The sequence below is a fragment of the Shimia fortis genome (assembly GCF_040225985.1).
Taxonomy (GTDB): Bacteria; Pseudomonadota; Alphaproteobacteria; order Rhodobacterales; family Rhodobacteraceae; genus Shimia.
Map to the genome: position 1 here is coordinate 287539 of NZ_JBBPEU010000001.1, position 230686 is coordinate 518224.

The 230686-nt window shown below is 57.1% G+C and carries 207 protein-coding genes, 2 tRNA genes and 1 riboswitch (2 of these 210 running past the window's edge); of the genes, 106 read left to right on the plus strand and 103 right to left on the minus strand.

The genetic code is table 11. The annotated features are described in order from the left end of the window. Together WNE31_RS01280 and WNE31_RS01285 are read left to right on the plus strand one after the other, a co-directional pair. On the plus strand, positions 1-445 hold the 3' portion of the coding sequence (locus WNE31_RS01280; protein WP_349977772.1) for a D-amino acid aminotransferase. 467 nt of this gene lie to the left of the window's left edge; the window shows 445 of its 912 coding nt (coding positions 468-912); its start codon lies off the left edge, out of view; the stop codon is at positions 443-445. Then, positions 442-1155 (plus strand): sulfotransferase-like domain-containing protein, encoded by a 714-nt coding sequence (locus tag WNE31_RS01285; protein WP_349977773.1) that lies wholly within the window; start codon positions 442-444, stop codon positions 1153-1155. The genes WNE31_RS01280 and WNE31_RS01285 overlap by 4 nt, the downstream gene beginning before the upstream one ends. A 73-nt stretch (positions 1156-1228) precedes the next feature. Here WNE31_RS01285 and WNE31_RS01290 read toward each other — a convergent pair whose 3' ends face one another. Both WNE31_RS01290 and WNE31_RS01295 read right to left on the minus strand, forming a co-directional pair. Then, on the minus strand, positions 1229-1510 hold the full coding sequence (locus WNE31_RS01290; protein ID WP_349977774.1) for an SCP2 sterol-binding domain-containing protein: 282 nt from the start codon (positions 1508-1510) through the stop codon (positions 1229-1231). A gap of 138 nt (positions 1511-1648) precedes the next feature. Further along, positions 1649-2875, minus strand: a complete 1227-nt coding sequence (locus WNE31_RS01295) for an argininosuccinate synthase (protein ID WP_349977775.1) — start codon at positions 2873-2875, stop codon at positions 1649-1651. Positions 2876-3013: 138 nt separating this feature from the next. On the opposite strand from WNE31_RS01295, the gene WNE31_RS01300 reads away from it, so the two are divergent. After that, positions 3014-3736, plus strand: a complete 723-nt coding sequence (locus WNE31_RS01300) for a hypothetical protein (RefSeq protein ID WP_349977776.1) — start codon at positions 3014-3016, stop codon at positions 3734-3736. Between the two features lie 4 nt (positions 3737-3740). Here the strand turns inward: WNE31_RS01300 and WNE31_RS01305 are convergent, their stop codons facing one another. Next, entirely contained in the window at positions 3741-4061 is a 321-nt protein-coding gene (locus WNE31_RS01305) for an Hpt domain-containing protein (protein ID WP_349977777.1), read from the minus strand. A 153-nt stretch (positions 4062-4214) separates the two neighbouring features. On the opposite strand from WNE31_RS01305, the gene WNE31_RS01310 reads away from it, so the two are divergent. Continuing rightward, on the plus strand, positions 4215-5489 hold the full coding sequence (locus WNE31_RS01310; protein ID WP_349977778.1) for a PP2C family protein-serine/threonine phosphatase: 1275 nt from the start codon (positions 4215-4217) through the stop codon (positions 5487-5489). Here the strand turns inward: WNE31_RS01310 and WNE31_RS01315 are convergent. Next, positions 5486-5923, minus strand: coding sequence for an NUDIX hydrolase (locus WNE31_RS01315; protein WP_349977779.1), 438 nt, complete (start codon positions 5921-5923; stop codon positions 5486-5488). The two genes, WNE31_RS01310 and WNE31_RS01315, sit on opposite strands and share 4 nt — an antisense overlap. Before the next feature lie 77 nt (positions 5924-6000). Here WNE31_RS01315 and hslO point away from each other — a divergent pair, with 77 nt between their 5' ends. The 6 genes from hslO (at position 6001) to WNE31_RS01345 (ending at position 12596) form a co-directional block, all read left to right on the plus strand. Continuing rightward, a complete protein-coding gene (hslO, locus tag WNE31_RS01320) occupies positions 6001-6993 on the plus strand; it encodes an Hsp33 family molecular chaperone HslO (protein WP_349977780.1) in 993 nt (330 codons plus the stop codon). Then, positions 6986-7582 (plus strand): CoA pyrophosphatase, encoded by a 597-nt coding sequence (locus WNE31_RS01325; protein WP_349977781.1) that lies wholly within the window; start codon positions 6986-6988, stop codon positions 7580-7582. Before hslO ends, WNE31_RS01325 begins: the two co-directional genes overlap by 8 nt. Further along, positions 7579-8733, plus strand: a complete 1155-nt coding sequence (locus WNE31_RS01330; RefSeq protein WP_349977782.1) for a CCA tRNA nucleotidyltransferase — start codon at positions 7579-7581, stop codon at positions 8731-8733. Before WNE31_RS01325 ends, WNE31_RS01330 begins: the two co-directional genes overlap by 4 nt. 171 nt (positions 8734-8904) lie before the next feature. Then, positions 8905-10746: an ABC transporter ATP-binding protein gene (locus WNE31_RS01335; RefSeq protein ID WP_349977783.1), complete on the plus strand. Its 1842-nt coding sequence runs from the start codon at positions 8905-8907 to the stop codon at positions 10744-10746. A gap of 39 nt (positions 10747-10785) precedes the next feature. Next, positions 10786-12003 (plus strand): class I SAM-dependent RNA methyltransferase, encoded by a 1218-nt coding sequence (locus WNE31_RS01340; protein ID WP_349977784.1) that lies wholly within the window; start codon positions 10786-10788, stop codon positions 12001-12003. Between the two features lie 98 nt (positions 12004-12101). After that, positions 12102-12596, plus strand: coding sequence for a L,D-transpeptidase family protein (locus WNE31_RS01345; RefSeq protein WP_349977785.1), 495 nt, complete (start codon positions 12102-12104; stop codon positions 12594-12596). Between the two features lie 3 nt (positions 12597-12599). Here WNE31_RS01345 and dalA read toward each other — a convergent pair whose 3' ends face one another. Further along, complete coding sequence (dalA, locus tag WNE31_RS01350) at positions 12600-13175, minus strand: divisome-associated lipoprotein DalA (protein ID WP_349977786.1); 576 nt, start codon at positions 13173-13175, stop codon at positions 12600-12602. A gap of 167 nt (positions 13176-13342) precedes the next feature. Between dalA and WNE31_RS01355 the strand changes: the two genes are divergently transcribed. Together WNE31_RS01355 and WNE31_RS01360 are read left to right on the plus strand one after the other, a co-directional pair. Further along, positions 13343-13939 (plus strand): L,D-transpeptidase, encoded by a 597-nt coding sequence (locus WNE31_RS01355; protein ID WP_349977787.1) that lies wholly within the window; start codon positions 13343-13345, stop codon positions 13937-13939. A 145-nt stretch (positions 13940-14084) separates the two neighbouring features. Further along, complete coding sequence (locus WNE31_RS01360) at positions 14085-14264, plus strand: hypothetical protein (RefSeq protein ID WP_349977788.1); 180 nt, start codon at positions 14085-14087, stop codon at positions 14262-14264. Between the two features lie 79 nt (positions 14265-14343). On the opposite strand, the gene hemH is transcribed toward WNE31_RS01360, so the two are convergent. Together hemH and WNE31_RS01370 are read right to left on the minus strand one after the other, a co-directional pair. Further along, positions 14344-15402, minus strand: coding sequence for a ferrochelatase (hemH, locus tag WNE31_RS01365; protein ID WP_349977789.1), 1059 nt, complete (start codon positions 15400-15402; stop codon positions 14344-14346). A gap of 50 nt (positions 15403-15452) precedes the next feature. Further along, positions 15453-16271 carry a methyltransferase domain-containing protein gene (locus WNE31_RS01370; protein ID WP_349977790.1) on the minus strand — a complete coding sequence of 273 codons (819 nt, stop codon included), beginning with the start codon at positions 16269-16271 and terminating at the stop codon, positions 15453-15455. A 17-nt stretch (positions 16272-16288) separates the two neighbouring features. Here WNE31_RS01370 and WNE31_RS01375 point away from each other — a divergent pair, with 17 nt between their 5' ends. The 4 genes from WNE31_RS01375 to WNE31_RS01390 are packed head-to-tail and all read left to right on the plus strand — an operon-like array spanning position 16289 to position 18582. Then, positions 16289-17017, plus strand: coding sequence for a ComF family protein (locus tag WNE31_RS01375; RefSeq protein WP_349977791.1), 729 nt, complete (start codon positions 16289-16291; stop codon positions 17015-17017). A gap of 36 nt (positions 17018-17053) precedes the next feature. Beyond that, the gene (gene grxC / locus WNE31_RS01380; RefSeq protein ID WP_349977792.1) at positions 17054-17311 is read left to right on the plus strand and encodes a glutaredoxin 3; all 258 of its coding nucleotides are present in this window, start codon (positions 17054-17056) and stop codon (positions 17309-17311) included. 3 nt (positions 17312-17314) lie between these two features. Continuing rightward, the gene (locus WNE31_RS01385) at positions 17315-18148 is read left to right on the plus strand and encodes a carbon-nitrogen hydrolase family protein (protein WP_349977793.1); all 834 of its coding nucleotides are present in this window, start codon (positions 17315-17317) and stop codon (positions 18146-18148) included. Next, positions 18145-18582, plus strand: a complete 438-nt coding sequence (locus tag WNE31_RS01390) for a MarR family winged helix-turn-helix transcriptional regulator (RefSeq protein ID WP_349977794.1) — start codon at positions 18145-18147, stop codon at positions 18580-18582. Before WNE31_RS01385 ends, WNE31_RS01390 begins: the two co-directional genes overlap by 4 nt. 10 nt (positions 18583-18592) lie before the next feature. Here WNE31_RS01390 and ubiG read toward each other — a convergent pair whose 3' ends face one another. Continuing rightward, entirely contained in the window at positions 18593-19339 is a 747-nt protein-coding gene (ubiG, locus tag WNE31_RS01395) for a bifunctional 2-polyprenyl-6-hydroxyphenol methylase/3-demethylubiquinol 3-O-methyltransferase UbiG (RefSeq protein WP_349977795.1), read from the minus strand. A gap of 49 nt (positions 19340-19388) precedes the next feature. Here ubiG and pip point away from each other — a divergent pair, with 49 nt between their 5' ends. The 9 genes from pip to infB all read left to right on the plus strand — a co-directional run bounded on the left by pip (position 19389) and on the right by infB (position 31537). Beyond that, positions 19389-20360 carry a prolyl aminopeptidase gene (gene pip, locus WNE31_RS01400; protein ID WP_349977796.1) on the plus strand — a complete coding sequence of 324 codons (972 nt, stop codon included), beginning with the start codon at positions 19389-19391 and terminating at the stop codon, positions 20358-20360. Positions 20361-20527: 167 nt separating this feature from the next. Further along, a complete protein-coding gene (locus WNE31_RS01405) occupies positions 20528-21526 on the plus strand; it encodes an ABC transporter permease (RefSeq protein WP_349977797.1) in 999 nt (332 codons plus the stop codon). Further along, the gene (locus WNE31_RS01410) at positions 21523-22722 is read left to right on the plus strand and encodes an ABC transporter permease (RefSeq protein ID WP_349977798.1); all 1200 of its coding nucleotides are present in this window, start codon (positions 21523-21525) and stop codon (positions 22720-22722) included. The genes WNE31_RS01405 and WNE31_RS01410 overlap by 4 nt, the downstream gene beginning before the upstream one ends. A 12-nt stretch (positions 22723-22734) precedes the next feature. Continuing rightward, positions 22735-24381 carry an ABC transporter ATP-binding protein gene (locus WNE31_RS01415; RefSeq protein ID WP_349977799.1) on the plus strand — a complete coding sequence of 549 codons (1647 nt, stop codon included), beginning with the start codon at positions 22735-22737 and terminating at the stop codon, positions 24379-24381. A gap of 72 nt (positions 24382-24453) precedes the next feature. Next, positions 24454-25998, plus strand: coding sequence for an ABC transporter substrate-binding protein (locus WNE31_RS01420; protein ID WP_349977800.1), 1545 nt, complete (start codon positions 24454-24456; stop codon positions 25996-25998). Positions 25999-26184: 186 nt separating this feature from the next. Next, complete coding sequence (gene rimP, locus WNE31_RS01425; protein WP_349977801.1) at positions 26185-26766, plus strand: ribosome maturation factor RimP; 582 nt, start codon at positions 26185-26187, stop codon at positions 26764-26766. Between the two features lie 3 nt (positions 26767-26769). After that, on the plus strand, positions 26770-28386 hold the full coding sequence (gene nusA, locus WNE31_RS01430; protein WP_349977802.1) for a transcription termination factor NusA: 1617 nt from the start codon (positions 26770-26772) through the stop codon (positions 28384-28386). Positions 28387-28409: 23 nt separating this feature from the next. Beyond that, complete coding sequence (locus WNE31_RS01435) at positions 28410-29042, plus strand: RNA-binding protein (RefSeq protein ID WP_463407408.1); 633 nt, start codon at positions 28410-28412, stop codon at positions 29040-29042. Next, on the plus strand, positions 29039-31537 hold the full coding sequence (gene infB, locus WNE31_RS01440) for a translation initiation factor IF-2 (protein WP_349977803.1): 2499 nt from the start codon (positions 29039-29041) through the stop codon (positions 31535-31537). The genes WNE31_RS01435 and infB overlap by 4 nt, the downstream gene beginning before the upstream one ends. Positions 31538-31916: 379 nt before the next feature. Here the strand turns inward: infB and mutT are convergent, their stop codons facing one another. From mutT to WNE31_RS01455, 3 genes are read right to left on the minus strand one after another with little or no spacing between them, the layout of a single operon-like run. Beyond that, positions 31917-32315, minus strand: a complete 399-nt coding sequence (gene mutT / locus WNE31_RS01445) for an 8-oxo-dGTP diphosphatase MutT (protein ID WP_349977804.1) — start codon at positions 32313-32315, stop codon at positions 31917-31919. Continuing rightward, a complete protein-coding gene (gene argJ / locus WNE31_RS01450; RefSeq protein WP_349977805.1) occupies positions 32315-33544 on the minus strand; it encodes a bifunctional glutamate N-acetyltransferase/amino-acid acetyltransferase ArgJ in 1230 nt (409 codons plus the stop codon). Before argJ ends, mutT begins: the two co-directional genes overlap by 1 nt. Before the next feature lie 4 nt (positions 33545-33548). Continuing rightward, on the minus strand, positions 33549-34400 hold the full coding sequence (locus tag WNE31_RS01455; protein ID WP_349977806.1) for a peptidylprolyl isomerase: 852 nt from the start codon (positions 34398-34400) through the stop codon (positions 33549-33551). A gap of 172 nt (positions 34401-34572) precedes the next feature. Between WNE31_RS01455 and secA the strand changes: the two genes are divergently transcribed. The 3 genes from secA to WNE31_RS01470 all read left to right on the plus strand — a co-directional run bounded on the left by secA (position 34573) and on the right by WNE31_RS01470 (position 39949). After that, positions 34573-37269 (plus strand): preprotein translocase subunit SecA, encoded by a 2697-nt coding sequence (gene secA / locus WNE31_RS01460; RefSeq protein WP_349977807.1) that lies wholly within the window; start codon positions 34573-34575, stop codon positions 37267-37269. Between the two features lie 96 nt (positions 37270-37365). Next, entirely contained in the window at positions 37366-38373 is a 1008-nt protein-coding gene (locus tag WNE31_RS01465; RefSeq protein WP_349977808.1) for a translocase, read from the plus strand. Positions 38374-38392: 19 nt separating this feature from the next. Further along, on the plus strand, positions 38393-39949 hold the full coding sequence (locus tag WNE31_RS01470) for a phosphate ABC transporter substrate-binding/OmpA family protein (protein ID WP_349977809.1): 1557 nt from the start codon (positions 38393-38395) through the stop codon (positions 39947-39949). On the opposite strand, the gene radC is transcribed toward WNE31_RS01470, so the two are convergent. Continuing rightward, positions 39946-40707 (minus strand): RadC family protein, encoded by a 762-nt coding sequence (gene radC, locus WNE31_RS01475; protein WP_349977810.1) that lies wholly within the window; start codon positions 40705-40707, stop codon positions 39946-39948. The genes WNE31_RS01470 and radC overlap by 4 nt on opposite strands. 160 nt (positions 40708-40867) lie before the next feature. On the opposite strand from radC, the gene WNE31_RS01480 reads away from it, so the two are divergent. Continuing rightward, positions 40868-41707, plus strand: a complete 840-nt coding sequence (locus tag WNE31_RS01480; RefSeq protein ID WP_349977811.1) for an amino acid ABC transporter substrate-binding protein — start codon at positions 40868-40870, stop codon at positions 41705-41707. A 60-nt stretch (positions 41708-41767) separates the two neighbouring features. On the opposite strand, the gene dnaJ is transcribed toward WNE31_RS01480, so the two are convergent. Both dnaJ and dnaK read right to left on the minus strand, forming a co-directional pair. Continuing rightward, complete coding sequence (dnaJ, locus tag WNE31_RS01485) at positions 41768-42907, minus strand: molecular chaperone DnaJ (protein ID WP_349977812.1); 1140 nt, start codon at positions 42905-42907, stop codon at positions 41768-41770. A gap of 80 nt (positions 42908-42987) precedes the next feature. Continuing rightward, a complete protein-coding gene (gene dnaK, locus WNE31_RS01490) occupies positions 42988-44901 on the minus strand; it encodes a molecular chaperone DnaK (RefSeq protein WP_349977813.1) in 1914 nt (637 codons plus the stop codon). Positions 44902-45108: 207 nt separating this feature from the next. On the opposite strand from dnaK, the gene WNE31_RS01495 reads away from it, so the two are divergent. Beyond that, the gene (locus WNE31_RS01495) at positions 45109-45714 is read left to right on the plus strand and encodes an alpha-ketoglutarate-dependent dioxygenase AlkB family protein (protein ID WP_349977814.1); all 606 of its coding nucleotides are present in this window, start codon (positions 45109-45111) and stop codon (positions 45712-45714) included. A 6-nt stretch (positions 45715-45720) separates the two neighbouring features. Here the strand turns inward: WNE31_RS01495 and WNE31_RS01500 are convergent, their stop codons facing one another. Together WNE31_RS01500 and WNE31_RS01505 are read right to left on the minus strand one after the other, a co-directional pair. After that, positions 45721-46338 carry a hypothetical protein gene (locus tag WNE31_RS01500; protein ID WP_349977815.1) on the minus strand — a complete coding sequence of 206 codons (618 nt, stop codon included), beginning with the start codon at positions 46336-46338 and terminating at the stop codon, positions 45721-45723. Further along, complete coding sequence (locus tag WNE31_RS01505) at positions 46335-47156, minus strand: ABC transporter permease (protein ID WP_349977816.1); 822 nt, start codon at positions 47154-47156, stop codon at positions 46335-46337. The genes WNE31_RS01500 and WNE31_RS01505 overlap by 4 nt, the downstream gene beginning before the upstream one ends. A gap of 117 nt (positions 47157-47273) precedes the next feature. Between WNE31_RS01505 and cysQ the strand changes: the two genes are divergently transcribed. Genes cysQ through WNE31_RS01525 form a run of 4 tightly spaced genes read left to right on the plus strand, consistent with a single transcriptional unit; the run spans position 47274 to position 51160 of the window. Further along, on the plus strand, positions 47274-48071 hold the full coding sequence (gene cysQ, locus WNE31_RS01510; protein ID WP_349977817.1) for a 3'(2'),5'-bisphosphate nucleotidase CysQ: 798 nt from the start codon (positions 47274-47276) through the stop codon (positions 48069-48071). After that, the gene (locus WNE31_RS01515) at positions 48071-48871 is read left to right on the plus strand and encodes a 3-deoxy-manno-octulosonate cytidylyltransferase (protein ID WP_349977818.1); all 801 of its coding nucleotides are present in this window, start codon (positions 48071-48073) and stop codon (positions 48869-48871) included. Before cysQ ends, WNE31_RS01515 begins: the two co-directional genes overlap by 1 nt. Then, entirely contained in the window at positions 48868-50109 is a 1242-nt protein-coding gene (locus tag WNE31_RS01520) for a glycosyltransferase family 2 protein (protein WP_349977819.1), read from the plus strand. The genes WNE31_RS01515 and WNE31_RS01520 overlap by 4 nt, the downstream gene beginning before the upstream one ends. Continuing rightward, complete coding sequence (locus WNE31_RS01525) at positions 50102-51160, plus strand: NAD-dependent epimerase/dehydratase family protein (protein ID WP_349977820.1); 1059 nt, start codon at positions 50102-50104, stop codon at positions 51158-51160. The genes WNE31_RS01520 and WNE31_RS01525 overlap by 8 nt, the downstream gene beginning before the upstream one ends. 7 nt (positions 51161-51167) lie before the next feature. On the opposite strand, the gene WNE31_RS01530 is transcribed toward WNE31_RS01525, so the two are convergent. Further along, positions 51168-53075, minus strand: coding sequence for a polysaccharide biosynthesis protein (locus WNE31_RS01530; protein WP_349978243.1), 1908 nt, complete (start codon positions 53073-53075; stop codon positions 51168-51170). Between WNE31_RS01530 and WNE31_RS01535 the strand changes: the two genes are divergently transcribed. From WNE31_RS01535 to WNE31_RS01565, 7 genes are all read left to right on the plus strand, one after another. Beyond that, complete coding sequence (locus WNE31_RS01535) at positions 53069-54505, plus strand: polysaccharide biosynthesis/export family protein (protein ID WP_349977821.1); 1437 nt, start codon at positions 53069-53071, stop codon at positions 54503-54505. The two genes, WNE31_RS01530 and WNE31_RS01535, sit on opposite strands and share 7 nt — an antisense overlap. A gap of 157 nt (positions 54506-54662) precedes the next feature. Then, a complete protein-coding gene (gene galU, locus WNE31_RS01540; protein WP_349977822.1) occupies positions 54663-55556 on the plus strand; it encodes a UTP--glucose-1-phosphate uridylyltransferase GalU in 894 nt (297 codons plus the stop codon). An 18-nt stretch (positions 55557-55574) separates the two neighbouring features. Next, positions 55575-56561 carry a UDP-glucose 4-epimerase GalE gene (gene galE / locus WNE31_RS01545; RefSeq protein WP_349977823.1) on the plus strand — a complete coding sequence of 329 codons (987 nt, stop codon included), beginning with the start codon at positions 55575-55577 and terminating at the stop codon, positions 56559-56561. A 37-nt stretch (positions 56562-56598) separates the two neighbouring features. Then, positions 56599-57798, plus strand: a complete 1200-nt coding sequence (locus WNE31_RS01550) for a glycosyltransferase family 4 protein (RefSeq protein WP_349977824.1) — start codon at positions 56599-56601, stop codon at positions 57796-57798. A gap of 52 nt (positions 57799-57850) precedes the next feature. Next, the gene (locus WNE31_RS01555) at positions 57851-58861 is read left to right on the plus strand and encodes a glycosyltransferase family 2 protein (protein WP_349977825.1); all 1011 of its coding nucleotides are present in this window, start codon (positions 57851-57853) and stop codon (positions 58859-58861) included. Beyond that, positions 58858-60555 (plus strand): DUF5927 domain-containing protein, encoded by a 1698-nt coding sequence (locus WNE31_RS01560; protein ID WP_349977826.1) that lies wholly within the window; start codon positions 58858-58860, stop codon positions 60553-60555. Before WNE31_RS01555 ends, WNE31_RS01560 begins: the two co-directional genes overlap by 4 nt. A gap of 5 nt (positions 60556-60560) precedes the next feature. Beyond that, positions 60561-61988, plus strand: a complete 1428-nt coding sequence (locus tag WNE31_RS01565) for a sulfotransferase family 2 domain-containing protein (RefSeq protein ID WP_349977827.1) — start codon at positions 60561-60563, stop codon at positions 61986-61988. A gap of 13 nt (positions 61989-62001) precedes the next feature. Here the strand turns inward: WNE31_RS01565 and WNE31_RS01570 are convergent, their stop codons facing one another. From WNE31_RS01570 to WNE31_RS01610, 9 genes are all read right to left on the minus strand, one after another. Beyond that, a complete protein-coding gene (locus WNE31_RS01570; RefSeq protein WP_349977828.1) occupies positions 62002-62466 on the minus strand; it encodes a PTS sugar transporter subunit IIA in 465 nt (154 codons plus the stop codon). 42 nt (positions 62467-62508) lie between these two features. Then, positions 62509-63078, minus strand: coding sequence for a ribosome hibernation-promoting factor, HPF/YfiA family (gene hpf / locus WNE31_RS01575; RefSeq protein WP_349977829.1), 570 nt, complete (start codon positions 63076-63078; stop codon positions 62509-62511). A 249-nt stretch (positions 63079-63327) separates the two neighbouring features. Continuing rightward, on the minus strand, positions 63328-64086 hold the full coding sequence (lptB, locus tag WNE31_RS01580; RefSeq protein ID WP_349977830.1) for an LPS export ABC transporter ATP-binding protein: 759 nt from the start codon (positions 64084-64086) through the stop codon (positions 63328-63330). Continuing rightward, entirely contained in the window at positions 64086-64574 is a 489-nt protein-coding gene (gene lptA / locus WNE31_RS01585) for a lipopolysaccharide transport periplasmic protein LptA (protein WP_349977831.1), read from the minus strand. Before lptA ends, lptB begins: the two co-directional genes overlap by 1 nt. A gap of 14 nt (positions 64575-64588) precedes the next feature. After that, complete coding sequence (gene lptC, locus WNE31_RS01590; RefSeq protein ID WP_349977832.1) at positions 64589-65200, minus strand: LPS export ABC transporter periplasmic protein LptC; 612 nt, start codon at positions 65198-65200, stop codon at positions 64589-64591. Continuing rightward, positions 65201-66169 carry a KpsF/GutQ family sugar-phosphate isomerase gene (locus WNE31_RS01595; RefSeq protein WP_349977833.1) on the minus strand — a complete coding sequence of 323 codons (969 nt, stop codon included), beginning with the start codon at positions 66167-66169 and terminating at the stop codon, positions 65201-65203. Further along, positions 66169-66780, minus strand: coding sequence for a ribonuclease D (locus WNE31_RS01600; RefSeq protein ID WP_349978244.1), 612 nt, complete (start codon positions 66778-66780; stop codon positions 66169-66171). The genes WNE31_RS01595 and WNE31_RS01600 overlap by 1 nt, the downstream gene beginning before the upstream one ends. Before the next feature lie 71 nt (positions 66781-66851). Beyond that, entirely contained in the window at positions 66852-67529 is a 678-nt protein-coding gene (locus WNE31_RS01605) for an ABC transporter ATP-binding protein (RefSeq protein ID WP_349977834.1), read from the minus strand. Next, positions 67526-68590 carry a KpsE/RkpR family capsule polysaccharide export protein gene (locus WNE31_RS01610; protein ID WP_349978245.1) on the minus strand — a complete coding sequence of 355 codons (1065 nt, stop codon included), beginning with the start codon at positions 68588-68590 and terminating at the stop codon, positions 67526-67528. Before WNE31_RS01610 ends, WNE31_RS01605 begins: the two co-directional genes overlap by 4 nt. Before the next feature lie 300 nt (positions 68591-68890). On the opposite strand from WNE31_RS01610, the gene WNE31_RS01615 reads away from it, so the two are divergent. The 4 genes from WNE31_RS01615 to WNE31_RS01630 all read left to right on the plus strand — a co-directional run bounded on the left by WNE31_RS01615 (position 68891) and on the right by WNE31_RS01630 (position 74461). Continuing rightward, positions 68891-69682 (plus strand): ABC transporter permease, encoded by a 792-nt coding sequence (locus tag WNE31_RS01615; protein WP_349977835.1) that lies wholly within the window; start codon positions 68891-68893, stop codon positions 69680-69682. Between the two features lie 89 nt (positions 69683-69771). Beyond that, positions 69772-72009 carry a glycoside hydrolase family 99-like domain-containing protein gene (locus WNE31_RS01620; RefSeq protein WP_349977836.1) on the plus strand — a complete coding sequence of 746 codons (2238 nt, stop codon included), beginning with the start codon at positions 69772-69774 and terminating at the stop codon, positions 72007-72009. Then, positions 72010-73068: an ATP-binding protein gene (locus WNE31_RS01625; protein WP_349977837.1), complete on the plus strand. Its 1059-nt coding sequence runs from the start codon at positions 72010-72012 to the stop codon at positions 73066-73068. It abuts the gene before it with no gap. Positions 73069-73114: 46 nt separating this feature from the next. Beyond that, complete coding sequence (locus tag WNE31_RS01630) at positions 73115-74461, plus strand: calcium-binding protein (protein ID WP_349977838.1); 1347 nt, start codon at positions 73115-73117, stop codon at positions 74459-74461. Between the two features lie 12 nt (positions 74462-74473). Here WNE31_RS01630 and WNE31_RS01635 read toward each other — a convergent pair whose 3' ends face one another. Further along, entirely contained in the window at positions 74474-75967 is a 1494-nt protein-coding gene (locus WNE31_RS01635) for a calcium-binding protein (RefSeq protein WP_349977839.1), read from the minus strand. Between the two features lie 123 nt (positions 75968-76090). Beyond that, positions 76091-77548: a mannose-1-phosphate guanylyltransferase/mannose-6-phosphate isomerase gene (locus WNE31_RS01640; RefSeq protein ID WP_349978246.1), complete on the minus strand. Its 1458-nt coding sequence runs from the start codon at positions 77546-77548 to the stop codon at positions 76091-76093. 235 nt (positions 77549-77783) lie between these two features. On the opposite strand from WNE31_RS01640, the gene WNE31_RS01645 reads away from it, so the two are divergent. After that, positions 77784-79103, plus strand: a complete 1320-nt coding sequence (locus tag WNE31_RS01645) for a UDP-glucose dehydrogenase family protein (protein WP_349977840.1) — start codon at positions 77784-77786, stop codon at positions 79101-79103. A gap of 2 nt (positions 79104-79105) precedes the next feature. On the opposite strand, the gene WNE31_RS01650 is transcribed toward WNE31_RS01645, so the two are convergent. From WNE31_RS01650 to WNE31_RS01720, 15 genes are all read right to left on the minus strand, one after another. After that, positions 79106-79315, minus strand: a complete 210-nt coding sequence (locus WNE31_RS01650) for a hypothetical protein (RefSeq protein ID WP_349977841.1) — start codon at positions 79313-79315, stop codon at positions 79106-79108. After that, positions 79312-79626, minus strand: a complete 315-nt coding sequence (locus tag WNE31_RS01655; RefSeq protein WP_349977842.1) for a hypothetical protein — start codon at positions 79624-79626, stop codon at positions 79312-79314. Before WNE31_RS01655 ends, WNE31_RS01650 begins: the two co-directional genes overlap by 4 nt. Before the next feature lie 10 nt (positions 79627-79636). Further along, positions 79637-80995, minus strand: a complete 1359-nt coding sequence (locus tag WNE31_RS01660; protein WP_349977843.1) for a DUF2793 domain-containing protein — start codon at positions 80993-80995, stop codon at positions 79637-79639. Positions 80996-81091: 96 nt separating this feature from the next. Beyond that, positions 81092-82048, minus strand: coding sequence for a glycosyltransferase family 2 protein (locus tag WNE31_RS01665; RefSeq protein ID WP_349977844.1), 957 nt, complete (start codon positions 82046-82048; stop codon positions 81092-81094). A gap of 177 nt (positions 82049-82225) precedes the next feature. Further along, positions 82226-83023, minus strand: coding sequence for a sulfotransferase (locus tag WNE31_RS01670; protein WP_349977845.1), 798 nt, complete (start codon positions 83021-83023; stop codon positions 82226-82228). Positions 83024-83097: 74 nt separating this feature from the next. Continuing rightward, complete coding sequence (locus WNE31_RS01675; protein ID WP_349977846.1) at positions 83098-84105, minus strand: hypothetical protein; 1008 nt, start codon at positions 84103-84105, stop codon at positions 83098-83100. Between the two features lie 59 nt (positions 84106-84164). Then, entirely contained in the window at positions 84165-84704 is a 540-nt protein-coding gene (locus tag WNE31_RS01680) for a GNAT family N-acetyltransferase (protein ID WP_349977847.1), read from the minus strand. A 71-nt stretch (positions 84705-84775) separates the two neighbouring features. Beyond that, a complete protein-coding gene (locus WNE31_RS01685) occupies positions 84776-90535 on the minus strand; it encodes a glycosyltransferase 61 family protein (RefSeq protein WP_349977848.1) in 5760 nt (1919 codons plus the stop codon). Between the two features lie 21 nt (positions 90536-90556). Continuing rightward, a complete protein-coding gene (locus WNE31_RS01690; RefSeq protein ID WP_349977849.1) occupies positions 90557-91672 on the minus strand; it encodes a DegT/DnrJ/EryC1/StrS family aminotransferase in 1116 nt (371 codons plus the stop codon). Between the two features lie 20 nt (positions 91673-91692). Beyond that, complete coding sequence (locus WNE31_RS01695) at positions 91693-92112, minus strand: sugar 3,4-ketoisomerase (RefSeq protein WP_349977850.1); 420 nt, start codon at positions 92110-92112, stop codon at positions 91693-91695. A 608-nt stretch (positions 92113-92720) separates the two neighbouring features. Continuing rightward, complete coding sequence (gene rfbA, locus WNE31_RS01700; RefSeq protein ID WP_349977851.1) at positions 92721-93596, minus strand: glucose-1-phosphate thymidylyltransferase RfbA; 876 nt, start codon at positions 93594-93596, stop codon at positions 92721-92723. 415 nt (positions 93597-94011) lie between these two features. Continuing rightward, positions 94012-94866, minus strand: a complete 855-nt coding sequence (rfbD, locus tag WNE31_RS01705) for a dTDP-4-dehydrorhamnose reductase (protein ID WP_349977852.1) — start codon at positions 94864-94866, stop codon at positions 94012-94014. Beyond that, positions 94863-95912 (minus strand): dTDP-glucose 4,6-dehydratase, encoded by a 1050-nt coding sequence (rfbB, locus tag WNE31_RS01710; protein WP_349977853.1) that lies wholly within the window; start codon positions 95910-95912, stop codon positions 94863-94865. The genes rfbD and rfbB overlap by 4 nt, the downstream gene beginning before the upstream one ends. 3 nt (positions 95913-95915) lie before the next feature. Next, entirely contained in the window at positions 95916-96479 is a 564-nt protein-coding gene (gene rfbC, locus WNE31_RS01715) for a dTDP-4-dehydrorhamnose 3,5-epimerase (RefSeq protein WP_349977854.1), read from the minus strand. Next, entirely contained in the window at positions 96440-96847 is a 408-nt protein-coding gene (locus WNE31_RS01720; protein WP_349977855.1) for a hypothetical protein, read from the minus strand. Before WNE31_RS01720 ends, rfbC begins: the two co-directional genes overlap by 40 nt. A 114-nt stretch (positions 96848-96961) precedes the next feature. Between WNE31_RS01720 and WNE31_RS01725 the strand changes: the two genes are divergently transcribed. Then, the gene (locus WNE31_RS01725; RefSeq protein WP_349977856.1) at positions 96962-97348 is read left to right on the plus strand and encodes a hypothetical protein; all 387 of its coding nucleotides are present in this window, start codon (positions 96962-96964) and stop codon (positions 97346-97348) included. A 135-nt stretch (positions 97349-97483) separates the two neighbouring features. After that, on the plus strand, positions 97484-98386 hold the full coding sequence (locus WNE31_RS01730; RefSeq protein WP_349977857.1) for a hypothetical protein: 903 nt from the start codon (positions 97484-97486) through the stop codon (positions 98384-98386). A 3-nt stretch (positions 98387-98389) separates the two neighbouring features. Here the strand turns inward: WNE31_RS01730 and WNE31_RS01735 are convergent, their stop codons facing one another. From WNE31_RS01735 to WNE31_RS01745, 3 genes are all read right to left on the minus strand, one after another. After that, a complete protein-coding gene (locus WNE31_RS01735) occupies positions 98390-99373 on the minus strand; it encodes an SUMF1/EgtB/PvdO family nonheme iron enzyme (RefSeq protein ID WP_349977858.1) in 984 nt (327 codons plus the stop codon). Continuing rightward, entirely contained in the window at positions 99370-101070 is a 1701-nt protein-coding gene (locus WNE31_RS01740; protein ID WP_349977859.1) for a hypothetical protein, read from the minus strand. The genes WNE31_RS01735 and WNE31_RS01740 overlap by 4 nt, the downstream gene beginning before the upstream one ends. Positions 101071-101147: 77 nt before the next feature. Continuing rightward, positions 101148-102191, minus strand: a complete 1044-nt coding sequence (locus WNE31_RS01745; protein WP_349977860.1) for an NAD-dependent epimerase/dehydratase family protein — start codon at positions 102189-102191, stop codon at positions 101148-101150. A gap of 208 nt (positions 102192-102399) precedes the next feature. Here WNE31_RS01745 and WNE31_RS01750 point away from each other — a divergent pair, with 208 nt between their 5' ends. Further along, entirely contained in the window at positions 102400-103836 is a 1437-nt protein-coding gene (locus tag WNE31_RS01750; RefSeq protein WP_349977861.1) for a UbiA family prenyltransferase, read from the plus strand. Between the two features lie 98 nt (positions 103837-103934). Then, a complete protein-coding gene (locus WNE31_RS01755) occupies positions 103935-104657 on the plus strand; it encodes a hypothetical protein (RefSeq protein ID WP_349977862.1) in 723 nt (240 codons plus the stop codon). A 264-nt stretch (positions 104658-104921) separates the two neighbouring features. Here WNE31_RS01755 and WNE31_RS01760 read toward each other — a convergent pair. Next, positions 104922-105008, minus strand: a tRNA-Leu gene (locus WNE31_RS01760). Positions 105009-105229: 221 nt separating this feature from the next. On the opposite strand from WNE31_RS01760, the gene WNE31_RS01765 reads away from it, so the two are divergent. Next, complete coding sequence (locus tag WNE31_RS01765) at positions 105230-106210, plus strand: complex I NDUFA9 subunit family protein (RefSeq protein WP_349977863.1); 981 nt, start codon at positions 105230-105232, stop codon at positions 106208-106210. A 12-nt stretch (positions 106211-106222) separates the two neighbouring features. Here the strand turns inward: WNE31_RS01765 and WNE31_RS01770 are convergent, their stop codons facing one another. Beyond that, positions 106223-107065, minus strand: a complete 843-nt coding sequence (locus WNE31_RS01770; RefSeq protein WP_349977864.1) for an undecaprenyl-diphosphate phosphatase — start codon at positions 107063-107065, stop codon at positions 106223-106225. 222 nt (positions 107066-107287) lie between these two features. On the opposite strand from WNE31_RS01770, the gene WNE31_RS01775 reads away from it, so the two are divergent. From WNE31_RS01775 to WNE31_RS01800, 6 genes are all read left to right on the plus strand, one after another. Next, positions 107288-108721, plus strand: coding sequence for an NAD(P)-dependent oxidoreductase (locus WNE31_RS01775; RefSeq protein WP_349977865.1), 1434 nt, complete (start codon positions 107288-107290; stop codon positions 108719-108721). 97 nt (positions 108722-108818) lie between these two features. Further along, positions 108819-113357, plus strand: coding sequence for a glutamate synthase large subunit (gene gltB / locus WNE31_RS01780; RefSeq protein ID WP_349977866.1), 4539 nt, complete (start codon positions 108819-108821; stop codon positions 113355-113357). Between the two features lie 167 nt (positions 113358-113524). Beyond that, entirely contained in the window at positions 113525-114280 is a 756-nt protein-coding gene (mtgA, locus tag WNE31_RS01785) for a monofunctional biosynthetic peptidoglycan transglycosylase (RefSeq protein ID WP_349977867.1), read from the plus strand. A gap of 56 nt (positions 114281-114336) precedes the next feature. Then, positions 114337-115002 carry an FtsZ-binding protein FzlA gene (gene fzlA / locus WNE31_RS01790; RefSeq protein ID WP_349977868.1) on the plus strand — a complete coding sequence of 222 codons (666 nt, stop codon included), beginning with the start codon at positions 114337-114339 and terminating at the stop codon, positions 115000-115002. An 87-nt stretch (positions 115003-115089) separates the two neighbouring features. Beyond that, entirely contained in the window at positions 115090-116127 is a 1038-nt protein-coding gene (gene queG, locus WNE31_RS01795; RefSeq protein WP_349977869.1) for a tRNA epoxyqueuosine(34) reductase QueG, read from the plus strand. A 109-nt stretch (positions 116128-116236) separates the two neighbouring features. Next, a complete protein-coding gene (locus WNE31_RS01800; RefSeq protein WP_349977870.1) occupies positions 116237-118246 on the plus strand; it encodes a hydantoinase/oxoprolinase family protein in 2010 nt (669 codons plus the stop codon). Between the two features lie 32 nt (positions 118247-118278). Here the strand turns inward: WNE31_RS01800 and msrA are convergent, their stop codons facing one another. Further along, on the minus strand, positions 118279-118779 hold the full coding sequence (msrA, locus tag WNE31_RS01805; RefSeq protein WP_349977871.1) for a peptide-methionine (S)-S-oxide reductase MsrA: 501 nt from the start codon (positions 118777-118779) through the stop codon (positions 118279-118281). A 1-nt stretch (position 118780) separates the two neighbouring features. Next, positions 118781-119227: a peptide-methionine (R)-S-oxide reductase MsrB gene (gene msrB, locus WNE31_RS01810; RefSeq protein ID WP_349977872.1), complete on the minus strand. Its 447-nt coding sequence runs from the start codon at positions 119225-119227 to the stop codon at positions 118781-118783. Between the two features lie 136 nt (positions 119228-119363). Between msrB and WNE31_RS01815 the strand changes: the two genes are divergently transcribed. Further along, positions 119364-119894: a glutathione peroxidase gene (locus WNE31_RS01815; protein WP_349977873.1), complete on the plus strand. Its 531-nt coding sequence runs from the start codon at positions 119364-119366 to the stop codon at positions 119892-119894. 60 nt (positions 119895-119954) lie between these two features. Here the strand turns inward: WNE31_RS01815 and WNE31_RS01820 are convergent, their stop codons facing one another. Genes WNE31_RS01820 through WNE31_RS01830 form a run of 3 tightly spaced genes read right to left on the minus strand, consistent with a single transcriptional unit; the run spans position 119955 to position 122040 of the window. Next, positions 119955-120374: a thioredoxin family protein gene (locus WNE31_RS01820; RefSeq protein WP_349977874.1), complete on the minus strand. Its 420-nt coding sequence runs from the start codon at positions 120372-120374 to the stop codon at positions 119955-119957. Positions 120375-120392: 18 nt separating this feature from the next. Then, positions 120393-121106: a cytochrome c biogenesis CcdA family protein gene (locus tag WNE31_RS01825; protein ID WP_349977875.1), complete on the minus strand. Its 714-nt coding sequence runs from the start codon at positions 121104-121106 to the stop codon at positions 120393-120395. A gap of 58 nt (positions 121107-121164) precedes the next feature. Next, entirely contained in the window at positions 121165-122040 is an 876-nt protein-coding gene (locus WNE31_RS01830; protein WP_349977876.1) for a DMT family transporter, read from the minus strand. Positions 122041-122155: 115 nt separating this feature from the next. Between WNE31_RS01830 and WNE31_RS01835 the strand changes: the two genes are divergently transcribed. Next, entirely contained in the window at positions 122156-123370 is a 1215-nt protein-coding gene (locus tag WNE31_RS01835) for an MFS transporter (protein ID WP_349977877.1), read from the plus strand. A gap of 165 nt (positions 123371-123535) precedes the next feature. Here WNE31_RS01835 and WNE31_RS01840 read toward each other — a convergent pair whose 3' ends face one another. The 3 genes from WNE31_RS01840 to ade form a co-directional block, all read right to left on the minus strand. After that, entirely contained in the window at positions 123536-123823 is a 288-nt protein-coding gene (locus WNE31_RS01840; protein ID WP_349977878.1) for an HU family DNA-binding protein, read from the minus strand. 189 nt (positions 123824-124012) lie between these two features. Next, entirely contained in the window at positions 124013-125494 is a 1482-nt protein-coding gene (locus WNE31_RS01845) for an AMP nucleosidase (RefSeq protein WP_349977879.1), read from the minus strand. After that, entirely contained in the window at positions 125491-127299 is a 1809-nt protein-coding gene (ade, locus tag WNE31_RS01850; protein WP_349977880.1) for an adenine deaminase, read from the minus strand. The genes WNE31_RS01845 and ade overlap by 4 nt, the downstream gene beginning before the upstream one ends. Before the next feature lie 73 nt (positions 127300-127372). On the opposite strand from ade, the gene WNE31_RS01855 reads away from it, so the two are divergent. Beyond that, positions 127373-127795, plus strand: coding sequence for a VOC family protein (locus tag WNE31_RS01855; RefSeq protein ID WP_349977881.1), 423 nt, complete (start codon positions 127373-127375; stop codon positions 127793-127795). Between the two features lie 140 nt (positions 127796-127935). Continuing rightward, on the plus strand, positions 127936-128691 hold the full coding sequence (locus tag WNE31_RS01860) for a class II aldolase and adducin N-terminal domain-containing protein (protein WP_349977882.1): 756 nt from the start codon (positions 127936-127938) through the stop codon (positions 128689-128691). A gap of 52 nt (positions 128692-128743) precedes the next feature. Here WNE31_RS01860 and WNE31_RS01865 read toward each other — a convergent pair whose 3' ends face one another. Further along, entirely contained in the window at positions 128744-129691 is a 948-nt protein-coding gene (locus tag WNE31_RS01865) for a GlxA family transcriptional regulator (RefSeq protein WP_349977883.1), read from the minus strand. A 77-nt stretch (positions 129692-129768) separates the two neighbouring features. Here WNE31_RS01865 and WNE31_RS01870 point away from each other — a divergent pair, with 77 nt between their 5' ends. The 6 genes from WNE31_RS01870 (at position 129769) to WNE31_RS01895 (ending at position 135866) form a co-directional block, all read left to right on the plus strand. After that, positions 129769-130932 carry an acyl-CoA dehydrogenase family protein gene (locus WNE31_RS01870; protein WP_349977884.1) on the plus strand — a complete coding sequence of 388 codons (1164 nt, stop codon included), beginning with the start codon at positions 129769-129771 and terminating at the stop codon, positions 130930-130932. 3 nt (positions 130933-130935) lie between these two features. Beyond that, a complete protein-coding gene (locus tag WNE31_RS01875) occupies positions 130936-131265 on the plus strand; it encodes an Rdx family protein (RefSeq protein ID WP_349977885.1) in 330 nt (109 codons plus the stop codon). 398 nt (positions 131266-131663) lie between these two features. After that, positions 131664-133694 (plus strand): acetate--CoA ligase family protein, encoded by a 2031-nt coding sequence (locus WNE31_RS01880; RefSeq protein ID WP_349977886.1) that lies wholly within the window; start codon positions 131664-131666, stop codon positions 133692-133694. Positions 133695-133698: 4 nt separating this feature from the next. Next, on the plus strand, positions 133699-134484 hold the full coding sequence (locus WNE31_RS01885) for a carnitinyl-CoA dehydratase (protein ID WP_349977887.1): 786 nt from the start codon (positions 133699-133701) through the stop codon (positions 134482-134484). Then, the gene (locus WNE31_RS01890; RefSeq protein WP_349977888.1) at positions 134481-134906 is read left to right on the plus strand and encodes a DUF1810 domain-containing protein; all 426 of its coding nucleotides are present in this window, start codon (positions 134481-134483) and stop codon (positions 134904-134906) included. The genes WNE31_RS01885 and WNE31_RS01890 overlap by 4 nt, the downstream gene beginning before the upstream one ends. Before the next feature lie 102 nt (positions 134907-135008). Then, positions 135009-135866, plus strand: coding sequence for an SDR family oxidoreductase (locus WNE31_RS01895; protein ID WP_349977889.1), 858 nt, complete (start codon positions 135009-135011; stop codon positions 135864-135866). 35 nt (positions 135867-135901) lie between these two features. Here the strand turns inward: WNE31_RS01895 and dxs are convergent, their stop codons facing one another. The 6 genes from dxs to WNE31_RS01925 are packed head-to-tail and all read right to left on the minus strand — an operon-like array spanning position 135902 to position 141154. Beyond that, the gene (gene dxs, locus WNE31_RS01900) at positions 135902-137830 is read right to left on the minus strand and encodes a 1-deoxy-D-xylulose-5-phosphate synthase (RefSeq protein ID WP_349977890.1); all 1929 of its coding nucleotides are present in this window, start codon (positions 137828-137830) and stop codon (positions 135902-135904) included. Positions 137831-137855: 25 nt separating this feature from the next. Beyond that, positions 137856-138725, minus strand: a complete 870-nt coding sequence (locus WNE31_RS01905; protein ID WP_349977891.1) for a polyprenyl synthetase family protein — start codon at positions 138723-138725, stop codon at positions 137856-137858. A gap of 4 nt (positions 138726-138729) precedes the next feature. Beyond that, a complete protein-coding gene (locus WNE31_RS01910) occupies positions 138730-138972 on the minus strand; it encodes an exodeoxyribonuclease VII small subunit (protein WP_349977892.1) in 243 nt (80 codons plus the stop codon). Then, complete coding sequence (locus WNE31_RS01915; RefSeq protein ID WP_349977893.1) at positions 138969-139904, minus strand: histone deacetylase family protein; 936 nt, start codon at positions 139902-139904, stop codon at positions 138969-138971. The genes WNE31_RS01910 and WNE31_RS01915 overlap by 4 nt, the downstream gene beginning before the upstream one ends. A gap of 54 nt (positions 139905-139958) precedes the next feature. Further along, positions 139959-140660, minus strand: coding sequence for a response regulator (locus WNE31_RS01920; RefSeq protein ID WP_349977894.1), 702 nt, complete (start codon positions 140658-140660; stop codon positions 139959-139961). Further along, entirely contained in the window at positions 140657-141154 is a 498-nt protein-coding gene (locus WNE31_RS01925) for a MarR family winged helix-turn-helix transcriptional regulator (RefSeq protein ID WP_349977895.1), read from the minus strand. Before WNE31_RS01925 ends, WNE31_RS01920 begins: the two co-directional genes overlap by 4 nt. Positions 141155-141324: 170 nt before the next feature. On the opposite strand from WNE31_RS01925, the gene WNE31_RS01930 reads away from it, so the two are divergent. Further along, the gene (locus WNE31_RS01930; protein WP_349978247.1) at positions 141325-142194 is read left to right on the plus strand and encodes a branched-chain amino acid aminotransferase; all 870 of its coding nucleotides are present in this window, start codon (positions 141325-141327) and stop codon (positions 142192-142194) included. Positions 142195-142314: 120 nt separating this feature from the next. Here WNE31_RS01930 and WNE31_RS01935 read toward each other — a convergent pair whose 3' ends face one another. Continuing rightward, the gene (locus WNE31_RS01935) at positions 142315-143235 is read right to left on the minus strand and encodes a DMT family transporter (RefSeq protein WP_349977896.1); all 921 of its coding nucleotides are present in this window, start codon (positions 143233-143235) and stop codon (positions 142315-142317) included. Between the two features lie 118 nt (positions 143236-143353). Here WNE31_RS01935 and WNE31_RS01940 point away from each other — a divergent pair, with 118 nt between their 5' ends. Next, a complete protein-coding gene (locus tag WNE31_RS01940) occupies positions 143354-144856 on the plus strand; it encodes a malonate--CoA ligase (RefSeq protein ID WP_349977897.1) in 1503 nt (500 codons plus the stop codon). A 6-nt stretch (positions 144857-144862) separates the two neighbouring features. Here the strand turns inward: WNE31_RS01940 and WNE31_RS01945 are convergent, their stop codons facing one another. Genes WNE31_RS01945 through WNE31_RS01955 form a run of 3 tightly spaced genes read right to left on the minus strand, consistent with a single transcriptional unit; the run spans position 144863 to position 147105 of the window. Next, complete coding sequence (locus WNE31_RS01945; protein ID WP_349977898.1) at positions 144863-145627, minus strand: MaoC family dehydratase; 765 nt, start codon at positions 145625-145627, stop codon at positions 144863-144865. Positions 145628-145630: 3 nt separating this feature from the next. After that, positions 145631-146839 (minus strand): beta-ketoacyl-[acyl-carrier-protein] synthase family protein, encoded by a 1209-nt coding sequence (locus tag WNE31_RS01950; RefSeq protein ID WP_349977900.1) that lies wholly within the window; start codon positions 146837-146839, stop codon positions 145631-145633. 5 nt (positions 146840-146844) lie between these two features. Further along, positions 146845-147105, minus strand: a complete 261-nt coding sequence (locus tag WNE31_RS01955) for an acyl carrier protein (RefSeq protein ID WP_349977902.1) — start codon at positions 147103-147105, stop codon at positions 146845-146847. 66 nt (positions 147106-147171) lie between these two features. Between WNE31_RS01955 and WNE31_RS01960 the strand changes: the two genes are divergently transcribed. Further along, positions 147172-147873, plus strand: a complete 702-nt coding sequence (locus tag WNE31_RS01960) for a lysophospholipid acyltransferase family protein (protein ID WP_349977903.1) — start codon at positions 147172-147174, stop codon at positions 147871-147873. A gap of 6 nt (positions 147874-147879) precedes the next feature. On the opposite strand, the gene WNE31_RS01965 is transcribed toward WNE31_RS01960, so the two are convergent. Both WNE31_RS01965 and aroC read right to left on the minus strand, forming a co-directional pair. Then, the gene (locus WNE31_RS01965; protein WP_349977904.1) at positions 147880-148821 is read right to left on the minus strand and encodes an AEC family transporter; all 942 of its coding nucleotides are present in this window, start codon (positions 148819-148821) and stop codon (positions 147880-147882) included. A gap of 19 nt (positions 148822-148840) precedes the next feature. Beyond that, on the minus strand, positions 148841-149944 hold the full coding sequence (gene aroC, locus WNE31_RS01970; protein ID WP_349977905.1) for a chorismate synthase: 1104 nt from the start codon (positions 149942-149944) through the stop codon (positions 148841-148843). Positions 149945-150134: 190 nt separating this feature from the next. After that, positions 150135-150244: riboswitch (TPP riboswitch) on the plus strand. 37 nt (positions 150245-150281) lie between these two features. Between aroC and thiB the strand changes: the two genes are divergently transcribed. From thiB to WNE31_RS01985, 3 genes are read left to right on the plus strand one after another with little or no spacing between them, the layout of a single operon-like run. Then, a complete protein-coding gene (gene thiB / locus WNE31_RS01975; RefSeq protein WP_349977906.1) occupies positions 150282-151259 on the plus strand; it encodes a thiamine ABC transporter substrate binding subunit in 978 nt (325 codons plus the stop codon). Beyond that, positions 151235-152788: a thiamine/thiamine pyrophosphate ABC transporter permease ThiP gene (locus WNE31_RS01980; protein WP_349977907.1), complete on the plus strand. Its 1554-nt coding sequence runs from the start codon at positions 151235-151237 to the stop codon at positions 152786-152788. The genes thiB and WNE31_RS01980 overlap by 25 nt, the downstream gene beginning before the upstream one ends. Beyond that, complete coding sequence (locus WNE31_RS01985; RefSeq protein ID WP_349977908.1) at positions 152775-153467, plus strand: thiamine ABC transporter ATP-binding protein; 693 nt, start codon at positions 152775-152777, stop codon at positions 153465-153467. Before WNE31_RS01980 ends, WNE31_RS01985 begins: the two co-directional genes overlap by 14 nt. Here WNE31_RS01985 and WNE31_RS01990 read toward each other — a convergent pair. The 5 genes from WNE31_RS01990 to WNE31_RS02010 all read right to left on the minus strand — a co-directional run bounded on the left by WNE31_RS01990 (position 153464) and on the right by WNE31_RS02010 (position 159124). Next, entirely contained in the window at positions 153464-154630 is a 1167-nt protein-coding gene (locus WNE31_RS01990) for a DegT/DnrJ/EryC1/StrS family aminotransferase (protein ID WP_349977909.1), read from the minus strand. The genes WNE31_RS01985 and WNE31_RS01990 overlap by 4 nt on opposite strands. After that, a complete protein-coding gene (locus tag WNE31_RS01995; RefSeq protein WP_349977910.1) occupies positions 154627-155559 on the minus strand; it encodes a GDP-L-fucose synthase family protein in 933 nt (310 codons plus the stop codon). The genes WNE31_RS01990 and WNE31_RS01995 overlap by 4 nt, the downstream gene beginning before the upstream one ends. A 5-nt stretch (positions 155560-155564) precedes the next feature. Beyond that, positions 155565-156683, minus strand: coding sequence for a GDP-mannose 4,6-dehydratase (gene gmd, locus WNE31_RS02000; protein WP_349977912.1), 1119 nt, complete (start codon positions 156681-156683; stop codon positions 155565-155567). Positions 156684-156793: 110 nt separating this feature from the next. Beyond that, entirely contained in the window at positions 156794-158113 is a 1320-nt protein-coding gene (locus WNE31_RS02005) for an MFS transporter (protein WP_349977914.1), read from the minus strand. 60 nt (positions 158114-158173) lie between these two features. After that, on the minus strand, positions 158174-159124 hold the full coding sequence (locus tag WNE31_RS02010; RefSeq protein ID WP_349977915.1) for a GlxA family transcriptional regulator: 951 nt from the start codon (positions 159122-159124) through the stop codon (positions 158174-158176). A gap of 119 nt (positions 159125-159243) precedes the next feature. On the opposite strand from WNE31_RS02010, the gene WNE31_RS02015 reads away from it, so the two are divergent. The 4 genes from WNE31_RS02015 to WNE31_RS02030 are packed head-to-tail and all read left to right on the plus strand — an operon-like array spanning position 159244 to position 163732. After that, entirely contained in the window at positions 159244-159954 is a 711-nt protein-coding gene (locus WNE31_RS02015; protein ID WP_349977916.1) for a GntR family transcriptional regulator, read from the plus strand. A gap of 18 nt (positions 159955-159972) precedes the next feature. Beyond that, entirely contained in the window at positions 159973-160893 is a 921-nt protein-coding gene (locus WNE31_RS02020) for a dihydrodipicolinate synthase family protein (protein ID WP_349977918.1), read from the plus strand. 2 nt (positions 160894-160895) lie between these two features. After that, positions 160896-162395, plus strand: coding sequence for an aldehyde dehydrogenase (locus WNE31_RS02025; RefSeq protein ID WP_349977919.1), 1500 nt, complete (start codon positions 160896-160898; stop codon positions 162393-162395). Further along, entirely contained in the window at positions 162392-163732 is a 1341-nt protein-coding gene (locus WNE31_RS02030) for an NAD(P)/FAD-dependent oxidoreductase (RefSeq protein WP_349977920.1), read from the plus strand. Before WNE31_RS02025 ends, WNE31_RS02030 begins: the two co-directional genes overlap by 4 nt. A 45-nt stretch (positions 163733-163777) precedes the next feature. Here WNE31_RS02030 and WNE31_RS02035 read toward each other — a convergent pair whose 3' ends face one another. Further along, complete coding sequence (locus tag WNE31_RS02035; RefSeq protein WP_349977921.1) at positions 163778-165331, minus strand: trimethylamine methyltransferase family protein; 1554 nt, start codon at positions 165329-165331, stop codon at positions 163778-163780. 207 nt (positions 165332-165538) lie between these two features. Here WNE31_RS02035 and WNE31_RS02040 point away from each other — a divergent pair, with 207 nt between their 5' ends. Continuing rightward, complete coding sequence (locus WNE31_RS02040; protein WP_349977922.1) at positions 165539-167239, plus strand: cyclic peptide export ABC transporter; 1701 nt, start codon at positions 165539-165541, stop codon at positions 167237-167239. Next, positions 167239-167997 (plus strand): hypothetical protein, encoded by a 759-nt coding sequence (locus tag WNE31_RS02045; RefSeq protein WP_349977923.1) that lies wholly within the window; start codon positions 167239-167241, stop codon positions 167995-167997. The genes WNE31_RS02040 and WNE31_RS02045 overlap by 1 nt, the downstream gene beginning before the upstream one ends. Here the strand turns inward: WNE31_RS02045 and WNE31_RS02050 are convergent. The 11 genes from WNE31_RS02050 to WNE31_RS02100 form a co-directional block, all read right to left on the minus strand. Then, positions 167982-168593, minus strand: coding sequence for a CDP-alcohol phosphatidyltransferase family protein (locus tag WNE31_RS02050; protein WP_349977924.1), 612 nt, complete (start codon positions 168591-168593; stop codon positions 167982-167984). The two genes, WNE31_RS02045 and WNE31_RS02050, sit on opposite strands and share 16 nt — an antisense overlap. 16 nt (positions 168594-168609) lie before the next feature. After that, positions 168610-170145, minus strand: a complete 1536-nt coding sequence (locus WNE31_RS02055) for a xylulokinase (RefSeq protein WP_349977925.1) — start codon at positions 170143-170145, stop codon at positions 168610-168612. 99 nt (positions 170146-170244) lie between these two features. Next, complete coding sequence (locus WNE31_RS02060; RefSeq protein ID WP_349977927.1) at positions 170245-171345, minus strand: glycosyltransferase family 4 protein; 1101 nt, start codon at positions 171343-171345, stop codon at positions 170245-170247. 103 nt (positions 171346-171448) lie between these two features. Further along, positions 171449-172546 (minus strand): LptF/LptG family permease, encoded by a 1098-nt coding sequence (locus WNE31_RS02065; protein WP_349977928.1) that lies wholly within the window; start codon positions 172544-172546, stop codon positions 171449-171451. A gap of 43 nt (positions 172547-172589) precedes the next feature. Beyond that, a complete protein-coding gene (locus tag WNE31_RS02070) occupies positions 172590-173714 on the minus strand; it encodes an LptF/LptG family permease (protein WP_349977930.1) in 1125 nt (374 codons plus the stop codon). 42 nt (positions 173715-173756) lie between these two features. Beyond that, on the minus strand, positions 173757-174638 hold the full coding sequence (locus tag WNE31_RS02075; protein WP_349977931.1) for a phosphatidate cytidylyltransferase: 882 nt from the start codon (positions 174636-174638) through the stop codon (positions 173757-173759). Continuing rightward, positions 174635-175429, minus strand: coding sequence for an SDR family oxidoreductase (locus WNE31_RS02080; protein ID WP_349977933.1), 795 nt, complete (start codon positions 175427-175429; stop codon positions 174635-174637). Before WNE31_RS02080 ends, WNE31_RS02075 begins: the two co-directional genes overlap by 4 nt. Beyond that, on the minus strand, positions 175429-176547 hold the full coding sequence (locus WNE31_RS02085) for an inositol-3-phosphate synthase (protein ID WP_349977934.1): 1119 nt from the start codon (positions 176545-176547) through the stop codon (positions 175429-175431). The genes WNE31_RS02080 and WNE31_RS02085 overlap by 1 nt, the downstream gene beginning before the upstream one ends. Beyond that, positions 176544-177167 carry a DUF4833 domain-containing protein gene (locus WNE31_RS02090; RefSeq protein WP_349977935.1) on the minus strand — a complete coding sequence of 208 codons (624 nt, stop codon included), beginning with the start codon at positions 177165-177167 and terminating at the stop codon, positions 176544-176546. Before WNE31_RS02090 ends, WNE31_RS02085 begins: the two co-directional genes overlap by 4 nt. Before the next feature lie 3 nt (positions 177168-177170). Then, a complete protein-coding gene (locus tag WNE31_RS02095) occupies positions 177171-178397 on the minus strand; it encodes an aminotransferase class I/II-fold pyridoxal phosphate-dependent enzyme (protein ID WP_349977937.1) in 1227 nt (408 codons plus the stop codon). Between the two features lie 131 nt (positions 178398-178528). Then, on the minus strand, positions 178529-179020 hold the full coding sequence (locus tag WNE31_RS02100; RefSeq protein ID WP_349977938.1) for a class I SAM-dependent methyltransferase: 492 nt from the start codon (positions 179018-179020) through the stop codon (positions 178529-178531). A 228-nt stretch (positions 179021-179248) separates the two neighbouring features. Here WNE31_RS02100 and WNE31_RS02105 point away from each other — a divergent pair, with 228 nt between their 5' ends. The 4 genes from WNE31_RS02105 to WNE31_RS02120 are packed head-to-tail and all read left to right on the plus strand — an operon-like array spanning position 179249 to position 185093. Next, complete coding sequence (locus WNE31_RS02105; protein ID WP_349977939.1) at positions 179249-181021, plus strand: ABC transporter ATP-binding protein; 1773 nt, start codon at positions 179249-179251, stop codon at positions 181019-181021. Beyond that, complete coding sequence (locus WNE31_RS02110) at positions 181014-182912, plus strand: ABC transporter substrate-binding protein (protein WP_349977940.1); 1899 nt, start codon at positions 181014-181016, stop codon at positions 182910-182912. The genes WNE31_RS02105 and WNE31_RS02110 overlap by 8 nt, the downstream gene beginning before the upstream one ends. Before the next feature lie 4 nt (positions 182913-182916). Then, positions 182917-183945 carry an ABC transporter permease gene (locus WNE31_RS02115; protein WP_349977941.1) on the plus strand — a complete coding sequence of 343 codons (1029 nt, stop codon included), beginning with the start codon at positions 182917-182919 and terminating at the stop codon, positions 183943-183945. Next, positions 183942-185093 (plus strand): ABC transporter permease, encoded by a 1152-nt coding sequence (locus WNE31_RS02120; RefSeq protein ID WP_349977942.1) that lies wholly within the window; start codon positions 183942-183944, stop codon positions 185091-185093. Before WNE31_RS02115 ends, WNE31_RS02120 begins: the two co-directional genes overlap by 4 nt. 254 nt (positions 185094-185347) lie before the next feature. On the opposite strand, the gene WNE31_RS02125 is transcribed toward WNE31_RS02120, so the two are convergent. Then, the gene (locus WNE31_RS02125) at positions 185348-187750 is read right to left on the minus strand and encodes a mechanosensitive ion channel family protein (protein WP_349977944.1); all 2403 of its coding nucleotides are present in this window, start codon (positions 187748-187750) and stop codon (positions 185348-185350) included. Between the two features lie 198 nt (positions 187751-187948). Between WNE31_RS02125 and WNE31_RS02130 the strand changes: the two genes are divergently transcribed. Genes WNE31_RS02130 through WNE31_RS02165 form a run of 8 tightly spaced genes read left to right on the plus strand, consistent with a single transcriptional unit; the run spans position 187949 to position 195742 of the window. Beyond that, on the plus strand, positions 187949-189226 hold the full coding sequence (locus tag WNE31_RS02130) for a nucleotide sugar dehydrogenase (RefSeq protein ID WP_349977945.1): 1278 nt from the start codon (positions 187949-187951) through the stop codon (positions 189224-189226). 60 nt (positions 189227-189286) lie between these two features. Then, a complete protein-coding gene (locus WNE31_RS02135; RefSeq protein ID WP_349977946.1) occupies positions 189287-190477 on the plus strand; it encodes a glycosyltransferase family protein in 1191 nt (396 codons plus the stop codon). Continuing rightward, positions 190474-191709: a glycosyltransferase family 4 protein gene (locus WNE31_RS02140; protein ID WP_349977947.1), complete on the plus strand. Its 1236-nt coding sequence runs from the start codon at positions 190474-190476 to the stop codon at positions 191707-191709. The genes WNE31_RS02135 and WNE31_RS02140 overlap by 4 nt, the downstream gene beginning before the upstream one ends. A 2-nt stretch (positions 191710-191711) precedes the next feature. Then, positions 191712-192791 carry a glycosyltransferase family 4 protein gene (locus WNE31_RS02145; RefSeq protein ID WP_349977948.1) on the plus strand — a complete coding sequence of 360 codons (1080 nt, stop codon included), beginning with the start codon at positions 191712-191714 and terminating at the stop codon, positions 192789-192791. Further along, positions 192788-193375, plus strand: coding sequence for a histidine phosphatase family protein (locus tag WNE31_RS02150; RefSeq protein ID WP_349977949.1), 588 nt, complete (start codon positions 192788-192790; stop codon positions 193373-193375). Before WNE31_RS02145 ends, WNE31_RS02150 begins: the two co-directional genes overlap by 4 nt. Continuing rightward, positions 193372-194511 carry a glycosyltransferase family protein gene (locus WNE31_RS02155; RefSeq protein ID WP_349977950.1) on the plus strand — a complete coding sequence of 380 codons (1140 nt, stop codon included), beginning with the start codon at positions 193372-193374 and terminating at the stop codon, positions 194509-194511. The genes WNE31_RS02150 and WNE31_RS02155 overlap by 4 nt, the downstream gene beginning before the upstream one ends. Continuing rightward, positions 194508-195269 (plus strand): polysaccharide deacetylase family protein, encoded by a 762-nt coding sequence (locus tag WNE31_RS02160; protein ID WP_349977951.1) that lies wholly within the window; start codon positions 194508-194510, stop codon positions 195267-195269. The genes WNE31_RS02155 and WNE31_RS02160 overlap by 4 nt, the downstream gene beginning before the upstream one ends. Then, entirely contained in the window at positions 195266-195742 is a 477-nt protein-coding gene (locus WNE31_RS02165) for a class I SAM-dependent methyltransferase (protein ID WP_349977953.1), read from the plus strand. Before WNE31_RS02160 ends, WNE31_RS02165 begins: the two co-directional genes overlap by 4 nt. Here WNE31_RS02165 and WNE31_RS02170 read toward each other — a convergent pair whose 3' ends face one another. From WNE31_RS02170 to WNE31_RS02195, 6 genes are all read right to left on the minus strand, one after another. Beyond that, positions 195743-197398: a U32 family peptidase gene (locus WNE31_RS02170; RefSeq protein WP_349977954.1), complete on the minus strand. Its 1656-nt coding sequence runs from the start codon at positions 197396-197398 to the stop codon at positions 195743-195745. Positions 197399-197471: 73 nt separating this feature from the next. After that, complete coding sequence (locus tag WNE31_RS02175; protein WP_349977956.1) at positions 197472-198551, minus strand: DUF1513 domain-containing protein; 1080 nt, start codon at positions 198549-198551, stop codon at positions 197472-197474. A 1-nt stretch (position 198552) separates the two neighbouring features. After that, positions 198553-199569, minus strand: coding sequence for an imelysin family protein (locus WNE31_RS02180; RefSeq protein ID WP_349977957.1), 1017 nt, complete (start codon positions 199567-199569; stop codon positions 198553-198555). Beyond that, positions 199569-201098, minus strand: coding sequence for a di-heme oxidoreductase family protein (locus tag WNE31_RS02185; RefSeq protein ID WP_349977958.1), 1530 nt, complete (start codon positions 201096-201098; stop codon positions 199569-199571). The genes WNE31_RS02180 and WNE31_RS02185 overlap by 1 nt, the downstream gene beginning before the upstream one ends. A gap of 60 nt (positions 201099-201158) precedes the next feature. Continuing rightward, positions 201159-202178, minus strand: a complete 1020-nt coding sequence (locus WNE31_RS02190; protein WP_349977960.1) for a hypothetical protein — start codon at positions 202176-202178, stop codon at positions 201159-201161. Between the two features lie 71 nt (positions 202179-202249). After that, a complete protein-coding gene (locus tag WNE31_RS02195; protein ID WP_349977962.1) occupies positions 202250-203515 on the minus strand; it encodes an imelysin family protein in 1266 nt (421 codons plus the stop codon). A gap of 227 nt (positions 203516-203742) precedes the next feature. Here WNE31_RS02195 and WNE31_RS02200 point away from each other — a divergent pair, with 227 nt between their 5' ends. The 8 genes from WNE31_RS02200 (at position 203743) to WNE31_RS02235 (ending at position 213437) form a co-directional block, all read left to right on the plus strand. Next, a complete protein-coding gene (locus tag WNE31_RS02200; protein ID WP_349977963.1) occupies positions 203743-205833 on the plus strand; it encodes an FAD-dependent oxidoreductase in 2091 nt (696 codons plus the stop codon). Between the two features lie 12 nt (positions 205834-205845). Then, positions 205846-207021, plus strand: coding sequence for an acetyl-CoA C-acyltransferase (locus WNE31_RS02205; protein ID WP_349977964.1), 1176 nt, complete (start codon positions 205846-205848; stop codon positions 207019-207021). 10 nt (positions 207022-207031) lie between these two features. Next, positions 207032-208228 carry an acyl-CoA dehydrogenase family protein gene (locus tag WNE31_RS02210; RefSeq protein ID WP_349977965.1) on the plus strand — a complete coding sequence of 399 codons (1197 nt, stop codon included), beginning with the start codon at positions 207032-207034 and terminating at the stop codon, positions 208226-208228. Between the two features lie 13 nt (positions 208229-208241). Further along, entirely contained in the window at positions 208242-209327 is a 1086-nt protein-coding gene (locus WNE31_RS02215; RefSeq protein WP_349977967.1) for an acyl-CoA dehydrogenase family protein, read from the plus strand. Continuing rightward, entirely contained in the window at positions 209324-209743 is a 420-nt protein-coding gene (locus WNE31_RS02220; RefSeq protein ID WP_349977969.1) for a PaaI family thioesterase, read from the plus strand. Before WNE31_RS02215 ends, WNE31_RS02220 begins: the two co-directional genes overlap by 4 nt. Further along, positions 209740-210519: an oxepin-CoA hydrolase, alternative type gene (locus WNE31_RS02225; RefSeq protein WP_349977970.1), complete on the plus strand. Its 780-nt coding sequence runs from the start codon at positions 209740-209742 to the stop codon at positions 210517-210519. The genes WNE31_RS02220 and WNE31_RS02225 overlap by 4 nt, the downstream gene beginning before the upstream one ends. 26 nt (positions 210520-210545) lie before the next feature. Continuing rightward, on the plus strand, positions 210546-212045 hold the full coding sequence (locus WNE31_RS02230; protein WP_349977972.1) for a class I adenylate-forming enzyme family protein: 1500 nt from the start codon (positions 210546-210548) through the stop codon (positions 212043-212045). Positions 212046-212195: 150 nt separating this feature from the next. Further along, the gene (locus WNE31_RS02235; RefSeq protein WP_349977974.1) at positions 212196-213437 is read left to right on the plus strand and encodes a serine hydrolase domain-containing protein; all 1242 of its coding nucleotides are present in this window, start codon (positions 212196-212198) and stop codon (positions 213435-213437) included. A 19-nt stretch (positions 213438-213456) separates the two neighbouring features. On the opposite strand, the gene WNE31_RS02240 is transcribed toward WNE31_RS02235, so the two are convergent. Genes WNE31_RS02240 through WNE31_RS02250 form a run of 3 tightly spaced genes read right to left on the minus strand, consistent with a single transcriptional unit; the run spans position 213457 to position 215481 of the window. Continuing rightward, complete coding sequence (locus tag WNE31_RS02240) at positions 213457-214260, minus strand: metal ABC transporter permease (RefSeq protein ID WP_349977975.1); 804 nt, start codon at positions 214258-214260, stop codon at positions 213457-213459. Further along, positions 214253-215008: a metal ABC transporter ATP-binding protein gene (locus WNE31_RS02245; RefSeq protein ID WP_349977976.1), complete on the minus strand. Its 756-nt coding sequence runs from the start codon at positions 215006-215008 to the stop codon at positions 214253-214255. Before WNE31_RS02245 ends, WNE31_RS02240 begins: the two co-directional genes overlap by 8 nt. Then, positions 215005-215481, minus strand: a complete 477-nt coding sequence (locus WNE31_RS02250) for a Fur family transcriptional regulator (protein WP_349977977.1) — start codon at positions 215479-215481, stop codon at positions 215005-215007. The genes WNE31_RS02245 and WNE31_RS02250 overlap by 4 nt, the downstream gene beginning before the upstream one ends. Before the next feature lie 91 nt (positions 215482-215572). Here WNE31_RS02250 and WNE31_RS02255 point away from each other — a divergent pair, with 91 nt between their 5' ends. After that, the gene (locus WNE31_RS02255) at positions 215573-216655 is read left to right on the plus strand and encodes a zinc ABC transporter substrate-binding protein (RefSeq protein ID WP_349977978.1); all 1083 of its coding nucleotides are present in this window, start codon (positions 215573-215575) and stop codon (positions 216653-216655) included. On the opposite strand, the gene WNE31_RS02260 is transcribed toward WNE31_RS02255, so the two are convergent. The 6 genes from WNE31_RS02260 to WNE31_RS02285 all read right to left on the minus strand — a co-directional run bounded on the left by WNE31_RS02260 (position 216645) and on the right by WNE31_RS02285 (position 223262). Beyond that, entirely contained in the window at positions 216645-217127 is a 483-nt protein-coding gene (locus WNE31_RS02260) for a DUF2165 family protein (RefSeq protein ID WP_349977979.1), read from the minus strand. The two genes, WNE31_RS02255 and WNE31_RS02260, sit on opposite strands and share 11 nt — an antisense overlap. 77 nt (positions 217128-217204) lie before the next feature. Then, a complete protein-coding gene (locus WNE31_RS02265; RefSeq protein ID WP_349977980.1) occupies positions 217205-218866 on the minus strand; it encodes an ABC transporter substrate-binding protein in 1662 nt (553 codons plus the stop codon). A gap of 84 nt (positions 218867-218950) precedes the next feature. Further along, complete coding sequence (locus WNE31_RS02270) at positions 218951-219835, minus strand: TauD/TfdA dioxygenase family protein (RefSeq protein WP_349977981.1); 885 nt, start codon at positions 219833-219835, stop codon at positions 218951-218953. 10 nt (positions 219836-219845) lie between these two features. Next, complete coding sequence (locus WNE31_RS02275) at positions 219846-221255, minus strand: FAD-binding oxidoreductase (RefSeq protein ID WP_349977982.1); 1410 nt, start codon at positions 221253-221255, stop codon at positions 219846-219848. Further along, positions 221248-222468, minus strand: a complete 1221-nt coding sequence (locus WNE31_RS02280; RefSeq protein WP_349977983.1) for an amidohydrolase family protein — start codon at positions 222466-222468, stop codon at positions 221248-221250. The genes WNE31_RS02275 and WNE31_RS02280 overlap by 8 nt, the downstream gene beginning before the upstream one ends. Further along, positions 222465-223262, minus strand: coding sequence for a creatininase family protein (locus WNE31_RS02285; protein ID WP_349977985.1), 798 nt, complete (start codon positions 223260-223262; stop codon positions 222465-222467). Before WNE31_RS02285 ends, WNE31_RS02280 begins: the two co-directional genes overlap by 4 nt. Before the next feature lie 287 nt (positions 223263-223549). Between WNE31_RS02285 and WNE31_RS02290 the strand changes: the two genes are divergently transcribed. From WNE31_RS02290 to WNE31_RS02305, 4 genes are all read left to right on the plus strand, one after another. Then, complete coding sequence (locus WNE31_RS02290) at positions 223550-224557, plus strand: glycosyltransferase family 2 protein (RefSeq protein ID WP_349977987.1); 1008 nt, start codon at positions 223550-223552, stop codon at positions 224555-224557. Between the two features lie 47 nt (positions 224558-224604). Next, a complete protein-coding gene (locus tag WNE31_RS02295; protein WP_349977988.1) occupies positions 224605-226845 on the plus strand; it encodes a glycosyltransferase family 2 protein in 2241 nt (746 codons plus the stop codon). 109 nt (positions 226846-226954) lie between these two features. Next, positions 226955-227953, plus strand: coding sequence for a hypothetical protein (locus WNE31_RS02300; protein WP_349977989.1), 999 nt, complete (start codon positions 226955-226957; stop codon positions 227951-227953). A 10-nt stretch (positions 227954-227963) separates the two neighbouring features. Then, positions 227964-228887: a phosphoadenosine phosphosulfate reductase gene (locus tag WNE31_RS02305; protein ID WP_349977990.1), complete on the plus strand. Its 924-nt coding sequence runs from the start codon at positions 227964-227966 to the stop codon at positions 228885-228887. On the opposite strand, the gene WNE31_RS02310 is transcribed toward WNE31_RS02305, so the two are convergent. Then, complete coding sequence (locus WNE31_RS02310) at positions 228884-229903, minus strand: LacI family DNA-binding transcriptional regulator (RefSeq protein WP_349977991.1); 1020 nt, start codon at positions 229901-229903, stop codon at positions 228884-228886. The two genes, WNE31_RS02305 and WNE31_RS02310, sit on opposite strands and share 4 nt — an antisense overlap. A gap of 132 nt (positions 229904-230035) precedes the next feature. Here WNE31_RS02310 and WNE31_RS02315 point away from each other — a divergent pair. Continuing rightward, positions 230036-230112 (plus strand) — tRNA-Arg (locus WNE31_RS02315). A gap of 106 nt (positions 230113-230218) precedes the next feature. Next, positions 230219-230686, plus strand: the 5' portion of a protein-coding gene (locus tag WNE31_RS02320) for a LamB/YcsF family protein (RefSeq protein WP_349977992.1). It continues 294 nt past the right edge of the window; the window shows 468 of its 762 coding nt (coding positions 1-468); it begins with the start codon at positions 230219-230221; its stop codon lies off the right edge, out of view.

Here is a 230686-nt window from a genome sequence, read left to right on the forward strand (position 1 = left end):
GCTGCCCATGACACAGGATCCCAAGCTCAATTCCCATTCCAAACTCAATTGCATCCTTGCCTGTATCGCTGCAGAAAAGGCCGGCGCGGACGAGGCTTTGATGCTGGACGTGAACGGGTTCGTGAACACAACCAACGCCTGCAACTTCTTTATCGTGCGCAAGGGTGAGGTTTGGACCTCGACAGGGGACTACTGCATGAACGGCATTACCCGCCAAAAGGTGATCAACGTCTGCCGCGCCGATGGCATTCCGGTGTTTGAACGCAACTATTCTCTGGTCGATACCTACGGCGCGGACGAGGCGTTTCTGACAGGCACATTCGGCGCACAAACCCCCGTGGGTCAGATTGACGGCCGCCAGATAGGGACAGGCAAGATGGGCCCGGTGACGAAACGCATTCGCGCCCTTTATACAGATCTCGTTGAACAGGACGCCCAGAAATGAAGATCGCCATGTGGAGCGGTCCGCGCAACCTGTCGACCGCGATGATGTACAGCTTTGGCAACCGCGCCGATTGTGCCGTGGTGGATGAACCCTTCTATGCCGCTTATCTGGCGATGACCGGTCTCGACCATCCGATGCGCGAAGACATCCTTGCCTCGCAATCGCGAGATCCGGTCAAGGTCGCAAAGTACTTGACAGGCTCTAATCCAGCGGAAAAGCCAAATTTCTATCAGAAACACATGACCCAGCATATGATCGACGGCGTACCGCGTGACTGGATGCGCGATGTGGTCAATGTCTTCCTGATCCGCCATCCGGCCCGCGTGATTGCCTCTTATGCGGCCAAGCGCGAAAACCCTGTGCTGGATGACATCGGGTTTCGCCAACAGGCCGATCTGTTTGATCTAGTCAAAAGCTGGGGGCAGACGCCCGTGGTGATCGACAGCCACGATATCCGCGACGACCCCGAGGGCATGTTGCGCAAACTTTGCGATGCCATCGGTCTTGATTTCACGCCCGAGATGCTGACTTGGCCCACAGGCGGTCACGCCGATGACGGCGTTTGGGCCGCGCACTGGTACGGTGCCGTGTGGAACTCAACCGGCTTTGCGGGGGCAGAGGGCCCCTTGCCCAACGTACCGGAGGAGCTGCAACCGGTGCTGGATCAGGCGCTGCCGTTTTACGAGAAGATGAAGGCCGAGAAAATCTGACGAAGGAAGGGGCCCCGCCCCGACTGGCCCTCTCGGACCAATTCACTCCGTAGTTCTTGAGAAGAGATGAAGGTTAACCCAACAGTTTCCCCAGCTTCATCGCAACGCCCATGTCGCCCGACACCTTCAGCTTGCCCATCATGACGCCGGTCATCGGGTTCAGTTTGCCGGTCAGCAGTTTCACCAGATTGTCCTGCGAAATCTTGATGGTGCAATCGGTGTCCTGATCGGTGGTTGTGGCTTGGTTGTCCGCCAGCACTACGACGCCATCATCGCCGCAATCGAATTTCAGCGAGCCTTCGAACGACTTGCTGCTAAGTTCTTTTTGAATACCGTCTGCGATGTCCTGAAGCATCTCGCTCTCCAAAAATGAAACGACCTGCCTATGGGGTAGGCAGGCCGCAGGATTGGATCAACAGTGACGTTGCAGGAGCTTTCGCGGTTTGTACAAATTGGTCAGCTACCCCGAAAAATTTGGTACAAACCGGTCAGATTAGCCCCCGATGCGCTTGTTGCGCATCGCGATCAGCTTCAGGCGCAGGGCTTGCAACTGGATAAACCCTGCAGCGTCTTTCTGATCGTAAGCGCCCGCATCGTCCTCAAAGGTCACGTGCTCTTCCGAGTACAGCGAATGCTCGGACCAGCGGCCAACGGTGGTTGCCAGACCCTTGTAAAGCTTGACGCGGACGGTGCCGGTTACATGCTCTTGCGACAGGTCGATGGCCGCTTGCAGCATCTCGCGCTCGGGCGAATACCAGAAGCCGTTGTAGATCAGTTCGGCGTATTTCGGCATCAGTTCGTCTTTGAGATGCATCGCGCCACGATCCATGGTGATCGATTCAATTCCACGATGTGCCTCAAGCAGGATGGTGCCGCCGGGGGTTTCATAGATGCCGCGCGACTTCATACCGACAAAGCGCCCTTCGACCAGATCAAGACGACCGATACCGTGCTTGCGGCCGTACTCATTCAACTCGGTCAAGATGGTTGCCGGCGACATTGCAGTACCGTTGATAGCAACGGGATCGCCTTTTTCAAAAGCGATTTCAATGTATTCTGGGGAATCCGGCGCATCCTCGGGGTGAACGGTGCGCTGGAACACATAGTCAGGGGCCTGAACGGCGGGATCTTCCAGAACCTTGCCCTCGGACGAAGTGTGCAACAGGTTTGCATCAACCGAGAACGGCGCTTCCCCGCGTTTATCCTTGGCGATCGGAATCTGGTTCTTCTCGGCAAAGTCGATAAGTTTGGTGCGCGAGGTCAGGTCCCATTCACGCCATGGGGCGATCACTTTGATATCGGGGTTCAGTGCGTAAGCCGCAAGCTCGAACCGCACCTGGTCGTTGCCTTTGCCGGTCGCGCCATGCGCTACAGCATCGGCGCCGGTTTCTTCCGCGATTTCAATCAGGCGCTTGGAGATCAGCGGACGCGCAATCGACGTGCCCAGCAGGTACAGGCCCTCGTAAACTGCATTGGCGCGGAACATCGGAAACACGAAATCGCGCACGAATTCTTCGCGAACATCTTCAATATAGATGTTTTCGGGCTTGATCCCCAGAAGCTCGGCTTTCTTACGGGCGGGCTCGAGCTCTTCACCCTGACCAAGGTCAGCGGTAAAGGTCACGACTTCGCAGCCATACTCGGTTTGCAGCCATTTCAGGATGATCGAGGTATCAAGGCCGCCGGAATAGGCCAGCACTACTTTCTTGGGCGCGGACATGTCATCTTTCCTTTAATCGGATATCGAGGGCGCGATAGCGGGTTTTGGCAGGCAGGGCAAGATGTGCGGCGTCCGGGGCTTGCAAAGCGATGCGAAAAGGCGGCTTAAATTAACAAAGCAGCGCGACAGGAGAGGTGCATGAGCGGTATCAAGATTTTCAACCATTCTGTTCGGATGGTGTTGGGCAATTCCACGCAGGCAATAAAGGTGTCTCTGCCGATGCTCGCGGTCATGGTGGCGGCCTTCATCTTCGGCGATGGCGCAAGCGGGTCCGCTGGGTTTGAGGCCGAAGACATCGCGGATTATTCAGGGTCAGATATTGTGTTCAGTTTCCTTTCGGGGCTTGCCGGGCTTTGGGCTATTGTCGCCTGGCACCGGTTCATTTTGCTCGAGGAATATCCGGCCAGTTTCCCCGCGTTTCACGGCGGTCAGATTTTGGCGTATTTCGTGAATTCGATCCTCATCAGTCTTATCATCGGTATTCCGCTTGCGATTGGCGTTGCACTGGTGTCGCTGGTTTTGCCGGTTTTGGCTGCGGTCATCGCACTGGCCGCGCTGCCGGTCGCCGTATGGGTGTTCTATCGTCTTTCGCCCATGCTCGCAGCGTCGGCGATCGGAAACAGCATTTCAATCAAGGATGCTTGGGAAGCAACCCATGACATTTCGGGTGCGGCTGTCATTGCGGCTCTTTTGACGTTTGCGGCGGGTATGGGGCTTCAACTGGCTGGGGTTCTTGTGTTTTCCATCGTTCCGTTTGTTGGCTTTCTCGGTCTTATCGCTGCGAATTGGGCAACCACCCTAATCTTTGCAAGCCTGATCACAACGATCTACGGAATAGCGGTGGAAAACCGTAGCGTCTGAGGGGTCATGACTCTAATCCATTCACGAACTCCAATTTGGAATTCGAGTAGGCTTTCAGCACGGCAGGAACGTCAACCGATCCTGCCTCACCCTGTGCGCAAGCCGTTTCACCGGCCTGGCACCGGCTGGCCAATTCGGAAAACCCAAGGTTCAGGGCGCACCCCTTCAAGAAATGAAGGTCCTCGCGCAGGGTTTTTCGATCTGGCGTGTCGCGCAGTTTGGCCAGAACCTGTTCAACCTCTTCTAAAAAGATGTCGACAATTTCGTCAAACCCCTCTTGTCCGATTTCATTGCGAAGCTCATCGACGCGTGCCCAGTTGATCATGGTGACCTCCTTCCTGCGTGCAACGAACCATGATTTGGTTAACAAACAGATTTCTTTTCCACTCACATCCCAACAAGTTTGAACTTCAGTAAATCTTAAGTGACGCTGGTATATTGCTAAGGGCAACCGCGTAAAAGTGATCTTGGGTTTGTTGTGTTCGAAGCTGCTTCGCCTGTGCAGGATGATGATGTCGCCACAACTGGGGCGATCCGGCGTGTTCTTCTTGTCGATGACAGCCGTCTTCAGCGGCGCATTCTTTCTGCGTCGCTCGTGTCTGATGGGTATGAAGTTGTCGAGGCAGGGTCTGGAGAAGAGGCGCTTGATCTTTGTAAAGAGTATCCACCCGACCTGGTTTTAAGTGACTGGATTATGCCGGGCATGGATGGATTGGAGTTCTGTCAGGCCTTCCGGCAATTGGAAAGCGACAAATATGGCTACTTCATCCTACTCACTTCCAAGAGCGAAAAGGCCGAGGTCGCCAAGGGATTGGAAGGCGGGGCTGACGATTTTCTGACCAAACCCGTCAATGCGCATGAATTGCGGGCAAGAATCGGAGCGGGCGAGCGGATCGTACGCATGCAGCGCGAACTGACCGAGAAAAACCGCATGATCTCGGACACTCTGGATGAGTTGCAGAGACTGTATGACTCTCTTGATCACGACCTGAAAGAAGCGAAAAAGCTGCAACAATCTCTGGTGCGTGACAGGTTCAAGGATTTTGGAACCGGTGTTGCCGCGCTTGTCCTGCAATCAAGTGGTCATGTCGGGGGCGATCTTGTGGGGCATTTCCGCATTTCTGACAGTCGGATCGGGCTTTATTCGATTGATGTGTCGGGCCATGGCATCAGTTCCGCGTTGATGACGGCGCGTTTGGCGGGGTTTCTGTCTTCGAACTCTCCCGAGCAGAACGTGGCACTGAGGATGCTTCCCGACGGGCGGCAAGGCTATCACCCGCCCGAACACGTGCTTCAACAGCTCAACCAGATCATCCTAGGCGAAATGGAGACGGAGCATTACTTCACGATGCTTTTGGCCATTGTGGATTTGCAAACGGGTGACATTGAAATGACCCAGGCCGGTCATCCTCATCCGGTTGTCCTGCGCAACGACGGGAGCATTGAAGAGGTCGGTCCCGGCGGATTGCCCGTCGGGCTGATTGATGGGGCAGAGTTCACGCCGTTTTCTGTACGTCTTGATCCGGGAGACAGGATCCTGATTTTGTCAGATGGCGTTACAGAATGCCCTGATCAGGATGGCAAGATGCTCGGGGAGGATGGGTTGGAACAGCTGCTTCGGCAGCTGCCGTCCAATGATGTAAACGAAACTCTGAACAGCCTGATTTACAAGCTTGAGTCATTTGCAGGCGGTGCTGGGTTTCCCGATGACGTTTCGGGGATCTTGTTCGAATTCCGTGGGCCTTGGCTTTAACGCAGGAATGTTTCAACAAAGTGGCGATCCCCAGAACTCGCCAACAGTCGCGCGGCTTCTGCTGCGGGCATCCAGACGGCGGTGTGAAGTGGCTCGATCGGCGGCCCTAACCGCCGCGCTGGGCGCGCCAGAAAGATATGGCACAGCTTTTCGGCCCAAAGGTCGTATTCGGGCATGTAGGTAAACCGCCGATAGGCCCCGATTTTGCGCGCCTGGCAAATGGTCCAACCGGTTTCCTCGTAAACTTCACGGTACAGCGCGATAAGTGGAGACTCTCCGGGATCAATGCCGCCCCCGGGCAGTTGAAACTCAGGCTCCGGTTCCGATTGATGGGTCAGCAGCATGTCTGCGCCGTGCAGCAAAATGGCATATGCACCCGGTCTCAGACTGTAATTTACCTCTGGTTTCGGCGGCATCCCAAAACGACGTATCATGCGCTGCCCTCTTTTTGTTTGGGTTGCTGCCCTTATATAGTCGGGATATGGCAAGGGAAGGCCTTTAGGAAAACCCCATGACACTAGGAAACAAAATTGCTTGGGACGACACCGTGTTGCCGTTCCAACTGGACAAATCTGATATTCGCGGGCGCGTCGCGCGTCTGGACGGTGTGCTGGACGGCGTGCTGAAACAGCATGACTATCCGCCTGCCGTTGAAGCGCTTGTTGCTGAAATGACCCTGCTGACCGCTTTGATCGGGCAGTCGATCAAGCTGCGCTGGAAACTGTCGTTGCAGGTCCAGTCGAAAGGGCCGGTGCGCATGATCGCGACCGATTACTATGGCCCAACCGAAGAAGGGCAACCCGCCCGCATTCGTGCCTATGCCAGCTTTGACGAAGATCGGCTGACCGACGGTGCGCCCTATGACCAGATAGGCGAAGGATATTTTGCGATCCTGATGGATCAGGGCAATGACATGACACCCTATCAGGGTATCGCCCCTCTGGCTGGCGCGTCTTTGAAAGAGGCGGCCGAAACCTATTTTGCGCAGTCTGAACAACTTGCCACCCGGTTTGCATTGCGGTTTGGCAAGTCCACCGAACCCGGTGTCGCCGAACACTGGCGCGCTGGTGGCATTATGTTGCAGCACATGCCCAAGGCATCGCCCCACGTCACCGGAGAAGGTGGCAGTGGCGAAGAGGGGCTCCTGAGCGCCGTGGATGTTCTTGGTGAAGACGAGGGCGAGAACTGGAACCGTGCGAATATCCTGCTGGACTCAGTTGAAGATCTCGAGATGATTGGCCCGTCGGTGTCGCCGACTGACTTGTTGATCCGTCTGTTCCACGAAGAGCAGCCGCGGGTCTACGATGCACAGCCAGTCAAGTTCGGATGTACTTGCTCTGAAGAGCGTGTGCGTCAGAGTCTTTCGATCTATTCCGCGAAAGATATCGAAACCATGACGACACCCGAAGGCCGAGTGACCGCCGATTGCCAGTTCTGCGGTGCACATTATGACCTTGATCCGGCGACTGTAGGTTTTGAAGCCAAAGAGGTTGGCAGTGAGTGATCCTTTAGCCCCGCTTCTACGATCTTTGGAGCGCGAAAGCGGGGCGTCTTCGGATTTTGATCTGAACCCAGATGTGGTTCTGCCAGCTGGCCGCAAACTTCGGCCGGCGGGGGTGCTGGTGCCGATTCAGGTGGTGGCAGATGTTCCGCATGTGATCCTGACCAAACGTGCCTCGCACCTGAAACACCATCCGGGGCAAATCGCCTTTCCGGGTGGCAAGCAGGATGAGGGTGATGCGGATGTGGTTGCGGCCGCTTTGCGAGAGGCCGATGAAGAAATCGGACTACCGCCCGGAATTGTTGAAGTGCTGGGCACGCTCCCGACGCATGAAACCGTGACCAGTTTTATCGTGACACCAGTTGTCGCGCGGGTAAATGAACCTTTTGAAATCGTGCCAGAGCCGGGTGAGGTGGAAGAGGTTTTCCGCGTACCTCTTGCCCACGTTGCCAACGCTGCACGCTTTTCTGTGCAGTCCCGTCGTTGGCGCGGCATGCGGCGTCATTATTATACGGTGCCCTTCGGTCCCTATTACATTTGGGGCGCAACCGCGCGAATCCTGAGGGGTCTTGCCGAAAGGATGGCTCAATGACAATGGTTTCTGGCGCCTGGTTAGCCAATCCGCAAACGCAGGCTGTTTGTGCGATGCTTACCGACGCCGGCTATCAGGCATTGTTTGTAGGCGGTTGTGTGCGAAATGCGCTGATTGGAACGCCAGTCAACGACATAGACATCGCGACCGATGCCTTGCCGGAAACGGTGGTAGACTTGGCCAGAAAGGCAGGGCTGCATCCTATTCCTACAGGTATTGATCATGGTACGATTACCGTTGTTTCGGATCACATACCCCATGAAATCACAACTTTCCGCAAGGATGTCGAAACTGATGGGCGTCGCGCTGTCGTCGCCTTTTCATCCGATGTGAACGACGATGCGCATCGGCGTGATTTTACCATGAACGCGATCTATGCGCATCCCGATGGTACTATTGTTGACCCGTTGAACGGGATGGCCGACCTTGGCGCGCGCCGCGTGCGGTTCATTGATGATGCCGACCTACGCATTCGCGAGGACTTCTTGCGAATATTGCGGTTCTTCCGGTTCCACGCATGGTACGGAGATCCTGAGTCAGGCATGGATGCCGACGCCCTTGCTGCCATAGCAGAAAATTGCGGGGGGTTAGAAACCCTTTCGAAAGAGCGGGTGGGTGCGGAAATGCTCAAGCTTCTAACCGCGCCTGATCCTGCGCCGTCCGTGGCCGTTATGCGTGGCACCGGGGTTTTGAACGTTGTATTGCCCGGTGCAGATGATCGGGCGCTGGGCCCATTGGTGTATTGGGAAGAACAGGCCTGCAAAGCCCCCGACGCTATCCGTCGCCTCTCCGCGCTGGGCGGAACAGAGGTAGATCAAGCTTTGCGGCTTTCGAAAAAGCAGTCAAAGCTGTTGGCATTGCTGTCACAGGCAATCGGTTCAATGCTTCCCTTGCATGAAGTTGCGTATCGTCACGGCGAAGATGTCGCTTGGTCTGTTGGCCTTTTGCGCGCAGCAGTTCTTGAGATGCCGGTTGATCCAAAGCTTGAAGAAGACATCGCTTTAGGTGTTATTGCTGTCTTCCCCGTAAGGCCCTCGGATTTGCAGCCAGAGTTACAGGGGCCAGCCTTGGGCGCGCGGTTGCGACAGCTGGAAAATGAATGGATTGCCTCACGGTTTTCGCTGACGCGGAAGGCTCTTCTGGCTTTGTGATGTCGCGGGATTGACTTGTTGGGTCCCGCGACCAATGCTCGGCTTACCAATCCAACGGACAACCAGTGTCTTGTGGATGTTGGCCCAAACAAACCGAATGATTCACTATGGCACGTCATTGAAGAATTCCGTCTTCAATCCATTTTGCCTTTCCGGATATGGAAGCTTCTTATGTTCAAGTATTTTGAAAACCTCGTTGATCCTTATGTTGATTATCCGCGCGCGGATGTGCCTCCGCAAACCCTGTTTCGGTTCCTGGCTGACTATGCGCGCCCTTTTCGCAAGCTGTTCGTCTGGGCCACGCTGCTTTCGGTTCTGGTCGCCGCCATAGAAATTGCCCTGATTGGCTATATGGGCCGGATTGTCGATTTACTGGCCGGCGACCCCGAAACAGTCTGGTCTGCGCATGGCGTCGAACTGATCATGGTGGCCTTGTTTATCCTCTTCCTGCGCCCAGCGGTTCAGGCAATCGACGTTCTGGTGTTGAACAATGCGATCCTTCCGAATTTTGGCACATTGATCCGATACCGTGCCCATAATCATGTTCTGCGGCAATCTGTTGGTTGGTTTGAAAACGATTTTGCGGGGCGGATCGCCAACCGGATCATGCAAACCCCTCCCGCGGCCGGCGAGGCGATTTTCCAAATATTCGATGCGATTGCTTTTTCCATCGCCTATTTCATCGGGGCCGCCATCCTTCTGTCGGACAGCGATCCGAGGCTGGTTCTGCCGATGTTGGGGTGGGTCTTTCTGTATGGCCTTCTGGTGCGCTGGACGATTTCAAGGGTTGGCCCCGCGTCGCAAAGGGCGTCTGACGCGCGCTCGCAAGTTACCGGTCGCGTAGTGGACGCCTACACCAATATCCACTCGGTCAAGCTTTTCGCCCATGACAATCGTGAGGTTGAATACGCCAAGGAAGCGGTCGAATACGCACGCGAAACGTTTCAGGCCGAGATGCGCATCTACACGGTCATGGATGTGGTCTTGGTCGCCCTGAACGGGTTGTTGATCGTCGCGGTGGTCGGTTGGGCGGTCTGGCTGTGGATGCTGGGCGAGGCGAGCGTCGGCATCGTTGCTGCAGCCACTGCCCTGACACTGCGTCTGAACGCAATGACAGGTTGGATAATGTGGGCATTGACCTCGTTTTTCCGCCAACTTGGCGTGGTGGCGGAGGGCATGGAAACGATTGCCCAGCCGATTGATTTGGTAGATGCGCCTGATGCAAAAGATCTCGCTCTCACCGAAGGTAAGATCGAGGTTCAATCCCTGTCGCATCACTATGGACGGGGATCCGGCGGACTAGATGCGATATCGATGACCATCCAGCCTGGGGAAAAGATCGGGCTTGTCGGGCGCTCTGGCGCCGGGAAATCGACATTGGTCAAGTTGTTACTGCGCTTTTACGATGCCGAATCCGGGCGTGTTCTGATCGACAGACAGGATATTTCACAGGTGACACAGGACTCCCTAAGAAACTGTATCGGGATGGTTCAGCAGGACAGTGCCCTGTTGCACAGGTCCGTGCGCGAAAATATTCTTTATGGGCGTCCGGAAGCCAGCGATGAAGACGTGATCGCGGCGGCGAAGAAGGCCGAGGCGCATGAGTTCATCCTTGGGCTGGAGGATGCCAAGGGCAACCGTGGTTATGACGCGCAAGTTGGTGAGCGCGGCGTAAAACTGTCTGGGGGGCAACGCCAACGTATCACGTTGGCCCGTGTGATTCTCAAGAACGCGCCGATCCTGCTTTTGGACGAAGCAACAAGTGCGTTGGATTCCGAAGTCGAGGCCGTGATTCAAGAGACACTCTATGGTATGATGGAAGGCAAGACAGTGATAGCCATTGCGCACCGCTTGTCCACGATTTCACGCATGGATCGCATTCTGGTTCTGGACGATGGACACATCGTCGAAGAAGGCACCCATGAGGCACTGTTGCAACAGGGCGGTCTCTATGCAGGCTTCTGGGAAAGACAGTCTGGTGGTTTCCTAAACGCGGATGAAGCTGCGGAATAAGGGCTTTTCCAAACGCCACCTACGCTATATGCGCAGAGTATGACCGAGATTCAGATTGAACGGCTTGGGCATCAGGGCGATGGAATCGCCCAAGGCCCGGTTTTTGCGCCCTTGACCCTGCCGGGTGAAACCGTTTCGGGAACCTTGGAGGGCACACGCCTGACAGATGTTCGCATCGTGTCGCCATCCGACGATCGGGTAAAACCCCCGTGCCGGCATTACAAAAGTTGCGGCGGTTGCCAGCTGCAACATGCCAGTGATGCATTTGTCGCGACCTGGAAGGTTGATGTGGTCAAACAGGCCCTTGCCGCGCAGGGTCTTGAAGCAGAGTTTCGTCCCATCGTCACGTCACCCCCGAAATCACGCCGCAGGGCGGTTTTTTCGGCGCGCCGCACCAAGAAAGGGGCGTTGGCTGGTTTCCACGCCCGAGCAAGCGACGTTGTGATTGAAATACCGAATTGTCAGTTACTTCATCCGGATGTGATGCCCGCTTTGGACGTTGCGCGCGCACTGGCCGAAATCGGAACCAGCCGGAAGGGCGAGATATCAGTGACGGCCACCTTGTCTGAGGGAGGCTTGGACATTGCCGTGTCCGGTGGCAAGCCGCTGGATGGGTCGTTATTCGACCTTTTGGCGCAGCAGACCGAGCGTTGGAAGCTAGCACGTTTGACATGGGGCGACGAAGTGGTGGCGATGTGCGCACCCGCCACCCAATCCTTTGGTGCGGCCAAGGTCGTGCCGCCTCCCGGCAGCTTTCTACAAGCGACCCACTCGGGCGAGGCTGCTTTGTTGGCCGCCGTGAAAGAAGCGGTTGGTGATCAAGGCAAATCTGGCGTTGATCTTTTTGCCGGATGCGGAACCTTTACCTTGCCGCTGGCAGAGGCTGCGCAGATGCACGCGGTTGAGGGCCTTCGCGATATGCTGACGGCGTTGGATGCAGGGTGGCGACATGCCGAGGGATTGAAGAAAATCACCACCGAGACCCGTGACTTGTTCCGATACCCGTTGATTGCCGAAGACCTGAAGTTCGATTTTGCTGTAATTGATCCCCCACGGGCCGGTGCCGAGGCGCAGACCGCAGAGCTGGCCAAGTCAAACATTCCAGTGATTGCTTTCGTGTCCTGTAATCCAGTGACCTTTGCAAGAGATGCGGTCTGTCTGGTCGGATCGGGCTATCGGCTCGACTGGGTGCAGGTTGTGGATCAGTTCCGCTGGTCGTCTCATATCGAGCTTGTTGCGCGGTTTTCCGCGGCCTGACCACCATTCCTCTGTTCACGATTGCGCGAAGCCCCCATCGGCGCTATCCGGCGGCGTGCTTTGCGTTTATGATATGCGCAAGAAACGAGGAAACGTCGATGCAGTTGATCAAGATTGCGGTGGCATTGCTGCTGGTGATCGGGCTTACGGCCTGTTCATCAAAATTCAAGACGTACAACGGCCCCGAAGTGACACGTGTCCTGATCTATAAGGAAAACAGGACGATGTACCTGATGCATCATGACAGCGTCCTGAAAAAATATGACGTTGGTTTGGGGTTTGCGCCAGTCGGGCACAAGAAGGTTGAGGGTGACGGAAAGACGCCGGAAGGCAACTATTTCATCGACCGCCGCAATCCCAACAGCGAATTCCACCTTTCGATTGGCATTTCCTATCCCAATTCTGCCGACCGCGCTTATGCGCATTCTCTGGGCAAAAGTCCGGGTGGAGACATTTTCATTCACGGACGCCCAAAGAAATACCAGAATGGCAAGCGTGACTGGACCGCCGGGTGCGTGGCCGTCACGGATAAAGAAATGGAAGATGTCTATGCGATGGTGCGCAACGGAACCCTGGTGTCGATTTACCCCTAGGGCTTAGCTCTGAACAGGGGCGGTAGTTTGGCCTGCGCTGATCGCGGTCGGGGCCGTGCTTTGTTGCTGGGGCGCGGCGCTGGGCGTGCCGGTAATCAGCGTCCACCAGATTTTGCCATTCTTTTCCTGGAACCATGCAAAGCCCATTTCCTGAGCGGCTGGATTCATCAGCACGGCTTTGGTGTCTTCCTGTTGAAGCCATGCTTCGAGGGTTTGCATCTCGGTTTCATAGGTTTCAGAAATCGTTTCCCCTAGGAAAAGGCCGGTATAGCCGACGCGTTGAACGCGCTGGATGGGCGATGACCCATCAGACCCAAAGTGCCAAGGGCGATTCTGAATGGACATGTCGCGCGAATGCGTGGCTGCAGCGGCGTTCAGCTGTGCATTGAACTGCAAGGCCGGGGCGCCAGCGGCACTACGCAGGGCATTGATCGAGTCGAGGACGCGAAATTGCACTTCGGATGTCCGGTTCGAAGATATCCGGTATTGTTTTGCGCTGTTTGATCCCCCGGTTCCCGAAGAATCACAGCCTGCGACAGCCAAGGTGGCAATCAATGCCAAAGCGATAAAGCGCGTCATAGTCTTTCCGTCCGTCGTATTACCGACAGACCTCTAACCTGCGTCACGTTGCTTTGAAAACCCACATCAGCGTGAGATTGCCAAATGACGGGTGTTTGATTTGCGACTGAGACATTCCGGCAATAATATATCGTTCAATCCGAAAACAGGTTGTTCCGAGGACTGACATGGCACACGACGAAAAATCTAAATTGGGTCGCCGGGCGTTTATGGCCGCCGGAGCTTCTTTTCTGGCCGCACCCGCATTGGCGCAAACCGAGTCAAGCACGACCGAAATTGAACGTGACCTCGACGAGATCGTGCCACGTAATATCTCGAGTTTCCGTGCGTTGGACTGGCGTCCTTATTTCGACAATACCCGAAACGGCGCGATCCTGGTGGATGTGACTTCGCGGGCGCTGCACTACTGGTCCGAAGATCAGTCGATCTACAAGCTCTATCCCTCTTCCGTGCCCTTGACCGAGGATCTCACGCGTCGCGGGCGTACAAAAGTTGTGCAAAAAGTCGAAGGGCCCAGTTGGCGCCCGACTCCTTCGATGAAAAAGCGGAACCCAGAATGGCCCGATTTCGTGGGGCCGGGGCCGGATAATCCGCTGGGAACGCACGCGCTCTACCTCAGCTGGACGTATTATCGTATTCATGGGACGCACGACACACGCAAAATCGGCCGCAGATCGTCGAACGGGTGCATCGGGCTTTACAACGAACATATTGCCGAACTGTTCAGCCTTACAAAGGTTGGCACGCAAGTGTTGCTAATTTGACGACATTCTGGCTTTCCCGAGGGGTAATTCTGAAAGATGGGTTTGCAAACAATGCCCATTGCTGTTTACACAGAGTTACGAGGTAAGTCTTGGGTGCTTGGCGTCGTCCTCAATTATGACGTCGAGCTATTATCTGGAGGATACTATGAAAAAACTCGTTCTCGCTGCTGCACTGACCGCCGCTGCTTCGACCGCATTCGCCGGTTCGATGGCTGAACCCGTTGTTGAGCCTGTCGTAATCGAAGAAGAAGCTGGTTCGTCGGCACAAGGCGTATGGGTTCCGCTGCTGCTGCTGGCAATCGTTGCCGCTGCTGCTGCTGCCTAATTCAGCCACAGCTTAAAATCGGAAAAGGCGGAGCAAACGCTCCGCCTTTTTCTTTTCCTTTAAGGTTTTTATGAAAGCCCTAGCCGATCCAGCCTTGCAGGTTTTCCTCGATGATCTGGGAAAGCGCAGCAATGTGTGACGGATGGTCGTTGAGACACGGAATATAAGTGAACTCTTCGCCGCCAGCCTCTTCAAAGCTCTCTTTGATCTCTTCGTTGATCTCTTCCAGTGTTTCAATACAGTCCGCGGAAAATGCGGGCGCGACCACGGCTATACGCTTTTTACCGTCTTCTTTAGCTAGGCGTGCGACTTCATCGACCGTGTAGGGTTGAAGCCACTCTTCGGGTCCGAACTGCGACTGGAAGGTTGTGGTAATTTCGGTATCTTCCCAGCCCAGCCGTTCTTTCAGAAGGCGCGTATTTTTCTGACAATGACAATGGTAAGGGTCGCCTTCTTTCAAATACCGGGTCGGCATCCCATGATATGACACAACCAGCATTTCAGGTCTGTTCTCAAGTTCGCCATAAGCTGCCTCGATCGAAGCCGCGAGTGATTCGATATATTGGGGGTGGCCAAAATACGCAGGCACGGTACGCACTGCCGGCTGCCACTTTTCCTTCATCAGAGCGCGGAAAAATTCATCATTTGCGGTTGCGGTCGTGGCGCCCGCGTATTGCGGGTAAAGTGGAAAGAACAGGATCTTCTCGCAGCCCGCTTTCACCATCTTGCGCACCTTGGATTCCGTGGACGGGTTTCCGTAGCGCATGCAGAAATCCACCATGACCATGTCACCAAAGCGGGTCTTCATTGTCTCGGTGATGGCGGCTGTCTGATCCTTGGTGATCAGCATCAGCGGGCTTTCATCCAGCTCGTGATTCCAGATCGACTTATACGCCTCGCCCGAGGAAAACGGGCGTTTGGTTAGGATGATCCCTTGCAAGATCGGTTGCCATTTCCAAGAGGGATAGTCGATCACCCGTTTGTCAGAAAGAAACTGGTTCAGATAACGCCGCATTGGCCAGTAAGTATAAGAATCCGGGGTGCCCAGATTTGCCAGCAACACCCCGATCTTACCGCGTGGAACGGCGGGGTGGTCTTTGGGGCTGTGTTCCGGGCGAGTGGCGTGTACTTGGTTCATTTTTCTTCCTGAAATTAACTTGACCTGACTTAGTGTCGGGCGCGTTCCTGTCAATCTTTGAGTGTGGTTTCCTGCGTTCCCAAAGCATCGGCAAGTCGCGTCACCGCAGATCCCGGGCGCAACGGTTTTGGTTGGCTTGCATCAGGTGCCCAACCGGTCAGAAAAATCAACTCGAACGTTGCCGGGATCCGGCCGTTCTCCATGAAGGTTTCCGTGTAAATGTCGACGGCGCGCATCAGCAGAGCACGCGATGTGAACCGCCGCAACCGGCCATCAAGGGCATTTGCCTCGCCCATGGCGCGCAGGTCGCGCATCAGGTGCCAAGGTGTCTCATAAGTGACCTTGAGTGGAAGCGTATCCGCCACAGGAAGGTTGAGCCCTGCGCGCTGCAACAGCGCTCCCAGATCCCGGATTTCGCCCATTTGCGCCACGCGGGGGGACAGCCCGCCCGAGACATCGGCTTCAGCCTGGGCCAAGGCGCTGCGCAGTTCATGCAGTGTCTGGCCGCCGAAACACACGCAAAGAAACAACCCATCATTCCGCAATGCGCGCCGACACTGAATGACCTGCCCTACCGGATCATTCGCCCAGTGCAGCGCCATGCAATGCAGAACCAGATCATAACCTTCGGCCTTGAGATCCAGAACATCTTTATCCGCCACGATATCGGCCTGGGGTGCGACGCGACGCCAAATCTCGGGAAATCCGGTCACGATCGCCACTTTGGTAAACGTTCTGTTAACTAAAGAGAGGCGATCCTGCACTTCCTCGAGCGCTGCTTCGTGAAGAAATAGACCGTTCACATGATCGGCGCGCGTTCGGTTTCGCTTCAATGCGTCCGTATCTGTCATCTTTGGGGCGTTTTGCATGTGCAGAAGATAGTGCGATGAGAAACAAGATACAAACAGCGATCCAGTTGATTTACCCGCCACGCTGTATCGAGTGCGGAGGTCTGGTCGAGAGTGACTTTGGGTTGTGCGGTCCGTGTTGGTGCGGCACCCCTTTCATTGGTGGCTTGGTCTGCGATCTTTGCGGCACGCCTCTACCAGGAACAGACGATGGGTCTCCTGTTTGCTGCGATGATTGTATGAAAACCGAACGCCCCTGGCAAAAGGGTCGCTCGGCTTTGCTCTATAAGGACAATGCGCGAAAATTAGTACTGGCGCTCAAACACGGTGATCGGCACGACATCGTACAGCCTGCTGCAAAATGGATGATGCAGGCGGCGCGCCCCCTTTTGCGACCCAACATCATCGTTGTACCTGTACCTTTGCATTATTTACGCCTGCTCAAGCGCCGCTATAACCAATCCGCCCTATTGGCACAGGCGTTAGCCCGTGTCCTTTCTATGCCCTGGTGTCCGGACGCGCTTCAGCGACCGCACACCAGGGGCAGTATGAGTGGGCTCGCCTTTGAAGAGCGCTATCGCAAGATGCAGGGCAGCTTCCGGCCCCACCCGAGACGGGCGCATTTTTTGGCTGAGCGGCCTGTTTTGCTGATTGATGACGTTATGACGTCTGGTGCCACTTTATCCGCCGCAACAGAGGCCTGTTTTCACGCAAAGGCCAAGGAAGTTCACATTCTGACACTGGCACGCGTTGCAAAGGATACATAAATCCCCCAGTAATGATGCGACCTGTTGGGGGAAACCATGAAACCAGTTCAAATCTACACCAGCCCGCTTTGTGGATTTTGTCATGCGGCAAAGCGGTTGCTGAACCAGAAAGGCGTCGAATTCACCGAGATTGACGTCTGGGCGAATCCCGATCGCAAACCCGAGATGATTGACCGTGCAAATGGCGGGCGCACTGTTCCGCAGATTTTTGTCGGCGAAACGCATGTTGGCGGTTGCGATGATCTGTACGAATTGGAGCGTGCCGGCAAACTTGACCCGCTTCTGGCTGTCTGACCGATGAAGACTGCGCTGCTGCAAATTACGTCGTCGGATAATCCCGAGGCCAATCTGACCAACTTGCGGGACCAATGCCGAGCGGCTGCCCGAAACGGGGCAGGCTTTGTTCTGACGCCCGAAGTCAGCAACTGTGTGTCTGGCAGCAGGAATCATCAGAACTCTGTTCTGCGGTTGGAAGCCGATGACAAAACGCTGTCTGCTTTGCAGGAAGACGCACGGTCCTTGGGGATTTGGCTGTTGATTGGATCTCTGGCTCTGAAAACAGAGGATGCAGATGGTCGGTTTGCCAACCGGTCCTTTCTGATCAATCCTGAAGGCCAGATCGCGGCGCGCTATGACAAGATCCACATGTTCGATGTGCAAGTAACGCCCGAGGAAACCTATCGCGAATCCGATGGATACCGGCCGGGCCAGAAGGCCGTTCTGGCTGAAACGCCTTTCGGCAAGATTGGCATGACGATTTGCTATGACATCCGGTTTCCTTATTTGCACCGAGCATTGGCAAAAGCCGGGGCCACTATTCTGACCGTGCCAGCGGCGTTTTCTTACGTGACGGGGGCCGCCCATTGGGAGGCGCTGTTGCGCGCGCGCGCGATTGAAACCGGGTGCTATGTGCTGGCGCCCGCGCAGACCGGAAAACACACCGCGTCCCGAGGGCCCGAGCGCAAGACCTATGGACACAGCATGGTGATTTCACCCTGGGGTGAGGTGTTGTGCGACGCAGGTACGGAAACCGGCATCTGCTATGTTGATCTGGACCCCGAAGCAGTGGCAAAAGCGCGGGGCAGAGTTCCGTCCCTGACCCATGACCAAAGGTTCGATGGCCCGCTATGAGTGACAATAACGCCTTGGCCATTGCCCTGTTCGGCGAAATCCTGACCGCTGAACAACTCGCCCGCGCGCGACTGAGCAAGGTGTTGCCGAAAGGGATGGAACTTTCGCACTTTTCGGTGCTCAATCATCTGGCACCTGCTGGTGCAGAACGTAGCCCGGCCCAACTGGCGAAGGCGTTCCATGTCACACGTGGGGCGATGACGAACACCTTGAACAAGCTTGAATTGGCGGGCTACATCCATATCCGCCCAGATTGGGATGACGCACGCCGCAAGATCGTGGGGATAAGCCCTGCAGGCCGACAGGCACGCGACGAGGCGCTTGCCAGCATTGCACCAATGATTTCAGAAATTGTGAGTGAACTGGGCGAAGCCCGTGTGCGAGCCGCCCTTCCAATCCTACGTGAATTGCGCGTGAAGCTGGATCAGGATTGAACCCGTCAGATCAGGCGGGTTTCGTACTGGCCGTGACGTAATTCACGCTGAGGTCGCGATCAGAAATAGACCATTGCCAGCTGATCGGGTTGAAGACGAATCCCTTGCGATCCACCGGTGTCAGGCCTGCTTTCTGAATCAACTCGAACAGTTCATCAGGCGTGATGAACTTTTGCCATTCATGCGTGCCCTTTGGCAGCCAGCGCATCACATATTCAGCGCCCACAATGGCCATCGCAAAGCTCTTGGGATTGCGGTTGATGGTCGAACAAATATGCAGTCCACCAGGTTTCAGGAGTTGTTGACAGGCGGTGAGATAGGAAAGCGGGTCGGCGACATGTTCGACCACTTCCATATTTAGCACGACATCAAACTGTTCACCTGCTGCGGCCATGGTCTCGGCAGTTGTATGTCGATAATCGATGTCGAGACCGGATTGTTGAGCGTGTACCTGCGCGACCGGAATATTCCCGCCGGCCGCATCTGCGCCAACAACCGTTGCGCCGAGGCGCGCCATGGGTTCGCTCAGCAACCCGCCGCCGCAACCGATGTCCAAAAGGCGAAGACCTTTAAACGGCAGTTCTGATTCGAGATCACACCCGAATTCCTCTGCAATTTGGCGGGTGATATAGTCGAGCCGGCAAGGATTCAGCATGTGAAGCGGCTTGAACTTTCCACTCGGATCCCACCATTCGGCGGCCATGGCCTCGAATTTGGCGACTTCAGAGGGGTCGACAGTGCTTTGAGACGCTTGCATTCTGATCTCCATATGCTCAATTGGGCCGCCTGAACTATATAGGTCAGACATGGACAAAAACTCGGGCCAAAAGCGCGCAGTGCATTACCTCTATCCTCCGGTCGAACCCTTTGACCAGCGGATGATCGACATGGGTGATGGTCACCGCATATACGTCGAGCAATCCGGACGGGCGGACGGCTTGCCTGTAGTCGTGGTGCATGGCGGACCCGGTGGTGGCAGCAGCCCTGCAATGCGTCGCTATTTCGATCCTTCTATCTATCGCATTGTTCTGTTTGATCAACGTGGATGTGGTCGTTCTACGCCCCATGCAACCGTCGAGAACAACACAACCTGGCATCTTGTGGCCGATATGGAACGGATCCGCACCGATTTGGGGATAGATGACTGGGTCGTGTTCGGGGGCAGTTGGGGGGCGACACTTGCGCTGGTCTATGCCCAGACCCACCCCAGCCGAACCGCATTTCTTGTTCTGCGAGGTGTCTTTCTGATGACACAGGCCGAGCTTGATTGGTTCTACGGCGGTGGCGCAGGCAAGTTCTGGCCCGAACCGTGGGAGCGGTTTGTTAAACTGATCCCTGACGCCGAAAGAGAGAACCTGATCGAAGCCTATCATAAACGGCTTTTTTCTGGGGATCGCGGAGAGGAAATCAAATACGCCCGTGCCTGGGCTTCGTGGGAAAATGCCCTAGCATCCATTCATTCAACTGGATCCGGAGGAGAGCCGCCAGCGGAATATGCCCGTGCCTTTTCGCGCTTGGAGAACCACTATTTCATAAATCACGGTTTCCTGGAAGTGGACCGGTATATTCTTGAGAATATGGACAAAATTTCTCATATCCCCGGCGTGGTGGTGCAGGGGCGCTATGATATGATTTGCCCTCCAAGTTCTGCTTATGAACTTTGCAAGCACTGGCCGCGCGCGCAATTGCGGATGGTGCGCAACGCAGGCCATGCGCTTTCTGAACCGGGGATTAGCGCGGAATTGGTGCGTGTAATGGATCAAATGTCCAAGGTTTAAGGCCAGTTTTTCGGCTGAATAGTGCCAAATCCCCCGAAACTTGTTCTTATGCCACTAAAAATGTTCCAAAAGCGAAATTTGAATGTCGGTTTCAGATTTTCAGGGTTTACAGACCCCTGATCGCCGTTAACCTGAAGACAAACAAGAAAAACAACAGGTGAGGACCATTGGCCTCTATTCTGAAAATCATTGCTCAGCGGCTTGCGCTGGGCGTTTTAACCTTGTTCGTCGTGTCGATCGTGATCTTCGCAGCGGTCAACCTTTTGCCGGGCGACTTTGCGCAACTCATCCTTGGGCAAGGGGCCACACCCGAAGCTGTCGAGGCGATCCGCAAAGATCTTGGCCTCGATCAGCCTCCGGTCACGCGCTATTTTCAATGGCTTGGCGGCGCCATCCAAGGCGACCTCGGAAACAGTTTTGCCCAAGCTAATTTTGCCAGCTTCGCCGGATCGGATGTTGGCACCGGTAAGGGAACCGTCGCCGCCCAGATTGCGCCGCGGTTCGAAAACACGATCTTCCTTGCGGGCGTTACGGCGATGATCGCGGTGCCAATCTCGATCACGCTGGGGGTGCTTGCCGCGCTTTACCGGAACTCGGCTTTCGACCGCAGCGCGAATATCCTGACCCTGTCCTCGATTTCTTCGCCCGAGTTCTTCTTGGCCTATATCCTGATCCTGTTCCTTGCGGTGTTGAACCCGATCCTGCCGTCCCTCTCCAATATATACGAAGGCATGGAGTTCAGCGAGCGGCTGACCCGGACCCTTCTGCCTGCCCTGACCCTGACCCTTGTGGTCACGGCACATATGATGCGGATGACGCGGGCCGCGATCATCAACCTGCTGGCCTCGCCCTACATCGAGATGGCCCGGTTGAAGGGCATCTCGCCAATGCGTGTAATCGTCCGCCATGCGCTGCCGAATGCCTTGGCGCCGATCATCAACGTGATTGCCCTGAACCTTGCCTATCTCATCACCGGTGTTGTCGTGGTTGAGGTTGTCTTTGTGTATCCCGGAATTGGTCAACTGTTCGTCGACAGCGTCAAAATCCGCGATATCCCTGTGGTTCAGGCCTGCTGTCTGATTTTCGCGGCGGCCTATATCCTGCTCAACCTCACGGCGGACATCCTTTCGATCATCTCCAACCCACGTCTGAGGCATCCGAAATGAATATCTTTGGTGTGATTGCGCTTTGGATCATTGCTATTGGCGTGGCGGGGTGGCTTTTCCGGTTTGCCGGGCAAAAAATCACCGGGAACAAACCGATGTTCCGTGACATGCCTTATGGCGTTGCATTCGGCTATGTGCTCGGGGCGGTTGTGTTGGTTTGGCTGGTCTGGGCTTATTCGCTTTCGCGGTCTGCAGATCCGGCTGTTGCGAACAAGTATTTCTTCCTAGGCAAAGCCGTTGAAGGTTTCATCCTGTTCGCAATCGCGGCCTGGATGTTCCGTATCTTCGGGCGTCATGTTGGAACAGCAGGGACGCGTAAGCTGTTCCGGTCCATGCCCCTTACCGCCAGTTTCGGTATCCTGACGATCCTGATATACGCCTTTGTGTCGATCTTCGCAGGAGTTCTGGCCCCTTACGGGCAAGAAGAGATTCTTGCGGCGGCCAATGTCGTGCCCGGCGGGAATCCTGCCATGGGCGGGAACCCGGATTACCCTTTGGGAACCGACCAGATTGGCCGCGATATTCTGTCGAGGCTGATTTACGGCGCACAGAACACGGTTGGCATCGCTTTTGCCACCACGGTTCTGGCGTTTCTCATTGGGGCGACGCTCGGGTTTCTCGCGGCAACCCTCGGCGGGTGGCTGGATCAGCTGCTGAGCCGTGCCGTTGATGTTCTGATGGCGATCCCGTCGCTCATTTTCGCCTTGTTGTTGATGACGATCGCTTCGGCTTGGGCCGGGTCTGAAAAGGGGCTGCTCACGTTCTACATGGTCATCATCATTGCCGTGATCGACTCAACTCGTGTGTTTCGCTTGGCGCGTGCCGTTGGCCTGAATATCGTTGTCATGGACTATATCGAGGCCGCCAAATTGCGCGGCGAAGGTATGGGGTACCTAATTTTCCGCGAAATCCTGCCGAATGCCACCGCGCCGCTTCTGGCCGAGTTTGGGCTGCGCTTCTGCTTTGTGTTCCTCACCATTGCGTCGCTGTCGTTCCTTGGTGTGGGGATCCAGCCGCCCCTGGCAGATTGGGGCACGATGGTGCGGGATTTGGCACAGTTCATTAATTTTGCCGCTTTTGCCCCGCAGGTTGCCAGTGCGCCGTTGCTGGCTGCGGGGGCCATCGCCCTGCTGACAGTTGCCGTCAATTTTGTGGTCGACTGGATGCTTCACAAGTCCTCTGGACTGAAAGAATGAGGAGACAGCGCAATGACTGAACAATTGCTGAAAGTGCGCGGTCTCAAGATCGAAGGGCGCAGCGACGAAACTTGGAACCAGATCGTGAATGGCGTCGATATCGATCTTAAAAAGGGCGAAGTTCTTGGTCTGATCGGCGAATCCGGTGCGGGTAAATCGACCGTTGGCCTTGCCTCAATGGGCTTTACGCGCGACGGGTGCCGTATTTCCGCAGGATCGGTTGAGTTCGACGGGATTGATCTGGTCAATGCATCCGCTGCGGTGAAGCGCAGTCTTCTTGGCAAACGTATCGCTTATGTCGCGCAATCCGCCGCCGCCTCGTTCAACCCGGCGCACAAGCTGATTGATCAGCACACCGAGGCGCCCACCCAGCACCACGTGATGTCCAAAGCGGAAAGCGAAGCGGACGGGATCGAGCTTTATCGCAAGCTGCGTTTGCCCAATCCGGAAGAAATTGGGTTCCGCTATCCACATCAGGTGTCAGGGGGTCAGCTTCAACGCGCTATGACAGCTATGGCCATGTCGACGCGTCCGGACCTGATTATCTTTGATGAGCCCACCACAGCCCTTGATGTGACAACACAGATTGAGGTTCTGGCGTCGATCCGCGAGATTGTGGAAGAGTTTGACACGGCAGCGATTTATATCACCCACGACCTTGCCGTGGTGGCGCAGATGGCCGACAAGATCAAAGTTCTGCTGAAAGGTGACGAGGTTGAAGAGGCCGACACGCGCACAATGCTGTCGGACCCCAAAGAGGACTATACCAAGTCGCTCTGGGCCGTACGCAGTTTCCAGAGACCGCAGAAACCTTATATCAGTGGCGGCCAAACACCTGTGGTTTCTGTTAAGAACGTTACGGCTGCCTATGGCAAGGTCCCCGTTCTGCATGATGTGAGCTTCGACATTCACGAGGCGCGCACGGTTGCGGTTGTCGGAGAATCCGGCTCGGGTAAATCCACGACGGCGCGCTGCATCACGGGCTTGTTGCCGCCAAAGCAGGGTCATATCGAATTTGATGGCGAGATGTTGCCGCTTGATTACCGCAAGCGCAACAAGATGCAATTGCGACAGGCGCAGATGATCTATCAGATGGCCGATACAGCACTGAATCCGCGCAAAACCATCGGCGAGTTGATCGGCAGGCCTGTCCAATTCTACATGGGATTAACGGGCAAGGAAAAACGCCGGCGTGTCGACCAGTTATTGGAAGAAATCGAACTAGACCCTTCGGTTTACTACAGCCGTTTGCCTTCTGAATTGTCCGGTGGTCAAAAACAAAGGATCGGCATTGCGCGCGCTTTGGCGGCCGAACCCAAGTTCATCATCTGCGACGAAGTCACATCCGCCCTTGATCAACTGGTTGCCGAAGGCATCCTGAAACTGCTTGCCAGGCTTCAGGACGAGCTGAACCTTTCCTACATGTTCATCACGCATGACCTTGCAACGGTGAAATCCATCGCGGACGAGGTCGTTGTGATGAAGGACGGGCGTGTGGTCGAACAAGGTGCAAAGGACGAAATGTTCAAACCGCCGCACCACCCCTACACAGACCTTCTGCTTAGTTCAGTGCCTGAAATGGATCCGGACTGGCTCACAAATCTTCTTAATGAACGCGGAGTTGATAACATCGGCGACGCGGCTGTTGATAAGATGTAAATCGAATCGCCCTTTCTTTCGGGCGTCACAACCATTCGGGAAAACCCGAAGTTAAAACATGGGAGATGACAAATGACGAGAATTAGCAGACGCGGCTTGCTTAAGACAGGTGCTGCCGCCGGTGTGCTGGCCATGACTGGCCTGCCGGCCGTAGCCATGCCGAAACGTGGTGGCAAACTGCGTGCGGGCCTGTCCGGCGCCAACACCTCGGATAGCTGGGATGGCCGTACCCACTCTGACCTGTTCATGATCGCCTCGGCACAGGGTTCGGTTTTTGACAGCCTGACGATGGTGGCAGCAGACGGATCGCTTCAAGGCGAGCTTGCCGAGAGCTGGGAAGCTACCCCGGACGCCAAAGTATGGACCTTCAACTTGCGCCAGGGCGTGACTTTCCACAATGGCAAGTCGTTCGGCGCTGACGACGTAATTGAGTCCTTGCAGTTGCACGTCGCTGAAGGGGCCAAATCGGCGGCGAAACCGATCGTGTCCGCCATCACCGAAATGAAGAAGATGGGCGACCATCAGGTTCAGTTCACCCTGGCTAACGGCAACGCGGACTTCCCCTATCTGATGTCGGACTATCACATCCTGATGTATCCGGCAGGTCAGATCGAAGAAGCGATTGCCAACGGCATTGGCACGGGCCTGTACCAAGTAACTTCGTTCGAGCCAGGCGTGCGTATGACCGCCAAGCGTTACGAAGGCCACTATAAAGGCGACGGTGCGGGTTTCTTTGACGAGATCGAATATATCGCGATCAACGACAATACCGCGCGCATGAATGCGTTGATGACTGGTCAGGTGGATGCGATCAACCGGATCGACTTTAAAACCGAAGCGTTGCTCAAGGCGAACCCGAATATTGCTATTCAGGAGGTGACGGGCAACCAGCACTATACCTTCCCGATGCTGTCCAAGACCGCGCCGTTCGATGACCTCAACGTGCGCCGTGCGCTGAAATACGGTGTGAATCGTCAGGAAATGGTCGACAAGATCCTGCTGGGCCACGGCCAAGTGGGCAACGATACACCGATCGGACCAGCCAACCAGTACTATGCCGGCGACATGGAGCAACTCGAGTACGATCCGGACAAGGCGGCTTTCTACATGAAGGAGGCCGGCCTGACCGAGTTGAATATCGATCTGTCTGCCTCCAACGCTGCGTTCGAAGGCGCGGTGGATGCGGCACAACTCTATCAGGCCTCGGCCAAGGGTGCAGGCATCAATATCAACGTGGTACAGGAACCGGCGGATGGCTACTGGTCAAACGTCTGGCTGAAAAAGCCTTGGTGCGCATGTTACTGGTCCGGCCGCGCGACCGAGGACTGGATGTTCTCAACCGCATACGAAGCCGGTGTGCCGTGGAACGATTCCCAGTGGGATCATCCGCGGTTCCAGGAACTGCTTTTGTCGGCGCGCGCCGAACTGGATTCGAACAAGCGTCGCGACCAGTATCGCGAGATGCAGGAAATCCTGCGAACAGATGGTGCCGTCATCGTGCCGATGTTCGCCAACTATGTTCAGGCGATCTCGACCAAGCTGGGTGTGCCGGAAACTGTTGGCAACCTCTGGCAGATGGACAACGCTCGCATGGCCGAGCGTTGGTGGTTCAGCTAAATCCAGGCTTGAAGTTCAAAGGAAACGCCCCGCAATCGCGGGGCGTTTTCAGATAGACCTTGCAGACTCGGAGTTTCCTGCGTATATCACCCCTCAACAGCGGTGCGCTGAGGGTAACGCCCACAACGCTCCATCGGAAATTTCGACGGGCCGCTGGCCCGTTTTTTTGTGTCTGGAACACGACTTATGAGTGACCTGATTGCCAAGACCGCGATTGATCGCAAATTGGCCGAGATTATTATTCCTGTCATTGAGGACATGGGATTCGAGCTTGTGCGCCTGCGCCTGCAAGGCGGTAATACGCACACGCTTCAAATCATGGCGGAACGCCCCGAGGGCGGGATCGAAGTTGACGAATGTGCTGAGATTTCGAACGCCATCAGCGCCGTACTTGATGTCGAGGATCCACTTGTGGATTCTTACGTCCTCGAGGTTGGTAGCCCGGGGATCGACCGGCCTTTGACTCGCCTCAATGACTTTGAGACTTTCGAAGGCTATGATGCCAAGATCGAGACGTCCGAACTGATTGATGGCCGCAAACGCTTCAAAGGCGTTCTGGCTGGCATCGAAGGTGAAGAAGTACTGATCAACATCGAGGACAAGGGCGAACCCGTTACCGTGGGTCTCCAGTTCGATTGGTTGGCAGATGCCAAGTTGGTGATGACCGACGAACTGATCAAGGAAATGCTGCGTCAGCGCAAAGCGGCGGGCACCATCAACGAAGACGATTTTGACGAGATCGAGACCGAAGGGTCCGAAGAGGAGTAAACCATGGCAATTACCTCTGCAAACCAGCTCGAGCTGTTGCAAACCGCCGAGGCCGTCGCGCGCGAGAAAATGATCGACCCGTCCCTCGTGGTTGAGGCGATGGAAGAGTCTTTGGCCCGCGCGGCCAAATCGCGTTATGGCGCCGAAATGGACATCCGCGTCAGCATCGACCGCAAGACCGGTAAGGCGACCTTTACCCGTGTTCGAACCGTCGTGGAAGATGAAGAGCTTGAAAATTATCAGGCCGAATTCACGGTTGAGCAAGCCAAGCAGTACATGGAAGATCCTGCCGTCGGTGATACCTTTGTGGAGGAAATCCCACCGGTCGAAATGGGCCGAATCGCGGCACAATCGGCGAAGCAGGTAATCCTGCAGAAGGTGCGCGAAGCCGAGCGTGATCGTCAGTTCGAAGAATTCAAGGACCGCGCCGGTACTATCATCAATGGCACTGTGAAGCGCGAAGAATACGGCAATGTGATCGTGGACGTCGGTCAGGGCGAAGCTGTCCTGCGCCGTAACGAAAAAATCGGCCGCGAAGCCTATCGCCCGAACGACCGTATCCGTGCCTATATCAAGGATGTGCGCCGCGAAACCCGTGGTCCGCAGATCTTCCTGTCGCGGACCGCGCCGGAATTCATGGCCGAACTCTTCAAAATGGAAGTGCCGGAGATTTATGACGGTATCATCGAAATCAAGGCTGTGGCCCGTGACCCCGGTTCGCGCGCTAAGATTGCCGTGATTTCCTATGACGGGTCGATTGATCCTGTAGGTGCCTGCGTTGGTATGCGTGGCAGCCGCGTTCAGGCGGTTGTAAACGAACTGCAGGGCGAAAAGATTGACATCATCCCGTGGAACGAAGATCAGCCGACCTTCCTTGTGAACGCGCTGCAGCCCGCAGAAGTCACCAAGGTTGTTCTTGATGAAGAAGCGGGCAAGATCGAAGTTGTCGTGCCTGATGAACAGCTTTCCTTGGCGATCGGTCGCCGCGGCCAGAACGTACGTCTGGCCTCGCAGCTTACCAACCTCGACATCGACATCATGACCGAGGCCGAGGAATCCGAGCGCCGTCAGAAAGAATTCGAAGTGCGCACCAAACTGTTCATGGAAACGCTGGATCTGGACGAGTTCTTTGCCCAGCTTCTGGTTTCCGAAGGCTTTACGAACCTTGAAGAGGTTGCCTATGTCGAACTGGACGAGCTTCTTGTGATTGACGGCGTCGATGAGGGCACCGCGGAAGAGTTGCAGGCGCGTGCCCGCGACTATCTGGAAGCCCAAGCTAAGGCAGCGCTTGATGCGGCCCGCGAAATGGGCGTTCAGGACAGCCTGGTTGAATTCGAGGGTCTCACACCGCAGATGATTGAGGCGCTGGCCAAAGATGGCGTGCTGAGCCTCGAAGACTTTGCAACCTGTGCTGACTGGGAGCTGGCCGGTGGGTGGACGACGGTCGATGGTGAACGCGTCAAGGATGACGGCATTCTCGAGCCCTTTGGCATGACGCTCGAAGAAGCTCAGGACATGGTCATGACTGCACGTATCGTTCTGGGCTGGGTTGATCCGGCCGAGCTTGAAGATGCCGAAGAGACCGACGGCGAAGAGATCGAAGAGGAGGCCGAGGCCTGATCGCAGGCCTCGGAGGCTTGCACATGGGACGTGGTGGACACTCCAAGGATCGCGCAGACGGTCCCGAGCGCAAATGCATTGCCACGGGTGAGGTGCAGCCGAAATTCGGCCTGATCCGCTTTGTGGTCGGGCCGGATAATCAAATTGTTCCGGATATCCTGGGCAAATTGCCCGGTCGTGGTATCTGGGTTTCAGCAGATCGCAGCGCTTTGGAAACAGCCTGCAAAAAGGGGCTTTTCGCGCGGTCTGCAAAACAACCGGTCAAGGTGCCGGACACTCTGGTCAACGAAGTCGAAAGCCAGATTGCCCGTCGCGTGGTCGACCTAATTAGCCTGGCGCGCAAGTCGGGCGAGGCCGTGGCCGGCTATGAGAAAGTCAAGGACTGGCTCGTCAAAGACTATGCCGAGGTGTTGATTCAGGCATCAGACGGATCGGGACGAGGAAAATCAAAGCTAAGCACGCCATATGGCGGCAGTTACATCGGCTGGTTGACGGCTGATGAATTGGGTTTGGCTTTTGGGAAACAAACTGTGATACATGGTGCGCTTGCGTCTGGCGGACTCACGCATCGTGTAGTAGAGGAAGCCCAAAGGTTAAAAGGCGTACGCGAAATTGGGGCGGCAGGGGCCGTCCAGAAGGGTAAGACAGCTAAATGAGCGATAACGACGGTAAAAAGACTCTGGGCCTGCGTGGATCGGGATCACGCCCTGGCAATGTGAAGCAAAGCTTTAGCCATGGCCGTACCAAGAATGTCGTGGTGGAAACCAAACGCAAGCGCGTAGTGGTACCAAAGCCTGGCGCGTCCAAGCCCGGAACCGCTACGGCGAAAGCGGGGGGTGATCCCTCGCGTCGTCCTGCCGGCATCTCCGACGCGGAAATGGAGCGTCGCCTGAAGGCGTTGCAGGCCGCGAAGGCCCGCGAAGCCGAAGAGGCCGCCAAGCGGGAAGCTGAAGAAAAGGCGCGCGAAGAAGAGCGCGTGCGTCGCCGCGCCGAGGCCGAAGCCAAAGAACGTGAGCAGCGTGAAGCCGAAGAGCGTGCGCGCCAGAAGGCTGAAGAAGAAGAGCGCAAGAAGCGTGAAACCGAAGAGGCCGCCAAGCGCGCCGCTGCAGAAGCGGCGGCGGCAGCAGCGCAGCCGAAGCAAGAGACACCTGCACGGGCTCCGGCCTCGAAGCCGGCACCGGCAGCCACACCTCGCAAACAAGATCGCGAGCGGGACCAGCGACAGAACCGCGGCAAAGGCCGCGACGATGGTCGTCGCTCTGGCAAGCTGACCCTGAGCCAAGCTACCGGTGGTGGTGGTGGCCGTCAAAAATCGCTTGCCGCGATGAAGCGGAAACAAGAACGCGCGCGCCAGAAAGCGATGGGCGGATCGGTTGAACGTGAAAAGGTTATCCGCGAAGTGCAACTTCCAGAAGCGATTGTCGTTTCCGAATTGGCCAACCGTATGGCCGAGCGTGTCGCGGATGTTGTGAAAGAGCTCATGAAAATGGGCATGATGGTCACGCAGAACCAGACAATCGACGCGGATACAGCGGAACTCATCATCGAAGAGTTCGGCCACAAAGTGGTGCGCGTTTCCGATGCAGACGTCGAAGATGTGATTGCAGATGTGGATGACGATGAGGGCGACCTGCAGCCGCGCCCGCCGGTCATCACCATTATGGGTCACGTTGACCACGGCAAAACTTCGCTGCTGGATGCGATCCGGGATGCCAAGGTTGTCGCCGGCGAGGCCGGTGGCATCACCCAGCATATCGGTGCATATCAGGTGACGACCGATGGCGGAACTGTGCTGAGTTTCCTCGACACCCCCGGTCACGCGGCCTTTACATCGATGCGTTCGCGCGGTGCGCAGGTTACGGACATTGTTGTTCTGGTTGTGGCGGCGGATGACTCGGTCATGCCGCAGACCGTCGAGGCGATCAACCACGCCAAAGCGGCCGAAGTGCCGATGATCGTTGCGATCAACAAGATCGATAGACCGGCCGCAGACCCTAACAAGGTGCGCGCTGAGCTACTGCAACACGAAGTGATCGTCGAGGCGATGTCGGGCGATGTGCAGGATGTTGAAGTGTCTGCTCTGACGGGCCAAGGCCTTGACGAGCTTCTGGACGCCATCGCGCTGCAGGCTGAAATTCTTGAATTGAAAGCCAACCCTGATCGTGCCGCACAAGGTGCTGTTATCGAAGCTCAACTCGATGTTGGTCGCGGGCCGGTCGCGACGGTTCTGGTTCAGAAGGGTACGCTCAAGCAGGGTGATATCTTTGTTGTGGGTGAGCAGTACGGTAAAGTCCGCGCCCTCATCAACGACAAGGGCGAACGTGTTACCGAAGCCGGGCCTTCGGTACCGGTTGAGGTCTTGGGCCTGAACGGCACACCAGAAGCAGGTGACGTGCTGAACGTGACTGAAACGGAAGCGCAGGCGCGCGAGATCGCCGAATATCGTGCACAGGCCGCGAAGGACAAGCGCGCCGCTGCAGGTGCTGCGACGACTTTGGAACAGCTGATGCAGAAGGCGAAAGAAGACGAAAACGTCGCCGAACTGCCGATCTTGGTCAAAGCCGACGTGCAGGGTTCTGCCGAAGCAATCGTGCAAGCCATGGAAAAAATCGGCAACGACGAAGTGCGCGTGCGCGTGCTTCACTCGGGTGTTGGTGCAATCACCGAAACCGATGTGGGCCTGGCCGAGGCCAGTGGCGCCCCGATCATGGGCTTTAACGTCCGTGCGAATGCCTCGGCTCGGAACTCGGCCAACCAGAAAGGTGTTGAGATTCGCTATTATTCCGTCATCTACGACTTAGTGGATGATGTGAAATCTGCGGCGTCCGGTTTGCTGAGTGCGGAAATTCGCGAGAACTTCATCGGGTATGCCGAAATCAAGGACGTCTTCAAAGTGTCCAACGTTGGCAAGGTTGCGGGTTGTCTTGTGACCGAAGGTGTTGCGCGCCGCTCTGCGGGTGTGCGCCTGTTGCGTGATAACGTCGTAATCCACGAAGGCACACTCAAGACGCTTAAGCGTTTCAAGGATGAGGTTGCCGAGGTTCAGTCTGGTCAGGAATGCGGTATGGCATTCGAGAACTATGATGATATCCGCCAAGGTGATGTGATCGAGATCTTCGAGCGCGAAGAAATCACGCGTACTCTGGACTGATCCTCAAGACCTATCCTAAAAAGCATCGGGGGACGCATAGCGTCCCCCGTTTTGTTCAGAGCCTTGATCTTTTCCTAAGCGGAGTTGATCGGCGTGCCTGCGTAGATCGTTTTTCCGACTTTGACAGCAATTTTTCCGTTTGGCAGTGAACGGACGAACGTTCCTTGTACAGAAACGCAGCTGCCTACGGTGATCGTCCTAAGCATGTCAAATCTCCCCAGTGATTGACTTGATTGGATCATAACGTAGTTACCAAACCGTAAAGCCCAAAAGGACGTCACAGTTCCTTCACGTTAACTAACATGTGCACGGCTGAGAAGGCTTTTTCATACACTTTTGGCACATTTTTTCGTCAATGTGTCCAAATTAGAAACAAACCCTAGAGCCAATCCCTCAAAATCGGAATGAGAGGAATGTCAGCCGGAGGCATCTCATAATCTCTGAGGTTTTCCGGACGCACCCATTTCAAAACCTGCCCCTCTTGTGAAGTTGGGATGCCCTCCCATTTCCGGCAGGCGAACAAGGGCATCAACAGGTGAAAATCCTCATAGCTGTGCGATGCAAAGGTCAGCGGCGCAAGGCAACTGGCCCATGTATCAATGCCGAGTTCTTCTTGAAGTTCGCGGATCAGGGCCACTTCCGGTGTTTCCCCGGGTTCGACCTTGCCGCCCGGAAACTCCCACATGCCGGCCATGGATTTGCCTTCAGGGCGTTGAGCCAAAAGAACACGCCCGTCGGCGTCGATTAGGGCAACGGCTGAGACCAGAACAGTTTTCATTATGATCGATAATCCGCATTAATAGAGATGTACCCATGTGTCAGATCGCAGGTCCATACGGTCGCTTTGCCGTCACCAAGCCCCAGATCCACAAGGATCTTCAGGTCTTGGTTTTTCATATAGGCGGCTCCGTCTTCTTCCCGATAACCTGACGCGACCCAGCCTTTTTCCGCCACAAGAACATCGCCAAAACGTATCGACAGAAGATCACGGTCCGCAGGGGCGCCGGATTTGCCCACCGCCATAACGACACGCCCCCAGTTCGGGTCTTCCCCCGCGATGGCAGTTTTAACCAAAGGCGAGTTTGCAATTGCGAGGGCGTGGGTGCGGGCAGCGGCATTCGAGGTGGCTCCCGTTACGGCGACCTCAACAAACTTTGTCGCGCCTTCCCCATCCTTGACAACCTGGTGAGCCAAGTCGAGCATGACTGAGTGCAACGCGTCGGTGAAAGGCCCAACGTGTTCGGTGATTTCAACACCGCTAGCCCCGGTTGCACCGAGCAAAAGCGTATCAGATGTCGATGTATCACTATCAACTGTGATGTTGTTGAAGGTCAGGTCGGTCAGACCGGACAGGATGGTTTGCAGCACTGGACGGGCAATTTTTGCGTCGGTGAAGATATAGACTAGCATCGTAGCCATATCCGGAGCGATCATGCCAGATCCTTTGGCAAAACCGGCGATCTTCACGGGCTTGCCGCCGATTTCGACAGTTTGGGTGGCGCCCTTGGGGAAGGTGTCTGTTGTCATGATGGCCTTGGCGGCATCTTCCATCGCGTCTGCACTGAGCGACTTTTTCAGTTCCCCGATTTTCGCAATGATGCGGTCGTGAGGAAGGCGTTCGCCTATCACGCCGGTCGAGCTGGTAAATACCCGTTCTGCCGCAACGCCGGTGATAGCCGAGACAGCACGACAAATGGCATCTACCGATTCTTCTCCGGCACGGCCCGTAAAGGCGTTCGAGTTGCCCGAATTCACAAGAATGGCTGCGCCCTGATCGCTTTCTCCGGAAACCTTAGCCTGACAATCCAGAACATTAGCAGAGCGCGTCGCCGATTTTGTGAATACCCCGGCAATCGTGGATCCAGGGGCCAGAAGAGCAAGCATCACATCCTTGCGGTTCTGGTATTTTACCCCGGCGTCGGTTGCCGCAAACGAGACACCTTCGATCACCGGAAGATCGGGAAAGCTGGCTGGGGCCAAGGGCGAAACATGGGTAATCTTGGCCATAGGGTCAGTCGTCCAACAGGGTTGCGTCTTTGATGACGGCCGGGTCAATGCCCTCGGCGCTCGTGCGGTCAATTTCGGATTTGGCGGTGAGCGAGTCGATAAAGGCATCCAGCTTGGCGCCTTGAATCTCGCCGATCAATTCGCCGCGAATGTCGTCGATCATAGGGACTTCTTGTTTGCGGGTTTCGTTAAGCTTGATCAGATGCCAGCCGAACTGTGTTTGAACGGGTTCTGAGACACCGCCAACTTCCATTTCGAAAACGGCAGTTTCAAATTCCGGCACCATCATTCCAGCGCCGAACCAACCAAGAGCGCCCCCCGACGGGCCCGAGGGTCCGGTGGAGTGTTCCTTTGCCATGTCTGCAAAGTCCGCGCCGTCGACGATTTTCTGTCGTAGATTCACAGCCTCTTCTTCCGAAGCAACGAGGATGTGGGCGGCGTTGTATTCGGTCGGGCCTTCAAAGCCTGAATATTTCGCATCATAGGCCGCTTGCACCTCAGCGTCGGTCGGCATGTTCGACAGGAACTTTTCAACGACCGAGTCCGCCAGGATAAGCCGACGCTCGCTTTGCAATGCTATCTCGAGCCGTTTGGGATCATCCCCTTCATGGGCTTGGGCCAGAACATTCTGTTGAATAATTTGGTCAAGAATTGCCGTGAACAGAACATCGTCCGGCATGGTCAGATATTGCTGTGGCAGTGCAGAACGAACCATGATCATCTGGCCAACGGTCACCGGTGTGCCGTTCACGGTGGCAACCACGGTTTCTGCGTCCACCGCATCCTTCGCGAGGGAGGGGCTGGTAAGTGCCAGCGTAACCGCCGTTGCACAGAGGAATTTGAGGTGTTTCAACATCGTTTTGTCCTTGCAGGGTGCCGCGTGGGTTGGCGGCGTTGACACTATTACTGGCGCCCCTTACATCGCTTTGGAGCGCAGGCAAATTGCCCGTTTCCCCGTTTGTATGAGCAGGGCGCGGTCTGGGCAAGCGGATGCCTCGCACGAATGTGTCAACGAAGGACAAAAACATATGCTGGGTCTCGGAAAACTTGCCACCAAAGTGTTCGGAACGCCGAACGATCGCAAGATAAAGGCAACCCGTCCGATCGTTGAAAAGATCAATGCGCTTGAGCCAGAGTTTCAGAAGCTTTCCGATGACGAGATCAAAGCCAAGACCGTTGAGTTGAGCGAACGCGCCAAAGGCGGTGAGAGCCTTGATGCGCTTTTACCCGAAGCCTTTGCCAACTGTCGCGAAGCGGCTGTGCGTTCTCTTGGACTTCGGGCGTTCGATACCCAGTTGATGGGCGGCATTTTCCTCCATCAGGGAAATATCTCGGAGATGAAAACAGGCGAGGGTAAAACCCTGGTCGCAACCTTCCCGGCCTATTTGAATGCCCTTACCGGCAAAGGTGTGCATATCGTCACTGTGAACGACTATCTCGCCAAACGTGACGCAGAATGGATGAGTCAGGTCTATGGCGCGCTGGGGATGACAACGGGCTGTGTCTACCCGCAGCAGCCTGATGAAGAAAAGCGCGCGGCGTACGCATCTGACATCACCTATTCGACCAACAACGAACTTGGGTTCGACTATTTGCGCGACAACATGAAAGGCGACCTTCGTGAGATGTATCAGCGCGATCATCACTTCGCCATCGTGGACGAGGTCGACTCGATCCTGATCGATGAAGCGCGGACTCCCCTGATTATCTCGGGTCCGGCGCAAGACCGCAGCGATCTATACGTCGCCATTGATGCGCTGATTCCCGAACTTCAGGAGGGTCACTACACGATCGAGGAAAAGTCGCGTCAGGTGACCTTTACTGATGAAGGTAACGACTTCCTCGAGGAAAACCTGCTAGCGCGTGGAATCTTGCCCGAAGGTCAGTCGCTCTATGATCCTGAGAGCACCACGATTGTGCACCACGTGAACCAAGGTTTGCGCGCGCACAAATTGTTCACCAAGGATAAAGACTATATCGTCCGTGATGGTAGCGTTGTGCTGATCGACGAATTCACGGGCCGGATGATGCCAGGGCGCCGTTTGTCCGAAGGTTTGCATCAGGCGATTGAAGCCAAAGAAGGGTGCAGCATCCAGCCCGAGAACGTGACGCTCGCGCAGGTCACCTTCCAGAACTACTTCCGTCTTTATGACAAACTGGCGGGCATGACCGGCACCGCGGCCACCGAAGCCGAGGAATTTCAGGAAATCTATGGTCTGGGTGTGGTTGAGGTGCCAACCAACAGACCGGTCGCCCGCCTCGACGAAGATGATGCCGTTTATCGGACCGCACGAGAAAAATACGAGGCGATTGTCGAAGAGATCAAGAAAGCCCACGAAAAGGGCCAGCCGATCCTCGTAGGTACCACGTCGATCGAAAAGTCCGAGTTGTTGAGCAACATGCTCCAACAAGCTGGCGTAAAGCACAACGTCCTGAACGCGCGCCAGCACGAGCAGGAAGCCCAGATCGTGGCGGATGCTGGTAAGCTCGGCGCCGTCACGATTGCAACAAACATGGCGGGCCGCGGCACCGACATCAAGCTGGGTGGGAACGTAGAATTCAAGATCATGGAAGCGATTGCCGCCGATCCCGACGGTGATCATGCCGCAATCCGCACCCGTATTGAAGAAGAGCACAAGGGCGACGAGCAGGCCGTGAAGGATGCTGGTGGTCTTTTTGTACTGGCCACGGAACGCCATGAAAGCCGTCGCATCGACAACCAGCTGCGTGGCCGCTCGGGCCGTCAGGGTGACCCGGGTCGGTCTTCGTTCTTCTTGTCCCTTGAAGATGACCTGATGCGCATCTTTGGGTCAGAGCGCCTCGATAAGGTGTTGTCGACACTAGGTATGAAAGAAGGCGAAGCCATCGTGCACCCTTGGGTCAACAAATCGCTTGAGCGGGCCCAGGCCAAGGTCGAAGGACGCAACTTTGACATCCGCAAACAGCTGCTGAAGTTCGACGATGTGATGAACGAGCAGCGCAAGGTGATCTTCAACCAGCGGCGCGATATCATGAAAGCCGAAGACCTTTCGGAGATCGCGCAGGACATGCGCCAAGAGGTGATCGCGGACCTTGTTGAACAGTACATGCCGCCCAAGACCTATGCAGACCAATGGGATACCGAGGGTCTTTATGCGGCTTGTATCGAGCGCCTGAATATTGATGTGCCGGTGATCGAATGGGCGCAGGAGGAAGGCGTCGATGACGACGTGATCGAGGAACGCCTTGAAGAAGCCACCGACAAGATGATGGCCGAAAAGGCCGAGGCGTTTGGCGCCGAATCCATGCGCATGATCGAAAAGCAGGTTCTTCTTCAAACGATCGATAGCAAGTGGCGTGAACACCTTCTGCGTCTCGAACACCTGCGCTCGGTCGTGAGTTTCCGTGGCTATGCGCAACGCGACCCGCTGAACGAATACAAGAACGAGTCCTTCCAGCTTTTTGAAAGCATGCTGGACAGCCTTCGTGAAGACGTCACCAAAACCTTGTGCTCGATCAAGCCCATGACCGAGGAAGAACAACAGCAGCTTGCCATGGAAATGCAGATGCGACAGGCCGAGCTTGAAAGGGCTGCTGCCGTACCCGCGCCAGAAGATCGGGCGGGACCTGCCATAGAGGGTTTTGTCGAAGATGATCCGTCAACTTGGGGCAATCCGGGCCGGAACGAGCCTTGCCCATGCGGGTCGGGCAAGAAATTCAAGCACTGCCATGGCCGACTGGTCTGACAGGTTCTGAACAGACAATCTCCAAAAGGGCGCCACAGCGGCGCCCTTTTTTCGTGTCAGACATAGTGCGGGGCAGTTCGAGTTTTGGAGTCTGGTATGTCTGAGAAGAAAAACATTTACAGAAGATACGCACTTGCCCTGGCAACGTTTTCCATCGCCATTTCGATTGGCTTCCTGATGCAAACGAAGGAGGCAAATTCTGCTGCGCGCGCAGGGACGGAACCTTCCCGAAAACTTTCTACGACAAACGCACCGAACGCCCTTACTGCGGCGCCTAGCACCACCAAGCCAGGTGCGCTGCCTAGTGTTCCCGAGGATTTCGCACATGAGGCCGAGTTGCTGCAAGAACCTGTGATTCTTCTGGTGTCACGTGATTTGCCTGTCGGCATGTTGCCTGCCGAAGAAGCGACGCCGCAATTGGGGTGTGATGCCGAACTCACTGCCGAAGCCGGTGCAGGCGCCATGGTTCTTCTGTCATTGTCTGCCCCGTGCCTGACTGGTGAAAAGGTGACTATACATCACGAGGCGTTGCGCTTTAGCGATGTTGTTAGCGCTGATGGGACTTTGCAGGTCAATATTCCCGCATTGTCCGAACACGCCGTGTTCGCCGTAGTTTTTGCCAATGGTGACGGTGAAACCGCTCAGGTATCGGTAAGCTCGGTGCCGTTTTATGATCGCGCAGCGGTCGTTTGGCGCGGGGAAAGCGGTCTGCAACTTCATGCCCGCGAATTTGGGGCGCCCTATGGCGGGGAAGGGCATGTTTGGGGCGGTGCGGCGCGCGATGTTGCCGCGGTGGCCGGAGGCGCGGGCGGGTTTTTGACGCGTCTTGGAAATGACCAGATCGCAGAGGGCTGGAATGCCGAGGTCTATACCTTCCCGACATTGACGACGAAACGCTATGGCGATGTTGCCTTGAGCATCGAAGCGGAAGTCAGCGCAACCAATTGCAATCGCGATATCTCGGCCACAACGATGCAGATTAGGGAAGGCGGGCGGTTGATGACGCAAGAAATCAATCTGTCCATTCCCGAATGCGATGCAAAAGGTGAATTTCTGGTGTTGAAAAACTTGTTGGAAGACCTGAAAATCGCACAGATACAATGACGGTGGCAAAGGCGATTTCATGACTCACCTGCGTGCGGCGGTTTTCGCCGCACTTTCCTTTTTCATAGGGGCTTTGCCCGGCCTTGCGCAGGATGTCACGCTGAGATCGCAGGACGGCAAAGTCGAAATTACAGGAACACTTCTTGGGTTCGACGGCGAGTTCTATCGCGTCGATACGATTTATGGCGAACTGACGGTGGATGGGTCGGGCGTGCAGTGTGACGGGCCGGGATGCCCAAGCCTGACGAATTATGTTGCTGATATCTCGATTTCTGGTGCTGCGAGAATGGGTGAAGTCCTCATGCCCGCCCTGATCGAAGCCTTCGCCTTGCGGAACAATTACATTGTCGAGCGGCACGCGACCGACCTGCAGCGTTTTGAATACCACCTCAGCGATGCAGAGGGCACCAAACTCGCACGTTTCTTTTTTCATGCCAGCAACTCGGACGAAGGGTTTGCCGATCTACTGGCTAACGAAGCCGATATTTCGATGTCCCTTCGAGAGATCCGCCCCGAGGAGGCCCGATTGGGTTACGAGGCCGGATTGGGCGACATGCGCGCCGCCAACCGCAGCCGCGTTCTTGCGCTGGACGGTATGGTGCCGGTCGTCGCGCCGGGAAATCCGGTCCGAGAGATCTCTCCTTCTGATCTGGCGCGCGTTTTTTCTGGTGACATCGACAACTGGCAAAGCCTTGGTGGACCTGATGCCAGCATTTCGCTGCACCTTTTTGAAATGCGCTCTGGTCTCGCGCAGGCTGTTGAAGACCAGCTCATGAAACCGGCCAAACTCAAGTTTGCTGAGGGTGTTCAGACATACGCCAACGCATTAGCTCTAACATCTGCCGTATCGCGCGACCCCTTCGGGATCGGAATCGCCAGCTATGCCGAGCTTGGAAATACGGTTCCCCTCACATTCACTGGTCCCTGTGGATTTTCCTTGTCGGTGTCCCGGCGCAATATCAAAACCGAGGATTATCCGCTAACGGCTCCGATGTTCCTTTATTTTCCGGCCCGCCGCTTGCCAAAAGTGGCAAGGGCCTTTCTTGCCTATACAAGAACGCCATCTGCCCAGATCGTCATTAGACGCGCTGGATTTGTTGATCAGGCACCGGAGGAGGTTCCGGTGAACTTGCAAGGGGATCGGTTTGTAAACGCGATCTCAGTGGCGGGCGCCGATGTCGAACTCGCCGAACTTCAACGTATGACGGAACGCCTGAACCCTTTGAAACGCTTGACAACGTCTTTCCGGTTTGAGGCCGGCAGGACCCAGCTTGATGCCCAGTCACGCTCAAACGTACAACAGTTTGCACGCGCATTGGAGGCGGGCGTTTATGACGGTCGGCAAGTCTTGTTTGTCGGCTTCAGCGATGGAAACGGCCCCGCACTTGGCAATAGAGAGATCGCACTCAAGCGTGCTGAGTCTGTGCGTCGGGCGGTTCTGGAGGCTGCTGAAACTATCAACCCGGATTTGCTATCCTTGGAAGTCGACGCGTTTGGTGAAGCTATGCCCATGGCGTGCGACGACAGCGCCTGGGGCCGCCAGGTGAACCGACGCGTGGAAATATGGGTGCGCTAAATGAAACCTTCGGCGCGCAAGCTGAGCTCTTGTGATTTGCCAATGATGAGATGGTCATGAAGCGTTATGCCCAGCGACCGCGCAGCAGTTTCTATCTGGTGAGTCATGTCGATATCGGATTTCGAGGGCGTCGGATCGCCCGATGGGTGGTTGTGAACAAGGATCAGGGCACTGGCGTTGAGTTCAAGGGCGCGCTTCAGCACCTCGCGCGGGTACACCGGCACGTGGTTCACCGTGCCTTGGGCTTGTTCTTCGTCGGCAATCAGAGTGTTCTTCGTATCGAGAAACAAAACGCGAAACTGCTCGGTATCGCGATGGGCCATTGTGGTGTGGCAATAGTCCAGCAAGGCATCCCAGCTTGAGAGAATACGCCGCTGCATAACGCGCGATTTTGCAAGACGGTGCGCGGCGGCCTCGACTATCTTGATTTCCATCACGACTGCATCGCCCGCCCCCTTAACCTCTTTCAGGCGTTGAGAGGAGGCCGACATCACGTCGTTGAAACTGCCAAATTTGTGGAGCAAGGCGTGCGCCAACGGTTTCATATCCTGTCGCGGGTGCGCGCGAAACAGGATCAATTCTAGCAACTCGTAATCGGGTATGGCTTTGGGCCCGCCATCAAGGAAACGCTGACGCAGCCGCTTTCGGTGATCTTTGATATAGGACGGTATCTTTCCGACCGGAAGAGGCGTCTCTTTCGCCTCTTCAGTGGCAAACAGCGGAAGTGGTAATTCCTGAAATGCGCTCCGGTCCTTCATACTCTAGATGTGACTCAACTCGGTAAAGCAATCGTTAACCGCAACCCGTCTCAAAGAACTCTGAACAGCGTAGCAGAACGGGCTGCTTTCAAATATTTCTTGTTGGTTTCGGCTATTGGTGTGAGGGTTAAGGTACCTATTAGTTTCATCAGGATGCAGCATGCGAAACCTTTTCCTTTTTAGCTTTGCGATTGCTCTGGCCGCGTTTCCCGCCACTGCCCAGACTCTCGACCGGATCAAGGCGACCAACCAGCTTAATATCGGCTATCGTATGGATGCGGCCCCCTTGTCGTATGAAATGGATGATGGCGAACCTGCCGGCTACGCGCCGCTTGTATGTGTGCAGGTGGCCCAGACCATGATCAACGAACTCAAAATGGGCAATTTGAGCGTGACCTTTTTGCCCGTAGATGCGGCGAACCGGTTTGACATGGTGTCGAACGGCAAAGTTGACCTTCTTTGTGGAGCCGCGACAATTACCCTATCCCGTCGTGAACAGGTGGATTTCTCGATCCCCATATTTGTCGACGGCACATCTCTGGTCCTGCAAAAGGACGAACCACAGAATCTGGCGGCACTTTCTGGCCGCAAATTGGGTGTCCGAGGTAGTACAACAACCGAAGAAGCGCTTCGAAATTCGCTCTCGCAATTGGGCGTTGAGGCCGAAATCATTACGTTCAACTCTCATGACGCCGGTATGGCCGCCATGGAGTCTCAAGAAATTGACGGTTATTTCGCGGATCAGTCGATACTGGCCGAGTTGTTCTTCACAAGTACCGCGCGTGAAAACATGAAAATGTCGAACGAGATTCTGACCATCGAGAAACAGGGCTTGGCATTGGCGCGCGGGGATACGGAATTTAGGTTGGTCGTGGATCGCGCGCTGTCGCAGTTGTACGCAAATGGTGAAATGCAGCGGATCTTCCAGAAGGCGTTTCCCAACGTGAACCCGGGTATTGCGATGGAAGCGATGTACCTTATCGCACCCACTGTCGAGTAATCAGAAATAAAAAATGGCGCGCCGAGTTTTGGCGCGCCATTTTTATATCTCCGCAGGGGTTCAACCCTTCATGCTATCCCAGAACGTCTTCACCGACTTGAAGAAGCTTTTGCTTTCGGGATGGTTGTCCTCGGATAGCTCCTCAAACTCCCTCAACAGCTCTTTTTGACGACTGGTCAGGTTCACGGGTGTTTCCACTGCCAGTTCAATGAACATATCCCCGGTGCCGCTGCCGCGCAGGGCCGGCATGCCTTTGCCACGCAGGCGCATCTGGCGGCCGGACTGGCTGCCTGACGGGATTTTCACACGGCTGCGTCCACCGTCGATCGTTGGCACCTCGATGTCACCACCCAGAGAGGCCGAGACCATCGAGACAGGTACCCGGCAGAACAAGTTGGGTCCGTCACGCTCGAACAGGTCATGCTGTGCCACATCAATAAAGATGTAGAGATCCCCGGTCGGGCCACCTCGCATACCCGCCTCGCCTTCGCCAGCAAGTCGAATGCGTGTGCCGGTTTCGACACCTGCCGGGATGTTGACCGAGAGTGCACGATCTTTCTCGACACGACCTTGACCTGAACAGGTTTTGCAGGGGTTCTTGATGATCTGGCCCATGCCGGAACAGGTGGGGCAGGTGCGCTCAACAGTGAAAAAGCCTTGTTGCGCGCGCACCTTTCCCATGCCGGAACAGGTGGGACAGGTGACGGGTTCGGCACCGCCTTCGGCTCCGGTGCCGTCGCAAGCGTCACATTGGACCGATGTCGGCACATTGATGGTCTTCTGGATCCCTGAGAAGGCTTCTTCAAGAGTCACGCGCAGGTTATAGCGCAGGTCTGCTCCGCGGGCTGCCCGTTGCCGACCACCGCCGCGCCCGCCCATGAAATCGCCGAATAGGTCGTCGAACACATCCGAAAATGCGCTGGAAAAATCACCCTGCCCGGGGTGTCCGCCACGTGGCCCACCGCCCATGCCACCTTCAAAGGCCTGATGGCCAAAGCGGTCATAAGCAGCTTTCTTTTCCGCGTCTTTCAGGATTTCGTAGGCTTCATTGGCTTCTTTGAACTGAGCCTCTGCCTCGGGATTATCCGCGTTGCGATCGGGATGGAGTTCCTTGGCCTTCTTGCGGTAGGCTTTTTTGATTTCGTCCGCGGAAGCCCCTTTGCTGACGCCAAGCACCTCGTAAAAGTCACGTTTTGCCATGGGTTACTCCTTTGGCCGGAAAGAAATCGGGCCGATCCGGCAACCGGACCGGCCCTTTCGTCGTTTCCGATAACGCGCGATTAGCGCTTGTCGTTGTCCAGATCTTCGAAGTCGGCGTCGACGATGTCGTCATCGCCTCCGTCCATGTCAGCCGCCGCAGGTTCGTCGGCGCCTTCTTCCTGGCTTGCCTTGTAGATGGCTTCACCAAGTTTCATAGCCGCTTCGGTCACGTTCTGGATGCCGCTTTTAATCTTGTCGGCCGTTGCGTCGTCTTTCTCAAGGTCGTCCTTGAGTGCCGCAATGGCCAGCTCAATCGCTTCGATCGTGGTCGGGTCAACCTTGTCCGAATGCTCTTCCATCGACTTTTCGGTCGAGTGGATCAGGCTTTCGGCCTGGTTTTTGGCTTCGATCAGTTCGCGACGTTCCTTGTCTGCCTCGGCGTTTTCCTCGGCGTCCTTGACCATCTTTTCGATGTCCTCATCCGAGAGACCGCCCGATGCCTGGATCGTGATCTTCTGTTCTTTGCCGGTGCCTTTGTCCATGGCGCCGACCGACACGATGCCGTTGGCGTCGATGTCGAAGGTCACTTCGATCTGGGGCATGCCGCGGGGTGCGGGAGGAATGTTCTCGAGGTTGAACTGGCCCAGCATCTTGTTGTCGGCTGCCATCTCGCGCTCACCCTGGAACACGCGGATGGTTACGGCGTTCTGGTTGTCTTCTGCAGTCGAAAAAATCTGCGACTTCTTGGTCGGGATCGTCGTGTTGCGGTCGATCAGGCGTGTGAACACACCACCCAGCGTTTCGATGCCAAGCGACAGCGGGGTTACGTCAAGCAGAACAACGTCTTTCACGTCGCCTTGCAGAACACCGGCCTGAATAGCAGCGCCCATGGCAACCACTTCATCCGGGTTCACGCCTTTGTGGGGCTCTTTGCCGAAGAACTTGGTCACTTCTTCGATCACCTTGGGCATGCGGGTCATACCACCGACAAGAACAACCTCGTCGATCTCATTCGCGGACATACCAGCGTCTTTCAGAGCAGCCTGACAGGGTTTCAGCGATGCCTTGATCAGGTCACCCACAAGCGATTCCAGCTTGGCACGGGTCAGCTTGATCACCATGTGCAGAGGGGTGCCCGAGGAGGGATCCATCGAGATGAACGGCTGGTTGATCTCGGTCTGCGACGACGAGGACAGTTCGATCTTGGCTTTCTCAGCAGCTTCTTTCAGACGCTGCAGGGCCATCTTGTCCTTGGTCAGGTCGACATTGTGCTCTTTCTGGAATTCGCCCGCCAAATAGTTGACGATGCGCATGTCAAAGTCTTCACCACCCAAGAAGGTGTCGCCGTTGGTCGATTTCACTTCGAACAGACCGTCGTCGATTTCAAGGATGGTCACGTCAAATGTACCGCCACCAAGGTCATAAACCGCGATGGTGTGGGTGTCTTCCTTGTCGAGACCATAGGCCAGTGCTGCGGCAGTCGGCTCGTTGATGATGCGCAGCACTTCCAGACCGGCGATCTTGCCCGCGTCTTTGGTGGCTTGACGCTGGGCGTCGTTGAAGTAGGCCGGCACGGTGATAACCGCTTGGGTCACTTCTTCGCCAAGATAGCTCTCGGCGGTTTCTTTCATTTTGCCGAGGATGAAGGCCGAGATTTGCGAGGGGCTGTATTTCTCGCCCTTGGCTTCGACCCATGCATCGCCGTTGCCGCCATTGATGACGTTGAACGGCATGTTCTTTTTGTCCTTGGCCAGATCCGCGTCGTCGAACCGGCGACCAATCAGGCGCTTGACGCCAAAGACAGTGTTTTCGGGGTTGGTGACGGCCTGGCGTTTTGCCGGCTGGCCTACAAGGCGCTCGTCATCGGTGAATGCGACGATCGAAGGGGTGGTGCGCGCACCTTCCGCGTTTTCGATCACTTTTGGCTGCGAGCCGTCCATAAGGGCGACACAGGAGTTCGTTGTACCGAGGTCGATACCGATCACTTTGCTCATTTTTGATCCCTTCTACATTAAGGCGATTTTCCGAGACCTGAACCCGTTATGGCATCCAAGCCCCGATCTCATTTGAAGCGGACATTTGCCCGCCACGCTTCGCAGCGTATATAGGGAGCAGGAAAACAGCCTGCAAGCATCAGATACTCGTGAAATGAGAAGAATCTGATGAATCTGACAGGCAACAAGCCGTGGTGCCCGTAACCAATGCCAGACTCGCTCAAAATCAAGGGATTTGAGGTATACCAAGGGTTTCTGAGCCCGGAAGAGCAAGAGTTGTTGGTGCAGGAAATTCGCGAGGTGGCTCGAAAGGCGCCCTTTTTTTCGCCCGTTACGCCATCGGGCAAACCCATGTCTGTCAGGATGACATCTGCCGGACGGTTGGGATGGGTCACAGACCGGCGCGGATACAGATATGAGGACCGCCATCCCGACGGCATGCCTTGGCCGTCGATACCCGCATCCGTCCTGAAAATCTGGAATGCGGTCGCCGCGTCCGAGCGCGCGCCTGATTGCTGTCTGGTGAATTTCTATGGCGAGACTGCCAAGATGGGGATGCATCAGGACAAGGATGAAATCCGGTTCGAGTGGCCGGTGGTGTCCATATCTCTTGGGGATGAAGCGTTGTTTCGCATGGGCAATCCCGAGCGCGGCGGCAAGACCGAGTCCATCTGGCTAAAGTCTGGCGATGTCGTGGTGATGGGCGGCGATGCGCGGTTGGCCCATCATGGGGTTGACCGTATCAGGTTCGGATCCTCCCGGTTGTTGACCCATGGAGGGCGGATCAATCTTACCTTGCGGGTAGTAGGATAAGGTCTGTCACCTCGCGACAAGCGCGCAACACCCCTTGTACCCGACCGTCTGCTCATTCGTCATGATATAGAGCGCGATGGACAACCCGAAGGTCCGGTCGCTCATGCCGTCGCTACACTGGGCGCTGCTGATGTTTGTAAAAACATCGCTTCCATATCCCGTGGCATAAAGACCCATGGTCCCGCTCATGCCTGCGTCTGGAGCTGCGACCCAAGTGATGTCGAATGCTTCTTCCTCGGCATCGAAGTGGCGGTGGGTCAAAACTTGTCTGTCGCCGTCGACGCCTACTGACCAAAACGGTTCGGTTCCGAAGCAGGCAAGAGGGATTTCGTCTTGAATCCAGTTGGTTTCTGATACGCGTTCTAGAAAGCGCAGCGAGACCCATCCGGTGGCCTCGGGCAGACCGATCATGGCCCATTTTCCGTTCGGACCCAGACCGACGACTTCGACGTTTTTGGCATCGGGGCCGAGTTCTCCGATCCTTTGAGCGTTGGCGTCCGGCGCGCTGCGAATATTCAGTGTATCATTTGCCGCAACGCCGGTGACGTCAAATAATGCTGGCAGCATGTCGGCCTTTGCCAGCGCGGGCAGGCACATGAAGACCAAGACCAATAGTCGTTTCATCGGCGTGCTCCCCAGCTGATCGAGGCCTGACGGCGGGTGTAGAATTCACCCATGAGGCCGATCATGACCAGAGCGAGCCCCACATAGAATGGATAATCGATACTGCTGTTGCGGGGGAAATAATTGATGAAAATGAAGCCGCGCGCCTGATCGATGCAATGAAATAATGGGTTCCAGTCAAACATGGCAAGCATGAAACCCGGCATCGAGTTGGCGACGAACATCTTGCCGGAGGCGATCATGTTGGCCCTTTGGTAAATCGTGCTCGCGATGCCCGAGAATGTCGGGAACCAGGGGCGCAGCGCGAGAAACACCAGCCCGACACCAGCACCTGTAAACCACGCAAGAAGAAGCATGGCGAAGGCCCCGATTGGATCATAAATCTCGATCGGCGTGATTGCGGCATGGTAGATAAACAGGATGGTGAAAAGAGAGATCACCTGAATGTAAAGGGTGCTGAGCGCGGCCGAGGCAATAGAAATGGCCGTGTTCATCGGTGCGTGTTTCATCATCGGGGATGAAAACCCTTCGGCGCCAGATACCGAGGCAACCGTTTTGGTGTGGGTAATGAACAGGAAGATGCCCGACATCACGTAGAGCAGAAAATCGCCGCGTAGTGCAGACCCGCGTAAACCAAGCACCGAGAACATCACATAGAACACCATGGTGAACATGAAGACCTGCAACATGTTCAAAAGTAGCGAAATCACGGCGTTGCCATGCGCCTTGCGAACACTGCGAACGATCGAATGATAGATCAGCTCCGCAATATTAAAGGCGCCTGTCAGCGAATTTTTTGGCACTGCGCGTTGAAACATGACCCTGCACCCAAGAATTGTTCCCTTATCGCAGGGAAATCTTGCTGTTTAGTTATGCACGCAGCATAAGGGGCGCGAGCCATCATTACAACAAATGCTCTCACCAGGAGAAATAAATTGAACTACGAAATCCTAGTCCCGGTTATGCGTCGCCTCGCCATCGAAGCCGGAGAAAAGATTATGCAAATCTACAACTCGGACGACTTTGATGTGAAAGTCAAATCCGACGATAGCCCGGTGACGGAAGCTGACGAAGCCGCAGACGCCATTATTGCGGCGGGCCTGACCAAGGAGTTCCCCGACGTGATGCTGGTAACCGAAGAGCAGGCCGACAGCCACGCCGCAAAAGGCGACACGTTCCTGATCGTGGACCCGCTGGATGGAACCAAGGAATTCATCCACCGTCGTGGTGATTTCACGGTGAATATTGCCTATGTGGAAAACGGTGTGCCCCAGCGCGGAGTGGTTTATGCGCCTGCCAAAAACCGGATGTTCTTCACCCAAGCAGATGGTCAGTCGGTCGAAGAAACCGGAGATTTTGCGCTGGATGTGACCGGCGACGTGACCCCGATCAACGTTGCCGACAGCGACAATGAAGCACTTTTGGTGGTGGCGTCGAAATCGCATCGTGACCAGGCCACGGACGACTACATAAACAAATACAACGTGAAAGACTCCAAAAGTGCAGGCTCGTCATTGAAGTTTTGCCTTGTCGCAACAGGAGAGGCTGATCTCTACCCCCGCGTTGGGCGCACCATGGAATGGGATACCGCCGCCGGTCACGCGGTCTTGCTGGGGGCTGGTGGCAATGTCGTCCGTTTCGATGACCACACCCCGCTGACCTATGGCAAGGAAGATTTCGCCAACCCGTTCTTCATTGCTTACGCCCCCAAGGTCGAGCTGAAAGAAGCCTGATGTCTGTTCTGATCGCCATTCCGGCGCGGTATGCGTCAACACGTTATCCGGGCAAGCCGCTCGCAACGCTGAAAGGTGCGACTGGCGAGGTTAAAAGCCTGATCCAGCGTTCCTATGAGGCCGCTTGTAAGGTGCAAGGTGTAGACCGTGTCGTTGTGGCGACAGATGATGAACGGATACGCGAGGCCTCCGAAGCTTTTGGGGCCGAGGTCGTCATGACATCCGAGAACTGCGCCAACGGCACAGAGAGATGTGCCGAGGCGTTCGACAATCTGGGCGGCGGATATGATATTGTCGTGAATCTTCAGGGGGATGCACCGCTGACGCCCGCCTGGTTTGTCGAGGATTTAATCGCAGGTCTGCGCGGTGATCCTATGGCCGAAGTGGCAACGCCGGTACTGCGTTGCGATGGCCGGGCATTGAACGGTTTTCTAGACGACCGCAAGGCAGGGCGCGTGGGCGGAACGACCGCAGTGTTCACCAAGGATCGACATGCGCTCTATTTCTCGAAAGAGGTTATTCCCTTCACCTCCGAAACATACGCGGGTGACGCCGAGACGCCCGTTTTTCATCATGTTGGAGTCTATGCTTATCGACCCTCTGCGCTGGGTGCCTACCCACGCTGGCAGGCTGGGCCGCTTGAATCCCTCGAAGGGTTGGAGCAGTTACGCTTCATGGAACATGGGCACAAGGTATTGTGCGTCGAGGTTGAAGCGAGGGGCCGACATTTCTGGGAACTGAACAATCCAGAAGATGTACCGCGGATCGAGGCCATGATGGCCGAGATGGGAACGCCATGACTCAACTGCCCGTCAGCGTGGTCATTGTCAGCCGGGGCCGCCCCGATGCATTGACCCGCTGTCTGACGGGCGTTTCGCAATTGTTCTACGACACTTTCGAGATCGTCGTGGTCGCGGATCAGGCCGGGTGTTTTACCGTACGCGCCCACGAAATCGGTGACCGTGTCAAACTGGTCGAATTTGACGAAGCGAACATATCGGCGGCCCGCAATCTTGGCATCGCCGAAGCTGCAGGGGATATTGTCGCCTTTCTGGATGATGATGCCGTACCCGAACCTACCTGGTTGGATCACCTTGTCGCCCCGTTCGCGCAGGAACCCGAACTGGTAGCGACAACCGGTTTTGTGCGCGGACGCAATGGTATTTCGTATCAATGGCGCGCGCGGTGTGTCGATCAGACAGGCAAAGCGACCGACCTCATGATAACGGGAAAAGAACCGGTCGTGCTGCGTCCGCAACTTGGCCGCACGCTCAAGACCGAAGGCACCAACATGGCGTTTCGTCGTACAGTGCTTGCCGAGATTGGCGGCTTTGATCCGGCTTTCAGATATTACCTTGATGAAACCGATGTTGATCTGCGGCTTGCCCGCCTGAACCATCCAGTGGCGGTGGTGCCTTTGGCTGAAGTGCATCACGGTTTCTATGCAAACGGGGTTCGACGATCAAACCGCGCGCCCAAGGATCTATTTGAGATTGGCGCGAGCATGGCTGTCTTTCTTCGTAAACACTGCCCCGAACAAGAGCATTCGCATATCTGGCAACACGAACAGGCTTCCCAGAAAAAGCGCTTGGTTGGGTTCATGGTATCGGGTCAGCTCGAACCGGGTGAAGTGGTCAGCTTGATGAAACGGTTGCGCCAAGGATATGCCGAAGGGCTGGATCGTATGATTGATGTCTTGCCTCCGATCCCGCGTGCCACAACCGGGATGCGTACATTCGAAAGACACGAAAATGCCGAGCCTGTCGTGCTGGCGGGCCGTATTTGGCAGCGAAAAAAGTTACGACAGAAGGCTGCGGACCTTTCCGCAAAAGGCCATAGGGTCAGCCTGTTTGTGTTTTCCCCGACGGCGTATTTCCACAGAGTCAGCTTTGAAAAGGCGGGGTTTTGGGAACAATCCGGTGGCCTGTTCGGCAAGTCAGAGCGTACCCAGCCCTGGTTTCGTCTGACCGCGTTTCGTCACCGGGTCAGAGAAGAAAAACAGCGGGTTGCGGTGCAGCGCGGACTGAATCATGAATGACAAAAAGAAAAACCGGAGCAGCCCAATGACAACCAGACGCACCGCACTTGTGACGGGGTCCGCAGGATTCATCGGATATCACATTTCAAAACTATTGCTGGAGCAAGGGTGGCAAGTGGTCGGTCTCGATGCTCTGAGCGATTATTACGACGTGACGCTGAAAGAGCGCCGTCATGCCATGCTGGAGCCTTACGAAGATTTCACGCCGGTCATCGGAAAGATCGAGACGCAGGGCTTGCTGATGGATATGTTCGAAAAGCATCGGTTTGATGCTGTCATTCATTTGGCTGCTCAGGCAGGTGTGCGTTACTCGATCGAGGCGCCACGCTCATATGTGGATGCGAACCTGATCGGGGTTTACGAGCTGCTCGAAGCAGCGCGGGCCCATCCCCCTGCGCACATGTTGATGGCGTCCACATCCTCTGTCTACGGAGCCAATACCGAGATGCCCTATGCGGAAACGCACAAGACGGACATGCAGATGTCGTTCTACGCAGCCACCAAAAAAGCCAATGAGGCGATGGCGCATTCCTATGCGCATCTTTACGATATTCCGATCACAATGTTCCGGTTTTTCACAGTCTATGGCCCTTGGGGGCGTCCGGATATGGCGCTGTTCAAGTTCACCAAGGCTATTCTGAATGGTGACCCTATCGACATTTACAACAACGGTAACATGCGTCGTGATTTCACTTATATTGACGATCTTGTAGCCGGAATTGCAAAGCTGGTTGATGTTGCGCCGCCATTGATGGCTGCGCGTTCAGGCACCGCCTCAGAGGTTGATTCGTTAAGTGCAGTGGCGCCGTGGCGTGTAGTGAATATCGGCAACGGCGCACCCGTCCCCCTGATGGATTTTGTTGCGGCAATCGAGAACGCAATAGGTATCGAGGCGAAAAAGAACTTCTTACCCATGCAGCCAGGAGATGTGCCCGCGACATGGGCTGAGGCACGGCTATTGCAGACTCTGACAGGGTCCAGACCGCAAACGTCGGTTCAAGATGGGGTTGAGAAGTTTGTTCAGTGGTATCGTGAGTACTATGGAGCTTAGAGCCCAGTCAGGAGACTTCGGCCTTTTCAATCGGGACACTATTGCTGCCGACAGACTCGACCCACCTTTGCAAGATATTGGTCGCCAAATCCGAGTCACGATCATCAATGGCACGCCGCAGATCCTGAAGCGCATTTGCCATTTCAAGTTCAGACAGGTGTTTCTCCTGTGCCCGCAGAATCTTGGGATGCGGCGTGGTCAGCATGTCACTGCCAATAAGCAACTCTTCATGCATTTTTTCACCATCGCGCAGACCTGTGAATTGAATCTCGATATCACCATCTGGGTTTTGCGGATTCTTCACGGTCAGGCCGGCATTCTCAATCATCTTGCGAGCCACCTCCGCGATCCGGACAGGTTTACCCATATCGAGCACAAAGACATCTCCACCGCGAGAGAATGTCCCGGCGAGCAAGACAAGTCGCACTGCTTCCGAAGTGGTCATGAAGAACCGCGTGACATCCTTGTGAGTCACGGTCACCGGCCCGCCCTGCCTGATCTGTTCATCAAAAAGTGGAATGACCGAGCCGGACGATCCCAGCACATTTCCAAAGCGGACCATTGAGTATCGTGTTGTCGTGCTGCGCGTCGCGAGATCCTGAACAACAAGTTCGGCCAACCTTTTGGATGATCCCATTATACTTGTCGGACGCACTGCTTTATCCGTCGAAACCAGAATGAACCGCTCTACGTCAGCCTTGCGAGCCGCATCAGCAACGACCCGTGTACCCAGAACATTGTTGCGAAGTCCTTCAAGCGAGTTGTCTTCCACCATGGGAAGGTGTTTGTAAGCCGCGGCATGGAAAATCACGTCAATGTTGTGTTTGCCGATAATCTCTTCGACAAATTCTTCATGCACGATTGAACCCAGCGACAAGACAATTTCAATGTCTCCACAAAGCTCGGAAATTTCGCGACCGACAGAGTATAGACCGAGTTCACTGTGGTCCAGCATCACCAGTTTCTTTGGCTGCAGTGTCAGAATTTGCCTGCAAAGCTCAGAGCCGATTGATCCACCGGCACCTGTCACCAAGATGCTTTTTCCACGGTATGGCTCGGCTGAGGCAGGAATTTCCGCTTCAAGTGCGGTGCGGCCCAACAACTCGGGAAGGCGCACGGGTGCAGCCTTGTGTGCCCCTTCCGCACGAACGACCATTTCTGCGAATGAAGGCAGGCCAAGCACTTCGCAGCCCACGCCACTAAGCTCTTTGGCGATACGGACCCGGGTCGCCTGACTGGCCGAAGGCATCGCCAGAATAATCCGGTCAATATCGTATTTTTCAACGATTTCGTAAATTTCACGGGGCGAATAGACACGCAAACCGCGGATAGAGAGTTTCTGCAGGGCGGGTTCGTCATCAACAAAACATTGAGCTTCAAACTCGTCATCGGTCATCAGCGCAGCGGCCAATTGTTGTCCGGTTTGTCCGGCACCATAAATCAGAACGCGTTTACGGCTTTGGTTGCGTCGGAACAGTGCAAACACGAGATTGAGAAGCAACATCCTTCCGGATACGGAAAGAACGATAAAGAACATCGAAAACGCGGCAAAGCTTCCGCCACTCGCGGTCTGTAGTCCGAGACCGAGGAAGCTTGCGACATAGCTGGCCGCGTATCCGGTTGCTCCGACAATGACTGCTAACGCGCCCGTATTCACCATGTCGTTCATGCCGTAGGCATTCAGCTTGATGCGGTGAAGCCCAACAGCATGGATCACAAAGGCGCCAACGGGCAAAAGGAGCACCAGGTACCAGAGGGTTTGCCAAGCCGCGCCAAGGTTTTCCGGGAAAGGCGCCATCAGAAGTTGCGAGAAAGAAAACGCAACTGCGATCCAAAACAGATCAAGCGCCAACAAAATCGCGCTTTTCTGAGCCCTGCTCAGCGAGATCATGAACTTGTAGAGCAAGTGTGACACCCCAAGAAATGCGTCGCCCAAAAATGTATTCGCCTGAAAATACTGCCCAAATCCGAGAATGTCTTTCTCTTGATGATACGATACCACTGTGGATAGGTGATAAGAAGGCGAAATTCGTAAAATTTGTAGAATGGCGACAATTCGCTCAACGTGAGCAACTTGCCGAACCGCTACAGAGCAAAGCCGTTTCAAATTTGCGCATAGAACGCAATGAAAACACAGGCTGCGACTTTTTTCCGAGCGAATCAAAAAAACATTGTTGCTTGCGAAGTGCAGTGGTTAAAAGAAGCCAACGAAAAGGTGGCGAGCAGTCTGTCATGACGTCTGGATTCAAATTGGTTGCAGTTTTGTGTGCTGTTGGGCTTCTTGCTGCATGTTCCTTGCCGCGTGGCGCACCGACAACACAGGAAGTGATCGGTTCGAATGAAGAAGATTTCGCTGAACGTGATATCAGCGTCGTTGAGGTCAGTCGCGGCAACGTCAATCAGATTGCATCGTGGCCAAGGAACGGCTGGCACGGGCACTATCACTGGTTGGCTGCCGAGCGTGGCCCCCGTTCGAATGTCATTCGACCGGGCGACAATCTGAGCCTGCTGATCTGGGACAACTCGGACAACTCCTTGTTGACCGGCATAGAGCAGCGCAATGTCGAAATGCCACTTATCGAGGTGTCCGCTTCGGGAACTATTTTTGTGCCGTATGTGGAAGAGGTGCAGGTCGCTGGGTTGACCGCAAACGAAGCGCGCAAGCTTTTGCAGGAGAGGCTCGCTAATATTGCGCCTTCCATTCAGGTTCAGGTCGCCATGGAAGAAGGTGTTTCGAACTCGGTCGACGCTGTGTCCGGATTTGCCAATCCGGGAACTTACACGCTTCCAAACAGGAACTACTCAATCCGCAGCCTGATCGCAAAGGCAGGCGGGATTGACCCGAGCCTTGTGAACCCAATCGTGCGTCTGAGCCGAGGAGGGTCCACTTATGAAATTCCGGCCAAAGAGCTTTTCCGCAGTCCGTCAAAAAACGCGATCCTGCGAGGCGGTGATCAGGTTTTTGCCGAAGAAGACCAGCGCTATTTTACCGTGATGGGCGCCGCCCAACGGGAAAGCATCGTTTATTTCCCTAAAGAGACAGTTAACGGCGTCGAGGCTGTCACGATCGCGGGGGGTATCCTTGACACGCGGGCCAACGCACAGGGGTTGCTGGTGCTGAGAGAATATCCAGATTCTGCAGTGCGCATGGACGCAAGCGGACCTTCGAACAAATACGTGGTATTTGTGATGAACCTGACGACAGCAGATGGTTTGTTTGGTGCCAGAAACTTCGAAATCCAGCCTGAAGACACAGTGATTGCGACAGAGTCGGTATTGAATTCCGCACAGGCCGTTATCGCCTTTGTCGGTACAGCCTTTGCAATCGCAAATGTGTTTAACTGATTTTTTCGGTTGGATTTATGAAAAATAAGAAGCACTGACGACATCCACTGGATGACAAACAGTGCAGACGAGGTGGAGATTGAAATGCCGATCTCCAAAAGCTACGCTCGAAGATGATCTGAGTTCATTTCATCGTGGCGTTTTGAGGTGAAAGAGTATGCGTAAAAAAGTTACAAAAGCGATTTTCCCGGTTGCTGGCCTTGGCACCCGGTTCCTTCCCGCAACCAAATCGGTGCCCAAGGAGATCATGACCCTGGTCGATCGTCCGCTGGTCCAATATGCCATCGATGAAGCGCGTGAAGCGGGGATCAAAGAGTTCATCTTTGTGACTTCGCGCGGCAAAGGGGCGCTAGAGGATTACTTTGATCATGCGCCCCAGCTTGAACGAGAGTTGCGGCAGAAGAACAAAATCGAATTGCTCGAAACACTCAAATCGACAAACATGGACAGCGGTGCGATCGCCTATATCCGCCAGCATCGCGCGCTGGGGCTGGGGCATGCTGTCTGGTGTGCCCATCGTCTTATCGCGAACGAACCATTCGCCGTTATCTTGCCTGACGACGTGATCGCTGCGGAAGAATCGTGTCTCAAACAGATGGTAGATGCTTATCAAGAGACCGGAGGTAGCATGGTTGCGGCCATGGAGGTGCCTAAAGAGAAAGCTTCAGCTTATGGTGTCCTTGATGTGAAAGAGGATATGGGATCGCTGGTATCGGTCAACGGCATGGTTGAAAAACCGCCCGTCGACGAGGCGCCTTCAAACCTCGCCGTGATTGGTCGCTATATCCTGTCTCCGAATGTGCTCAGAACGCTCAACAAACAGAAGTCAGGTGCGGGTGGTGAAATTCAGCTGACTGATGCAATCGCCAAAGAGATTGAGCAGGGGAATGACGTCTACGGCTTCCGTTTCCGAGGCCAGCGTTTCGACTGTGGTTCCAAGGCGGGTTTCCTTCAGGCGACTGTGGCTTTTGCCTTGGCAAGAGACGATTTGCGCGATGAACTCTCGGGGTATTTGCGGGAAATGCTTGCCGCTGATCAAGCGGCGCAATAATTCGCCAAGGCGGCATTGATGACGCAGTATGTCCTAGTTACAGGTGGTGCCGGTTATATCGGATCACATGCGTGTAAGGCGCTGGCCCGGGCAGGGTATGTGCCTGTTACGTTTGACAACCTCAGCACGGGTTGGGAAGACGCCGTTCAATTCGGGCCTTTTGAGCTTGGGGACTTGATGGATCCCGCGCGTATCAGCGAAGTTTTTGCCAAATACGCCCCCGTCGCCGTCTTGCATTTCGCGGCTCTGAGCCAGGTCGGAGAAAGCATGAAACTGCCTGGTAAATACTGGCGTGAAAACGTGACGGGTGCCTTGAACCTGATAGAGGCTGCGATTGAGAGTGAATGCCTGAATTTCGTATTTTCTTCGACCTGCGCGACGTATGGCGATCAGGACAATGTCGTTCTGAATGAGAACAGCCAACAGCACCCGATAAACGCATACGGGGCTTCTAAACGCGCCATCGAAGACATGCTGTTTGATTTTGAAAAGTCTCATGGTTTGCGCCACGTGATCTTTCGATACTTCAACGTTGCAGGTGCCGACCCCGAGGCCGAGATTGGTGAATTTCATAAACCCGAAACGCATTTGGTTCCCTTGATGCTGGACGCAATCGAAGGGCGCCGTCCGGCGCTTACGGTGTTCGGCACGGATTACGATACGCCAGATGGCACCTGCATTAGGGACTATGTCCATGTGTGCGATCTGGTGGATGCGCATCTGCTCGGGCTGACGTGGTTGCTTGAGAATAAACCTAACAGGGTGTTCAATCTGGGCAGTGGAACAGGTTTTTCGGTGCGCGAGGTGATTTCTCACGCTAATGGCGTCACTAATCGAGAAGTCCCAATTATCGAGGGTGAACGTCGTCCGGGTGATTGCGCGCGACTGGTGTCAGGCTCATCCCGCGCTGAAGAGGAACTGGGATGGCAACCTACGCGATCTGATCTCGGAACCATGATCTCCGACGCCTGGAGGTGGCACCAGACTGGACACTACGACAAATAACGCACCGCCCGCCCGTCTTTTCGAGATGACGCGGGTCATGTCCCTTCAGTCGGGTCGCCCCACTGGGGTGGACCGTGTCTGTCTGGCGTATCTGAAAGCCTTATGTGATGCGTCTGAACCGTGTTTCGGGTTGGTGCGTACCAAGCTTGGGTTTGTGCTGCTGGATGACGCTGGCGCCAAAGCCATGCTTGCCCGCTTGTCTGGCAAGGTGCCTTGGGGCACCCCGGACATGCTGTCTCGGGTGTTGCATAAGCCGAACAATTACCGACGGATTACCGAAGCTGAACTGCGAAGATTCTGCATCGCGCGTTGCCGGCCCAATCGCCTGTCCCGAATGTTGCAACGGTATTTGCCGGATGGCGTGGTGTATGTGAATGTGGATCATGCCAACGCGACAGAGCGTGTACTTTGGTCGGTCAAATCTGTTCCAAAGGCGCGCGTCACACTTTTTCTGCATGATACGATTCCCCTTGATTTTCCGCAGTACCAGACGCCGTTATCGGTAAAGAAATTCGAAAAGTTTCTAATGCGGGCACAGCGTTTTGCGGATATGATTTTGTGCAATTCACAGGTTTCCAAAGAGGATGTGCAACGGCATATGGCCAATTGGGGGGATGTCCCGCCGATCCATGTTGCACACTTGGGTCTTGATGAGCGCTGTTTCCAAATCGATGATAATCCATCTCTGCCGGAAGAGCTAAAAGCGCCATATTTCGTAGCGCTCGGGACAATAGAACCTCGCAAAAATCATGGATTGCTCCTTGATCTATGGGCTGAACTCGAAGCCTCTGCCGGAATGGAAGTTATCCCGACCCTTGTGATCTGTGGGCGGCGGGGCTGGATGAACGAGGACGTGTTCGCGCGTCTTGACCAGATCCGAAAAAATGGGCGCCATGTTTTGGAGCTTAATCAGCCAAGCGACGCATACATTGCTGCCCTGCTCAAAGGGTCAGCGGGCCTTGTTTTCCCGTCATTGGCCGAAGGTTATGGTTTGCCACCCATCGAAGCGGCGGCCTTGGGGGTGCCCGTTCTCTGCAATGATCTTCCCGTACTAAGGGAAGTGTTAGGTGATTATCCCGTTTACGCAAGCGTTACAGACAGTTATGCATGGAAGGAGGCAATTATTGATCTGGCGCAGCGTGATCGAAACTCGGGCAGTCAAAACGTATACATTCCGCGCAGATTTGATCCGCCAAACTGGCAATCGCATTTCAACATCGCCTTAAAGGTGACGTGATATCGCAATTCCGTAAGCCGGAAAGTACGAGTAGAACAGGAAAGAGAACGCTTTGGGTTTGTGGACGTCATATCGGTTAAGGACGCAGCGACGCCGCTGGCTGGTGCGTGCCATCCGCAAGCGTCGCGAATTGCGGGCGATTTCCGATCGCACCAACAAGATCAAGCGTAATGATCTTTTGCTTTTTTCGACTCAGCGAAACGAGCACATCAGGCTGCCGTATTTCCTGAATTACTACCGGGATCTCGGGATCAATCATTTCCTGATCGTAGACAATGACAGCAATGATGGCTCGCTTGAATATCTTGCGGAACAGCCCGATGTGTCGGTCTGGCACACGAAACGCAGCTACAAGAGGTCGCGTTTTGGTGTGGACTGGCTGAATTGGTTGCAGTTCCGGTACGGGCATAAGCACTGGTGCCTTGTCGTCGACCCGGATGAGTTCTTTATCTACCCATTTTGCGATACCCGCCCGTTGCGGGCGCTCACCGACTGGCTTGATGCGTCGTCGATCAAATCCTTCAGTGCGATGTTGTTGGACATGTACCCAAAGGGGCGTCTGGACGAGCATCCCTATCGGGCGGGCCAGAACCCGATGGAAATCGCCAGTTGGTTTGATGCCGGCAACTATACTATGGAGAAGAATCCAAAATTCGGAAACCTCTGGATTCAAGGAGGGCCACGTGCCCGTGTATTCTTTCCACACGCCCCTGAAAAGGCGCCTGCCCTGAACAAGGTCCCACTGGTCAAATGGAACCGCCGTTATGCCTATGTCAGTTCAACGCACATGTTATTGCCGCGTGGTTTGAACCAGGTTTACGACGAATGGGGCGGGGAAAAAGCATCTGGAATCTTGCTGCATGCCAAGTTCCTCGACACGTTTTCGGTCAAGGCTGCAGAAGAGTTGCACCGCAAACAACACTATGCGGCGAGCATCGAGTATTTGGCCTATGCCGAGTCTTTGAAAGAAAACCCTGAACTCTGGTGCAAATGGTCGGAAAAATACATCAACTGGCGGCAGCTTGAGATTCTGGGCCTGATGTCGAAAGGGAACTGGGCATGACTGTTGGTATTGTCATGCTTGTCCACACAGCATTGGACAGGGCGGAACAGGTCGCCCGCCACTGGACTGCGTCTGGTTGCCCCGTCGTGATCCATGTCGACGCCGAGGTGTCGAGCAAGCGTTATTCGCAATTCGCCAAGGCCCTGGAAGACGACCCCCTTGTGATGTTCTGCGACCGGCACAAGTGCGAATGGGGGGCATGGGGCCTTGTCGCTGCGGCTCAATCAGGTTCCGAGCTCATGCTGGCCGAGTTTCCCGAAGTCAGACATGTCTATCTGTCTTCCGGGGCATGTCTTCCCCTTCGGCCGGTGCAAGAGCTGATCGACTATCTTGCCGCGCGCCCAAACACCGATTTTATCGAGTCAGCGACTACGTCGGAAGTGCCCTGGACTGTTGGCGGGTTGAGCGCAGAGAGATTTACGCTGCGCTTTCCGTTCTCGTGGAAAAAGCACCGCTATCTATTTGATAAATATGTTGATTTTCAACGTCTTATCCGTTTCAAACGACGTATCCCCCAAGGTCTTGTGCCGCATATGGGGTCGCAATGGTGGTGTCTAACCCGCCAAACACTTTCGGCGATCCTGCAAGATCCCGAGAGGTCCGTTTATGACGCCTATTTTAAGAAGGTCTGGATCCCGGATGAAAGTTATTTCCAAAGCCTAGCGCGCTTGTATTCAACCAAGATCGAAAGCCGTTCGCTGACACTGTCCAAGTTCGATTTTCAAGGCAAGCCGCACATCTTTTATGATGACCATCTTCAGCTGCTGCGGCGGTCGGATTGTTTTGTCGCCCGAAAAATTTGGCCACGTGCGAACAAATTGTATGACGCGTTCCTCAAAAGCCCGGAAGGCGCGATCAAGATGGTCGAGCCGAATCCGTCGAAAATCGACCGGATCTTCGCGAAGGCTGTTGAGCGCCGGACGCGGGGCCGTCCTGGCCTATACATGCAAAGCCGTTTTCCCAACGATGGGTGGGAAAATGGCATGACCTGTGGTCGTTATTCGGTGTTCCAGGGGTTCTCCGACCTGTTCGAGAATTTTGAACCTTGGCTAGCAAAGGCAACCCAGACTCAGGTGCATGGTCACCTTTTTGCCCCCCACAGATGCGAGTTTTCAGGCGGGCAAAAGGTGATCAACGGCGCACTATGCGACAGCGCCGAATTGCGTGATTACAATCCGATTGCCTTTTTGACGAACTTGATCTGGAACACCCGCGGAGAGCGGCAGTGCTTTCAACTGGGCCCCAATGATGAGGCGGCTCCAATCTGGTTCTTGGCAAAAGATCCAAACGCGCAGATATCGGTTATTAGCGGCGCTTGGGCTGTTCCCTTGTTCAAGTCCAATCAGAATTTCGCGGACTTGAGGCGGGAAGCTGCGCGTCTTCAACATCTCGAAAGCGAGCAGCTCAAAGTGTTGCGTTCCCCGTATTGCAAGGCGCGTGTGCGTATCTGGACCATGGCAGAGTTCATTGAAGCCCCGATGGAGCCGTTACAAAGCATCATTGATGAAATGGGGCATATAAGGCTGCGTCGTCTGACCGAGGCCCCGCGCATGAATGATCTGACCGGGTTCGGCCAGTTTCTGCAAAACCTCAAAAATCAGGGCATGCATCCCTATTTGATGGGGGAATTCGCCGTAGACCCCGCAGGCATGAACCAACCCGATTCCCCGCGTAAACCCTATCTCGTGCAGTAGTATTGATGTCCAACTCTTTCGACTATTTCATCGTTCTGGCCGAAATGCGCACCGGTTCGAATTTTCTTGAAGCAAATCTGAACGCTTTCCCCAGCATTACATGCCACGGCGAAGCCTTCAATCCGGTGTTCATCGGATATCCGAACAAGGACAGCATTCTGGGAGTCGATCTTGCGACTCGCACACAGGATCCCTTGACTCTGATCCGGGCGATCAAGGCGCAACAGGATGTGATGGGCGGTTTCCGGTTCTTTCACGACCACGATCCGCGGGTGCTACCCATCGCTTTGGAAGACCCGCGCTGTGCAAAGGTCGTGCTGACCAGGAATCCGATCGACAGCTATGTCTCTCTCAAGATTGCGCGCGCGACCAACCAATGGAAGTTGACCGACGTGCGTCGGCGCCGCGATACGAAGGTGCATTTTGATACCGAGGAGTTTAGTGTGTATGCCGATGACCTGCAGAGCTTTCAGGTTGCTTTGATGAACACGCTTCAGGTCACGGGACAGACGGCATTCTATATTGCCTACGAGGATCTTCAGGATCTTGATGTAATGAACGGGCTTGCACGCTTTCTTGGTCAGTCAGACCAACTCGAAAAGCTTGATGATTCTCTGAAACGTCAGAACCCGAGTCCCGTTTCCGAGAAAGTGTCGAACTTTGACGAGATTTCCAGATCTTTGTCCGAGCTTGACCGGTTCAACCTGACCCGAACACCGAATTTTGAACCTCGGCGTGGACCAGTCGTGCCCACATATGCGGCCGCGCCGGAAACACCCTTGCTCTATCTGCCCGTGCGCTCGGGGCCAGAAGATCAGGTGTTTGAGTGGTTGGCCGGACTGGATGAAGCGGGTCCAGAGGCACTGATCCGCAAAATGAACCAAAAGGACCTGCGCAAATGGATGCGGTCCCACCCAGGACACCGAAAATTCACGGTCATTCGCCATCCGGTTGCCCGTGCGCATGCTGCGTTTTGCCGGTACATCCTGTCGGACGGACCCGGTAGCATGAAGCAAATCCGCAACACATTGCGCAAGGTGTATAAGCTTCCAATTCCTGCCAAGGGGCCTGATGATTCCTATGATGTTGCGGCGCACCGCGCAGCCTTTGTCGCGTTCCTGAAGTTTCTGAAGTTGAACCTTGCAGGGCAGACCAGCGTGCGAATCGATGCACACTGGGCGACACAGGCCTCCATTTTGCGCGGGTTTTCAGAACTGATGTTCCCGGATGTCATTGTGCGCGAAGACGAAATGAACGCCTATCTGCCGGCCCTTGCCATGCAAGTTGGCAAAACGGATTCCTCCGATCCCGCGAACGCCCCTGAAGATCAGCCGTTCGCTCTCTCGGAAATCTACGACGAAGAGATCGAGGCGCTGACCGTGGACGTATACCAGCGGGACTATCTGCTCTTTGGATTTGGGGCCTGGGCCTGATCCGAAGGGTGAGTCAGGCCGCCTGAACGTTCTTGTTTTCCGTCAGGATAGAAAACAAGGTCGACGGGTCAGGATTGGCGCGCAGCTTTGCGCAAACGGCGGTCTCGCGCAGCGTGCGCGACACCAGAGCCAAGGCCTTTAGGTGTTCAACTCCAGCTTCCTCCGGGGCGAACAAGGCAAAGGCGATATCGACGGGTTGCCGATCTACCGAACTGAAATCAACAGGTTTTTCCAAAAGGATAAACGCGCCGACAACGCGGTCCAGACCTTCCAGCCTGGCGTGGGGCAGGGCCACGCCCTTACCAACACCGGTAGGCCCTAGGTTCTCGCGCTCTTGCAGCGCCTCAACCACACGGGTTGAATCCAGCCCGTAGGCAGATTCACTCAATTCGCCGAGAGCGTGCAGCAAGCGTTTTTTGCTCGAGGCGGCCGAAACAACTTTGACCGCCTCAGGCCTCAGGATCGTGAAAAGGTCCATATGCCCGTATCTCCAGACAGAGACCTTAGGGTCACTGTCGCATTATCCTTGCGGATCAATCCAGCCTATGTTGCCGTCGTCCCGGCGATAGACCACATTTACTCCGTCTTTTCCCTCGTTTCGGAAGACCAGTACCGGCGCGCCAGCGAGTTCCATTTGCATTACGGCTTCGCCAACGCTCAGGGATGGGATCTTGGTTTCCATCTCGGCAATGATCATTGGCTGAAGCGTCTCGGGCTCGGCTTCGGTGGTCTCCCCTTCCGAAGCGAGGATATAAGAGGACGCACCGAAGAGTTCAACCGGTTCCGCGCGATCACGGTGATGGTCCTTCAGGCGGCGCTTATAGCGGCGCAGCTGTTTCTCCATCTTTTCGTTGCAATCGTCAAAGGCCGCATAGATTTCGGTTGCGTGTGCCTTGGCCTGCGCCGTCAATCCTGTCGACAGGTGAACGGTAGCTTCGCAGACGTATTCATGTGCGCTTTTGGAGAATACGATATTGGCGTCTGTTGGACGTTCTGCATATTTGCTTACGACCGTGCTCAACTCATCTTTGACATGAGTCTGAAGGGCATCACCAACATCAATATGTTTTCCGGTAATTTGGTAGCGCATTCTGTCTCCTTTGCGATGACATGTCGAACCACGGTCCGGGGGCGTGCAATAGACGCCACCAGAGGCTCAGGTTCGAATGCTGGGATTGGACATTTCCAAACCTTGACCGAAACCGGGCCTTTCAACAAAGGCCGCACGAGTCAGAGGTGCGAGTTCCGAAAATGTCATAGCCATATTTGAGAACAGGCGGCGAAGGGTGTCAATGATCCCGGATCAAATTTCGCACGCGAAACGCGCAAATTTTTCCAGTCAGGAGATCTTGAAGTTCTCGCCGAGATACACGCGGCGCACGTTTTCGTTCTCGACCACATCTTCGGGCGAGCCTGACATCAACACCTTGCCGTCGTGCAAGATGTAGGCCCGATCCACAATTTCCAGCGTCTCGCGCACGTTGTGGTCTGTAATGAGCACACCGATTCCCCGTTTCTTCAGATCTGCAACAAGGTGACGGATTTCTCCGACCGAGATCGGGTCCACACCGGCAAACGGTTCGTCGAGCAACAGGTATTTTGGATTGGCGGCAAGGCATCGCGCTATCTCTACCCTGCGGCGTTCCCCGCCCGAGAGCGCAAGGGCAGGCGCGCGTCTGAGGTGTTCAATCGAAAACTCGGACAAGAGCTCTTCCAGCCTCTCGCGGCGCTTGTGGCGGTCTTTTTGAGAGATATCGAGGATCGCAGTGATATTTTCTTCTACACTCAGGCCGCGAAAAATCGACATCTCCTGGGGCAGATAGCCGATCCCCATTTTTGCACGCCGATACATTGGCAGAGTCGTTACGTCGCGCCCGTCGATAGTGACACGCCCGCCTTCGGGGACAACCAGACCTGCAACCGCATAAAAAGTCGTAGTTTTGCCGCTGCCATTGGGCCCGAGAAGCGCGACCACCTCACCGCGTTGAAGTTCCATGCTGAAATCACGGATCACGACACGCTTGCGATAGCTTTTCCGCAGGTTCTCTACCCTAAGACCCGAGCCTCCATCTGTGACTTTTAGTGCGGGCTTTGCCATCAGTTGTCGTCCTCGGAACGCATGATGGTTTTCACGCGCCCATGCATCTGTGCAGCGCCGCTTTCGAGATCTACCGTCATCTTATCAGACGCGAGCGTATTGACGCCCTGGCTGAGCAGGACATTGCCGGACATGACAATGGTGCCAGCGTCGACATCATATTCTGCGGTATCCGCTTCGGCAGCATCTTCGGATTTGACCAGAAGTACCCGCCCCGTGGCGATCATGCGAGAGATGCCCTGATTGTCCTGATTATAGAACACGCTCACAGAAGGTGCAGAAAGCCGCATCTCGCCCTGAACGATCAGTACATTTCCGTCAAAAACCGCACTGCCGTCTTTCTGGTTCAAAGACAGGTTGTCGGATGTGACCTGAACGGGCTGAGAGGTGTCCTGTTGAAGCCCACCAAAGGCAATCTGAAAATTCTGCGCGAGCAACGAAACCGGCACGCAGAAAAAGAGCAAGGCAACTATGACTTTGAACGGCAAGGCAGCATTCCCGTTTACTTTTTGGGTGTGTATATCAATTTCACACCGTTTGTGAAAAACAAATAAACGGCATCTTCATCAATATCGTTCAAGACGTGCATCTTACCTGCCGTAAAATCTCCTGCAGGTCCAGTGCCAAGCACCTCTCCCGGGCTTCGAATTTCAAGCTCTCGCATGCCTGAAATCAGGCGTTGGCTGGTCAGGGTATATCCGTTCGAGCTGGTAAGCGTGACCTCACCCATTAGCGTGGCTTCGTGGGCCTTGTTGTCGATAACGCCAAGTTCGGAAGACATTGTCAGACGCGAGCCGTCGGCAAGGTCGATCTGGGCGTCAATGTTCGACGCTTCGGAATGGCCGGCGTCATCTACATTTGGCTGAGCGGTTTCCGCGTTAAACGCCACAAGATGTCCATCACTGGTCTTGCCCGAAAAGAAAGGCGCTGTGATTTGTTGGTTCTTAAGGCGTTTTTCAAGCTCTACATCGGCAAACGGTACGATTCCGTCACTGTTGTTGCCAATGTTGCGCTGCACAAGAAATAATGTCGACAATAGCCCCAGAGCGAGCAACGAAAGCACGATCTTGAGAAGGGATATGAAGCGAGAATACGTCACCGTGTCAGCGGCCACCTAACCCAGGCCGACTCGCAGGCAATCATGTATGTGCAGAAAGCCGATGGGTGCTGCGGACTTCTCAGGATCCAGAACGAAGAGACAGGTAATCTTGCGATCGTTCATAACGGCTACCGCTTCTTCCGCCAATGCGTCTGGGGCAATGGTGGTCGGGCTTTCAGTCATGACCTGATGAGCACTGTGGTCGAGAAGTCCCTCCATATGGCGGCGCAGGTCACCATCCGTGATGATCCCGCCCAAGGCGCCGTTCTGATCGGTAACCCCGACCACCCCGAAACCTTTCCGACTTATTTCGAGCAAAACGTCCGACATTGGGGTGTCCAAAGTGACAAGTGGGAGCGCGTCGCCAGCATGCATCAGGTCGCGCACGCGGCTAAGTTGGGCACCAAGTTTGCCGCCGGGGTGAAACTCGCGAAAATGCTCGGGTGTAAAGGCGCGGTGTTCCATCAGCGCGACAGCCAAGGCATCTCCGAGGGCAAGGGTCATCGTCGTCGAGCTTGTCGGGACGACTCCTGTTCCACAGGCTTCCTCAGCGCGCGGCAGGATCAGACCAACATCAGATTGTTTGATCAGCGTCGAGTCGGACCGGCTGGCCACGCCGATCATCGGGATTTTGAAACGGCGCGTGTAAGCGATGACATCCGCTAGTTCGGGAGTCTCGCCAGAGTTGGAAAGCACAAGGGCCACGTCCCCCTGTGCCATCATGCCCAGATCACCGTGGCTGGCCTCTGCCGGGTGCACGAAATGTGCAGGGGTTCCCGTGCTTGCCAAGGTGGCGGCAATCTTGCGGGCGATATGCCCCGATTTGCCCATGCCCGAGACAATCACGCGTCCGGTGGCGGACAGCATGATGTCCACAGCCGTGTCAAACTCATCTCCAAGGCTGGCTTCAAGCTGATCCAGTGCGCGGGCCTCGGTGGCAATCACGCGCCGTGCTGTCTCGAGAAATTTGGGTGTATCGGTCATCAGTGCGCAAAAATGTCCTGTTCGGGCCAACCGGCAAGGTCAAGGCGGGCGCGCATCGGCAGGAAATCGAAACAGGCTTGTGCCATCGCGGTTCGGCCTTCCCTCTCAAGGCGCTTGTTCAGTTCGTCCCGAAGCTGATGCAGGTACAAAACATCGGAAGCTGCATATTCCAGTTGGGCAGCGGTCAGAGTTTTGGCACCCCAGTCGCTCATTTGCTGTTGCTTGGAAATATCCACGCCGACCAGTTCCTGAAGCAGGTTCTTGAGGCCATGTCGGTCGGTATAGGTGCGCACCAGTTTGGATGCGATCTTGGTGCAGTAAACTGGTGCGGTCAGGGCGCCAAATGCATGGTACATTGCGGCAATATCAAACCGTCCGAAGTGAAACAGCTTGAGCACATCTGGGTTCTCAAGCATCCGGCACAGGTTTGGTGCTTCGGTCTGGCCTTTTGTGACCTGAACCAAATGGGCATTGCCGTCGCCGCCAGACATCTGAATCACACACAGCCGATCCCGATGGGGGTTCAACCCCATGGTTTCGCAGTCAATCGCGACGACCGGACCCAAATCAAGATTGTCCGGCAGGTCATTCTGGTAAAGGTAGTTTGTCATTTCCGCCTCGGGGTTGCCGATGATCAGCATGTACGGTTTTCGGTCTGACGTTTCAATGTTTGTCAGTCGTGTCACTTCATCCAGGGGGGCAGACGCCCCTTCATCAGGTGCTCGTGGTGTTCAAGTGCCTTATCGACCTTGGCATAGTAAAAGAAACGGCCGTTATCCAAGACAACACCGGATGTGCAGAGGCTGCGCAGTAGTACCGGGGCGTGCGCAACCACTACGGCACCGCTTGTTTTCAACCGGTCGCGCAGCATAGCGGCACTTTTGGCCTGGAAAGCCGCATCGCCCACGGCGGTGACTTCGTCGATGAGGTAGGTGTCGAACGGGATGGCCATTGACATTGCAAATGCCAGCCGTGATTTCATACCCGAAGAATAGGTGCGGACAGGAAGGTGAAAATGCCCACCGATCTGCGCAAACCTCTGACAGAATTCAATCATTTCGGTTGTGTCGACACCGTAGATGCGCGCGACAAATTTGACATTTTGGGCGCCAGTCAGATCACCATGAAAGCTTCCTGCGAATCCGACGGGCCAAGAAATGGATCCCGTCGAGACGATCTCGCCGGAGGTCGGGGCGATTGTGCCAGCGATCATCTTGAGCATCGTCGACTTGCCAGCCCCGTTGCGACCGATCAGGGCAACACTTTCCCCGGTGGGAAACGTAAAGTTGATGTCGCGCGCAACGTGTTTGACAACGCCATCAATACTGTAGGTCTTTGTCAGGTGGCGCAGTTCGATCATCTACGGTCCCGGACGCTGTAGAAGATCAACACGCCAACCGACCACGCCAGCAAAAGGAACATACCCGTGATGAGCGCGATAATGCCCCGCTGAGGATATCGTGCACTTTCTGCCAGTGTCGGTTGCGTAAACGTCGCGAGATAGCGGCTTGTGCGTTGCGCTTCTGCAAGTGCGGTATCCAGCGCGGCTTGCGCCCCCAGATACGTCTGTTGTGCATACTCGAGTTCGACCATGAGACGTTCGAATTCACCGACAAGCGTGGAATAGTCGCGCTCGTTTGTGCGGGCATTGCCGCCAATCCCGAATTTGGCCCGTTCCTCGTCAATCAGATCCTTGATGACAATTATGCGCCGTTCAGCCTGTGCGATGCGCGGATCGCCCTCGCGCGCGGTTTCGAGCAAGAGGTTGAGTTCGATCTGCGCGGACGCCAATTGAGCTTCGAGTGAATTCAACAATCCCATCTGGCCTTGGAGATCCGCGGTCGGATCGACGATCTGGGTTTCCGAGCGGAATTTGGTGAGGTTCTCTCGGGCTAGTTTCAAACGCTCAAGCGCCTTTTCCAGATCCGCCCGGGCATAGCGGGTCGAATCCTCGCGCGCGATAGCCGAAAGGCGGTTGATCATGGCTGAAGATTCATTGACGATCTCTTGCGCGACAAGTTGGGCATCTTCCGGCGTGAAGGCCTGAACGCGCAGTTCGATAAGATTTGTCTTGGCGTCCAGATCAACCCGCACCATCCAAGGCCAGTAGCTCACTAGGTCTTCAATGGTACCATCGGGATTATATGAAAATACCGGGTCGAAATCCGGGCGGGAATAGATCTCTTCCAGATTGATGCTCTGGTTGATCCGGCTGATGAGTTCCTGGCTTTGGATAAACTGGAACAGAATATCCGTGTCAGAAGAGCTCGAGCTCGAGAAACTGCTGAGACCGCCCAAAAGATCCGTTGCGCTTGCTGATTCTTCGGACTTTACCGAGAAGCCCACAAACGAAGCATATTGGTCTTCGGCAATAACATATAAATAGTAAAGCGTCGCCGCGAGGGGCGCCAAGAAGAACACTGCGAAACTGACCAGAATGCCCCAATGCCGCTTTTTTGCGTGCGCGGGGCTGGCCGGCCCCGGCATGGGGGGGCGTTTCTGGGCAGCGGCATTTGGCGGCTGTTTAGGCGGAGCCTTTTGTGCTTGATTGGCCGCTTGGTTCGCTTGCGGATTGGGCGTTTGGCTGGAAATGGCGCTGGCCTCTTTTTCGAAGAGAGATTTTGACATCGTCTTACAAGAAATGATGCTTTAAGGAATATCAAAATCGATCCATATGCAAATGGTTGATGAATATAAAGCCCTGGTAAGAGGTTCTCACAGGTGACAGCCGCCGTTTCAAATCGTTCGTTTCCGGGAGCGCGGGCCATTTTCGCCCTGATGCTGCGCGAGATGTCTACAACTTACGGTCGGTCACCGGGTGGATATGTTTGGGCAATTCTTGAGCCTGTCCTGGCGATTGCATTGTTGGCTGCAATCTTTTCTTATGCTTTCAGGGCGCCGGCTTTGGGTGCCAGTTTCGAGCTGTTTTATGCGACGGGCTATTTTCCCTTCATGCTTTACAACGATCTGAGCAACAAGGTCGGGCAGTCGATTAAATTCAACAAAAACCTTTTGGCCTATCCGAACATTACATACGTCGATGCGATCGCGGCTCGGTCGATCCTGAATACGCTGACCAGCCTGATTGTTTTTGCTCTGTTCTTTATTGGATTGCGCTTTGCTCTGGATCTTCAGCTCAATATTGATGTTCTCAGGATGTGTAATGCTTTTCTCATGACCTTTGGGTTGGGGATCGGTATTGGCGTTGTGAATTGCTATGTGATGAGTCGTTTTCCAATCTGGACGAATATCTGGACGATCCTGAACCGGCCGCTGTTTATTTTGTCCGGTATTCTGTTTTTGATCGATGAAATCAGTGAACCGTTCCGGACTTACCTGCTCATCAACCCCGTGTCACATATCGTGATGGAGATGCGGGCTGCGTTCTATCCGTCCTATGACGCTTCGTTGTCTTCTCCGCTCTACGTTTATACACTTGCTGCCATTTTGCTGTTTTTCGGCTTTCTTCTGCTCAATAAACACCATCGCTATATCATGGATGAGGGTGCTTGACGCGAAAGGTCTTGGTTCTCGTCGGATGCGTTGCTATTGCGTCATTGAAATGAAGCTTAGGCTTGGACGACGATACAGGAATTTTCCGAATGTCTCTTATTGATAAGGCTGCAAGGTTCAGCCGCATTTTTCTTCTGAATTCTGATGAACGCAAACTCATGGCGGCCGCCAAAGCCACGGGAACCTTTGACCCCGTATACTATTGCGGCGCATACCCGCAGGTGAACGACCTTTTCCTGAAATTCCCTTTGCGGCACTACATCGTTTATGGCGAGAAAATGGGCTTCCGGCCCAATCCGGATTTTTCGCCCACGGCCTACCTTCGGTATAACCCTGATGTCGCCTCGACCGGCATGTCGCCGTTGATGCACTACGCCACTGTCGGCATCAAGGAAGACCGGGTGACCAAAGAACTTCCGAAAGTGGAAGAGTTTCCGGCCAAGAAAACGCCTAAGATGGTTTTCGGCGCGGCACGGGATACTGCGCGCTTTGCGATTGTGATGCACCTCTATTACCCGGATTTGTGGCCCGAGTTCGCAGAAACGCTTGAACGCCTCGAGTTTGACTATGATCTCTATGTGACCCTGACCTATCGTGGGGAAGAGACGGATGAACTAGCGAAAGAGATTTCGTCCGACTATCCGAACGCGGTTGTCGCCATGATGCCAAATCGCGGTCGGGATATCCTGCCTTTCATGAACCTCTTGAACGCGGGTGCATTCGATGACTATGACGCAGTGTGCAAAATTCACACCAAAAAATCGCCTCACCGCGACGATGGTGACATCTGGCGCCGGCATCTGATCGAGGGCATTCTGCCTAAAGAGAACCTCGAACAGATGCTGGAGGCATTTGTCGATGATCGCAAAGCCGCGTTCTGGGTTGCGGACGGACAACACTTCACTGGCGAAAAGTGGTGGGGGTCCAACCTCGAGTTGACGCAGTCCTTGTTGCGCCGGCTCGAAATCGAGATCGACGGAAGCCATCTCTCATTCCCGGCTGGGTCGATTTACTGGATCAAGCCGACCATTTTGAAGCTGTTGAAGGCCATGCACCTTCACGAGGGCGAGTTTGACGTGGAATACGCGCAGGTCGATGGGACAGTTGCGCATGCCCTTGAACGTGTCATGGGTTTCCTTGCCATCGAGGCAGGTCAGGATGTGTTGCAGACCACGCAGGTCGCCGAACTTGGTGGGCAAAAGCCTGTCAAAAAACCGGGTTTCACCAGTGCATTCTACCTGCCGCAATTCCACCCGATCAAAGAAAACGATGAATGGTGGGGTAAAGGGTTTACCGAGTGGCGCGGCACCGTTTCTGCGCATTCATTGTTCCCCGGGCACACACAGCCTCTTATTCCCTCGGACCTTGGCTTTTACGACCTGCGTCTGACAGAAATCATGGGCCAACAGGCCGAGCTGGCACGCGAAGCCGGGATCGATGCGTTCTGTGTCTATCATTACTGGTTTGACGGCCGTCGGGTTCTGGAAGAGCCGATGAACCGACTGCTTGACCGTCCTGAGATAGATTTTCCTTTCTATCTCTGCTGGGCCAATGAAAGCTGGCGACGGAACTGGGATGGTTTGTCCGGTACTGTTTTGCTGGAGCAGACCTATGCCGATGGATTCGAAGAAAAACTGGTGGCGGATTCACTGCCTTACATGCGTGACCCGCGCTATCAGAAACCGGACGGCAAGCGTCCGCGCTTTGTGATTTACCGACCCGAAGACATGCCAGACCCCTCGGGCAGTGTGAAAAGAATGCGTGATGCCTGGCGAAAGGCAGGTATTGACGAAGTCGAACTTGGCGCGGTGTGTTTCCACGTGTCGGGTGACTCTGACGTTGACAACGATGTGTTCGATTTCTGGATCGAGATGCCGCCGCACGGGATGGTGACCGGAGACGACTATCTGTTTGGTGGTCCGCAGGGCAACATCCTGCATCGGGCCGTCGCGGACGGATTCGAAGGCCTTGTGTATGACTACAAGAAAGTCATGAAGAATTCGGTTTCCAAAAGCTACCGTGCGACCTTGCCCGAAAAGACTATTTGCGGGGTCATGCCAAGTTGGGACAACACGGCGCGTCGCGGTCTGAAAGCGCACGTTGCTTATGGAGCCAACCCCGCGAGCTTTGGCCGTTGGCTGGATGATGTTCTAGAGCAGCGCATAGAAGACTCTTATCGGTCTGAGCTGTTCATCAATGCATGGAACGAATGGGCGGAAAAGGCGGTTTTGGAACCAAGCGAGAAATACGGCCGCATGTATCTTGAAGTCCTGCAGGAACGCATCGGATCTGTCGAGGAAAGCGCAGAGCAGGAGCGTGTAGCCTAAATGTCGAAGGTTGTACTGCATATCGGCACGCACAAGACAGCGACCACAACAATACAAGATACCTTTTATGAGAACTCGGAACTTCTCGCAAAGGCAGGGCTGATTTACCCGCGACTTGCAGGTCCCAAGATCACCGGACATCACGGATTGGTCTGCGCATGGGGGCGTTTGCCTAACATGTACCGGCTGCCCGAGGGAAGCCGGATGGAGTTCCTGAAGCTCGCGAAAGAATACGCCGATCAGGATGTCACCCTGTTCCTGAGCAGTGAAGAGTTTTCGCGTGGTGGAAACGAAGCGAATGTCGATTTCGACGAAGTGCGGCAATTGCTGTCTGACTTTGACGAAATCGAAGTTGTTTGCACCTTGCGGACACAGTGGCAGTTCATGCAATCCGTGTATCAGGAGATGTCGAAGACCACCGTGCAGCCCGATCCGGTTAAAATGGTGAAGCCGGGGATCGAGAATGGTATATGGAACGAGCTTTGGCTGGATTACAACTTGTTGCTTGACCGTTTGCTGGAGACGTTTGACGAGTCGGAAATTACGCTTCTCGACTTCAGTACGATCCGAAAGGAGCCCGGCGGCGTGATCGGCGCAATTCTCAAGCGGTATTGCCCGACCTTGTCGGCCGATGACCTCAAAGAGGTGAATGGTGGAGCGTCAAACGTCTCTCGTGACGCGATTGCCACTTGGGCCAGCAGTGTTGTTTCGCCCAACTTTGTCGCCCCGAAATGGCTGTTTGACATTATCGATGCCATCCTGGCCGAACGCTGGGGCAAAGACAGAAAGACCTGTGTGTTCCGTCGGCAGGATTTCGAGGTGCTTGCAAAGCATTTCAACGCCAGCAATGAAAAGCTGCGCAAACGCCGTGCGAAATACCAGCCAGACTTTGCTGTGACGCCTGCAGAAGTCGGGCAGGTGTCCCATTTTCGGGATGAATTGCGTGCTGATTTCTGGGCCGGTATCTCGCGTCGTCTCGCAGCGCGTTGTTCACAGTTGCAGATGAAGCTCGCGCAGAAAGAACAGCAGCCGCAACAGAAGGTTGTCGATACCGAGTGAGCATCGTGTTCTCTTGAAGCTTACGAATTAGCAATCCTTTACTGACATGTTTGCCCTTCTTCTTGTGGGGGCGAAATTGCCAGTCGAAGGTTCCGGAATGATAATCGATAGCCTTGGGGGATCACACGGATTTGGAGAAGTCCAGGTCCCCCGCGGCGATGACACCTCGTTCAGAATTGACCTAACCAGCATATTTGAAAACGGCATCAACTGGTTTGGACACAGGTTGGCGGCCAATGCAGTGTTTATAAACCAAAACGGTACACTGACTTTCGGCGCCGCTTTCTTGGATTTCCCAACCCTCGAAAACGCTGATGCTGCGCGAAATATGATTGCACCTTTCTGGGGGGATGTTGATACGCGACTGGATGGGGAAGCGCCAGAAAGTGGCGCGATTCATGTAGATCTCGATTTGACTTCTGATGTTGCTACCGTGACTTGGTTTCAGGTCGGCGTTTACCGGCGGAATGCGACAGACCTCAACACGTTCCAGCTACAGCTCTATGATCGCGGTCAGGGGGATATCGATATCGTCTTTCGATATCAGAGAATTGACTGGACCCAAGGTACCGCCCCGGAAGATGCCGGTGCGCGGGTTGGGTTTAGCAGTGAAGTGACAGGTTGGATTACGCCGGAAGGCCTCCCCGCGTTTGCGTCTCTTACTAACGAAGCCGGGAATTCCGGGCGCTCTGGTCTCTGGATCTTCGAGTTGCGCGACGGGATGTTGGTTGGAGGCGCTCATCTTGATCGGCGCCTCGAAGGAACCGACGGGCATGACTCTCTTTCGGGTGGGCCTGGACGGGATACGATTATCGGGTTTTCAGGAGATGACTATCTCGTCGGCGGTGAGACAGAGGATGATCTCAGCGATGAAATCTACGGCGGCGATGGAGACGACTCGATCAACGGTGGATATGGAAACGACGTACTGCGTGGGGACGGGGGCAATGACACTATTCTCGGAGCCTTTGGTGTTGATACCATCATTGGCGGTTCCGGAGATGATATCCTGTCGGGCAGCGCTTGGTCAGATGTGCTTTTCGGAGGGGATGGAAGTGATTTTTTGAATGGGGGCTTCGGGCATGACCGCATCAATGGGGGAACTGGCGAAGACAGGTTTTTTCATATCGGCCTTTGGGATCACGGTGCTGATTGGGTTCAGGACTATCGCGCCCAAGAAGGAGACCGTCTTGTTTTTGGAGACAGCACCGCGCGTGGCGAGCAGTTTCAGGTCAACTACGCCTATACATCAGGGGCTGGTGAAGCAAGTGTATCAGAAGTTTTCGTGATATTTCGTCCAACGGGCCAGATCATTTGGGCTCTGGTTGATGGTGCCGGTCAAAACAGTATCAATTTGCAAATTGGATCCGAGATAATCGAACTGATGGGTTGAGGCGGACAACCCTCAGAAAATGAAATCATCCGCATCCCACAAGGCAGAGGAAATCGCGCGGCTGTCCATGGTGCGAATGTGAAGCACCTCATCCCTGTATGTGATTGTTGCACCGTCCCGATGGGCGCGGAAGGTCAGGGCGGTGTGGTCGTAGATCATCCCCCAGTCTGACACGTCCAACCGATCGGTACCTTTCTGGAATTGGCGCACCGTGTCTTCTTGACCGTCTCCAGTCAGGACAAATATGTCCGCACCATGCCCGCCCTCAAGGGTATCAATACCAGTTCCGTCGAATAGGGTATCGTTCCCGTCCCCCCCTTGCAGACGGTCATTTCCGGAAAAACCAATAAGAACATCATCTAGTGCCGCCCCTTCAAGCGAGTCTGCGGCGCTTGAGCCCGTTTGCTGAACCCCAAGGCGATCCAAGGAAAAAGTGAACTGTGCGATTCCACCTCTGGCTGTCCCAGTTACAAAAATCTGCACTTCAGCGTCCAAAACAGCGGCTCGGATTGTCTCGATAGGGCCGAATTGCCAACTGCCCGTCTGGCTCAGGCTTTGATGATGGTGCAGATCCCCACCCGGAAGCAATTCGTACAGGGATAGCCCCGCATCCGACCCGCCGGCGATGATAAAACTGCGCTCGCCTACGTTAAATGTTTCTAGGGCAGAAATGTTTTGAAAGCGGGTTTCGCGCGTATCGTTTTCAATATCGCTTACAAAAAAGACCCCCATGGGATTCAGCCTTACAACACTAAGTGTACTGGAACCCGGAGACGCGCAGACAACGAATTCCTGCGCGTCGACCGTTGCGTGGGCGATCTGAGAATACCCAGAAACCCAAAGCCCGTCCTCTGCGGCAATAGAGTCGGTCATTGAGACTGAACCGTCTTCCTGAAACCGAAAACTGGTAAGCCCGCTTTCGGTTTGACTGGCAGAAACCAGAAAAACGGTCTCACCAATCTTGATTTCAATGATTGAAGAGGTACCTGCGACGGCCGCTTTGGGTGTATCAGGTAATTCGATTTGCAACATCACCCGCCAGTTTTCGACGAAACGATAGACAAGCAGCCCTGTTCCGTCCGGTCTTGCTCCAGCGAGAAATGTCGCGTTTTCCACCGCGAAACTTGTCATCGCCGCAAGCAAGACCGGATCTCCCTCCTGGTCCAGCAAATTCAGGAGGGAACCTGGTGTGATAGCGTCCTCAATGACCAGTTGCGACACTGCCCCGTGTTGGTGGTCAAAAGTCATGAGTCGTGTTTCCGATTCGACCGAAATACTAAGCGCTTCGTCGGCCCCATAGCCCGCGCCATTGCTTCGCCAGTATACGCCCGAAGCAGATAAGATCGCCCCTTCGTTAATGCTGAACCGGCTTATCGAATTTGTCGCTGTAGATCCCGCCAGCAGCCAAATGGCGCCATTTTCTGAAAACACGTTCAGGAAAGTGACCCCGGACAAAGAAAAATCTTCCCGGTCCGCCAAGGCGGTTTCAAAACCTAGATAATGCACCCCGTACTCCCACACACAGGTGCCCCCATGCGAGAGGGTGCTAGATGTGCATTAACTGCTGCTTAAGGAATTGCGGCAGAAAGAAGGCGCTTTGCTCAACTTATATCTGATTGCTTTTGCCGGTTACCCTTTGGCGCCCTGACCTCGGGCATAAAGGTCTTCATACCGGATGATATCATCCTCACCCAAGTAAGTACCGGTTTGCACCTCGATCAATACCATTGGAACCTTGCCGGGGTTCTCCATGCGATGCACGGCGCCAAGCGGGATATAAATCGACTCGTTTTCACTAACCAAACGAATGTCGTCGTCCACGGTAACCCGTGCGGTACCTTCCACTACGATCCAGTGTTCAGAGCGATGAACATGGCTTTGCAGGGACAAAGCCGCACCCGGTTTGACGACGATGCGTTTGACCTGAAAACGATCAGACAATGCCAAAGTTTCGAAGTGACCCCATGGCCGATGATCCATCGCGAAACTCTCGGCTTGGCGTGCTGACTTTTCCTTCAGGGCCGCCACAGCAAGTTTGACATCTTGCGCGCGATCCATGTCCGCGACAAGAACCGCATCACGCATCGCGACAACCAGAGTGTTTTCAAGACCGATGCCAACCAGTTCGAGGTCTTTGTCCTCTGAGCGTAGCAAGGTGTCGATGCAGTCAATTGATGTAACTGGTCCGGACATCACCACACCATTGCCATCTGGGGTGTCTTCGCGCATCACGGCTTCCCAGCTGCCCAAATCAGACCACGTCCCGTTATACGGCACGACGGACAGATCGCTTGCTTTTTCCATCACCGCATAGTCGATTGAAATATCTTTGCTCGCTTCCCAAGACTCTGGGTCAAGCCGCAGAAATCCGAGATCAACCTCAGCCTTTTCAACAGAGTTCCGAACGGGTGGCACAAGGTCGCCGGCGAGCGTTTCGAAGGCCGTTATGATAGACTTGACAGAGAAAAGGAAAATACCGGCGTTCCAGAGATAGTTTCCATCTAAGAGCATCTGCGCTGCGCGTGCGGCATCCGGCTTTTCCACGAATTTTTTCAGTGGGATTGCAACCCCAGACCCGTCCGGTTCAGAGCTTAGTTCCAGATATCCATACCCGGTTTCGGGGCGGTCAGGTGTGATCCCGAAGGTGACAAGAACGTTGTCCTCCTGAACAACACGCAACCCTTCGTCAACGGCCTCGTGGAAGGTTGCGGTGTCAGGTACAACATGGTCGGACGGTGCAACCAGCATTACGGCATCCGGATCCTTGTCATGAAGAAACAAAGCCGCCGCGAGAATGGCAGGCGCTGTATTCTTTCCTTTTGGTTCAATCAGGACCGGTCCGGGTTCTATTCCAACATCCAAAAGCTGTTCCGTAACAATGAAACGGAAATCGGAGTTGGTAAGGACCAACGGAGCCGCGAACTGTGCACCTGACATGCGTCTTGCACAGGCTTGAAACAGGCTTTGGTCACCGGCCAGCCGGGCGAACTGTTTGGGAAAACTCTTGCGCGACAGCGGCCACAACCTGGTACCGGAACCACCACACATGATCACAGGAGTAATGATTGCCTTGCCGGTCTTGGTCATCTCGTTGTCCGCTCTGGAAAATGGTTCTTGTTCTGGATAGGCCATCATGCGCGACAGGTCCATCGCCAAGACACCTCAGCCATGGCGTGACGCGTGAAATCGCCCGAGCGGCAAAGCGATAGCGCTTGGTGGAGCGTGCCGCTTCTGAGCCAATTCGACATCTCCCCTTAAAAACTACTTGCATATAAACTGACACCAGCGAAAACAGTCTCCAAGGCAAGAGTGGTGAGGCAAAATGCGTATTGCGATGATTGGTACAGGCTATGTCGGTCTGGTCTCGGGGGTTTGTTTTTCGGATTTTGGGCACGACGTGGTCTGCGTGGACAAGAATCCCGAAAAGATCGAAATGCTTGAACGAGGAGAAGTACCAATCTACGAGCCGGGCCTTGAAGCACTTATGGCAAAGAACGTGCAAGCGGGCCGCCTGAGCTTTACCTTGGACCTTGCAAGTGCGGTAGATGGTGCGGACGCTGTTTTCATCGCCGTAGGAACACCGACGCGCCGCGGCGATGGGCATGCAGACCTAACCTATGTCATGGCTGCGGCTGAGGAAATTGCGGCTGCTGCGAATGAATACGTTGTCATAGTTACGAAATCCACGGTGCCTGTGGGAACCAACCGCCAAGTTAAGCAAACTGTGAAAAAAGCCAATCCAAATTTGGATTTCGACGTCGCTTCGAACCCCGAGTTTTTGCGTGAAGGAGCTGCAATTGAGGATTTCATGAAGCCGGACCGCGTTGTCGTGGGTGTTCAAAACGATCGTGCGGCCGAGGTCATGCAAGAAATCTACAGGCCACTATATCTTAGGGATTTTCCGGTCGTTGTGACCGATCTGGAAAGTGCCGAAATGATAAAATACGCGGCCAACGCGTTTCTCGCCACCAAGATCACTTTTATCAATGAAATTGCGTCGCTTTGTGAACGCGTGGGTGCGGACATCAAACAGGTCTCGCGCGGGATGGGAATGGACAATCGCATTGGCGACAAATTTCTTCATGCCGGGCCGGGATATGGTGGATCCTGTTTCCCAAAAGACACCAAAGCCCTTGCCCGCATCGGTCAGGAACATGCGGTTCCGATGCAGATCACTGAAACGGTCATTAAAGTAAATGAGGAAGTGAAACGCCGCATGGTCGATAAGTTGCTTGATCTCTGCGAGGGCAGTTTCAATGGCAAGACCGTTGCGGTTCTGGGGGTCACCTTCAAGCCGAATACGGATGATATGCGCGATGCTCCTAGTCTGACGCTGGTGCCTGCGCTGGTCGGCGGCGGAGCCAAGGTGCGCGTGTATGACCCACAGGGCCATCACGAAGGTGAGGCCCTGTTGCCTGGCGTTCAATGGAGCGAAGATGCCTATAAAGCATGCCATAACGCCGATTTGCTTGTCATTCTAACGGAATGGAATGAATTCCGCGCCTTGGATCTTAAACGGATAGCTAAGAAGATGGCGATGCCCCGTATGGCAGACTTGAGAAACATCTATTCCGTCAAAGATGCCCGCAAAGCTGGCTTTACAGCATACGAGAGCATCGGCCGTGCTGGGTATTCGGCTTAAGCCTATCCGCTGATTTCGTTTCGACATTCAGCGCGCTTTTCCAGAACCGATTGTGGAATCGGTTTGCCAGTTTCGGCTGCGCGCACGACATACCAGTCGGTATTTTCCAGATATGCCGTGGCTTCCCTGATCTTGGTGTCCCGCTCCATTTGGCATAGCGTTTCTTGCTTGGCCTGCGAGGTGATCATTTGTGAAAAGTCGATGTTGGTCATTCTGGCTCTCCGCTTGCAAGGTCATATGGTGGCAAGTCAATCGCCCCGGACGAGATTGTGATCGGTTCGGGAAAGCGTGTTGCCAACGGGGCTTTGCATCCATGTGGAAGAAACAAGACAACGCGCAATTGCCCTTCTTTTCGTTCAACGTCGCCAGCAAACCAATTGGAAGAGATCGCAGCCACAGGTAAAGTCGCTCCCTCGGGAATCTCGGAAAAATCGAATGTTTCGCCGTTGAGTGTGAGTGTGTCGCCCTCAACCGAAGCGTAGAGGCATTCGGTCCGATGTTGGGGGGAAAGTGTTATTCTCATAATGCGTTCCTTATTTCCAGCGTCCTATAGCCAAGACACGCGTGAAGCCGGCGTCGGTGGACGCGAAAGAGTTGCTGGGGTTTGGCAGCAAGCGTGCCTGGACAGTGGTCGAATTTTCCGTCGTAGAGGCAATGAACGGGGTTGATATTTCGTTGGGCCCGGGCGCGATCGCCCACGCAGCGACTCTGTCCCACACCGGTAGAACGACAATTTCTTGTGCGCTTCCTGCGAGAAAGTTTGCCGGAAAAGTCCAGGTAAATGAGAGCATGCCAGCAGCCACCCGCGTGAGGTTTCCTGTGACCGAGCAAAGCAACGTGCCGTCCGGAAGCTTCAGGAAAGTGCCGTTCTGATTGCTGCCGTGCACTCCGCCCAAGCCCGTCCAATCCGACCATGCGCCTCCATCAAACCCACGAAGCCACAAATTGCTGCGGGTCACAAAGGCGTGCAGGGTGTCTGCATAGGTGGTGTCCCCCCCATTTCTCATTTGAATGAGATGGCCCGATGCTTCGGGTTTGTCGCCCGAAGCGGTGTTTTCGACAAAATAGAACCCGGTCGAAATAGAGTTCGACAGGTCTATATCCGTTGTGATTGGTGCAGTGTTGGACCCAAGTCCAAACGCACCAACACGCATCACTTTCCCGTCCCCGTCATCAAGCACTGAGGCCTGCACCGCTGATCCGGTCAAGGTACCTTCAATGGCAGTACCTGTGTCCGAGACCCTGACTTCGGAGGATCCTGCAGTGAGAGAAATGCTCTGATCACTTGGATCTATGCTCAGAGAGTTGTGCCAGGTCTGCCCATCGTCGCTGACTTTGACTGTGAACATGTTGTCGCCCGCCAATCCAAGTTCGGCGTGCCCCTGCCAAACGGATTGGAATAGCAAAGCTGCCGTATCTGAACTGGTAGCCTTGTTGACCTTGAGTTGATGCCCCGCGCCAGCGTGGCTGAACAGGGTGGCATCGGCCGCCACCGAGAGGCGGTTGGTTTCGTCTGCAATGGCACTGATTCCAAAAAACGGCGCGTGTTCGGGTGTATGAGTCGTAGCTACCCAATCTGCGCCATTCCACACCCGCAGTTCCTGTTCGCATCTCCCCCATGCAATCCACCCCCGCTGCGGAGTGATGAACAGCCAAGCCTCCCCCCCCCAACACGCAAGATCAAAGGCATGGCCCGACCACTCACCAGTGGGGTTTGCTCCCAATGCAAATGTTTGTCCGGCTTCCAGCGCCGTGGGTGGGTCATCAAGCGCGAAGCACTCTACAGAAATCTGTGTGATCAGATCCAGCTTCTGAAGAGCTTCATTATGAGTAACGTGTTTTTGGGCCTGTGAAGGCTGCAAATAGGGCAAGCCTAATCTGGAAGAATACATGCGAAGTCCTGCTTTTTGCTGTGGGCACAACTTTTAGCAAGCAGGTAGAAATGGAGCGTAGCTGCCCCGTTCTTCAAATTTAGAAATTGTTATTGATTACAACCGGCGCAGCAAGGCCGCGAGGATCAATGCCATGCGCCCCTCAAGACCCTGTCGGCGTAGGCCGGTGCGTTGCAGCATCGCTAACCGCAAAATGAGGTTTGCATCTCGATACTTTTCGAATGCGACCAGAATTTTCTGATTTTCCGCAGTAAGACGGTGCGCCGAGTTCTTGAGTGCCTTGATATTGAGCGTATTCCAATACCTGAAACGTCCATTCAACATATTCCGCAAGCGTTTGAGGCGGGCGGAAAGTCCGTTGTTCGCACCAATGATGTTAGAAGAATGCTGACGATATAGGAGATGCGGGTTGGGGTCGTAGATGATCTGGCCACCAACACCGGAAATCAGCTGATAGACCCACCAATCGTGCATAACGACTTTTTGAGTTTCCGCAGCAGCAGCTTTCAAAAGAGTAATCGCTGCCCTGTTGATCATCATTGTGTTCCCGCCTGCGATGTTTTGAACCAATGCATGGCGGAAACACGGATTCTTTCTAAGTTGCGAAATCTTCCGGCTTTCAAGCTTTTCGTCGCAAACCCAGGTACGCCCACAATAGAGAGTTGGAATATTCGGATCACCTGAGTCTGACAGAGCTTTGGTGCCGCTTTCGATTTTGGTTTCTAGCCACACATCATCCTGATCCGAGAACATGGCAGCATCGATCCAATCTGGAACCATGTTCAGAAGGCTCATGAAATTGCGGGCGGCGCCCATACAGGGGCCTTCCACAAGTTTCCCGTTGATTTGCGGATTGCTGGCAAAAAATTGTGCAACGAGGTCCTTGGTGCGATCGGTCGATCCATCATCGCTGACCAGAATCAGATTTGGTGGGCAAGTCTGGCTTGCAATGCTTGAAAGCTGCTCCTCAATGTTTTCCGCACCATTGTACGTTGCCAGAAGAACGGCGACTGTTGCCGAGCCATTTTCTTCATTTCGTGCACGTGATGACATTTGAAACAACGTATGTTGGCGGAAAGATAGCCAAAGCTTCCTAGCGCGATAACGGAAAAAACTTCAATTGTGAATGCGATAAAAAGGGGGATGGAAACCAACTTCCATCCCCGACAAAAACAGTATGTGGAAAACGCCCTGGCAAACCCACGGCGTCACTCCATTTGCTAACCGTCTTCAGACGTCATTCGTATAGTTAAAACGTTCCATCATCGGTGCGCAGACTTCGCGCACAACCTTGCGGTATTTCTCTTCCAGCGGACTTAGGCGCGACTTTGTATTGATGGGGCCATGATATTTCGGCGAATACCACGGGTTCGAATCTCCGGCATCCTTTTGGGGCGCAGATTCTTTGACCCCAACCTTGTCTGGATCAAGATCGGTCAGACCGGTAAAGTTACGCAGACCTTCGATCGTTTCCGGCACAAGGATGTCTTCATAGCGGAAATGGAAAAGGCTACCCTCAAGAATCGGATTGTCCAGATGCGCATAGGTCTCATTGTATGACCGCGCCGTGTTGCGCGCCATACGCTCATTGAACTCTTGCTCGGATTTCTTGGCCACTTCCTGACGTGAACGCACAACATCATAGGGGTGACGGACAACTGTAACAAAGCGCGTACGTTCGCCAAGAAGTTCCCGAACCACAGGGAATTTCGGTGTCATCAGAGGGTTCTTGACGGTCAGTACCTCGGGGTTCCCCAGAACCAAGCTTACGTGCTGGAGCGAAGTGTTTACCAAATTTGCAACATGGATCCGGAAGTGTTCAGGTTCGGCAAAAAACGCATTGGTGTGGTTGGACCAGTTGTTTTTGCCAAGAGCGTAGGAATTAACCAAGGGAAGTACAAAGCTGATTTCCGGGTGGTAGGCGTTGGTGCGTGTGGATGTACAAAGCAATTCATGTGTCACTGTCGTCCCAGACCGAGGGGCACCTCCGACAAAGACAACGGGTTGAGTTGCGTTCTGTTCGACCATTTTTTCGTTCCCTAAGATATGCGCTGGAAAAACCAATCGCAGTGTAGTGGTGGCTAGAGTCCTGTATACACGCCTTATCGGCGTCTTCCTACCGGCCTCTTTTTGCTTGAGTGCAGCTTATCGTACAAGCCTTTTGCCAAGTATTCTCCAATTTCGACGGCTTTTTCGGCCGTTAAGCCCGGATACGGTTCCCAAGCCTCATCAAGCGATACTGGCGGGCCTTGGAATAGCTGGCCATCGCTCCGCCCGAGGAAAGTTTTCGCAACCTCTGCGTTTGCCTCTTCATATTTTTCCAGCAGGGCGCTGCGCTCTTGCGGTGACCAGAAGTATTTCCATTCTTTCGGATCCGGATGTTTCGCGGAATATTCTCCCAGAATGTCTTTGTAGAGTTTCAAACGCGGACCGATCCGGCGCTGTTCTTTCATCATGGTAAAGAAAGCAAGGCAATCGCGATTGAGTCGCGAGTTCTGAAGTTGCGGTGGCGTAAATTCTTCCGAGAACGGCGCACCGATACTTTCCAGGAACTGTCTTTCCACGGGCTGTTGTTCATCACCTTTCTCGAAAACAGTGATGTGCATGTGATCGTTGCCAAACACATTGCCCCAATCAGTCAGTTTCTTCAGATAGTCGAGCGCGTGTTCGCGAAGGGCAAGATACTCTTCCTTTGTGTGGACGTCGGGTCCGTTTTTTAACTCTTCCTGATAGGCCGACTCCAGCCACTGATCCTGTCGGCGAAGAAAAAACACAACGCTAACATCAAAATCGTCGAAGTAATCGCGAACTTTCTTGATCCAGGGCACCGATACCAAGGCTTCCGTGCTCATGATGACGTTATCGCATCCGGATTTTTCAAGCTCGGCAAGCAGGTCTGCTTTTACCTTCGAGGGATCCTTTTTGGGGATCCAGTCCAACAGAACAGGGCGGAAGAAATTGCCAAGCGTGTGATGAGCAACGTACTGACGACCGGATTTTGGATAAAGCCAGCCTTTTTCTGCCAGCGCCTTGTCGTTGTTAGCCAGAAAATTCTGAATGGTCGTGGTCGCCGTTTTCGGAAACCCGACATGTAGATACAGTTTCGGCATTTTTCTCCTTCGAAACGCGGCGATTAGATACAGATTTCCGCGTTTTCTGGCTGTTTTCCCTATTTGAACAGTTCGTCAAACTCGCGTTGTTTTTGCCGGAACTGTTCTCGGGGCAGTTCATAGTAGATATTGTCTTCGTCTTCGGAAACACGGTTCGAACCGAAGCGATCATGGAAGCGCAACGTGTGGGTGTTCTCCTTGCGAACGTCAAAGACCGACATTGGAAGGTCCAGCACGTCAAAGCCGTATCTGTAGACTTGGATTGCACTGTCCAGTGCCGCTTTTTCTGGCTTGTTTTCGTCTAGGATCCAGCTTCCCCAGGTAAACTGGCCGTCGTGGATGTCATACAAGCGTACGGTACCGCACCGCATGTTGTCCGAATTTCTGAAGACAACAAAGTAATATTCAGACCCTGCTGCTTCTCGTTCCTTATACCGACGAATCCATGCGCGTTGGTCGTCTGCCGTGCCAGTCACTTGTGACAAGTGGGCATTGTAGCGTGCATCGTTGCGCAGCCCCCAGATGTATTCAGCATCTGCTTCTTCAACGACCCGGAGGGTCAGGTTGTAGCCAATTACTTCGCCGCTCTTGTTTTCCATCTTGTCCTCCGGTTTTCTCTTTGTGTGTCGTTATGTGCTTCAACTCAGAGCAAGGATCGCGTCTTTATACCCTAAACACCAGTTTCATTCCGCGTGTCGAATGTGTTCAAAGCGTCTACAATCGCATCCTGCATCGCAAGCGAGAAATCCGGGTTTGCGACAAAAATCGGGTTCTTCGCCGCATCCTGAATATCTCGCGAGAGTTGCTCCAAACCAGCGCGGTCTCGTGCCAATTCGCCGACAAGCGTGACATAATCATCAGGTGTCGAAGCAAGCGTCTGGTCAAAGCCGAGCGATTTCACCAAGAACTGGTCGATAGAACGCGTATTGCGCCGACGCAGCACGATTGGTGGTGTGCCATAGATTAACGCCAGATGGGTCATCGTGGCACCGCCATGCGGGAAGGACGAAAGATAGATGTCCGAAAGTGACAATGCGGCTTCCGCCTCGGCGACACTCAGCTCGCTCAGAACAATGACATTGTCCAGTGAGATACCAACTTCTTCAGCGGCCTCGGTTAGCTGTCTGTTGAACACAAAGGCTTGGCTGCGCCCCGCCCACCCGGGGTTGTAAGGCGCAAAGAGAAGCTTGCCGTTAGGCACCTCTGCCAACGCGCGCAACATCGTGACCAGACACTCGTGACGCAGCTTTTGCGAAGACCCGCCGTTTATCATAACGAAATCGTCTTCCCCGAGTCCCAAAGACGCACGGTCAAACGTCGGTTTCGGCTTCGGCTTCAGGGAGTTGAGGTAGTTGATGACGGGCCCGTCAATGCGAAGTATCTTTTCAAAGTAGTCTTCATCCGAAACCTCCGCAGCCGCATCATCGCTGAGGCCAGTGAGGAAATAATCGAAAGACGGGAAGCCGGGGGACATCGGAAGGTGGGAATTCAACACCATCTGAATGGGTGCAACCCGATGGTAAAGCGCGATCTCCTGTTCACGCACACCAAATGTCGTGGCGTTTGCATAGAGGAACACATCAAGGTCATCGGCCAGTATGGTTTCGCGCATGTCATGCGGATCGTTTGAAACGATACGGCGATGATCGATTGCCTTATCAAAGACGCGGTCGAATTGCTCATCTTCGGCGACAACACGATCGTGGAAACCTACGGAATAGGCGAAAACCTCGAACTTTTTGTGGTCAAAGGATTTGAAAAACGCTGCGACGGCTTCACTATCAGGGCCTTTTGCAAAGGTTCGGCAAAGGATACCAACTCGGATGCGACCCTGCGAAAGGTCATCAGGCCGAGGTTTCTGCCGCGCCAGCGGACCGGTCCGCGATGCAACCTGTTCCAAAAGACGGTTACGCGCGGCCAGTACCGGCTTCAAGGGTTCACCGACCAGAAGAAGCTGCCCAAGGTCAATCCGGGCCGCCGTGTCGGCAATCATCTTGCGAACAGCCATCGGGTTTTCTGGGGCAAGATGTACGGCTAGCCAATCGAGATAGGTAGCTACAAATCCAACATATCCAGCGTCATCCCCGTCGCGGAACAGGACAGGCGGTGTAGACAGCCAGTTCAGATAAAGACCGCGGTAGCGTTCTTCGATTTGTCCGATGTCGGCCACGAGGGGCAGCTGCCATGCAGGCACATATAGCATCGCAGCTGCAAGCATGCGTGCAAAATTGCCGTCACCTTCTTCGTCATTGCCGTCGTCGTCGGCTTCCTGGCTTTCGAGACCGCTTTCGCCTTTCGACAGATCGTCAAAGTAGCTTTTGATTTCTTCGATGATTCTGACTTCATCGTCGCCGAAATCGTTTATTGCAAAGAACCCAGAGCGTACATTGGCATAGAAGTGAGCAAAAAAACCGTGACCCAGCAGCCTGTCAATTTCGGCTTGCTCAAGGTTCATCAGAAGTTCGCCGAGCTGAGCCCGCATTTCTATGACGCGTTCGTTAAACCCGTCCGGTGTTGGCGTTGACAGAATGCCCCACGCACCGGTCACGACGTCTGCCTGATGGTTCAGGTCGAACAACTCGTTCAAAAGAATGTGGGCTTTCGTCGTGTCGGACTCGACCTCTTCAAGATCTTGCGAGTGTGGATAGAAAGGCGTGATGAGGTTTGTCGGAACCGTAAAGTCTTCATGTGCTTCAGGTACGTTCCCGGGGGCAGAACCCGCGACCCGCCATCCGGCGATATTGATCACTTCGTGCCCGAGGAGTTTACCGAGAGCGCTCCACAAATAGAAGTTTGTGCCTTTCGCATTCGAGAAAAGCGCCAAGATACGGCTGCTTTCAGGCGCAAAAAGCATATTGGTCAGGTGTGCGCCGCTTTGTGCAACAATCTCACAACGGGCGCGTCCGAAGAGTTGAACCTGATCGGCGAAATGCAGCGCGCCGCAGCGCACCACGTCAAATCCGCGGGTTACCAGTGCGTTCTGCACTTCTTCCGGATTCAGGATTTTCCGAATGGCGCCGTCGCGACGCAAGTAAAGATGCTGCTCATCTTCCGGAGTTGAAAGGGCCCGCCCCAACTCGGCAATTTTGCGCACCATGATCGGGTGAAAACGCAGAGCATCCGCAGGCGGCATTTCATTTTCAAAAGCGTCATGGATGAGGTTTGGCATGCTGCCCACAAACAGCCTACCCACCTTTACCGACAGGTTTCGTGCCAAGCGCAGAACGGGGTACTCGGGTAGAAACAGGCGAAGGGCTTGATAATGCTGGTCCGGCATGTCCTGATCCGCAAGGATCGGCGTGCCTCTAGGGGCCAATTCTACGGCCAGTAGAATGCGCGGCAGAACTTCCATCAGGAAGTGGAAGTAATTGTGGCTGTAGGTGCCAGATGCGAGAATGCCGGTCGGGAATATTTGGGCGGAACGGTAGCGGCGCAAAAGCACCTTGCCGTTGGCAACCGAGACCACCGCGGCATTCTCTTTGACCCGCATTATTTCAGGATCAAATCCAACCAAACCGGGATCAACCCATTGCCCGTCCTCTGAAATGAAACCGTCATTTCCCGGAACAAGTGTCGCGTCATGATAGACTGATGCCGAACCTGCAGGCGCCAGATACTCACCGCTTTTGGGGGCGATATGAGTTTGCGACACCACCGACGGACGGTCCACAAACACGGTTTCCTCGGGAAAAATCTCGCGAGATTCCTGCGCGCCTTCAGTGCCGCAGGTAAATTGGCGCGTCTCGGTCACCAGCATCGGGTTTTCAGGCGCGGTGTCAGGATGCATAGAGGACGCAAGCATGTCTGCTGCGGCATCATCGCCACCCATCTCAAACAGGTGGATAGCCGTTTTCCTGGATATGTCACGCAACCCCTCGTTCATGGGAAGGCTTGTGTGGAAAAGCGACATGCCCTTGGACAGGTAGTCAAGGATCGCTGAGCCGCCACCCTTGCCAAGGAAGCTCTGGAAGTAATGACGCGTATCAAAGGCAGGGTGTGCGACGCGGTTTTCTTTTTCGCCGTGGCGGAGGAAGTGAACCAAGGGGTTCATGCTGTTAGCGCGCAGATCCGGGTATTTAAACAGGTAATGCTGCACCGAGAACAAAGGATGTGGGTCGATGTTATGGGCTGCACCGGATTCAATAAAGTATTCTGTTGGTGTAATCGGGAGCGTCGAGACAAATGGGGCCTGTTTCAGAATATGCTGTCGCTGGACCAACGGATGCGTGTCCACGTCCAAATCATTTCTTGCGGCGTGCCTAAGAACGGTATCCGCCGCGACCAATGTTCCGGGTCGCATGCGCTCTACATGCGTGATCGAAATAAGCGGGTGTGGGTTCTGTTCGGTCAGGTTGCCTTCGATCAAATGCGCCCAAAGCAGGTTTGGTGCGGCATTTGGATAGCGTGATCGTGCACGTTGGCCAAAACACTCGGGATCAAAAATTCGGCTGCTTGTGATCGCGTTCTTTGCGGGATGAACCCCACAAATGAAGTTCAGTACATGTGTGAACTGATCAGGCCCGCGAGGCGCAATCAAGTCAGGTTTGATCAGAGGGTGGGGGCTTAGTCCGTCCTGAGCCCCCGACGTGAGGTAGTGCACCAGCAAAGGCTGGCCTTCGGGCACGAGCTTTGCCTGTCGGGAATAATGGCGCGGATCGAAAAACATGTGTGGGCGGACCCGGTCACGCGCCTTGAGATAGCGTACGAGAATCGAGTCTTCGACCGCATCACCGGTCGCAGGTTCCCAGATCCCAGCCTCGGCCATGGAGGTACGACACAGAAGAGGATCGAACAGCACGTGTGGCCGGATACCACGGGACTCACCGCGCTCGATGTAGTGCGTCAGGGGTGCGTCTTCTGCTAGCTTATGTTCACGGCTGGACAGTTGCGAAAGATAGTACCCCGGATCAAAAAGCGGATTGGGAACGCGGTGCTCACTTTCTCCGTAAAGCAGATAGTGTTCATACGGCTCTACCCCGCTCTCAACGAGGTCCGGGTTCATGCCGAGGTAGTGTTCCGTATCCAGCAGCGCCTTGATGATCGTTTCGCGGTTTTCGCCGATTCCAGAAGGTCGCTGCACTTCGGTTGCATTGATCAGCGCGCGCAGCCTGTTGGAGAATTTTGTCCCCGATGCCTTGGAATTAAACCATAGGCGTGAGGACGCGGACATGTCTCGCAGTTTTTGGGTGCCACTCTTCTGCCAGAACGAGGCAAGAAGGTCACTGAATTGATCGGGGTCTTCCCACACAAGCACATCATTTGGGGCATGGGTAAGTCCCGAAGTATATCGGCTCGCCTCGTCTTCGCCGCCGCCATAAACGGCAATGGGAATACCGGCATAGGCAGCCTCAACAATTGTGAGGCCCCCACCGATCGGGAAGGACGTCACGAACAGTCCTACTTTGTAGGCAAGAAGCGTCTCAGCAACAGAGCGTACTTCGTTGACCAGCCAAAGCCGTTCGCTCGAGATGCCCTCTTCTTTCAGCTCGGCAAGGATGTTCTTCCTGAGGCTGTCGGTGAGTGGCCCGATATGCAGGTGCCGACCGTGCGTGACATTCAGGATCCGCGCGATCATTTTAGGGAGGCCAAGCTCTCCCTTTTCAAGGAATTTGTGATAGCCGCCACAGGTTGCTGTAATCAGTGACCCTGTTGCAAAAAAGTCCCTGTCTTCTTTTTCAATCAACGCCGTCAGTTCCGGCTGGATGGGGGGATCAAGAAGCTCGGGGTTGAACGAAAGAGGCAGCACATGCACGCTATAATCTTGGCGCAGATCAAGGATACGTTCTTTTTGCTCGGGGCGTATGGCAATATGTGTCGCCGTTTCGAGATCAAGCCCGACACTTGCCACAGTGTCAGCGTGGTGCACGACATAGGCGCGTTTACCGTAGCCACCCGCAAACTCGCTCAAGGCAACCGCCGCCAAGACATCCTCGGGATGAGGTAGGATGAAAAGCCGTTGCGCCACGAAACAGGACAGCTTTTCACGCAGCCACAACATGCGGTCGAATTTGCCCAACGAGGGGTCGGGGTAGATCGGAAAGCCGCCCGCCGCGGTGATGCTCTCGATGCCGAACTGACGACTGTTTTCAAAAGCCCCCGTGAACAGGACGATATGGCGTTCCTGTGGGCGTGTTGCGATCATCTGCTTGATCAGCTTGCCGTGGCCACCTGTTTGGTAGATCTCGCTGACCACGTAAAGATTGGTGGGACGATCAAAGCTGATTGGCTCTGACGTGATGGGAACCTGGGCTTTGACTAAGTCGGACAGAGCGCGACATTCAACGTCGAGATCCTCAAGAAAGACGCCGACTTTGTTGGCTTCATCCTTGACACGCGCCCTTGCCCGAGAAGACAACAACTCGAGCGACTGCGCCAAGTTCTTGTCCTGTTCAAAGAAGTGAGAGGACGTGGGGTGGGCAATCTTGTTCATTTTTACGTCCTGGTTTTGAACTTAGAGTTTAGTACGCTCGCGAGCGACCTGATCAATGATCCGCGCGATTTCACCTGCCTGATCCAGACTCAGATGTGGGCCGATAGGCAAGCTAAGACAGGTGCGGCAAATCTCTTCGGTCACGGGGTAAGACTGATCCCCGAACTCATTCCGGAAAGCGCCGCTGTGATGGTTGGCGATCGGATAGTGCATGGCGGTCGGAACGCCTTGTTCGAGCAGAGCTTGATGGAGCCCTTGTCTGTCGTCATTACGCACAACAAACAGGTGCCAGGATGACTCTACGCCTTCTGCCAATACAGGTAGGGTAAGACCCGGAGTCTCAGCCAGAACCTCCTGATACACAGACGCGATTTCGCCGCGTCGGGCATTCCACTCGTCAAGCTTGCGCAGCTTGACGGACAGCATTGCGGCCTGCATCGGGTCCAGACGGGAGTTGCCGCCAACTTCGTCATGTTGGTATTTAACCTTGGAACCATAGTTGCCCAGCAACCGGATACGGTCTGCCAGTTCGGCATCGTCGGTGACGACGCCACCGCCATCCCCGAAAGCACCAAGATTTTTTCCTGGATAGAAGCTGAACCCTGCGACGTGACCAAGTTTACCAGTGCGCAGATTGTTGTCGCGTGCGCCGTGGGCTTGTGCCGCGTCTTCAATGATTTTGAGATCGTATTTCTCAGCGAGTTGACGCAAAGGTTCCGCCTTTACCGGCTGTCCATACAGATGCACCGGCATGATTGCCTTGGTACGCTCGGTGATCGCGGCCTCAATAAGCGCGATATCGATGTTCATCGTGACCGGATCTGCATCAACCGGCACAGGTGTTGCGCCCGCTTGGGAAGCTGCCAGCCAGGTTGCGATAAAGGTATTGGCAGGCACGATGACCTCGTCACCATCACCAATTTCCATGGCGCGCAGGGCCAGAATCAAAGCTTCAAGCCCGTTGCCTACGCCGACGCTATAGTCTGCGCCGCAATATGCCGCAAATTCAGATTCAAAGGCCGAAACAGCATCGCCGCCGATATACATGCCCGAGTCCATGACATGGTGATAAGCAGCGTCGAGTTCTTCTTTGAGGGATGTGTAAGTAAAGCCAACGTCGAGGAAAGAGTATTTCAAAGCTTCAAGCCTTTTCGAGTTTAGTCTGAGTCCTTGTTCAGCGCCCAGGCGCTAAAGTCCTCGAATGTGTACAAATAGTCTTCTACTTCGTAGGGTCGCGATGCCAGCACGCACAGGATAGACTGTTGCGCACCGAACTTGATGCTGCGCCACATTCCGGGCGGCACGTAAAGACCGACCTTCGGGCTGTCGAGGTGGAAGTGGTATTCGTTTGTGCCATCGTTGAGCGTGACATCGCACATGCCGTGCATGGAGATCATGATTTGCTCAAGCTTCTTGTGACCGTGTTCGCCGCGCACGATGTCTTTCGGCGTGTCGTACAGATAGTAGATACGCTTGATCGAGAAAGGCAGTTGGTCGCCTTCAATCACACCGAGAGCTCCGCGACCGTCGAGGTGTGTGGCGCAGTCAATGAGTTTCGGTTTCAAGAGCTCGTTCACGTTCATTCCTCACAACGTTTGGGACGTTCCAAATTAGCACACTAAAAAGTTTTGTTCGTCATGTTTAAACAAAATCCGGTCGGAATTTGCAAATAAAGCACGTCCATCTAAGCGGGGCTTAAGGGCATTGCAAGATGGTTTTTCGAGTGAAAACTGCACCCGCTTTGATTGCTTGAACTTCTTGCCAAGTCTCGGGAAAAAATGGAAATTCCGACTTGCATCCAACAAAAATTCTGCAGCGCAGCTAGAGGGCATTCAGTGTAGAATTTCAAGAGTCATTGCAGAACGTTGATTCCAAGGGAAATATTCTTGGCTCAAACACGCGATCGGCTCTGGCTGAGGAAAAATTGGTTGCGATTCTCCTAATCGTGGCAAGCATGCAAAACACTTTCAGATTGTATTTCACTCTATCTCTAAGCGCCAAACCCGCAGTTTAGACTGTTCTTTTGGGTGCCGTTTCGACATGTGCGTCTGTTCAGCGCACCTTTCATGTGGGGCCAATTGTTGGACGTCGAGTCGGGCAAAAAGCGGTCGGAACGTTGGAGAAACACAAAAGGGCCAGTCGCTTTCGCTGACTGGCCCTTGCCGGTACTAAGGTGAACGATCCTTTAGTCGTTCAGGATGTTCTTGAGGTATTTGCCATATTCATTCTTTGCATATTTCGCGGCGTAGCTTTCCATCGCCTCACGATCAATCCAACCTTGGTCGAACGCGATTTCTTCGGGGCACCCGGTTTGCAAACCCTGACGCCGCTCAAGCGTACGCACAAAGTTGCCTGCGTCCAGAAGGCTGCCGTGGGTCCCTGTATCCAGCCACGCATACCCGCGACCCATGCGCTCGACCGAAAGCTTGCCTTCGTGCAGATACATTTCAAGCAAAGTTGTAATTTCGAGTTCTCCACGCGGCGAAGGTTTGACTTGCTTGGCAAGCTTCGGCGCATCACCATCAAGGAAGTAAAGCCCCGTCACGGCAAAGTTTGATGGCGGAACTTCTGGCTTCTCGATAATGTGGGTCGCTTGCCCGTTCTCATCGAAATCAACCACGCCGTATCTCTCAGGATCTGCGACCCGGTATCCAAATACTGTACCGCCTTCTTTTTGCGCATCAGCCCGGCCAAGGAGTTGCGGCAGACCATGTCCGAAGAAGATATTGTCGCCCAGAACCAGGGTCGACGGCGCGCCGTCAAGAAACTCTTCCGCGAGAATATATGCTTGAGCCAGCCCATCTGGGCTTGGTTGTACGATGTAGGTGAACGACATGCCCCACTGGCTGCCATCGCCGAGGGTCCGTTTGAATTGTTCCTGATCTTGCGGGGTAGTGATGATCGCCACTTCGCGAATGCCTGTCAGCATCAGCACACTGATCGGGTAATAAACCATCGGTTTATCATAAATTGGCAGAAGCTGTTTCGAGACACCAATGGTGATCGGATAAAGACGAGTGCCAGAGCCGCCGGCCAGAATAATACCTTTGCGTTTTTTCATGATTTTTTCCGTCAGTCGTTTGTCAGAGTTTTAGTATGAATGGCTTGCAGGGATTGGATCTTTGCGATGCACCTTGTTTGTGTTCAGAACACTTCGATTGGCCTTGATGCCATATTGAAGAGGGATCAATGAAAAGAGTGTTTGATCCGACTTGTCGCGCATCTGGGCTGGAACATTCATCACAAGAGAGGTCATTGTTCGTTCGCAGAGCCTTGCAATTGTTTTCGCGGCATCGCCATCGAAGCGACGTGCTTTGCCAAACCTTCAAGACATTTGGTCTATGCTTGTCAACAGCGACGCCTTTAAAACCTTTGGCCCGCTGCTATTGGTCATACCTTTGATACACAACGAGCGCAGTTGCAGGTATGGTTGCCGAGTATATGTGAGACTCAGCCAGCTGCGTGGCCGCTACGAGTTAGGCCTGAAGCTCTTTTAGGATGTCAGCCAGTGATTCGCGCCAATCCGGTCGTGTAATGCCAAAAGTCGAAAGCGTTGCGCTGTTATCCAAGCGAGAATTCAACGGACGCCTTGCAGGAGTTGGATAATCACTGCTGGGTATGTCTATGACATTACAGCGGGTGCCGCTTTGGCGGAATATTTCACGTGCGAAATCAGCCCAGCTTACATCAGGTGCCCCGGTAAAGTGATAGGTTCCAGTTTTAGAAGGGTCTTCCTTCAACTGTTTCGCAATAGACAGGCAAGCATCCGCGATATCAGCAGCGCAAGTTGGTCCACCAATCTGATCGGCCACGATGGTGAGAGACTCTCTTTCGCCACCTAGCCGGAGCATTGTTTTTACAAAGTTGTTCCCATGAGCCGACACAACCCACGAAGTTCGCAAGATCGCATGAGTACCACCAGCGGCGCGCACTTTTTCTTCGCCAAGCAGCTTACTTTCGCCGTAGACGCCAAGGGGCCCGGTAGAAGCGCCGATTTCAAACGGGGTGTCACCCGTGCCATCAAACACGTAGTCCGAAGATATATGCACAAAGGGTAAACCGCGCTGCGCTGCGGCTTGCGCCAATTCGCCGGGGGTTGTTCCGTTCACGACAAGTGCAATGTCTTGTTCAGTTTCGGCCTTATCAACGGCTGTATATGCAACCGCGTTTATAACCGCGTCGGCGTCGGTTTCGGCAACAAGGCGCTTGCAGGCTTCGGGGTCTTCGAAATCGGCGTCTTCATGCGCGAGGACATCAAGCTCGATATCCCCGGCGCGACGTTGAAGTTCTTGGCCGACCTGTCCGACATCCCCGAAAACCAGAATTTTCACGCTTTGACCCCCAGACGTTGACCCACACCGTGGCGCTCTTGCAAGGGACGCCACCAGGCTTCGTTGTCCAGGTACCATTGCACGGTTTGCCGCAAGCCTTGTTCAACGGTGACCGAGGGTCGCCAACCGAGCTCTTCGCGGATGCGCGTGGGATCAATCGCATATCGCGCATCATGCCCCGGGCGGTCAGTGACGAACGTAATCTGGTCGGCATAGCTCCCGTCGGCTTTTGGGCGCAGGTCGTCGAGGACTGCACAAAGTGTCTTCACCAGTTCTAGGTTCGTGCGTTCGTTTTCACCGCCGATATTGTACGAGCGTCCGAGCTCGCCTTTTTCGACAACCAGAAGCAACGCATCCGCATGATCCTCGACATAAAGCCAGTCACGAATATTCGAGCCGTCCCCGTAAATTGGCAGTTCTTTCCCTGCCAGCGCATTCAGGATGACAACCGGGATGAGTTTTTCCGGGAAGTGATATGGGCCATAATTATTCGAACAATTGGTCAGAACGACAGGAAGCCCATAGGTTTCATGCCATGCCCGAACGAGATGGTCCGAGCTGGCCTTCGACGCAGAATATGGCGAGCGCGGATCATAGGGCGTGTCTTCGGTGAACATCACCTCGGGGTCATTGGGTAGAGAGCCGTAGACTTCATCCGTCGAGATGTGGTGAAAGCGAAAACCTTCAGGTTTTCCGGACTGCACCCAGTAGCTGCGGGCGGCTTCCAGCATGTTGTAAGTGCCGGTGATATTGGTCTCGATAAAGTCGCCCGGACCGTCGATAGAGCGGTCAACATGGCTCTCTGCGGCCAAATGCATGACGGCATCAGGTTTGTGTGTGGCGAACACACGATCCAACGCCGCGCGATCACGAATATCGGCTTTTTCGAAAACATAGTTCGGGCTGTCGGCAACGGTTGCAACGTTTTCGAGGCATGCCGCATAAGTCAAAGCATCGAGGTTGATAACCTCATGACCACGGGAAATGGCCAGGCGCACAACCGCAGACCCAATGAAACCGGCACCACCGGTAACAAGCAATTTCATGATTTATCCTTCATATATAAAGGGGCTGTCAAAGTCCTTGAGTAGCGGTGCCGTCTCGTCCTTTTGGGAAAGAACCACTTCGGCATCGCCCATGCCCCAATCAATACCAATGTCCGGGTCGTCATAACGTACACCGCCATCACATTCAGGCGCGTAGTAATCCGAGCACTTGTAAACGATTTCCGTGTCGGGTTCGCGCGTAACAAACCCGTGCAAGAAGCCAGCCGGAACCAGCAGCTGCCGCCCATTTTCAAAGCTCAGCTCATACCCGACCCACTGGCCGAAAGTTGGGCTTCCTTTTCGAATGTCGACGGCGACATCAAACAGGCGTCCTTTTCCACACCGAACCAGTTTGTCCTGCGCATGTGGCGGAGATTGAAAGTGGAGACCGCGAATGGTTCCAACCTCTTTCGACAATGAGTGGTTGTCCTGGACAAAGTCGATTTCTAACCCGATCTCGGCCATGCTCTTTCTGTTCCAGCTTTCGCTGAAAAAACCACGATGATCGCCGAAGCGGGCAGGTGTAATCAGAAGGACACCGGGTAAATCTGTTTGTTGAACTTCCACTTCAGCCCTCGCAACTTGCCAAATGCTCCAGGGTGGAGAAACGGCAGATACACTTTGCTTTCCACGTCGCAAAAATGAAGGGGAATTTCCACCCCAAAAGTCATCCTCACGAGCATAACAGCCGAAAAACCTGAACGAATGCGATGGGATTTACAGAAAAGCGACACTTTGCCCCAAATAATTTGTGGCGCTTTTCGGTGTGCCGCGACATCATCCAACATTACGTGTGGAAAGCTTGTTGCCCGAGGTTGTTGCGCGGTTTTCGAAATTTGTTTCCTGACTGTTCCTGAATAGTCATTCTTGGACCCTCGGCGATACTGCATGTGACAAGTGCCGTTTTGTTCGTCGCCTAACAAAATCACGGACATCTAATGCTTCAACAAATCGGTATGGCCCTTTCTACCTTCCAAACTTCCGCTTCCTGCAAACGCCGTAGGGGCCTGTTGTACAAGACTGATAGATGGCATGTTTGTCGAACCTTTATGGCCATGCTTCTGGGCGCTTTCATTGTCCCCATCGTGTCGACGTTTGCGACCGCTCAGGAATGGCACCTTTTACACGATTATGAGCCGTTGAGTTATGAAGAGACCAAAACGCTGATTTTGGACCGGACACTGACTTTTCCGGGGCTGGGCCGATCCACCTTTCATGAAGATGGGTCCTTCGTGTTCACCGACGCACAAACCGACGTCACGCGGTTCGGGGTATTCGAGCTGCGTAAAGACGGTGAGCTTTGTGTCGATTTCCAGAATCAGGAAAGGCGCTGCGGGGCCTTTCTGCGGGACGAAGGTGTGTTCCTGCTTTTGAACGGAGACAGACGCCGCATTCCTGTACTGTTCGGTGTACAGCGCCGCCCCTCTCTCAGATGATCTCTGTGCGGGGCCTTAGGGTTTCACGACGTTGGCCGCCCACTGGATTGGCAATGTCCCGCTCAGTTGCAGAGCTGTCTCTTGTCTCAGCCCGAAAAACCTGACACCCCTCTGATCATATAAAGAATTTGGAACATGAGGGTTGCAGATATGTGGAGCAGTGTATTTGCCCGCCGGACATCTGGCGCGCTGACCAAAGCCGTTTTGGCCATCGCCCTGCCTTTCGGGGCACAAGCCGCCACGAAACCCTGCAACAAACCCTTGGCCGACGCCATTCCCAAGCGGACCTTTTCCGCCCCATCGGGCAGCGAACTGATGCAATCCCTGATGAACACAGGCGGGGCACAGCGCGATGCGGCGGTCGCTGACCACGTGCTGTCGGGCAATATTCCGTCATTCCTGCGCGATCTGGCACCGGTGACCATTGAGGGCCGGAAAGCTACTGGAGAAGAGGTCAAGGTCACGATCTGCGTCACGCCCGAATACCTCTCGGTGGGTCATGACCGTGACTTCGTGCGGGTGCCAATGGGCCTGCCCGCCGCGGTGCGCATAGCCGAAGAGCTTGGCTTTTTGCTGCCCACCACCAAGATGGTCGATGCCATCTATTCACAGGCCAAGGTGCGCCTTGCCCCAAGCCCGATGAAACCCACGTCGCAAATGGAATCCACCGCGTATCTGGTGCAGCACGATGCAACTGTCGATAAACAGAGCGAGGCGCATGCGCCCGGTATTGGGCAGCTGACGGCGGGCCAGAAGAAAGACCTCGTGCTGTCCAACCGGCTTCGCGCGAAACCGGGGCGGGTGGCGATTTATGGCTGGCACCGCACGAATGGCAAGCCGATCCAACCGCTCAGCACCGTGCACGGCGCGCGTTATGCGGATTACAGCCATGGCGTGAGGCTGGTCAGCCAAACTGCCTTTGTCGACGGCAAGCCGGTCAGTCTCAAAGACATCATACAGGACCGGAACCTTGCCTCGGTCGTGAGCAGCGAAGGCCCGATCCGTGATCTCAACGGGTTGGTGAAAAGCCTTTACTAAAAACTAATTTACGCTTTTGCAGCAGCGGAACCCAAGGTGGTAATTCTCGTGGCTGCGCGGACTCATGACGCGCGTGCCATGCCAATAGGGCGCACGCCAGCGGCACCAGTCGGCATGGGCCTGATATTTATCCCAGATGAACCAACTGCCCTTCATCTCGGTCACCCCTAACGTTGTGCTGCCACGACTGGCCATCTGGTCGGGAGTCATGGGCAGGTTCATGTGTTCCGCCGCATTGCCGTGCAGATCAAAGACGCCCAACGCGCTCTTGCAGTTGGGAAATGCTCCGGTCGGATAGGTGTTCGAGCCACAACTGTTGAATCCTCCGCCCCCGCATGAAGCGCTTTTCTCGCTGTTTTGCGCACAAATCCCTCGCTGGAAGCGCGGCCCATAGGCCCAGCTTTTGCTGGCGCCATATTTCGCGTTATGGGCGTTGCGCATTGCCGCCAAGGACCCGAGGCCAAAGAAATAGTCGGGTTCCTGCAAGGCTCCAGCACAGGCACCTTCCCATTCGTGGGCATCGCACAACCGCTTGCCCACCGCCGCACAGATTTCGGCCGCCTCGCGGGCTTTGACCCAGACTACAGGATAAGTACAGGGAATGTTCGGGAATTCGAACATGTCGATACAGGCCTTGGCGTCAGATGGTTTTTCTCGGGTCGGATCGAACAGTGGCGCCATGTAGCGGTCGCCACAAATCCGGGTATTACGCGCCGAGTCATAGGATTGCGGGCCGCCGGGGATGCGCGCCGCGCATTGTTCCGGCGTCATCGGATGGCGTGTGATGGCCGGATTGCCCTGACCGATAAAGCCCGATCTGGCAAAGATTTGGCGCAAGCGGCCTAGTTCTGCCCCGTTCAGGCGATGGACGCTTTGCAATTGCTGGAAAAGGACCGCGTTCTGCTTTTGCAGCGCGCTTTCTGCCAAGGTTAGCGACGGCACCAACAGAAGGCCCGCCGCAAGAAACGCAATCAAACCGGCCTTCATGGCGTGCCCTCCTTTCGCATCACGTAAAACAGGTCGCGATTATCCGCAAAGCCGATGAAACGGGGGATCACCCCGCCTCCGCGCACCTTTTTGTCGATCAAAGCCATGCCGGGCACCATGTGCTGCACATGCACTTGCCCGTCCCTTGGCACGTAAAGCGCAAGATAAGTGTGTTCGAGCGCGTTCATGTCCAGAAGCATCGCATATGAACAGCCATAGGCCTGAAATGTGCGTGCCATGGCCGAGGGTGTCGCGGTCGAGAAATAGCCGTAAAGCAGGAACTGCCGTCCTTCATCTTTGACGATGCATCCCCCCGCCCTCAGCGTGCGCAATTCGGCTTTGGCCGACCCCGACCAGTTTCCAGGGCCCCACTGCGTGACGCGGTCGCCGGGCACCCCGAGACCGGTCTCGGGATCGGTTTCCAGAAGCGGCACGCCATTTTGACGGGCAAATTCGATACGCGGCAACAGGGCGTTATCCGCCTCTGTCCATGTTTTCATTTGGATGGTCCCGTCCGTCAAGCCAAACAGTGTCGACAGGTTGGGCTGCAGTTTGCTGAGAATGACACCCTTCTCGATAAACCCGTAATGGTGGCCCAAGTTGAAACCCGCCATATCTCCGTATTTGAAGGCCCCGTGGCTGCGCTTGAAACCAGCGGTGAAGGTGGCAATCGACCGGTTGGCGATCTCTTTGTTCACCATCCCCAACAGGACAAGCGGACGCGGGGATTTGATCCCGTCCGGCCCCGGCATCCCCTTGGGGCGGATCGAGGCTGGTGGGCGCGGCGACCAGCCCAGCGCCGGATGGTCGGTGCCCATGGCAAAGCCCATCTCTAACTGGTCAAGATCGAACGCCACCATATAGCCGGTCGCCTTGCTCTCGACATTGTCGATCCAGTTGGTTTTGCCCGGGCCGTTCAGCACCTCTTGCGAAATCCAGCGCGGCTGAAAAGCGCTGGCATAGACCCCGTGCAAGTCCTCAACCGGATACCATTGCCCGATCGTCATGCGGCCCGGTTTGGCATCCTCCAACGCAATATCCAGGAGGGTCGACACCACCGGCATGTCCTCTGGCGCCTTGCTGCCGTGCATTGCGGGCGGGCCAGACGCAACCGTATCCGTACCTCCGGTGCCGAGAGTCTTGCTGATCTCGACCTCCGAGTCCCTGTAGAAGTTGTCACGCACAAACCGCACGATGCTTTCTCCGCCCCAGATATTGTCGCGCAGAAATTCGGCCGTGGCTTCAATATTGGTGCGCGCGCCGATCACGGGATTGCGCAGCAAAAGCGCGTCCTCACAAACGCCCACATAGGCCAGCCCCTTGGCGCGGGCTTCTTTCAGGGTTTTCTGGTCTTCGGCCCAAGGCCCGCATGTGTGCGTGGCCTCTTTGCGCGTCATCAAGACCGCAGGTGGAGTTGCGGGGTCGAGTGTAATTTGCTGCGTTTTGGGAAAAGGGTTTTCCAGATGGTAACTGACAGGATCGCCGCCCCCGTCCGGGGTGATCTGCAATAGGAACCACGCATTTGTCGCAGGGTTGAGATTTATCAGGGTGATGGTCTGGCCCGTGGCCGGATCCACTGCTTGCTGGGTACGTCGGAAGGGCTGAAGCTCGATCACTGATTTTGCGCGAACCGCTTCGTATGCGTCCCATTGCGTCGCAAAGGTTTCGGCATCCTGCGCTTGCAAGGGAAACGCCATGCAACACGTAACCAATCCCGCGATGCCCAAACCCATTGCGCAATTCCATAAAAGGCCCATGTCGTTCCTTTCCGGTGTCAGATCACCATTTTCAGTAATTGCAGCGCGCCCTTCTTCCACGGCACGCGGTGGGACACGCCCGTGGCTTGCGAGATCATATCTCGGTTGGCCACGTACCAATCATAGTTTCGCACAAGCGCATGTTCGTTCGAGTGGATCGGGGCATAGCCCAGACGTTTGCTGATCTTGTCCAGACTGACAAAGCTGTCCTTGCCTGCGGTCTCGTAGATCCACTTGTAAAGCGGCGACAGGTTCACGGCCTCAAGCACCCGCAAGGTCCAGATGGCGGGGGCCTCGGGCAACCCGATGATATGCTTGCCGTGCCCGGCGCGATCCAGCACCGCCTGAAAGGCCTGGCGCAAAGAGCCGTATTCAGCCGCACCGACATTGAACGTATCGTTCGCGATCTGCTCGTCGGCGGTGGCGCATAGCAGCACGGCCTGACTCAGGTCCTCCACATCCATTAGCTGATAAATGTTGTCACCCGACCCCAGCACCGGAAAATTGTGCCCCGTGTAGGCAAAGTCATAAAGCAATTCAAACGCACCAAGGCGCTCAGGCCCCACAAAGGACTTTGGGCGCAGAACCGGCAGGCACAGGCCCTTTTCGCGAAATGCGTTGCACACATGTTCGGCGGCGACCTTGGACGCCCCATAGGCGCCAACGCCCTGCATCCGATCCGCCTCGACCAGCGGGTGGTGGTCAGGAATGCCATAAACCGCCGTGCTTGAGGTATGGATGAACCGCTCGATCCCCTTTTTCTCGGTGGTTTCCAGCAACAACCGCGTGCCGTCGACATTCGTGGACTGGATTTCAGACACATCGGCAAGAGGCAGCGCCGCGGCGCAATGCACGACAAAGTCAATCCCGTCAAACGCCCGATCATGCAGGGAAACGTCGCGGATATCCCCCTGCAACTCATCAATCCTGTCACGCTCGGGGTAAGAGAATGGCTGCAGGTCATAGCTGCGCACCTCGTGGCCACGCTCCAGAAGATAGCGGATCAGGTTGATCCCCATGAATCCGGCCCCTCCGGTCACCAGAAAAGTCTTCTTTGCCATGCGATTCACTCCCCTCGTCAGACGCCCGCCGAGTTTGATCTCTCGAGCAAACGCCTGTGCCATGCTGGCCTGATCTTTCATGTTTGGAATATGATCTAAATCAAGCCACCCGCGCCTTGCCCTGATTAGGGTCAAACCACTTGGGGAGAGGGAAAGCCCTCTTGTGGTCGTCGCGAAACATGGCGGGGCACAGGGGCGCGACGGCAGAATGGCAAACGACTCAGACATATGTGAAGGATCGGAGCGACCGCTTGTGCTTGAGATCGATAGAACGCTGCTGCGGACGGACCTGTTTTTCGAGTCGGTCTGGCTGGCGTTGGCCACGAATTTCTGGGCCACGCTGCGCGCCTTGCTTTCCTGTTGCCTGTGCCCTGCGGTGCTGAAACGTCGATTGCTGGATATCGCCATGCCCGATGTTGAACTGTCCCCCGTGAACGAAAACATCCTTGCCCGAGCCTTGAAGGTCCGTGTGCAGGGGCGCGCGGTGCATTTGGTGTCCGGGAATGATCAGGCGTTGGTCGATGCCGTTGGCGCGCGGTTCGGGTTTGTCGGGCCGCATTTCGGGTCGGACGGGATGCGAAACCTCATTAAACAAGCCAAGGCCGATCTGCTGGTTCAGCGGTTCGGACAGGCGGGGTATGACTATGCGGGGCATTCCGCAGATGATCTCCCAAGCTGGCAAGGCGCGGCCAAGGCTATCGCAGTCACCCATGATCCGAGAGTCAAACAAAGGTTGGCAAGCCTCGGCATCCCAACAGATCTTGAAGCGGCAGACCGGTTTAGCCTCAAGGTGTTGTGGAAAGAACTGCGGCCCCATCAATGGATCAAGAATGTCTTGCTGTTCTTTCCGCTCTTGGCGATGCAGGCGAGCGATCCGCTGCAATATGTGCATGTCGCAATCGCTGCAGTGGCGTTCAGCTTAGGGGCCTCGGCGATCTATATCCTCAATGACCTGCTGGACCTGCCAGCCGACCGCCTTCATCCTGAAAAACGTAAACGCCCGATTGCCTCGGGGGCCTTGCAAGTTCCCCACGCGATGCTGTCCAGCGTGGGGCTGATTGCTTTGGCGTTGGCGCTGGTCTGGCCCGTCAGTCCCGCAGGCGCCCTATTCACTTTGACCTATATGGCAAGCAGCCTCGGGTATTCGCTGTGGCTCAAGAAACGGCGCTGGCTGGATGTGCTGGCCCTTGCCACGCTGTTCACCCTGCGTGTGGCCACCGGGGCGGTGGTCGCCCAGGTCACGCTGCCTCTGTCCTTGTCGCTTTTTGTGTTCTTCAGTTTTTTGGTGCTGGCCTGCGTCAAACGTGTGACAGCACTGACACGCTTAGCAACGAGGGATCATTTGCCCGGTCGGGGATATGGCGTCACCGACCTCAGACATCTGGGATGGGTGGCGCATGGTGCGATCTTGCTGTCCGTAGTCTCGTTCTGGACCTTTGCTTTTTCGATAGAAGCCATGGACCTTTATACACGCCCCTTTGTATTGGGGCTGGCTGTTCTGCCTTTTGCTTGTTGGCTGCTACGGAACCTCCGGATGAGCGCTAAGGGTCTCGAAGACTATGATCCGGTTGTGTTCGTTTTTCACGATAGGAAGGGGTTGGCGCTGGTCGCGGCGTCTTTCGTGCTTGCTTTTTGCGCGATCTAGGCCAGTAGTGGGCCGGCACGGTGCGGTGCTACGAAAGGTCAAATTGCCATGACCGGTCGCGCGGACTACACTTTCGCCAAGAACACGAGGAGAGCCCTATGAAAAAAGCCATCATTCCCACGATAGTTGCCCTATCCATGCCGCTGACGGCGCAAGCGGCCGAGTGGAACTATTCTGCTTCGCTTTATGGCTGGTTTCCGGGCCTTGATTCTACAATCGGAACGGCCTTCGGCGATCTTGATATGGATATCTCCGCGCAAGATTTGATTTCAAATCTGGACATGGCCTTCATGGGCACATTTGAAGGCCATAACGGCCAATGGGGCTATCTTGCCGACATCTTCTATTCCGACATCTCGACGAACAAGACCGGCCCGTTCGGTTTCGTCAGCGCAGATCTGGACCTTAAACTAACCCTTGTGAGTTTGGCGGCGACCTACCGCGTCAGCGAAACGGCCACCTCCCAAGTGGATCTGATGGGGGGGCTGCGCGGCTATGACATGGATGTAGGAGGGCAGTTCAACGGCGGCGGAAACCCAACCTTCGGCGGATCGGACAAGTGGGTAGATCCCGTGATCGGCCTGCGCGGGCGCTGGGCGCTGTCAGACCAGTGGTCTCTGACCGCACTGGGCGATGTCGGGGGGTTTGGTTTGGGATCTGACCTGAGTTGGCAGGTGCTGGCGACCTTTGACTACGCGTTGAACGACAGCTGGTTGTTGCGCTTCGGGTATCGTCATCTGGAAGTTGACAAGCCAATCAATGGGCGGGATGTGCAGGTTGGCCTGTCCGGTCCGATTTTTGGGGCGACCTACCGGTTTTAGAGGTCAGGTGTAAGTACTTTTCCTTTGAGCCAGCGCGACAAACCGTTCTGACGGTGCCAGCTTCTTCCGCGGGTCTGCGAAAGTGATGCTGTATGCGGATGGATCAAACCAACAGTGCCGAACCTATGTAAGGCGGCTTTGAGTTGGAACGGGTTTGTCGCCGACTCGTACACTAATTCCAAACGGGTAAACCAAATGGATCAGACGAGGCAAAATACAGCCTCGAACAGGCGGATTTCTGTACAGGTCTGTGGGAAGTTTTTTTGGTGCCCAGAAGAGGACTCGAACCTCCACGTCCATACGGACACTAGCACCTGAAGCTAGCGCGTCTACCAATTCCGCCATCTGGGCACGGGTTGGTGAGGCAGGCGTTTAAGCTGGTATCAGGGGGGAGTCAACGGCGTTTCGCAAGATTTTTGATTTTTCTGACGTCTTTCATTTCGTGCGATTTGAAATCCTGCCTACCTGCGTCAAATAGCAGTGCTATACTTGTTGAGGATCAAGGCAAAACAAGGGATAAGCCTTTAATGACGTGCCGTGGAGCCCACGGGCACAGACAGCGGAGGATACCTATGTCGAAACTCGTTACAATTTATGGCGGTTCTGGCTTTGTGGGTCGTCACATTGCGCGATTGATGGCCAAAGAAGGCTGGCGCGTGCGTGTTGCGGTGCGTCGCCCCAATGAGGCTATGTTTGTGCGTACCTATGGCGAGGTGGGCCAGGTCGAACCCGTCTTCTGCAACATTCGTGATGATGAGTCGGTCAAGGCGGTGATGCAGGGGGCCGACTCGGTGGTTAATTGCGTCGGGGTGCTGGCCGAGCACCGCAAGAACACGTTTGAAGCGGTGCAAGAGCAGGGCGCCGAGCGCATCGCGCGACTCGCGGCCGAACAGGGCGTTGCGACTATGGTGCAATTGTCGGCCATTGGCGCTGACGCTTCGTCCGACAGCACCTATGCCCGCACCAAAGCCGCGGGTGAAGCAGCTGTTCTGAAACACATGCCCGACGCAATGGTGCTGCGTCCTTCTGTTATTTTTGGCAGTGATGACGAGTTCTTCAACCGCTTCGCTTCCATGTCGCGATTTGGTCCGGCCCTGGTGATTGCCGGCGGTGATACCAAGTTCCAACCTGTGTTTGTCGAGGACGTGGCGGCCGCTGCGGTCAAGGGCATCAAGGGCGAGGCATCGGGGCTTTACGAGTTAGGCGGGCCGGATGTCCGCACCATGCGGGACTGGATGCACGAAATGCTGGAAGTGGTGCGCCGTCGCCGCGCCGTGGTAAACATGCCGTTCTTCATGGCAAGCCTGATGGGCGGTGCGTTCGATCTGGGCTCCAAGCTGGTCGGTGGCATGTTCGAGAATAAGGTGCTGACTCGCGATCAGGTCAAACTGCTGCGCAAGGACAATGTGGTGTCCGAAGGGGCGAAAACCCTTGCTGATCTTGGGATTACCCCGACCCACACTCGCGCCGTATTGTCTGACTATCTGTGGCGGTTCCGCCCGTCTGGGCAGTATGACGACATCAAGGATTCAGCCAAGAACATGCGTGTCTGAGGCGCGTATGCGCTAGCTAAGGCGTACAGGGGGCGGATCTACGGGTCCGCCCGTATTGTATGCGATCCACAAAAGTACCAACCCCAGTGCGATACGATAGACCACATAAGGCGTGAAGCTGACGGAACGCAGCAGGCGCATCATCAAGCCAAGGGCGAGATAGGCCGCGACGAACGACAGCCCGGCCGCGATGGCGCCGTCCCTTGCCAGTTGCGCGTCGGCCGTCGCGTAGATTTTCGTACAAAGCAGCACACCGCTGGCGGCAATTGTGGGGATTGACATCAGCATGGCAAGGCGCGCAGCCTCGGATCTTTCGTAGCCCATTTGCCGGGCGCCCGTGATCGTAATGCCCGACCGGGATGTGCCGGGAATCAGGGCAAGCGCCTGCCACAGCCCCATGATGGTCGCGTCACGCCGGTTCCAGTCAGACATCCGCTTGTCGGATTTGCCCCGCTGGTCTTCCCACCAGAGCACAAGTCCGAAAATCAGCATGGCCCAACCAATGACCTTGATGCTGCGCAGTGCATCTGTCAGCCCTGAAAGGCTGAGAACGAGGCCGGCAATGACCACGGGAATCGTTGCAACCACAAGGAGATAGGCAAGGCGGCTACCCTCTGAGTCTGTACGTCCGCGCACCAGATCCGGTACCCCGCCCATGGCAAGGCGCACATCCGACCAGAAATATAGGATCACCGCCCCCAACGTGCCCACATGCACCGCCACATCTATTGCGAGGCCCTGATCGGACATTCCTGTTAGACTGGGCAGGAGAATTAAGTGCCCCGACGAGCTCACTGGTAGGAATTCGGTGATTCCCTGAATGATGGCTACCAACAAAATGTGGAACATGCTCATGCGGCTGCGGCCCTCGGATTGGTCTGAATCAGCGTATAAAGCAGTGCGATTTTATGGAAAGAGTTCATTTAGGGCCGAGTCGGACTAATTTTTCTGTGATTTTACGACAATAAGTGATGTGCCGTGGCCAAATTTCTCACAATAGGTCAGCATAATTTACTTTTATCCAGTTTGAATTTTGCTTAAACACGCAGCGACCCATTAATTCAGGAGGCAGCTTCCGTGGCCAAGCAACCGATGCTGAAATTTGTAACCGTTGAACGTGACATGCCGACAAAGCGTGACGCCGATGTGCGGAATAAGGATTTCGATGAGATCTATGCCGAGTACGCGACCGCCAAGGCGGAAGAGCAGGCAAGCCGCTGTTCGCAGTGTGGTGTGCCCTATTGCCAGTCGCATTGCCCGCTGCATAACAACATCCCGGATTGGTTGCGCCTGACCGCAACGGGCCGCCTTGAAGAAGCCTATAATGTGTCGCAGGCCACTAACACATTCCCCGAAATATGTGGCCGTATTTGTCCGCAGGATCGCCTTTGCGAAGGCAACTGCGTGATTGAACAATCGGGCCATGGCACCGTGACGATCGGATCGGTGGAAAAATACATCACCGACACCGCGTGGGAAAAAGGTTGGGTGCAGCCCGTACAACCGAATTCCGAACGCTCTGAAAGCGTTGGTATCATCGGCGCAGGCCCAGGTGGCCTCGCGGCGGCGGACCGTCTGCGCCGCGCGGGTGTGCAGGTAACCGTTTATGACCGCTATGACCGCGCAGGCGGACTGCTGACTTACGGCATCCCCGGTTTCAAACTGGAAAAAGACGTGGTCATGCGCCGCATCGACCAACTCGAGCAGGGTGGCGTGACCTTCAAGATGAACTGCACGGTTGGCGAAGACATTTCGTTTGCCGATATTCGTGCAGCCCATGATGCGGTGATCATCGCCACGGGTGTTTATAAGACGCGTGATCTGTCTGGTCCGGGATCAGACGCCGCCGGAATCGTGCGCGCGATTGATTACCTGACCTGTTCAAACCGTCTCAGCTTTGGCGACACCGTCGCCGAATTTGAAAGCGGTGAGTTGAACGCGGCGGGCAAAAAGGTTGTGGTCATTGGTGGTGGTGACACGGCGATGGACTGTGTTCGCACCGCGGTGCGTCAAGGCGCCGAAAGCGTAAAGTGTTTGTATCGCCGTGACCGCGCCAACATGCCGGGTTCGCAACGCGAAACCCAAAATGCCGAGGAAGAAGGCGTGGTGTTCGAATGGCTTGCGGCCCCCAAAGGTTTTGAAGGGAACCCGGTATCTGGCGTTCAGGTCCAGCGCATGCGTCTGGGGCAACCCGACGCATCCGGTCGCCAGTCCCCCGAAGTGATTGAAGGGGCTGACTATTTGGAAGACGCAGACCTTGTGATCAAGGCGCTGGGCTTTGAACCCGAGGACCTGCCGACGCTGTGGGGCGAACCCGAACTGGAAGTGACCCGCTGGGGCACGGTCAAGGCCGAGTTTACGACCGGCGCAACCGCGATGGACGGCGTCTACGCAATCGGTGACATCGTGCGCGGTGCATCTCTTGTGGTCTGGGCCATCAAGGATGGACGCGACTGTGCGGATGCAATTGTGGATCGTTTCAATAACACCGCAGCCGTAGCAGCAGAGTAATTCAGACAACATAGCGGTGCGACTGGCGCAACCGGCACCCCGGACCCGGCACCGCAGGACAGACCCCTGTCCGCAAGAATGAAAGAGGTTAGATACCATGACCAAATACGACGAAAACTGGGTTCGGGAAGAAGAAGCCAAGCGCAAGTGGATGGCTGAAAACGGGCTTTACAGCGAAGAGGAAGAGCATTCTTCCTGCGGTGTGGGCCTTGTTGTGTCGATTGACGGCAAACCCAGCCGCAAGGTGGTCGAAGCCGGTATTACCGCGCTCAAGGCAATCTGGCACCGTGGTGCGGTCGACGCGGACGGCAAAACCGGCGATGGCGCTGGTATTCACGTGCAGATCCCCGTTCAGTTCTTCTATGATCAGATCCGTCGGACCGGCCATGAACCTCGCATGAACGAACTTATGGCGGTGGGTCAGGTGTTCCTGCCCAGAACCGACCATGGCGCGCAAGAGGCATGCCGGACCATTGTCGAGACCGAAGTTCTGCGTATGGGATACCGTATCTACGGTTGGCGTCACGTTCCTGTGGACATCACTTGCCTTGGTGAAAAGGCTAATGCCACCCGTCCCGAGATCGAACAGATCCTGATTTCGAACTCGAAAGGTGTGGACGAAGAAACGTTTGAGCGCGAGTTATACGTAATCCGACGTCGCATCGAAAAAGCGGCGCTCGCGGCCAATATCACGCAACTTTACATTGCGTCGTTGTCTTGCCGGTCGATCATTTACAAAGGCATGATGCTGGCCGAGCAGGTTGCCGTTTTCTATCCGGATCTTCAGGATGAACGCTTTGAGTCAGCTTTTGCCTTATATCACCAGCGGTATTCGACAAACACCTTCCCGCAGTGGTGGCTGGCCCAGCCGTTCCGCATGCTGGCCCATAACGGCGAGATCAACACGCTGAAAGGTAACCGCAACTGGATGAAGAGCCATGAGATTCGCATGGCTTCGACCTATTTCGGTGAACTCGCAGATGACATCAAACCCATCATCCCCGCAGGTGCATCGGATTCGGCTGCGTTGGACGGCGTGTTCGAGGTCTTTGTGCGCGCGGGTCGTTCGGCGCCGATGGCCAAGACCATGCTTGTGCCGGAATCCTGGTCGCAAAGCGCGGTCGAGCTGCCTGAAAGTTGGCGCAACATGTATTCCTACTGTAACTCGGTGATGGAACCTTGGGACGGTCCCGCGGCGCTTGCGATGACCGATGGTCGTTGGGTCTGCGCGGGTCTCGACCGCAACGGCCTGCGTCCGATGCGCTATGTCGTGACAGGAGACGGTCTTTTGATTGCCGGGTCCGAGGCGGGCATGGTGCCCACTGACGAAGCCTCTGTTGTCGAAAAAGGGGCACTTGGCCCGGGGCAAATGATTGCCGTCGACATGGCCGAAGGCAAATTGTTCCACGACAAAGAGCTGAAAGACTCGCTTGCCAATGCCCGCCCCTATGGTGACTGGGTTGGCAAGATCAAGGATCTGGAAGAAGACCTTGGCGGCGTGACCGAGACCGCGCTCTACTCTGGCGAAGAACTGCGCAAGCGCCAGATTGCCGCCGGATACACGATGGAAGAACTTGAGCAGATCCTCGCCCCCATGGCCGAGGATGGTAAAGAGGCGATTGCCTCAATGGGCGATGACACCCCGTCGGCGGTTCTGTCGAACAAATATCGCCCGCTCAGCCACTTCTTCCGCCAGAACTTTAGCCAGGTGACGAACCCGCCGATCGACTCGTTGCGTGAATATCGCGTGATGTCGCTCAAGACGCGTTTCGGGAACCTCAAGAACGTGCTGGACGAAGATGGGTCGCAAACCGAGATCGTCATGCTCGAAAGTCCGTTCGTAGGCAACGCGCAGTTCGACAAGTTGCTGAGTGCGTTTGATGATACCGTTGTGCGGATAGACTGTACCTTTGGTGTGAATGAAGGTGCAGGTGCATTGCAGGCCGGGCTTGAGCGTATCCGGTCCGAAGCCGAAGATGCTGTGCGGTCGGGCGCAGGCCATATCATCCTGAGCGATGAAGGCCAGGGACCGGAACGTGTAGCCATGCCGATGATCCTCGCGACCAGCGCCGTACATTCGCACCTGACCCGCAAGGGACTGCGGACCTTCTGTTCGCTGAACGTGCGTTCGGCCGAATGTATTGATCCGCATTACTTTGCCGTTCTGATCGGTGCAGGCGCGACCGTGGTCAACGCCTATCTCGCCGAAGATTCGCTGGCTGATCGTATCGAGCGCGGATTGCTTGAAACGGATCTGACCACTGCAATTGCACGCTATCGCGATGCCATCGACCAGGGGCTGCTCAAGATCATGGCCAAGATGGGTATTTCGGTGATCTCGTCCTATCGTGGTGGCCTGAACTTCGAAGCTGTGGGCTTGTCACGCGCCATGTGTGCCGAATACTTCCCCGGTATGACCAGCCGTATCTCGGGCATCGGGGTGAGCGGCATCCAGAAGAAGGTTGAAGAAATCCACGCCAAAGGCTTTGGTGAAACCACGAATGTTCTGCCGATTGGCGGATTCTACAAGGCACGGAAATCGGGCGAAACTCACGCTTGGGGTGCCCAGAACATGCACATGATGCAGGCGGCCTGTAACCGTGCTTCTTACGAGCTCTGGAAGCAGTATTCCAAGGCTATGCAAACCAACCCACCGATCCATCTGCGCGACCTTCTGGCGATCAAGCCGCTGGGCGAACCCATCGCGATTGAAGAGGTCGAATCGATCACTGCAATCCGCAAGCGCTTCGTGACACCGGGCATGTCGCTGGGTGCACTGTCTCCGGAAGCGCACAAGACGCTGAACGTCGCTATGAACCGTATCGGCGCCAAGTCGGACTCGGGTGAAGGCGGAGAAGATCCGGCACACTTTGTGCCCGAGCCGAATGGCGACAACCCCTCGGCCAAGATCAAGCAGGTCGCTTCGGGTCGTTTCGGCGTGACCGCCGAATACCTGAACCAGTGTGAAGAGCTGGAGATCAAGGTCGCCCAGGGTGCGAAACCCGGTGAGGGTGGTCAGCTGCCGGGCATGAAAGTGACCGACCTGATCGCACGCCTGCGTCACTCGACTAAGGGCGTGACGCTGATCTCGCCGCCGCCGCACCACGACATCTATTCGATCGAAGATCTGGCGCAGCTGATCTATGACCTGAAACAGATCAACCCGCGCTGCAAGGTGACGGTGAAGCTGGTCGCGTCCTCGGGCGTGGGCACGATTGCCGCCGGTGTGGCCAAGGCCAAGGCCGACATCATCCTGATCTCGGGTCACAATGGGGGCACAGGCGCGTCGCCCGCAACCTCGATCAAGTATGCCGGCCTGCCGTGGGAGATGGGCCTGACCGAGGCGCATCAGGTTCTGGCGATGAACAACCTGCGCGATCGCGTCACCCTGCGCACCGATGGTGGCTTGCGCACGGGTCGTGACATCGTCATGGCCGCTATGATGGGTGCCGAGGAGTACGGCATCGGCACGGCTGCGCTGATTGCGATGGGCTGTATCATGGTGCGTCAGTGCCAGTCGAACACCTGCCCCGTGGGTGTCTGCACGCAGGACCCGGAGCTGCGGGCCAAGTATACCGGCAACGCGGACAAGGTCGTGAACCTGATCACCTTCTATGCACAGGAAGTGCGTGAGATTCTGGCCTCGATTGGTGCCCGTTCGCTGGACGATGTGATCGGTCGGGCGGACCTGCTGGCGCAGGTGTCGCGTGGTTCTGCGCATCTGGACGATTTGGACCTGAACCCGCTGCTGATCACGGTCGATGGGGCGAAAGACATCGTCTATGATCGTGCGAAAGAGCGGAACGCCGTGCCCGACACTCTGGATGCGGAAATCGTGCGCGATGCACATCGCTTCCTTGAGGATGGTGAAAAGATGCAGCTGTCCTATGCGGTGCAGAATACGCACCGCACCGTGGGCACACGCACCTCGTCGCATATCGTGCGCAACTTCGGAATGCGCAATGCTCTGCAAGAGGATCACCTGACCGTTCAGCTTGCCGGCTCGGCAGGCCAATCGCTGGGGGCGTTTGCCGCGCCGGGTCTCAAAATCGAGGTGTCTGGCGATGCGAACGACTATGTCGGCAAAGGTCTCTCCGGTGGCATGATTGTCGTGCGTCCGCCTATGAACAGCCCGCTTAACGCATCGGAAAACACCATCATCGGCAACACCGTGCTGTACGGGGCCACCGATGGGCATCTGTTTGCGGCAGGTCGTGCAGGTGAACGTTTCGCGGTCCGGAACTCGGGGGCGAAGGTCGTCATCGAAGGCTGCGGTGCTTGTGGGTGTGAATACATGACTGGCGGTGTGGCTGTGATCCTCGGGTCAATTGGAGCCAACTTTGGCGCCGGTATGACCGGTGGCATGGCTTACCTCTATGACCCGGAACAGAAGGCCGAAAACCTGATGAACATGGAAACCCTTGTCACCTGTCCGGTCACAATGCAGCATTGGGAAGACCAACTGAAAGGCCTGATCGAGCGCCACCATGCAGAAACCGGCAGCCGCAAGGCCGCCGATATTCTGCAGCATTGGGATCTGGAAAAAGACAACTTCTTGCAGGTTTGCCCGAAGGAAATGCTGGCGCATCTGCCGGTGCCGCTTGCAGAAGAAGCGCAAGCGATGCCAGCAGAGTAAGCCTTTGCGTTGCCTAAATTCAAAGCCCTGCAAGCATTTGTTTGCAGGGCTTTTTCCTGGGGCGTTCCTTGTTGCGTTGGCAAAACTGCGGCAGCAAGGTTGAGAGGACACTGCACCCCGTATAAAATCCTTTTACTGTGAACGAGGAACAGGTTGCGTGGTACCGGATGGCAAAAAGCACCAAGAAAAAGCCCGCACCGGCAAAGAAACAGGCAAAGCCCAAACCTGATGATGGGGAAAACTGGCTGACCCGCCAGATCAAGCGCGCCAGATGGTGGTTCTGGCGCGGCTTGATTTGGAGCGTGTCGATCACGATTTTTGCCGTGCTGATCTATATCGTGATTGATCCTCCGACCACTTGGACGATGCGATCCGAAAAAGCCCGTCTTGGCACGCTTGACCAGCAATGGGTGGATATCGAAGAGGTTGCGCCGGTCTTCCTGCGCTCGGTTGTGGCAGCCGAAGATGCGAATTTCTGCCTGCACTGGGGTTTTGATGTCGCGGCAATCCGCGCCGCGCTTGAGGAAGGGGGGCGTCGCGGAGCATCGACCCTGACACAGCAAACCGTCAAGAATGTGTACCTGTGGCAGGGGCGAAGTTGGTTTCGCAAAGCCCTTGAGGCGCTGCTGACGCCTTTGGTCGAGATTGCATGGACCAAACGGCGCATCCTCGAGATCTATATCAATGTCGCCGAATTTGATGAGGGAGTGTTTGGCGTGGATGCGGCAGCGCACCATTATTTTGGCGTTGAACCGGCTGACCTGACGCGGCTGCAGGCCGCACGCCTCGCTGCCGTTCTGCCGGCCCCCAAGACCCGCTCTGCGTCCCGGCCCAATTCCGTGGTGCGCAACCGGGCGGCTTCAATCATGGACGGGGCGGCCACGATCGGCAAAGACGCGCGTTCCACCTGTTTCGAGGATTGAAAAACTCGGCCTGACAGGTCATTGAATGGGAAACTTCCAAAACACCAAGATCGCTCATGAATCGTTTGTTCCACGTCCCGTTGTCCCCGTTCTGCCGCAAAGTGCGGCTTGTCCTCGGCGAAAAACGCCTTGAGGTCGAACTGGTCGAAGAGCGGTACTGGGAACAGGATCCCGATTTCCTGCGCCGCAATCCGGCGGCCAAGGTGCCGGTTCTGAAAATGGACGGTAAAATGATGGCCGACAGTGGTGCCATCTGTGAATACCTTGAGGAAAAGTACCCCGATCCCGCCCTGATGCCCAAGGATATCGACCAACGCTACGAGGTGCGGCGTCTGGTGGCGTGGTTCGATGACAAGTTCCACCACGAAGTGACTTCGAAACTTCTGTATGAGCGGGTGAACAAGAAGGTGATGGGGCAGGGCTATCCTGACAGCGGAAACGTCAAGGCCGGCGCGCGCGCCATCAAGTACCACCTTGATTACATGACGTGGCTACTGGATCACCGTCGCTGGCTGGCAGGGGATCACATGACCTTGGCGGACTTTGCCGCGGCTGCCCATCTCAGCTCTCTAGACTATATCTGTGACGTGGACTGGAACCGCTCGGATGTGGTGAAGGACTGGTACGCCAAGATCAAGTCGCGCCCCGCCTTCCGGTCCATTCTTGCCGATCAGATTCCTGGGTTCCCGCAACCCGCACACTATGCCGATCTCGATTTCTGATCGGGGTGGGAGGAGGGCTGCCCCCTCTTGGCCCAAGGGCCAATTCACCCCCGGGTTATTTTCACCAAGAGAAAGTGAGTTGGGGGCATGCTGGACGGTTTGAAGCAAAGGCTTATCGCAGAAGCGCAGGAAGTGGGATTTGACCTGTGCCGGGTTTGCTGCCCCGACTCTGTCAGGCATGTGGCTGACGATCTGGCAGGTTTTTTAGAGCAGGGGTATCACGGGCAAATGGGTTGGCTGGCTGAACGCACCCATTGGCGGGGCAATCCGGCGGCGCTCTGGCCCGAAGCCCGCTCTGTCATCATGCTGGGGCAGAGTTATACCCCAAAGCACGATCCAACTGAAGTTCATGCTATTCCTGGAAAAGGCGCGATCTCGGTCTATGCGCAAAACAAGGATTACCATGATCTTGTGAAGAAGCGGCTAAAGCGACTGGCGCGGTGGCTGATTGCAGAAACGGGTCAGGACACGGAAGTGAAGGTGTTTGTCGATACAGCACCTGTGCCGGAAAAGCCGCTGGGACAGGCGGCGGGGCTGGGCTGGCAGGGGAAACACACCAATCTTGTGAGTCGTGATCTGGGGTCGTGGTTCTTTATCGGCTCTGTCTTCACGACTCTGGAATTAGACCCTGATTCAGCGGAAATCGACCATTGTGGCCGTTGCCGGGCCTGTCTGGACGCCTGTCCCACAGATGCGTTTCCGGCGCCTTACAGGATTGATGCGCGTCGTTGTATTTCCTACCTGACTATTGAACATCACGGCCCCGTCGACGAAGCGCTGCGGCCATTGATGGGCAATCGGATCTATGGGTGCGACGATTGTCTGGCAGCATGCCCCTGGAACAAATTTGCCGTTGATGCACGTGAGATCCGGTATCATGCCCGGGATGACCTGGTCGCCCCAGATCTTGAGAAGCTGGCACGTTTGCAAGACTCTGAGTTTCGCACCATGTTTTCCGGCAGCCCGATCAAACGGATCGGGCGCAACCGATTTGTGCGGAATGTGCTTTATGCGATCGGGAACTCGGGGGAAGCTGCTTTCCTGCCCGTGGTCATTGAACTCTGTCATGACGACGATGACACGGTGCGTGATGCGGCGGAATGGGCGCTGGCCCGTCTGAGTTAACCTTTCTAGGACGTCAGCATTATGAAAAGCCGTGAAATGTGACGCTTTCAGACATGTCATGTCGCTGCGTGTTGTCTAGGGCAGAATGGAAGGAAAACAGGAGCGTGCGATGACTTTGTCCCTTGGGGTGGATACCGGTGGAACCTACACGGATGCCGTCTTGGTTCGTGATGAACGCGAGGTCATTGCCTCGGCCAAGTCCCTGACGACACGTCATGATTTGGCCGAAGGCATCGGCAATGCCGTGAAGGCCGTTCTGCAACAGGCGGATGTGAATCCTGCGGAAATCGGGCTGGCATCCCTTTCGACGACCCTGGCCACGAATGCGTTGGTTGAAGGGCAGGGCGGACGGGTGGCCCTGATCCTGATCGGGTTCCGCGAAAGTGATCTGGACAAACATGGTCTGACCGATGCGCTGGCCGGCGACCCTGCCGTTCTATTGGCCGGAGGGCATAATCACGCCGGTGAACAAAAGGCGCTGCTTGATGAAAAGAGTTTGCGTGACTGGCTTGAGGCGCACGGTCGCGAAATCTCGGGCTTTGCCGTGGCGTCCCAGTTTGCGACGCGCAACCCGGCGCACGAGCAGCGTGCGGCAAAGATCGTTCAGGACATCACCAGGCGCCCGGTGAGTTGTTCGCATCACTTGTCGTCGAAACTGAACGGGCCGAAACGCGCGATGACCGCCGTGCTGAATGCTCGTCTGATCGGTATGATCGACCGCTTGATCACCCGCGCCGAACAGCGTCTGTCCGAAATGGGTATCACGGCGCCGCTCATGGTGGTGCGCGGGGATGGTGCGTTGATCTCATCGGCCTTTGCAAGGGAACGCCCGATCGAGACCATTCTCAGCGGTCCGGCGGCGTCGATTGTTGGGGCATGTTGGATGACCGGGGCGCAAAACGCCTTGGTTAGCGATATTGGCGGCACGACTACTGACGTTGCCGTCTTACGCGACGGGCGCCCTGCCATTGATCCTGAAGGCGCGCGTGTTGGCCCCTATCGCACGATGGTCGAGGCCGTGGCGATGCGCACCACCGGGCTTGGCGGAGATAGCGAGGTGCATTTCCTGTCCGAAGGGCTGACAGGTGGGGTCACACTCGGGCCGCGACGGGTTCTGCCCGTGTCGTTGATTGCCACCGAGGCGCCAGATGTGGTGCATGATGCGCTGGATCGTCAGCTGCGCAGCCCGACACCGGGGGAATATGACGGACGTTTTGTGCGGGCGGTGCTGGGGCTTCCGACAGACGGGTTGGAACCCCGCGCGCAGACGCTGCTTGAGAGGGTTGGGAATCAGGTGCACCCGCTTGGGAATGTGTTGCGCACGCGAATGGAGCAAAAGGCGTTGCGCCGCCTTGTAGAACGTGGGTTGTTGCAATTGTCCGGTGTTACGCCTTCGGATGCGAGCCATGTTCTGGGGCTCGCCGATGCTTGGGACCGGGGGGCAGCCGAGAAGGCTCTCGCGCTTTTCGGGCGGCGACGTACTGGTGCCGGACACATGTTGGCGCCAGACCCGAACGACATGGCACGTATCATCGTGGACCAGATGACTCAGCAAACCATGTTAGCGATTCTTGAAGCAGCTTTCGCGGAAGAGGCAGAGGTATTCGGCGGTGACCCGGTGCAATTCGCACACCATATTCTGCTGCAACAGGGTCTAAAACAGCATCGTGGAGTCCTGCGTCTGGATGCCGGTCTGAATCTGCCTGTGATCGGCCTCGGAGCTTCGGCCCAGACATACTATCCGGCGGTGGGTGCCGGTCTGCACTGCCAGATGGAATTGCCGCAGCACGCCGGGGTGGCCAATGCAATCGGCGCGGTTGTGGGGCGTGTGACGATCCGACGGTCGGGCGAAGTGAGTGCCCCGGCCGAGGGGCGCTATCGCGTGCATCTGGCAGACGGACCGCAAGACTTTACTACACCAGAGCAGGCTCTGACATTGCTGGAAACGCACCTTTCGGACCTGGCGCGCGAGGAGGCCGCGGCAGCGGGGGCCGAGGGCATTCGTCTGAGCGTGACGCGCGATGTAAAAACTGCCCAAACAGAGGGGCGCGAGGTTTTCATCGAAGGGATTGTGGCGGTTGAGGCATCCGGGCGGCCGCGTATCGTGTCCGGTGACTAAAAGAAAAGCCGGGCGAGCCCGGCTTTTCGCTTTTAGGCGTCCCGTTTCGGCAGAACCCAATCCGGACGCGGGAAGTGGCAGGTATATCCGTTGGGGTGCTTTTCGAGATAGTCCTGATGATAGTCTTCGGCTTCCCAGAAGTCGCTCACAGGTTCTACTTCGGTGACCACCTTGCCTGGCCAAATCCCCGATGCCTCGACATCCGCGATTGTATCCAGGGCTACGGCTTTCTGGTTTTCGCTGACATAGTAGATAGCCGACCGGTACGACATGCCAATGTCATTCCCCTGGCGGTTCCGCGTGGTCGGGTCGTGTATCTGGAAAAAGAACTCCAGAAGCTTGCGATAGCTGAGCTTGGTCGGGTCAAACAGGATCTCGATCCCTTCGGCGTGGGTGCCGTGGTCACGATAGGTGGCGTTCGGCACGTCGCCGCCGGTATACCCTACACGGGTTGCGATCACGCCGGGCATCTTGCGGATCAAATCCTGCATGCCCCAGAAACAGCCGCCGGCCAATACTGCGCGTTCGGTCAATTTATACGTCCTCCACCTGGTCCAGATAGGCGCCATATCCTTCGGCCTCCATGTCATCAAGATGTACGAAACGCAAGCTGGCGGAGTTGATACAATAGCGCAGCCCCCCACGATCCATCGGTCCATCCGGGAAGACATGGCCAAGGTGGCTGTCCCCGTATTTCGAGCGTACCTCGGTACGCACCATCCCGTGGGTGGTGTCATGATGTTCGGTCACGTGTTCCGACAGGATCGGCTTGGTGAAACTGGGCCATCCGCAGCCGGATTCGTATTTGTCGGACGAAGCGAACAACGGTTCACCCGAGACCACGTCGACGTAAATACCTGGTTCTTTGTTGTGCAAGAGTTTGCCTGACCCGGGACGCTCGGTTCCGTTTTCCTGCGTGACCCAGAATTGTTCGTCCGTCAGAGCGGCGATTGCATCGGGGTCTCTGCGATAGTCGGCCATGCGCGGTTCCTCCTTTTGGTTTCAGCAATAAGATGGGGGCGCGACGGCGAAAGCAAAACCATATTTCAGATAATTCAAGCCAAGGTGATCCAAATTGGCGGACGCAGCGTAAAGTAAGAAACAGGGGGAAGTTAAGATGAAACAGATTATCCTAACGATCTTGATAGCCTTCGCTTGGGTGCTGCCAGCCAAAGCGATCGAACTGGGCGTACCGTTCGATAATATCGACGGAGGCGAGTTGCGCATTTCGCAATGGGCGGGGCAACCCGTTCTGGTGGTAAACACCGCGTCACGTTGCGGATACACCAACCAGTACGCGCAGCTTCAATCGCTTTATGACCGGTACCGGGATCAGGGCCTTGTCGTGCTTGCGGTACCATCAAACGACTTCCGGCAAGAACTGGCCACCGAGGCCGAGGTCAAAGAATTCTGCGAGGTACAGTTTGGTCTGGATATTCCAATGACAGGAATCACCAGTGTGAAAGGCAAAGATGCGCATCCGTTCTATCGGTCGCTGCGATCAGAAGTCGGGTTCACGCCCCGGTGGAACTTCAACAAGGTTCTGATTGCGCCCGACGGTCAGGTGGCCAAGACTTTCGGGGCCAAAACCAAACCGCTGTCGCGCTCGATCACGTCCGAGATCGAAAATCTGCTGGCCGGTTCCTGATGAACGAAAAAACCCTTCTCTGATGAGGGCATCAGAGAAGGGTGTCACGTATTTTGGACGTCAAGTCGCCATTGCGGCTTTCAAGGCGGTATCCATGAGCTCTTTGATCTGCTCTTTCGATGTGCCTGCCACGATACGCCCCAGTTCCTTATCGCCCTGCAGCACCACAAGGGTCGAGCGACGGGGGATTTTCAGGCTCTTGGACAGATCTGCATCCCCATAAGTGTCCCAGTCGACATTGATGAAAGTGATGTTTTTTTCATACGCGCCATTCTCGGACTTGAGCGAATTCAGAACGCGCTCTTGCGCCTTGCAGGTACCACACCAGTCTGCTTTGAAATCAAGGAACACCGTGTCACCGGCATCAAGGTGCTTTTGAACCAGGCCCGGCGTATAGTCCTGTGCGGCCAGCGCAAGGCGCGGCATGGACAATGCGCCAAAACCAGCGGCGGCGGTCATCAAAAAATCTCTGCGTTTCATGGTCAGGTCTCCCTAGGGTCAGATGGATACGGACAAATCGACAAGCCACGCCGGCATCACGTCCAGCAGCCAGGCTTCGATTACGTGGTGAAGGTTGAAGAACAGCATCAGGCCGACTGCGATGAACACGATACCCATCGCGGGGCGGGCCGAGACGGCAATTTTGCGCATGAGATCCTGACGGCGCTGTAACGCCGAGCGCGCGCCATATCCGAGGCCCAGAATGATCGAGGACACCCCGAGGGCAAAAAACACCATGATAAGTGTCGCGCGCAGCAGGTTCTCACCCTGGCTGGCCAAAGAAATTGCACCGCCAAGGGTGGGGCCGACGCAGGGGCTCCAGACCGCGCCAAGAAGCATTCCGCCAAGGAACTGTCCCCGCAGGGTCGAGCGATCTACATTGTCCAGCCCGGCATCCGCGCTGGCTGCGACCCCTGCTGTGGCGGTTGAAAAGGCGGTCGAAAAGCGTGGCACCAGCAGGATCATCCCGAACCCGATCATCAGCACCGCACCCGCTTGGGCGATGTCTTCGGGGCTCAGACCCACGGCATAGCCAAAGGTCGTAACCCCCATACCCAGAACTACAAAAGAAAGGCTCATCCCTGCAGCTAGGGCGACGGGACCGTACTTGCTGGCCTGTAAGGCCGTCGCCAGCACAATTGGCAACACAGGCAATACGCAGGGGTTAATCAGGGTCAACAACCCGGCGCCATATGCGAAAAGAAGTTCCATGGCACTTTATGTGCCGCGTTTGGGGCCTGCTGTCAGTACAAAGGCTGCTGACGCCAGTTCACTTGGCTGTGTTCGTTTGTTTCGAAAGCTGCACTAGAAGAATACCAACGGAAATCACGATAACACCGATATAGTCCGTCAGCCCAAGGCTTTCTCCCAGCAGGGCGGCGGCGATTGCAACACCGAAAAACGGGTTGAGAAAGTGAAACGTCGCAGCCCTGACTGCGCCGATCCGATGCACCAGCTGGAACCAGATCCACGTCGCCAATAGCCCCGGTGCAAAGATGGTATAGGTCAACGCGGTCAACATGCGGGGGTTCCAGTTGAACTCCCATGTTTCAAAGATCAACGATGCCACGAACAGAACAGCCGCCCCGACAAACATCTGAAGGCCAACGATCATCATCACGTTGCCACCCGAGGATGCCCCCCGCAACATCAGGGTCGCGATTGTCAGCGCCGCCGCACCAATCACGCAGAGCATGACGCCGAACATGTCGACGCCCGCATTCATGCGGGATCCCATGATGACGATCACCCCCGCAAACCCCAGAACCAGACCGAACACGGCCTGACGGTTCAGCTTGTCCTTGAGAAACGCCCAGCCGGCAAAGGCCACCATGAGCGGCATGGTAGACGCGATGATCGAGGCGAGCGAGGCCTCAACCGTTGTCATGGCGAGAAAGTTCAACCCAAGGTAAATGGCGTTCTGGCACAAGCCGAAGATCAGGGTCGCGCGCCATTGGTCCCGCGTCAGATACCAGGATTGCCCCATCGCGCGGGCGATCAGCACGCCGATCACTCCGGCAATCGTGAATCGGATCGCGGAAATTGCAAAGGGCGGGGCATCTGCCACGATGATCCGCGCCGAGGTAAAGGCCGAAGACCAGATCAGGGCAAACAAAAGCCCCATCCCAATTGCGCGAAGATCCATTTGTGTGACTCACATGTTAACGATCCGGCGATCTAAGCCTATTCATCTGCAGGGTGCAACGCAGCATGTCGCGTTTGTCCTTGCGATATGCCTTCCGGACGGGCAAGCCAAAGGAATGACACCCGATGGCTTTCTTCGCATCAATGCCCCCTTTCTTGCGGCTGGCATGTTGATGACATTCATGTCCAGTTTTGGGCAGACATTTTTCATCTCGCTTTTTGCCGGAGAAATCCGTGGGGCCTTCGGGCTGAGTCACGGGCAGTGGGGCGGCATCTATATGATCGGCACCGGTGCATCTGCGTTGGTCATGGTCTGGGCAGGGGCGTTGACCGACAGGTTCCGCGTGCGGGTGCTTGGCCCGACGATCCTTGTCGGGTTGGCCTGCGCGTCTCTTGCGATGGCGACAAACAATTGGGCCTGGGCCTTGCCGGGGGTTATCTTTGCGCTGCGGTTCTTTGGTCAGGGGATGAGTAGCCATATCGCCGTAGTGGCGATGGCTCGCTGGTTCGTGGCCGCGCGGGGGCGTGCCTTGTCGTTGGCCGGACTTGGCTTTTCCTTTGGCGAGGCCCTGTTGCCCATCGTGGTGGTGGCCTTGATGGGGATGGTAGACTGGCGGTTCCTGTGGATCGCCGCCGCAATGATCAGCCTTTTGGGCATTCCCTTGCTGGCTTGGCTTTTGGGAAAAGAACGTACGCCCGGCCAACTGGCTGATTCAGGCGGGAATGTTGGCATGAAAGGGCGCCATTGGACCCGGACCGAAGCCCTGCGCAGCCCGTTGTTCTGGGTGCTTGTACCGTCGATCCTTGGTCAATCCGCCTTCAACACGGTCTTCTTCTTCCACCAAGTCCACTTTGCCGAGGTCAAAGGGTGGCAACATATCGAACTCGTGGCGTTCTTTCCGCTCTACACGGCTGTGTCCATTGGCGCGATGCTGTTAACAGGATGGGCGCTGGACCGCTTTGGTACTGCCCGCCTGATGCCGTGGTACCAGGTGCCCATGGTTGTGGCCTTCCTGGTTTTTGCAGGGTCCAACAGCGTTTCGGCGATGGTGTTCGGATTGTTCTTTCTGGGGCTCAGCGCCGGAGCTAATGCGACCCTTCCCAGCGCCTTCTGGGCAGATTTCTATGGCACGGCCCATATCGGCGCGATCAAGGCGATGGCAGCGGCGGTCATGGTGCTCGGGTCGGCAGTCGGACCGGGTCTGACGGGTGTCTTGATCGATTTCGGCTACGGGATCGAAGGACAGTTTGTAGGCATCGCTGTCTTTTTCGCCATCACCACTGGGGTGCTTTGTTGGGGGATCACGCGCGCGGCGAGGGCGCTGTCTTGACAAATTAAGGCTCTATTACGGGGAAATTCGTCACCTAAATTCCTGTTCAAATGCCTGCAGGCGGATTAGACGATCCGGATGGCGTGCTCTGCGAATGCCAGGATGAGCGGCAAAGAAAAAGGGCCGCCCGAAGGCGACCCTTTAGAAACTGATAAGGTAAAGGACTTAGCCGTTTACGCTGTCTTTCAGAGCCTTCGCAATGGTCATCTTGACGACTTTGTCGGCTTCTTTTTTGATTTGCTCGCCAGTGGCAGGGTTGCGCACCATGCGCTCGGGGCGCTCGCGGCAATAGATTTTGCCAACGCCGGGCAGTGTCACTGCGCCACCGGCGGAAACTTCACGGGTGATCAGGGCACATACAGCTTCCAGAGCGGCGCCTGCCGATTTCTTGTCGGTGCCCATTTCTTCGGCCAGAGCGGCAACGAGCTGGGTCTTGGTCATTGGTTTTGCCATTTCAGGTCTCCATTAGTCTGCCCGAATATTGGGCCTCGTGTCGGGCATTTAAGTGGATATGGTAGGGGAACACAACGAATTGTGTGCCAGAAAACCCAAAAAAATAGGGGTTATCCACTGATTTTTCGGCAATTGCGTCGTGACCGGCATCTCGTGGAAGATTCACGTCACGTCAAATGTGCTGTCAGTTCATAGAAATGCCGTTTCATCGAAACTGCGCAGTTTTCGCGAATGCAACCGTTCCAGCGGCATGTCGCGCAAGGCTTCCATCGCTCGAATCCCGATCATCAGGTGCCGTGTGACCTGTGTGCGGTAAAAATCCGAGGCCATACCGGGCAATTTCAACTCGCCGTGAAGAGGTTTGTCGCTGACACACAGGAGGGTGCCGTAAGGGACCCTGAACCGGAACCCGTTTGCGGCAATTGTCGCGCTTTCCATGTCCAGCGCAATGGCGCGCGACTGGCTTAGCCGTTGCACCGGCCCGGATTGGTCGCGCAATTCCCAATTGCGGTTGTCGATAGTCGCCACCGTGCCCGTGCGCATGATCCGCTTGAGGTCGTACCCGTCCAGTTTCGTGACCTCGGCAACCGCACGCTCCAGTGCGATCTGTACCTCGGCAAGGGCGGGAATTGGCACCCAGACAGGCAGGTCGTTGTCCAAAACATTGTCCTCACGCAGATAAGCATGCGCCAAAACGAAGTCGCCAAGAGATTGCGAGTTTCGCAACCCCGCGCAATGTCCGACCATCACCCATGCATGGGGCCGTAAAACGGCAATGTGGTCCGTCGCGGTTTTCGCGTTGGAGGGACCTACCCCGATATTCACCAGCGTGATGCCCGATCCGTTCTTCCGTTTCAGATGATAGGTCGGCATCTGCGGTTGCTTATCCGGCGTCGGCAACTCCCCGTCGGGCGAAGTCAGGACATGGTTCCCCGTGCTGACAAAGCTCGTATAGCCGCTCTTTGGGTCGGCCAATTGCGCGCGGGCGTAGGCCTCGAATTCCGAGACATAGAATTGATAGTTGGTGAACAGAACATGGTTCTGGAAATGCTCCGCATCCGTCGCGGTATAATGGCTGAGCCTTGCGAGGGAATAGTCGATCCTTTGCGCGGTAAACGGCGACAGGGGCGCGCTGCCGTCGTCATGCCCTGTGAATGTGCCGTTCACGATGTCATCATTGGTGTTCGAAAGCATCGGCACGTCGAACACATCCCGTAGAATGAAGGAAGACGCCCCTTCTTGCGGTACGGTCAGGTTGGTTTCCGAAGACACCGCAAAATGGATCGGGATTGGCGTGTCCGAAGCGCCAATCACCACAGGCACCCCGTGATTACAGATCAGCAGGTCAATCTGCTGTTCCAGGTAATGCCGGAACAGATCGGGGCGCGTGATGGTCGTGCTGTGTGTGCCCGGCTCGGACACATGGCCAAAGCTCAGACGGGAATCGATCTGTGCAAAGCTGGTCGTCGTGATGCGGATTTCGGGATAGAAGGCGCGAAACCGCTTCGGTTTTGGCCCCCCTTCCATAACGATCCGAAATCTGTCGCACAAAAATGACGTGGCCGTCTGGTACAGCTCTTCCAGCCGTGCCACGGCGGCACGGGCGTCTGTGAAGGCCTCGGCCGGAGGGACTTTGGGCGAAATGATCGGGACGTTCGGAGCCGGTGTCATACGGTGTCTTCCAGCAACTCGGTCAGCTCGAACTTGGTCACGTCGACAAGCCCAAGGTCAGAAATGCGCAATTCCGGAATCACAACCAACGCAAGGAAAGAGTGCTGGATATTGGCATTGTTCAAACTGCATCCGCAGGCGCGCATCCCATCCACGATTCCCTGCGCCTTGACGGCCACCTCGGCGGCCGGGGCATCCGACATAAGACCGGCAATCGGCAACTCGACAAGCGCGATTTCCTTGCCATCCTTGAAAATGACCATGCCGCCGTCCACGTCCCCCAGACGGTTGGCCGCGAGCGCCATGTTGTCAGGACAGGTTCCGACGACGATCATCTGGTGGCTGTCATGCGCCACCGTCGAGGCCATGGCCATCTTGCCGCTATACCCGAACCCCGAGACAAACCCGTTCGCCACGTTCCCGGTGCCGCGGTGCCGCTCGACAAGGGAAACCTTGGCCACATCCTTGTCGATGTCGTTCTGAACCGCTCCGTCCTCGACCCGCAATTCTGCGGTCAGGGCCTTGGTCGGAGCCTGGTTTTCGACAATGCCAATGACCTTGGCTTTCACCCGATTGGCGCCGTCTGGCGCGGGCACGGTGAAATCCGAAGCGGCGAGTGTTTTGCCCAAATGCACGGTATGGCGGGCGTGATCCGGCCAGGCATAATGGGGGCAGTCTACCAGACACACGCCATTTTCGGCCACGCTGATACCGCGCGCGATGACATGTTCCACCGGCAGCGACCGCAGATCGCTGGTCAGAATTACATCAGCACGCCGCCCCGGTGTGATTGATCCGATTTCGCGTTCAAGACCAAAATGCGTTGCGGTGTTGATGGTCGCCATTTGCAGCGCGATCAGCGGATCACAGCCAACCTCGATGGCGTGACGCACGGCGCGGTTCATATGGCCGTCTTCGGTCAGTGTGCCGGAATGGCAGTCATCGGTACACAGGATAAAGCTGCGTGGATCAAGACCTTTTTCCGTCACCGCCGTGATCTGGGCCTCGACGTCATACCACGCACTGCCAAAGCGCATCATGGCTCGCATCCCCTGACGCACGCGCATGATTGCATCCGCCTCGCATGTGCCTTCATGATCGTCCGCGGGGCCACCTGCCGCATAGGCATGGAAGTTCGGTCCAAGGTCCGGGCTGGCATAGTGGCCGCCAATAGTTTTGCCTGCGGCTTGCGTTGCGGCCATTTCGGCCAGCATCTTGGGGTCGGCGTTGATCACGCCGGGAAAGTTCATCATTTCACCCAGACCGATGATCCCGGGCCACATCATTGCCTCAGCTACATTTTCGGGCGTGATCTCATAGCCTGTGGTTTCAAGACCAGGTGCAGAGGGCGCGCAGGATGGCATTTGGGTAAAGATGTTGATGGGCTGCATCAGAGCCTCATCATGCATCATCCGCACCCCTTCGATCCCAAGAACATTCGCTATTTCATGAGGGTCGGTGAACATGCTTGTCGTGCCATGCGGAATCACGGCGCGGGCAAATTCTGCCGGGGTCAGCATCCCTGACTCGATATGCATGTGCCCATCGCACAGTCCCGGGATCATGAAACGACTGTCTGCTTCAATGATCTGTGTTTCCGGTCCGATACAATGGCCCGCATCCGGGCCGACATAGGCCACACGCCCCGCAACGATGGCAATGGACTGGTTTGGCAACACCTCGCGCGAGTGGACGTTAACCCAATGGCCATTGCGAATGACAAGATCGGCAGCTTCGCGGCCCGCGGCCACGGCAACCAATTTGGGGGCGACATCGGCCCAAGTCGGAAATGGTGAAATAGTCATGTCTCACGTTGACACGGTCTCGCGGGGGCGATCAAGCTGGATCGTGGTGAAGGTTTCGTGAAAGGATGCGCCAATGGATCTGGATACCATAGACGCCGAAACGTTTGGGAAATCCCTGAAGGGGCTCGGAATGAACCTTCTTGTCAAAGATGTGCGCGCCACTTCTGCCTTGTTAGAGACTGTTTTTGACATGAATGCCCATCAGGTTACTTCGGATTTTGCGATAGTTACCTATGGAGATCAGGTGTTTCAGTTGCACGCCGACCGCACCTATCATTCCAACCCCTTGCTCGGGCTGTTGCCTGAAAACGGGGCACGTGGAGCGGGGATCGAAATTCGCCTCTACAACACCGATCCCGAGTTGGCTGCGTCCAAGGCCGAGGTTGCTGGCATGCATATTCTGCAGTCTCCCACCGACAAACCCCATGGGTTGCGCGAGGCATATCTTTTGTGTGCTGATGGATATGCGTGGGTGCCTTCTCGCCCCAAGGAATAGAGTCTAACAAAGCTGAAATCCGTATATACGAGAATATCAACACGTGCTGCATCAAACACATCTGCCGATAAACTTGAAAAGCGCCCGGCTTTGGGCAAGGTTTTGAGAAACCTAATGCAGGAAACAGGGAAGGAACCAAGATGAGCGTCACAGAACTGCGCCCGAACATGGATCACTGGCAAGAACGCGTCGATCTGGCCGCGGCTTTCCGGTGGACTGCACGATTGAACCTGCATGAAGGTGTTGCAAACCACTTCAGCCTTGCAATCAACGAGGATGGCACGCGGTTTCTGATGAACCCAAACCAGATGCATTTCAGCCGGATCAAGGCGAGCGACCTGATCATTGTCGATGCCAATGATCCTGAAACACTGTCCGGGCCGGATGCGCCGGACCCCACTGCTTGGGGCCTTCACGGCGGCATCCACCGCCATTGCGCCCATGCGCGTTGTGCCATGCATGTGCATTCGATCCATGCGACGGTTCTGGCGTCCCTGGCCGACTCAAACCTGCCGCCTATTGACCAGAATACCGCGACGTTCTTTAACCGTTGTGTCATCGACGATCATTATGGTGGGCTTGCTTTTGAGGACGAAGGCGAACGCTGCGCTGCGCTTCTGACCGATCCGAAAAAGAAAACCATGATCATGGGCAATCACGGCATCATGGTAATTGGGGATACGGTCGCCGAGACCTTTAACAGGCTCTATTATTTCGAACGCGCAGCCGAAACCTACATCCGCGCTTTGCAGACCGGCCAGCCGCTGCGCTTCTTGTCAGACGAGGTCGCCGAGAAAACGGCACGCGAACTTGAAGACTATCCAGAACAAGATGTACGCCACCTAGAAGAGCTGAAAGCCATTCTGGATGAGGAAAACTCGAACTATGCAAGTTAGAGACTGATTTCGATCGAGTTGGTGGTCTTTGAAAGGTCCGGTTTTGCCGTGATCAGTCTCGAATTCGGCGCAAATCACGTGGCGCGACCCCAAACTCTGTCTTGAAAGCGCGGGTCATTGCGGCGGGATCCGTGTATCCGCTACGTACCGCGATTTCGCGAACGGACAGGTCGGTTTCAAGGACCAGCTTGCGCGCAAGGTTCAGGCGTAAACGTTTGTAAACCCGGACCGGCGGCGCCCCTAGTTCCGCTACCATCCGCGACTCAAGCGCCCTTTGCGTGCGCCCTGCGCGGCGGGCCACCTCGCCGATTGGCAGCGGATCTTCAAGGTGTTCCTGCATGATCGCCAACGCCTTGTTCAGACTCCGGCTGGTAGGGCTGCCACCCCCGGAATGTGAGCGGGGCGAGCCGGGCGTCATGAACATTTGCCGGACTTCCAATGCCAGAGCTTGACCGTGCGTTTCGGCAATCAACCCCGTCACGAGGTCAAACGCCGCCATGGCGCCAGAGCAAGTGATCCGGTCTCGATCCACGACAAACCGTTCTCGAACAGTCTCTATTTCAGGGAATCTTTCCGAGAACCGAAACAGTTCCTCCCAGTGGATCGTGGCACGATATCCTTCAAGAAGACCTGCTGCGGCCAAGAGCCAACTGCCGGTATCCATCGCGATCAACGTATCATACCGCTTGGATGCGGCGCGCAACGCCGTTTCGGTCGCCCAGCCGCCATGATCCAGAAATCCGTAAGAGGGCATCACCACCAAAAGATCGCCATTATGATCGGCAAGACGGCCATGCGGAGACACCACCAACCCGCTTGAGGAAGACAGGGGGTACCCGTCTAGGGTTAGGAACCGCCAGTCGTACAGTGTGCGGCCGGCAAGTGTATTGGCCGCGCGCATTGGTTCAACCGTGTTGGCAAGGCAATGGTTTGAGAATCCTTCAAACAGCAATACGCCAACCTGCTGCGTCGTGGCGACATTTTTTGACCAAAATTGCATGATAAATCGCTAAAGCAGCATGATATGAAGGCGCAAGTCTTTTCACATGGAAAATGACCGAGCAAGGAGCGCGCGACATGCATTTTGGGATGACCGAAGAACAGGCGATGATCGTAGAAACGACCCGCGCCTTCGTGGAAAAAGAGCTTTACCCCCATGAACTTGAAATCGAGCGGACCGGCCATCTCGACATGGACGTGATCCGGGACATCCAGCAAAAGGCGATGGCAGCCGGACTCTATGCAGCCAACATGCCCGAAGAAGTTGGGGGCGCCGGCCTCGATACACTGACATGGCTGATGTACGAAAAGGAACTGGGGCGTGCCAACTATGCTCTGCACTGGACAGGTGTTGCCCGCCCGTCAAATATCCTGATGGCGGGTACGGATGAGCAGAAGGAAAAGTATCTCTATCCCTGCATGAAAGGCGAGAAATGGGACTGTCTAGCCATGACCGAACCCGACGCGGGATCGGATCTGCGGGGCATGAAGGCGACGGCAAGACAGGATGGAGATGATTGGATCCTGAACGGCACGAAACACTTCATTAGCCACGCCGATATTGCCGACTTTGCCATCTGTTTCATGGCCAGCGGGGTAGAAGACACGCCGCGCGGCCCGAAAAAGAAAATCACAGCTTTTTTCGTAGACAAGGGAACCCCGGGATTCGAGGTGCGCGAAGGCTATGGCAATGTCAGTCACCGCGGCTACACCAACGCTGTGCTTGAGTTTGATGACTGCCGGTTGCCATCCTCAGCCATTCTGGGCGAGGTGGACAAAGGGTTCGAGGTTGCCAACACATGGCTGGGGGCAACCCGACTACAAGTTGCGGCAACCTGCCTTGGCCGAGCCGAGCGCGCGCTGCAACACTCGCTGGAATACGCAGCCGAGCGTAAGCAGTTCGGCCAGCAGATTGGCAAGTTCCAAGGGGTTTCCTTCAAGCTGGCAGACATGGCGCTGGAACTCAAAGCTGCGAACCTGCTGACTTGGGAGGCAGGCTGGAAGTTCGATCAGGGCACCGTCACGGAAGCTGACATGTCCATGGCCAAACTCAAGGCCACCGAGATGCTGGCCTTTGTCGCAGATGAGGCGATCCAGATTCACGGCGGTATGGGTCTTATGGACGAGTTGCCGCTAGAGCGCATCTGGCGCGATGCGCGTGTCGAACGTATCTGGGAAGGCACCAGCGAAATCCAGCGCCACATCATCAGCCGCGAAATGCTGCGTCCGCTTGGGGCCTAGTCCATGCAGAATTCACATGTGACCATCACATACTGTGTCGGCTGTAACTGGCTGTTGCGTGCCGGATGGATGGCGCAAGAGATTTTGCAGACCTTTCAGGGCGATTTGCATGGTGTGACGCTTGTGCCGGACGAAACGGGCGGAGTTTTTACGGTCACCGTGGATGATGTCCTGATCTGGGACCGAAAACGTGATGGCGGGTTTCCGGATGCCAAACAACTAAAGACCCGAATCCGTGACAAGATCTTGCCCGGGAAAGAGCTGGGACATCTCAACAAAAGGGGCGAAAGAACAGACTCTAACACGCCTAAAAATTATCCAAAGGAGCGTTGAAGTGATCTCCCGGGACTATTGGTTTTGCGCTGGTGTGAACCGAACCAACCGATCAATTTGCGGGGCCATCGTGCACCACAAATCACCCTGGTTCACCCAATGGGCTTCGTTTTCGGTCGCGCGGACAATGACGCGGCCGGGTTCGGTGGAAATAGTGTCGAGGGACAAGAGATTCAGGAATAGTGAGAGAGCAGCGGTCGAGAGGCACATGGCACGATCTCCTTCAAGGTTGATCAAAAACCAGAGCTGGCCTCCCGCTCTCTGGTCTGATCTTACCCTACCAGAAACCGATCTGACGCCCCACTCTGATATTGCTGCGATGCAGCATTTTGCAATTGGCACCCCCAGATTTCAGAAGATGTGCCCAAAAAAGCGGCAAGCAAACACGAGAAAACCGTATGAACACTAAGCTCAGTCGCCTGTTTTCACCCCGTTCCATCGCCGTGATCGGCGGGGGCGCATGGTGTGCGAACGTCATCGACCAAAGTCGCCGGATGGGGTTTGAAGGGGAAATCTGGCCTGTGCACCCCAAGGCGGACGAGATTGGCGGCCTCGCTGTTTATCGCAGGATTGAAGACCTTCCGTCGGCCCCGGATGCTTGCTTTGTTGGGGTAAACAGGTTCGTCACAATAGAGGCCGTGCGCCTGTTGTCCGAGCGGGGTGCGGGCGGCGCCGTGTGTTTTGCCAGTGGTTTTCGAGAAGCCGCAGCAGAAGATAATGAAGGGGCCGATCTGCAGCAGCAGTTGCTCAACGCGGCTGGCGACATGCCGATCCTTGGGCCAAATTGCTATGGGTTCGTGAATTATCTCGACGGCGCATTGCTCTGGCCCGACCAACATGGCGGCACGCGCTGTGATCGTGGCGTGGCCATTGTGACCCAAAGCTCGAACATCGCGATCAACATGACCATGCAAAAGCGTGGCGTGCCCGTCGCCTATGTCGTGACTGCCGGAAACCAGGCCCAGTCGGGCACGGCTCACATAGGAGAGGCGCTTCTTGATGATCCAAGGGTTACGGCGCTCGGTCTGCATATCGAGGGGTTTGGCGATCTGAGGGCGTTTGAGGCCCTGGCCACGAAGGCGCGAGACCTTGGCAAACCCATTGTGGCCCTGAAAGTTGGTCGTTCCGAACAGGCGCAGGCGGCAACCGTGTCTCATACGGCCTCGTTGGCCGGTGGGGACGCGGGGGCCGGGGCCTTGCTCTCGCGGCTGGGGATTTCGCGCGTTGGGTCCATTCCTGAGTTTATGGAGACCCTCAAACTGTTGCATGTCGTGGGGCGTCTGCCATCAAACCGCCTCGCCTCGATCAGTTGTTCGGGCGGAGAAGCCAGTCTTGCCGCAGATACGGCACATGGGCGGTCCGTGACTTTTCCCCCGCTGAATGACCGCCAAAAAGCGGATCTGCGCACTGCGCTGGGCCCCATGGTCGCCCTCTCCAATCCACTAGACTATCACACCTATATCTGGCGCGACACCGGGGCGATGACGCGGGCATGGTCCGCAATGATGGATCCGGATATCGCCCTCACGATGCTTGTCGTGGATTTCCCCAGAGAGGATCGTTGCGACCCGTCTGATTGGGAATGCACGATCGAGGCAGCGATCAACGCCAAGCAACAGACTGGCACCAATGTCGCCGTTGTGGCCACAATGCCTGAATTGCTGCCCGAAGGCGTGGCAGAGCGTTTGATGGCGGCGGGCGTCGTGCCCTTGATGGGGCTTGGCGAAGCGTTGGCCGCCTGCGAAGCGGCTGTGATGCCGACCGCAGGAGGGGCGCCCCCGCTTTGCCTGCCAACAGAGACTATTTCGCCAGAACTCATCCCAGAAGCCGAAGCCAAAAGCCGCCTCGCATGGTACGGTTTGCGCACCCCTCAGTTCCGCCGCGCCAGATCAACCGGAGAAGCGAGGGCCGCGGCCGTTGATATGGGGTTCCCCGTAGTGCTCAAAGGCGAGGGAATCGCGCACAAAACCGAAGCGGGCGCCGTCGCCTTGAACCTGCAAAGCGGCCAAGAGGTCAGCGACCGCGCCGCTGCCATGCCGACTGACCATTTCCTGATCGAAGAAATGGTCACGGGCGTCGTGGCCGAGTTGCTGATCGGGGTGGTCAAGGACCCGGCGCACGGGTTTGTGTTGACCTTGGCGGCGGGAGGCACTTTGACCGAACTCATGAAAGACAGCGCCAATATCCTGCTGCCGGCGACCGATGAGATGATCGAAAGCGCCCTGGACAATTTGCGATTGGCGCGGCTCTTGAATGGCTATCGCGGGGCACCGCCTGCAGACCGCGGCGCGATTCTCAAGGCGATCCGCGCGGTCGAAGCCTATGTCCTTGCCAATGCCGAAGGACTTGAGGAAATTGAAATCAACCCGCTGCTCTGCACGGCCACGGATGCGGTCGCGGCAGATGCCCTGATGCGACGGAAGGATTAGGACCATGAGCCAGGATGTTGTGAAAACCCGCCGGGATGGCGCCATTCTCGAGGTGACACTGGATCGCCCCAAGGCGAACGCCATTGATCTCGCGACCAGCCGGATCATGGGCGAAGTGTTTCTCGAATTCCGGGATGATCCCGAGCTGCGCGTCGCCATTCTGACCGGGGGCGGGGACAAGTTTTTCTGCCCCGGATGGGATCTCAAGGCTGCCGCCGATGGTGACGCTGTCGACGGGGACTATGGCGTCGGCGGGTTTGGAGGCCTTCAGGAAATGCGTGACATGAACAAGCCGGTGATCGCCGCGGTGAATGGCATCGCCTGCGGAGGAGGGCTTGAACTGGCGCTGTCGGCTGACATGATCCTTGCTGCCGATCACGCGTCCTTCGCGCTTCCGGAAATCCGCTCGGGTACGGTGGCCGATGCGGCCAGTGTCAAACTGCCCAAGCGCATTCCCTATCACATCGCGATGGAGCTGTTGTTGACGGGGCGCTGGTTCGACGCCGAAGAGGCCCATCGTTGGGGATTGGTAAACGAAATCCTACCGGCTGATCAATTGATGGACCGCGCCTGGGATCTTGCGCGTCTTTTGGCGAGCGGCCCGCCCTTGGTTTATGCCGCGATCAAGGAAATCGTTCGGGACGCCGAGGACAGCAAGTTTCAGGACGCCATGAATCGCATCACCAAAAGCCAGCTGGCCACGGTGGAAACCCTGTACCGCTCTGAAGATCAGCTTGAAGGCGCCCGCGCCTTCGCCGAAAAACGTGATCCTGTCTGGAAGGGGAAATGACCGACAAGTCTGATCTGGACCGTTTCCTCGGACCGCAGGACCAAACCCATGCGCAGGCGCTGGGCGAACTGCGGTCGGGTCGAAAACTGACACACTGGATCTGGTGGGAGATGCCACAGTTGCGGTCCCTTGGGCGGTCGCAACGTGCCCGTGACTATGGCCTTGCCGATCTGGACGAAGCGCAACGTTACCTTGCGCACCCGGTTCTGGGACCGCGCCTTGTTGCCCTGTGCGAGGCGCTTCTGCTGCATTCGAGGGAACCTCCCGAGAGCATTCTTGGCCCTGTGGATGCGCTCAAGGTGCGCAGCATGGCAACGCTCTTCGCGGCAGTCCCCGAGGCGCCCGCCGTGTTCAAGGCCCTGTTAGACATCTTTTACGAGGGGCAACCCTGTCCCCTGACCGTGGCTGAAATTAGGCTCTAACAAAGCGCAATTCGCCGATTCAGACCAAGGCACTGTTTCAGTTGACAGGCATTTGACAGCCGTCCTCTTGCAACTCGATACAGTCAACGGCAGGGTGCGCATATGGAAAAATCGCTTCTTTCACTTGGTCACGGATATTCAGCGCAAGGCCTTGCAAAACGGCTTTTACCGCAAGGCTGGCGGATTATTGGCACATCGCGCAAACCTGAAAAACTCGCCGCCTTCAAGGATCAAGGCATTGAACCGCTCGAATGGCCCTGCGATCTGCGAGAGGCTCTCAACGGTGTGACGCATCTTTTGTCCTCGATCGGCCCGGATGAGGAAGGCGACCCGGCCCTGCGGCTTGACCGGCAGGCAATTATCGATGCTGCGCCGAACCTGCGCTGGGTTGGATATCTTTCGACCACCGGCGTTTACGGCGACCACGATGGCGGGTGGGTGGATGAAACTTCTCGGACCGAGCCCGCAACGCGACGCGGCCAACGCCGTGTTATGGCTGAACAGGAATGGTTGCAGATCCCCGATCTGCCGGTACATGTCTTCCGCCTGGCCGGAATCTACGGGCCGGGGCGCGGCCCTTTTGCCAAGCTGCGCAAGGGCGTGGCCCAACGCGTCATCAAGAAAAACCAGGTGTTCAGTCGCACGCATGTCGACGATATTGCGCAGGTTCTCGAAGCGTCGATCAACCGCCCGAATCCGGGCCGCATCTATAATGTCTGTGACGATGATCCCCAGCCACCAGAGGTGGTGATCGAATACGCGGCCCAGCTTCTGGGCATTGACCCGCCGCCCGCTGTACCTTTCGAGCAGGCCGAAATGAGCCCCATGGCACGCAGTTTCTATTCAGACAGCAAACGCGTGCGCAATAACCGGATCAAGGACGAACTTGGCGTGGTGCTGAAATACCCCGAGTTCAGGGGCGCGCTTCGGGCGATGCTTGAAGAAGAACAGGGCGCATAAACCCTGTGCCGAATTGGATCGCCTGACCGGACGTTTCAGGCGCGTTTGCTGCCGATTTGCGCGACGCCCAGCGTGTCGAGAACCTTGGCCTCGATCTGCTCGGCGTTCATTGCGGCGACGTCGTACATGTCGCGCGGGCTGGCCTGGTCGATAAAGATATCGGGCAGTACCATGGAGCGGAATTTCAGGCCGGTATCAAATACCGCATTCTCGGCCAGCAACTGTGCCACATGACTGCCAAAGCCGCCAATCGCGCCTTCCTCGATGGTGATCAACGCCTCGTGCGAGGACGCCAGATCAAGGATCATCGCCTCGTCCAGCGGTTTCGCAAACCGCGCATCCGCAATGGTCGGCGTGATCCCCTTGGCCGAAAGGGCCTCGGCGGCCTTGCGCACTTCGTCAAGACGGGTGCCAAATGACAGGATCGCAACGCGTTTGCCCTGTTGGATCATGCGGCCTTTACCGATCTCCAGCGGTTCGCCACGTTCGGGCAACTCGACCCCGACGCCCTCGCCGCGAGGGTAACGGAAGGCAATCGGCCCGTCATCATGCGCCGCCGCAGTGGCCACCATATGCACGAGCTCGGCCTCGTCAGCGGCGGCCATCACCACCATGCCGGGCAGGTTGGCGAGATAGGCAATGTCAAAAGATCCGGCATGTGTGGCCCCGTCGGCGCCCACCAACCCCGCACGGTCAATCGCAAAGCGCACCGGCAGGCGCTGGATCGCCACATCATGCACAACCTGGTCATAGCCCCGTTGCAAGAACGTCGAATACATCGCGCAGAAGGGTTTCATACCCCCCGCGGCCAGCGCGGCACAGAAGGTCACGCCATGCTGTTCGGCAATCGCCACGTCGAAACAGCGGCTGGGATAGCGTTCGGCAAACAGGTTCAGTCCCGTGCCGTCCGGCATCGCAGCGGTGATGGCGCAAATCTTGTCATCGCGCGCAGCCTCATCCACCAAAGCCTGTCCAAAGACCGAGGTGTAAGAGGGTGCGTTGGACGGCGCCTTGTGCTGTTTGCCGGTCAGAACATCGAATTTGGCCGTGGCATGGCCCTTGTCGCGCGCAGCCTCGGCAGGGGCATAGCCTTTGCCTTTCTTGGTGATCACATGCAGCATTACTGGCCCGGTGGCACGCTGGTGCAAGGTGCGCAGCACCGGCAAAAGCTGTTCCATGTCATGCCCGTCAATTGGCCCGACATAAGAAAAACCCAGCTCCTCGAACAGGGTGCCGCCCACAGCCATGCCCTTGAGCATTTCCTTGGCGCGCTTGGCCCCTTCGCGGAAAGGTTCCGGCAACAGCGATACGGCCCCCTTGGCCGCAGCTTTGAATTCCTGGAAAGGTTCTCCGGCATAAAGCCGCGACAGGTAGGACGACATCGCTCCTACAGGCGGCGCGATCGACATATCGTTGTCGTTCAGGATTACGAACAGCCGCTTGTTGAGGTGGCCGGCATTGTTCATGGCCTCATAGGCCATCCCGGCCGAGATCGAGCCATCGCCGATTACGGCCACCGCATCGCCCAGCCCGCCATCACACTGCCCGCCAAGATCACGCGCCACGGCAAAGCCCAGCGCCGCCGAAATTGAGGTCGAGCTATGCGCCGCGCCAAACGGGTCATAAACGCTCTCGCTGCGCTTGGTAAAGCCGGACAGCCCGTCTTTCATGCGCAGGGTGCGAATTCGGTCGCGCCGGCCTGTCAGGATCTTGTGCGGGTAACACTGGTGCCCAACATCCCAGATGATCTTGTCGCGCGGAGTATCGAAAATCGCATGCAAGGCCACGGTCAATTCAACGACACCCAGACCCGCCCCCAGGTGGCCACCGGTTTCGGACACAGCCGACACCGTCTCGGTACGCAGTTCCTGCGCCAGCTTGGTCAGCTCCGCATCCGAGAACTGTCTGAGATCCGCGGGCGTGGTCACGCGGTCCAACAGGGGCGTTTCTGGTCTGACTGACATGGCTGTCTTTCTTTGGCGTCTTCGCTTAACTCTCGCGCGAGATAACGAAACGGGCGGCATCTCGCAAGGTTTCGGCCTCGCTCCCGTAACAATATAGGGCGTCGCAGGCATCCTGCACGAGCGCGGCGGCGCGTTTCTTTGCCCCGTCCAACCCCAGCAGAGACACAAACGTGGCTTTGCCCGCCTCGGCATCCTTGCCAACGGCCTTGCCGACCTTTGCGACGTCCCCTTCCACGTCAAGGATATCGTCTGCGATCTGGAACGCCAGCCCGAGATCCGTCGCATAGCGCGCCAGTGGCGCCGTGTCCGCTTGCGCCATGACAGCCCCAGCAGTGGCCGACCATTGGATCAGTGCCCCGGTTTTGCCGGCCTGCAACTGCGTGATTTCCTCAAGGGTCAGCGGCACCTCGGCCGTTTCCGCTGCGATATCCATCGCCTGTCCCAACACCATGCCCTGCGCCCCGGCGGCGCGCGCGAGTGTTACCGTCAGTTCCGCCCGCACGGTCGGGTCAGGGTGACATTCGGTTCGGCTGACACATTCGAACCCGAAACTTTGCAGGGCATCGCCCGCCAGAACAGCGGTGGTTTCATCCCATTTGCGATGCACAGTCGGCAGGCCGCGTCGCAGGTCGTCATCATCCATGCAGGGCAGATCGTCATGCACAAGGGAATAGGCATGGATTGCCTCGATCGCCGCCGCAGGCCAGATCGCATGTGTGCGGTCCACGCCATGTAACCGCGCGCTTTCCAACACAAGGAATGCCCGCAACCGCTTGCCCCCGGCGCTTGCATAGCGCATCGCCGCGACCACGGGCAGGGCCCCCAAAGGCGCAAGAGTGGCATCAAGATGCGCCTGCACCTCAACAGCGGCGTTTTTCAATCGGCTCTGAAACAAGGATTTACAGCCCTTCGACAGGTTTCAATCCTTCCGGATTGCCCTCGCGGTCCAGCGTGATCGCGGCCACCTTCTCTTCGGCTTCCTTGAGCTTGGCCTCGCAGCGTTTCTTCAACTCGGCCCCGCGCTCATAGAGCTTGATGGATTCTTCAAGGGCCACGTCGCCACGTTCCAGCTTGCCAACCACCTGTTCCAGCTCGGCCATGGCCTGCTCAAAGCTCAACTCGCTTACCGGCGTGTCACTCATGCGCCTCTCTCCATCAATACGCTGACATGTGCAGCCACCGAGGCCGCAAGTGCCGTCAGATCATATCCGCCTTCAAGAGTCGAGACCACGCGCCCGTCGCAATGCCTATCGGCAAGATCGCAGATCTTTTCCGTCAACCAGACAAAATCCTCGGTGTTCCAGTTCAACTGTGCCAGCGGATCCGCCATATGCGCGTCAAATCCCGCCGAGATAATGATGAGTTCCGGTTTGAACCGGTCCAGCACCGGCCAGACCTGCGCTTCATATGTCGCGCGCATCAGGCGCCCGTCGCTGTGCGGGGGCAGGGGCAGGTTATGCACGTTGTCATGCCCGCCCGTGTCTTCCGGCATCCCTGTACCGGGCCAGAGCGGGTTCTGGTGTGACGAAAAGAACAGTGCCCGGGGCTCGTCCCAAAGAAGCGCCTGCGTGCCGTTTCCGTGATGCACATCGAAATCCACGACGGCCACGCGCTCCAGCCCATGCCGTTCCATTGCGTGACGCGCGGCTATGGCGGCGGTCCCGAACAGGCAGAACCCCATCGGCGTAGTTTGCTCGGCATGGTGCCCGGGCGGGCGGCAGCCGACAAAGGCATTTTGCAATTCGTCATCCAGAACGGCATCCACCGCGGCAAGACACCCGCCAACCGCGCGGCGCGCCGCCTGAACCGATCCCGGTGACATATGTGTGTCTGCATCAAGCGCCCGCGTGCCAGTTTCGGGTTCTGCGGCAAGGATTGCGTCCAGATGGCTTTGTGGATGGCACAACAGGATATCCGCATCCGTGCAAAGCGGGGCCTCGCGCCGGACCAGCCCACCAAAGGCAGGGGCCGCAAGCGCCTCGTTGATATATTCCAGCCGCGCCACTTGTTCGGGATGGCCCGCAGGTGTCTGATGCTTCAGGCAATCGGCATGCGAAAAAAGTCCCGTGGTCATTGGTCTCCCCCCTTTTGCTTGGCGTAAAGATACCCACGCCAGAGGCCTCGAATCCTAATCTGGCGCCAGCATATATCCAGCCCCGCGGACGGTTTGCAGATACCGGGGCTGTTTCGGATCTTCTTCGATCTTGCGGCGCAGGCGGGTGATCTGCACATCCACGGCACGTTCCTGCGCCTGTCCACGATCCCGGCCCAGGTCTTCGACCAGCTTGGCGCGGCTGACCGCTTCTCCCGGACAGCCGGAGAAAATCTTCATTAACTGGCTCTCTGTGGCGGTCAGGCGGACCAGTTCGTCGCCCTGCCACATCTCGCCACGCTCGATGTCATAGCGGATCGGCCCCAGATGCAACACCTTGGGGGCGGCGTCCGCCTCGCTCACTTCGGGCATGCGCCGCAGGATTGCGTTGATCCGCAGCAAAAGTTCTTTAGGCTCGAACGGTTTTGCCAGGTAATCGTCGGCCCCCGCTTCCAGCCCCTTGATCCGGTCCTCTGTCTCGCCCTTGGCGGTCAGCAGCATGATCGGCGTCATTGAGGTTTCGCGGATTGCCCGGGTCAGCGACATGCCGTCCTCTCCGGGCATCATCACGTCCAGAACAATCAGGTCGAAATCCAGCCCCGACAGGATGCGCCGGGCATGGGCTGCATCGCGCGCCGCACTCACGAGGAATCCGTTCCGCATCAGGAATTTCTTCAGAAGGTCACGGATGCGTTCATCATCATCCACGATCAGCAGATGCGGGTCGACGTCGATCATTGTCCGTTCTCCCGCAGGCTGGCATAGCGCCGTTGCATCTCGCCATCCATCATCGCCTCGAGCACGCGGCGAAATCCGGACACGGCTTCGGGGCCTGCCTCGCGATAGGCCGCCCGCATCCGCGCGCGCTGAGCATCCGAAAGCCGGTTTTCCAGCGCCTCGCCCGCCTCGGTCAAAAACAGGTTGCGCTCGCGGCGGTCGGTTGGCCCGACCCGGCTCTCGACCAGCCCGTCCTCGATCAGGGTTCGCAGGACCCGGTTCAGCGACTGTTTCGTGACGCCCAGAATTTCCAGCAGGTTCGTCACCGTGGTGCCCGGCGCACGCTTGATAAAGTGAATCGCGCGGTGATGGGCCCGACCATAGGCCATCGTGGCCAGAATCCTGTCGGGGTCGGCGGTGAACCCACGGTAGGCGAAATACATCGCCTCGATCCCCTGTCTGAGTTGTTCATCGGTCAGATAAAGAAGGCTTTCGCCGCTATGAGACTCCGGCATGGGTTGCTACCAATCACTTTTTTGCCTGTTTATCCGTCACAATAAGTCAGCTTTATTGACACTCCAAGGCCCAACTGATAGCGAATCCCAGATTTTGCGCAACAATATGACCGGACCGGACATTTTCCGCGCAACAAATGAAAAACGATCTTATTCTCGGAGGACAGACCATGGCAGGGTCTTACGCGGATCGCGACGGTAAAATCTGGATGGACGGCGCACTCGTCGACTGGCGTGACGCCAATGTCCACATCCTCACGCACGCCATGCATTATGCAAGCTCGGTGTTTGAAGGCGAACGCGCCTATAACGGCAAGATTTTCAAAAGCCGCGAACACTCCGAACGCCTTCTAAAATCCGGCAAGCTGATCGACATGGAGATCCCCTGGACGGTCGACCAGATCGAGGCCGCCAAGGAAGAAACTCTCAAGGCGAATGGCCTGACCGATGCTTATGTGCGCGCGGTCGCGTGGCGCGGCGCTGGCGAGGACATGGGCGTGGCCTCGGCCAAGAACCCCGTCCGTCTGGCCATTGCTGTCTGGGAATGGGGCGCCTACTACGGCGATGCCAAGATGAAAGGCGCCAAGCTGGACATTGCCCAGTGGAAACGCCCGTCGCCTGAAACTATCCCCACCGCCGCCAAGGCCGCCGGTCTTTACATGATCTGCACCATCTCGAAGCACGCGGCCGAGGCCAAGGGCTGTTCCGACGCCCTGTTCATGGACTATCGCGGCTATGTGGCCGAGGCGACCGGCGCCAATGTCTTCTTCGTCAAAGACGGTGAGGTCCACACCCCGATCCCCGATGCGATCCTGAACGGCATCACCCGTCAGACCATTATTGCCATGCTCGAAGAAAAGGGCGTCAAGGTCCACGAGCGCCGCATCCTGCCAGAGGAAATGGCAGGCTTCGAACAGTGCTTCCTAACCGGCACCGCCGCCGAGGTCACCCCCGTGGGCCAGATCGGCGACTACACATTTGAGGTGGGCGATCTGACCCGCGATGTCGCCGAAAGCTACGAACGCCTCGTGCGCGCCTGACACTGTCGGGATGCGCCGGACATTCCGGTCCGCGCATCCCCCGTCCTTCATCTTGCCAAAAATACTCGGGGTGAATTGACGCCGCAGGCGTCAAGAGGGGCAAAGCCCCTCGATCCCCACTTACCCTTGAGGCGTCAGGTTCTTGCGCGACCCGCGCTGCAACCCCAACTGCCGCTCGCGCCAGATGATCAACACACCCGCGCAGATTACAATCGAAGCCCCGACCAGCATATGCAGGGTCGGCACCTCGTCGAACCAGACAAATCCGATCAGCAATGCAAACAGCATCGCGGCATAGTCAAACGGCGCCACCACAGATGCGGGCGCATAGCGATAGCAAGAAGTCAGCATGATCTGTGCGAGCCCCCCCAACAGCCCCGCGCCGATCAGGAAAAGCAACTCCGCACCCGTCGGCACAACCCATCCAAAAGGCAGCGTCAATAGCGACAGCACCGTGGCCGTCAGCGAGAAATAGAACACGATGGCCGAGGTCTGTTCAGTTTGCACCAGTTTACGGATGTGGATTTGCGCCAGTGCGCGGAAAACGGCAGACCCCAGCACGAACATCACGCCCAATGTCGCCACCGAATAGGGATCAGACCCGCCGAAAATGGTCAGGCGCGGCCACAGGACGATCAGCACACCTACCAACCCGATGCCCACCGCCGATAACCGGAACAGCCGCACATTTTCGCCAAGGAACATCGCGGCGAAGATCACGGTCAACAAAGGTGCGGTGAACCCGATGGCGGTGACCTCGGGCAGGGGCAGCAACCCGAGTGCCGCAAAGTTCAGCGCCATCGCGGTGGTTCCGATCACTCCGCGCCAGACATGCCCCATCCGGCTCTGCACCCTGAGGCCCGTCGAAAGATCGCCGCGCTGGGCCAGCCAGACAAGAATCACGATCAGCGCAAAGAAAGACCGGAAGAACACCGCCTGTCCTGCGGGCACATGATCTGCTGTGGCCTTGATGAACGACGCCATCACGGAAAACAGGGCAATCGCGATCAGCTTCAGGGCAATGCCGCGCACGGGATTCATGGAAGGGCTTTCCTTTCAACAGGTCCAGAGGTTAACAGATTAACGGAAAGGGACAAGTCGCCCCCTTGATCTTTGCCCTGCATCCAAGGATTCAAGGACGACAGTTGGAGGTTCGATTATGTACGCACAGAATTACCTGATTTCCCGCCTGCACGCGGCGTCCGTGGGGCAGGAAACCCGCAACTTCGCCCGCATCCCGCAACGGGCCAGCATGACATTTGGTGAATTGTTCGCCGGGGCCGAGCGTATGGCCGGCGCACTGGTGGCGCGCGGGCTGCAACCGGGCGATCGCGTCGCGGTTCAGGTCGAAAAAACCATCGAGGCAATCCAGCTTTACCTTGGCACGGTTATGGCAGGGGGCGTGTTCCTGCCGCTCAACACCGCCTATACCACGCCTGAGGTCGCCTATTTTCTTGGGGATGCCACCCCGCGCGTTGTGGTTTGCGATCCGGCACGCGCCGATGCCATTTCCGAAGTTGCGGGCGGGGCCACCGTCCTGACCCTTGACGCCAAGGGCCGCGGCACTCTGGAAGAGGCCATCGTCGGGCGCGGTGGCTTTACCCCGGTCCCGCGACAAGCCGACGATCTGGCCGCAATCCTCTATACCTCGGGCACGACGGGCCGGTCCAAGGGCGCGATGCTCAGCCACAAGAACCTCGCTAGCAATTCCGAGATGCTGCGGGACTATTGGCAATTCACCAAGTCAGATGTGCTCATCCACGCCCTGCCGATTTTCCACACCCATGGCCTGTTCGTGGCGACCAATGTCGCCCTACTGGCCGGTGCCTCGACCGAGTTTCTGTCCCGGTTCAACGCCGATCAGATCATTGATGCGATGCCGCGCGCCACAGCCCTGATGGGGGTACCCACCTTCTATACGCGCCTGCTGGACGATCCCCGGCTGACCCGCGAACGCGCGGCCAACATGCGCCTGTTCATCTCGGGCTCAGCCCCGCTTTTGGTGGATACGCACGAAAAATGGGAACAGCGCACCGGGCATCGCATTCTCGAACGCTATGGCATGACCGAAACCAACATGAGCACCTCGAACCCTTATGATGGCGAACGCCGCGCGGGCACCGTCGGCTTCCCTCTGCCGGGGGTCGAAGCGCGGATTCGTGTTGACGGGCAAGAGGTTGCGACGGGCGAAATTGGCGTGCTCGAAGTGCGCGGAGACAACGTGTTCCAGGGCTATTGGCAGATGCCCGAGAAAACCGCCGAAGAGCTTTTGCCCGACGGATGGTTCATTACCGGAGACCTCGCCAAGTTCGACGCGGACGGATACGTCACGATTGTCGGCCGGTCCAAGGATCTGGTGATAACCGGCGGGTTTAATGTCTACCCCAAGGAAATCGAATCCCTGATCGACGATATCGACGGCGTGCTGGAAAGCGCGGTGATCGGTGTGCCACATCCCGATTTTGGCGAGACCGTGGTCGCCGTTGTTGTGCCGACTTCGGACAACCTCACCGAACAACACATCATGGACGCTCTGCGCGACCAGCTGGCAAAGTTCAAGCAACCCAAGCAGGTTATCTTTCTTCCCGAACTGCCGCGCAACACGATGGGCAAGGTCCAGAAAAAGGCGCTGCGCGAAGACTACGCAGACCTGTTCGCCTGACCGCGGTCAGAACCGGATCTCGCCAATCGCGGCGATCATGTTGGTTTCCGCGTTGACGGCAAACAGACGGGCGGTCGTGTCGCTGCGCGGTTGTAATCCGAACCGCAACACCGCGCCTATGGGCACCGGCGCCATGAAACGCCATTGCATCGCGGCCACCGCTGCATCGGGTCGCAACGCCGTACAAACCGCTTCGCCCACCCCGGCGACAAGCAGGCCGGGCACGATCGGATCTGCCAGACCGACGGCACTTGCGGCCTCGGGGTCACTGTGAATCGGGTTCTTGTCTTGCGAAATGTCGAGATACCGCTGCACGGCCCTTGAATCAAAAGCGGCACTTTCGAGCCACTTGGTCGCGGGGGTATTCATACGCTCGGGAAAAAGGCTGCCCCGAAAGCGGGCCATCTCTTCCGGCGTCACAAAGCGCAGGCGCGTTTCCAGTGATACTGCAAGACCGTTAGCGCCGGCGAGATGAAAGGAAAACAGCCGCGCGGCCTTGTTGGACTCTTCCGTCACAGCCAGTCTAAGCGGGGTGCCGGTTTCAAGCGGTGCGTGCCGTTCAAGCTTTTGCGATTCATGCACCACGCCCTGTCCGGCAGGCGGCTGCATCGCGGCCAAATGCGAACGCACCTCAGACCGGCCAAGCAGCGACACAGCCGCAATCAGCGGTGCCTCAACCAACTCGCCGCCCCCTAGCGTTTCCAGCAAGGTCCCCAGCCCGTCAACCGCGCCTTGCTCTAACCCGTCAGGAAAGGCGATTTCGACGGACATGCTTCAGACCTTGGCGACGATCAGCGACGCGTTGATCCCGCCAAACGCCAGCGAATTCGACATGGCAGCCTTGCCGCTGATCGGGCGGGCGGTGTTGGCCACAGGGTCCAGCCCGATTTTGGGGTCGACCTCGGTAAAGTTGATGGTCGGCGGCGCCATCCCGGCCCGAAGCGCCCCGATCGTCACCACCAGTTCCAGCGCCCCGGCCGCGCCCAGAGCATGGCCGTGAACGGGTTTCGTGGACGACACTTCCAGCCCGTCCAGATCCTCTCCGAACACCTGCCGCAGCGCCGAGACTTCGGTCACGTCATTGGCCACGGTGCCCGTGCCATGCGCGTTGACATAGCCGATATCGCTCGCGTCCAATCCCGATTCTGCCAGCGCCAGCGCCATGCAGGCCGCGGCCCGTTCAGGGTCAGGGCGCAGCAGGTCGCCCGCGTCCGAGTTCGTGCCATAGCCCACGATTTCACACAGGATGTCAGCGCCCCGCGCCTCGGCAGAATCAAGCGTTTCCAGCACCAGAACACCCGCGCCTTCGCCCAGTGTCATCCCGTTGCGGTCTTTCGAAAACGGGCGGTTCTTGTCCGCCGTCATCACCCGCAGCAATTCCCAGACACGGAATCCGCCCGCTTCAAGGCAGGCTTCGCTTCCGCCCGCCAGACAACGGTCAATCGCCCCCGCACGCAGAAGCTGGAACGCCAGCCCCACGGCCTGGCTGGCCGATGAACAGGCCGTCGCAGGGCAATAAAGCGGCCCCGTCGCGCCGAACTCCATCGACACCCAGCTTGCCGCCGCGTTGTTCATGATCTTGGGGACGGCCATCGGATCAAGCCGCACTTTGCTGCCCGACCAGAAGGCCCAATAGTTGTCGTCCACGGTTTTACCGCCGCCGAAACCCGACCCGATGATCGTGCCGCAGCGGTCCCCGAAATCGTCTTCCCCAAGGCCCGCCTGCGCCACGGCCTCGCGGGCTGCCACAAGCGCGTAGTTGGCCACCGGATCCCGCATCCGGTTGTGCCCGGTCAGTTCGGCCACCTTGGCTTTGTCATCCTCGGTCAGGACGGCGGCCTCGTTGACACGCTGTTTGTCGAGCCTGTCAAAATGCACGGCGCGGACGCCACTTTCACCGGCAAGGGCCGCCGCGATCAGCGTCTCTGCCCCGAACCCGCAGGCAGACACGGCACCAAGTCCGGTTACGACAACCCTCTTCACGTGTCTCAGTCTTTCTGTTCGTTGATTTTGGCGATGGCGAGATCCAGAAGATCCTGTACCGTTTCCATATCGGCCATGTCATTGTCGACCGAAATATAGGCGCCGTATTTTTCCTCGATCGCCATAAGGATCATAATGAAATCTGCAGACTGGATATCCAGATCGACCAGTTTCTTTTCAGGGGCAATATCAGCGACATCCACCATGCCTTCTTCTGCGACAAGTTCGAGAAGTTCCTGCTGAAGGTTTTGCGAGGTTTCCGTCATTGTAGTGCTTTCCAACCTATACATTTCCAGCTATCCCATGTCGCGCAGACAGGTAGCCAATTCACCATGAGCAATTCCGAAAACCACTCGACAAGAGCCGCAATCGGGACGTTTCTTTTCTATGTGCTGTCTGGGTTGGCCGCAATTCCCTTTCTGCCTTTCCTGCCACTTGTCATCATTCCGAAACGCTACACGTGGTGGATTTTCCGGATTTACCTAAATTTGCAGCTTTTTTTCTTGCGGATCTGCTGCGGTATCCGGGTCAGGGTCACGGGGCGTGAAAATGTTCCCGACCGGCCGGTGCTATGGGCGTCTCAGCACGAATCCCAATGGGAAACCGTCTATTTTCAGGCACTGCTCGATAATCCGGCCATGTTTGCCAAAAAGGAAATCTTTTCCTATCCCTTGATCGGGCTTCTCACGCACTGGAACGGGCACATTCCCGTGGATCGCGGCGGGTCGATTGATGACATGCGCGCGGGATTAAAGGCGGGGGTTGATGTGGCGCGGCAGGGGCGCAGCATCTTGATTTTCCCAAGCGGTACGCGCGACAAGCGGGCCCGCGGCAAGGTGCAATCGGGTGTCGCGGTTCTTTACCAGTTGCTGGAATTGCCGGTCCTGCCAGTGCGCTTGAATTCCGCCACCTGCTGGCCGCCTAAAGGCTGGATCAAGTATCCGGGCACGATCCAGGTGGAAATCCTGCCCGCGATTGCGCCGGGCATGGACCGGCGCGCCTTTATCGAGCAATTGAGAAAAGACCTCGCCTGAATGCGCTCAGGTGAGTGCATAAAGCAGCACCGACAGTGTGACAAAGGCAGCGCTGGTCGCGATCAGCATTGCCAGCGAGGCGAGGCCCTCCAGCCCCTGTTCCTGCGCCAGTACGGCATAGATCCCGAACATCGGCATTGCCGCTGACAGCACCGCCGCAGTGGCAAGATCGGGTGACACGGCCAATCCCGCCACCGGCAGCGCCAGCAGGGCCAGCCCAACCAGCACCGGATGCAGCACCAGCTTGCCCACGGCAATCTGCCCGGCCAGCGCGCGGTTGCCTTTGGTCGGCAGCCCGACCAGCGATCCGCCAATCACCACCAGCGAAAGCGCCGCCGCCGAGGCCGCCAGCATATCCAGCAGGCGAAGCGCGGGGGGCGGAATGGGCAGGTTCACCATCGACACAACAAGGCCCAACAGCAATCCGATCACCATCGGGCGTTTAACCAACCCCCAGAGAAGCATTGCGATCCGTACCCCAAGCCCCGCATGAGCGCCCCCCTTGGCCCAATCCATCAGGATCAGGCAGATGGGAATCAGCACGATGTTCTCGACAAGGAAGTTGAGCGCAAGGATCACACCGGCCAGATCGGGAAAGACCAGCAACATCACCGGATATCCGATGAATCCCGAGTTGGGACAGGAACTGCCCAGCGTCGCTACGGCGCGCCGCCCCGCATCCGGTGCCGTGACCGTGAACCACAGATAGGCGACAAGAATCGTGGCAAGCCCGCCCACCAGAAAAACCGCGATATAGCCGGGATGAAAAATCTCGTTCAGGTCCCGCGATGCCACCGCTTTGAACAACAACGCGGGCAACGCGATGTTCAGAACATAAGTGCCAAGCGTGCGCATATCCGCACCGCTGAACCACCCTTTGGCCACTACGCCATAACCAATCAGGATGGCGGCATAGATCGGAAAGGTGATCGCGAGGATATCCAGCATGGCCCGAGCGCCCCGGGCCCTAGCCAATCTTGCCGCGATTTTCCCCGACCTGGCCGCGGTGCAGCAGCATGTGATCCAGAATCACGCAGGCCATCATCGCCTCGGCCACCGGCACGGCACGGATGCCCACGCAGGGATCATGCCGCCCCTTGGTGATCACTTCAATCGGGGTGCCGTCCTTGCGGATCGACGCGCGCGGCGACAGGATGGACGAAGTCGGCTTTACCGAAAAGCGCACCACGATGTCCTGACCGGTCGAAATCCCGCCAAGAATCCCGCCTGCGTGGTTCGACCCGTATTCGGGGCCGTTCTCGCCCATGAAAATCTCGTCCGCATTGTCGGTGCCGGTCAGGCGTGCGGCGTTCATGCCTTCACCGATTTCGACGCCCTTCACCGCATTGATCGACATCATCGCGGCGGCCAGATCGGTGTCCAGCTTGCCATAAACCGGCGCACCCAGACCGGCGGGCACGTTGCGGGCAACCACCTCGATGATCGCCCCGACCGAGTTGTGGTCCTTGCGCAGCTTTTGCAGATAGTCTTCCCATGCCTGCGCCGTTTCGGCGTCTTGCGGAATCCAGAACGGGTTCTGGTCGATCTGGTCCCAGTCGAATTTCGACCGGTCAATGTCCATCTCGCCCATAGTGGTCATATAGCCCTTGATCTCGACATTCGGCGCCAGTGCCTTGATCGCTTCACGGGCCACCCCACCAGCGGCCACACGCGCCGCTGTTTCCCGCGCCGAGGATCGCCCACCGCCACGATAGTCGCGGATGCCGTATTTCTGCCAATAGGTGATATCGGCATGTCCGGGGCGAAAGGTCTCGGAAATATCGCCATAATCGCGGCTGCGCTGGTCGGTGTTTTCGATCATCAACTGGATTGGCGTTCCGGTCGACTGCCCCTCGAACACGCCCGAAAGGATTTTCACCGCATCCGGCTCGTTGCGCTGGGTGGTGTTCTTGTTCTGACCCGGTCGGCGCTTGTCCAGCCACTGTTGCAGCATCTCGGGCTCGATCGGCACCCCCGGGGGGCACCCGTCGACGGTCGCGCCAAGTGCGGGTCCGTGGCTTTCACCCCAGGTGGTGACGCGGAAAAGATGGCCAAAGCTGTTCATCGACATGGGGCGGCTCCTTTGTTCCATTGCGGCATAGCGGCAGGGCAAAGGTTTCTCAAGGGTTTACAAAAATATGCGCCCGGCACGTTGTACAAAACGGTCACCCCCCTCTCGAAAATGCGTACCAACCCGACAAAACCCGACCGTCCACGTGACGTGAAACCGCTTGTCATCGTTGCGACGCCTCACTAGGTTCGCGCTCACCTCGGGGTGCCTGCACACGGTGTGCCGGCTGAGATGCGTACCAGCGAACCCGTTGAACCTGAACCGGTTAAGACCGGCGGAGGGAAGGTCCATGGAACTCTTCCAGACTTGCTCCGCCCGTCGCATTTTGGAGGATGCCATGAAGTATCTTGCGTTTGCCACGGGATTGTTGACCGCGACAGCTGTTGTCGCCGAGACACCCGTTCTCACTGTCTATACCTATGACAGTTTCGTATCCGACTGGGGGCCCGGACCCCTTGTGGAAAAGGCGTTCGAGGCCCAGTGTGGCTGTGATCTCAAACTTGTCGGGGCCGGTGACGGGGCTGCTTTGCTGGCCCGGATCAAGCTCGAAGGTGCCCGGTCGGATGCCGATATCGTGCTGGGGCTCGACACCAATCTGATCGCTGCTGCACGCGAAACCGGGTTGTTCACTGATCACACCGTGACCGCATCGTATACATTGCCCGTCGAATGGACCGACCCGCAATTCGTGCCTTACGATTGGGGTTACTTTGCTTTCGTGAAGGATGCCGACCTTGAATCTCCCAATAACTTCATGGCCTTGGCAGACAGCGACCTGAAAATCGTCATTCAGGATCCGCGCTCTTCCACACCGGGGCTGGGCCTGCTGATGTGGGTGAAGTTGGCCTATGGAGATGAAGCCAAGTCGGTTTGGGAAGGCCTGGCCGACAATGTCGTGACCGTCACCAAGGGCTGGTCCGAGGCCTATGGCTTGTTCCTTGAAGGCGAAGCCGACATGGTGCTGTCCTACACCACATCGCCCGCCTATCATCTGATCGCGGAAGAAGATGCCTCCAAGGCCGCAGCCGCCTTTGACGAAGGGCATTACATGCAGATCGAAGTGGCCGGAAAGCTGGCGGCGAGTGATCAGCCCGATCTGGCGGACCAGTTCCTGTCCTTCATGGTCAGTGATGAATTCCAGTCGATCATCCCCACGACCAATTGGATGTATCCCGCCGTCACCCCGACCGAGGGACTTCCCAAGGGCTTTGAAACCCTGATAACGCCGGAAAATTCGCTCCTCGTGCCAGCGGACAAGGCCGGCATTGTGCGTGACGCGGCGCTGGCGGAATGGCTCGACGCGCTGTCAAAATAACGGCCTGGCCAGGGATCATGGCCGCTGCGTTTGTGGCGGCCCTGATCCTTGGCACCCTTCTGGCTGTCGCGCTGCGGGCCGAGGCCGGGCGTGGGCTGGGACCGTCCGAATGGGCGGCGATCCGGTTCACGATCTGGCAGGCCCTGTGGTCTGCAACCCTCAGCGTGGCCCTTGCCATTCCAGTCGCCAAAGCCTTGGCGCGGCGACGCTTTCCCGGGCGCAGCCTGCTAATCGCCTTGCTGGGCGCGCCCTTTATCCTGCCGGTCATCGTGGCCGTGCTTGGGCTTTTGGCGGTGTTCGGGCGCAGCGGTATTATCAATGTTGCTTTGGGATGGGCAGGGCTGCCCGAAGTCTCGATCTACGGGCTTCATGGGGTGGTTCTGGCCCATGTGTTTTTCAACCTACCATTGGCGACGCGGCTGATCCTGCAAGGCTGGCAACAGGTGCCGGCCGAAAGGTTCCGTCTTGCGGCGCAACTGGGCTTTGGTCCGCGCGAGATGTGGCGAATCATAGAGGCCCCGATGTTGCGCCGCGTCGCTCCGCCTGCCTTTGCGGTGATTTTTGCCCTGTGTGTCTCGAGCTTTGCTGTCGCCCTGACACTTGGCGGTGGACCAAAGGCCACTACGGTTGAACTGGCCATCTATCAGGCGTTCCGGTTTGATTTTGATCTTGGGCGGGCGGCCTTGCTGTCCTGCGTGCAGCTGATTTTGGTCGGATCTGCGGCGCTCGTCGCGCTACGGCTGTCGGGGCAACAGGGGTTTGGGGCTGGTTTGGATCGCCCGGTCAAGCGGTGGGATACCGGCGGGTACGGACGTGGCGTTTTGGATGGGGCCGCGATTATCTGTACCGCCCTGTTTCTGATACTCCCACTCAGCATTGTGGTTGTTGATGGCCTGATGGGGTTGGGGCGGCTGCCGACGCAATTGTGGCACGCGGCGTGGGTCTCACTTCTCGTCTCACTGGGGTCTACGGCGCTTGTCGTTCTTCTCGCGCTGCCCATCGCGATTGCCGCCGCATCGCGGCACGGATGGCTTGAAGCGGCGGGTCTTTTGGGGATCGCGGCGTCACCTCTCGTTATTGGAACGGGTCTGTTTATCTTGATCTACCCCGTTGCCGATCCGTTTGACCTTGCTTTGCCGGTGACGGCGTTGGTCAATGCCGTGATGGCCCTGCCTTTTGCGCTGCGGGTTCTGGTCGGTCCGATCCGGGATGTTGTCTCTGACTACGGGCGCCTGAGTGCGTCGCTTGGACTCGGGGGGTGGGCCTGGCTAAAGCTGATCCTGTTTCCGCGTATCCGGGGGGGATTGGGCTTTGCCTGTGGGTTAACGGCGGCCTTGTCGATGGGCGATCTGGGGGTCATTGCCTTGTTCGCCGACCCCGAAACGGCGACCTTGCCATTGCAGATGTACCGCTTGATGGGCAGTTACAGGATGGAGGCGGCATCGGGGGCGGCGTTGCTGTTGCTCGTCCTTAGTTTTGGCCTGTTCTGGGCCTTTGATCGCGGAGGGCGCAGGCGTGCTGAAACTTGAAGGGATTGTCATTCGGCAGGGGGATTTTCGCCTCGGTGCAGATGTGACGATTGATGCAGGGGCGCGGGTGGCTGTTATTGGCCCGTCCGGAGCCGGAAAATCGACCCTGTTATCGCTGATTTCAGGCTTTTTGCCGCCAGAGACTGGGCGTGTTTTCTGGCAAGGGCAGGATATCACCGATGCTGCGCCGGGCGCGCGCCCCGTGGCCATGCTGTTTCAGGACAACAACCTGTTTCCGCACCTGACCGTAGCGCAGAATGTCGGGCTGGGAATTCGCCCGAACCTTCGACTTGATCGCGACGAAACCGTCCTTGTCACCCAGGCCTTGGTGCGGGTCGGGCTTGGCCCGTTCGCGCAGCGCAAACCGGCAAAATTATCCGGTGGACAGCAAAGCCGCGTGGCGCTGGCCCGCGTGTTAGTACAGCGAAAGCCGCTGGTGTTGCTGGATGAGCCGTTCGCGGCGCTAGGGCCTGCGCTCAAGATCGAGATGCTGGACCTGGTGGCAGAGCTTCTGGAGGAAACCGGCGCGGGCCTGTTGATGGTCAGTCATGATCCCGAAGATGCCCGGCGGATTGCGGACCAGGCGATCCTCGTGGCGGAAGGAAAGGCCCACCCACCGGCTCCGACGGCTGCGTTGTTGGACAACCCGCCGCCGGTGTTGAAAGCTTATCTCGGTTAGATTTCGCGCAAGGCTTCGACAGCTTCGGGGATGGGGTAATGGTGGTTGCCCACGAACAGCCCGTTTTCGTCAATGTAATCGGCATTCTTCAGGTCACCGTGGATCGAGTAGTCAAAGTATTTCATGACCTCGTTCTTGGCAAAATTGCCGGCCACGATCGGGCGGCACTCAAACCCGGCGGCGACCAGATCCTTGACCAGATCGGCGCGTTTCAGTCCGGAACCGGGTCGAATGACCAAAGAAAACCCGAACCAGCTCGACTCACCAATCTCTTGTTGAATCATGAATTTGGGATGATTCGACAGGGCGTTCTGGATCATCGTGCCATTGGCGCGGCGCCCCTTGATCAGGTCAGGCAGTTTGGCCAGCTGTTCAATGCCCAATGCGCCGGACATTTCCAGCGGGCGCAGATTGTAGCCCGGCAGCACAAAACGGAAGGATTCTTCGAACGGATCATCCGATTTCTCGCCAGTGACGTGGTTGAACTTGGGCAGGTTGCGGGTCCAGCCATGGGCGCGGAGGGCCAGCATGACATGGTAAAGCTCTTCGTCATCGGTGACGACCATGCCGCCTTCCATGGTCGAGATGTGGTGCGAGAAGAAACATGAATAGCTGCCCATCACGCCGAAGGTGCCCGCCTGTTTACCCTTGAACGTCGCGCCCATGGATTCGCAGTTGTCTTCGATCAGAACAATGTCGCGTCCGTCGATAATGCCATCGATCGAGGCGAAATCGTTCGGGTTGCCCAAAAGGTTCACCACCATAATGGCGCGGGTTTTGTCGGTGACGGCTTCGGCCAGCGCATCGAGATCATAATTCAGCGTTTCAAGGTCGATATCCACGAACTTGAGGTGCAGGCCGTATTGATTCAGCGGGAAATAGGTGGTTGACCAGCTGACGGCGGGCACGATGATTTCATCGCCGCGTTTCAGATTCAGAGTCGGGTTCTTGGTAAAGAACAGTGCGGCGGTCATCAGCAGATTCGCAGAGGATCCCGAGTTAACCATGACGGCAAATTTCGACCCGAAATAGTCGGCGAACTGGCGTTCAAACTCGGCAACTTCGGCCCCCATGGAATAACGGTCGGAGTCGATCACCTTTTGAAGCGCATCAAGTTCCTTTTGGTCCCAAGAGGACGTGGCAAGCGGGAAACGGAAGCTCATTTTGTGGCCTCATTCAGATAAAAATCATAAGTACGCTGGATGGCGTCATGCAACGAGGTCGGCGCCGACCAGCCCCATGCGGTCTGGCGTTCGGTTGAACAAAGTTTCTGTTTCATGCCGACCGGTTTGGACAGGTCATGCACGAAGTCCCCCTGCCAGCCGATCACATCTGCGACGGTCTGATAGTATTCGTTGATGGTGAAATCGTGTCCCAGACCGGTGTTCATCAGGTCAGGCAGGTTTTCGATATCATCTGCGGCTTTCATCACCGCATCGGCCAGATCGCCCGCATACATGAATTCGCGGCGTGCCGTGCCATCCCCCCAGATTTCTACGGTTTCCTCGCCTTTGGTTTTGGCCAGGTGCACCTTGTGAATGATTGCGGGCAACAGGTGCGAGTGTTTGGGGTCGAATTTGTCGTGCCGTCCGAACAGGTTGCAGGGGATCAGGGTTTTGTACTGCGCGGTTTCATCCTCTCGGCGGATGTATTGGCATAGGCGTGTCGCCATGATCTTGGCGATGGCATAGCCTTCGTTGGTTGGCTCAAGCTCGCCAGTCAGGATCATGTCCTCGGTCAATGGGTTGGGCGCAGCGCGTGGGTACATGCAGGTCGAGGCGAGGTTAAGGAACTTGGACACGCCGGACTGGTACGCCGCCATGATGATATTGCGTCCCATCGCGGTGTTGCGTTCCAGAAACGCGACGGGATGGGCCATGTTGGCCTGAATACCGCCGACCTGACCGGCGGAATGGATCACCATATCTGGCTCATGGCTTGCAACGTATTCATTGACGGCGGTGGCATCGGTGAGATCCAGTTCGCGCGAGGTGGGTGCCAGAACCTCCCAGTCGGTTGCGAGCGGATGTTCAAGGATGTTGCGCCCCACCATGCCCGACCCGCCGGTGAGAAGAAGCGTGCCTTTGGTCATATTGCTCAGCTTTCGGTCGAGACGGGCAGTTCCAGCCCGTGTTCACGCAACAGACGGTTGCGACGCGCGTCTTTGAGATCGTTCGCAACCATCTCTGCGCACATTTCCTGAACCGTGATTTCCGGGGTCCAGCCCAGTTTCGCCTTGGCCTTGGCCGGATCGCCCAACAGGGTTTCCACTTCAGCCGGGCGGAAATAACGCGGGTCGATCCGTACAATCACGTCGCCCACCGACAAGGCAGGGGCGTCATCGCCTTCAATGGCATCGACGATGCCGACTTCTTCTAGGCCCTCGCCTTCGAACCGCACGGTGATGCCCAGTTCTTCGGCAGACCACTGGATGAACTGGCGCACGGAATACTGCACACCCGTTGCGATGACGAAATCATCCGGTTCATCCTGTTGCAGCATCATCCACTGCATGCGGACATAGTCCTTGGCGTGGCCCCAGTCGCGCAGCGCGTCGATATTGCCCATGTAAAGGCAGGGTTCCAGCCCTTGCGCGATATTGGCGAGGCCCCGGGTGATCTTGCGAGTCACGAAGGTTTCGCCGCGACGTGGGCTCTCGTGATTGAACAGGATACCGTTGCAGGCGTACATCCCATAAGCTTCGCGATAGTTCACGGTGATCCAATAGGCGTACATCTTGGCGACAGCATAGGGGCTGCGCGGGTGGAACGGGGTGGTTTCGGTTTGCGGGATTTCCTGCACCAGACCATAAAGTTCCGAGGTCGACGCCTGATAGAAGCGGGTTTTCTTTTCAAGGCCGAGGAAGCGGATCGCCTCGAGCAAGCGCAGCGCGCCGGTGGCGTCCACATCTGCGGTATATTCCGGGCTTTCAAAGCTGACAGCGACATGCGACTGCGCAGCAAGGTTATAGACCTCGTCTGGCTGAACCTCTTGCAGGATGCGGGTCAGGTTCGAACTATCGGTCAAATCGCCGTAATGCAGTTTGAACCGTGCGTTCGAGGTGTGGATATCCTGAAAGATGTGGTCAATGCGCTGCGTGTTGAATGAAGAGGCGCGGCGCTTGATGCCGTGCACTTCGTACCCTTTTTCCAAAAGGAATTCGGCCAGATAGGAACCGTCCTGCCCAGTGACACCGGTGATAAGGGCCTTTTTCATCGCATTATCCTTGTTGCTGGCGCCTTAGCGCCCTGTCTTGCCCCACATTTAATGGCAAAATGTCCGAGTTACATCCCCCAAAAGGTATGGGTGCGGAAACGTGCAATGTATCACTGACTCAGTTTGAATGACGGGTGAAGGTCGTCGATGATGATCGGATGCGCATGAGGACCATCGCCCTTCAGGTGCGGGTGGTCCGGGGGAAGGTCGGTGTGCTCATGTTGCCGGGGGCTAGCACTGTTGGCGGGCCAGAGTATCGCTGCCGCAAACACTCCGGGTAGGGCGAGTAGCGCCTGGGCGATCATGGTCGTTGTCGTACCGTGTGCCGTCATCAGCCATCCGGTCAAAGGGTAGAAGACCAGCCAACAGGCATGGGACAGGGTAAACTGCGCCGCGAACACGGCGGGTCTGTCCTCGGGATGGGCCGATCGGGTCAATACCCGCCCCGCAGGGGTCAGAACACAGGTGTAGCCGACACCGATCACTGCCCAACCCGACAGCAGGGTGATGAAACCCTCGGCAAACGCGTCGAGCGCAAAAGGTATTGCAAACAGTGCCAGAGAAGCGATCAGCGCCCCCAATATCATCAGGACGCGATCGCTTTTCAGGTGCAGCAGGCGCGGTACCAGAAGGGCCGCACTCATAGAACCTGCGCCAAATGCCGCCAGCGTGAGGGCCACTTCGGTCTCGGCCAGCCCAAGGTCAGACCGCACGATGACGACTGTGTTAACAATGACGACAGATCCGACCGCAGAAATCACCCAGTTCAGGGCGAGAAGGCCAAGCAATCGCGGGGTCTTGAGATAAATGCGCAGGCCACGTGTCGTGCGCTCAGAAATGCTTCGGGGCTTTGCCGGAGGCGGTGTCGGTAGAATGACCGAAACGACGAGCAAGGCAGAGGCGATGAAACCAAGCGCAGTTCCCAGAAAAAGGATGTCATAGGTAACCAGCGTCAGCAGTGCAGCGGCGAAAAGCGGACTGAGCAGGCTCTCGGCGTCCATTGCAAAACGCGATATGGACAGGGCCTTGGTATAGTCCTCTTCTTCAGGCAGCACATCGGGAATGAGCGCCTGAAACGCTGGTGTGAAGCCCGCGGAAGCGGATTGAAGCAGGAAAACAAGCACGTAGATTTGCCAGATTTGGGTGACAAAAGGCAGACACACGGCGACCGAGGCCCGCACTATATCAAGCCCGATCAGCAGTTTGCGTCGGTCTGCCCCGCTTGCCAAGGCGGCGACAACGGGGGCGATTGTGACGTAAGCGACCATCTTGATGGTCAGTGCAATGCCCAGAACCAAGCCAGCGTTTTCTCCGGCCAGATCGTAAGCCAGAAGCCCCAGAGCAACTGTGGCCAGACCGGTTCCGCTCAAAGCGACCAATTGAGCCAAAAATAGGTGGCGATAGGTGCGGATACCCAGAACGGATAACATGTTGAGGCCTTCCTGCTCGGGATGCGGGTGGTTCTAACCCAGACTGCGACCAAGGCCGGGCTAACTCAACCTGTTTTGCTGGGCGGTGGGCGTGATGCCGTATTTGGCGCGGTAGACGCGGCTGAAATGGCCGGGGCTTTCAAACCCGCAGGCCAATGCGATCTCGGTCACAGAGCGATCGGTCTGCACCAGAAGATTGCGCGCTTTCTGAAGGCGCAGGTCCACATAGTATTTCTTGGGAGAACAGTTCATGTAGCGCCCGAAAATGCGTTCGAGTTGTCGGGTCGAGATACCGATATCCTGGGCGATTTGCATTGGCGCAATCGGCGTTTCCAGGTTTTCGCTCATCGTCTCAATTGCTTTGACCAGATGCGGATTGCGCATGCCGTGTCGGGATTGAAGGGACACGCGTTGTTCGGCCGTGCCCTCGCGCACAGCATTGTAGACCATCTGGTCGGCCACCGCGACGGACAGATCGTTGCCGTGGGCCTGCGCAATCAGATGCAACATCAGGTCTGCGGTGGCCGTGCCCCCCGAGGCGGTGATGATGGTTTCGTCGGCGACAAAGACGCTGCTGACAAGGTTCACTTCGGGAAATTCCTCCATGAAACCGTCATGGAAATCCCAGTGAATTGCCGCGCGCATCCCGTCGAGCATGCCAGCCTTGGCCAGAACATGTGCCGCCGAACACAAGGCTCCGAGTTTGGCTCGGCTCACGCGGGCCTTGCGCAGGACATTCAGCAAAGGTTGTGACACGTGGTTCTGAACATGAATCCCTGAAAGGACAAACAGCCGGTCGCAATCCGGAATCGTATCGTACCCACAGTTCACGAGCGTCACAGTGCCATTCGAGCAAGTCGCCGCTTCCCCGTCCTCGCTTGCCAAGGTCCACTGGTACAGGGTTTCACCGCTGACCAGATTGGCAATCCGCAGAGGCTCGATCGCGCATGAGAAGGCGATATGCGTGAATTCCGGCACCAGCAGGAAAACGAAATGCTCGGGAGATTGCATCAGCATAGTCCTCGTGTGAATCGGAACGGGCATTTCCGACGATGAAAATCTATCAAAATTTTATTTGTATACAAATTGTATTTTTGACTAAGGTGAGGCTATCTAAATTGGAGAAGTCGATGAAACTCGATTCGAAATCCCGCAAAGTTGGGCTTTATGAAGCACTGAAGACACGGATTCTGACCCTTGAGATGCGCCCCGGCGAGGATCTGGATGAAACCGCGCTGTCTGAAGAGTTTTCATTGTCACGCACGCCGTTGCGCGAAGTCTTTCGTCAGTTGGCCGGAGAAGGCTATGTCGATCTGCGCGAAAACCGCGGCGCACGGGTATCCGAGATGTCCCATACCACGCTGCGGGATTTTTTCCTGACTGCCCCTATGATTTATGGCGCGGTTCTCAGATTGGCTGCCAAGAATGCCCGACCGGACCAGATTGAAGAGTTGAAAGCTGCGCAGGCGCATTTCCGCGACGTCCTTCGGGCAGGGACAGGGGCCGAACGGGCGCTCGCCAACAACCGGTTTCACGATATCACCGGTGACATGGCCGACAATGTCTATCTGACGCCCAGCTTCCAGCGCCTGTTAATTGACCACGCCCGCATTTCGGTAACGTTTTACCGTCCGACCGACAACAGCATGGCCCAGAACGTGTCGGAAGCGGCGGACCAGCACGACCAGATTATCGACGCGATCGAAGCCGGAAATGAAAACCGAGCCGCAGAACTGGCCGAGGACCATTGGGCCCTGTCGCGTGACCAGATCGAAGTTTTCGTCATGCCGCATGGATTGGATATCCCGCTTGGCGATTTGCCGCGCAAGACCCCAGCCTGACCCCGGGAAAGGACAATTATGACCCCCATCTTCAAATTCGAAGGGATTTACACGCCGGTCGTGACCCCCTTCCATGCGGATCACAGTGTCAACTGGGATGCCTTGGCCGATGTGATCGATAACCTGATCGACAAAGGTGTCCACGGTCTGATTTCAGGCGGATCCACAGGCGAGAATTATGCGCAAACCGTAAACGAGCGCCTTGAGGTGGCACGGTTCACCCGCGACCGCAGCAATGGGCGGGTGCCGTTGATTGTCGGAACGGGCGCCATGATGACACCGGATTCGGTCGCGCTGGCCATCGGTGCGCGCGCCATTGGGGCGGACGCCATTCTGCTGGCAACGCCGCCCTACTCCGTGCCGACTGAACGGGAAAACGCGCTGAACGCGCTGGCCATCGACAAGGCCGCGAACCTGCCGGTGATGCTTTACAACTATCCGGGGCGCATGGGCGTGCATATGGGCGAAGAATTCCTGGATCGCGTCGGGCGCAGCCGGAACATTTGCGCGATCAAGGAAAGCTCGGGCGACATCAACAGGGTGCATCTGCTAGCGCGGGATTATCCACATATCCAAATGTCCTGCGGTATGGATGATCAGGCCTTGGAGTTCTTTGCATGGGGCGCGCGCAGCTGGGTTTGCGGGGGCTCCAATTTCCTGCCCGAGGAACATATCGCCCTCTATCAGGCGTGTGTAGTCGAAGGGGATTTTGACAAGGGGCGCCGGATCATGTCGGCGATGATGCCGCTCATGCGGGTGTTGGAACAGGGGGGCAAGTTCATCCAATGCATCAAGCATGGGGTCACGATGTCGGGCATCGACACCGGCCCAATGCGCCCTCCGCTGACCGGCCTGAACAAGGATGACAAACGCGCGCTAGACCAAGTCATCCGTGTTCTGAAAACAACCATCAAAGACATTCAGGCAGAGGGGGAATGATCATGGATCTGCTGACACGCGAGGAATATCAGGCCATTGCAGCGAACCTGACGTTTCCTAGTACTGCCTTTGTGGACGGAGGTTACCGTCCCGCGGCTTCGGGAAGGACTTTCAAGACCGTGAACCCGGCAACCGGTGAAACACTGGCCGAAATTGCCGCTTGCGACAGTCAGGATGTAGATTTCGCAGTGACCAAGGCGCGCGAAGCCTTTGAGGATGGGCGGTGGTCGAAACTGCATCCGTCTGACCGGAAAGACATTTTGATCCGTTTTGCCAAGCTGTTGACCCGCGATGCGCGGGAACTGGCGGTGATGGAATCGATTGATTCAGGCAAACCAGTGTTCGATTGCGAAACAGTCGACATTCCTGAAACCATCCACTGCATCAAATGGCACGCCGAGGCGATCGATAAAATCTATGATCAGGTCGCGCCAGCCTCGGACGACCACATCGCCATGGTTGTGCGGGAACCTATCGGTGTCGTCGGCCTGGTACTTCCGTGGAACTTTCCCTTGCTAATGCTGGCGTGGAAAATTGCGCCTGCGCTGGCGGCTGGCTGTTCGGTCATCGTCAAGCCTGCGGAAGAAACCTCACTCACCGCGCTGCGTGTGGCAGAACTGGCCAGCGAGGCCGGGGTGCCGAAGGGCGTTCTGAATATCCTGCCGGGCAGCGGGCCGGACGTGGGCGAACCCATGGGGCGCCACATGGATATCGACATGCTGTCCTTCACCGGATCTACGGCCACCGGCAAGCGGTTCCTAGCCTATGCGGCCGAAAGCAATGCCAAGGAAGTCGTGCTCGAAATGGGCGGTAAGAATCCCTGCGTTGTGATGAACGATGCGGAAAACCTTGACCGGGTGGCCCAACACATTGTGAATGGGGCGTTCTGGAACATGGGCGAGAACTGCTCGGCTATATCGCGTCTCATTGTGCATCGCGACATTAAGGCAGAGTTGCTGGAACGGATCGAAGCACATGCCCGTCTCTGGACGGTAGGCGATCCGCTCGATCCCGAGACCCGCGTTGGGGCCCTGGTGTCCAAGGCGCATTTCGACAAGGTATGCGGGTATCTTGATGCAGCGGAAACCGTGTTTCTGGGCGGTCAAACACGTGACGGCACCCATGTAGCTCCGACGGTGATCGAGCTGGATGACAATAATTCTGAACTGGCGCGTGAAGAGATTTTTGGCCCGGTTCTTTCGGTGATCCCGGTGGCGGGCTTTGACGAGGCCATCGCCGTCGCAAACGATACGGATTATGGTCTGGCGGCCAGCCTGTTCACGTCAAACACCAAGCGCGCCATTCGTGGCGCACGGGCAATTCGGGCGGGAACAGTGACTATAAATAGCTATGGAGAGGGCGATATCTCGACACCCTTCGGCGGCTACAAGCAATCCGGATTTGGCGGACGGGATAACTCGCTGCACGCCCATGACCAATACACGCAGTTGAAAACTATCTGGATTGATCTGGCCGATGACGCGGACGAGGCCGTGTCGTGACACGCTATACCGCCAAAAGGTTGCCTATCCAGACAGGACCGGCGGCTTGGAACGCGATCTTGGGGCCGCAAGATCCGCCTGTGCCCCTAACCCACGACGCGTCGGCGGATTTCGTTATCGTGGGCGGTGGTTTTGCCGGGCTTTCCGCCGCGCGCCGGTTGCGGCAGTTGCAACCCGATGCGTCGATAATCGTGCTTGAGGCGGGGCGGATCGCGGAAGGGGCCGCGGGGCGTAACTCGGGCTTTATGATCGACCTGCCGCATGATCTGGCGTCCGAGAATTACGCGGGAACGGGCGACGACAAGACCCTGATCCGTCTTAACAGAAAGGCCATTGCCTTTGCCCGTGAGGCGGTGGAAGAGTACGGGATTGACCCAAACTTTTTCGATGAATCCGGCAAGGTCAATGGCGCCGCCAGCGCGGCGGCCCATGCCCATAACCTTTCTTATGCGCAACATCTGGCGGCGCTGGGCGAACCGTCCGAGGTTCTGGACGCGCAGGCGATGCAGGAGCTGACCGGATCAACTCACTACGTTTCGGGGCTGTTCACCCCGGGCACCGTTGTCTTGCAGCCTGCCGGATATATCAGGGGCCTTTGTGCAGGATTAAGGCGAAACAGGGTCCAAATCTGCGAGCACTCGCCGGTCACAGGGTTCGCGAGGGCGGGTGAGGGATGGGCCGTCTCGACCCCCACAGCCTCGGTGTCTGCTGGCAAGATCATCCTGGCACATAACGGACATCTCGAAAGTTTTGGGATCAAGAAGGGGCGGCTGATGCAAGTGTTCCTTTTTGCCTCGATGACAATTGATCTTGATCCAGAGTCGCTTGCGCGCTTGGGGGGGCAGTCCCGATGGGGCATCACCCCGTCTGATCCGATGGGCACTACCATGCGCAGGATTGACACCGCTCAGGGTGGCAATCGCATCATCACACGAACCTGTGCCATGCTGAAGCCCGGTATGAACCCGACGATGCATGATGTGGCGCGGGCGGCGCGGGTGCAGCAGCGGAAATTCGATCAGCGGTTCCCACAGCTTGCGGGCCTGAAAATGGAATACAAATGGGCTGGCCACCTGTGCCTAACACTGAATGGCGTGTCGGTCATGGGTGAGATCGACAACGGCGTGTTTTCGGCCTGCGCGCAAAACGGGTTGGGCACGGCACGGGGAACGCTGACCGGTATCGGCGCGGCAGAGTTGGCCTGTGGAGAAACCAGCGATATCACACATCATTTTTCCGCCGAGCCAGAGCCGAAGAAGCTGCCCCCCCAGCCCTTTGCCAGCCTCGGGGCTAACGCCTATATGCGCTGGCGCGAGTGGCGGGCGGGTGCGGAATAAGGGCGAATCCCGGCACGACGTCTATGGGTAACGGGGACCTTCGTTTCAGAAACTCTGATTCAACTCGTCACTGGCAGGGATCTCGCGTTCGCGACGCGCGATGTAATCCCGCAGCTCTTCGTCCTTGGCGATGTCCAGCTTGGGTTCTTCATAGTCGTTCAGCAGTTTGCGCGCATGTTTCAGGGCGCGTTCGGTGATCTCTACCTCGCCTTCGGCCACCCATTGTTCAATGGAATTGTTGTCGAACAAGTCGGGCATGAAAAACGCGGTCTGGAAATTGTCCTGCGTGTGCGGATGGCCCAGATAGTGTCCGCCGGGTCCGATATCAGATACCGCATCCACAGCAGTATCAAAGTCGTCCCAGTTCGGTCCCTGCGCCATACGATGAGCCATGGCGCATTGCTCGGCATCGACGACGAACTTGGCCACGGAACAGTGCATGCCGGCCTCGTTCCAGCCGGCCGAGTGCCAGATATAGTTTGCCCCGGCATGCATAACAGCCGACAGGGTGGTGGCGGATTCATACCCGGCCTGTGCGTCAAAAGTCTTGGCACCACCAAGGGTGTTCGATGTGCGCCAGGGCACATCATAGTGGCGCGCCATCTGCCCGATCATGAAATTCATCAGGCTGATTTCCGGTGTGCCTGCCATGGGCGCCCCCGATTTCATGCTGACCGTTGAAAGATAATGGCCATAAATCGCTGGGGCTCCACGCCGGATCACCTGTGTATAGGCCAGCGCCGAAAGTGCCTCGGCGTTAAGCTGTGCAACGGATGCGGCTACGCTTGCGGGGGTGTTCGCCCCGCCAAGGACGAAGGGCGAGCACAGAACCGGTTGATTGTGGTAGCAGAAGGCACGCATCGCCCCGAGCATTGTTTCATCCCAGACTAGTGGCGAGTTCCCGTTGCAATTTCCGGTGGTGACGGGATGGGTCTCCATAAAATCCGCGCCGAACAGGATTGCACACATATCCATGACGTCTTCCGCATTTTTGGGGGATGTCGTCATACCCATGAAGGTCTTGTCGGAATATTTCATCGAGGAATACGTGATCCGCAGGTGCCGTTGTGAGATCGGGTGGTCATACGGTTCCACGATGTGATGCGCCGAGGAATGCAGGGCAGGCGACATATGGGCAAGCTTGTGGAACATGGCGAGGTCATCCAGCGTCGGATTGCGCCGCACATCATCAAGGTCCCGCAGAAACGGCGCGCCGGTCATTGGCACAAAGATTGAATGACGGCCACCCAGTCGCAGGTTTTTCTTGGGGTTGCGGGCGGTATAGGTAAAATCCGACGGGATCGTCGAAATCAGATCCATCACCAGCCCGCGATCCAGATAGACAAGTTCGCCGTCAACCTTGGCGCCTGCACGTTTCCAGTCTGCCAGCGCAATGGGATCGCGGAACTGTACGCCGACATTCTCTAGAATATCCATCGACGCGTCGTGAATGCGCTCGACTTGCGATCCGGTCATGATCTCGCATACCGGAAGGTTGCGTTCGAGGCCGGGAAGCATGTCGAATACAGGCGCAGAGCGCGCGGCGCGGCGGGCATTGCGGCCACCAGAACGGGTGCGGGGACGTGGCGTATCAAGCATGGGCGGGTCTCCTTGGCATATACCCCATGCAACCCGGTTCTTCGGTCTGGCACCTGCACGGATGCGAAGAATCATGACGAATTGCGACGATGCCCCTATGCCACCGCCAGACCCCAAAGCGACAAACTGTGACTGTTGCCGAACTTCTGTTGCCCCCTTGTTGGCAAAACGACTAAGACAGGGTCAAACACTGCGCGGAAAAGCTCTTTGCCCGAGATCGAGACATCCCATCCCCAAAAGGAACCGGCCCCCAGCCGCCGCCTCGAGGTGTTGCGTTATCTGTTGGTGACAAGTGGTGTCCTACGGGATCCGGTGATCTGGCTGGCGCTTCTGGCCAGTTTTAGTAGGGTCGGCATGATCTATGCGATCAACCAGGCTGCGCTGCAGGTGACGGACGGTATCAGCGCCGCGACTATCGTGATCTTGTTGCTGTCTGCAGGGGCCTTGCTAGTGGCAGGTTTTTTTGTGCGAATCCGGGCCCACACGTTGATTGTACGGATCAACGAGGAAATGCGCAGCAACGCCAGCCAGCGGCTTTTGCATGCCAACATTGACTTCTTGCTGTCGCGGTCCCACGGCAAGGTGTACGCAGCCATGACCAGCGAGGTTGAAAAGCTGTCCGGCTCGATTATCCACCTCTTGCAGGCGATCGAGGCGGTGGTCGTGGTCGTCATTGCCATTCCTTATCTGTTCTGGATTTCGCCGGTGGCCGGATTTGCTACCGTTGTCGCCGTGATTTGTGGCAGCATCGGCTGGGTGCTGTTTGATCCGCCGGCGCGGGCGTTCCTGCGCAAGGCCTCCGAGACTTACACCCGCTATTGTGATCGGGTCAGCGATATGCTGGCAGGCTGGAAAGAGGTGCGCCTGCGAGCGTCGCGCCGTGAGGCGCTGGAACAGGAAACGCTGAACACGATCCATCAGATCAGCGACGATACAATGAAGGCGGAACGCCGGTTCTCGGCCAGCACCGGCATTGGCGAAGCGTCGGTGATCCTGTTGTTGTGTTTCATGGTGATTGGACTGCCCGCGTTGCAATCCGGCGGGACAGCGATCATGTTCCAGGTCCTGACCGTCATCTTTTTGACCAGTGGGCCAATCGAATTGCTTTTTGCCGCATTGCCCAAGCTCTCACAGGCCGAGAACGCCTTTTTCCGTCTGCGCCAGGTTGAACATGACCTGATGGCGTCGCAGTCTCCTGCATTGACCCGGACAGACATTGCGCAACAAGGTTTCGAGAGCATTGCCTTGGAAAATGTGTCGGCCCGGATAGGGGGCAAAGGCGGTGGCGAGGCGTTCGATCTCGGGCCAATCAACCTGACGTTTGCGCCCGGAGAAACGGTGTTCATCTGCGGCGGGAACGGATCAGGCAAAACGACTCTGCTTGGTCTCATAACCGGGATGCGAAACCCTGACAGCGGGCAGGTTCTGATGAACGGTTTGCCTTTGGATGATCAGTCCAAAGCGGTTTACCGGGAATTGTTCTGCGGCGTTTTCAGCGAGTTTCATCTCTTTGACAAAGCCTATGGCATGACCGAGCTGGAAGAAGCTGTGCTGCGTCAGCGGATCACCGACCTGAAGCTTGAGGACAAGGTTGCGTTAAATGAAGGGCGCTTTTCAACATTATCCCTGTCAGCAGGTCAAAGGCGGCGTCTTGCGCTGGCCGTGGCCTTGGCCGAAAAGCGCCCAGTGATCATTCTGGATGAATTTGCCGCTGATCAGGACCCCGAAAACCGTGCGTTCTTTTATGACGTCCTGTTGCCGGAAATGGCGGCGTCGGGCCAACTGGTGATTGCCGTCACCCATGACGATCACCAGTTCGGCAAATGCGATCGTTTGATCAAGATGGAAAACGGACATGTGGTTTCAGATAACCCCATGTCCAAGGAAACGAAAAAGGTTCGGCACTGATGTCCTCCCTTCCTGTCCCTGAACGCAAAACGGTTTTTGCGCTTGCGGTCTCTCTGGTTCTGACAGGGTTCGTGATCGTGATTGTGAATATCCTGATTTATCGTGCACGCATTCTCTTTATTGCGGGGCATCCCGAGTATGTGGCCAAGCAGCCGCCAACGATCAGTCGGGCGATCTCGGATCCGCTGATTGGCGAACCTTTCGCGATGTGGATGGCGATTTGTGCGCCGCTACTCTGGATCGGTGTGGCCTGCCTCGTCTGGGCGGGCTGGGCCGAAAACGGTCGGCAGGGCGGGATTTCTCAGGCGGACCGAAGGGCGATTTTGTGGTTGTCGGGCCTGTTGCTGCTTGTTCAGGCGGCGGCCAGTCTCGGAATGGTCTTGCTCAGCCATTTCCGGTTTCCAGATCACCGGGACATGCACATGTTCGGAAGCTATCTGTTCTTTTTCTCGCAGGTGATCGCCATAGTGGTGGGCGAAGTGCTGTCGCGGCGATACGAATCCCTGCCCAAGCCGAACCCGATTTTCACCCCCATCATGGCGCGCATCCGACGGTGGTATGTCTGGGTTCCGATCTTTCTCGGCTTTGCCTATCTGGCGCTTTTCATCCTCAAGGACTTTGACCTGGGTGCGATCAACAAGGGTCTCTATCAGTGCTATGTTCTGACCGAGCCGCTGCTGATTTCATCGTTCCTGTGCTATATCCTTGTCTATCATGGGGATATGTGGAGCGCGATCAGGCGTTATCGCCGGGCCTGATCATCTGCACGCAGCATCTGGGTGGCACGGCGTGCGCGTTGCAGCGCGGTGAAGTGGGATAATAACGCAAAGATGGCAAGACCCGCAGTCACGATCCAGTCCGCGCCAAAGACCCCCGCCAGAACAAGCATCACGCAAAGAAAGATGACCCGTTCCAGACGCTCGAAAAAGTCGGGCCAGTCGTCATTGCTGATTTCAATCTCAATGGCCGTGCGAGCTTTGGCATAGCTGGTTAAAACGCTTCCGGAAAACGCAGCCAAGGCCAGCGCCCAGAGATCATGCATGAACGCAAGGGCTGCCAGAACAGCAAGTTCTTGATAACGGTCCACCATAGCATCGAAATAGCCGCCCGCCTTGCTGCGCATGTCGCGCCGCCGGGCGACCGCGCCGTCCAGTGCGTCAAAGGCAAAGGCCACGGCCAGGCACAGCCCGTATATCAGTTCAGACCCGTGCCAGAGATAGGCCAGCGACATTACAGCGATCAGGACTAATCCTGCAAATGTCACTTGGTTCGGGGTCCATCCCGCCTTGACCAAAGGCGTCGACAGACTTTCCCAGATCGGATCGATTTTCGATTTGATGAGACCGTCAATCATGGGCGAGGTCCTTTTCTTAGTAACTGCGCAGGATATGCTTGCGAATTTTCTCAAGCTGCGCGGCGCGCCGGTCAAGATCTTCAACGCGGGCCGGATCGGGGGTGTAATGCGCGTTGGTGTTTTCGCGCAGGGTTTCAGCGGCTTGCCACGGGGTGTCCGCCCACCCCATGACTGGGGCGGCCAGCGTCGCCGCCCCCAACACCCCCGCATGCCGTGATCCGCCGACACGCACCTCGCGGTTCAGTGCATCGGCGACGGTTTGCGCAAAGGCCGGATTTGCGGATACTCCGCCGACCATGCTGATCGGACCATCGCAGAGCACAGGTTTCTCGCGGCTGACGCGGCCATAGGCCCAGCGAAGGTTCAAGGCGACACCTTCGATAGTGGCGCGGCGGATGGCCCGCGCATCGTGATGCAGGGCGAGACCGTGGAACACGCCACGCACGGCATCATTGTCGATCGGCACCCGTTCGCCTGCCAGCCACGGCAGGAAATAGGGATCATCCGCACGCGGCGCGCCCATATCGTCGAAGGCGTGGGCCAGTGCTTCGCTCTCGACACGCCCGCCGCTGATCTTGACCCCCCATTCCAGCGCCGATCCCGCGTTTTCCTGCGAGGCGATCAAAAGGGGGCGGAAGCCAAGCGCGCTTGTGATCGTGGCATAAGAGCCAGCCACATTCAGGATGCGCGACGGCATGAATCCTGCAATCCACGCGCTGGTTGCCACACTGATGTGCAGCGCGCCATCCGCCACTTCGCCAGACCCCAAAGCGGCGGCCGTGACATCAGATGCCCCGCCAAGAACCGGCACATCCGCGCGCAGCCCCAGTTCGGCAGCTGCCTGCGGGGTCAGTGTGCCGACAATGTCTGCGGCATCCAGGATCTCGGGCATTTTTTCCAGGGGCACGCCAACCTTGTCTGCCAGCACCTCGGACCAGCCTTCGCGACCGGGGCGCGTGTCCATCATCCAGCTGAGGTTCGCGCTTTCTGCGCTGGTGGTGAACCGCCCGGTTGCCCGATGCACAAGCCAGTCCTTGACGTCCAGAAACCATCGCGTGCGGGCGAAAATCTCGGGTTCGTTCCGCGCAATCCAGAGATATTTCGCGGTCGGGTCCATCCCGTTCTTGGCCGGTGCGCCGTTCGCGATCCGTAGCCAGCGCGCGAGTTTAAAAAGCTGGTATCCATGTACCTCGGGAAACCCGCCGACCAACGCGCGTCCAAGCGGGGCGGCCCGTTTGTCGAGCCATGTCAGGCAGGGGCGCAGGGCATGGCCATTCTCATCGGCGCAGATCACACCACACAACTGGGTGCTCATGACAAGCGCCCCAGCGCGATCCATCAGGTCGGGAACATGATGGCGCAGGTCCGCCAGCCCGCGCGCAAGTGCCGCCCACCAGTCATCTGGGGATTGTTCGGCGACCCCTCCGCTGTCCAGGGACAGGGGGTAAGTAGCCGTGGCGCGCGTCACAAGTTGGAGGTCAGAGTCCACGACACCGATCTTGACACCGGAGGTCCCGAAGTCCGCAGAAATGACAAGATCGCGTTCCGTCACAATTTGGTCCTAGCTTTTTGCCGGCTGGCAAGCGTCAAATATGTCTCTTGCTGGCATGAATGCCTGTCATGATGCAACCGCAGAACAGGTGTGGCAAACTCACCTGACGGCCTTGCGATAGAGTTCGACATACCTTGGTCCAACCGATACGACGTCAAAGTCATTGGCTCTCTGGTCCGCCCAATGTTGCAGAGCCCGCCGTTTTTCTGCATTCGAGACCAGTTCCACCACCTTTTCCGCAAGCATAAGGGCATCGCCGGGGGGCACGAGAAGATCCTGCCCCCCACCTGTCAGAACCGTGCGGAACCCTTCATTTGCGGCCGCTACTGGCAGCGTGCCGGCTGCCATTGCCTCAATCAGGACAAGACCGAAACTTTCACCCTCCAAGGCAGGGGCGATGAAAAAGTCTGACTCGCCGACAAGAGTACGCGCGGTGGCATTGTCGGGCGCGGCTATGCAGGTCACGCGGGAAAGGGACTCGGCCTTGATGCGCGCCGCGATATTGTCGCGCAACTCGCCGCTCCCGGCGATGGTCAACATGGCGCGTGGCAACATCGCGGCAATGTCCGGCCATGCATCCAGAAGCACATGCAGCCCTTTGCGTTCCTCCAACCGGCCCAGATAAACAAGCTGCACCCCCGGCTCTGACCCTTGTCGCGCATCACGCCACGGACCAAGGTCGATCGTTGGGGCAAGGATTGTCGGGGTCGGTAGGCCCAATGCCTCCCACTGGGCCTGTGGCGCGCGCGACGGCACCACGATATGGGGTATCCGTTTCGAAAAATAGTGCGCGGCTCGGTTCAGGAATGCTGTCATCGGGTCGAAACCCTGACTTTGCGGCAGCGTCGCATGGAACGTGGCCACCGTGGGCAGGCGCATTTCGCGCCAGATTTGCCAGGCCATCATAGGGGTCCACGGTGTGTGCAGATGCATCACTTCGGCCCCCCATGTGCGCAGATCACTGGCGGCGGCCTTCACGGCCTTTCGACTTGCGCGGGCGACCTCGAAGCTGGTGCCGTGCAGCGTGATCTTACGAAATCCACCCAGCCGGATCAGACCTGTCTCGTCCGTTCCATCATCCGGGGCGATGATGCGTACCTCGTGCCCCTGATCGCGCAGCCACGCCGCCATATCCCGCACATGTGTCTGGACCCCGCCGGGGCGACCCATCGCATAGGGACAGACCATCACGATTTTCATTGACTTACCTCGCTGGCCATTCAGGCGCACTGTCTCCGCTCCGCATCTATCACATGCGCATCGGCGCGTTCGAGAGAATTTCGATAGTCTTTTTTAGCGCAGGTCAGGGGGGTGGTCGCCGCAGTACAATATGACCCGTCGCAATCAGTTGCAGGAAGATTGCCAGCGCCATGGCAAAGGTCAACGGAATGACATTGGTGGCAAGGGGCCCGACTTCGCCAAATTCGCCGAGGGCCCAGAAAACCTTGACCGAAACCAGTGTAATATATCCAAGCGTCCCCAGCATCAGCAGGCGGAACGGGGCGAGCACGCGGCCACGCTGGCTCACCCGGGCAAGGCTGGCCCCAAGAAGGGCAAACACCCCCGGAAGGAAGAACGCGGCATAGCGGCGGATCACGGCTGTGTCGGCATCAGGGCTGCGTTGCGATCCCGTGACCGAGGCCAGTTCCCGAAGGCGGTCATAGGGCAGATAAAACCCAAGGACGCCGTGGTATTCGACATGGGCCGAGGTGAGCGGAAATTCCAGATCCAGTGTATCGACCTGTTTGGGGGGCAGAGGCACGCCGTCTTCGATTTCCCACGAAACGACATTCTGCAACTGCCAGCTTTTGTCCTGAGCAGTGGGACGTGCGCGTTCGGCGATAGTGATCTGTCGCAGGCTGTCAGAGCGCAAGCCTTCGAACAGCCGTACATTGCGCAGCTCCGGCATGTCGGACCGATAGACGCGCGCCTGCAGGGCGCGATCTCCGTCAAGGAACCAGACCGGCTCGGTCTCGCCGGGTTTGAACCGCTCGCCATAGCTGCCGAGGCCAAGTTTGACCTGCGCCGCAACCGCGTGCGGGCGGATTGACCCCTCAAGCGCGGTTTGCAAAACACCTGTGACAAGACCCACGGCCAGAAGTGCCCCCAATGTGACGCTGGGCGAGGCGCCAGCTGCATCCAGAATAACATCCTCAAGCCGCTGACGGCGCAGCAGTTCGGCGGTAAGACCACCAATCAGGCAGGCCATGGGCAACAGCCGCGTCACGATGTCGGCCGCGCGATAGCTCATGTAGGGCCAAAGCAGGCTTCCCAACGAGGCGGCCTGCGCATCAGCCGCTGCGCGCACTCCGTCCAGATGCTTGGCCAAATCAATGGCCAGCGCCACGATCAACAGCACGAACATGGCAAAGCTGCAGGCAAGCAGATAGGTCGCGAACATGCGCTGTGCCGCGAGGCCGGTGTGTTTGCGCACAACCCCCATTTCAGCGACCGCGTACCGGTTTCATGATGGCCTCTCCACGCCATGCGACAAAGATCAGTGCGGGCCCAAGGTAAACCGCGCAGGCAATCAGGATGAGAAATGGCGGCGTGAAAAATTCGAGTCCGTCGAGCACAAACGTGCGCCCCAGCACATCGTACGCCATCACGGTCGCAATGGCCGAGGGCAGCACTACAAAGCGGGCCGGTCCATTCCCCCCGGCAAGCACGGCCACAATGGCCAGCAAGGCCGCCGCCGGCACCAAAAGCGCGCGTGCCCCAACAGCGGCCACGCGGCGGCTGTCCTCGCGATTGAAGCGCAGGACGTGTTCGCCTACCGCCGCCGCCAATGCCGGTTCCGGCGCAATGTCCTGCAAGCGAAAAGACAAGTCTGCAGATTGAGTGTTGAATACGTTCAGGTTGGTAAACGCCGCCTGATCCGGTGGAGGGCCGTCAAAGGCCCGCAAGGATTCAAGAACAATCCTGCGCCCGTCGGGGGCCTCGGGTGTGGGGGTTTCGAGGATCGTCCAGTCATATGACCGGATCACGCGCCATGACTCGTCGGGATTGGTTTGCAGGATGAAAAGCGGGCCACGTTCTGCACTGCTTTCGGACGAGAGCGGCGGGTTGGCGATAAAGCTCGCGTGTTCCGTGCTCAGAATTTCGCTGCGCGGTCCGGTTTCGGCGATTTGTTGAAGAACGTGCCCCGCGCGCAGTTCCGCCATCTTCACGCGTTCACCGTATTGGGCGCGGGGCACGACGTATCCGGCCACCGCATAGGACAAGGCCCCGCCCATAACGCCTATGGACAGGGCAAAACCCACAATTCGTGTCCAGCGCACCCCGGAGGTCGCAAGAATTACCAACTCGCCCCGGTTGCGCGCCTCGGACAGCGCAAAATAGAGTGCCACCAGAACCCCGATCGCAAGGGCGATATCAACGATTTCCGGCGCTTTATAGCCAAGCAGCATCGCCACATCCCAAGGGTTTCCGCCAAACTGCAGGGCGCGTTCCATCAGGGTGGTAAAGCTTTCAACAAGGAAAATGCCGACGACCATCAACAACAGCAATCCCAACCGCCGCGCAAACGGTTTTCCAAGGATCGAAAAGACAGGGCCGGGCAGGATCATGGGCGGATTGTTGACATCTGCATCAGGGCTGGCAAGGGGGCATCAGGTCCCGACAAGGAAAAGAACAACGGCAAGGGCCGCTCCTGCCGCGATCCAGGAATCGAGAATGTCCAGCAGTCCCCCTTGTTTTGGCAGGACGACGGGATAGTCCTTTACACCCGCCATTCGCTTCAGACGTGACGCGGCCAGATCCCCGGCGACTGCCACGCCGCCGATCAGCAGTGCCGCGCCGATCGCAGCGAGGGCCGGCAGGTCAAGAACCCACGCGGCAAGCAGCAGGGTCAGCACCAGACACACCGCGCCCCCTGCAAGGCCTTCGATGGTTTTGCGCGGGCTGAGGGTCGGGAACGCCTTGGTGCGGCCAAACAGTTTGCCCGAGACCAGAGCGTAACTGTCAAATGTCTCGATCAGGATATAGGTGATTAAAACCACGGGGCGCAAAGTCGGGTCCAACGCCGCCCAAGACAGGATGGCAACGGGGATCAGCGGGAACAGCAGCACCTCGACCCAATGCCAGACCCGCGCTGTTCTGGGGGCGGGGAACAGCATGAAGCGTGCCAATAGCAGGAACCAGATCCCTGCCAGAACCGTCGCCAGAATGGGTGCCAGCATTGCGCAGGCACTGAGTAGAAAACCCACCACGGCGCCCTGACCGGCCTTGTTCGGTCCCAGCCTGACATGCGCTGCCTCATAGCCCGTACGGGTTGCAAGTGCCAACAGGGCCGGAACCAACGCCCATGTCCCCAGCAGAAAAACCACGAACAGGCTACCCGCAACTAACGTCATTGATAGGAGCGCTTCGAACAGGTCTTTTGACAGTGCCGCCTTGCCGGGCATCAGGCGGACCGAGCCGACCAGCACATAGCCGATCGCCAGAAAGATCAGCCCGCCAAGGGTAATCTGCAGCACGCTCAGACCGATCATTGGCCGACCTTGCGGATGATGCGGCGCTGGTGCCACCGCAAAAGCGGTGCTGCCACGCTGCCAAGACGGTTGAGCAGGCGCATCTGCATTCCGGGCGTCACGATAAACCGGCCCTTATCCATCCCTTTGAGAAGTTCTGTTGCAACGTCGCTGGCCTGCCAGAGACCCCCGCCCGCCGTGATCTTTCGTGTGGCTTCGGGTTTGGTCTTCTTTTCCGCTTCGAGTTGTGGCGTGTCCGTGTCTGGTGGATAGCACAGGGTTGTCACGATCCCGTGGGGCGCAAGTTCGAGATGCAACACCTCGGCCAGCGCCCGCAACGCGAATTTCGAAGGCGCATAGGCCCCGTATCCATAAATCCCGAAAAAGGCCGCGCCCGAGGCAATAAGGCCAATCCGACCGCCCCCTTTTTCAATCATGGGGCGGGTCAGGGCGCGGGTGAAATACAGGCTCCCGAAATAGTTGATGGCCATATGCCGCTCGTGCAACGCGATGTCCTGCTCTGTGAACAGGCCGGGTTCGGCAATACCTGCGCTGGCAATGGCCATCTCCGGGGTGCCCAGGTCTTTAAGGGCCTGTGCTATTGCCGCTTCAAAGGCGCTGCGGTCACTGACGTCCACATCATAGACTTTGACCAGCACATTCGGATGGTGCGCGCGGATTGAGGCCCGCGCAGCCTGAAGCCGGACTCGATCCCGTGCGAAAAGGGCCAGATCATGTCCGCGCTCTGCCAACTGGTGGGCGACGGCAAATCCGATGCCGCTTGAACCACCGGTGACAAAGGCCGGTCGCATCAGCCTGCGTCCCCGTCTCCGTTGGCGAAGGCGATCAACCGTTCATGCGCGTCGGTGTCTTCGTATTGAACCGGCGGGTGCTTGAACAGAAAGGCGCTGGCGTCATCAATCGACCCGGACATACCCCGATCCAGCGCAATACGCGCCAGACGGATCCCTGCCAACGCCTCGGCGGCGGCATTCGGGCTGTCCTCGACATCCAGACGCAATTCAATATTGGTGCGCGCCCCGCCAAACAGGCGCCCTTCCAGACGCACATAGGCCACTTTGCGGTCATTCAGCCACGGAACATAGTCAGAGGGGCCTATGCGGATATCCTCGTTCTCAAGACGGTGTTCCATCGCCGACTGCACGGCTTCGGTCTTGCTTTCCCGCTTGAGCGTCAGCCGACTGTGATCCGACATGTTCAGGAAATCGGTGTTGCCACCCACGTTGAGTTGATAGGTGCGGTCGATCTGAACGCCGCGCATGTCGGCAAGATTGGCAAGTGTCCGGTGCACAATGGTCGCGCCAAGCTGTGCCTTGAAATCATCGCCCAGAATCGGAAGGCCGGCAGCCTTGAACTTTTCGGCCCAGACCGGATGCGAGGCCACGAAAATCGGGATCCCGTTGACCAGCGCGCAGCCTGCCTCAAGCGCGCAATCCGCATAGAATTCGACCGCTTTGTGAGAGCCGACGGGCAACAGGATCATCATGACCTCGGCGCCCGTGTCGCGCAGTACGGCCACGACCTCGTCCTTGGACATCTGCGGGGCGTCCGACAGGCGGAAACTCCGGTCCTCGGGGTTCGACAGCATATGCGCCGCGACACCGTCAAGATCAGGGCCACGATAGACCATGCCGGTTTGATCCTGCAGATCGGTATGGAATTTCTCGGTACAGTTTGGCGCGGCGAACGCCGCCTCGCCCAAGGTTTTGCCCACCTTGCGCGCATCCACGTCGAAACCCGCAACAAGTTCGACGTCGTCAGGTTTATAGCCTCCGAGCAAAGGGAAGCTTACGCCGATGGCGTCTTGACCAAGCGCCCGGCAATAGGAAACGCCCTGGATGATCGAGCTGGCACAATTTCCCACGCCGACGATGGCGGTGCGGATACCTGTCTTGCTGGTGTCGTTCATTCGTGGATGGCTCCACCCGTAACTGAAATAATATGTGTGACGTAACTGCCCGTTTTGGCGTCCAATGTATAGAGCCGAAGGCGGTCAACCTTGGGAATGAGGCCGTTTTCGTCGATTTCGACATAGCCGTAAACCAGCCGATAGTCGCGCCCCTCGATTCTGGCCCAAAGGGCGGCGCTTTTGTCACCGTCCTGGCGCAGGGTGACAGGCAGATGCGGCAAGGCGGCGAACCGAACCTCAAAAGCTTCGGCATCGGCTTCGTCTTCGCGGACCTTCACGCCATAGGCCAGTCGCGCCTCGAAGAAGCGCAGGTTTTTCTTGAGCCCCCGTCTGGCCCCTTCGTCGTTGTAGCGTCGCCAGAACGCGTCGATGGGCCTGTCGGTTTGAAGCTGCCCAGCCGCGTCATAGCGCGCAGCATAGACCACGGTGTTGCTGTTCATGGAACGCTGCAGGAAAAACACCATTCCCGGATCGGTGGGGAGCGGCCATTCCGGCTGCGCGAGCGGTAGCGTTTCGCTGCGGTCCGAAGATAGTAGGGCCAATTCGGGCGCGGCGAGAGCGAGTTGTGGCTGCATGAGCCACAGACACGCCAGAACCCCTATGATACGCAAGGCAGACATGGGTTATTCAGCGACGGGGCGCATTTCCTTGTTGCGAAATTCGCTGACCGCAGCGGAAATCACGCGGATGGCCCGTTCAATGTCCCGCTGTGAATGGGTGTGGGACAGGAAGAACCGGATTCTTGGCAGGTCTTTGGGCACGCCAACATGCACCACAGGTGGGGCATAAATACCTTGTTGCATCAGGGCATCGGCCACGAAAACACATTCCTCGGCGGTGGGGAACAGGATGGGGACAACCGCTTCGCCAATCGCGTCACCGGTGTTCAAACCCGCCGACCGCGCAAGTTTCAAGAAACTCCGTGACGTTGCGCGAAGGCGTGTAACACGCTCGGGTTCTTCCCGCAGGATCTCGAGGGCTGTATGCGCACTGGCCGTGGTGGCAGGAGACAGTCCGACCGAAAAAATGAAGCCGGGCAGCGTAAAACGCAGCCATTCGATCACGTCGGCGTCGGCAGCAATAAAGCCACCTGAGCTTGCAAAACTTTTGGACAGGGTGCCGACGGCGAGCTCGATCCGCCGCGGGTCGATGCCAAAATGTTCGCACAGGCCCCGTCCGGTCGATCCGAGAACGCCATAAGAATGGGCTTCGTCCAGCATCAGCCAGGCGTCATGTTTCTCCTTGATTTCCATCAGACGCGGCAGGTCGGTGATATCGCCGTCCATGGAAAACAAACCTTCGGTAACGATCAGAACCCGGCCATAAGTGGCGCGGTGTTCTTCCAGAATCTGGTCAAGTGCTTCGAGATCATTATGCGGGAATGTCATGAAGCCGAACTTGCCGCCGCGACACCCCATCATGATCGAGTTGTGCGCGAGTTCGTCGACAATCACCAGATCCCGTTGTCCGGCGATATGGCCGATCAGGGTTACATTGGTCAAATACCCCGAGATAATCGACAGCGTGCCACCGACGCCCAGAAAATCGGCAAGATCGGCCTCGAGTCTCTGATGCGCGCGCCGTTCGCCGCCGACAAGGCGCGATGCGCCCACACCGGTCCCATGAATATCCAGCGCGGCCTTGGCGGCGGCGATGGTGCGGGGGTGGTGCATGAGGCCGAGATAGTCGTAGTGCGAAAAGGACAAATAGCCGTCTGGCCACTGGTCAGACTGCGCTTCGAGAGCGTCCGTGGGCACGAAATACGGATGGCCATTTTCGATCAAAGCTTTGCCGCTCAGGCGAAAATGGCGCTCAGCAAATTTGAGAAAGCTGGACTGTGCCTTTGTCATCAATGATCCCGTTCGGCAAAATTACCTGGTCTTTTCTAGTGTGTCCGGGCGTGGGGCACATCCTCTGCGCACCCGAGAATATCATGTTTTGTACCACTTATGGTGCGAAATTCGTAGGATTTGTACAAACCTTAAGCATCGCGCCTGTAAACAAAGCAACGTCCGGCAACCGCGCCTTCGGGCAAGGGCAGCTCGGTCAGTGCTGAAAAATACATCTTGTCACTGGATACCATGAGCCCGCCAACCGCAAGCATCGGTTCAACCAGCGGCGAGATTTCGCGGGCGAAGCGATCGTTTTTCTCAAGGTTATGCCCCCCCAGATCGGCATGGATCAACTGTGCGGTCGGCCCGAACCGTTCAAGCGACTGGGGCAGGGTTTCGCGGACATCGCCGAGGATCGTCATCTCCGCGTCGGGAGTCGAGGCCGGGTTGGATTCCACCTTGCGTTCGAACACGAAGATATCCCGCTCCGGCATCCGTTCGCGCATGTGGTCAAAGGTGCGGCCATTGCCAAGACCCAACTCGAACACGGGGCCGGTCATGCCGCGGGTTTGCTCGATCGCAAAGTCGAGGCAGGCCCGTTGTGATACCATCCGGTTGATGAAGACATCCAAGCGGCTCATTCCGCGCTCCTGTCAGAAAACTGTTGTGTCATGGTCCTAGACCAGATTGCATGGCAATGACACCCTTGTCACGAGCATCGGCGAAAACGTCGCAAAACGGGTGGCCGGACCGGTCAATCGGCTTGCCTGATCGCGGGCATTCGTGCTTCACTCGATTGCAAGAGGGATCCGTCATTAACGTATTGGGTTCGCGGGGTTGCGCGGTCTCGCGCGAAAAAGGGAGTTGGCGTGACAGCACTTTTGAAGGTTGAGGGGCTCACCATCGGCTTTGGCAAGGCCGCGCCCGTGGTGAATGATGTCAGCTTTTCCGTTGAAAAGGGCGAGACCCTCGCACTAGTGGGGGAAAGTGGCTCGGGCAAAACCCTGAGTTGCCGCGCTGCGTTGCGCATCCTGCCGGGTGCCGCCCAAATTCGCGGCGGGTCGGTGACGCTGGCTGGTGAGGTCGGACCGATTGACATCCTCGGCCTGAGCGAACGGCGGATGTGTGATATCCGGGGCAATCGCGTCTCGATGATTTTCCAAGAACCGATGCGGTCGTTGTCGCCCCTGCACAGAATCGGCAATCAGGTGATCGAAGTGCTGCGCCTGCACGGTACGGCCAAGGGGCAGGGCGCGCGCAAGCGTGTGCTTGAAACCTTTGAAAGGGTCGGGTTTCAGGATCCGGAACGCATTTACAAATCCTATCCCTTCGAATTGTCGGGCGGGATGCGCCAGCGTGCGATGATCGCCATGGCCATCGTCGGCGAGCCGGATCTTCTGATCGCGGACGAACCCACCACTGCTCTGGACGTGACAACGCAGGCGCAGGTTCTGGGGCTAATCAAGGATATCCAAAAGGATACCGGCATGGCGGTCGTGCTGGTGACGCATGACCTTGGTGTTGTGGCGAACATGGCCGACACAGTGACCGTGATGAACCGCGGGCGCGTCATGGAAGCGGGCACCGCCCAGCAAATTCTGGCCGATCCGCGCCATGGCTATACCCGCGATCTGTTTGCGGCGGCGCCCAAGATTCCCGAAACCGGCGAGGACAAGGTGCTTGAGGAAGATCGGGACTTTATCCTTGAAATGCGCAATGTGTCGAAAACGTATACATTGAAGGGGTCGGCGCCGTGGCATCCGAAAACCCATGTTTACGCGGTGCGCGGCATCGAGTTCGGCGTTGAGCGTGGCAAGACGCTTGCCGTGGTGGGGGAATCCGGGTCGGGGAAAACTACCTGTGCCAATATGGCGCTGGGCTCGGAAGTTGCGGACAAAGGGGCCTCGATCCTGTTCCGCGCCAAAAAGGGCGCTGATCCGATCAATCTTCAGGAGTTGAACCGTGAAGAGCGTCTGGCCTTTCAGCGCAAAGCCCAGATGGTGTTCCAAGATCCTTATTCGACCCTGAACCCTCGGATGCGCGTGAAAGAGGCGCTGTGCGAGCCGATGGAGATTCACGGCATCGGGACGCCGTCGGAACGGATGGACCGCGCCACCGAAATGTTGCGTTGGGTAGGCTTGAGTGAAAACATGCTGACGCGGTATCCGCACGCCTTTTCCGGCGGTCAGCGCCAACGCCTTTCGATTGCGCGGGCCTTGATGCTCGGGCCGACCTTCCTTGTCTGTGACGAACCGACCTCGGCCCTTGATGTGTCGGTACAAGAGCAGGTGTTACAACTGCTCGAGGAAATCCGTGACCGGTTGAACCTTTCTTATCTGTTCATCAGCCATGACCTTGCCGTGGTGGCGCGGATCGCCGATGAGGTGGCTGTGATGCGGGCCGGTCTGGTAGTGGAACAGGGCCCGCCCGAAGCATTGTTCTATAACCCCCGACACCCCTATACCCGCGCCTTGCTGGCCGCCCAGCCCGAGCCGGACATTCACCGGCCCATTGACCTCAACCTGGTCTCGCAAGGGGCGGGCGATCCGTCGACATGGCCGGAACAATACCGGTTTGACGGGCACGAGGCGCCGCCTCTGACGGAAACGGGGCCGGGACATAAGGTGCGTTGCTATGTTTAAGACGTTTCTGACTTTCCTGTTCTATGCGGTGTTCGCAGGTGCCGCGCTGGCCCAATACAGCGAAAGCACGTTCTGGAAAGCCGAGGTGGATGCAAAGCACCTGCCGCCGGTTGCCGAAAGGTTGCCAGAGGCGCCGCTGGTCGTGGACCTGCCTGCCAAAGGGCGCAGCACGGGCCAACAGGGTGGCACGTTGCGCACACTGGTGACCCGCACCAAGGACGTTCGGCAGATGGTGGTCTATGGTTATGCGCGTCTGGTCGGCTATGATCAGAATTACAAGATCGTGCCGGATATCCTTCTCGATATGGAAGTTGAAGCGAACCGCAAGTTCACTCTTCGTCTGCGACCCGGTCATAAATGGTCCGACGGCGCGCCATTTACGTCCGAGGATTTCCGTTATTGGTGGGAAGACGTCGCCAACAACCCGCAGCTTTCGCCGTCTGGACCGCTGGAATTCCTGCGGGTCGATGGCGAGTTGCCAACAGTCACCTTCCCGGATGAAACCACGGTCATTTACGAGTGGTCGCGTCCGAACCCCCAATTCCTGCAGGAACTGGCCGAGGCGCGCCCCCCCTTCATCTATCGCCCGTCGCATTACCTGAAACCGTTCCATGCATCCTATGCGGACGAAGATGAGTTGCGCGCGCGGTTGCGTGAAAAGAGGGTGCGCAGCTGGGCGGCGCTGCACAACAAGCTCGACAATATGTACAAGTTCGACAATGCCGAGCTGCCGACGTTGCACCCGTGGATGCTGGCCACCAACGAAGGCAAAAGCCGCTTCCTGTTCGTGCGCAATCCCTATTACCACCGCGTGGACACGGCAGGCACGCAGCTGCCCTATGTCGACATTATAGAAATGAATGTCGTCAGCCCTGGGCTGGTGGCGGCCAAGGCCAATGCGGGCGAGGTCGACCTTCAGGCGCGCGGGCTGGCCTTCAAGGACATCGCCATTCTCAAAAAGGGTGAGGCGCAGGGGAATTATACCGCGCACCTGTGGAAGAATGGCACGGCCTCGCAGGTCGCGATTTACCTGAACATGAACTACAGCGATCCGGCATGGCGCGAGTTGATGCGGGACGTGCGATTCCGTCGTGCGTTGTCGCTGGGAATCAACCGCAAGATCATCAACAAGGTTCTGTATTTCGGGTTGGCCACCGAAGGGGCCATGACCATGTTGCCCGCCAGCCCGTTCCACAAAGAGGAAAACCTGCGGGCCTGGGCGGATTATGATCTGGCGCAGGCGAACGCGCTGCTAGACGAGATCGGCCTGACCGAACGCAACCGCGAAGGCACGCGCCTGTTGCCCGATGGGCGGCCTTTGTGGGTGGTGGTTGAAACCGCCGGCGAGCGGCAAGAGGTCGAGAACGCGCTGCAAATCGTGATCGACAATTGGCGGTCACTTGGCGTGAAGCTGATCATGCGCCCGCTTGAGCGCGACATCCTGCGCAACCGCGTCTATTCCGGCAGCACCATGGCTGCGACTTGGTTTGGATGGGATAACGGACTGGCCCAGCCCTACACTCCGCCGGTCTACGTGGCCCCACAACAGCAGGAATTCTTTGCCTGGCCGATGTGGGGGCAACATTACCAGACCCATGGCGAGGCGGGCGAGGCCCCGGATATGCCCGAAGCAATCCGACTGATGGAACTGGCTGAACAATGGCGCCATGCCACAACCGATGCCGAACGCAGTGCCGCGTGGCAAGAGATGGTCGATATCCACGCGGATCAGGTCTATGCCATCGGATTGCTGCAGGGCGCGCGCCAGCCCGTTGTGGTGAACAACCGCTTGCAGAACGTACCGCAAGAGGCGCTCTGGGCCTGGTCCCCTGGGGCGCATTTCGGCGTGCACCGTCCCGACGAGTTCTGGTTCAAGGAAGGAGACGGGTAACACCATGGCCATGATCCGATTTGCCCTGTTCCGCCTGATGACCATGCTGGCTACGCTGCTGGTGGTCTCGGTGCTGATCTTCATTATCATCAACCTGCCACCCGGCGATTACCTGTCAAACCAGATCAACGAATTGCGTGCCACCGGCCAGCAAAGCGGCATCGCCAAGGCAGAATTCCTGCGCAAAGAATATGCGCTCGATCGGCCTCTGTGGGAGCAATACCTGATCTGGATGGGCTTTGCGCCGGGGCCAAACGGGTTTGCCGGCATGTTGCAGGGCGAATTCGGGTGGTCCTTTGAGTTCGACCGCCCCGTGGCCGAGATCGTCGGCGGCGCGTTGTGGCTGACTGTGCTGGTGAACCTCGCCGCGATCCTGTTCGTTTATGTCGTGGCCTTGCCGCTGGGCGTGTTGGCGGCGGCACGTGCCAAGACATGGGTCGATTATACCTCGGCTTTTGTCGGCTATCTCGGGCTGGCGACACCGAATTTCCTTCTGGCGCTAATCCTGTTCTACTACGGCAACCGTTACCTGAACCTGCCCATCGGTGGCCTGATGGACCCGCAATACGAGGGCCAGCCGATGAGTTTCGACAAGATGAAATCGGTTCTCGTTCACCTGATCATTCCAACCTTCGTGATCGGCACATCGGGCGCGGCCGCTATGATGCAGCGGCTGCGGGCCAACCTCCTGGATGAGCTTGGCAAACCTTATGTCGAAACGGCCCGCGCCAAGGGCATGAGTGAAAGCCGCATGTTGGTGAAATACCCGTTGCGGGTGGCGTTCAACCCGTTCGTCGCGGATATCGGCACCTTGCTACCGGCGATGGTGTCGGGCTCGGTTCTGGTGTCGGTGGTTCTGGGGCTGCAGACGATCGGGCCGGTCCTGCTGACCTCGCTCAAATCTCAGGACCTCTTCCTGTCGGCCTTTGTCCTGATGTTCGTGGCCCTGCTGACGCTGATCGGCACGCTGATTTCGGATCTGTTGCTGGCCCTGCTGGATCCCCGCATTCGCTTTGGAGGGCGTAGCGCATGAGCACACTGCCCGACGGTCGTTACATCGACGACGCCCCATATGAGCCCGGTATCGAACAGGAAGTGCGCAGCGCCGAGCTGGACATGTCCAACGGCTGGCTGGTCTGGTTGCGCTTCAAAGAGCACAAGCTCGGGCTTGTCTCTGCGTTGTTCCTGCTGCTGTCTTACCTGATGCTGCCCTTCGCCGGGTTCATCTCGCCCTACACGCCGAATGAGCGCTTGGAAGACCACCTTTATGCCCCACCCCAGATGGTACGCCTGTTCCACGAGGGCAAATTCATCGGCCCCTATGTCTATCCCATCTCGGCGCAGGTGAACCTTGAAAACTTCAGCTGGGAATATGTGCCTGACAAAGAAAATCCTGCAAAGCTCAACTTCTTTTGCGAAGGCGAAACTTATAGACTCGCAGGGCTGATCCCCAGCGACACCCATCTGTTCTGCGCACCAGAAGGTGCCACGGTGTTCTTGTGGGGCTCGGACCGGCTGGGTAGGGACGTGTTTTCGCGGATCATGTATGGCGCTCAGCTGTCGCTAACCGTTGGCTTGGTCGGCATCACCGTGTCCTTCATCATCGGGATCGTGTTGGGCAGTATCGCCGGATATTTCGGGGGCTTCCTCGACTGGATCATCAACCGCGTGATCGAGATCCTGCGTTCTTTGCCGGAATTGCCGCTTTGGCTGGCTCTGTCGGCCGCCGTGCCATCGCATTGGGGGCCGGTTTCGGTGTTTTTCATCATATCCATTATCCTCGGGATATTGGACTGGCCCGGTCTGGCCCGCGCCGTGCGATCCAAGTTTCTGTCGCTGCGGGAGGAGGAATTCGTGCGGGCGGCCGAGATGATGGGGGCCAAGCCAAGCCGGGTGATCCGCAAACATCTGTTGCCCAACTTTCTCAGCCACCTGATTGCCAGCGCGACTCTGTCAATCCCGGCCATGATCCTTGGGGAAACGGCGCTGTCCTTCCTCGGGCTGGGCTTGCGGGCGCCGGCGGTCAGTTGGGGCGTCATGCTGAACGATGCGCAGAACCTCGCCTCGATCGAGATCTACCCCTGGACCGCAATTCCGATGCTGCCGATCATCGTGGTGGTGCTTGCCTTCAACTTCTTTGGGGATGGATTGCGCGACGCGCTGGACCCGAACCGAAGCTAGGTTGGGGGCTTTGCCCCCGCCGCCCTGCGGGCGACTCCCCCAAGGTATTTGGCCCAAGAAAAAAGGGTTTCTTAATCCTTTTCCGCTTTTCTAAGCCTGCGGTACAGGCTGAGGAGCCGATGACCGCCCAAGGAAAAGTCGCCCCGCCCTGTGTTCAGAAGCGGGGCGCATTTCTTTTTCTTGGCAAAATACCTCGGAGCGCGAGGCAGAGCCTCGCATGATCCGGGCGGGGCACCCGAGCGGATCAACTGACCCTAGCGGTCGTCGCCCCCGTCACCTTCGTCTAGGAACCCGTCTTCCTCAATCGCGCCCTGAACCGCACCAGCGATGGCCTCTTTCTGTTTGGGGGTAAGATCTTCGGCATCCTCGCCGTCGGCAAGGCGCACGGTGACTTCGCGATGGGCGAACTTGATGCCTTCACGTTCAAACAGATCGCGGATCTCCTGAAAGACTTTTTTGCGCACCAGCCATTGATCGCCGGGTTTCGTCATGAACTTGACGCGGATGATCATAGCCGAATCCTGCATCTCGATCACACCCTGCGATTTCAGTGGCTGGATGAAGTTGTCGCCGATCACCGGATCGTCAAGCAGGGCAATGCCCAGTTTCTTGATCAGTTTACGCACCCGTTCGACATCGGTGTCATAGGTCACGCGCAGGGGCAGTTTCATGATGACCCAGTCGCGGGAATAGTTCGTCAGGTGCTGGATTTCCCCAAAGGGCACCGTGTGCAATGGCCCAAGATGGTGGCGCAGTTGGAACGAGCGGACCGAAATCTTTTCGACCGTGCCTTTGACCCCGCCGATGTCGATATATTCCCCTTTGCGGAAAGCATCGTCGAAGAGGAAGAAGGCACCCGAGAAAATATCCCGGACCAGCGTCTGCGCCCCGAAACCAATGGCCAGACCGACGACACCGGCACCGGCGAACAGCGGACTGACGTTGATGCCAATCTCCATGAGTATGATGAGGATGATCGTGACCAGAATGACGATCAGGATAAAGTTGCGGAACAGCGGCAGCAATGTCGCCAGCCGACTTGCACTGTTGGCGCCGCCTTCGTCGCCAAGCTCGCCCTCTTCGATCTGGTCGCCCTGTTCTTCGCGAATTTTCGTGTCGATCCAGATGCGGAAACAGTTGAAGACGATATAGCCGATGAAGATGATGATGACGACATCCAGGAAGCGTCCGATCAGGCCGTCTTCGGCCACGAGTTGTTCTCCGCCGAAGATGGACAGCGTGGCATAAAGCCCTGCCACAAGAGCCAGAATACCCGAGATGCGGCGTGCCAGTTCCTCGAATGTATGCATCCGGTGCGAGTCGATCTCGCGGCGGATTTCGTCGAGGGTGGACAGGACCTCTTCCTCGACCAGTTCATTCTCCGAGGCCGCAGCTTCGAGGGCGACGACTTCGGCCTCTTCTGCGGCTTCGTTCAGCTGGCGCATCGTGCGCGAGCGGTTGAAGTAGCGTTCTATCCCGAAATTGATCGTTGCATAGACCACGATGATCGAGGTGAAGATAATATAGGCGCCCGCGATCAGCGGCAGGCCAGGGTCGCGTTCAAGAACAAGGTCGGCACAGAGACGCATCCAGCCATAAACGACATAAACCGCGAGAAGCGGAGCCCAGAGCTGGCTTGCCAAGCGGGTGGCCAGGGTGACTTCGCGCAAAGTGCGCCCGTCGCGGATCGCGTTCGAAATGGCGCGGCGGTTCACCACGATCAGCAAGAGGTTGAACAGGGCGAACACGGTGGTCAGAGCCATCACACCCGCCGCGTAGACATCGTAGTTCAGTCCCAATTCGGCGAGCCACAACCCAAAGAACAGGGTGCAGATGTCAAGCGTAGCCATAAAGAACAGCCAGCGGTGCAAGCGCTTGGCATCCCGGGTCGAGAAATTGGGGATGCGGTACTGTTCCAAGTAGGGCGAAAGGATCATTCGCCAGATTAGTGAGGCAACCCGAACCGTGGCATAGGCCGCCATGATGGTGAGCACCGTGAATTCGATCGCGCTGTCGTCATCCCCCCCGAAGAGAAGCGTTCCGACAAGCCCTGCCACCAACAGCGAGACCATGACTCCCACGCAGCCCGCAAAGAAGCGGAACAAGAGAAAGGGCAGCTTTTCCGAATAGCCTTGGGGGTTTTCCTGAATACGCGACACGACATAGTTGCGGGCAATGCGTTTGCCGAAAATCTCGCGCTCGAACAGGATGCCTACACCCAGCAGAAGCAGCGTCCAGAAGGCCGTTTCGACGAAGGTAAAAATGCGGCCATCGGGACTTGAGGCGCGCAGGATGAACAGGACCTCGTTTACGGCAGCGGGCAGGGCTTCGAGCCGTTCGTTCAGGGCTGTTCGGAAATCGCTGGCGCGTTTCTGCCCCTTCATCAGCATGGACATGTCGTCTTCGCCCGAGGAGCCAGCGTCTGTCGGGGGGGATGCCTGCTCTTGCGAGGTTTGGGCAGGTGCGTCGGTGTTGATCACGTTGCCGTTGCTGTCGATGACAATCACGCGCAATCCGGCAGCGGCGGCGTCTTCCAGGGTGGATCCCAGATCAACATTTGCCTGGGTTTGCGGCGCGGATTCCTGAGCTTTGGCATCGTGTGGCGCAACAGCCAACAAGAGAAGGGACAGGAAAACCGCGAAGATACGTGAAGCCATGGGTGCCGCCATCAAAAACTGATCCCGGTCAGGTCTAAACCAAGCTTGGGATCGGCGCAAACTGTGGTTTCCGTGACGGTACCCCGCAGGAATGCGCGCTAAGACGCATCGCGGGCGCGGGTTTGGGGGGTGACAATATCCCAACTTTTCGCTAGCGCAGTCGTGAACAATACTCGGGGCGAAGCCAGGCAGGGGATAGTGGCCAGCGCATCACAGGAAAAGATTGCCGTTCTCGGACTTGGCTATGTGGGATTGCCGCTTGCGCTTGCGCTGTCCCGCGCTGGTTTCGAGGTTATTGGTTTTGACACCCACGCGGGCCATATCGAGGGTCTACGCCACCACGAAGACGGCAATGGTGAACTGAGCCCAGAAGACTTTCGGGCGACCTCGGTTCATTTTTCTTCGGATCCTGCCGACCTTGCGCCGGCGACCGCCTTTATCATCGCGGTACCAACGCCAATCAATGATGCGAAACAACCAGATCTCGGGCCGATCCGGTCGGCCTGTGCCAGTATTGCCCCGAACCTGAAACACGGGGATCTGGTTGTGCTTGAGTCCACGGTCTATCCGGGTGTGACCGAAGATGTTTGCGGGGCCGAGCTGGAGAAAATGACCGGCCTGATCTCGGGGCGCGATTTCAAGCTGGGATATTCGCCCGAGCGGGTCAACCCGGGCGATCGTGAACACACGGTTGAAACCATCGTCAAGGTGATTTCGGCGCAGGATGACGACACGCTGACCCGGGTCGAGGCGATCTATGCTCCCGTGGTCAAGGCTGGCCTGCACAAGGCCAGTTCGATCATGGCGGCCGAAGCGGCAAAGGTAATCGAGAACACGCAGCGCGACCTCAACATCGCTTTGGTAAACGAATTTGCGCTGATCTTCTCGCGACTGGGTCTGGATACCCTTGAAGTGCTTGAGGCGGCGGGCACGAAATGGAATTTCCTGCCGTTCAAACCTGGCTTGGTTGGCGGGCATTGTATCGGGGTTGACCCCTATTACCTGACTTATCGCGCGGAACAGCTGGGGTATCACCCCGAAGTGATCCTTGCCGGACGGCGGATCAACGATCACATGGGCCGTCACGTGGCGCAGGAAATGATCAAGGCCATGTTGGCGCGCAAGGACAATCCGGCTCGGTCGCGGGTGTTGATTATGGGGTTCGCCTTCAAGGAAAACTGTGCCGACACCCGCAACACGCGTGTGGCCGACATTGTCGATGAACTGCAAAGCTATTCGGTGGATGTGGATGTCTGGGATCCTTGGGTGAATGTGGCGGCGATCAGGGCCGAATACGGGTTTGATCCGGTAGCCGCGCCCGATGCGGGTGCCTACGACGGGGTCATTGTGGCCGTGGCGCATGATACCTTTGTGGAAATGGGTGCCGAGGCGATAAGAGCCCTCGGAAAACCGGGTACAATACTTTACGATATCAAGGGCGCTTTGGCCCGGTCCGAGTCGGACCTGCGGCTTTAGCCGGATACGTAGCGGGGGCGATGTCTTTTGGCACATGCGGCAACAGCGATCGGACAAAGAATGACACGGCAATCGCCCCGTGTTCTGTTCTATAGCCATGATACCTTTGGATTGGGCCATTTGCGCCGGTCGCGGGCCTTGGCCAGTGCTATAACCGGTGCCGACCCAAGCATATCCGCGATTATCCTGACGGGATCGCCTGTGGCGGGTCGGTTTACCTTTCCGGACCGTGTGGATCATATCCGCCTGCCCGGCGTGACCAAGAATCCGGATGGGTCGTATGCCTCGGAAACGCTGGGGCTGGATATTGACGAGACAACGGAGTTGCGTGCCGGGTTGATCAAGTCGGCAGCGATGCATTTCAACCCCGATATCCTGATCGTGGACAAAGAGCCGACGGGGTTCCGTGGCGAATTGATCCCGGCGCTGGATTGGCTGAAAAGCCAGCGCAAGGCGCATATCGTGCTTGGCCTGCGGGACGTTCTGGATGAACCTGACGTGCTGCGCGCCGAGTGGGAACGCAAAGGCGCAGTTGCGGCGACCGAGAAATACTATGACGAAGCGTGGGTCTACGGGTTGCAATCTGTTTATGACCCAACCGAGGGGCTTGACCTTTCGCCGGCCTTCCGGTCGCACATCAAGTATACAGGGTACCTGCGCCGCGAAGGGTTGGAAGAAGGCGAAATCCCTGATGAGCCCTATATCCTGATCACGCCCGGTGGGGGGGGCGACGGGGCCGGTATGGTGGACCTTGTCCTGTCGGCCTATGAAACCGACCCGAACCTTGGGCCTAATGCCAAGCTGGTTTACGGACCGTTCCTTTCGGGGGACCTGCGCAATGCGTTTGAAGAGCGCGTCGCCGCTCTGAATGGACGGGTCCAGACTACGGGATTTGACAGCCGGATGGAGAACCTGATTTCCGGCGCGCTCGGCATTGTTTCTATGGGGGGATATAACACCTTCTGCGAGATGCTGTCTTTTGACAAACCGGCCGTGATCGTGCCGCGCACCAAGCCGCGTCTTGAACAATATATCCGGGCGCATCGGGCCGAGGAAATGGGTCTTGTCCGCGTGCTGGACGAATATCGTGACGGTTTGACAATCGAGGCGATGATCGCGGCCATTCGGGGGCTTCCCGAACAAAATGCCCCGTCGGCGGCGATTGTACCGGGACTGCTGGACGGGCTGGAATTCGTGTCGTCCCGTGCGCTGCAAATGCTGCAATTGGAAGGCAAGCAAGGGGCTGCATGACTTCGAAACGTCCACGGCTTGCGGTTATCGTCAAAGGATGGCCGCGCCTGTCCGAAACTTTCATCGCTCAGGAACTCGTCGCGCTAGAGGAAAAAGGCTACCAGCTTGACCTCTGGTCCTTGCGGTTTCCGACCGACAAGAAACGCCATCCGCTGCACAACCGGTTGAAGGCGTCGGTGACCTATTTGCCGGAATACCTGCATCAGGAACCATTGCGAGTGTTCAAGGGAATCGGGCATAACCTGATGCGGCGCGGCTTCTGGGCCGCGCTGGGTGTGTGGTGTAAAGACCTGATGCGCGACCGGACCCGTAACCGGGTGCGCCGGTTTGGACAGGCCTGTGTGCTGGCGGCAGAGATGCCTGAAGAGACCGATGCGATCTATGCCCACTTCATGCACACGCCTGCCTCGGTTGGGCGTTATGCGGCGATCATGCGGGGAATGCGCTGGGGAGTGTCGGCCCATGCCAAGGACATCTGGACATCGCCCGAGTGGGAAAAACGCGAAAAGCTGACCTATCGCCAACATGGCGCGACCTTTCTGGCGACCTGTACTGCCTTTGGGGCGGCGCATCTGCGTGCGTTAGCGGATATGCCGGATCGGGTGGAATTGATTTATCACGGTCTGGATCTGGACCGGTTTCCGCCCCCACCAGAACCGCGGCCCGAAGGCGGGCCGCTGGAATTGCTGTCTGTCGGGCGGCTGGTCGAGAAGAAGGGGTTCGACAACCTGATTGAGGCGCTGGCGAAGCTGCCCGCCGGGCTGGATTGGCGCTGGACTCACATCGGAGGCGGCGGTCTGGGCGATGCCCTGAGCGCGCGGGCGGATGATCTGGGCATTTCGGACCGGATTGTCTGGCGTGGGGCCTGTAATCAGCCGGATGTGATCGCGGCGCTGCGGGTGTCAGATATCTTTGTGCTTCCCAGCCGCATTGCCGAGGACGGGGACCGCGACGGCTTGCCCAATGTTCTGATGGAGGCGGCGTCGCAGAAGCTTTGCATACTATCGACGCCGGTCTCGGCGATCCCAGAATTCATCACGAGCGGCGAACACGGGCTGTTGTCCGAGGACGATCCAGAGGCACTGGCCGCGGCGCTGGTCATGCTTGCCGAAGACCCTGATCTGCGCGGGGCCTATGCCGAGGCTGCCTATGCACGCCTGACCCGGAATTTCCTGATGGCACCGGGGATTGATGCCCTTGATGCGCGTCTGAAGACGCTCGCTGGCGGCTGAGTATGGAAAAAATCGCCTTTTTCGCGCCGATGAAATCTCCGAACCATCCGGTTCCGTCTGGTGATCGCGAAATGGCGCGTGGCGTGATGCGGGCCTTGACCCGGACGGATCGGGACAGCGTGGCGGAACTGGCGTCGGAAACCCGCTGCTATGATGGCCGGGGCGATGCGACGGTACAGGCTCGGTTGATCGACGCAGCACAGTGCGAGGCCGACAAGTTGATCGCCCAAGGGGGCTGGTCCGCTTGGGTGACCTATCACAGTTATTACAAAGCACCTGATCTTCTTGGGCCGGTTGTCTCACAGGCGCTGGGCATTCCATATGTGTTGATCGAGGCGACCCGCGCGGCTAAACGTCTGGGAGGGCCGTGGGATCGGTTCGCGCGTCTTGCCGATGCATCCTGCGAGGCGGCGGATGCCATCTTTTACCTGACCGAACAGGATTACGAGGGGCTGCAACCCTATCAGAAAGAGGATCAGCCCCTTGTCCGGCTGCACCCGTTTCTACGCCGCGAAGACCTGCCGGCCACGACGCGTCCGAGAGGGCCTGACCTGTTTTGCGCTGGCATGATGCGGCAGGGCGACAAGCTGGCGTCCTATGAAATCCTCGCCGCGGCCCTAGCCCATCTGAAAGCGCCCGATTGGACTTTGCGGATTGCCGGAGACGGGGCCGCAAGACCAGAGGTCGTGGCGCTGTTTTCGCGGTTCGGGGATCGCGTCACGTTTCTCGGCCAACTGGACTCGGATCAATTGCAGCAGGCCTATGCAGATGCCGCTGTCTTTGTCTGGCCGGGCGTGAACGAGGCGTTCGGTATGGTGTATCTTGAGGCGCAGGCCGCTGGTCTGCCCGTCGTGGCGCAGGACCGCCCCGGCGTTCGGGATGTTTTGCCAAGTGCGGCGATGGTGCCGTCTGCCGCCCCGTCTTTGATCGCGGCCGAGATTGATGCATTGTTGGACACGCCGGCCTATTGGGCGATGCGCGCGACCCAGGCGCGGGCGTTGGTCGCCGAACGGCATTTGCTTGGTGCAGCCCGAGACCGGCTTTGGTCGGTGCTTGGCCCATTGATGAGGGAAAAACCATGATCCGATTTGCCATGATGCGCCACGGGCACACCGCATGGAATAGGGCGCACCGTATTCAGGGGCGCACCGATATCCCGCTTGACGATCAGGCGCGCGCAGATCTTGCGATGTTCCGGCTTCCCGCAGACTGGGCGCAGGCCGACCTGTATGCCAGCCCGCTTTTGCGCGCGAAGGATACTGCTGAAATCGTTGCGGGCCGGGCACCCCAGACGGTCGAGGCTCTGATCGAGATGGATTGGGGAAAATGGGAGGGTTTGAAAGGTGTTGACCTCAAAACCGACCCGACGTCTGGATTTCGTGATATCGAACACTGGGGCTGGGATTATCGTCCGCCCGAGGGCGAGAGCCCGGCAGATGTTTGGCAGCGGATTGAACCATGGCTTTTTTCCCTGACACGCGACAGCATAGCTGTGTGTCATATCGGGACGATGCGCATGGTTCTGGCCAAGGCGACCGATTGGAATTTTGAAGGGCCCGCCCCGTTTGCGGTCAAGCGAAACCGACTGTTCGTTGTCGAGATTGACGGGACGCAGATCCGGGTCGGTGATCCGGATATCGTGCGGCTGGAGTGTCGGGATACATGAAGGTTCTGATCGCGGTCACACATCTTCTTGGGACGGGTCACCTTTCGCGCGCGTTGACTTTGGGGCGGGCGTTTTCAGAAGCCGGTCATCAGGTTTGGGTTATGTCGGGCGGACGGGCGGCACCACATTTGGTTTTTACCGGGGTCGAGTTGATCCAACTGCCACCTATTGCCTCTGATGGCACCAATTTTACACGGTTGCTGAATGAAGACGGTGCCGAGGTGGGGGCGGCCTATATGCAGGCGCGCGTCCAAAGGGCCATATCGGCCCTTTCCGAAATTGCGCCGGATGTCCTGATAACAGAGCTGTATCCCTTTGGGCGGCGTATCCTCTCAGACGAATTCCTTGCGCTTCTGCGGGCCGCACATGACATGACCATACGCCCTCGTATCCTGTGTTCGATCCGCGATATTCTTGCCCCGCCATCAAAGCCATCCAAAGCAGAGAGGGCGGAAGAGGTTCTTGCCCACTTTTACGATGCCGTACTCGTACACTCCGATCCGCACATCACGACACTATCTGACAGTTGGCCGGTGACGCCGAAGGTCGATGCGATGCTGCGCTATACCGGCTATGTGGCGCCGCCTGTTGCCCTGCCGCACCCCGACAATGAAGGAAAGGGTGAAGTTGTGGTCAGTGCGGGCGGGGGATCGGTCGGACAGGCTTTGTTCGAATGTGCGATTGAGGCCGCAAATCAGAGCGACCTGCACTGGCGCCTGTTGGTCGGGGGACGGGATTCTGCGGCTCGGATCGACGCCCTGCGGGCTAAAGCCCGAGGTTTGGAGATTACGATTGAAGGGGTGAGGCCCGATTTCCGCCAAATGCTGCACAGGGCGGCCGCTTCGGTGAGCATGTGCGGCTACAATACTGCGCTGGACTTGCTGCAAACGGGGGTGCCGTCGGTGATGGTGCCGTTTGACGATGGCGGCGAGGTCGAGCAAACCCTGCGGGCCCGATCGCTGGCGCATCAGCCTGCGATGGAAATTCTGCCAGCTTCCGAAGCCTTACCAGACCGCATGGTTGGGCTGGTTGATAAGGTGATCGCCGAAGGACGCCGTCACGACGGTGGTTTGCAAATGCAGGGTGCTCTGAGGAGTGTCGAGATCGTCGCGCAAATTCTGGAGGGGACAAGGTGAAGGTCGACTGGGCCCCGCTACGTGCCGAGTTACGGCACTGGCACACCGCAGGGCTGGTGTTGCCGTTTTGGTGGCGTGACGATGATGCCGTCGCACCGACTGCTGCTTTGGAGCGTTTGATCGACGTGGCGGATGCAGCAGGCGTGCCCGCGCATCTTGCAATTGTTCCACGCGAGGCGCGTGAAGACATGGCGCGCCATGTGGCAGAAACCCCTTCACTGGTGCCTGTCGTGCATGGTTGGGCGCACCAGAACCATGCACCCGCCATGCAGAAAAAAGCAGAGTTCGGGTTGGGGCGCGACATGACATCTGCAACTCGTGATTTGCAGGCGGCGCTTAAGAGGATGCGCGACTTGTTTGGCGCGGCTCTGGCCCCGATGTTCGTGCCACCCTGGAACCGGATTGATCCGGGCCTGATGCCGGTCTTGGCCAAGCTGGAGTTTGACGCGGTGTCGACCTATCTGCCGCGCAAACGGCCAGAAGCCGCGCAGGGGCTGGTACAGATCAATACACACCTTGACCCGATATTCTGGCGGGGCACCCGCGGTCTCGTGGCGTCGGACGAACTTGTCTCGCGAACCGTCGCGCTGCTGCAGGACCGGCGACAAGGGCGGGCCGACAACGCGGAACCGTTCGGATATCTGACGCATCACCTTGTGCATGACGCAGATATCTGGGAGTTCTCGAAACAGTTTCTGAACGAAATCTGCCAGGGGCCAGTCACGCTCTATCGGCACGACCAAAAGGAGCAGACATGAGCCGTCTGGATAGCATGATGCGTCGCCTTGCCGCTCAACGCGACGGGCTTGAATGGGGACATGGGTTGGTGACCGGTGTCCCAGGCGACTATGTAGATATGGGACTTGGCAACGGGCGTACCTATGACCACCTGCGCGAGATTGCGCCGGACCGCCGGATCTGGGTCATCGATCGTGTGCTGCAATGTCATCCGTCCTGTGTGCCGCCCGAACAGGATTTCCTGCAGGGCGAAGCGGAAGACATGCTGCGGAAACTCGCCGCGAGCGGGGCGAGGATTGTTCTGGCGCACTATGATTTCGGGTTTGGCGAGAAAGAAAAGGATGTGGCCGAAGCGGCGCGCCTGTCGCCCCTGATCTCGGAGTGCATGGCGCCCGGCGGGGTCTTGATTTCGGGGCAGCCTCTGGTGGGCTTTGAACAGGTGCGCGGTCCGGAAACCGTGGCCCCGGACCGGTATTGCTTTTACCGCACCTGATTATTCGGCGGCGGGCAGTTTCAGTTCCGCCGCCTCCGCCTTGGACAGCATCGCGCCTTGTTTGCGCTGAGCCAGAATTTCCCGCGCTTTCGCATAGATGTCGTCCTGCCAGAAGATCAGACAGCCGTTGCACCCTTTGCCACAGCATCCTTCTGTGCCCTTGCGGTTGGTCTTGAACCGGCGGGTGTTTGTGTCGGCTTCGATGGCCTCGACCAAGGCATTGCGGCGGCGTTTGTAAGCGGTCTCGTTGGTGGAATCCTTGACCTCCATCGCCAGCGTAGTCTTGTCGAGCTTGAGCCGTGCCCATTGCTCTTCTGTCAGGGCCCGTTCCTTGCGCAGCACCGTCATGGGAGGGAAATTCTTGCGCATGTCGTTCAGGTCTTCCTGATCAAACATTGAAAACGGCAAGCGGATCACAGTCTTGGTCGAGCCATGGATCACGTCCCGTTTTTCGCCTGTTTCTGCCACCTCGTAATCATAGGCCCGCAACAGGATCGTGTTGCGCGCGACGGGCGATACCATCTCGATCACATCGCCGGGTTCCAGTTTGTTTTTCACTTCGACATGAAAGGCGTCGTCTGTCACCTCGGTGACAAAGCCGGCATATTCCCATTGTGCGATGGCTTGGGTCTGCTCATAGCCATGGGCAAGGTTGGTCAGGCGACCCTTGTGAAAGGCCAGCGTATAGCCACGGTTGCCCACGGTTTCGAGCTCTTCCATATAGTCGGCGGCGTTCCAGTTTTCGGGATCGGCATAGTAATCGTCGATCGCCATCCGGTAGGCCCGCGCCACGATGGCCGCGTAATATTCCGACTTTCCGCGTCCTTCGACTTTGAGACTGTCCACGCCGATCCGCAGGTAATCATCCAGCTTGGGCATCAGGCAAAGGTCTTTGGAATTCAGGATATAGCTGCCGCGCTCGTCTTCTTGAATGGGAAGGAATTCACCGGGGCGCACGCCTTCTTCAAGTAGGAATTCGAACATGTGCAAGTTGTCTTCGTCGACAATCAGTTCCTGCACGGTGCCGTCTTTCAGGCGCATGTGGAATTTGTAATTCCAGCGGCAGGAGTTGGCGCAGTTGCCTTGGTTTGCGCCGCGCTCGGCCATGAAGTTCGAAAGCAGGCAGCGCCCGGAATAGGTCATGCACATCGCGCCATGCACAAATGCCTCGAGTTTGATGTCCGGGCATTTTTCGCGAATTTCCTCAAGCTCGGGGAACGAAACTTCGCGTGCCAGCACCACCAGATCAGCGCCCTGTGCCTGCCAAAACTTTGTGGTCAGCCAAGAGGCGATATTGGCTTGCGTTGAGACATGCAGCGGGATTTCCGGCGCACGTTCCCGCACATACTGGAACACACCCGGATCCGAGATGATCAGTCCGTCCGGTTTCACCTTGCGGACGGTGTCGATGTATTCATCGAGTTTCGGAATGTCTTTGTTGTGCGAAAACAGGTTCAGCGTCAGATAGGCGCGCCGCCCATGCTGGTGGCAGAACTCGACCCCCTCGATCACCTCTTCAAGGGAAAATTCAGACTTGGTCCGCAATGAAAGATCGGGTGTTCCAAGATAAACGGCATCTGCCCCGTAAAGGACCGCCATCTTGAGCTTGCGCAGGTTGCCTGCGGGCATCAGCAATTCTGAACGATGTTGTGTCATGACTCGCGCTTTCCGTTTGGAAGAATGTTCCATACAGGAAATTGCAAGGGCCGCAAAGGTGCCGAGTACTTGACTAAGACGGCACTGCGATCAAGTGATTGTCAAACTGCAGGTCGTGCTGCGCGCTGTGTTGAATGTACCCTTTATTGATAGTTGCAAACCGCCCAGTGCCAGAGGTGATGACAAACCGGTCGCCGATGGTGCCAAGGCCGCACACGTCCGGTTCTTCCAAGAAGCCGCTGAACGTCCCATTCCCCGTCTCGAAAAACAGAACCAGCCCCCCGCGTGGGGACGTCACGGCAAGGTGATGCCCGTTTTCTGTCATCGCAACGCTGCCAATATATCCTCTGAGCCTTTGATGCAGGTGTGCGGGAACCTCCAGAAGTGCAAGAGCATTCCCGCGCCGGTGCAGCGCGACAAGGGGTGGCGCGTCGTTCCCGCCTTGCCACTGCATCCCGAACGCAACCAGACCATCGGGACCCACGGCCATGTGACGGATCGAGTTCTTGTGCATGGTGTCCGGCAGATCGACCTGTTCCAGAATGGTGCCGTCCTGGGCCATATAGGTCAGGTTCGGTCGCATCGTCGGGATATTCAGTTTGGTCCGCCCCGTGTCCGGATGCGTATCAATGCCGCCATTGCAGATGGCCAGCACATCCGAGCCGGGCAACCGCAAAACCTCATGCGGGCCGATCCCGCCGCTTGGAAATTCGCCAAGCCGCGCGTAGCCGCCCGTGGTATCCCAGACCCCGATCACGCCAAAACCATCCTCGTATGCGTTCTCGGGTGTGAACAGAAGCGTACCACCCTGCGAGAACGCGCCATGCCCGTAAAAATGGCGTTCGGGCGGGGTTTGCATCTTGTGCAGAACCTCACCGCTTTTGCAGTCGATGACATGGGCGAATGTCCCCGGGCGACGAGCGAAGGCCACTGCTTCGGCACGTGTTGGGTGGGCGGTGGCGGCGTGCCCTCGATCGGGAATGGGCACCCTGAAAAGTTCGCTGCCCATGCCGTCTAGGCCCAATAAAAGATGTTGTCCGTCCGGCTTGCGCGCAGCATTCAGAAAGGCTGGGCTTCCCGCTGCAGCCCAACCAGTGGCGGGGATCAGGGTCGAGGCCAATGCGCCGCTCAGAAATCTGCGCCGTGTTGTCATCTCAGTCTCCGTCCAGCGCGTTGAAACCTTCTGTAACCGCCAAGGCTGGGGCAAGCTCTTCGATCAGGATTTCACTGACGGCTTCAAGGGATTGGCGCAGGGTATCCAATTCGAACCAGCCCTGAACCTCGGTGATGTTGGCGAATGTGGGCGACTCGATGCCGTTGGCGGTCTCGAGCGCATATCCAAAGGCGGCGTCCAGATGCCCGGCGATGCCCGGATGATCGGTCGCAAGGATGCCCGCGAGATCACGCAGCGCCAAAAGTGATATCTCGACATGGCGCAGGGACCGTTCCGACCGCCATGCCTCGGCCCGCTTGGGGCGTGGTTTGTCGAAGCTGCCCAAAGGGCGCCCCAGCCGCATGTCCCTGGTGAATATAAGGCCGGTATAAAGTGCCTTGAACAGTTCTTGCACACCCTCGGCATCGGACTGGTAGGGGCCTTCACGGGACGGGGTTGCCAATTTTGCGGCATAGCCCTTTTGCCAGTCATCGCGCATTTCGCCTGCAAGGGCAGCGATGTCCCGCGTCATGGTCTGTATCAGGGCGCAGCGATAGTCCGCCGTGTCTGCGACCGACAGGGTCGGGTCGTAGAGCAGGTATTCAAGTGCATAAAGCCCACGGGCTGCGATCGAGACCTGTTTGAACGTTTCTGCATCCCTTGCAGCGGGATCTTCCGACGCGATCAAGCCGTTCAGTGCCTTGGGAGTCTTGCCGCGGGTATCAGGCCAGAAGGCCAGCGCAAAGGCGCGGTTGTGCTGCTCCGACGGGCCAAAGCGCAGATGGCTGACCGCGACCCATGCATCAAAGGTTTGGTGGTAGGCCAACCTGAGCGCGGTCGAGTTCGCGTCGCAGTTCGCGTCCGCCGTACCGGCCAGCGCCTGCGCCTGTTCAGCAAGGCGGCCATAGCCGGGCAGGATATGGTCCTTGAGTGCAGAGGACACGGTTGGCGAAGCTTCGTCGGCCATCGACAGGGCTGGCAGGAAAAGCGCTAGAAATAGGGCGCGGATATGGACCATTACAGGCTCTCCAGAAAGGCAATCAGGGCGTCGCGATCCGCCGTTGGCAATTGCACCACTGCATCGCGCGCAGTTTGTGCTTCGCCCCCGTGCCAGAGAATGGCTTCAAGAAGGGATCTCGCGCGTCCGTCATGCAGAAAATACGTGTGGCCGCTGACATTTTGTGTCTGGCCGATACCCCAGAGGGGCGGGGTTTTCCACTCGCGTCCGGTTGCGCGGGCCTCGGGGCGGTTGTCGGCCAGCCCGTCACCCATGTCATGGAGCAATAGGTCAGTATAAGGCCAGATCATCTGGAAGCTTTGCTGTGGCTGGTCGGCAAGCCTGTGCGTGACATAGGCCGGGGTATGGCAATCAGCGCAGCCGGTGTTGTGGAACACGGATTTGCCGCGCAGAACTTGCGGGTCGTCGGCGTTTTGCCGCGCAGGTACGCCCAAGTTTCGGGAATAGAATGTCACCAGGTCCAGCGCCTCGGCATCAACTTCATGAACCCGCACATCCCCATCACCGTGGGGTGCATTGCGGCAGGCGGTTTGCGCAGGTGTGCAATCCCCCCAGGGCGCGGGCAGCAGGGGCGAGGAGATCCCAATATCATTTGCAAAGGCCTCGGCTGTTTGTTGGCGCACCGTGGGTGAGCCCGCCTTGTGCCCGAAACGGCCCAGCATCGGCTGGTGGTATTCCAGCGACCAAACCACGTTCGGGCGCCCTGAAATACCGTCGCCATCCGCATCGTCAGAGTCGGCCTTTCGCAGGATGTCTTCGCTACGGATCGCCTCAAGCATTCCCAGCCCGATCATTTGAGGGGCGATGCGCGGGCTGATCATGGCATCCGGGTGCAGTGGCCCATAGCCGAGGCCCCGGACATGATATGTGGGCGCGCGCAGCGTGACGATCGTGCCGTCTGCAAGGGGGACTTCGGTTTCCTCATAGGTCACACTCAGCCTGTATTCGGCGGGGATGTTGACCAAGCTGTGATCCTGCAACTGGGTGCCATAGGTTGGGTCGGGGCGGGTAGCGAGATAGCCGGAAATTTCCTGTGTCAGATCATGGTCATCGGTGGGGATGGAGATCCGCAGGAACATGGACACAGAATCGTCTTCCGGACCTTCAGGAGGATGGCCGCGCCCGTCATTGATGTGACAGCGCAAACAGGACCGCGCATTGTAAAGCGGTCCCAGCCCGTCCGATGCTTTGGTCGAGGCCGGGGAAGACACCCATAGTTTGTCAAACAGGGCTTCGCCGACCCGAAAGGTCAGTTCATCCTCGAAGGGAATATTGGCAGAGGGGCGCGAAAACGCCCCGGCATCACTGCGTGGCGGAACCGTGGCTGCGCCGGCGGGGTTCGCCTCGTAAGGTGACAAGGCCTTCGCATCTGTTCCTTGCCCGATAAACGCGCGGATGCGCTGTTCCTCCTGATCGGTGCGCGGCAGGGTCTTGAGATGCGGATCGCCAAGGTGCCCCCAGTCTTCCGCCTGCGCATGGGGTACGGCCAGCAGGCTGGCGGCAGACAGGAAGGTCAGGAAATGTCTCATCCGGCGTCTCCGAAAAGAGGGTAGGATGCCCGCGCATAGCACGGACATCCGATCAGGTCATCAGCCGCCAATCGGGATGATGACATTCAGGCCAAACAACGTTTCATCCGTGCCCGCATCGTCCATCCATGCCAGCGCCCCTCCGAGTGTGATGCCACTGTCAAATTCATACTCAACACCAAGCGTGGCAAGGTTGGTCACACCCGCGCTTTCAATATCACGGCGCACCAATGCCCCCGAGAACGTGGTTTGCCCGACACCATAGGCCGCATTCAGCGTGACATAGTTAGCATCATCCGCCGTCCCACCAAATCCGGTGAACATCGCCGCCTCGCCGTAGACGAACAGGCCGTTGGCGAAACTGTGTGACAGGCCCGCAATCACCCCCTGTTCGTCTTTCACGTCACCCGTTCCTGCCGAAAGATGGCGCGCGCCGATGTGAAAGCGGGTGTCGTCAAAGGTTTTGGTCCATTGAACCGAAACGTTGTCGAGTTGACCGGTGTTGCCCGCGCCGCCCGCTGCTGTCGTGTTGCGGCCACGATTGTTGAAGGCGGATTCGCTGAGAACAGTGTCATCGGCATAAAACACACTAAAGGACAGCATGCTGCCATCGCCAAGACCAAAGTCGGCAAGAAACCCGATTTGTTCGGCCAGTTCGTAGTCTTCTGCAATGGCGCCAGAAAAGAACCCCGCGGTGTCATCCCAGGCCGTACCGAACTCGGGGTGTACTTTCCCGACAACGATGCTGGTCGAATTCAGATCAATCTGAACGCCTAATTCGTGGATATAGGCGCCGATCCCTTCCCAAGTGCCGTGGCCGTTATAAAACGGATCAAGACCGGACTCGATTGTCAGGCCACCAAAAAGAGAGAAGGTGTCGCTCAAGTGAAGATTGGCGAGGAACTCGGCAACTAGGTAGTTGTCTGTCGCCTCGTTCGCGGCGATGTCGGATTTGAGGATAGAGGCCGATCCTACTTCAATTTCGCCTTCCCAGGTAAAGGCCGAGCTTTCTTGCGCGGTGACGCCGGACGCACCAAGAGACAGGGCAGCGATGACCGCGCCCGTTGAGTTGATTTTCATGATTTTTCCGTGTGTTTAGGCAGAGAGGCGGTCTGGCGTCCGGCTGGTCGCCTCTCTGTGGGTTGGTGTTTTTATTCGAAAACGGCAGACGGGTTGTCGAGACTGTCCGAGCCTTCGACGCTAACGCCATCAAGCCCAAGCGCCTTGACCACGCGTTCGATGCTGCGGGTCTGATCGACAAGCCCATTGATGCCAGCCATGATCAGTGACTCGCCCTCGGCATCGCCGCGGGCCAGCATCTGGTCATAGGCGAACCCGTTGTCAGCCGCCGATTTGAGCGCGCCAAGAGCAGCCATCGTGGTGTCGAGTTTGGCTTTCATTTCCGCATCAAGATCACTATCGACGGCTATCACCAGATCCGAAAGGGATGCGCCTGAAACCTCGGTTCCATCAATGCGGGTATAGCTGCCCAAGTATACATTCTGGATGCCCTGACCATCATAATAGTGGCTGTTATGCGTGTTGTCAGAGAAACAGTCATGTTCCTCTTCTGGGTCATTCAGCATCAGGCCAAGGCGCATCCGCTCTCCTGCTTGTTCGCCGTAAGAGAGAGACCCCATGCCCGTCAGAATAGCGGTCAGGCCGGCGTTGTCGTCTGCGGTCACGGTGGCGCGCGCTTTGCCACCTTCGGCCCATTGTGCGGCCATGTATTCCAGATCACTGACCAACAGGTCTGTGGCAGCCTTCAGGTATTCTGCGCGGCGGTCGCAATTTCCGCCGGTACATCCCTCGCCCTGCACATAGTCGGTAAAGGGACGGTTGCCTGCGCCGGGGCCCGTGCCGTTCAGGTCTTGACCCCAAAGCAGGAACTCGACGGCGTGATAGCCGGTCGCGACATTGGCCTCGACCTCGTCTGCTTCGTGCAGGATTTCGGACAGGAAGTCCGGCGTGATCCGCGAGGCATCAATCATGGACCCCGAGATTTCGAGCGACGGGTTGGCGATGACATTGGCCACGTTCAGCGGGTTCTCGTCCGAGGGGCCGCCATAAGACGAGTCCACATAGTCTATCAACCCTTCGTCCAGCGGCCATGCGTTGACCTTGCCTTCCCACTCGTCGACGATGGCGTTGCCGAAACGGTATACCTCGGTCTGTTGATAGGGCACCCGCGCGTCGATCCACGCTGCCTTAGCTGTATCAAGTGTTTCTTGCGACGGGGCGGCGATCAGAGCCTCGACTGCTGCCTGCAGCGTGCGGGCAGTGATAAAGCTGTCGGTATATTTGGCCTCGGCGATATTGGCATAGGTGCTCAGCACCTCTGCGGGTGTGGCTGCGAACGCACCGGGTGCCATGCCAATACACAGGGCCGTGACGGCCCAAAGTGTTGTTGTTTTCATCTTTCGTGTCCCTTGAGAAATTTGTGCCTTGGCCTGCAAGCCTGAGTTACGGCATAATCTGACTATATTTGTCAGGAATGTAAAGTTTTGAATTTTTATCAGGAATGAGCCGGAAGTTCCGTTGCGTAGCAAACGGGAATCGGGAGTTCCGCTTGTTGCTATTCATCGACGCGCCGATAACATACTACTCAGTATCTTTTTCGACTGTCGACTTTTGGGAGGAAATCGTGTCGGGACCTGTATCCACCAAAATTGAGGACCGCATTGCGGTCATTGAAATCAACAATCCACCCGTGAACGCCGCCAGCCATGCGGTGCGCGAGGGGCTGATCTCGGCTGTTCTGGACGCAGATGCAAATGCCGATGTGGACGCCATCGTGATCTATGGCGCGGGAAACACGTTCATCGCGGGCGCGGACATCAAGGAATTCGGCCAACCACCCAAGGCGCCACACTTGCCGCAGCTCATTGACGAGATGGAGGCGGTGTCAAAGCCAACGGTTGCGGCACTGCATGGTACCGCGCTGGGTGGCGGTCTTGAAACGGCGCTTGGGTCGCATTACCGCATCGCTTTGGCAACGGCGCGGTTCGGGCTGCCGGAGGTTCACCTTGGCCTGTTGCCCGGCGCGGGCGGGACTCAGCGGTTGCCGCGTGTTATCCCCGTTGCCAAGGCCGCCCAGATGATGACCAGCGGCACCATGATCGGTGCCCAAGAGGCGCTTCAACTGGGTCTGATTGATGAAATCGCAGAAGGGGACGATATTCGTTCCGCCGGTTTCGCTTATGCGCAAAAACTGGTGGCGGACGGGGCTGGGGTGCGCCCAACCAGCGCTCGTGCTCCGATGCCCGTGGCTGAGGGCGAACTGGATGCGGTCCGGGCCAAGGTCGCCAAGGCGGCGCGGGGCTTGATCGCGCCTCTGAAAATCATGGATGCCATCGAGGCGGCGCTGACTCTGCCCTTTGACGAGGGGCAGCAAAAGGAACGCGCGCTGTTCATGGAGCTGATGGCCGATGAACAGCGCAGTGCGATGATCCATGCCTTCTTTGCCGACCGGCAAGTGGGCAAGGTGCCGGAATTGAAAACCGGGACACCGCGCGACATCCGCAAGATCGGTGTCGTCGGGGGCGGCACGATGGGGGCTGGCATTGCCACGAGCGCCCTTTTAGCCGGTTTGGATGTGACCCTCGCCGAACGTGATGACGAAGCTGCGGCCAAGGCGCTGGAAACGGTGTCCGGCCATTTGTCGGGCGCGGTCAAGCGCGGGAAGCTGAAGCAGGAGAAACACGACGCGATCATCGGCGGTAAGTTCCGTACAACGACAGACTACGCGGATTTTGCCGATGTGGATCTTGTGATCGAAGCCGTGTTTGAAAGCATGGAAGTCAAGAAAGACGTGTTTGGCAAGCTGGACATGATCTGCAAACCGGGCGCGATCCTTGCCTCGAACACGTCTTACCTGAACATCGACGAGATCGCGGCGATGACCCAGCGGCCCGAAGATGTGATCGGCTTGCATTTCTTCTCGCCAGCGCATGTAATGCGCCTGCTTGAGGTGGTGGTCGGCAAAAAGACTAGCGACGATGTGGTGGCAAGCGGTTTTGCCCTGGCCAAGAAAATGCGCAAGATCGCGGTGCGGTCTGGTGTCTGTGACGGGTTTATCGGCAATCGCATCCTGAACACCTATGCCACGGCAATCAACGGTGCGGTGCTGGCGGGGGCCAGCCCCTATGACGTCGATCGGGCGATGGAAGAGTTCGGTCTGGCGATGGGCCTGTTCCGTGTGGCCGACCTTGCGGGGTTGGATATCGGATGGGCCAACCGCAAGCGCATGGCGCCGGACCGTGACCCGCGCGAGCAATACGCTGAATTCGCGGACAAGATCTGTGAACTGGGCCGGTATGGCCGCAAGACAGGGCGCGGGTTCTATATCCACGGCGCCGATGGCAGCGAAACGCCGGATCCCGAGGTGCTTGACATCATCGCGGCCGAGCGTGCAGCAAAGGGGATCACCCCCCGCGAGATCAGCGATACGGAAATCATCGACCGCTATATGGCCGCCATGGTCAATGAATCCGCCAAGGTGGTGGGCGAGGGCATCGCTTTGCGCCCGCTGGACGTCGATATCACGCTGCTGAACGGGTATGGTTTCCCGCGCTGGCGGGGCGGTCCCCTGCACTATGCGGATACTGTCGGACTCGACAAAATTCTCAACGACATCAAAATCTTCCAGAAAGAAGACGACTTCTTTTGGCAACCCGCCCCCCTGCTTGAAAAGCTCGCGGCCGAGGGTGGCAAATTTGCAGACCTGAACGGGTAAGGAGAACGCCCAATGAAACAAGCTGTTATCGTATCCACCGCACGCACCGGTCTGGCCAAATCGTTCCGCGGGTCGTTTAACGCCACACATGGTGCCACCATGGGCGGGCATTCGGTGCAAGCCGCCGTGGCCCGCGCCGGTCTTGAAGGTGCCGAGATCGAAGACTGCGTGATCGGTTGCGGCCTTCCCGAAGGAGAAACCGGAGCCAATATCGGACGCCAGATCGCGATCCGTGCGGGCCTTCCGGTGACCGCGTCGGGCATGACCGTGAACCGGTTCTGTTCGTCCGGGCTTCAGGCGATTGCCATTGCGGCGAATGCCATCACCCAGGAAGGGGCTGGTCCGATGGTCGCCGGAGGCGTCGAGAGTATTTCGCTGGTCCAATCGAAAATGCGCCCTGCGCCCGATCCGTGGATCCTTGAGCACAAGCCCGCGATCTACATGACCATGATCGAAACCGCCGACATCGTGGCCAAGCGTTATGGGCTGAGCCGTGACTATCAGGACGAGTACGCTCTGCGCAGCCAGCACCTGATTGCCAAGGCGCAGGCCGAGGGCAAGTTCGACGATGAGATCGTTCCGATGCAGGCTACCATGGCCGTCAAGAACAAGGAAACGGGTGAAATCTCGATGAAAGAGGTGACCGTGGATCGGGACGAATGCAATCGGCCCGGCACCACTTTCGAAGGTTTGTCAGGGTTGGAACCAGTGCGCGGTGAAGGCAACTTCATCACGGCGGGCAATGCCAGCCAGCTTTCTGACGGGTCTGCCGCGCTTGTTTTGATGGAGGCCGATGAAGCGGCGCGCCGGGGTCTTGAACCGCTTGGGGCGTTCAAGGGCTTTGCCGTCGCGGGATGTGAACCCGATGAAATGGGCATTGGTCCGGTGTTTGCCGTGCCGCGTCTGCTGGAACGTCACGGTTTGACGGTTGATGACATCGACCTTTGGGAATTGAACGAAGCATTCGCCAGTCAGTGCCTTTACAGTCGTGACCGTCTTGGCATTGATCCCGAGAAGTATAACGTGAATGGCGGGTCGATCGCGATTGGACACCCCTTTGGCATGACCGGTGCACGCATGACAGGGCACCTGCTGCTAGAGGGCAAACGTCGCGGTGCGAAATTGGGTGTTGTCACCATGTGTATTGGTGGTGGCATGGGGGCTGCTGGCCTGTTCGAAATCTTCTAGGAGGCATGAAATGGACCTGACCTATACCGACGAGGAAAAAGCCTTTCGCGCAGACGTGCGGACGTGGCTGCAAGAGAACTTGCCACGCGATCTGAGCGAAAAGGTGCGGCTGGGCAAACGTCTTGGCAAACAGGATATCGAACTCTGGCATAGCCTGCTGAATGAAAAGGGATGGCTCGCGCCAAACTGGCCTGCGGAATATGGTGGTGCCGAGTGGAATGCCGTGCAACGTCAGATCTACGAGGAAGAGGCTTGTCTGGCCCATGCGCCCCGTACGCTGCCGTTTGGTTTGAACATGCTGGCGCCGGTTCTGATGGCCTTTGGCAGCGAGGAACAGCGCCAGTATTTCCTGCCCCGCATTCTGAACGGCGAACACTGGTGGTGTCAGGGATATTCCGAACCAGGTGCGGGGTCCGACCTTGCCGCGCTCAAGACGCGTGCGGTGCGGGACGGGGACGATTATGTCGTTAACGGACAAAAGACGTGGACCACGCTGGGCCAGCACGCGGACTGGATCTTCTGCCTTGTGCGGACTGACCCCGACGTGAAAAAGCAGGAAGGCATTTCTTTCCTCCTGATCGACATGAAGTCGCCCGGTGTGACCGTGCGCCCTATCGTCCTGATTGATGGCGAGGCCGAGGTTAACGAGGTCTTCTTTGACAATGTGCGCGTACCAGCCAAGAACCTCGTGGGTGAAGAGAACAAGGGCTGGACCTATGCCAAATACCTTCTGACCCACGAACGCACCAATATCGCCGGTGTCGGGTTCTCAACAGCGGCACTGGAAACACTGAAACACGTTGCACAGACGGTGCAGTCCGGGGGCAAGCCTCTTGCCGAAAACCCGCATTTTGCGGCGCGGATGGCGCAGGTGGAAATTGACCTGATGGCGATGGCCACGACCAACCTGCGGGTCGTGTCTGCCGCCGCCAAGGGCGAGGCTCCCGGTGCCGAAAGCTCGATGCTCAAGGTCAAGGGCACCGTGATACGGCAGGAGCTTACATCACTACTGCGTCGTGCGGTCGGGCCCGATGCTTTGCCCTTCCAGCCCGACTATCTTGAAGGGGGCGACAACGCCGAGATGATGGGTCCGGAACATGCGGCGACGTCCGCGCCAAGCTATTTCAACATGCGCAAACTGTCGATCTTTGGCGGATCGAACGAGGTGCAGCGCAGCATCATCACCAAAGCCATTCTCGGTCTGTAAGGAGAACAGGAAAATGGATTTCAACCTGACCGAAGAACGCCGCATGCTGCAGGATTCGCTGTCGCGATATCTGGCCGACAAATATGACCATGACAGACGTCGCAAGGGGGTCGCTGCAGGACGACCTTTCGACCCCGAGGTTTTTGCCGGTCTCGCAGAGTTGGGCGTGTTGGGAGCCTTGTTCACGGAAGAGCAGGGCGGATTTGGCGGTGCCGGGTTCGACCTGTCCGTGGTGTTCGAAGAACTGGGGCGGGCGGGCACGATCGAACCAGTCCTGCCTGCCGTTTTGACAGGCTCCCTGATCGCCGGCAAACCCGACCTCGTCGAGGCAGTGATCGCTGGCGAAAGCATTGTGGCCCTTGCCTGTTCCGAGGCACAGGCCCGCTATGATCTCGACAATGTCGAAACCACGGTGGCCGATGGCAAGCTGAACGGGACCAAGGTACATGTCCTGAACGGCGCACAGGCCAGCGCGCTGGTCGTGACAGCACGCATCGCCGCCGGGGAACAAGGTATCGCCCTGTTCCTCGTGCCGACCGACGCCGCCGGGGTGGCCATCGTCAATCACGTCAACAATGATGGCACCTCGGGCGCGACGGTGTCATTCACGGATGTTGTCATCACCGAAGATATGCAACTTGCCGGTGGTTTGGCCGCGCTGGAAACGGCCGTGGCACAAGGTACTCTAGCCCTTTGCGCCGAGGCGCTGGGTGCAATGGAGACGGCCAAGACGCTGACCATCGACTATCTAAAGGAACGTAAGCAGTTCGGAATCCCGATAGGCAAATTCCAGGCGTTGCAGCACCGCATGGCGGATGTCCTGATCGAGGTCGAGCAAGCGCGCTCGGCGGTGATCAACCTTGCCGGGCACCTTGAGGCGGATCGCGACACGCGCGAAAAGCATGTCAGCGCCACGAAAAACCTGATTGGCCGAGTGGGTGCGCATGTCGTGGAAGAGGCGGTGCAGATGCATGGCGGCATCGGCATGACCGATGAGTACGCCTTGTCGCATTTCACCCGCCGGATCACCATGATCGACCACTGGTTCGGCGATGTGGACCATCACCTTGCGCGGTTTATTGCGCTGTCTGCCGCATGAGCGGAACGGCCCCGATCCGCAAGCCCCTGCCACTGGCGGGGCTGATCGGGTTCCGTGTGGAACTGGACGCCGACAGGAAAGAAGCCCATTGCATTCTGGATGCGCAAGACATCCACATGAACCGGCACGGAGTATTGCATGGGGGGCTGATTTCGACGCTTCTGGATACTGCCAGCGGCGTCACAGCGAGCATGACGGTGGATGATCAGGGGCTTACACCGTTCACCACCGTATCGCTCAACATCAACTTTGTCGCGCCTGCCACGATGGGACAGGTGCGGGCTGTGGGGCGTGTGACAGGCGGAGGTCGCAGTCTTAAATTCATCAGCGCCGAGTTGCACGATGATCGCGGGCGGCTGATTGCAAGTTCAACCGGCGTTTTCAAAGCCGTGCGTCAGAAAGGAGAGGTCCAGTGACCGAGAAGTACCGCCACGATGTCACCGGGGCATGCCTTACGATCTGGAATTGCAATGCGGCGATGCGCAATGCGCTTTCCCAGAGCTACTATGACGGCCTTATGCGCGGGTTAGAGCGCGCAGCGCGAGATCCCGAAATCGCGGCAGTGGTGCTGGCAGGCGAGGGCGGGTTTTTCTGTTCCGGCGGAGACCTGAACACACTGCGCCTGCGTCGCGAGATGAGCGAAGCGGAAAGGCAGGCTCAGATCGAAAAGCTGAGTGATATCATCCGCGCAATCAAAGCCTGTCCAAAACCCGTGATCGCCGCTGTCGAGGGCGGTGCCGCCGGCGCCGGCCTGTCGATCGCGATGGCCTGCGACATCGTCGTGGCCGCAGAAAGCGCAAGGTTCACGCTGGCTTATGTAAGGGCGGGCTTGGTGCCGGATGGCGGAGCAACCTATTCCCTTATGCAGGCGATGCCGCGCGCGACCGTGGCCCGCATGGCCATGATGGCAGAACCCCTTTCTGCGGACCGCATGTATACGCTTGGCGCGGTGACCGAGGTTGTGCCTGACTCTCGGGTTGTCGAAGCGGCACAAGACATGGCTGGTCAGCTTGGTAAAGGTCCAGAACAGGCGATTGCCGCGATCAAGGACCTTTTGAATTCTGCGGAAAGCGCCACTTTGGCACAGCAGCTGGATGCAGAACGCGACGCCATGGCAAAGGCCCTTGGCGGGGATGAGGCGCAAATCGGGATCAAGGCGTTCCTGAACAAGGAGACACCGGTTTTCAGATGATCTTGGCGGCTTTGGGAGGAGCAGGGATGCAGCACATACACGACTTTGCCGAATTGGCAGCCGCGAACAAGCCCGACAGCGTGGCGATCATCGGTCAGGATGACCGGGAGATTTCCTGGTCTGATCTTTCGAAGGCCTCGCACGAGGCCATGCAGGTTCTGGCGGGCATGGGGGTCGAGGCAGGTGACCGCGTTGTCCTTTGCTTCGAAAACGCGATCGAGGTTGTGGCGTTTCTGTTGGGCTGCAGCCGCCTTGGCGCGGCCTCAGTTGTCGTGAATGCGCGCATGACCGGGCCCGAACTGAAGCGGATCGTTGCACATTCCGATCCCAGTGCCATCATGTTTTCCACGTCTTCTTCTGATGCAGCTAAAGTCCATGCGGACACGTATGGTGCAGATGAAGTGTCAGGTGTCTTTGGCAAGGCTGCAGTTGCGCCCAGATCGGGGAGCCGCAGGGAAGCCGATTTCGAAGACGTTGCGGTTCTGCTGTATACGTCGGGCACCACCGGGCACCCCAAGGCCGCGATGCTGACTCATGCAAACCTTATCAATGCGGCCAAGGCATCTGCGGATGTGCGGGGCATGCAGGAAGGGGACATGACCTATCTTGCGCTGCCGCTTTCGCATATCTTTGGCCTGGTGACGGTGCTGGCAGTAAGCTTTGCTCAAGGGGCTGCACGGCTCGAGGCGCGGTTCGACGTCAAACGGCTATACGACGCGCTCCAGCAGGACGTTACACTTTTGCCGGCAGTGCCACAGATGCATGCCCACCTTTTCCACTATGCCCGCACGCATGACATGCCCCGATATGATCGCGGACTCTTGCGATATGTGTCGTCGGGCGGTGCGCCGCTTGACCCTGCTTGGAAACGCGAAGCCGAGGCGTTCTATGGCTTGCCCTTGCAAAATGGCTATGGACTGACCGAATGCGCGGCAGGGGTTTGCGCTACGCGAAACGCACTAGGAGATCCGGACATCAGCGTTGGGCGCGCGATGCTGGGCAGTCGCCTGTCGCTGGACATGGAAGCGCCGGGTGCCCACCCCGAAGAAGGGATCGGTGAAATCCTCGTGCACGGGCCGCAGGTGATGAAGGGATATTTCCGGGCGCCTGACCAAACAGCAGAAGTTATCTGTGAAGACGGGGCCTTTCGCACCGGCGATCTGGGGCGGTTCGATCCGGAAGGGCGTTTGCACATCGCAGGTCGCACGAAAGAGTTGATCATACGATCCGGCTTCAACGTCTATCCGGTCGAGGTCGAGGCCACCTTGACCGAACATCCTGACGTCATCATTGCCGGTGTGGTCGGTCGCAGTGTCGAGGGCAATGAAGAGGTTCTGGCCTTTGTCAAAACCGCGCCGAACAGCGGATTGACGGAAGAGGTACTCAAGACTTTCGTGGCGGACCGGCTGGCCCCGTACAAGCGGCCCGAACGTATTGTCGTTGCACATGATTTGCCCGCAGCCCCAACCGGCAAAATCCTGAAGGCCAAACTGATCGAAACCTTCAAAGATCAGTTGGGCGGATAAAGCGGCGGCCGATTTGGTTGGAAATTGCGGCATATTGCGCCGTGGAAAACTACGTATTTTCGCGGTCTTGTCCCGAACACCCTGCAATTGGCAAGGTGGAGAAAGGGAAATCCGGTGCCCATGCCGGATGCAGGAGACGGGAAGAGCACGATGAAAGCGGTTGATCCGGCAAGCCGAGGGTTTGACACAGACCGACTGGACTGGATCCGCGGGTGGATGGATCGCTATGTCGCAGAGCGCAAGTTTGCCGGATCCAGCCTTCTGATGGCGCGCGGCGGAGAAGAGGTCTTTTTCCACGCCTGCGGCCACCGTTCTTTAGAGCAGGACCTGCCTTTTACGCGGGATACGGTGGCGCGGATTTATTCCATGACCAAACCCGTGACCACGGTTGCCCTGATGATGCTGGTCGAAAAGGGGTTGTGCCATCTGGATGCCCCGGTCAGTGCGTTCATCCCTGCGTTTTCCGATATGCAGGCGCTGGTTCCTGGCGCTGAACGGATCGACCAGACAGAAATGACACCCGTGCCGACCTTGCACCAGTTGGCCACGCACACGGCGGGCCTGAGCTATCCGTTCAATCCTGGTGTTCTGGCCCGCGAGATGGACGCGCAGGACCTGATCTTCCGAGCCAACCAAGGCCCCTTGGATGCTTTGGTCGATCAGGTAGCCGCCTTGCCCCTTGCCTTTCAGCCGGGCAGTCGCTGGGAGTATTCGGTTGCAATTGATGTGCTGGGCCGCGTTGTCGAGGTGATCTCGGGCAAGTCGCTGGACCGATTCTTTGCTGACGAAATCCTCGGGCCGCTTGGAATGAAGGAAACCGCGTTCTCTGTACCGCCGGGATGTGAAGGGCGGTTTGCATCCCTCTATACGCCCCTCGCAGGGGATGCGATGGCCCTCAATCAGGCCAGCGCAGGCGGGGATCCCTTGCGCATGGTCGATAGTGCCGAAGCCTCGCCTTTTCTGAATGCGGAAACCTTCTCGGGCGGAGGTGGTTTGGTGGGCACTATTGATGACTATATGCGGTTTGCCGAAATGTTGCGGTGTCGTGGTACCCTAGGTGACGTGCGGTTGTTGTCGCCCAATACCGCCGATTTCATGATGTCGAACCACCTACCGGGGGACATTGCCGCAATGGGGCCGCAGAGTTTCGCAGAGCAGCCGATGGACGGGATGGGGTTCGGTCTTGGTGGGGCCGTTGTGCTGGATGCGGCGCGGGCCCGCACGCCGGGTTCCGTGGGCGACTTCAGTTGGGGTGGTATGGCCTCGACATTCTTTTGGGTTGATCGCGAAAAAGACCTGAGCGTTGTTTTCTTCACCCAGCTTTCACCATCCAGTTCCTATCCGGCGCGGGCCGAGATGAAGGCATTGGTACACGCGGCCATGCTCTACTAAGTGCCATCGTCGCAACAGTTTAGTTTTGTGACCGCAAGTTATTCAACCGAGCGATGGTGTTTGTCAAAGCAAAGACAACAGCAGCGACGCAGACGATCGTCGGGCCGCTTGGCGTATCATAATTGAACGACAGACGCAGGCCCGCAAGCGCCGCAAAGCCGCCCAGTCCGGCCGCGATCAAGGCCATGGCCTCGGGGGTGCGGGCAAGGGGGCGGGCGCTGGCGGCTGGAATGATCAGCAAGGCCACGATGAGCAACGCCCCAACAACCTTGATGGCGACCGCCACGACAATGGCCAGCCCGAGGGTCAGCACCAATTGTTCACGTTTGGGATCAATGCCGTTGGCATAAGCGAGGTCAGGGTTCAGCGTTGCCGTCAACAGGGGCGACCAGCGCCAGACCGTCAAGGTAAGAATCAGGGCAGCACCGCCCCAGATCACGGCAAGATCCGAGCGTGACACCGCAAGGATATCACCGAACAGATACGCCCCCAGATCCAGCCGCACGCCTTGCAGGAACGACACTGCGACAAGACCAAAGGCCAGCGCGGAATGCGCAAGTACGCCCAGCAGCGTGTCCATCGCATAACCACGTCCCGACAAAGAGCTGACCGTCATCGCCATGACCAAAGCTACCGCCAGCGCGCCGGTGAAAATCGACGTGGACAACGCCAGCGACAGGGCTACCCCAAGTATGGCGGCGTGGGCTGTCGCATCGCCAAAATAAGCCATGCGACGCCAGACGACGAAACACCCCAAGGGCGCTGCCGCAACCGCTACGCCCACACCGGCAAGCATGGCGCGCACCAGAAAATCATCAAGCATGCTCGCAGGCTCCGTGTTCGTGGCTGTCATCCGTGTGACTGTGATGGTGATGGTCGTGATCGTGGCGATAAAGCGCCAGAGCGCCTTGGGTACCGGTTCCGAATAGGGCACGGTATTCCGGCGCTGAGGCCACGATTTCTGGCGCCCCGTGGCAGCACACATGACCGTTAAGGCAGATCACCCGATCCGAGGCGCTCATCACAACGTGCAATTCGTGGCTGACCATCAGAACGGCGCTGCCGATCTCGCGCCTGACCTGTTCAATCTGGCGATACAGCGCGGCAGATCCTGGTTGATCCAGGCCTGTTGTGGGTTCGTCCAACACCAGCAGGTCGGGCTTTTTCAGGATCGCGCGCGCCAGAAGAACGCGCTGGAATTGCCCACCGGACAAATCTGTCATCTGACGGTCCTGCAGGCCATCGGCACCGGCGCGGTGTAAAGCTTCGGTCAGAAATTCTTCCGGGTGACGGATGGGCAGGCGCAGAAACCGGCGCACGGTAATGGGCAATGTGGCATCCAGCGCCAGTCGTTGCGGGACATAGCCAATGCTCAGACCAGCGGTGCGTTGTACCTTGCCCCGACTTGGTTTGATTGCACCGATCAGCGTTCGCAGCAGGGTGGTCTTGCCGGACCCGTTCGGCCCCACCACGGTGACGATTTCCCCTTTGTCGATGGTAAAGTCCACATGGCTTAGGGCCTGATGTCCGCCAAGGCGGACATCGACATCTTTCAATTCGATCAGGCTCACGCGGCATCTCCGGTCTGACAGCCGGGGCACAGCCCCTCGACCTCGATAACGGTGGTTTCGATTTTGAAACCCAGCGCGCTGGCCGCGTCTTTCAGCGGGGCGGTTGGCATTGTGGTTTCGGCCACGGTGTCGCAGCCATGGCAAATCAGGAAGAGCGGCGAATGCCTGTCGCCGGGGTGCGAGCAGGCCAGATAGGCGTTCAGCTTTTCGATCTTGTGCACAAAGCCGTGCTTCGTCAGGAAATCGAGCGCGCGATACACGACAGGTGGCTGTGACCCCATGCCTTCTGCGGACAGCAGGGCTAGAATGTCATACGCTCCCATCGCGCGGTGTTGTTCAAGCAGGATTTCAAGAACGCGCTTGCGGGCTGGAGTCAGCTGCACCTTGTTGTCACGACAAAACGCTTCGGCGGTTTCCATCGCTGTTGCAACGCAGGCAGTATGGTCGTGTTTTGCAAAGCCGATATCGTGCATCCGCGGGCCCTCTCATTTTTAGGGTTGATATAATATAACATATCAGGATATGCCAGCGTCTTGTTTGGATATGGCTAAAGGGATTGGTCTAGTGAAACAAGTAATCTTGGGATTGCTCGCCGGAACCGCGCTGACCACAGGCGCGATGGCAGAAGCTCCTCGTGTCGTGGCCGACATCGCCCCGGTGCATTCTTTGGTGGCCCGAGTGATGGAAGGGGTTGGGAAACCAAGCCTTCTCATCCGGCCCGAAACGTCGCCGCATAATTACGCGATGCGTCCCAGCGAAGCGAAGGCGCTGCAAGAGGCCGACCTGATCTTCTGGATTGGGCACGAGTTGACACCCCGGCTTGAGAAGAACATCGAAACCATCGGGCAGAATGCAATTTCGGTCGAACTGATTGGCACACCCGGGCTGGTGACGCTGTCCTTCCGTGAAAACCCTGTGTTTGAGTTGACCGAAGAAGGCCACGAGGGTCATGACGACCACGCGGAGCACAAGCATGACGACCATGGGCACGGCGATCATGATGACCATGCAGAGCATAAAGACGAGGCACATGGCCATGATGACCATGACGGCCACAGCAAGCATAATGATCATACAGACGAGCATGGCGATCACAAAGACGGTCATCACGACCACGCCCATGATCACGACGGGACGGATCCGCATATCTGGCTGGACCCCCAGAACGCTGTTGCCATGACCGCGGCGATTGCCGACGCCCTTGCCAAGGCCGATCCTGACAATGCCTCGACCTACGCAGCGAACGCGCAAGCAGCCGAGCAAGAACTGGGCGATATGATTGCCGAACTGAAAGCGGTTCTGGCGCCTGTCGAGGACAAGCCCTTCGTGGTGTTCCACGATGCCTATCACTATTTCGAGAACCGTTTTGGTCTTGAAGCCGCAGGGGCGATTCTGGTCGGTGATGCGGCATCCCCCAGCGCAGGGCGTCTGGCCGAGCTGCGCGATGCAATGCAAGAGCGTCAGGTGGTCTGTGTGTTTGCAGAACCCCAATTCGATCCCAAGCTGGTAAAGGCCGTGGCGGAGGGCGTGAACATCCGCTCGGTCGAGCTCGACCCGCTGGGCGTGGGCCAGACCCAGGGCGCGACGCTTTATACAGGCATGGTGCGCTCTATGGCGACTGACATTGCAGGGTGCCTCAAAGACTGAGGAAAATCATGTTCCCAAGGCCCCATAGCGTCATCTGAAAATGAGTGTTCTGGGCGCCTTCGTGGCAGAACCAGTATGAAAAGTGGTTGCCGACAATCGTGAACATGGCCCAGATTGAGGTAAATAACAGCGCCCCAAAAAGGGCGACCGACCGGGCCGCGCTGACCGTTACGCCGCCAAACAGCGACATGAACAGCAGGATGACACCGACCCACATGACGAGGGTGGCGATAACCTCGAGGACGACAACCGCCTTGAACGCCAGCGTCTGAAGTGACCTGTTATGGATGGCGCGATGGGCCACCCGAGCGAACTCTTCCGGATAGTCCTGCGCCATGCGCTCCATCGTGAAAACCTGCGCGGTATAGGTTTCGTTCACGGACGGATAAAGAATGTTGTCGCGTACACCTGTCGTCAGCCATGCGGCCGGCAGGGCCAGCGAAACAGCTTGTGCAAACAGCGTCATATCCATGTCGGGTCCTCGGGATCTTGATCTTTCCAAATAAAACGGGCCGCCCGAAAGCGGCCCGTTTCAAATCGCACCTGGTATCAGGTCCAGTGCATTTCCTGCGGACGCAGTTCGAAGGAAATGTGGTGGTTACAGCCTTCCAAACCGTCGCGGGTGTGGTTGTAAAGCGAACGCCAGTAAGGCTGGATTGTCACTGCATCGTCCTGCAGGATCTTCTCGCCTTGCGCCATCAATTCGCGACGCTTTTCAACATCCGCGGTGGCCAGAGCCTGCTCAAGGATCGCGTCGAACTCGGGGTTGGCATACCCGAATTCGTTCCATGCCTCGCCCGAACGATAGGCCAGTGCCCAGATCTGGACGCCCAGCGGACGGTGGTTCCAGTTGGTCGACGAGAACGGGTACTTGACCCAGTCGTTCCAGAAGGTCGAGCCCGGCAGGATGGTGCGCTTGACGTTAAAGCCGGCGTCGCGCAGCTGTGCGGCAACTGCATCGGTGGTGTTCTTGCGCCATGCGTCGTCAATCGAATGGATCTCCATTTCGAAGTCAGCCATGCCTGCTTCTTTCAGCAGGGCAAGCGCACCTGCCGGATCATGTGCCGGGGCACCGATATCGGCAAACTCGGGGTGTGCCGGGCCAACGTGGTGGTTATGCGCGGTGATGCCACGACCGTCATAGCCCAGCTCGAGCAGCACGTTGTTGTCGACGGCCATTGCGATTGCCTTGCGGACGCGCGGGTCTGCATAGGGTTTCTTGCCATCGACTTCGGCCAGTTGGTTCGGACGGATTACGATGGTCGCCATGGTGACAACTTCGTTTTCACGCCAACCATCAAGCGTCGAGATCAGGTCGATGAACTCGCCATCTACCGAATAGGTGGCGTCGATTTCGTCAGCTTCTGCCGCCGCAACCCAGGCCGCCGGGTCGGTGCCATAGTCGATATACTCGATCCGGTCGAGGAAGGCGCCATTGCCTTCGTTCCACCAGGTGTGGTTCTCGTTGCGGACCAGCACGCTCTTGACGCCAACTTCCAGCGACTCGGGCAGGTAGGGGCCGGTGCCGATCGGGTTGGTCAGCATATCCGTGGCGTTGTGCGAAGAATGCACGATGGCCGCCGGATAGTCTGCCATGCCAGGGATCAACGAAATGTCGGATTTCGGCAGGTTCAGACGTACGGTGTGGCTGTCAACCACTTCAACCGAGCCTTCGATCGCCTTGTTGGTGTCGGGATCGATCAGCGTGGCGAAACGACCGGCCATCGAGTTGCCTTCGACGTCCTTGTCACACCAGCCGATGATGTTGCGGGCTACGTCCTCTGCGGTGAAATCGTCGCCATTGTTCCACTTGACGCCCTTGCGAACGTTCAGAGTGTAGGTCTTGGCGTCTTCCGAAATATCCCAGCTCTCGATCAGCGACGGCTTGAAGGTACCGTCGTCTTCATAGGTGATGAGGTATTCCAGCCACCCGCGCGAGAAGTTGGCGATCTGCGACCAGTCATAGGTGCGCGGATCTTTAAGGGCGCGCACTTCCATCTGGATGCGTGCGGTGCCACCGGGTTTGGCGTGGTTTGCCGCGTGCGCAGGCGCTGCCATGCCCAGCATGGCATAAGCCGTGGCCGTTGTGGCCCCAAAGGCGCTGGCCAGTGCCAGGAACTCGCGGCGGCTTACGGCGTCGTCACCAACTTTGCCCGCCTGGTCCACGATGGATTGCGGCATTGGTTGTCCGTTGCGCTTGAAAAACTTCATTTTCTTCCTCTCTGTTGTGTTGGGGGTGAGGCCCCGTTTAGCAGTATGGCTGCATTTGTTTTGGTGACTGTGTCACCGGTTATCTCAGGCTTGCGGGCGCATTTCACCAAGGCCATCTTCGGGCTTCATGGAAATGCAGATGCTCGACAGCTTGCGGGGTTCTTCGTAGGGCCACGGGGTCCCGCGGTGCATGACGGCACGCTGGTCCCAGATCAGCACATCACCTTCTTGCCAGGCGTGGCTGTAGGCGTAATCATCCTGAGTGCAGAACCCGATCAACTCCTCCAAAAGTTCTTCACTTTCCAACTCGTTATAACCATCCACAGCATAGGCATGAGATGCAACATATAGCGACTCTTTTTTGTTCACAGGATTTTGCAAAACTGCTTTCCAGTGCTGAGCTGGCCACTTGTGGAACATGGGCAGCTTGGAAAGCTCTTCCGAGATCTTCGCGCGGGACACGGCATAGTGATGCCAGATGCCGCGATCCCGGATCTTGTTTTTGAGGTTCTCTGGCATATCCGCCCACGCGGCCCGGGTCGACGCCAATTCCGTATTTCCGCCGGACGAGGGGATCACTCGTCCGATCAGAATATTCGTCAATGCCGGTACTGGCAGGAATGTGCTGTCAGAATGCCAAAGCATGTTTGATTGTAGGTTCAGCGTGTGCAGGTCCATCTGGTCTGTAACCGACCCGTCCTGTCGAATATTCGACACTTCGGGGACCTTGAATGTTTCATCCGGCTTTCTTTCATCTGCATTGCGATCCTCGATTTCTCCGAAAAGTTGAGAAAACGCGATGTGCTGCTCATCTGTGATCGCCTGATTCCGCAAGAGAAGCGCCGAATGTTCTTCGAACAGCGCGCGCAATTCTGGGAACAGGTGGTCCTTGGTGACGTCGGCAATCTGCAGGCCGTGGACTTCGACGCCAAAGGACTTGGTGAGCGGTGTCGTTTCAATCTGTGTCATGGTTTGGTTCTCAGGCTGGGATCAGGGCTTCAATTTCTTCGGGGCTCAGGTGTTGGACGTTGGGCCATTCGCGCGATTTTGGCGAGTTCAACAACCCCTTCGGGTCCATACGTTTCTTCCATGCAAGATGGCGATAGTCGGCATTCTTCAGGCCACCGCCTTCCACCATGCAGATATGAGCATCGAACACCGGAAAGCCGTTTTCTTCGTAGATCGACTCGATTTCGCGCAGACGTTCTTCGGTGCTGTACCAGACGATTGGCAAATCAAAGCTCACGACCTGCCCGTCTAGCAGCGCGAATTCATGGTGCATCCAGACGTCATCGCCCAGTTTCGGGCCAAGATCGGCAATCGCGTTCGCATCCGGAGGGGTAGGGCAGCCGACCTGAAGATAGGTCGCCGAGCGATCCGCCTTCAGTACCTGCAACGTGGTGTGGTTATAGGCGAATTCGAACACGTGCGGCAGGCCCGCCTTTCCAAGTTCTGCCTCTGACATGGCCAGATCGACGCTGCCGCCCTGGTCGGCGATCAGCGCGCGATAGGCATCCATATCCTCGACCGGCACAAGCGAAGTCATCAGGTGTTTGCCGGGACGCAGATGGCCTGCCAGACGCGGAAAATACTCGCAAATTCGCGCCTCGACAGTCGAGACAAGTTTCCGGCCGATATTATCCGCTTTGGCAAGGGTATAGGCTGCGGCATAGGTTTCTGGATAGGTGTCGAACGTCGCCATGCACCCGATCCAGTCGCGACGGGGCACCGTGCGCAGGGTGACTTCGGTAATCACACCGTTCAGGCCCCAGGCGTGATGTATGTGATTCACGTCATCCCCTTTGAAAAGCCGCTCTTCCGGTGTCTCGGACACATTCATGGCTTTCAGCGACACGATGTTACCGGGGTCGCGCAGCATACCGTTGGCGATCGAGCCAATGCCCGAAGACCCCCCAGCGATAAAGCCCCCAATTGTGGCGATATCCTGCGTGGACGGGAAAATCGCTAGCTCCCACCCTTTTTCGTGCAGGGCTTTGTTGATTTCCTCGATATTGGCACCGGCTTCGGCGGTGACGAAGCCTTCGCCGATTTCAAGAATACGGTTCATGCCGGTGGTCTCGATGATCAGGCCGCCATTCAACGGCACGGCCTGTCCATAGTTGCCAGTCCCACCGCCCCGCAACGTGATTGGGGCATCATGCGCGTAGGCGACCTTGAGGCAGTGCGCCATTTCATCCGAGGTTTTCGGGACGGCAACGAGATCGCCAAAGCTGCGTCGCAATTGCGCGTTCAGGATGGGCGAATACCAGAAAAAGTCGCGCGAGCGTTTCTTGACCAGAACCGGTTCCGAAATGGTTTCAACCGGGGACAGGTCTTCTGCGAAAGCCTGCCAGTCAAGTGTGGATTTGCCAGAGATTGAGTCAGTCATTTTGTACCTCGAAAACGGTGGTGGCAGGGCGCAATGGCGCCCCGCAAATCAGAGTGGAAAGATCTGTCGCATCAGATAGCAGCAGGTCGTCCAAAGGTGCGCCATTCAGGCGCGGCGCGGGACGGCCGATGGCTTGTGCGGCATTCGTCGTGATGGTCTCGAGCCATTGATCCAGCGGTGGATCGAGATGCGCGGTCAGAACGGCCAGTTGCAGTGCATACATCGGGTCATGCCGCCCGACTGGGCAAAAGGCATCACGCACGTTGTCAGTGCCCACGACAAGCGACACGCCGCCTCGGACCAGTTCATGCGCCAGCGTGACGCCGCGCGATGAGGGGGTCCCGCCATTGCGCCCCTGAAGATAAAGGTTGGTCGATGGCAGCATCGCAACGCTGATCCCGGCCTCGGCAAGCTTTTCAATGATTCGCTTCTGGCCAAAGGCGCACCGTAGCGACAGGCTGACAGCGTGCCCGCACAGGATTGGCCCTTCGAACCGGGTTTCCAGCGCGATGTCGGCGATCTTTTCAAGTCCGTTCAGATCCGGATCAAGGCCTTCGTCAACGTGGAAATCCAATGGAAGGCCGCGTTCGGCAGCGATTTTGAAAATACTGCGCAGACCGTCTTCAAGCTGGTTTTGTCCGAAGATGAAACTGCCAAGGGCGTGACCGTCCGGAATCGCCGCGACCACCTGTGCGGCATAGGCGGGGTCGGCCATCTGTTCCACGCCGACAAGGGCCGAGAGCTGCAGGTCAGGACGGCCGTGTTCCTGGGCAAGCTCCAGCAGAACAGACCAGCTGCGCGGGGCCGCAGCATCTTCCCCCCAATCCACGTGGCTGCGGATCGTGGCTGTGCCTGCTTCTGCGAATTCTTTCAGGCCCCGCTGCGCGCGGGTGCGAATGTCGTCATCGCTCCAGTTGATCTTGTCGGCGCGTTGTGCCGCGATGGCCTGTACCAGATTGCCGCCCACATCGGGCAAACGTTCGACACTGTGACATTTGTCGAGATGGCAGTGCGCCTCGATTAGGCGCGGCATGAGAATCTGGCCGGCACCTTGCACCTTGGGCGGACGCATTCCGATCACATGGTGGTCGACCGTAATGACATCCCCGCGCAGAAAGGCGCCGTCTTCGATCCCGTCAAAGCCGGTGTCGGGATCCAGAAACCGCTTGGGGATCTTAAGATCAGGAAGGATTTTTCTGTTCGACTGTTTCATGACGCAGGCTCAAACTTGGCAAATTCAACAAGGAAGTCGGCAAAGTTTCGCGCGGCAGAGTCGAGCATCGCCTCACCTTTGGCGATCGAGCCAGCCGAGGCATCTCCACAGACCCCCGATGCCTGAAGATCATCTATCACCCAGCCTGGACGTGCGGCCTGACCGTTCAGGCCCGTCCACCGCATGTCACTCTGCCATTGGCGGCTTTTCGGCGGGCTGTTGGCGGCTTGGTCCATATCCACAAGGTCAGGGCGGGTGGCGAGCATTGCGGATGTTTCGATATCCCCGGCATGCAGGTCATGGGCCGAATCTGCGAGATCGATCAGCCCTTCGGTTTCGGTGAAACCAAACCACGACGCGTGCGCGGCAATCAAACCATGCGCCACGCGCAGTTCGCGCACCGCGATTTCCAGAATGGCGGTGTTGCCACCATGTCCGTTCACCAAAACCAAGCGCCTGACGCCGGCGCGGGCGACGCTGGCCCCGATATCTTCGAGCATCGCCAGCAGGGTTCGCGCGGACAGGGTCAGCGTGCCGGCATGGGCAAGGTGTTCATTGCTTTTGGTAATGGTCAAGGTGGGCAAGATCAGCGCGTGGGTGTCTGCCTTCCACTGGGGCAGGCTGCGCGAGAGCACGGCGTCGGTCAGTGTTGAGTCGACCGAAAGCGGCAAATGCGGGCCGTGCTGTTCTGTGGCGCCCAGCGGCAGAATCGCGATCGTGTCTTCCGGCAAATCGGCAAAGTCTGGTGCTTTCAGATCGGCCCAGTAGCCTTGCCAACGATTGGGTCGGGTCATGTCTCTCTCCGGTCGGCGGCAGCACGACGCGGGCAGCGACCAATATAGTCGAGACCACACGCCCAGCCCCGCAAGGTTGGTCGTTTGGCCCTCGAAACGATCTGTGCCAGAGATGAACCAAACCTAGGACAGTTTGTGCCCCCTTTCAAGGGATCGGTGTAACATGCAGGACTCACCTTGGTTTGAAGCTGCCTGAGACGTCTGCAAATCGCGCCCTGCCATGTTAAACAGAATCTGTTGGTCAGAGCATGTCAGGGCAGCGAGTGAGAGTTCTTTCGGTAACATCGATGCGGGACGAGGGCCCCTATCTGCTTGAGTGGATTGCCCATCATCGGGCTGCGGGTATGACCGACTTTCTGGTGTATTCCAATGACTGCGCCGACGGCACGGATGATATGTTGGACAAGTTGCAGGATGCTGGCGTCCTGACCCATGTGCGTCACGAAAAACCCGCCCGAAAGTCTATCCAGTGGCAGGCTCTGCGCTCGGCGTGGAAACATCCAATGCGCAAGGCGTCTGACTGGGTCTTGGTGTCCGATGTGGATGAGTTCGTGAACATCCATGTGCCGGGACACACTTTCGCGGATTTGCTGGCCAGTATTCCCGGCGACACGGACGTGGTGATCCTGCCTTGGCGTCTGTTTGGCCACAATAACGAGCTTGATATCAAAGACCGTCCGGTGACCGAACAGTTCACGCGTGCCATACCGCCTGACACGGCCTATCCGGTTTCGGCGGGGTTTTTCAAAACGCTGTTCCGGACCAAGGGGCCGTTCAACCAGCTTGGGGTGCACCGACCCCAGCAAAAAACCGCCGCACTGCCGCGTTTCGTGGACGGGTCGGGCGCGGCGCTGCCCGAAGGGTTCGCGGCCAATCCGAAACGGCTGTCGCTGTTCATGATTTCTCAGGGGCGGGCCAAGGTCGAACTTAATCACTATTCGATCCGGTCGGCGGCTGGCTTCCTGGTCAAGAGTGCGCGTGGTCTGCCCAACCGGTCACACAAGAACGTTGACCTGGCCTATTGGGTGGAACGCAACTTCAACACCGTAGAAGACCAGACGATTGCCGCGATGCGACCGGCCACGCGCCAGATCCTGCTCGAACTGCTGCAAATCGACGGCGTTGCAAAGCTACATAAGCAGGCCGTGGCGTGGCATCAGAACCGGTTCCGCGAATTGATCCGTGAGGAACCCTATCACCGGTTGCTGACCCAGATTCTGACGGCGTCCGGATCCGAGGTTCTGCCGCTGGAATTGCAGCAACAGCTGGTTCGGTGGTATCAGGACATAAAATAACAACAGTCATAGTGGGGCAAAACGCCCTGAAACGAGCAGGTTAAAAAATGCCTTCGACGGATTTCCATCGACGCATCATCAAGCATCAAAAACTAGGCGACGGGATCGTTCTTGCTGCGGTCCGGCGTCCAGATGGAACGGCGCAATCTTATTTTGCCGTGGGAACATCTGCGGACCAGATCAAACCGGCAAGGGATACGCAGATTACGATGATCCGCAGCGTCGGGGACGGGATGATCGTGACCACGGAAGGGGAAGATCCCCCTTGCCTGTCGGTAGGTGAAGACAGCGCGACGGTTGATCTGCTGGACAACGAACAAGACCTGTTTGCTGGATTGAATGCGTTTCTGGCAATCAGAAACGGCGAGAGCGCCGAGGCCACCCTTGAGTGGCTGACCTATCATGTTGAGACGCAGGGCCTCGAGGCGGTGCTGATCCTTGACCGGACCGCACCGGACAGCGACGAAACCTATGCAAAGGTGCTGAAAAAGGGTCTGAAGTCTATCGAGGGGCTCAAATGCCTTGTGCATGTCCAGCTGGATTATCCTTTGGGTCACCCCGATCTGCCATCCGAAGCCCATCCATTCAACGCGCCCGATGCGCCAGGCAAGGACCGTATGGAAGTTCCCAAGGGGGCGCCGTGGGAATCGCCCCAGCGTGAGTTGCAACTGTTCGAATGGGCACGTCACCAGTATCTGGACAGGGCGCGCGCCGTGGCGCTTTTGGATATTTCCGATCTGGTCATGCCGCGCGACGGCGTCGGGTCGGTTTTTGATTTCGCGGTGCAATCCCGCACCGGGTCTGTCGTGCTGGCGGGGCGTCATTGCTACCCGTGGCGCAGCCGGAACGGCGCGGACGCACGGTTTGCCGATCACATCTGTGTGCAGTTTGATGCGACCAAACTTCGCCGACGATGGTGTGTTGCCCCTGAAAAGGCCGGGCCGGACTCGGTCTGGCGTCTTGTGCGCATCGTCGGCACCAAGCCCGGCGCAAAAGAATGGGTGCCGTTCTTCCGTTTCATGGGGCTACGCCATCCGACGGATTCGGTGTCCTCGATTGTGCCAAAGACCTCCCTGGTTGAAGAAGAAGCGCTGCTTGCCCTCTCAAAAGTGCGTTTCACCTACAAGCCCGTACGGATGCCCGTTCTCGAACGTCCCAAGGTGGACCCCAACAGCAACCGTACCTGCATCATAACTTGTATGAAGAACGAGGGGCCTTTCATCCTAGAGTGGGTCGCCTATCACCGTGCGATCGGGGTGGAAGATTTTATCGTCTACACCAATGACTGCACTGACGGGACGGATGATTTTCTGGATCTTCTACAGGCAAAGGGCATCCTTCAGCACAGGGATAATCCGTTCAAAGGCACGGGCCTGAAGCCACAGCATGCGGCCCTGCAAGCCGGAGAAAAGGAAGAGATCGTCCAGAATGCCGATTGGGTGATCTCGATGGATGTGGACGAGTTCATCAATATCAAGACGGGCAAAGGTTGCTTGCCTGATCTTTTTAAGGCGGTGGGCGACGCGAATATGATTTCCTGCACATGGCGTCTATTTGGCAATTCGGACATTCACGAATATGTCGATGAGCCCCTGATCGCCCAGTATGACAAGTGCGCGCGCGAGATGACCCGCAAGCCCCATCAGGCGTGGGGATTCAAGACGCTATTCCGCAATATCGGTCTTTTTAAGAAACTGGGGGTGCATCGCCCAAAGGGCTTGAACCCACAGCTTTGGGATGAAATCCGATGGGTGAACGGATCTGGCAAACCTCTGCCCAAGGACATGTACCGCAATGCATGGCGCTCGACTTCGGACACGGTTGGGTATGATCTCGTGCAGTTGAACCATTATGCGGTGCGGTCTGCCGAGAGTTTTTTGGTCAAGCGCGACCGTGGGCGGGTGAACCATGTCGATCGGGATCAGGGGCTGGCCTACTGGTTCCGGATGAACAACAACTCGGTCACTGATACATCCATCCAGCGTATGATCCCCCTGCTGCAGGCGGAAATGGATCACCTTCTGGCCGACCCCGAGATTGCCGAGGCTCATCATTTCTGTGTGGACAAACATCGGGGCAAGATCGACGCGCTGAAAGCGACCCCCAACTATGCGAAGTTCTATCAGGATCTGACCGGCCCCCGGATGGAGCAGCTTTCCAAGCTGCATCACATTTTCGGGGCAAACGTGTTTCTGGCGGGGCCGGATGTCATTCCCGATGAAATTGTCCGCGATGATCATCCCGAAGGGTTTTTCTTTACAGTCGAGAAACAGGATACGGCCCACTAAGGGAAGGATCACGAGGTGGCCTAATCTGGACGTTTCGCAGAATAGTCAGAGACAATGAATTGCAGTGTGATAGACTGTTGCAAAACTGAAAACAAAAGACAGAGCAGAAATGGCGAAACTACCTGAAATAGCAAGTTTGTGGATAGGCGGCAGACTGTCGTGGCTCGAGCAGTTATGTCTCAAGTCCTTTGCCGATGCGGGCCATCACACCACGCTTTATAGCTACGAACCGATCCCAAATATCCCTGAAGGTGTTCATGCCGGGGATGCGGAAGAGATCTTTCCCTCAAACCCGATGTTCCGCCATGCCCGCACGGGCAGCCCGGCAATCCATGCAGATATGTGGCGTCTGAACCTCCTCAAGAAAACAGACAAGATTTGGGTCGATGCCGATATGTATTGTTATCGCCCCTTCAACTTTACCCGCCAGACGGTTTTTGGCTGGGAAAAGGACAATCTGGTGTGCAACGCGGTGCTGGGCCTGCCCAGAAAATCCAAGGCACTGGATGCCATGCTCGAATTCTTCGAAGACGAATATGCAATCGGACCGTGGTTGAAACCGTGGCAGCAAAAGGAATTACAGGCCGAGAAAGAAGCCGGCCGACCGGTGCACATGACCGAACAGAACTGGGGATTCACCGGCCCTGCGGCTGTGACCTATTTCCTCAAGCAGTCGGGCGAAATCAAATACGCCGAGCCTGTATCGGCTTTCTATCCGATCTCTTTCAAGGAACGGAATCACATGATCATGAGCCGCTTCAACATTGAAGAGCGGTTGAGCGAGGATACCAAGGGCGTGCATTTCTGGGCGCGGCGCATGAAGCCGCGGCTTGAAGAAAAGGAAAACAACCGTCCCCGCCGTGGCTCCTTTGTGGATAAGCTGATCAAAAAGCACGAGATCGACGTGGACGCAGCCCTGATCCCGCCCAAGATTGTCAAGCATAAGGCCCCGGTCGAAGACCCCGAATTCAGGGCCAAGATCGCGATTGAGGCGCTCAAGGGCGAAGCCTCGGTCGAAAAATTGTCCCGCGACTATTTGGTCGAACCCAGTTTTATCAAAGAGTGTCGCGCAAAACTGGTCGATGCGGCCCCTGACATTTTTCGTTGAGGCCGGTCAGATGAACGAGCAATCCGGCATTACCCTAGAGCACCCGCAAACGCGCGAGGCGTGGCGGGAAAACCTTGCTAGGATCGGGGCGGCAGAAGGGTTCTATGAAGAGATCGGCAAGGAGCACACGGCATTATATGTTGAGCGGGGGAAAACCCTGATTGTCACGTTCGAGAACCTCGACCACATTTATGAGCGCGACGACGACAAGATGCCTTGGGGATACGGCTTTGTTGAATCCCGGGGGTGGTCGATGCTTGGCCTGATGGCGCATGGATGGTCGTGGTACCGGGACGAATCCGTGTTCGACTTTTTCGACCGGTTGCGTGATGAAGGCTTCTTTGAAAAGTTCGACAAGGTGGTGTTCTATGGCGCCTCAATGGGAGGATACGCCGCCTGTACCTTCTCGGCGGCGGCGCCCGGCGCGACCGTCGTGGCAATTTCCCCCCAGGCCACGCTGGATCGCGAGGTGGCGCCATGGGAAACCCGTTATCACAAGGCATGGCGCCGCGACTACAACAGCCGCTATGGATACGCCCCCGACATGATCGCGACGGCGTGCGAGGTGCATCTGTTCTATGACCCACGCGCAAGCCTTGATGCCATGCATGCGGCCCTGTTTCGCGGCGACAACATTAGGAAATATCGCTGCCGTTTCATGGGGCACCGGATTGCGTCGCTTTGGTTGCAACTCGGGATTCTCAAGCCGGTGATCGAAGGCAGCGTTTCTGGAAACCTGACCACGTCAGAGTTCTACACATTGCTGCGTGGGCGTCGCGAAAACCCGCGTTTCCAGAAGGAGATGCTGCAACGTCTGCAAAGTGAAAACCGCCCGCGTCTTTTGATCCGCTACTGCGAGGCGGTTCTCGAACGTCGCCGGGCCCCCCATTTCCGCAAAGCAATGCGCGAGGCGCGTCAAAGCCTCAAGGCTTAGCGGCGTTTCAACGTGTCGCCGAACGACAGTTTCGGGGAAAGCTCGTAAATCAAGTCAGAGTCTTCGCCCTGCACGCGGGCGGCGATGATTTCGGCGGCTTTCATGCCGATTTCGCGCCGGCAGGCATCCATCGTGGCCAGTTTGCGCGGCAATCCCTGCAAAAGTTCGACGCCATTGAATCCTGCAAGGCCGATTTCGCCGGGGATGTCATAACCCTTTTCAAGCAACCATAGCAGCCCCCCCGCCCCGATCATGTCATTGGAGTAGTACAGGAAATCCAGTTCCGGGTTGCGCTCAAGGACCGTGGCCGTCATCTCACGCCCCTTGGCCAGTGCCGATCCGCCCGAGTAGAACTCGCGCTCGGCAATTTCGACACCGTTCTTGGCAAGCGCCTCGGTAAACCCTTCAAACCGTTTTCGTGCCCGGTGGTCCAGCGGCATCTTGGTGCCCAGAAACCCGATGTTGCGATAGCCGGCCTTGAGGATGGCCTTGGCCATTTCCCGCCCGGCGCGGCGGTGTGAAATTCCGACCATTGTATCAACTGCCTTGCCATCGACATCCATGATCTCGACCACGGGAATGCCGCTGGCATTGAGCATCGCGCGCGCCGCCTCGGTATGCTCCAGCCCTGCAATAATGACACCCGATGGCCGCCAGGACAGCATTTCATACAGAACTTTCTCCTCCTTCGCAGGAAGATAGTCGGTCACCCCGACCACGGGTTGCAGCTCGGTTCCTTCCAACACCTGACTGATTCCGCCAAGTACTTCTGGAAACACCATGTTCGACAGGGACGGAATAATCACCGCAACCAGATTGACCCGCTGGCTTGCCAACGCACCCGCAATCTTGTTCGGCACATATCCCAGCTCCTTGGCAACCCGCAGCACCCGTTCCCGGGTGGCGTTCGACACATCGCCGCGATTGCGCAACACTCGGCTGACGGTCATTTCCGACACGCCCGACGCTTCGGAGACATCGCGCAGGGTCAAAGAGCGTTTTTCGTCGTTTGCCAATTCAAATTCTCCGTCTGTTCAAAAAATGTTAGCGCGAAAGTTCGAAGATGTTCAAGCGGGCGATCACATGGTGCCGTTTTTCCTCAAGACCGGATGACATCCCATTTCTCCCGCGCTAAAACCACGCCACGCGGCCCCGTGGCTCAACTGGATAGAGCAGCCCCCTCCTAAGGGGCAGGTTGCAGGTTCGAATCCTGCCGGGGTCGCCACTTATCTTCCTCTTGGCCTGTTCCGGCGCGTTGGTTATCACCTTGTGGAACGGCGTCACTTGCGCAGTATCGTGGTGAAACGCGCGACGCGCCAATGGAGGATTGCATGCGGATTGATCTCAACTCGGATCTCGGGGAAAGCTTTGGTCCTTGGAAAATGGGCGACGACCGGGCCATGCTTGGTCTTGTCAACAGTGCCAATATTGCCTGTGGTGGCCATGCAAGTGACCCCGAGACGATGTTCGAGACCCTGAGCCTGGCCGCCGAGCAAGGTGTCGTGGTGGGGGCCCATCCCGGGTACAATGATCGCGAGGGGTTTGGCAGGCGGGTCATCCCGATGGCGACGGATGACATCGGGCGCATGGTCGCCGCGCAGATTGGGGCTTTGATGGGTGTGGCGCGGTTGGTGCCGGTCGAGATCGGGTATGTCAAACCGCATGGGGCGCTGGCCAATCTGGCCGCCCGCGATATGGACGTCGCCCGCGCGATCATGGAGGCCGTTCAAAAAATAGATCCCAGCCTGGCGATTTTGGCGATTTCGGGAACCTGTACTGAACTGGCCGCGCGTGAAGCC

Excerpts from the sequence above, each read along its gene's own strand:
- WNE31_RS02280 (WP_349977983.1), bottom strand. The coding sequence starts at position 222,468 with ATGAAACAGTCGAACAGAAAAATCCTTCCTGATCTTAAGATCCCCAAG.
- WNE31_RS01620 (WP_349977836.1), top strand. The coding sequence starts at position 69,772 with ATGTCTCTTATTGATAAGGCTGCAAGGTTCAGCCGCATTTTTCTTCTG.
- mtgA (WP_349977867.1), top strand. The coding sequence starts at position 113,525 with ATGGCAAAAAGCACCAAGAAAAAGCCCGCACCGGCAAAGAAACAGGCA.
- WNE31_RS02050 (WP_349977924.1), bottom strand. The coding sequence starts at position 168,593 with ATGATTGACGGTCTCATCAAATCGAAAATCGATCCGATCTGGGAAAGT.
- queG (WP_349977869.1), top strand. The coding sequence starts at position 115,090 with ATGCTGGACGGTTTGAAGCAAAGGCTTATCGCAGAAGCGCAGGAAGTG.
- WNE31_RS01935 (WP_349977896.1), bottom strand. The coding sequence starts at position 143,235 with ATGAATCCCGTGCGCGGCATTGCCCTGAAGCTGATCGCGATTGCCCTG.
- WNE31_RS02270 (WP_349977981.1), bottom strand. The coding sequence starts at position 219,835 with ATGACACAGATTGAAACGACACCGCTCACCAAGTCCTTTGGCGTCGAA.
- WNE31_RS02285 (WP_349977985.1), bottom strand. The coding sequence starts at position 223,262 with ATGACCCGACCCAATCGTTGGCAAGGCTACTGGGCCGATCTGAAAGCA.
- WNE31_RS01980 (WP_349977907.1), top strand. The coding sequence starts at position 151,235 with ATGGCTCGACGCGCTGTCAAAATAACGGCCTGGCCAGGGATCATGGCC.
- WNE31_RS01600 (WP_349978244.1), bottom strand. The coding sequence starts at position 66,780 with ATGACAAACTACCTTTACCAGAATGACCTGCCGGACAATCTTGATTTG.
- WNE31_RS01895 (WP_349977889.1), top strand. The coding sequence starts at position 135,009 with ATGGAAAAATCGCTTCTTTCACTTGGTCACGGATATTCAGCGCAAGGC.
- WNE31_RS02025 (WP_349977919.1), top strand. The coding sequence starts at position 160,896 with ATGGATCTGCTGACACGCGAGGAATATCAGGCCATTGCAGCGAACCTG.
- hemH (WP_349977789.1), bottom strand. The coding sequence starts at position 15,402 with ATGAACCAAGTACACGCCACTCGCCCGGAACACAGCCCCAAAGACCAC.
- WNE31_RS02185 (WP_349977958.1), bottom strand. The coding sequence starts at position 201,098 with ATGAGACATTTCCTGACCTTCCTGTCTGCCGCCAGCCTGCTGGCCGTA.
- WNE31_RS01385 (WP_349977793.1), top strand. The coding sequence starts at position 17,315 with ATGAAGACTGCGCTGCTGCAAATTACGTCGTCGGATAATCCCGAGGCC.
- WNE31_RS02205 (WP_349977964.1), top strand. The coding sequence starts at position 205,846 with ATGAAACAAGCTGTTATCGTATCCACCGCACGCACCGGTCTGGCCAAA.
- WNE31_RS02260 (WP_349977979.1), bottom strand. The coding sequence starts at position 217,127 with ATGGATATGACGCTGTTTGCACAAGCTGTTTCGCTGGCCCTGCCGGCC.
- WNE31_RS01965 (WP_349977904.1), bottom strand. The coding sequence starts at position 148,821 with ATGCTGGATATCCTCGCGATCACCTTTCCGATCTATGCCGCCATCCTG.
- WNE31_RS01955 (WP_349977902.1), bottom strand. The coding sequence starts at position 147,105 with ATGACGGAAACCTCGCAAAACCTTCAGCAGGAACTTCTCGAACTTGTC.
- radC (WP_349977810.1), bottom strand. The coding sequence starts at position 40,707 with ATGAAGGACCGGAGCGCATTTCAGGAATTACCACTTCCGCTGTTTGCC.
- WNE31_RS02005 (WP_349977914.1), bottom strand. The coding sequence starts at position 158,113 with ATGTTATCCGTTCTGGGTATCCGCACCTATCGCCACCTATTTTTGGCT.
- WNE31_RS01605 (WP_349977834.1), bottom strand. The coding sequence starts at position 67,529 with ATGATCGAACTGCGCCACCTGACAAAGACCTACAGTATTGATGGCGTT.
- rfbA (WP_349977851.1), bottom strand. The coding sequence starts at position 93,596 with ATGAAAAAACGCAAAGGTATTATTCTGGCCGGCGGCTCTGGCACTCGT.
- WNE31_RS01745 (WP_349977860.1), bottom strand. The coding sequence starts at position 102,191 with ATGGCAAAGAAGACTTTTCTGGTGACCGGAGGGGCCGGATTCATGGGG.
- WNE31_RS01570 (WP_349977828.1), bottom strand. The coding sequence starts at position 62,466 with ATGGACCTTTTCACGATCCTGAGGCCTGAGGCGGTCAAAGTTGTTTCG.
- WNE31_RS01295 (WP_349977775.1), bottom strand. The coding sequence starts at position 2,875 with ATGTCCGCGCCCAAGAAAGTAGTGCTGGCCTATTCCGGCGGCCTTGAT.
- WNE31_RS01625 (WP_349977837.1), top strand. The coding sequence starts at position 72,010 with ATGTCGAAGGTTGTACTGCATATCGGCACGCACAAGACAGCGACCACA.
- WNE31_RS02125 (WP_349977944.1), bottom strand. The coding sequence starts at position 187,750 with ATGGCTTCACGTATCTTCGCGGTTTTCCTGTCCCTTCTCTTGTTGGCT.
- dnaK (WP_349977813.1), bottom strand. The coding sequence starts at position 44,901 with ATGAGCAAAGTGATCGGTATCGACCTCGGTACAACGAACTCCTGTGTC.
- WNE31_RS01670 (WP_349977845.1), bottom strand. The coding sequence starts at position 83,023 with ATGGTCGAACAGAACGCAACTCAACCCGTTGTCTTTGTCGGAGGTGCC.
- hslO (WP_349977780.1), top strand. The coding sequence starts at position 6,001 with ATGACACTAGGAAACAAAATTGCTTGGGACGACACCGTGTTGCCGTTC.
- WNE31_RS01335 (WP_349977783.1), top strand. The coding sequence starts at position 8,905 with ATGTTCAAGTATTTTGAAAACCTCGTTGATCCTTATGTTGATTATCCG.
- WNE31_RS01720 (WP_349977855.1), bottom strand. The coding sequence starts at position 96,847 with ATGTCCGTGATTTTGTTAGGCGACGAACAAAACGGCACTTGTCACATG.
- WNE31_RS01300 (WP_349977776.1), top strand. The coding sequence starts at position 3,014 with ATGAGCGGTATCAAGATTTTCAACCATTCTGTTCGGATGGTGTTGGGC.
- WNE31_RS01770 (WP_349977864.1), bottom strand. The coding sequence starts at position 107,065 with ATGAGCATGTTCCACATTTTGTTGGTAGCCATCATTCAGGGAATCACC.
- WNE31_RS01765 (WP_349977863.1), top strand. The coding sequence starts at position 105,230 with ATGTCGAAACTCGTTACAATTTATGGCGGTTCTGGCTTTGTGGGTCGT.
- WNE31_RS01930 (WP_349978247.1), top strand. The coding sequence starts at position 141,325 with ATGGCAGGGTCTTACGCGGATCGCGACGGTAAAATCTGGATGGACGGC.
- WNE31_RS02115 (WP_349977941.1), top strand. The coding sequence starts at position 182,917 with ATGGCCATGATCCGATTTGCCCTGTTCCGCCTGATGACCATGCTGGCT.
- WNE31_RS01875 (WP_349977885.1), top strand. The coding sequence starts at position 130,936 with ATGCAGAATTCACATGTGACCATCACATACTGTGTCGGCTGTAACTGG.
- WNE31_RS01675 (WP_349977846.1), bottom strand. The coding sequence starts at position 84,105 with ATGCCGAAACTGTATCTACATGTCGGGTTTCCGAAAACGGCGACCACG.
- WNE31_RS01420 (WP_349977800.1), top strand. The coding sequence starts at position 24,454 with ATGACGAGAATTAGCAGACGCGGCTTGCTTAAGACAGGTGCTGCCGCC.
- WNE31_RS02220 (WP_349977969.1), top strand. The coding sequence starts at position 209,324 with ATGAGCGGAACGGCCCCGATCCGCAAGCCCCTGCCACTGGCGGGGCTG.
- fzlA (WP_349977868.1), top strand. The coding sequence starts at position 114,337 with ATGAATCGTTTGTTCCACGTCCCGTTGTCCCCGTTCTGCCGCAAAGTG.
- WNE31_RS01455 (WP_349977806.1), bottom strand. The coding sequence starts at position 34,400 with ATGTTGAAACACCTCAAATTCCTCTGTGCAACGGCGGTTACGCTGGCA.
- WNE31_RS01375 (WP_349977791.1), top strand. The coding sequence starts at position 16,289 with ATGAGAAACAAGATACAAACAGCGATCCAGTTGATTTACCCGCCACGC.
- WNE31_RS01960 (WP_349977903.1), top strand. The coding sequence starts at position 147,172 with ATGAGCAATTCCGAAAACCACTCGACAAGAGCCGCAATCGGGACGTTT.
- pip (WP_349977796.1), top strand. The coding sequence starts at position 19,389 with ATGGACAAAAACTCGGGCCAAAAGCGCGCAGTGCATTACCTCTATCCT.
- WNE31_RS01515 (WP_349977818.1), top strand. The coding sequence starts at position 48,071 with ATGTCTGTTCTGATCGCCATTCCGGCGCGGTATGCGTCAACACGTTAT.
- WNE31_RS01650 (WP_349977841.1), bottom strand. The coding sequence starts at position 79,315 with ATGACCAACATCGACTTTTCACAAATGATCACCTCGCAGGCCAAGCAA.
- WNE31_RS01825 (WP_349977875.1), bottom strand. The coding sequence starts at position 121,106 with ATGGAACTTCTTTTCGCATATGGCGCCGGGTTGTTGACCCTGATTAAC.
- WNE31_RS01845 (WP_349977879.1), bottom strand. The coding sequence starts at position 125,494 with ATGACACCGGCTCCGAACGTCCCGATCATTTCGCCCAAAGTCCCTCCG.
- WNE31_RS01495 (WP_349977814.1), top strand. The coding sequence starts at position 45,109 with ATGCCAGACTCGCTCAAAATCAAGGGATTTGAGGTATACCAAGGGTTT.
- argJ (WP_349977805.1), bottom strand. The coding sequence starts at position 33,544 with ATGGCCAAGATTACCCATGTTTCGCCCTTGGCCCCAGCCAGCTTTCCC.
- WNE31_RS01820 (WP_349977874.1), bottom strand. The coding sequence starts at position 120,374 with ATGAAACGCAGAGATTTTTTGATGACCGCCGCCGCTGGTTTTGGCGCA.
- infB (WP_349977803.1), top strand. The coding sequence starts at position 29,039 with ATGAGCGATAACGACGGTAAAAAGACTCTGGGCCTGCGTGGATCGGGA.
- WNE31_RS01910 (WP_349977892.1), bottom strand. The coding sequence starts at position 138,972 with ATGAGTGACACGCCGGTAAGCGAGTTGAGCTTTGAGCAGGCCATGGCC.
- WNE31_RS01920 (WP_349977894.1), bottom strand. The coding sequence starts at position 140,660 with ATGATCGACGTCGACCCGCATCTGCTGATCGTGGATGATGATGAACGC.
- WNE31_RS02265 (WP_349977980.1), bottom strand. The coding sequence starts at position 218,866 with ATGAAGTTTTTCAAGCGCAACGGACAACCAATGCCGCAATCCATCGTG.
- WNE31_RS01525 (WP_349977820.1), top strand. The coding sequence starts at position 50,102 with ATGAATGACAAAAAGAAAAACCGGAGCAGCCCAATGACAACCAGACGC.
- WNE31_RS02060 (WP_349977927.1), bottom strand. The coding sequence starts at position 171,345 with ATGAAAATCGTGATGGTCTGTCCCTATGCGATGGGTCGCCCCGGCGGG.
- WNE31_RS02140 (WP_349977947.1), top strand. The coding sequence starts at position 190,474 with ATGACTTCGAAACGTCCACGGCTTGCGGTTATCGTCAAAGGATGGCCG.
- WNE31_RS02210 (WP_349977965.1), top strand. The coding sequence starts at position 207,032 with ATGGACCTGACCTATACCGACGAGGAAAAAGCCTTTCGCGCAGACGTG.
- msrB (WP_349977872.1), bottom strand. The coding sequence starts at position 119,227 with ATGGCCGACTATCGCAGAGACCCCGATGCAATCGCCGCTCTGACGGAC.
- WNE31_RS02070 (WP_349977930.1), bottom strand. The coding sequence starts at position 173,714 with ATGATCCTGCCCGGCCCTGTCTTTTCGATCCTTGGAAAACCGTTTGCG.
- WNE31_RS02110 (WP_349977940.1), top strand. The coding sequence starts at position 181,014 with ATGTTTAAGACGTTTCTGACTTTCCTGTTCTATGCGGTGTTCGCAGGT.
- WNE31_RS01645 (WP_349977840.1), top strand. The coding sequence starts at position 77,784 with ATGCGTATTGCGATGATTGGTACAGGCTATGTCGGTCTGGTCTCGGGG.
- WNE31_RS02275 (WP_349977982.1), bottom strand. The coding sequence starts at position 221,255 with ATGACTGACTCAATCTCTGGCAAATCCACACTTGACTGGCAGGCTTTC.
- thiB (WP_349977906.1), top strand. The coding sequence starts at position 150,282 with ATGAAGTATCTTGCGTTTGCCACGGGATTGTTGACCGCGACAGCTGTT.
- WNE31_RS01840 (WP_349977878.1), bottom strand. The coding sequence starts at position 123,823 with ATGGCAAAACCAATGACCAAGACCCAGCTCGTTGCCGCTCTGGCCGAA.
- lptB (WP_349977830.1), bottom strand. The coding sequence starts at position 64,086 with ATGGCAAAGCCCGCACTAAAAGTCACAGATGGAGGCTCGGGTCTTAGG.
- WNE31_RS01945 (WP_349977898.1), bottom strand. The coding sequence starts at position 145,627 with ATGTCCGTCGAAATCGCCTTTCCTGACGGGTTAGAGCAAGGCGCGGTT.
- WNE31_RS02240 (WP_349977975.1), bottom strand. The coding sequence starts at position 214,260 with ATGCTTGATGATTTTCTGGTGCGCGCCATGCTTGCCGGTGTGGGCGTA.
- WNE31_RS01665 (WP_349977844.1), bottom strand. The coding sequence starts at position 82,048 with ATGTCATCACGTGCACGAAATGAAGAAAATGGCTCGGCAACAGTCGCC.
- WNE31_RS02180 (WP_349977957.1), bottom strand. The coding sequence starts at position 199,569 with ATGGTCCATATCCGCGCCCTATTTCTAGCGCTTTTCCTGCCAGCCCTG.
- WNE31_RS01995 (WP_349977910.1), bottom strand. The coding sequence starts at position 155,559 with ATGACCAAAGGCACGCTTCTTCTCACCGGCGGGTCGGGCATGGTGGGG.
- WNE31_RS01470 (WP_349977809.1), top strand. The coding sequence starts at position 38,393 with ATGACTCACCTGCGTGCGGCGGTTTTCGCCGCACTTTCCTTTTTCATA.
- WNE31_RS01505 (WP_349977816.1), bottom strand. The coding sequence starts at position 47,156 with ATGTTTCAACGCGCAGTGCCAAAAAATTCGCTGACAGGCGCCTTTAAT.
- ade (WP_349977880.1), bottom strand. The coding sequence starts at position 127,299 with ATGACTATTTCACCATTTCCGACTTGGGCCGATGTCGCCCCCAAATTG.
- WNE31_RS02015 (WP_349977916.1), top strand. The coding sequence starts at position 159,244 with ATGAAACTCGATTCGAAATCCCGCAAAGTTGGGCTTTATGAAGCACTG.
- WNE31_RS02085 (WP_349977934.1), bottom strand. The coding sequence starts at position 176,547 with ATGAACGACACCAGCAAGACAGGTATCCGCACCGCCATCGTCGGCGTG.
- WNE31_RS01550 (WP_349977824.1), top strand. The coding sequence starts at position 56,599 with ATGTCCCTTCAGTCGGGTCGCCCCACTGGGGTGGACCGTGTCTGTCTG.
- WNE31_RS01800 (WP_349977870.1), top strand. The coding sequence starts at position 116,237 with ATGACTTTGTCCCTTGGGGTGGATACCGGTGGAACCTACACGGATGCC.
- WNE31_RS01740 (WP_349977859.1), bottom strand. The coding sequence starts at position 101,070 with ATGGCGTTTCCCTTGCAAGCGCAGGATGCCGAAACCTTTGCGACGCAA.
- WNE31_RS01655 (WP_349977842.1), bottom strand. The coding sequence starts at position 79,626 with ATGAGAATAACACTTTCCCCCCAACATCGGACCGAATGCCTCTACGCT.
- WNE31_RS01735 (WP_349977858.1), bottom strand. The coding sequence starts at position 99,373 with ATGAAGGCCGGTTTGATTGCGTTTCTTGCGGCGGGCCTTCTGTTGGTG.
- WNE31_RS01355 (WP_349977787.1), top strand. The coding sequence starts at position 13,343 with ATGGCACACGACGAAAAATCTAAATTGGGTCGCCGGGCGTTTATGGCC.
- WNE31_RS02190 (WP_349977960.1), bottom strand. The coding sequence starts at position 202,178 with ATGAAAATCAACTCAACGGGCGCGGTCATCGCTGCCCTGTCTCTTGGT.
- WNE31_RS01880 (WP_349977886.1), top strand. The coding sequence starts at position 131,664 with ATGAACACTAAGCTCAGTCGCCTGTTTTCACCCCGTTCCATCGCCGTG.
- WNE31_RS02020 (WP_349977918.1), top strand. The coding sequence starts at position 159,973 with ATGACCCCCATCTTCAAATTCGAAGGGATTTACACGCCGGTCGTGACC.
- WNE31_RS02250 (WP_349977977.1), bottom strand. The coding sequence starts at position 215,481 with ATGCACGATATCGGCTTTGCAAAACACGACCATACTGCCTGCGTTGCA.
- WNE31_RS01390 (WP_349977794.1), top strand. The coding sequence starts at position 18,145 with ATGAGTGACAATAACGCCTTGGCCATTGCCCTGTTCGGCGAAATCCTG.
- WNE31_RS01660 (WP_349977843.1), bottom strand. The coding sequence starts at position 80,995 with ATGTATTCTTCCAGATTAGGCTTGCCCTATTTGCAGCCTTCACAGGCC.
- WNE31_RS01340 (WP_349977784.1), top strand. The coding sequence starts at position 10,786 with ATGACCGAGATTCAGATTGAACGGCTTGGGCATCAGGGCGATGGAATC.
- WNE31_RS01680 (WP_349977847.1), bottom strand. The coding sequence starts at position 84,704 with ATGGAAAACAAGAGCGGCGAAGTAATTGGCTACAACCTGACCCTCCGG.
- WNE31_RS01890 (WP_349977888.1), top strand. The coding sequence starts at position 134,481 with ATGACCGACAAGTCTGATCTGGACCGTTTCCTCGGACCGCAGGACCAA.
- WNE31_RS02295 (WP_349977988.1), top strand. The coding sequence starts at position 224,605 with ATGCCTTCGACGGATTTCCATCGACGCATCATCAAGCATCAAAAACTA.
- WNE31_RS02175 (WP_349977956.1), bottom strand. The coding sequence starts at position 198,551 with ATGACAACACGGCGCAGATTTCTGAGCGGCGCATTGGCCTCGACCCTG.
- WNE31_RS02145 (WP_349977948.1), top strand. The coding sequence starts at position 191,712 with ATGGAAAAAATCGCCTTTTTCGCGCCGATGAAATCTCCGAACCATCCG.
- WNE31_RS01360 (WP_349977788.1), top strand. The coding sequence starts at position 14,085 with ATGAAAAAACTCGTTCTCGCTGCTGCACTGACCGCCGCTGCTTCGACC.
- dalA (WP_349977786.1), bottom strand. The coding sequence starts at position 13,175 with ATGACGCGCTTTATCGCTTTGGCATTGATTGCCACCTTGGCTGTCGCA.
- WNE31_RS01480 (WP_349977811.1), top strand. The coding sequence starts at position 40,868 with ATGCGAAACCTTTTCCTTTTTAGCTTTGCGATTGCTCTGGCCGCGTTT.
- WNE31_RS02100 (WP_349977938.1), bottom strand. The coding sequence starts at position 179,020 with ATGAGCCGCTTGGATGTCTTCATCAACCGGATGGTATCACAACGGGCC.
- nusA (WP_349977802.1), top strand. The coding sequence starts at position 26,770 with ATGGCAATTACCTCTGCAAACCAGCTCGAGCTGTTGCAAACCGCCGAG.
- WNE31_RS01630 (WP_349977838.1), top strand. The coding sequence starts at position 73,115 with ATGTTTGCCCTTCTTCTTGTGGGGGCGAAATTGCCAGTCGAAGGTTCC.
- WNE31_RS02170 (WP_349977954.1), bottom strand. The coding sequence starts at position 197,398 with ATGACACAACATCGTTCAGAATTGCTGATGCCCGCAGGCAACCTGCGC.
- WNE31_RS01885 (WP_349977887.1), top strand. The coding sequence starts at position 133,699 with ATGAGCCAGGATGTTGTGAAAACCCGCCGGGATGGCGCCATTCTCGAG.
- mutT (WP_349977804.1), bottom strand. The coding sequence starts at position 32,315 with ATGAAAACTGTTCTGGTCTCAGCCGTTGCCCTAATCGACGCCGACGGG.
- WNE31_RS01640 (WP_349978246.1), bottom strand. The coding sequence starts at position 77,548 with ATGACCAAGACCGGCAAGGCAATCATTACTCCTGTGATCATGTGTGGT.
- aroC (WP_349977905.1), bottom strand. The coding sequence starts at position 149,944 with ATGTCGATGAACAGCTTTGGCCATCTTTTCCGCGTCACCACCTGGGGT.
- secA (WP_349977807.1), top strand. The coding sequence starts at position 34,573 with ATGCTGGGTCTCGGAAAACTTGCCACCAAAGTGTTCGGAACGCCGAAC.
- WNE31_RS02300 (WP_349977989.1), top strand. The coding sequence starts at position 226,955 with ATGGCGAAACTACCTGAAATAGCAAGTTTGTGGATAGGCGGCAGACTG.
- WNE31_RS01345 (WP_349977785.1), top strand. The coding sequence starts at position 12,102 with ATGCAGTTGATCAAGATTGCGGTGGCATTGCTGCTGGTGATCGGGCTT.
- grxC (WP_349977792.1), top strand. The coding sequence starts at position 17,054 with ATGAAACCAGTTCAAATCTACACCAGCCCGCTTTGTGGATTTTGTCAT.
- WNE31_RS02045 (WP_349977923.1), top strand. The coding sequence starts at position 167,239 with ATGTCCTCCCTTCCTGTCCCTGAACGCAAAACGGTTTTTGCGCTTGCG.
- WNE31_RS02290 (WP_349977987.1), top strand. The coding sequence starts at position 223,550 with ATGCGGGACGAGGGCCCCTATCTGCTTGAGTGGATTGCCCATCATCGG.
- WNE31_RS01750 (WP_349977861.1), top strand. The coding sequence starts at position 102,400 with ATGGCAAACGACTCAGACATATGTGAAGGATCGGAGCGACCGCTTGTG.
- WNE31_RS02080 (WP_349977933.1), bottom strand. The coding sequence starts at position 175,429 with ATGCGACCGGCCTTTGTCACCGGTGGTTCAAGCGGCATCGGATTTGCC.
- WNE31_RS01520 (WP_349977819.1), top strand. The coding sequence starts at position 48,868 with ATGACTCAACTGCCCGTCAGCGTGGTCATTGTCAGCCGGGGCCGCCCC.
- WNE31_RS01435 (WP_463407408.1), top strand. The coding sequence starts at position 28,410 with ATGGGACGTGGTGGACACTCCAAGGATCGCGCAGACGGTCCCGAGCGC.
- WNE31_RS01730 (WP_349977857.1), top strand. The coding sequence starts at position 97,484 with ATGAGGGTTGCAGATATGTGGAGCAGTGTATTTGCCCGCCGGACATCT.
- WNE31_RS02215 (WP_349977967.1), top strand. The coding sequence starts at position 208,242 with ATGGATTTCAACCTGACCGAAGAACGCCGCATGCTGCAGGATTCGCTG.
- WNE31_RS01370 (WP_349977790.1), bottom strand. The coding sequence starts at position 16,271 with ATGCAAAACGCCCCAAAGATGACAGATACGGACGCATTGAAGCGAAAC.
- ubiG (WP_349977795.1), bottom strand. The coding sequence starts at position 19,339 with ATGCAAGCGTCTCAAAGCACTGTCGACCCCTCTGAAGTCGCCAAATTC.
- WNE31_RS01925 (WP_349977895.1), bottom strand. The coding sequence starts at position 141,154 with ATGCCGGAGTCTCATAGCGGCGAAAGCCTTCTTTATCTGACCGATGAA.
- WNE31_RS01595 (WP_349977833.1), bottom strand. The coding sequence starts at position 66,169 with ATGACCGATACACCCAAATTTCTCGAGACAGCACGGCGCGTGATTGCC.
- WNE31_RS01685 (WP_349977848.1), bottom strand. The coding sequence starts at position 90,535 with ATGAACAAGATTGCCCACCCCACGTCCTCTCACTTCTTTGAACAGGAC.
- WNE31_RS02305 (WP_349977990.1), top strand. The coding sequence starts at position 227,964 with ATGAACGAGCAATCCGGCATTACCCTAGAGCACCCGCAAACGCGCGAG.
- WNE31_RS01755 (WP_349977862.1), top strand. The coding sequence starts at position 103,935 with ATGAAAAAAGCCATCATTCCCACGATAGTTGCCCTATCCATGCCGCTG.
- WNE31_RS02010 (WP_349977915.1), bottom strand. The coding sequence starts at position 159,124 with ATGCAATCTCCCGAGCATTTCGTTTTCCTGCTGGTGCCGGAATTCACG.
- WNE31_RS01315 (WP_349977779.1), bottom strand. The coding sequence starts at position 5,923 with ATGATACGTCGTTTTGGGATGCCGCCGAAACCAGAGGTAAATTACAGT.
- galE (WP_349977823.1), top strand. The coding sequence starts at position 55,575 with ATGACGCAGTATGTCCTAGTTACAGGTGGTGCCGGTTATATCGGATCA.
- WNE31_RS01305 (WP_349977777.1), bottom strand. The coding sequence starts at position 4,061 with ATGATCAACTGGGCACGCGTCGATGAGCTTCGCAATGAAATCGGACAA.
- gltB (WP_349977866.1), top strand. The coding sequence starts at position 108,819 with ATGACCAAATACGACGAAAACTGGGTTCGGGAAGAAGAAGCCAAGCGC.
- WNE31_RS01560 (WP_349977826.1), top strand. The coding sequence starts at position 58,858 with ATGACTGTTGGTATTGTCATGCTTGTCCACACAGCATTGGACAGGGCG.
- WNE31_RS01565 (WP_349977827.1), top strand. The coding sequence starts at position 60,561 with ATGTCCAACTCTTTCGACTATTTCATCGTTCTGGCCGAAATGCGCACC.
- WNE31_RS01835 (WP_349977877.1), top strand. The coding sequence starts at position 122,156 with ATGACACCCGATGGCTTTCTTCGCATCAATGCCCCCTTTCTTGCGGCT.
- WNE31_RS01940 (WP_349977897.1), top strand. The coding sequence starts at position 143,354 with ATGTACGCACAGAATTACCTGATTTCCCGCCTGCACGCGGCGTCCGTG.
- WNE31_RS02165 (WP_349977953.1), top strand. The coding sequence starts at position 195,266 with ATGAGCCGTCTGGATAGCATGATGCGTCGCCTTGCCGCTCAACGCGAC.
- hpf (WP_349977829.1), bottom strand. The coding sequence starts at position 63,078 with ATGCGCTACCAAATTACCGGAAAACATATTGATGTTGGTGATGCCCTT.
- rimP (WP_349977801.1), top strand. The coding sequence starts at position 26,185 with ATGAGTGACCTGATTGCCAAGACCGCGATTGATCGCAAATTGGCCGAG.
- WNE31_RS01410 (WP_349977798.1), top strand. The coding sequence starts at position 21,523 with ATGAATATCTTTGGTGTGATTGCGCTTTGGATCATTGCTATTGGCGTG.
- WNE31_RS01855 (WP_349977881.1), top strand. The coding sequence starts at position 127,373 with ATGGATCTGGATACCATAGACGCCGAAACGTTTGGGAAATCCCTGAAG.
- WNE31_RS02095 (WP_349977937.1), bottom strand. The coding sequence starts at position 178,397 with ATGACAAAGGCACAGTCCAGCTTTCTCAAATTTGCTGAGCGCCATTTT.
- WNE31_RS01915 (WP_349977893.1), bottom strand. The coding sequence starts at position 139,904 with ATGACCACGGGACTTTTTTCGCATGCCGATTGCCTGAAGCATCAGACA.
- WNE31_RS01860 (WP_349977882.1), top strand. The coding sequence starts at position 127,936 with ATGAGCGTCACAGAACTGCGCCCGAACATGGATCACTGGCAAGAACGC.
- WNE31_RS01990 (WP_349977909.1), bottom strand. The coding sequence starts at position 154,630 with ATGAGCTTCCGTTTCCCGCTTGCCACGTCCTCTTGGGACCAAAAGGAA.
- WNE31_RS01415 (WP_349977799.1), top strand. The coding sequence starts at position 22,735 with ATGACTGAACAATTGCTGAAAGTGCGCGGTCTCAAGATCGAAGGGCGC.
- rfbB (WP_349977853.1), bottom strand. The coding sequence starts at position 95,912 with ATGAAATTGCTTGTTACCGGTGGTGCCGGTTTCATTGGGTCTGCGGTT.
- WNE31_RS02075 (WP_349977931.1), bottom strand. The coding sequence starts at position 174,638 with ATGATCGGTCTGAGCGTGCTGCAGATTACCCTTGGCGGGCTGATCTTT.
- WNE31_RS02195 (WP_349977962.1), bottom strand. The coding sequence starts at position 203,515 with ATGAAAACAACAACACTTTGGGCCGTCACGGCCCTGTGTATTGGCATG.
- WNE31_RS01285 (WP_349977773.1), top strand. The coding sequence starts at position 442 with ATGAAGATCGCCATGTGGAGCGGTCCGCGCAACCTGTCGACCGCGATG.
- dnaJ (WP_349977812.1), bottom strand. The coding sequence starts at position 42,907 with ATGGCAAAACGTGACTTTTACGAGGTGCTTGGCGTCAGCAAAGGGGCT.
- WNE31_RS01830 (WP_349977876.1), bottom strand. The coding sequence starts at position 122,040 with ATGGATCTTCGCGCAATTGGGATGGGGCTTTTGTTTGCCCTGATCTGG.
- WNE31_RS01870 (WP_349977884.1), top strand. The coding sequence starts at position 129,769 with ATGCATTTTGGGATGACCGAAGAACAGGCGATGATCGTAGAAACGACC.
- WNE31_RS02120 (WP_349977942.1), top strand. The coding sequence starts at position 183,942 with ATGAGCACACTGCCCGACGGTCGTTACATCGACGACGCCCCATATGAG.
- galU (WP_349977822.1), top strand. The coding sequence starts at position 54,663 with ATGCGTAAAAAAGTTACAAAAGCGATTTTCCCGGTTGCTGGCCTTGGC.
- WNE31_RS02235 (WP_349977974.1), top strand. The coding sequence starts at position 212,196 with ATGAAAGCGGTTGATCCGGCAAGCCGAGGGTTTGACACAGACCGACTG.
- WNE31_RS01865 (WP_349977883.1), bottom strand. The coding sequence starts at position 129,691 with ATGCAATTTTGGTCAAAAAATGTCGCCACGACGCAGCAGGTTGGCGTA.
- dxs (WP_349977890.1), bottom strand. The coding sequence starts at position 137,830 with ATGTCAGTCAGACCAGAAACGCCCCTGTTGGACCGCGTGACCACGCCC.
- WNE31_RS02230 (WP_349977972.1), top strand. The coding sequence starts at position 210,546 with ATGCAGCACATACACGACTTTGCCGAATTGGCAGCCGCGAACAAGCCC.
- WNE31_RS01330 (WP_349977782.1), top strand. The coding sequence starts at position 7,579 with ATGACAATGGTTTCTGGCGCCTGGTTAGCCAATCCGCAAACGCAGGCT.
- WNE31_RS01725 (WP_349977856.1), top strand. The coding sequence starts at position 96,962 with ATGGCCATGCTTCTGGGCGCTTTCATTGTCCCCATCGTGTCGACGTTT.
- WNE31_RS02155 (WP_349977950.1), top strand. The coding sequence starts at position 193,372 with ATGAAGGTTCTGATCGCGGTCACACATCTTCTTGGGACGGGTCACCTT.
- WNE31_RS02090 (WP_349977935.1), bottom strand. The coding sequence starts at position 177,167 with ATGTCTGCCTTGCGTATCATAGGGGTTCTGGCGTGTCTGTGGCTCATG.
- WNE31_RS01815 (WP_349977873.1), top strand. The coding sequence starts at position 119,364 with ATGAAACAGATTATCCTAACGATCTTGATAGCCTTCGCTTGGGTGCTG.
- gmd (WP_349977912.1), bottom strand. The coding sequence starts at position 156,683 with ATGAAAAAGGCCCTTATCACCGGTGTCACTGGGCAGGACGGTTCCTAT.
- WNE31_RS02150 (WP_349977949.1), top strand. The coding sequence starts at position 192,788 with ATGATCCGATTTGCCATGATGCGCCACGGGCACACCGCATGGAATAGG.
- WNE31_RS02135 (WP_349977946.1), top strand. The coding sequence starts at position 189,287 with ATGACACGGCAATCGCCCCGTGTTCTGTTCTATAGCCATGATACCTTT.
- WNE31_RS01465 (WP_349977808.1), top strand. The coding sequence starts at position 37,366 with ATGTCTGAGAAGAAAAACATTTACAGAAGATACGCACTTGCCCTGGCA.
- WNE31_RS01500 (WP_349977815.1), bottom strand. The coding sequence starts at position 46,338 with ATGAAACGACTATTGGTCTTGGTCTTCATGTGCCTGCCCGCGCTGGCA.
- WNE31_RS02035 (WP_349977921.1), bottom strand. The coding sequence starts at position 165,331 with ATGCTTGATACGCCACGTCCCCGCACCCGTTCTGGTGGCCGCAATGCC.
- WNE31_RS02065 (WP_349977928.1), bottom strand. The coding sequence starts at position 172,546 with ATGTTCGCGACCTATCTGCTTGCCTGCAGCTTTGCCATGTTCGTGCTG.
- WNE31_RS01290 (WP_349977774.1), bottom strand. The coding sequence starts at position 1,510 with ATGCTTCAGGACATCGCAGACGGTATTCAAAAAGAACTTAGCAGCAAG.